The following is a 223,915-nucleotide window of genomic DNA, read 5'->3' on the forward strand; positions in this document are numbered from 1 at the left end:
GCCAAGGCGCTGATCGATGCCGGCTTGCCGCTGGATGACGAGCTTACGGCGGAAAAAATGGCCCGCGAGGTTGAACTCGCCGGCCTCGATCGCGATATCCTGTCGAAGCACGAGATCGGCGAAGCCGCCTCGAAGATCGCGGTGATGCCGTCGGTGCGCAGAGCGCTGGTCGAGGCGCAGCGCAGGTTTTCGCAGCGTACGCCGGGCACGGTGCTTGATGGGCGCGACATCGGAACGGTGGTCTGCCCGCAAGCACCGGTGAAGCTTTATGTGACGGCATCGGCCGAAGTGCGCGCAAGGCGCCGTTTCGACGAGATCAAGGCCAAGGGGATCGCCGCCGATTTCGCGGCGATTTTCGAAGACGTCAAGCGACGCGACGAACGCGACATGGGACGGGCCGACAGCCCTTTGAAACCAGCCGAAGACGCGCACTTGCTTGATACGTCGGAAATGAGTATAGAAGCCGCGTTTCAAGCCGCGAAATCGGTCATCGATGCCGCCTTGAACCAAAACTAGGATTTGAGGCGTTCCGCCAGGCTTTGCCCTGACCGCCTTGAACGACAGCCTGAAATTCCGTCCAAGCGCCGGATTGCCTTCGATGAGAGGGCGGACGGGGATCAGGCTCATTCAACACGAACCAACCGGCGCATACGTGTCCAGAAATCCGGACACGCAGGAGATTTCATGTCAGTAGCTACTCCCTCTCGCGAAGATTTCGCGGCCCTTCTGGAAGAATCCTTTGCCAAGAACGATCTGGCTGAAGGCTATGTAACCAAGGGTATCGTAACGGCAATCGAGAAGGACTCCGCCGTTGTCGACGTTGGCCTCAAGGTCGAAGGTCGCATTCTGCTCAAGGAATTCGGCGCCAAGGCCAAGGACGGCACGCTCAAGGTCGGCGACGAAGTCGAAGTTTACGTTGAGCGCATCGAAAACGCTCTCGGCGAAGCTGTTCTGTCGCGCGAAAAGGCTCGCCGCGAAGAGAGCTGGGTCAAGCTCGAAGCCAAGTTCGAAGCTGGTGAGCGCGTTGAAGGCGTTATCTTCAACCAGGTCAAGGGCGGCTTCACGGTTGACCTCGACGGCGCGATTGCCTTCCTGCCGCGTTCGCAGGTCGACATCCGTCCGATCCGCGACGTTACCCCGCTGATGCACAACCCGCAGCCCTTCGAAATCCTCAAGATGGACAAGCGTCGCGGCAACATCGTCGTATCGCGTCGTACGGTTCTGGAAGAATCCCGTGCCGAGCAGCGTTCTGAAATCGTTCAGAACCTCGAAGAAGGCCAGGTTGTTGACGGCGTCGTCAAGAACATCACCGATTACGGTGCGTTCGTTGACCTCGGCGGCATCGACGGCCTGCTGCACGTCACCGACATGGCATGGCGCCGTGTGAACCATCCGTCGGAAATCCTGTCCATTGGCCAGCAGGTCAAGGTTCAGATCATCCGCATCAACCAGGAAACCCACCGCATCTCGCTCGGCATGAAGCAGCTCGAGTCGGATCCGTGGGATGGCATCCAGGCCAAGTATCCGGAAGGCAAGAAGATTTCCGGTACCGTCACGAACATCACCGACTACGGTGCGTTCGTCGAGCTGGAGCCGGGCATCGAAGGCCTGATCCACATCTCGGAAATGTCCTGGACCAAGAAGAACGTACACCCCGGCAAGATCCTGTCCACGAGCCAGGAAGTCGAAGTCGTCGTTCTCGAAGTCGATCCGTCCAAGCGTCGTATTTCGCTCGGCCTCAAGCAGACCCTGGAAAATCCGTGGGCGGCATTCGCTCGCAACCATCCGGCCGGCACTGAAGTCGAAGGCGAAGTCAAGAACAAGACCGAATTCGGCCTGTTCATCGGCCTCGACGGCGATGTTGACGGCATGGTGCACCTCTCTGACCTCGACTGGAACCGTCCGGGCGAACAGGTCATCGAAGAATACAACAAGGGCGATGTCGTTAAGGCTGTCGTTCTCGATGTAGACGTCGAAAAGGAGCGCATCTCGCTCGGCATCAAGCAGCTCGGCAAGGACTCGGTCGGCGAAGCTGCCGCTTCCGGCGACCTGCGCAAGAACGCTGTTGTTTCCGCTGAAGTCATCGCCGTCAACGACGGTGGCATCGAAGTGAAGCTCGTAGACCACGAAGACATCACCTCGTTCATCCGCCGCGCTGACCTCGCTCGCGATCGCGACGACCAGCGTCCGGAGCGCTTCTCGGTTGGCCAGACGGTTGACGCTCGCGTCACCAACTTCTCGAAGAAGGACCGCAAGGTCATGCTTTCGATCAAGGCTCTGGAAATCGCTGAAGAGAAGGAAGCCGTTGCACAGTTCGGTTCGTCCGACTCTGGCGCTTCGCTCGGCGACATCCTCGGCGCGGCTCTGAAGAACCGCGGCGAATAATCGCCAGCCGTCAGGCTTGAAGAATAAGAGAACCCGCCGGAGCGATCCGGCGGGTTCTTTGTTTTCGGTCTCTTGGGAGCAGGTCGAAAGCTGGTCTATTCCCAGCCGACCATCCGCCGGTAGCGCGCATAGGCCTCATCGCTCGCCGGCGCCATCGGCAGGCCGGGACCCGGCAGCATCAGGATAGGCTCACCCATCTCGTCGAGCATGGGTGCGGCGATTGCGGATTGCTGCGCGGCCATGAATGCGTCATCGCTGTCATCAGCGTCAAGGGCGTGTTCCTCAGGCGTCTCCGCCTCGTCAGCACGATCCTGGTCTTCGCCGTCTTCGTTCTCGTCGCCTTGGTCGATATTGCCGTTGTGGTCCTCGCGGTTCATCTCGCGCGAACCGGCATCGTCGGTCTCGTCCTTGGCGAAGTCATAGGGCTGCGGCGCATAGGGCACGCCTTCGATGACCTTCATCAGAACCGGCGCGTAGGTGGCGTCGATCATCTGCCGCGTGGCCGATGGCGTGTCGGTATCCGCCTGTGTCGGCTGCCGCGCGGCCGCTTGTGCTGCCACGGCCTCCAGCGGCGAGGGGGCTGCCTGCGCCGTCATCGGCTTCGCCAGCCCGTTCGCCATCAGCATCTGCTCGGCGGGGCGCTTCAGATTATCGGGTATGTCGGCGATCAGCGTGTCGTCGAGCAGGACGTCGATATCGACCGCCGGCTCGACGTCCGTTGCCTCGAGCAGCGTCTCGGTCGCCTGATCGCGGATGATGACCACGATCATGTCGGTCTCGTCCTTCGACAGCGAAGCCGGAATGCCGACCCAGCTCTTGGGGATGATCGGATCGGCCTTGGTGTCGCGGGTGCTTGTCGGCTCAGCCGCGACCTCGGTTGCTTCCGCTTCGGCCGGCAGAGCGGATGCTTCCGCTGCCACAGGCGCTTCCGCCGCTTCGTCGGTCGAAAGCGTGGCGCTTGCGGCGGTCATCGCAGCCTTCGGCTCCGCGCGTTCGCCGACGGGTGCCGTGGGTGCCTCGTCGGTCACGGCGGCCTGCGCGGTCACGTCGCTTTCGTGGCCCGTGGTCCCAGCTGCCGCCGCCGACGTCGGCACATTCCTGGCTCCAGCGCTCTCGGTCGCCGCAGTCGTGGCGCGCGGCGTGGATGTGACCGTATCGCGATGCAGGCTGATCTCCGGACGCTGTTCCGGGCGGACAGGCGAACCGTCGTTCTGGCTGTAGGATTTGAGAACGGCGCGTGTCGCGAGATCGCGATCCCTCGTGCCGATGGTTTCGAGATAGGCGGCGATGCGCGTCGCGGCGGGGCCGGCCGGGTTCTGCAGCGCTTGGGCAAGCAGCCGCAGCGGGATGGCGTGGCCCTGGGCCGCCAGCTGGCGCTCGATCACTTCGATCTTGGCGGGCGGCAGTTTCTGGATCGCGTCCGCCAGCCGCGCCGCGAAGACGAGGTCCGGCTCGTTATCGTCGCGCGGCTGCGAAAGCGCCTCTCCGGTGGCGGTCAGCACATTGAGCAGCGCCTCGACCATGCGGGCGCGAACGGCAAGCAGCAGGATGTTGAGCTTGGCGGTGGCGCCGGATGTCAGGTCCGGGCTCTCGACCTGGTTGACCGGCGCAACCGCGGTGACGCTGCGCACGATGTCGCTGGCGCTCAGCGCCGAGGTGGAGCCCTGCGAGGGAAAGCTTGAGCTTGACGCTGCACGAACCGGAGACAACATGGCATGCTTCCTCTTTCGTAAAATGCGCTGAAGCAGGTTACAGGAGAGCCGCGTTCATCGGGCTGTTTGCATTCTCCGGCGGTTTCGCGTGCCTGGAGGACGCTGCATCGCGCCACGGAATGCTCAGAAGTTAATGAGCATCCTAGTGATTCACTGTTAACGAAGCACTAATCTTTCGGTGCGTGGCGGGACACTTAGGCCTTGCGTGGTGAGAAGCCGGCAAGCAATCTCAGCTATGCGCGAAAATATCCGTCTCGTCCCAGCCGAGCAGATCGAGCTTGGCGCGGGTGGGGAGGAAAGCGAAGCAGGCAGTCGCATGCTCGAACCGCCCGTCGCGAATGAGGCGGTGGGTGAGCTTGTCGCGCAGCGCATGCAGATAGAGCACATCAGACGCCGCATATTCGAGCTGCGCCTGCGACAGCGTCTCCGCGCCCCAGTCGGAGGATTGCTGGGTCTTGGAGATATCGACCTCCAGCATCTCCTTCAGGTTGTCCTTCAGCCCGTGCCGGTCCGTATAGGTGCGGCAGAGGCGCGAGGCGATCTTGGTGCAGAACACCGGCGTCGTCGTCACGCCGAAAGCATTGAAGAGCACGGCGATATCGAAGCGACCGTAATGGAAGATCTTCTCGTGCGTCGGGTCCGATAGAAGCGCCACGAGGTTCGGCGCCTTCGTCTGGCCGGCCGCGATGCGGATCACGTCGGCCGAACCGTCGCCCGGCGATAGCTGGACGACGCAGAGCCGGTCGCGGCGCGGTACGAGGCCGAGCGTCTCGGTATCGATCGCGATCGCGCCGGTATAGCGAGCTGCATCGGCGGCGGAAATGTCGCCTTCGTGGTAACGGATCGTCGCGGCCATGCTGTCGTCTTTCGCTGAGTAATAATGTTCTGGCGCTATATAGACCCGAAATCCGCGATCGCAAACCACGCCATTTGGCGTGACGTGGAGCCCGTCAGCCGCGCACGGCGTCGGGCGCCTTCGCCTGCCAGTCCGGCAGCGGGAAGATGCGGTCGTAGGCGAGGTTGAACACGAAGGCGTAGACCAGATAGAAAAGCGCGAAGGACACGTCCATCATGAAGGCCTGCAGCAGGCTGACGCCAAGATACCAGGCAATCAGCGGCAAGAGCGCCACAAGCAGACCACCCTCGAACAGCACGGCGTGCAGGATACGAACGCCAAGGCTCTTCTTCGTGCCGCCGGTCAGCCGCTGCATCACATGGTCGAAGCCGAGATTATAGAGATAATTCCACGCCGTCGCCACCGTGGCGCTGGCAACGCCGACGACGCCGATATCGGCGATCGGCATGCCGAAGGCAAACGCGCCGAGCGGCGTGATGATGGCAAGGCCAATGAGTTCAAAGCTGATGGCGTGGCGGATACGGTCGGAGACGGATCTCATGAAATGTCCCTATGGGAATATGCCGGGTCGTCCCGAGTTTAAGCCCATACGGCGGAGGTCGTCCTCACAAGCGCTTATATAAGGATTGGGACATCGAAGCGCAAGGCTGTGAGGAAAGGCTGTGAGGATCAGTAGTGTGGCGGCCTTGTGATCGCCGGCGCTTCCAGCGCTTGTTCCTCGAGCGAAAGGAAGCGCTCGGTCAGCCGGTCCAGCTTGGCGCGCGTCTGCTCGACCACCTTCCACTGCTCCGTCAGCTGGTCGGACAGTTCCTCGATCGTCTTGGCCTGATGGGCGATGGTTTCCTCGAGTTGGGTGATACGATCGGTCTGATCAGACATCGGGCTCTCCTTGCCACGACCGGCCAGATGAACCGGTTATGTGATTGCGCTCTCCAAAGCGGAAATAGGCCGCAAGGTCAATCGTTTCGAGAGGTGCCGTCGCCGATTCACAAAGTGAACCGTTTGGTTACTAAAAGCCCTTGCCGCATCTTTTTTTGTGCGCTAGGCCGATAGGCACCAGGGAGGAATAAAGATGGATATCGGCAATGGATTTTTGCATCCGGACCGGCTCTTTCCGGCCGATCCGGCAACGCGCAGCATAGCGCGCGAGCTTTACGAGAGCGTCAGCGGGCTCCCGATCGTCAGCCCGCACGGGCACACGGAACCCTCCTGGTTCGCCGACGACAAGCCCTTCGAGGACGCCGCCTCGCTGCTCGTCATTCCCGATCACTATCTCTTCCGCATGCTGCACAGCGTCGGCGTCAAGCTCGACGACCTCGGCGTTCCCCGCCTCGACGGCAAGCCCGTTTCGTCCGGCCGCGACATCTGGCGCACCTTCGCCGCGCACTATCATCTCTTCCGTGGCACGCCGTCCAGCCTCTGGGTCGATCACGCCATGTCGGCCGTGCTCGGCTGCGAGGAGCCGCTGACATCAGGCAATGCCGACGCGCTCTACGATCACATCAACGCGCAACTGGCGCTGCCGGAATTCCGTCCCCGCGCGCTCCACAAGCGCTTCGGCATCGAGACGATCGCCACCACCGAGGGCGCGCTCGACCAGCTGCCGCACCACCAGAAGATGGCCGAGGACGGCTGGATCGGCCGTGTCCGCACCACCTATCGCCCCGATAGCGTCACCGACCCCGATGCCGTCGGCTTCCGCGAAAATCTCGCGAAGCTCGGCGAGCTCACCGGTTGCGACGTCGCAAGCTGGGATGGCCTGATCGAAGCGCACCGCAAGCGCCGCGCCTATTTCCGCCAGTTCGGCGCCACCGCGACCGACCACGGCGTCCCCACCGCCTTCACCGCCGATCTGCCGCATTCCGACAAGCAGCGGCTGCTCGACCGGGCGCACAAGGGCACGCTCGAAGAAGGCGAGGCCGAACTCTTCCGTGGCCAGATGCTGACCGAAATGGCCGGGCTTTCGGCGGAAGACGGCATGGTCATGCAGATCCACGCCGGCTCGCGCCGCAATACCGACCGCGAACTCTTCCAGACGCGCGGGCCGAACATGGGCGCCGATATCCCGACGCCCACCGATTGGGTCGGCGGGCTCTCGGCACTTCTCGCGAAATACGGCCATGCGCCGGGCCTGCGCGTCCTGCTCTTCACGCTGGATGAAACCACCTACGCCCGCGAACTGGCGCCGATGGCCGGCCACTGGCCCTGCCTGATGATCGGCCCGCCCTGGTGGTTCCATGACAGCCCGGCCGGCATCCGCCGCTATCTCGACCAGGTGGTCGAGACGGCCGGCTTCGCCAACATGGCCGGCTTCAACGACGACACCCGCGCGCTGCTCTCCATCCCCGCCCGCCACGACGTCTGGCGCCGTGAGGTCTGCGGCTTCCTGGCGACGCTGGCGGCCGAGCACCGGATCTCGCGCCAGGATGCGGCAATCGCCGCCGCCGATCTCTCCTACGGCAACGCCAAGAAGGCCTACAAGCTGTGACCGAACGACTGACGCGCCTCACCGGCCTCGCACATACGGCCAAGCTTCCCGCCTTCAACCGGGATGTGCTGAAGCCGGGCATCCTGCATCTCGGCCCCGGCGCTTTCTTCCGCGCCCATTTCGCGCCCTATACGGATGCAGCGCTGGCGCTTGGTGGCGGCGATTGGGGGATCGAGGTGGCAAGCCTGCGCACCGCCGATGTCGCCGATCATCTGAACGAGCAGAACGGCCTCTACACCATGCTGGTGCGCGACACGGAAGGCACGGTCGCGCATGTCATGGGCCCGATCCTGAAAGCCCATGTCGCGACCCGCGATCCGGACGAACTGCTGGCACGGCTCGAAGACCCCGCCATCCGCATCGTCAGCCTGACGGTGACGGAAAAGGCCTATGGCTTCGATGCCGCCACCGGCGGTCTCGATCTCAAGCATGCGGATATCGCCGCCGACCTTGCAAACCGCCATACGCCCCGCGGCGTCATCGGCTATCTCGTCGAGGGCCTCGCCCGCCGCCGCGCCAAGGGCGCAGCACCGTTCACCCCTCTCAGCTGCGACAACCTTCCGAGCAACGGCGCTGTGCTGAAGCGCCTCGTGCTTGATTTCGCCGGCCGTGTCGATCCCGAGCTCAAGGCCTGGATCGAAAGCAACGTTCCGTTCCCCTCGACCATGGTCGACCGGATCACGCCCGCCAGCACCGACGCCACCTATCGCGATGCCGAAACGCTCATCGGCCGCGTCGATCTTGTCGCGATCGAAACCGAACCCTTCACGCAATGGGTCATCGAGGACAGCTTCGCCAATGGCCGCCCGCAATGGGAAAAGGCTGGCGCGTTGATGGTCGAGGATGTCTCGGCCTATGAGAAGATGAAGCTGCGCATGCTGAACGGCGCGCATTCGCTGCTCGCCTATCTCGGTTATATCGGCGGCTATGAATTCATCCGCGACGTGATGGATGACACCGGCCTCGCAGCCCTTGCCCACCGCCACATGAACGCCGCTGCCGCCACGCTCGATCCGGTTCCCGGCATCGATCTGGAAGCCTATGCCGACGAATTGATGGCCCGCTTTGCAAACAAGGCGATCGCCCACCGCACCTACCAGATCGCCATGGACGGCACCCAGAAGCTGCCGCAGCGCCTGCTGGAGCCGGCGGCGGAAGCATTGGCCGATGGCAGCAAGGCCGAAACCTACGCCATCGCCGTCGCCGCCTGGATGCGTTACGCGCTGGGCATCGATCGCAACGGCAAGGCCTACGAACTGCGCGATCCCCGAGCCTCCGAGATCGCCGCATTGCTGGCGGACATCCCCCGCAACGGCGGCGCCGTCGCCGCCGCGCTATTCACGCTGCCCGGCCTCTTCCCGGCCGCGCTGACGGAAAACCTCGCCTGGACCGAGGATGTGGCCAACAAGCTCGACATCCTGATCCAGGACAACAAGCTGCCGCTGTTTTGATCGGAGCGGGTGGGGGCCTAAGCCTTCACCCGTGCCATCTCAGGATCATAAAGCGGGGTCAGCGACACCTTGCACGGCACCCGCACACGCGCGACATCGAGCTCATAGCTGCCCGACAGCACGAATTCCTCGCTCACACCCTCGGGATTGCGCACATAACCGTATCCGATCGGCTTGCCCACCGTGTAGCCGAAGCCGCCTGAGGAGAGCCAGCCGACGCGCTTCCCGTCGCGGTAGATCGTCTCGCGGCCGAGCAGCACCACGTCGGGGTCATCGGGAACGAAGCAGGCGAGCATCTTCTTGACGCCCGAGGCCAGCTGACGCTCGATCGCCTCGCGGCCGCGAAACGGGGTGGTCTTCTTCGTCTTCACCGCCCAGCCGAGCCCGGCTTCGATCGGCGTATGATCGGGCCCGATATCCGAGCCCCAGGCGCGATAGCCCTTTTCCAGCCGGCAGCTTTCGATCGCGCGATAGCCGGCATTGACGAGATGCAGCGGAGCGCCGGCCGCCATCAGCGCGTCGTAGACGGTCGTGGCGTATTCGATCGGCACATGCAGCTCGTAGCCAAGCTCGCCGACATAGGTGATGCGCAGCGCGCGCACCGGGCAGCCGGCGACGCCGATCGTCTTGACGCGGCCGAAGGGGAAGGCGGCGTTGGAGACGTCGCTGCCTGTGACTTTCTCCAGCACCGCACGCGCATTCGGCCCCATCAGCGCCAGCACGGAGTAAGCCGAGGTCACATCGACCAGTTCGGCATGCATATCGTCAGGAATATTGCGTGCTATCCAGTCGAAGTCATGGGTCGCGAAACCGGTGCCGGTGACGATGTAATACTCGTCCTCGGCGATGCGGGCACAGGTGAGATCGCACTCGATGCCGCCCTTGTCGTTCAGCATCTGCGTGTAGACGAGCGAGCCCACCGGCTTGGCCACATCGTTGGCTGATATCCAGGAGAGTGCTTTTTCCGCGTCGCGGCCCTTCAGCGTGAACTTGGCGAACGAGGTCTGGTCGAAGATCACCGCTGCCTCGCGCACCGCCTTGTGCTCGCGGCCCACCGCCTCGAACCAGTTCTGCCTCTCGTAGCTGTAAACGTCCTTCGGCTCCTCGTTGGCGAAGAGATCGGCGAACCAGTTTGGCCTCTCCCAGCCGAGCTTCTCGCCGAAGCATGCGCCCTGCGCCTTCAGCCGGTCGTAGAGCGGCGATTTGCGGCAGGGGCGGCCGCTGGAATATTCCTCGAAGGGGAAGGCCAGCGTGTAGTGCTTGCCATAGGCCTCCAGCGTGCGGGTGCGCACCCAGTCGGTGTCGAAATGCGGGCGGCCGAAGCGGCGTATATCGACAGGCCAGAGATCGTAGGGCGGCTCGCCCTTGGAGACCCATTCCGCCAGCGCCATCCCCGCGCCGCCGGCCGATGCTATGCCGAAGGCATTGAAGCCGGCGCCGACGAAGAAGTTCTTGAGTTCCGGCGCTTCGCCGAGAATGAAGTTGCCGTCAGGCGTAAAGCTCTCCGGCCCGTTCAGCAGCTGCTTGACGCCGACATTTTCGAGTGCGGGCACACGGCCGAGCGCCTGCTCCATGATTTGCTCGAAATGGTCGAAATTGCTGTCGAGCAGCGTGTAGTGGAAACCGTCAGGAATGCCCGACGTCGCCCAGGGGATCGGGTTCGGCTCATAGCCGCCCATCACGATGCCGCCCACCTCTTCCTTGTAATAGGTCAGCCGGTCGGGATCGCGCAGCGTCGGCAGGTTGGAGGGGACGCCGAAGGATTCGGTGATGATATACTGGTGCTCGACCGAGACCAGCGGCACGTTGACGCCGAAGCGCGCCGCGAAATTCCGCGTCCATTGCCCGGCGCAGACGACGACGCGCTCGCATTCGATACGGCCCTGCGCGGTGATGACGGCGCGGATGCGTCCCTTGTCGATCTCGAGATCGATCACCTCGGTATCCTCGAAGATCGAGACGCCGGCCATGCGCGCGCCCTTGGCGAGCGCCTGCGTGATGTCGGATGGATTGGCCTGGCCGTCGGTCGGGAGATAAGCGGCGCCGATCAGGTCGTCTGTTGTCATCAGCGGCCAGAGGTCGAAGGCTTCCTGCGGCGTCAGAAGCTGCATGTCGAGCCCGAAAGATTGCGCGGTGGTCGCCTGTCGCTTCACCTCCGTCCAGCGTTCCTCGTTGCAGGCAAGCCGCAGGCCGCCATTCATTTTCCAGCCGGTGCCGAGCCCGGTCTCGGCCTCCAGCCGCTTGTAGAGATCGACGGAATAGCCGAGCAGCTGGGTGATGTTGGCGCTGGTCCTGAGCTGGCCGACGAGGCCGGCGGCATGGAAAGTCGTGCCCGAGGTCAGCTTCTTGCGCTCCAGGAGCACGGTATCGGTCAAGCCGAGCTTGCCGAGATGATAGGCCGTCGAGCAGCCGATTATGCCGCCGCCGATGACGACAACCTTGGCGGTCCTGGGCAATTCCTTCGTCATGTCATTGATCCTGTTCGGCATAGGCGCGCTCGAAGCGCGCACGGTTTTCGGCGGTATAGGCGGCATAGTCGAAGTCGATGGTCGAGTGGATTTCCGACACCATGCTCCACAGCATCTCGCGCAAGAGAGAGGCGCATTTCATCGCCTGGTAGCGTCGCCAGAGGTCCGGCGTCAGCGGCGCCTGGTAATAGGCCTCCAGCATCGCCCGCTCCGCATCCTCGGAAAATTCGTTGTTGGAGGCGAGGCCGCCGAGATCGAAGAGCGGGGTGTTGAAGCCGGCATAGTCCCAGTCGATCAGCCAGAGCCTTTTGCCGTCGTCGAGAAAATTGGCGGCTAGCATGTCGTTATGGCCGAAGGCGATCTCGAACGGCCCAGCCGCCTGCTCCAGCCGCTCCGCCTTGATCAGAAGATCGGAAAATAGCGGGCTATAGGAACTGCCGGCGGCATTGAGCGTCGCGATATAGTCGCGCACCACGTGAAACACCCAGAAGATCGTAGCCGTGCCGCGAAATTCGCGTGCGATATCGTGATGGCAGGCGCGCACCAGCGGGATCACGCGCTCCAGCGTCCCGGCGTCGCGCAAATCCTCCGGCGTCAGGGCTTTTGACTCGATATAATCGAGCACCAGCACGCCCGGCGCGTGGTGGATCACCGCAGGCGAGAGCCCCGCCGCATGCGCCGCCTTGCTCGCCGCCAGTTCGTTCGATCGGCTGATGTGGTGGACGGGGATATCGTCGCCCAGCCGCACGACCCGCTTCAGCGTGCCGTCGCGGACCAGATAGTTGCGGTTGGTGATGCCTCCCGTGATCGCCGAGATATCGATCGGACCATTCCATATGCCAAGCGCATGTATCCGGTCTTCAGGCGTCACGCTGTCCCCCTCGCGGCCTATCCTATTGAAATCTTGGCCAGAGCGGGCTGTGCTGTCAAGCGTGGTAAATGGCCAGGCTAAATGGTGCTGCCCGCGCCGTCGAAGACATGACAGCGCGCCGGGTCGAAATAGGCGGTAACGTTGGCTCCGCGTTCTACCTTCTGCTGCCCGTCGAGCGCGATCGTGAGCTGCTGCTTGTCCGGCGTCGTCGTGTAGAGCATCGTCGCGCCGCCGAGGTTTTCCAGAAGGTCGATATTGACGGATGACAGCGCGATGCCGCCCTTGTCGATCAGCGACAGATGCTCCGGGCGGATGCCGAAGGTCACGCTCTCTCCCGCCTGCGCCGCCACCCGGCGCGGCAGCCGCACGCTGTTGCCGCAGACGCTGATCGTTGTCTCGTTGCCGCCGACTGCTTCGATCTTGCCCTGCAGAAAGTTCATCTTCGGGCTGCCGATGAAGCCGGCGACGAAGCGGTTGGCGGGGTTGTTGTAGAGATCGAGCGGCGCGCCCACCTGCTCGATGCGGCCGGAGTTCAACACCACGATCTTGTCGGCCATGGTCATGGCTTCCACCTGATCGTGGGTGACGTAGATCATCGTATTCCCCAGGCTGCGGTGCAGTCGGGAAATCTCCACGCGCATCTGCACGCGGAGTTCCGCGTCGAGATTGGAAAGCGGCTCGTCGAACAGGAAGATGCGCGGCTCGCGCACGATGGCGCGGCCGATCGCGACGCGCTGCCTCTGCCCGCCCGAAAGCGCCTTCGGCTTGCGCTGCAACAGCTTCTCGATCTGCAGGATCTGTGCTGCCCGCTGCACCTTCGGCTCTATGTCGGCCTTCTTGTAGCCCGCCGTCTCCAGCCCGAAGGCGAGGTTCTTGTAGACCGACATGTGCGGGTAGAGCGCGTAGGACTGGAACACCATGGCGATCCCGCGCTTGGCCGGCGCCACCTCGTTCATCCGCTCATTGTCGAGCATCAGCGCGCCGCCGGAGATCTCTTCCAGCCCGGCGATCATACGAAGCAGCGTGGACTTGCCGCAGCCGGACGGTCCGACGAAGACGACGAATTCGCCTGGATCGATCGCCAGATCGATGCCGTGGATGACGTCAAGCGCGCCATAGCGTTTCTCGACCTTCTGAAGAACGACGCTTGTTGCCATATCCAGGGTTTCCTTATCTGGTCCGTTACCGGGTTCTTGCGCGCCAGTCGGCGTATTTCGGGCTGTCGGGTCCAACCGGCAGGGCGATGTCCTGGCCGCTGTCCGACGATTGATAGATGGCGGTCACCAGCTCCAGCGCCCGCCGCGCATCCTGGGTGCTGACGGGCAGCGGGCCGTTACCTTCGAGATGGGCGTGAAAATGCGCCATCTGCGTGGTGAAGCGCGGCGCCACCGGCTGCCAGTCGCCGATCACGGCGTCGATCCGGCGCTGCACCTCGTCATTGGCGGCAAGGATCGTCCATGGGTCCTTGCCGGGCGAATAGGCCTCGTGGTTGCTCTCGAAGGTGACGTTCTCGAAATGCAGCCTCAGCCGGCTGATTTCCTGCTGCGAGCCGAGCGTGCAGGAGAGCGAGACGAAGGCGCCGTTTTCCATTTGCAGGCTCGCCGAGGCGCAGTCCTCGACCTCGATGTCGTTGACGCGGGTCGCGACGCGGCCGAAGACGCGCTTAGCCGGGCCCATCAGATGCAGCAGCATGTCGTGCAGGTGCAGCGCATGCGTCACCAGCACGCCGCCGAGCTCGGTTGCCCACTTGCCGCGCCAGGGCACGGCGTAATAGGCGGGCGTGCGCAGCCAGAAGGTCTCGACCGAGCCCATATAGGGCTTGCCCGCGATCCCAGCTTCGATGATCCGCTTCGCCTTCTCCACGCCGTCGCCGTAGCGATACTGGAAGATCGGCATCAGCACGCCCCTGGCGGTCTTTTCGACGCGCATGATCTCGTCGACGCCTGATAGCGATCCGGTGAGCGGCTTCTCGCAGATCACGTGCTTGCCCGCCTGAAGGGCCGCCACCACCTGCTCGAGATGGATGCCCGGCGGCGTGCAGATGTCGACGATGTCGATGCTCTCGTCGGCAAGAACCTCGGCAAACGACGTGGTGCGTCCGGCAATGCCGAACTCGTCTGCCACCTCGGCAAGCCTAGCTTCGTTGAGGTCGCAGAGAAGGGCTACCTCGAACTTGTCGGGATGCGGCAGGTAGCCCTCGACGATATGCGAGCGGCCGATGCCGCAGCCGATGATCGCAACTCTCTTTATGCTCATGGGGTACGTCTCTTTGGCATGTTCATCGCGGCCGGTCTCAACGCTTCATGCCCGTCGTGGCGATGCCGTCGATCAGCAGCCGCTGGAAGAACAGGAAGAAGAAGAACACCGGCACCAGCGTTAGCGTCGACATGGCGAACAGCCCGCCCCAGTCCGATGTGCTGCTCGAATCGACGAATGTGCGCAGGCCGAGCTGGATTGTGTAGGTGTCCATGTCGTTGAGGTAGATCAGCGGCCCGAAGAAGTCGTCCCAGGTCCAGATGAAGGAGAAGATCGCCGCCGTCGCCAGCACCGGCAGCGAGAGCGGTAGCATGATCTTCCAGTAGATCCGCCAGGCGCTGCAGCCGTCCATCATCGCCGCCTCGTCGAGCTCGCGCGGAATGCCGCGGAAGAACTGCACCATCAGGAAGATGAAGAAGGCGTCGCTGGCGAGAAACTTCGGCACGACCAGCGGCAGGATGGTGTTCACCCAGCCGAGGTTGAGAAACAGCACATATTGCGGGATCAGCGTCACGTGATAGGGGATCATCAGCGTGCCGAGCATGATCGCGAACCAGAAGTTCCTCCCGGCAAAGCGCAGCCGCGCGAAGGCATAGGCGGCAAGCGAACAGGCCACCACATTGCCGGTCACCGTCAGAAGCGAAATCACCAGCGAATTCCAGAAGAACCGCCCGAAGGTGATGTCGAGCCCGCTCCAGCCGCGCACATAGGATGTGAAATCGATCGACGACGGGATGAGCGAGGTCGACGAGAAGATCTCGTTTTCCGGCCGCACCGAGGCCGACACCATCCACAAGAGCGGATAGAGCATCAGCAGCGAGGCCATGATCAGCAGCGTGTGAACGACGATCGAGGCCGGCAGGCTGCGCTTGGTAATGTCGGATGGCGGCGCGGCGACCGCGGATGTGATCCCGTTAGTCATCGTAATGCACCCAGTAGCGTGAGGACAGGAACGAGAAGGCGGTGAACACGGCGATGATCAGCACCAGGATCCATGCAAGAGCGGAAGCGTAGCCCATGCGGAAGTTCCCGAACGCCTCCTGATAGAGATAGAGCGTGTAGAACAGCGTCGAATTGATCGGCCCGCCCGACCCGCCGGAGATGATGAAGGCCGGCGTGAACGCCTTGAAGGCGTCGATCGTCTGCACCACGGCGTTGAAGAAGATGACGGGTGTCAGCAGCGGCAGGGTGATCTTGTAGAACTGCCGGAACTTCGAGGCCCCGTCGAGGCTGGCCGCCTCGTACATGTCGGTCGGGATCTGGCGGAGTCCAGCGAGGAAGATGATCATCGGCGAGCCGAACTGCCAGACGCTGAGCGCCACAAGCGTGTAGATCGAGTAGCTCGGATGCGAGATCCAGCTCGGGCCCTGGATGCCGATATGCGAGAGCGCGGCGTTGACCAGGCCGTCACCGGCAAAGAGCTGCCGCCAGAGCACGGCGATCGCCACGCTGCCGCCGAGCAGCGATGGCAGGTAGAAGACGGCGCGGTAGAAAGTCAGCCCCCGCACCCCCTTGTTCAGCGCCATCGCCACCAGAAGCGCGAAGATCAGCTTGAACGGAACCGACAGCACGACATAGGTCAGCGTCACCTTCATCGCCGCCGCGAACTTCGGGTCCGCGGTGGTGATGCGCACATAGTTCGCCGCACCCACCCACTCAGGCGAGCGGATCATGTCGAAATCCGTGAACGACAGGTAGAGCGACACCAGCGCCGGCCCGAGCGTCAGCCCTAGGAAGCCGAGCAGCCATGGAAGAAGAAAGAGATATCCAGGTCCGTTGGCGGCAAGGAGGCGTCGCCAACGGCTGTCGGCGACCACTCCCTGATATTGCTCCGCCGTCGCGGCCCGGTCGGCCGTCGCGCGCATCGCATTGCTCATGTCGGTCAACCCCGCGCGAGAAGGCGCGTGATCTCGTCGACAAGCTGTTTGCCGGCATCGGCTGGCGTGACCTGGCCGAAGGCGACCTGCTCGGCAAGCTGGCGCAGAACGGTCTGGCCTTCGCCGGCGCCTGAAGGCGGCGGTGGCGGCAGCGGCCCGGCGAGATCGCCGAGATTGGCCACATAGTTCAGCGGGATCTTGCCGACATCGTCGAGCATGCCGGCCACGACATCACGCATCGCCTTGGATTCCGGGATACCGCGCTCGACATCGAGCACCTTGGCGGCTTCTGGATCCTTGACGAAGAAGTTGACGTAGTCGACGGCCTGTTCGAGCGCCTTGGACTGCGCCGAGACCGAGAAGAACATCGACGGCTTGCGATAATGGCCGCCCTTCGAATCCGCCTTGATCAGCGGGTAGTTGTTGAGCGTCAGCTTGTCCTTGACCACGGCCTGGAAGCCGACGAACTGGTTGCTGTGCGCATAGTCGATCGCGGCCTTGCCGAGCGTCAGCGGCGCGGTGTCGATCGTGTCCTTGTAGAGCGCCTGCACATCGGGCGGCACGCAGGCTTGCGCCTCGCGGAACTTGGCCCACATGTCGAACCACTCGGATGCGTCGTCGGCGCCGAAGGCGATCTTCGAATCCGCCGTGTAGAGCGCCTTGCCGCGCTGCCGCACGTAGTTTTCGAACAGCGGTTCCGCGCCGCTGCCGTCGGCAAAGCCGAAGAAGCCCTTGCGCTTGCCGGCCTTGGTGATTTCGGCGCCCATCTTGCCGAGCTCTTCCCAGGTGGTCTTATTGGTCGGCATCTCGACGCCGGCTTCCTGCAGCGCCACCGTGTTGACGACGGTTGCCGCCGAGTTGGCGCCGAGGCTGACGCCGTAAAGATGGCCGTCGACCTTGCCGCCCTCGATCTGCGCCGGATCGAAATCGTCGAGATTAAGCTTCGACGGCATGTAGGATTCGAGCGGGGCGAGCGCGCCGCGCCGCGCATATTCGACGATATAGCGGTAATCCATCTGGATCACGTCGGGCGCGTTGCGGCCGGCGACCTGCGTTGCCAGACGCGGCCAGTAATCGCTCCAGCCCAGGAACTCGCCTGTTATCGACGTGCCTGAATTCTTGGCCTTGTAGAGATCCGAAACCTTGTTGGTGCGGTCGGCGCGCGGCTGCGAACCCCACCACAAGAGCCGCAACCGGGCATCGGCGGCAAAAGCCCCTGGCCCCAGTGCGGACAGCGAAAGAAGCGTGGCCCCTCCCGCAACGAAATTGCGTCTGCTCACACGAAACGTCATCTGTTTTTCCTCCTCCCTTGGGGAGCGCCTCCACACGCTCCCGGCTGGTTTCTCTTGCAACAAATAACTATTTGGTTACAAGCTATGAAGAAGCACCGGGACTGTCAAGCGACATGTGGCGGCGGGATCGTCAGGCTTGGTTTTTTACAATCTGTTCATAAACAACTATGAGCGCGAGGTTCAAAGGAAAGGGTAGTAGGGATGGATGGCAGCGGAGAGAAGAAACCGGCCAAGCGGCGTTCGCAAGAGCGCGTTTTGCAGCGCGATCCCGAGCGAACGCGTGCCGCCATTCTCGAAGCCGCGACCCGGGAATTTGCTGAAAACGGCATGGGCGGCGCCCGTGTCGATGCCATCGCCGAGCGCGCCGGCACCAACAAGCGCATGCTCTATCACTACTTCGGCGACAAGGAGCAGCTCTATCTGCATGTGCTCGAGGAAGCCTATGTCGGCATCCGCACCGCCGAGCGTGAGCTGCATATCGGCGACCGCAGCCCGGAGGAGGGGATCGCAGAGCTCGCGCTCTTCACCTGGCGCTATTTCCTCAGGCATCCTGAATTCCTGAGCCTGCTCGGCACAGAAAACCTGCACCGCGCCCGCTGGCTGCGGCAGTCGGTGCGACTGAAGGAGCTTCATTCGCACCTGATCGTCGAACTGACCGAGGTGCTCGATCGCGGCAAGAAGACGGGCGTCTTCATCGATGCCGCCGATCCGCTGAACGTCTATCTGACCATCGCCTCGCTCGGCTATTTCTACATTTCCAACCAGTACACGCTCTCGACGATCTTCGGCCGCGACCTTGCCGATTCCGGGAATCTCGACGCCTGGGAACGCCATATCGTTCACGTCACGCTTGCCTCGATCAAAGCCTGATCGCTGAAATTTAGCCCCGGCTATTGACAGCGCCGCTTCTCCTCTGCCATCAAGTAACTGTTTGGTTACTGGCCGGGAGGAGCCGCGCGGCATCGCGCGTCCGGCATTGCAACGCAGTTTTGCAGGGAGGCAGACATGGCACGTCTAGGAATAATTCTGCACGGCGTAACGGGCCGCATGGGCTACAATCAGCACCTCGTCCGCTCGATACTGGCGATCCGCGATCAGGGTGGCCTGACGCTGAAATCCGGCGAAAAGCTCGAGATCGACCCCATCATCGTCGGCCGCAACGCCGCCAAGATGGAGGAGCTGGCAAAGCGCCACGGCATCAAGCGCTGGTCGACCGATCTCGACGCGGCGCTCAAAAATCCCGACGACCAGATATTCTTCGATGCCGGCACCACGCTGATGCGCGCCGAGCTTTTGTCGCGGGCGCTCGACGCCGGCAAGCACGTCTATTGCGAAAAGCCGATCTCGGATGATCTCGAAGTCGCCATCGCGCTCGCCCGCAAGGCGCGCGGCTCGGGGCTCAAGCATGGCGTCGTGCAGGACAAGCTCTTTCTGCCCGGCCTGCGCAAGCTGGCGCTTTTGCGCGATAGCGGCTTCTTCGGCAAGATCCTCTCCGTGCGCGGCGAGTTCGGTTACTGGGTCTTCGAGGGTGATTGGGGCGTGCCGGCGCAGCGCCCGTCCTGGAATTACCGCAAGGCCGATGGCGGCGGCATCATCCTCGATATGCTCTGCCACTGGCGCTACGTGCTCGACAATCTCTTCGGCGAGGTCAAATCGGTCTCCTGCCTCGGCGCCACCCATATCGGCACCCGCGTCGACGAACAGGGCAAGCCCTATCATTGCGACACCGATGACGCCGCCTATGCCACTTTCGAGCTCGAAGGCGGGGCGATCGCCCATATCAATTCGTCCTGGGCGGTGCGCGTGCGCCGCGACGATCTCGTCACTTTCCAGGTCGACGGCACCCACGGTTCGGCCGTCGCAGGGCTGACGAAATGCTGGACCCAGCACCGCGTCAACACGCCCAAACCCGTCTGGAACCCCGACCAGCCGCAGACCATCGATTTCTACAAGACCTGGGACGAGGTGCCGGACACGCAGGCCTTCGACAATGGCTTCAAGGCGCAGTGGGAGATGTTCCTGCGCCATGTCGCCGAGGACGCGCCCTGGCCTTACGGTCTGGAAGCAGGCGCCAAGGGCGTGCAGCTCGCCGAACTCGGGCTGAAATCTTGGGCCGAGCGCCGCTGGCTCGATGTGCCTGCGCTGGAGTTCTGAGTCATGCCTGATATAGCGCGCTATGTACCCATGGTGATCGCGCCTGTTGCCCCGCACGAAAGCGGGGCCTGGCAAACATGGTAGACGATCTCTCCATCAACCTCGCGACCATACGCGAGCAATGTGGCTTCGCCGAAGCGGTCGATCTCTGCCTGAAGCACGGCATCACCTCGATCGCGCCCTGGCGCGATCAGGTCGCCAAGGTGGGGCTAGACGAGGCGGTGCGCATCGTCCGCCAAAACGGCATCAAGCTCACCGGCCTTTGCCGCGGTGGTTTCTTTCCGGCAGCCACAGCGGCGGACCGCCAATCCGCGATCGACGACAACAAGCGCGCCGTCGATGAGGCGGCCGCTCTGGGCGCCGATTGCCTCGTGCTCGTGGTTGGCGGGCTCGCCGGCGGCTCGAAGAATATCGATGAAGCGCGCAACATGGTGGCGGACGGCATCGCCGCCACGCTGCCGCATGCCCGCGCGAGCGGCGTGCCGCTGGCGATCGAGCCGCTGCATCCCATGTACGCCGCCGACCGCTCCTGCGTGAACACGCTCGGCCAGGCGCTCGACATGTGCGAGGCGCTGGGCGAGGGGGTGGGCGTTGCGATCGACGTCTACCATGTCTGGTGGGACCCCGATCTGGCGCGCCAGATCGCCCGCGCGGGTCAGCTGAAGCGCATTCTCGCGCATCACATCTGCGATTGGCTGGTCCCGACACGGGACATGCTGACCGACCGCGGCATGATGGGCGATGGCGTCATCGACCTGAAGGGCATAAGACGGATGGTGGAGGTATCAGGTTTTCATGGCGCGCAGGAAGTCGAGATATTCTCGGCGGAGAACTGGTGGAAACGCCCGGCCGACGAGGTGATCCGCACCTGCGTCGAGCGCTTCCACGACTGCTGCCGGATCTGATTTGGCAAAACAACACATTCGTTTCCGCACGCATGAGGAGGATCATTCGATGGAGAAACGCCGCTTCGCACTGATAGGCACCGGAAATCGCGGAACGACCATGTGGGGCAAGGAATTGCTGGCCGGCTGGCGCGAGCATGTGGATCTGGTGGCGATCGTCGATACCAATTCGCTGCGCGCCGAACGCGCCCGCACCATGATCGGCAGCAACGCTCCCATCTATGAGAACATCGACGCCATGCTCGCCGAGCATGACGTCGACATGGTCATCGTCTGCACGCCCGATTACACGCATGACGACATCGTCGTGCGCGCGCTCGAAGCCGGCATCGACGTCATCACCGAAAAGCCGATGACCACAGCCGTCGACAAGATCCGCCGCATCCTCGATGCCGAAAAGCGCAGCGGCAAGCGCGTCGACGTCTCCTTCAACTACCGCTACGCGCCGACGGCAGCCAGGATCAAGGAGCTGCTCTCCTCAGGCGAGATCGGCCGCGTCACCTCCGTCGATTTTCACTGGTACCTCGACACCAAGCACGGCGCCGATTATTTCCGCCGCTGGCACGCCTATACGGAAAATTCCGGCAGCCTTTTCGTCCACAAGGCGACCCACCACTTCGATCTGTTGAACTGGTATCTCGACAGCGACCCCGAGGCCGTCACCTCGTTTGCCGACCTGCAGAACTACGGCCGCAAGGGCCCGTTTCGCGGCCCGCGCTGCAAGCTCTGTCCGCACACCGGGGAATGCGATTATTACCTCGATCTCGAGGCCGATCCCTTCCTCGATGCGCTCTATGAAGACCCCTCCGAGATCGACGGCTATTTCCGCGATGGCTGCGTCTATCGCGAGGATATCGATATCCCCGACACCATGGTCGTCAGCCTGCGCTACAGGAACAACGTCCACGTCTCCTATTCGCTGAACACCTTCCAGCCGATCGAAGGCCACCACATCGCCTTCAACGGCACCGAGGGGCGGATCGAGCTGCGCCAGTTCGAAAAGCAGCCATGGGAAACGCCGGATGAGGATACGATCCTCCTGATCCGCAACTTTCCGAAGGGCAGGGAGCCGGTCGAGCGCATCGTCGTGCCGCATTTTTCCGGCGGCCACTATGGCGGCGACGACCGCATGCGCAACATGATCTTCAAGCCCGGCATGGAGGACCGCCTCGGCCAGCGCGCCGGCACCCGCGCCGGCGCCATGTCGGTGCTGACGGGGATTGCTGCGCTGTCGAGTGCGCGCAGCGGCAAGGTGGTCAAGATCGCCGATCTGATGCCGGAGCTCACGGGCGGTGATGCGAGCCCGGGCCTGAAGGCGGGTTGATGCGAGCCAGTTGACGAAGGCCGGCGGATCGTTGCCGGCGCTCGCGTCTCCTCAGGCGCTGACGGCGACCGGTTCTTTCGCGGTCGCAACCTCGATCATCGCAACCCAGTTGCGCGCGATCGCAAGGCCACTGGCGTCGGCCGCAGCGCCATCCACGGGAGCGAGATCGGGGTGACGCTTCAGCCAGCCGGGCTCCATGCGCTCGATCGTTGCCTCGAAGCCCGTTTTCCACCCCTCGACCACCGCGCGGCTGGCCTCGAAATGAAACTGGGTGCCATAGGTCGCGCGGCCAAGCCGGAAGGCCTGGTTGCGCACAAGCGGGCTCGTCGCCAGCAGGCAGGCGCCCTGAGGCAACGTGAACGTATCGCTGTGCCACTCGAAGGTGGTGAAATCGACATCGAGACCGGAAAGCAGTGGATCGGTCTTGCCCTCCTCCGTCATCTCGACGGGTTTCCAGCCGAACTCCAGCTGCCGTCCAAGATGGTTTTCCGCGCCATAGGCGCGCGCCAGGATCTGCGATCCCAGGCAGATGCCCATCACCGCCTTGCCCGCCTCGCAAAAGCGCTGCATCAGCCGCGCCAGCGCCGGCAGATAGGGGTAGTTCGTATCATCGAGCGCGTCCTGCTCCCCGCCAAGCACGACAAGCGCGTCATGCTCGAAAATGCTCTGCGGCAGGCGGCCGTCGAGATAGGGCTGGTAGATGTCGAGCGTGGCATTGGCTTCGGCAAGCGCGATGCCGAGCGAACCCAGCGGCGTGTTCTTCATGTTCTCGATGATGGCAACCCGCATCGGCATCTCCTGTCTTGCTGCAGATTGAGGAAGAACACCAAGCCATCACGCATTGCAATATCCGTTGCGCGCCACCCGGCCACTTCGTAAGCTCGGCGGAACTGGAACAACATGCCCGAAGCCCGACGGAAAGCCCTCATGACCGAGAAAAAAGCCCGCGTGACCATCCTCTACTGCACCCAGTGCAACTGGCTGCTGCGCGCCGGCTGGATGGCGCAGGAACTGCTGCAGACCTTCACCGACAGTCTCAGCGAAGTGGCGCTGATCCCAGGCACCGGCGGCAATTTCGAGATCCGCGTCGATGATGAGCTTATCTGGGAGCGCAAGCGCGACGGTGGCTTTCCCGGCCCCAAGGAACTGAAGCAGCGCATCCGCGATATCATCGACCCCGATCGCGACCTCGGCCACACCGACCGGGCGTCGAAGGAAAACTAAGCAGCTCCGGCACACTCAGCTCGCTCGTGCCTAGTCGTAAGGCGAGTTGCAGGTCTTGTAGATCCCCTCATAGGTCACGAAGCGATCCGTCCTAGGATTGTAGCTGCGATACTGGTTGCGGCACCAATCGACATGGAAGTTGCGATCGGGCGTATTCGGCCGTGCCGTTCGCGTCTGTGGCTGCGACGGCCTATAGCGCGTCGGCGGCTGCGGGTTGTAGTATTGCGGCGCCGGGCCCATTTCGCGCGGGCGGTAATAGGTCGGTCCCGTCGCGGTCGGCGGCCGGTAATTCGGCTGCACGTAAGATGGCGTGAAGGACTGCGTCTTGCCGAAGGTGAAGCAGCCGCGAAAATCGCACATGGTCTGCACGCGGATGATATCGCGATTGCCGATAGTTTCGGGAGCAGCCGCCATCGGCATGGCCGAAACCTGGCTGAACGGCATCACGGATAGAATCACAACAACCGGAAATTTCTGAAAAACGCGCATCGCACCATCCTTTTCCTTGAATGACATATAGTGCGTCCAAGCTTTCTTGGCACCGCCCGAAATCCCCGAACGCCCAAAAACCCACCTTTCCCGGCCTTGACCCTAGACTTTTTTGCGTGGTGTCAGAAAAACTTCAAAAACCCTGTTGACACCAACGGGCCACCCCCGTACATGGCTCTCCGTCGCCCAGATGGCGGAATTGGTAGACGCGCCAGCTTCAGGTGCTGGTACCCGAAAGGGTGTGGAGGTTCGAGTCCTCTTCTGGGCACCATTCCCATTTTTGAGAAACCTAGATTTCTCAATTATTTCAAGACTTAGCAAGTATCTTCGATACGCTTTCCGGTTCACCGGAAGCCCTCACGGGGCTTGTCTTGTTTTGCGCAAAGCGCCTTCCAAATGACGCCTGGGAATATCCCTGATACACCCTAAGTCAGCAAAAAATGCTCCTCACACATTAGCGCCGACGTTTGCGTGCCTCGCGCTGATCTCGCAGACGACGCCGAGAATGATTGCTGCGAAGATATATAGGAAAACGTTGCCGGAAAGAGCCTCGCCAGTCGTCGCCGTTCCCAGATAGCGGCGCGAAAATGCCGCATTCGTTTCCATGTCAGGGGTGTTGAAGGCAATCAATAATGCCGCCGAAACGCGGATGAGGCCAAACCAGAAAATGAGGTGGGCGACAATTTTTCCAATGCGAGTGAAGAACATGGCTCTGAGTATCCCGATGTTTACATAGCCATACCGCTTTAACTTGCTCATATGCTCCATTCAAGCGCATAGCGTGTACGTGGGGCCATTCGTTACTGCCTCATCGCAAGTGCCGACGCGCCTATTTCCATGCCTGCCCGCGTAGCCATGTTTTCATGCAACTCTGCCAAGTATTATCGCGCGATTGGTCCCTTAGATAAGCCCCAATCTCTTTCCATCCTCTTCGAATGATGCTTAGGTCACTCCGCTGGGAGGCGACGATATTCATCGATAGTATTCGAGGGACCGGGTGCTGCATGACGAACGTGACGTCTTCTTCCGACAATGGCCGCCGCATCACGCTGAGGGTTGATCTGACGGGCGTGCTCGCCTGTCTGCTCATGGCCGTCATCATTGCCTGCGCCGTCATGAGCTACGGCACCAGGCATCGGATCGACGACGTGGTGCAGCCGGTCGGTCCAAAGGCGACGCAGCAGCAGGCGGTCGATGGCGATGTCGCCAATGGCGGCTAGCGATCCCGCGTGCAGGGTGGCCGTTCAGGCCGCCGTTTGATCATCACCATCTGAGATAACGACGGCCGAGGGCGGCGCCGATGGCGGTCACGAGCGCAATCGCGATCGTGTACCAGGTGGCGACGAAGAGCGGGCTGTCGTCGATGCAATGCCAGGCATAGAGCGCGGAAGCGATCGCGCTGGCGGCAAGCCCGGCCGCGGCACCCGCAAGCGCCGGCCGTCGCGGCGCACCGGCGCGCAGCGCCAGGATGAAACCTAGAAGCGGCGCGATCGACAGAAGCGGGATGAGCATCAGGCAGTAAGCCGCATTGTGTCCCATCATCTGCGGTTCCCAAAGCTCTCGCGGCAGCACCTGGAGCTCGATCAGGACGGCGGCCGCAAGCAGGCCTGTCGGCGCCAGAAGCGCCCATGACGCGGCGCTGACGGGAACGTCAGGGCGACCGATGCGAAACACGATCGTCGATGCGAGAATGGCGAGCACCAGCATCAGACTCACCTTGAAGAGCACGCGGGTGGTCCCCATCATGCTTGCAATGTCGTGGCGGATGCCGATCGCGAATACCAGGATCAGCGCCGAAACGACGATGCCCGCAACAAGCGCTGTCTTCAGCGCGCGCCCCAGCCGCATCCGCACGGGCGTATCCTCGGCCAGCAGGCTGATCAGCTCATTCGTCTTCAACACGTCCACTCCGATCGTCCGTCTCGCCGCGATAAAAGCCGGCAAGTTTCTTAAGCGCCCGATGCAGCGAAACGCGCACCGCACCCTCGCTCATCTTCAACCGCTCCGCCGTTTCCCTAATCCCCGCGCCACCGATCGAGATCGAGCGAACGATGTCGCGCTGCGGATCCTTCAGTCGTTCCAGCAGGTGGATGGCATCGAGCCGATCCATTGCATCGGCTGCCTCATCGTCGCTTGCGACCGTTTCCATCACATCCTCGATCGGCACGCTCACGTGCCGTCCGCGCCGGCGCAGGCTGTCGATCAGCTTGTTGCGCACGATGGCCGACAGCCACGGGCCGATCGGGCGTACCGGATCCCAGGTGCCGCGCTTCAGGTGCACCGCAAGCAACACTTCCTGCACCACGTCTTCCGCCTCGCTTGCGGGCGCGCCGAACTGCTCGCAACGCCGTCGCGCCATGGCGCGCAGATGCGGCGTTACCGCCAGAAGAAAGCGCTGATAGGCCTGCGCGTCGCCATCAAGCGCGCGGCGCATCCAGGCTGCCCATTCCTCTTCACGCGCCGAATACTTCACCCGACATCATCCTCTACGAACGGGCACATGCAATTGTTACCGGACCTTGGAAATATTTCGCCGACCTCGCAAGGCCGCATCGCTTAAAAAAGCGTCGGCGACGAGTATCGAATTCCGTGAGGAAGGGAAAGAGCCGATCAGCGGACGGGCTGGTAATGGCCGCGCAAAGGAACCTGGCTGCCGGTGGAAATCACGCCGTCTCGATCACACACATAAACAGTCATCGGCATGCCGCCGGAGCGGAAGATCTCGTCGTAGCGCCGGCGCACAAATTGCGTCTCGGTGCGGCAGGTCAGTTTAGGCTCCAGCGAAGGGTCAGTAGGCGCCTTGACGCCGGGCAGGTTGGCATAGGGATAGGCCGATTGCACCCGCCCCTGGCCGGCGCGGCCCCAGTCGGTCGAAAACGCCGGCGCGGGTAGAACGCCGCTCGAAAGCGTCAGCGCCACGAGAACGATTTTTTCGAAATTGCCAAGCCGCATCAATTCCCTCCGGCCGTTTGCCGGTCTCTCTATCAATGCGCTCGATGTAAGCACGCCACTCCAGCGCATCAAGCGGAAGCACGCGCCGCTCCCGCAAACGTGACCTCATGCGAGCCTAGGCCGGCTTGCGGAAATAGCCGCGAAACGTCGGATGAGCGAACAGGCTCGCGAGGATGGCAAAGCCCGCGCCGAGGAGGAAGCCGGCGAAGAACCCGCCGATGACGCCGGCAATCAGCAGCGCCGTCTTGCCCGGCCCGTTGGCCTTCAGCGGCGGCTCGGCCTGCGAGATCACCCGCACATTGCTGCGCGACAGGCTCTGCTCCTCGCTGGTCTGGCCGGAGCGCTTGAGCACGGTCTCGTAGATATCACGCGCGGCGGTCGCCTTGCGCTGCAATTCGTTGAGCTCGACCTGCTTGTCGGAGGTGTTGACCTGCAGCGCCTTTTGAACCGACAGCTCCTTGGAGACGGCGTCCTCGGCCTTCTTCGCCTGCTGGTATTCGCCCTGCGCCGTGCTCGCCAGCCGCTGCAGCTCGCCACGGATCTGGTCGGAAATGCTTTTGAGCGACGAGCGCGCCGCCTGCAGGCGCGGATGGCGTGTGCCCATCTGGCTCTCAAGGCTGCTCACCATGGCGGCCTGCGTCGAATACTGCTGGCGCAGCGTTGCAAGCGCCGTCGAAACGCCGCCACCCTGCGATGTGCCGCCGACCACGTCCTCGAAGCGCAAGTTGGCCGCCGCGTCCGCGCGCGCCTTGGCCTGGATCGTCTTGTCCTGCGCGGTCACCAGCAGCGTGTTGAGTGAGGCCAGGCGCTGGTCGGAGATCAATCCGTTCTGCGTCGAGGCCATGTCGTTGTCGGCGCGGTAGGTCTCCACCGCCTGCTCGGCCTCCTGCACCTTCTGGCGAAGGTCGGTCAGGCGGTTGTCGAGCGTGGTCGAGGTATCCTGGTAGAGGCCTGAGCTTGCGCCGTCTTCTTCCTGCAGGAAGGAGGCCACGACCTGGTTGGCGAGCCGCGCGGATTTCTCGGCGTTCTTCGTGGTGACGTCCATGGAGACCACATAGGTGGAGCTCTGGCGGGTGATGACGAGCGCCTTCTGCAGCGCGCTGATGACGGCGGCACTGTCGGCCCGGCCGGCGTTGAATTCCGGATCCTGGTCGAGCTTCATCGCATCGGCGACACGGCGCATCACGTTGCCTGAGCTCAGGATCTGCACCTGGCTGTCGATCATCGCCGAGATCATCTCGGGCGAGGGGCCTGAGGCCTGCGTGCTGGGATCGTTGAGGCCGATCTGGCGCGGGTCGAAATAGAGCGTCGTGTTGGCCGTGAATTTCTGCGTCGACATCGGCAGCACGACGGCGCCGGCAACCGCGCCGAGCACGGAGAGGCCGAGAATGAGGAGCCGCTTGTTCCAGATCGCCTGGATCGCCGAGCGGGTGTCGAGCAGCGGTCCGCCCGGCTCTGCGCGGGCGACAGCGGGCGCGATCACGGGTGCGGCGACAGGCTCAGTCACTGGCGTCGTAAGGGGCGCTGGTGCCGCCTCGCGTGCGACGGTGTTGGCGGATCGAGGCGCAGCGTCGGCGCTCGGCTGGATCGGGTCGTCGCGCTCGGTCGTCCGCGCGGGCTCGGCGGCGGCTGGTGGCGGTACCGGTCTCGATCGGCTCTGCGGTTGCGTGTCTTGAGGGGCGGCGTCGGTGATCAGCGAGGCAGGGGTGGGCTTGGCGGGCACGAAGTCGGACGGGCGCAGCACCGGTCCGGGCGTGCCGGTCCGGTTGGCCTCGGTGTTCGGCGGCTCATAGCTGCGCCATTGTGGCAGCCGGCCAACCTTGTTCCTGTCAAACTGGTTCATGCGCGCGCTCGTTGCTCGCCTCTAAAATACTGGCGACGTGGGCTCGACTTTAGAAATCCTTAGCTAACGGACCGTTAAGATGCCGGGACAAGCAATGACACCAACGACCAGCCGAACCCGGAAGCGGTATCAAATGAGCGACAAATCTTCCCCCCGGCGGCGCCTCGCGGCGGCCGTCCTGGCAACGATCTTGCTCCAGGCCGGTGGCGCCAGCGCGCAGGGCACGTGCCTGCAGGGCATCAATCTTTCCGGTGCCGAATTCGGCGAGCGCGGCGGCGAGGTCTTCAAGGCCTATGCCTATCCATCCGAGGAAACCATCGCCTATTTCGCCAAGAAGGGCTTCAACACCGTGCGCCTTCCCTTCCTCTGGGAGCGCCTGCAGCCCGAACTCGGCAAGCCACTCGACGAAGCCGAGCTGCAGCGGCTGAAGGACACGGTCGAGCTTTTGCGCAAGCAGCATCTGACCATCATTCTCGATCCGCATAACTATGCTCACTACGACAAGGTGATGATCGGCACGCCGCCGGTCACCGATACCGCCTTCGCGGAATTCTGGGCGCGGCTGGCGATCGAATTCTCCAATCAAGAAGATGTGATCTTCGGCCTGATGAACGAGCCTTACGACATCGGCGCCGATGCATGGCTGAAGGCGGCCAATGCGGCGATCCGCACGGTCCGCGCGACGGGGGCGAACAATCTGATCCTCGTTCCCGGCACCCGCTTCACCGGCGCCCATTCCTGGCAGGCGGATGCGCCGGGTGGCGCCAACGGCACGGTCATGCTTGGCGTTCGCGATCCGCGCAAGAATTACGCTTACGAGGTGCATCAGTATTTCGATCAGGATTCGTCCGGCATGCACGCCGAATGCAGCGGCAACGACAGCGCGCTCAACGCAGTCACCGCAATGACCGACTGGGCGAAGAAGAACAACACGCGCGTCTTCCTCGGCGAGTTCGGCGTATCGCAGGACAAGGCCTGCGTGGCAGGCCTCGGCCGCGTGCTCAATCACATGCAGGCAAACCCCGATGTCTGGCTCGGCTGGACCTATTGGGTGGCTGGCGACTGGTGGCCGGAGACCGAGACGCTGAACGTGCAGCCGCGCAACGGCAAGGATCGCCAGCAGATGACGGCGCTGGAAAACGCCATCAAGGCGCCGCCCGCCGACAAGGCCAAGTGCAAGACGCTGGTGGATTGAGGCTATGGCAGGCAAGGGCACGACCGTTAAGGAGCCGATCGACTACAGCATCCTTGCTGTCAGCGTGCTCGGCGTGACCTACAACGCCATCCTTGCCTTCATCAATCACAACATCATGCCGCTGACACCAACCGCCGTGGTGATGAGCGAGATCCTGATCCTCGCCTATAGCTTCGGCTATATCCTGAAGAAGGGAATATTCGAGGAGGATATCATTCCTCTCGGCTATCTCCTCGCGACGATCGTGCTGACTGTTTATGTGATGGTCATCAACAAGGCCGGCTATATCGATCATCTCCGCAACGTCCTGATCATCTTCGCTTTCACGGTGCTCGGCCGCTGGAGCAACGAGCGAACGCTGCGGCTCGCCTTCAAGATCTGCTGCATCACGGTTCTCGCCGTGCTGGTCTGCGAAATCATCTCGACGCCAGCCTATGTGGCACTGGTCCATCCGGCCGAATATTTCCAGAACACCCGCGGCGTGCCTCCCGCCACCTATAGCGACGCCGGCCTGTTTCGCGGCGCGCTCGGCTTCGAGGGCCGTTTCTCCTTCGGCCTGATCGACCACCGCTCCTCCTCGATCTTTCTCGAACAGGTGTCGCTCGCCAATTTCTGCGGCGTCATGGTCATCTATCTCGTCAGCTTCGCCAATCGCATCACGCTGTTCGATCGCCTGATCTTCGTCACCACGATCGTGCTCATCCTGGTGACCAACGATACCCGCACCATGCTGATCTTCGCCATCGTCAGCGCCGCCGGCTATGTCATCTATCCCTTCATCCCGAAGATCTTCAATTTCCTGATGATGCCGGGCATTGTCATGGTCGGCTTCATCATTCACGCCTTCAAGCCGAACGCCCATGACGACGACTTCGTCGGCCGCATCAGCGGCACGATCAGAAACATCATCGCCATGGATCTGCCGGCAACGATGGGGCTTGAGCTCGACAAGGCCACCACCTTCGTCGACAGCGGCTACGTCTACATCACCTACGGCGCTACCATTTTCGGCCTCATCCTCTTCTGGCTCTTCGTCTCCTTCTATCCGGCCGGCCAGACACCGAACCAGAAGCGGCTCTGCCATTCCCTGTCGCTCTTCATGTTCCTGAACCTGATGATCGGCTCGACCGCGATCTTTTCCATGAAGACCGCGGGCCTCGGCTGGCTTCTCGTCGGCTTCCTCAAATTCAACGAGGGCACCAAGGCCACGGCGGGGATTCGCGGTTCCACGACGCAAAGTGAACGGACTCCGATAGGAAACGCCGTAAGCTGACGGTCGATGGGATGTGCCGGCCATTGAGGCCGCTCTTCTCGATAAACTTGGTGCAGCGGCGTGAGCGTCGTGCTTGATCGGCCATGGCGCTTTGATCTAAGCAGGCTCCACAGCCGATGCCAGAGGGCCGACGCTTGAACAAGGAATATGACGCATGACGCAATATGTACTGACGGTAGCCTGCAAATCGACACGCGGCATCGTGGCGGCGATTTCGACCTATCTGGCCGACAAGGGCTGCAACATCATCGATAGCTCGCAGTTCGACGATCTCTCCACCGGCATGTTCTTCACCCGCGTCAGCTTCATCTCCGAAGAGGGCGCGACGCTGGCGGCCATCCGCGAAGGCTTCCAGCCGATCGCCGAGAAGTTCGAGATGACCGCGGAAATCCACGACGGCGATCAGCGCATGAAGGTGCTCTTGATGGTCTCGCGCTTCGGCCATTGCCTGAACGACCTGCTTTACCGCTGGAAGATCGGCGCGCTGCCGATCGATATCGTCGGCGTCGTCTCCAACCACTTCGATTATCAGAAGGTCGTCGTCAATCACGACATCCCTTTTCACCACATCAAGGTGACGAAGGAAAACAAGCCCGAGGCCGAAGCGCAGATCATGCAGATCGTCGAATCGACTGGCACCGAGCTCGTCGTGCTCGCCCGCTACATGCAGGTGCTCTCCGATGCCATGTGCAAGAAGATGTCCGGCCGCATCATCAACATCCACCACTCCTTCCTGCCGTCGTTCAAGGGCGCCAACCCCTACAAGCAGGCCTACGAGCGTGGCGTGAAGCTGATCGGCGCCACCGCGCATTACGTCACCGCCGACCTCGACGAAGGCCCGATTATCGAGCAGGACACGGCGCGCATCACCCATGCGCAGTCGGCCGACGATTACGTCTCGATCGGCCGCGATGTCGAGAGCCAGGTTCTCGCCCGCGCCATCCACGCCCACATCCACCACCGCGTGTTCCTGAACGGCAACCGCACCGTGGTCTTCCCGGCAAGCCCGGGCAGCTATGCCTCTGAGCGCATGGGCTAAACCCTTGGTATCGGGCGTCCGTTAATTCCCAGGCCTGCAATTGCTAGGCCGGTAATTCCTAGTGATGACGCCCGATCCCTTGCTTGCCGATAGCAAGCTGTCGATTATCTGCTTATTGTGCAGGATCGAATCGTGCGGTGGGGGAATGCCATGACCGATGAAACGCTCGCTCAGCGTCTCGAGCTTCCGCGTCCGGATGTGACGGCAGAGGAAGCCGGAGACATCCTGCAGTCGCGTTACGGTCTGTCGGGCCAGCTCAGCGAACTCGGAAGCCAGCAGGACCGCAACTACCGCGTCGATACAGGCGAGCAGCGATACGTCCTGAAGATCTGCCACATGATCTACGAGACGATCGAGCTCGAGGCGCAGAATGCCGCGATCCGTCATCTCGCGGGCATCGAGGGCGCGCCGCGCGTGCCCCGTGTGGTCGCCTCCACCGATGGCCAGGACATCGTCGCCGTCGTCGTCCGCGACCAGACCTATCAGGTCCGCCTGCTCGAATATCTCGAAGGCGAGGGGCTGACCAAGCCCTCCCATCTCCCCAAACAATCCGTGGCGGCGCTCGGCGCGCTCTGCGCCAATCTCGCCCGGTCCCTGGCCGATTTCGATCATCCGGGCCTAGACCGCAACCTGCAATGGGACCTGCGCCGCGCCGGTCCGGTCGCCGTCCAGCTCTTGTCGGCGATCACCGATGGCGCCGCGCGCGACCGTATCGCCAAGAACATGGTCGCCGCCGTCCGTCGCGTGCAGCCCTTCGCGCCGGCGCTGCGCCTGCAGGCCGTCCATCACGACGTCACCGGCGACAATGTCGTCAGCCGCCGCGACGAAAAAGGCCGTCTCATTCCCGATGGCGTCATCGATTTCGGCGATATCATCCGTGGCTGGCTGGTCGGCGATCTCGCCGTCACCTGCGCCTCCCTGCTGCACCAGGCCGATGGCGACCCCCTCTTCGTGCTGCCCGCCGTCAAGGCCTATCACGAGGTCTATCCGCTCAAGGAAGAGGAGCTCAGGGCGCTCTGGCCACTGGTCGTCGCCCGCGCCGTCATCCTGGTGGCGAGCAGCGAGCAGCAAATCTCCATCGATCCCGAAAACGAATATGTCCGCGCCAACCTCGTGCTTGAGCAGCGCATCTTCGATACCGCCATCGCCGTTCCCTTCGATCTCATGGAAACGGCGATCCTGAAGACGGCGGGCATCGAACTTCCGGCCGTTGCGACCGAGCATTGGCATCCGCTGCTGCCCGATCTCGACCTCCAGAACATGCTCTATGTCGACCTCGGCGTCGAAAGCCAGCACTTCGCCGCCGGCAATTGGGGCCAGGGCGATATGGACTGGCGCCTGCTTGCCCGCGCCGCTTCCGAGGCCGATGCCGCCGCCACCCGTTACGGCGAATACAGATTGTCGCGTGCGCGCCTGCTGAGCGCCAGGCCGTCCGCCACCTACGCCCTGCATGCCGATATCTGCCTGGCCGCCGGCAACCCAATCGCGGCCCCGTTCTCGGGCCGCATCAGCTGGCAGAACCACCATCTCGTGCTCGAGGGTGCCGATATCAGCCTTCATCTCGACGGCCTCGACCCCTCGGTCGAGGATGGCGCCGAGCTCCAAGCTGGTCAGGCGATCGGCGTGGTCTCCGGCGAGCAGGGTTCGCTCGGTGGCCTGCGCGTGCAGCTCTCGACGCTGAAAGGCGCCGAGCCGCCGCTCTTCTGCACGCCCGCCGAAGTCTTCGCCTGGTCGGCGCTCTGCCCATCGCCGGCAGCCTTGTTGGGCAAGGGCGTCGAGGCGCCGAAGCCTGTCGACGCGGAAATCCTCGCGGTGCGCACGGCTCATTTCGCCGCCGCCCAGAAGCACTATTACGAGACCCCGCCGCGCATCGAGCGCGGCTGGAAGGAGCACATGTTCGATGTCGAGGGACGCGCCTATCTCGACATGGTCAACAACGTCACCATCCTCGGCCATGGCCATCCGCGCCTGGCGGACGCCGTCGGCGAACAATGGCTGCGGTTGAACACCAATTCGCGTTTTCACTATGCAGCAGTCGCCGATCTCTCCGAGCGGCTGGCGGCTCTGGCCCCTGAAGGCCTCGACACCGTCTTCCTGGTCAATTCGGGTTCTGAGGCCAACGATCTGGCGCTGCGGCTTGCCTGGGCCCACACTGGCGCGCGCAACATGCTGAGCCTCTTGGAGGCCTATCACGGCTGGTCGGTGGCGAGCGATGCCGTCTCCACCTCGATCGCCGACAACCCGCAGGCGTTGACGACGCGGCCCGACTGGGTCCATCCGGTCGCCGCGCCCAACACCTATCGCGGCGAGTTTCGCGGCCCCGATTCCACCGGCGACTACCTGCAGAGCGTCCTTGCCGCGCTGGAACTGATCGATGCCAGCGGCGAACGGCTGGCGGGCTTTATCGCCGAACCGGTCTACGGCAACGCCGGCGGCATCGCGCTGCCGCATGGCTATCTCGCCGCCGTCTATGGCCAGGTGCGCGCCCGTGGCGGCGTCTGCATCGCCGATGAGGTGCAGGTCGGCTACGGCCGGCTTGGCCACCATTTCTGGGGCTTCGAAGAGCAGCAGGTGGTGCCCGATATCATCACGGTCGCCAAGGGCATGGGCAACGGCCACCCGCTCGGCGCCGTCATCACTACGAGGGCGATCGCCGATTCGCTGGAGAAGGAGGGCTATTTCTTCTCCTCGGCCGGCGGCAGCCCGGTCAGCTCCGTCGTCGGTATCACCGTGCTCGACATCATGGCCGACGAGGCGCTGCAGCTGAACGCCCGCGAGATCGGCGATCGGCTGAAGGGCCGGCTGGTGGCGCTGATGGATCACCACCCGCTGGTCGGCGCCGTGCATGGCATGGGGCTTTATCTCGGCGTCGAGTTCGTCCGCGACCGCGAAACGCTGGAGCCGGCCACCGAGGAGACGGCGGCGATCTGCACGCGCCTGCTCGAGCTCGGCGTCATCATGCAGCCGACCGGCGATCATCTCAACGTCTTGAAGATCAAGCCGCCGCTCTGCCTTGCCGCTGAAAGCGCCGATTTCTTCGCCGACATGCTGGAAAAGGTGCTGTCCGAGGGCTGGTGAGCGGCCTTACTCGGCCGCGCCGCCTGCCTGGCCATCCAGCCAGGCTACCAGACCGTCCAGCGTCTGCAGCCCGTATTCGACGGCGCCAAAGCCGATGACGAACTGACGCCGCGCGCGGGTCGGATGCAGCTGGCGCATGGTCAGCACCGTCTTGCCGTCGGTCTGCTCGTCGAAGGTCACCGTCACCCGAAAGCGATCGGGGTCCTCGGGGTCGGGCGTGCCGTAGTCCATGACGATCCGCTCGTTGGGCACGATCTCAAGAAAGCGCATGAGATTGGGGAAACGCTGCTCCCGGCCTTCGAACATGCCCACCATATCGAACCGCCACACGCCGCCTTCGCGGATATCGGCTTCGATGCTCTCGATCGCAAGCCCTGTGGGGCCATACCATTGCGCCAAGGCATTGGGGTCCATCCAGGCCGCGAAGACCCGGTGGCGGGGATGATTGATGACCTTCACCAGCACGATTTCGCGGTCCAGCGACCAGCTGTCAAACGGATCTGCCATATGCTTCAATCTCCTCCCACTTCGTCTTGCGTATTGTCGAGATAAGTCTCCAGACGATCCAGCCGCTGGCTCCAGCGCAGCCGCTCGGATGCCATCCAGTCCGCTGCCTCGTCGAAGCGCGCCTGCACCAGGCGGCACCAGCGGCTGCGACCGCGCTTCTCGCTGGCGATGAGCCCGCAATCTTCAAGCACCTTCAGATGCTGGACGAAGGAGGGCAGGGCCATGTCGAAGGGCTCCGCCAGGATGCTGACCGATACCTCGCCCTCGGCGAGCCGCGAGACGACGGCGCGGCGTGTGGGGTCGCTGAGAGCGTGAAAGGCGAGGTCGAGCGGGGTCGAATGATAGGGCATGTCGTTTTTTACGACAGGCCGGGTTGCGGGTCAATATTAGAAAGGTACTTGCCTTAGTAATTTGATCTGATACAAAGGCAGTGACCTTAGTATTTAACCTGTGAGGAGGATAGCACGATGGCAGTCCGTATCGATCTCATGATCTCGCTGGATGGTTTTGCCACGACGACCGACCAGACGCCAGAAGTCCCGTTCGGCGAGGACTGGCCACGGCTCGTGGGCGCTTACATGGCCACGCGGACCTTCCGCGAGCGCGTGTTCAAGGACACAAGCGGCAGCGGCACCACCGGCCTCGACGATGACTATGCGCGGGCCTATTTCGAGAATATAGGCGCCGAGATCATGGGTGCCGGCATGTTCGGCCTGCACAATTTTCCCGATGATCCGGACTGGCGCGGATGGTGGGGCGACGAGCCGCCCTTCGGTTGCCCGGTCTTTGTCCTCACGCATAAGCAGCGCCCGTCGATCGAGATGTCCGGCGGCACGACCTTCCACTTTCTCAGCGCTGATCCCGTCGATGCGCTGGCGCAGGCGACGAAGGCCGCCAACGGCAAGGATGTACGCGTCGGCGGCGGACCTACGGTCGCGCGCGATTTCCTGAAAGCCGGTCTCGTCGATCAGCTTCATGTCGCGATCACGCCGATCCTTTTGGGTCGCGGCATCCGCCTGTGGGATGACTTGCGTGGCCTCGAAGCGGGCTACACGGTCAAATCCGAAACCGCGCCCAGCGGCACGATCCACCTGACTTTCAAGCGTTAATCGCCGCCTGCGGGCATTAACCATTTCGGTCATTTCGAGGCTTACAGACTTTTAATCAAAAGCCCCATTGCCGGAATCAGACGCACTCCCTATCTCTGGCTGCGAGCGACGGAGAGTTCCGTATCGTCATACCAAGTGCACAAAGACCTGCTAATGGTCTTCTCGTGAATTCGGGTTTGGCGGAATGATATTTTCCTAATCGCCGACATTTTGACACGTTTCGGAATATGTTTCCGACAGTTCGTTATGTATTCTCTACAAATAAAGTAGATTATACGGAACGCCAACCGCCGGTCCCGGCATGCCCCGGGGCCCGAAGCAAGCACGACGCAGAAGAAAGGAATGAGACATGAACGACTTTGAAATTCTTGCCACGCTCCTGATGCGCCCGGTGCTTGGCAATGACCGTCCGGGCGCTCTCTCCCGCCCGAACTGTCGAATGTGACCTTCGTCCCCCCTTAAACGGTAAAAGACAAGTCAATTCGCCATCGCCGACGCACTCCGCGCGGCAGGAGTTCTATGCATGAAAAAAGAAGTTATCGAATACGCAGGCGTGCCCGTTGGCATCGTCATTCCGGATGAAAACCGGCTGAAATTCATCGCCGTGAAGTATCACGTCCACGATCTCGACGAGCAGCACTTCAGCTCGCCGGCCGAGGTCAAGCACGCGATCCACGATCTGATGACCCGCCGTCATCCCAAACCCATCCATGCCTGAGGGCATGGTTCGATGCCGGCTTGAAACGGCCGGGCGAAAACAATTCGAGGATATCTGACCGGTCCCGCCTGAAGCGGGGCCGGTCTTGTTTTTTGGCCTCCCATATCGTCCTATCGCCCCCTGCTGATCGCCCACCGGCGAAAAGCCCATCGACGAAGAGGACGCAGCACTTGCTCAATCTGCTCACCGATATCGAAGGCCTCTCCGTCGGCCACGCCACCGATCTTGGCCTCGGCTCCGGCGTCACCGCCATCGTCTTCGATCGGCCGGCGGTGGCCTCCGGCGTCGTGCTCGGCGGCGCGCCCGGCGGCCGTGACACCGCGCTGCTCGATCCCTCCATGACGGTGGCCGAGGTCGATGCCTTCGTGCTCTCGGGCGGTTCCGCTTTCGGGCTTGATGCCGCCGGCGGCGTCCAGGCCGGCCTGCGCGCCATGGGTCGCGGCTTTCCGGTTGGAAACCAACGCGTCCCCATCGTCCCGCAGGCGATCCTGATGGACCTCCTGAACGGTGGCGACAAGGATTGGGGCCTGCAATCGCCCTATCGCGATCTCGGCTACGACGCCTTCCGCGCCGCCGGCAAGGGTTCGTTCGCGCTCGGCACGGTGGGCGCCGGCACCGGCGCCACCACCGCGACCTTCAAGGGCGGCCTCGGCTCGGCCAGCGCCCGCTCCTCGGCCGGCCACACCATCGCGGCCGTCGTCGCCGTCAATGCGCTGGGTTCCGCAACGGTGGGCGAGGGGCCACATTTCTGGTCGGCGCTCTTCGAACAAGACGATGAATTTGGCGGCCTCGGCCTGCCGCAGGCAATCGGAGCGCGCGATACCGCCATGCGCCTCAAGGGCATGAACACCACCGCGACCACCATCGGCGCCATCGTCACCGACGCGGTGCTGACGAAGGCGCAAGCCCATCGCCTTGCTGTCATGGGCCATGACGGCTTCGCCCGGGCGCTGCTGCCCGCGCATCTGCCGCTCGATGGCGACACCATCTTCTCCGCCGCCACCGGCACCAAACCGCTCGGCGGCCTGCCCGATTTTCTGGAACTCTGCCACCTCGCCACGCTTGTGATGGCCCGCGCCATCGCCCGCGGCGTCTATGAGGCGACGGCCCTTCCGGTGGAAGGCGCCCAGCCGGCATGGCGGGACCGCTATGCCGATCGCCCGTGATGGATTAGAGGATGGCATTGGTCCGAATGCGGAGACGGTGAGATGCAGATACGCGCCCTGATGTATTTCGACGAACTGGTCCGCACCAATTCGATGCGCCAGGCCGCCGAAAACCTGAACGTCGCACCGACAGCGATCAGCCGGCAGATCGAGAACCTCGAATATCATTTCGGCGCGCCGCTGGTGGAGCGCAGCGCCCGTGGCGTCAAACTGACGGCCGCCGGCGAGCTGCTCGCCGCCCGCGCCGGCCGCACTTTGCGCGAGCTCGATCATGTCGGCCAGCTGATCGAGGATCTAAAGGGCCTGCAGGCCGGCCGCGTCGCCATCCACGCCAATGGCGCCACCGTCGCCAATCTTCTGGCGCCGGCGCTGGCCGAGTTCAGCCTCAAATATCCCAAGCTGCACTTCGAGGTCACCATCTCCAGCGCCCGCCAGGCCGTCGAGGCGGTCAATGGCGGCGAGGCTGATATCGCGGTCACCCTGTTCGCGCCTGCCGTATCCGGCACCAAGGTCCGCCTGCGCTCCGAGATCGCCTACGACCTGATCGTCGCGACAGGCCATCCGGTAGCCGAGCGGCAGGAGGTGAGCCTCAGGGATATAGCCGACTATCCACTGGCGCTCCCCGACCAGTCCTTCGGCTTCCGCCAGGCTTTCGATGCACTGTTCGAAAAGGCCGGGCTGAGCTTCGATGCCGTCTTCGTCACCAGTTCGCTGGAGATGCTGAAGGAACTGGTGCTAAGCGGCGCCGCCGCCACGCTGCTTCCGGCGCTGACGGTGCGCCGCGAGATCGAGGCGGGGCAGCTGCGCGCCGTGCCGCTGGCGCCAAGAAGCGCCATCCGCACCCATGTCGATCTCTGCGTCGCACCCGATCGCCAGCTATCCTTCGCCGCCTCCAAGCTTCTCGATTTCATCGAGCGCTTCATGCGCGAGCGCGCCGGCGGCCCTGTCGGCAAGGGCTGAGTGGATGCCCGGCCGCCAACAGACGGCCTTGCACTTGCATCGCCTTGGGCTTGCATCGAGCGGGAAATTCCTGTGTAGCTCTTTCGGCTACACTGAGCACACAAAATCGTCATTGTGTGTGCACAGGCGCAATGACACTCTATCGGCAATCGGCCAGTTGCAGCAAGCGGCGGCCATGAAGGGGACATGATGATCAAGCTTTCGCTCGCGCCCTCGGCGCGCCTCGTTCGTCGTCTTTCGCTTGGGGCCGCCGTCTCGGCCGGCCTGGTGATGCTGAGCCTGACGCCGGCTGAAGCCGCCAAGACCACGCTCAGCCTCGGCATGACCATCGAACCCACAGGCCTCGACCCGACGATCGCTGCCCCCGTCGCCATCGGCCAGGTCACCTGGCAGAACGTCTTCGAGGGTCTGGTGACGATCGACGAGGCCGGCAAGGTTCAGCCGCAGCTGGCGAAAAGCTGGGAGATCTCGGCCGACGGACTGACCTATACGTTCAAGCTGCGCGAAGGCGTCACCTTCCATGACGGGCAGGCCTTCGATTCTGCCTCCGCCAAGTTCGCGCTCGACCGCGCCCGAGGCAAGGATTCCGTCAATCCGCAGAAGCGCTTCTTCACCTCCATCTCTTCGATCGATACGCCCGATGCCGCGACGCTGGTGCTGCATCTGTCTGAACCCACCGGCAGCCTGCTCTACTGGCTCGGCTGGCCGGCCTCCGTCATGGTGGCGCCGAACTCGGCGGCCGACGACAAGACCAAGCCTGTCGGCACGGGCCCGTTCAAGTTCGTCAGCTGGGCCAAGGGCGACAAGGTCGAGCTGGAAAAGAACGCCGGTTATTGGAACAAGGACGTGTCGGTTGCGCTCGACAAGGTCACCTTCCGCTTCATCGCCGATCCGCAGGCGCAGGCAGCGGCACTGAAATCCGGCGACGTCGACGCCATCCCCGAATTCGCAGCACCCGAGCTGATGTCCTCCTTCGACGGCGACGCCAGGCTGATGACCAAGATCGGCAACACCGAGCTCAAGGTCGTGGCCGGCATGAACAATGCCGAAAAGCCCTTCAACGACAAGCGCGTACGCCAGGCCCTGATGATGGCGATCGACCGCAAGACTGTGGTCGAAGGCGCCTGGTCCGGCTTGGGCACGCCGATCGGCAGCCACTACACGCCTAATGACCCCGGCTATGTCGACCTGACGGCCAAGCTCCCCTACGATCCGGAAAAGGCCAAAGCTCTGCTGACAGAAGCGGGCTATCCCGATGGCTTCACCTTCACCATCAAGTCGCCGCAGATGGCCTATGCGCCACGCAGCGCCGAGGTCATGCAGGCCATGCTCGCCGAAATCGGCGTGACCATGACCATCGAGCCCACCGAATTCCCGGCCAAGTGGGTCCAGGACGTGATGAAGGACCGCGCCTACCAGATGACTATCGTCGCCCATGCCGAGCCGATGGACATCGACATCTATTCCCGCGATCCCTACTACTTCAACTACAAGAACACTGCCTTCAACGCGCTGATGAAGAAGGTCCAGGAAACCACCGATCCTGCCGCGCAGGCCAAGATCTACGCCGAGGCGCAAACCATCCTCGCCGACGACGTCCCGGCGCTCTTCCTCTTCGTCATGCCCAAGCTCGGCGTCTGGGACAAGAAGCTGAAAGGCCTCTGGGAAAACGAGCCGATCCCGTCAAACGTGCTCACCAACGTCTCCTGGGACGAGTAGGTGGCGGGAGGGTTCGTGTTGGTGGGAGAGGATGGAGAGGTTAGGGTAAGCGATACACTGACGGCAAGCACCGAGCTTGCGGCCCCCCCTCATCCGACCCTTCGGGCCACTGACCGGGGTCGAGCCGCTGGTCTCGACCCGTCCGTCGGACCCCCGTGGGGGAGAAGGGGAGGTTCGCGCGAGCGGCTCACCACGAGTCTCTTCTCCCCAACGGGGAGAAGGTGCCGGCAGGCGGATGAGGGGGCCACGCGCTCGAAGTTCATTTACAGCCAAGCCGCAAAGAGCGATCGCCCCACCAAGGTTACCCCCCTCTGCCCTGCCGGGCATCTCCCCCACAAGGAGGGAGATTGGCTGGGCTTACCCGCTCGCTCCGCTCTCGCTGTTTGGCCGAAACCTTGCCACTTGCCGATCTCCCCCCTTGTGGGGGAGATGTCCGGCAGGACAGAGGGGGGTATCCCAACCACCGAGCGTGCGGCCCCCTCATCCGGCTGCCGCCACCTTCTCCCCGTTGGGGAGAAGAGACTCGTAGCGGGCCGCTCGCTACCTCTTCCCTTCTCCCCAAGAGCCGCCGCATGATCGCCCTCGTGCTCCGTCGCGTCGCCGGCCTCGTCCTCACGCTGCTTGTGGTGTCGCTGCTGATCTTCGCCGTCATGGACATGCTGCCCGGTGACCCGGCCTCGATCATGCTCGGCACCTCGGCCTCGCCGGAAACGCTGGCGGCGCTCCGCCATGAGCTCGGCCTCGACCGGTCGCTTCTGGTGCGTTACGCCGAATGGCTGGCAGGCGTATTCACCGGCGATCTCGGGCGCTCCTACACCTACGGCGTCCCCGTCGCCGGCCTCATCCTCGAGCGCCTCGCCGTCACCCTGCCGCTCGCCCTCATCGCCATCCTGCTCTCGGTCGCCATCGCCATCCCGCTTGGCGTCACCGCCGCCTCCAGGCGTGGCGGCATTGTCGATGCGGTCGCGGCCGTCTTCTCGCAGGTCAGCATCGCCGTGCCCGCCTTCTGGGTGGCGCTGCTGTTGATCATCCTGTTTTCGACCACGCTCGGGCTGATGCCGGCGGGTGGGTTTCCGGGCTGGAGCGCGGGTTTCTGGCCGGCGCTGAAGGCGTTGCTGATGCCGGCGGTGGCGCTGGCGCTGCCGCAGGCGGGCGTGCTCACCCGTGTCACCCGCTCGGCGGTGCTGGACACGCTGCACGAGGATTTCACCCGCACCGCCCGCGCCAAGGGCCTGTCGGCAGCCACCGTACTCTGGCGCCATTCGGTGCCCAATGCGCTGGTGCCGATCCTCACCATCCTCGGCTTGCAAGCCACCTTTCTGGTGGCCGGCGCAGTCTTGGTCGAGAATGTCTTCAATCTCCCCGGCCTCGGGCGTCTCGCCTATCAGGCGCTGTCGCAGCGCGATATCGTCGTCATGCAGGATGTGGTGCTGTTCTTCGCCGGCCTCGTCATTCTCATGAATTTCCTGGTCGATCTCTCCTATCTCGCGATCGACCCGCGTCTGAGAAAGGGGATCTGAGATGGCGCCCCTGGTCTCGACCGCAACAAATATCGGCCGCCGCCGCATGCGCGGCGTCAAGCGCGTCAACCTCATCATCGGCGCCGTGATCGTCGCCTGCCTGGTGGCCATCGCGCTCGTGTCGCTCGTCTGGACACCGCTGCCGCCGGCCAAGATGCAGATCATCCACAAGCTGCAGCCACCGCTCGGCTTCGGCCTTCTCGGCACCGATCAGTTGGGCCGCGACGTGCTTTCCATGCTGATGGTCGGCTGCTGGAATTCGCTCTCGATCGCGATCGTCGCTGTCGCCATCGGCGGCACGCTCGGCACCATCGCCGGTCTTGCGGCAGCCGCCTTTCGCGGCATCTTCGAAACGCTTCTGATGCGCGTCTGCGACGTCATCTTCGCGCTCCCGCCCATCCTTTCGGCGATGATGCTCGGCGCCTTCCTCGGCGGTGGCCGGCTGACGGCGATTGCTGCCATCGCCACCTTCCTCATTCCGGTCTTTGCGCGTGTTGCGCTGGCAAGCGCGCTGCAGGCTTGGAGCCGCGATTACGTGCTCGCGGCCCGCGCGCTTGGCAATACGCGGCTGGCGATCTCGCTGCGCCACGTGCTGCCGAATATCATGAGCCAGCTCATCGTCCAGGTGACCATCCAGCTTGGCCTCGCGGTGCTCACCGAAGCGGGCCTCAGCTTCCTCGGTCTCGGCCTTGCCCCGCCGGCGCCGAGCTGGGGGCGGATGCTGGCCGATGCGCAGACCTATCTTGCCCTTGCCCCCTGGCTCGCCATCCTCCCCGGCCTTGCCATCGCGCTCTCCGTCCTCGGCTTCAACATGCTCGGCGACGGCCTGCGTGATCTGCTCGATCCCCGCGAGGCCAGCCGCTGATTGAAAAAGTCGCTGATTTGATGATGTCATTTTGAAAGACCGCGCCATGACCGAGATCGACCTGAGCATCCGCGACCTGAAGCGACATTTTGCAAGCAAGAACCTGTCTCCGCTGGAATACTGGCTGGCGCTAGAGCCGCATATCGCCGCTTGGGAGCCGCACATCGCCGCCCTCTATCTCTACGATCCCGACGCCGCCCGCGCGCAGGCCAAGGCCTCCACCGAACGCTGGGCGAGGGGCGAAACGCTAGGCCCGCTCGATGGCATCCCGGTAACGCTGAAGGAGCTGATATCAACCAAAGGCCAGCCCGTCCCTCTCGGCACGAGGGCCGTGGAGCTGACGCCGGCGCTTGACGACGCGCCCGTCGCCGCCCGCATGCGCGAGGATGGCGCCATCATCTTCGCCAAGACCACATGCCCGGATTACGGCATGCTCTCGTCCGGCCTGTCGAGTTTCCACCCGCTCAGCCGCAATCCTTGGGATATCAGCCAGAACCCTGGCGGTTCCAGCGCCGGCGCCTCGGCGGCGGCAGCTGCCGGCTACGGCCCGCTCCACATCGGCACCGATATCGGCGGCTCCGTGCGGCTCCCGGCCGGCTGGACCGGCATCTTTGGCTTCAAGCCCAGCCACGGCCGCATCCCGGTCGATCCCTATTACGTCGGCCGCTGCGCCGGGCCGATGACGCGCACGGTCGATGATGCGGCGCTCGCCATGGCGACGCTCTCGCGGCCGGACTGGCGCGACGGCACCAGCCTCCCGCCAAACGATATCGATTGGACCGATCTCGACATCGACCTCTCAGGCATGCGCATCGGCCTGATGCTCGACGCCGGCTGCGGTCTCGATGCCGAGGACGAAGTGAAGGCGGCCGTCGTTGCGGCGGCGAAACAGTTCGAGAAAGCCGGCGCCATCATCGTGCCGGTCGGCCCGGTGCTGTCGCGGGCGATGCTGGATGGGCTCGACAATTTCTGGCGCGCCCGCTTCTGGGGCGATATCGAGGGGTTGAGCGAGGAGCGGCGGGAGAGCATCCTTCCCTATATCTACGGCTGGGCGAAGGGCGGAGCCGATGTCAGCGGCGTCGCCGCCGTCAAGGGCTTCAACCAGACGATCGAGATGCTCAAGGCCTGCGGCGCGCTGTTCGAAACGGTCGACGCAGTATTGTCGCCCACCAATCCCATCGTCTCCTATCCGGCCGAATGGGCCTCGCCGACCAACGATCCGGCCCGCCCCTTCGAGCACATCGCCTTCACCGTCCCTTGGAACATGTCGGAGCAGCCGGCCTCGTCGATCAATTGCGGTTTCTCGAAATCAGGCATGCCGATCGGCCTGCAGATCGTCGGGCCCCGCTTCGACGACATGCGTGTTCTGAGACTGTCGAAAGCCTTCGAAACCTGGTCCGGCGGCGTCACCGCATGGCCGAAACCGCAGGTCAGCTGATTGGCCGGCGATAACCGTTGGGCTGCTCATAGAGCCAGCCGATGCGCCGGACGGCTTCTTCGAAATTCTCGCGTACCACCGTCATAGTGTGGCCGGTCGCATGCAGGATCGTCTCCGCATCCTCCATGATCGCCACATGCCCCTTCCAGAACACCAGGTCGCCGCGTCGCAGTTCCTCGCGCGCAATCGGTGCGCCCAGTCCAGCCGCCTGCATGTCGGTATCGCGCGGCGCGGCGTGGCCGGTCATCAGCATGGAAAGCTGCACCAGGCCGGAGCAATCGATCCCAAGCCCGGAGCGTCCGCCCCAGAGATAGGGCGTTTCGACAAAGCGGGCGGCGATATCGACATAGTCGACACCATCAAGCGCGCCGATCGGCTGCACATGCTTGGCGAAGATCGCCGTGCCGTCTTGAAGCGTCACATAGTGGTTGCCGCGCGCCTCCGCGGTGCCGGCCACGGCAACGCGGCTGCCCATCGAAAGAATGCTGTTATAGGGTTTGCGCAGTTCCGGCTCGCGATAGAGAAAAGTGCGCTGAACGGTGACGATATGGGTCGGCACGGGCGACGTTTCGCTCACCGCGCTCTCGGGCAGGTAGCCGACGTAATTGTCCGACCGCGCCTTGATCCAGCACCATCCATCGGCGCGGTCGAGCACGGTCACGTCTTCGCCGAACAAGAGTTCGGTGTCGATACCAACGGTCGCGTCGGGTCGCGGCCGCAGGCCCACGACCGGCACTACGATGCGCGCCGGCGTCCCGTCGGTAAAGCGCTGCGCCGTGACCTGTCCTTCCAGCCCGCGCTCGGCGAGGTCGTCCCTGAAGGCGTGCAGGCGGCGGTCGAGCGTGGTCATGGTCTTGTCCTCAAAGTCACAGCCGGCGCCCGTGCTCGCGCACGCGGTCGCCCAGTTTTTCCAGGTAAAGCGCGCCGCCCACGGTGCGCTTGATCAGCACGTTGCGCCGGTCGCTGTCATCGCGCACCCGGTCCACCAGCCCCATCTCGCCCATCGTATCGAGCGCCCGGGTGATGACCGGCTTGGTGACATTGAGCTCGGCGGCCAGTCCGCGCACGGTATGCGGCGGCGGCACGAGATAGATATGCAGCAGGATCGCGATCTGGCGCAATGTCAAATCGCGGTCGTCGTGGCGAACCTGGTCGAGCGAGACGCCATGCCAGAGCCCGAGCGCCTGCGATGCGGTCAATTCGATCGGCACGGCCCCTCCCGCATTCGTTACGCCTGCGTTCCATTTTCCGGCACGCGTCCCCGCAACGCAATGGGGCGGCTGATCTGCCGCCCCACAGGGTGAATAAAATTTTAACGATCGCAACGCTGATCCGATGTGCGCAACGCCGGACGGAAAACCGAGCCACACTTTTCCTGGCGTTGCTTTAACGAACGCTCTCGCGGATGTGGTGGTAGAGCGCCCGGATCGCCTGCGCCTCGCCGCCGCCGGGCGAATGCGGCCGTTCCGAAGGCGCCCAGCCATAAATGTCGAAATGCGCCCAGCTCTTGGCATGGCTGACGAAGCGCTTGAGGAACAGCGCCGCCGTGATCGCGCCCGCCATGCCGCCTGCCGGTGCGTTGGTGATATCGGCGAACTTGGCGCGGATATCCTTTTCGTAGCCGGCATAGAGCGGCAGCCGCCACAGCGGATCGTCGGTCTCGATGCTCGATTCCATCAGGTCGCGCGCGAGATCGGTATCGTCGGTGAAGAAGGGTGGCAGGTCGGGTCCGAGCGCGACGCGCGCCGCCCCCGTCAGCGTCGCCATGTCGATCATCAAATCGGGCTCTTCCTCGTCGGCATAAGCAAGCGCGTCGGCGAGGATCAGGCGACCCTCGGCGTCGGTGTTGTCGATCTGGACGGTGAGCCCCTTGCGGCTCTTGTAGATGTCGCCGGGGCGGAAGGCGTTCGACGAGATCGAGTTCTCGACCACGGGAATGACCACGCGCAGGTCGACCTTCAGCTTGGCGTCCATGATCATCAGCGCCAGGCCCATGACGTTGGCAGCACCCCCCATGTCCTTCTTCATCAGCAGCATGGAGGAGGCGGGCTTGATGTCGAGACCGCCGGTGTCGAAGCACACGCCCTTGCCGACCAGCGTGATCTTGCGATGACCCTTCTTGCCCCAGCGCAGCTCCATCAGGCGCGGCGCGTCGGCGCTGGCGCGGCCGACTGTGTGCACGAGAGGGAAATTATGCCGGAGATCGTCGCCTGAGATCACCGAGATCTCCGCCTTGTAATGCGCCGCAAGGCCCCGGAAGGCTGCTTCCAGCTCGTTCGGGCCCATGTCGTTGGTGGGGGTGTTGATCAGGTCGCGGGCCAGGAACACGCCCGCCAGCTGCCGCTTGATATCGGCGGCATCGGCATCGCGCGGGATCATCAGCGTGCCGGCCGGCTGCTTTTCGGATTTGTAGCGGTCGAAACGGTAGCTCCCGAGGCCGAAGCCGAGCGCCAGCCGGTTGGCCGTCAGCGGCGCCGTCTCGATGTGCCAGTCGCCCGCCGGCAGCGCGCGCGCCAGCTTGCCGGTGATATAGGGCTGCTCGGAAGGATTGGTGCCGAGGCCGAAGAGCGCGCCGCCGAGATGGCCTTCCGAAGTGGGGATCAGCAGCAGCGAGCCGCTTTCCGCCTTGTAGCCCGCCTTCTTCGCCCAATCGAGCGCGATCGGATCGATCGTCCCGGTTTCGATATGCGCCGGCGTGACGGCGAAGATCGGCAGGGTCTGGCCGCCCTTGGAGTTGAAGGGGGTCGGTCTCTCGATGAACTGGAACGGCGGCATTGTTTATCCTTCGGGGGCGTCCGGGAATCATATTTTAACGTTCCGTTAGGGTTAACAGACTATTGCTTGAGCGTAGATTGCGTCAAAGCCTTTCCCTGTTCCGCTTTTAGGTCAGGCGCCGATTTCTGATTTCAGGAAACCGCGATGGCTGCTTTGGTCGACACTTATTCGAAAACCCGTCTTCTCCAGTGCGCGGCAACCGCGATGCTGGCCCTGATGCTGGCCGGTTGCAACACCACCAAGGACAAGATGACGACGGGCTCCATCCCGGTCGCGCTGAACAAGCCGGTCGAGACGATGAACGATCAGGAAGTGCGCTCCGCCACCGATCGCGTCGGCCAGGCCTACGAGAAGAACCCGCGCGATCCCGTCAACGGCGTCAACTACGCCAATCTCCTGCGCATGCAGGGCAGGGACGCCCAGGCGCTCGCCGTCATGCAGCAGGTGGCGATCGCCAATCCGCAGGATCGCAACGTGCTTGCCGCTTACGGCAAGGCGCAGGCCGCCGCCGGCCAGCTGCAGCAGGCGCTCGACACCATCGGCCGCGCCCAGACGGCCGACCGTCCGGACTGGAAGCTGGTCTCCGCTGAGGGCGCCATTCTCGATCAGCTCGGCCGTTCCAGCGAGGCCCGCCAGCGCTATCGCGACGCACTCGATCTGCAGCCGGGCGAGCCGTCGATCCTCTCCAATCTCGGCATGTCCTACGTGCTGACGCGTGATCTCAGGACCGCGGAAACTTACCTGCGCCAGGCAGCAAGCCAGCCGACGGCCGATAGCCGCGTGCGCCAGAACCTGGCGCTCGTCGTTGGCCTGCAAGGCCGCTTCCCGGAAGCGGAAAAGATCGCCCGCGGCGAACTCTCGCCGCAGCAGGCCGATGCCAATGTCGCCTATCTCCGCTCGATGATGTCGCAGCAGAATTCCTGGCAGAAGCTCGCAGCCAAGGATGTGGGCGCTGAAACAAGCAGCGCCAACTGACCAGTCTAACGGCCGCTCAGGCCTGACACGACAAGCTGCAGGCCGAGCCCGGCCATGACGGCACCTGCCGCGCGGTCGATCCACTTCTTCGCGGCGAGATAGATCCGGCGTGGGTGCCGGGCTGAGAAAGCCAGCGCCACGATCGTGTACCACCCGGCTTCGACGGCAAAGACTCCAAGCGGGATCGCCACGAACAATTCCAGCGGAATGGTCTTCGGCAAGAGAGCCGCGAAAATGCTGGCATAGACGACGATCGTCTTCGGATTGCTGACCTGCGTCAGGAACGCGGTCATGAAGCTGCGGCCGACAGCGCGGTTGGCAGCGGTCGCCTCGCCGATCTCAAGCGGCTCGCTGGCGCCGCGCCAGATCCTGTAGGCGATATAGGCGAGATAGAGCCCGCCCGCGACCTTCAGCGCCAGATAGAGCCAGCCGAACTGCGAGAGTAGGGCCGTCAGCCCCGCCAGCGCCAGGATGCTGAACAGAACGCCGCCCAGCCCCATACCGACAGCGGCCGCAAGCCCGTCTACACGCGAGCGCGACACGGCGATCCTGGAGACGAGAACGAAGCTCGGCCCGGGGCTCATCGCGCCGATCGAGAGCGTTGCGAGAATGCTGAGAAAGACGCTGAGCGACGACATGGCGATGGTCCGCGTTTTGGGGTTAGCGTGATCCAATGTCACACGACCCCGCGTAACGGTCCATCCTAAAAATCGGTGGTGTGGAAACGCCGGCTGACGGTCGACGCGCTTAGAAGCGGTCGGCGACCTGGATACCGGCCGGTCCGAGAATGACGGCGACCAGAACCGGCAGGAAGAATAGGATCATCGGCACGGTGAGCTTCGGCGGCAGCGCGGCGGCCTTCTTTTCCGCCTCGTTCATGCGCTCGTCGCGGCCTTCCTGAGCAAGCACGCGCAGCGCCTGCGAGATCGGCGTACCGTAGCGATCGGCCTGCATCAGCGCCTGCACGACGGACTGCACGATCGGGATCTGCGTGCGCGTACCGAGGTTTTCGAGCGCCACGCGGCGATCCGGCAGGAAGGAGAGCTCGGCCGTCGTCAGCACCATTTCCTCGGCGAGCGGCGGAGAGGCCTCGCCGAGCTCCTCAGACACGCGGCGCATCGCGGCCTCGATCGAGATACCGGATTCCACGCAGATCAGCATCAGGTCCAGCGCATCCGGCCAAGCGCGCTTGATCGAATGCTGCCGCTTTTTCATCTTGTTGGAGATGAAGATATTCGGTGCGTAGAAGCCGACATAGGCGAAGCAGAGCGTTGCCAGAAAGCGGATCGGCGTCGGCTTGTCGACGAGGTGGTCGAGGCCGAACACCCAGAAGATCGCCAGCGCGAAAAAGCAGAAGGGCAGGAGGAAGCGCGCGACCAGGAACATGTTGAGCGCGTTTTCCGAGCGATAGCCGGCCGCGCGCAGCTTGTTCATGGTGTTCTCGTCGACCAGCGCCTCGCGCAGGTTGAAGCGCTCGACGATCTGGCGAACCGAGCGGTTGTTCTGCGTGCGCAGCGACGCCTTGCTGCCGGTCGATTCCGCGTTCATCCGCGCGCGTTCGCGGGCGCGCATCTGTTCGCGCTCCGTCGAGACCGCCTTCATGCGCTGGTTGAGATCACCGCGCTCGAAGAAGGGGATGGCGAGCGTATAGAGCGTCGCGAACACCGCCAGCGCCACCAGCACCGCGATCAGCATCGAAGGATCGGTCAGGGAACTCGCAAGATCGGACGACATCGCATTGCCTCGGTTAGATATCGAAATTGACCATGTTGCGCATGACGAAGATGCCGATCGACATCCACACCGCCGAAGCGCCCATGATCAAGTGACCGCGCGGGTCGGTGAACAGCACCATCATGTATTGAGGCGACGTCATGTAGACGAGCGTCGCGACGATGAACGGCAGGGCGCCGATGATGACGGCCGATGCCTTGGCTTCCATCGAAAGCGCCTTGACCTTGGCCTTCATCTTCTTGCGTTCGCGCAGCACCTTGGAGAGGTTGCCGATCGCTTCCGAGAGGTTGCCGCCGGCCTGCGACTGAATGGCGATGACGATCGCGAAGAAGTTCACTTCCTGCAGCGGCATGTGGTTGCCCATACGCGTGCAGGCGTCGGGCACGCTGAGGCCGATCTGCTGGCTTTCGACCACGCGACGGAACTCGCCCTTGACCGGCTCCTTGCCCTCGTTGGCGATCAGCCGGATCGCGTCGTTCAGCGGAAGGCCGGATTTGATCGATCGTACGATCACATCGAGCGCGTTCGGGAACTCGTCGAGGAACTTGTTCTGGCGACGCTTGATCAGGAAGCCTAGGATCCAGCGCGGCAGCCCGAGCCCGGCCACAACAGGCAGCCCAAGCACCACCATGGTGGGGGCGCCGGCGAGGAACGCGACGAACATCAGCACAAGACCGAAAATACCGCTGAACATGTAGAAGCGGCCCGGCGTGATCGACAGGCCGGCCTGCGTCAGCCGCGATTTCAGCGTCAGTTTCTTCTTGGCGTTTTCCTGCTGCCGCTTCTCGAGATCCTTCAGGTTGTCCTGCATCGATTTGCGACGCTTCGACATTTCCTGGACGCGGTCGCGCGCTGCCTTGACGCTCTGCTTGTCGAGTTCGGCCGATGCCACCCGGCTGACGCGGCTTGCCGCCTTCTTTTCGGTTTCCATCCGCGAAAAGAGCAGGCCGTAACACACCGCGCCGGCCGAAATGGCCACGAGCAGCACGATACCCAGCACGATCGGATCGAAACCGAACATAATCTTAATCCTTCGACTTCTCTTCCATTTCGTCGAGCGCAGCGGCGAGCCGCTTCTCTTCGTTGTAGTAGCGGGCGCGGTCCCAGAAATTCGGCTTGCCGATGCCGGTCGACTTGTGTCGCCCGATGATCTTTCCGCCCGCGTCTTCGCCTTCGATCTCGTAGCGCATCAGATCCTGGGTGATGATCACGTCGCCTTCCATGCCCATCACTTCGGTAATCTGGGTGATGCGGCGCGAGCCGTCGCGAAGACGCGCGGCCTGGACGATGACGTCGACCGAGTTCGAGATGATTTCGCGAACGGTCTTGGCCGGCAGCGAATAGCCGCCCATGGCGATCATCGATTCGATACGGCTGAGGCATTCGCGCGGCGAGTTGGAGTGGATCGTACCCATCGAGCCGTCGTGGCCGGTGTTCATTGCCTGCAGGAGGTCGAAAACCTCGGGTCCACGCACTTCGCCGACGATGATCCGCTCCGGACGCATACGCAGGCAGTTCTTGACGAGGTCGCGCATGGTGATCTCGCCTTCGCCTTCGATATTCGGCGGGCGGGTTTCGAGCCGCACCACATGCGGCTGCTGCAGCTGCAGTTCGGCCGTGTCCTCGCAGGTGATGACGCGTTCGTCGCGGTCGATGTAGTTGGTGAGGCAGTTGAGCAACGTCGTCTTGCCCGAGCCGGTACCGCCGGAGATGACGATGTTGCAGCGGACGCGGCCGATGATCTGCAGCAGCGTCGCGCCCTCGGGCGTGATCGCGCCGAAGCGCACCAGCTGGTCGAGCGTCAGCTTGTCCTTCTTGAACTTACGAATGGTGAGCGCCGGCCCGTCGATGGCGAGCGGCGGCGCGATAACGTTGACACGCGAACCGTCGGGAAGGCGGGCGTCGCAGATCGGGCTCGATTCGTCGACGCGGCGGCCGACCTGGCTGACGATACGCTGGCAGATCGAGAGCAGCTGGGCATTGTCGCGGAAGCGCACTTCCGATTCCAGCGTCTTGCCGCCGACTTCGATGAAGGTCTTGCCGGAGCCGTTGACCATGATGTCGGCGATGTCGTCGCGCGCCAGGAGCGGTTCCAGCGGACCATAGCCGAGAACGTCGTTGCAGATATCGTCGAGCAGTTCTTCCTGCTCGGAAATCGACATCGCGAAGTTCTTGATCGTGATGATATCGTTGACGATATCGCGAATTTCCTCGCGCGCGCTTTCGCCGTCGAGCTTGGCGAGCTGCGACAGGTCGATCGTGTCGATCAGCGCCGAGAAGACCTGCGCCTTGGTGTCGTAATATTCGTCGGTGCGGGCAGGGCGCTTGCGCTGCGGCGTCTGCATCGGTGGCGGCGTCACCTGCTGGCGGGTCTGCTCACGCTGCGGCTCGACGAAGACGGCCGGCGCCGTCGACGAGGAAGGCGCAGCAACAGGTGGCGGTGGCGCGATCGTGCCGCCCGCCTTGCCAGATCCTTCGTTTCCGCGTTTTCCGAACATGCCTTATTCCACTCCTGGTGGGCTACTTGCGCTTCAGGAGGCTGAGAAGACTGCTCTTCTTCGCCTTCTTGACGGCGATGCGCCCGGTAACGATGTGCGACAGCTGCGAGAAGGTCTCGGCCGTCGGCGATTTCGGGTCCATCTCCGAGATCATCCGGCCGCTATTGGCAGCCGTTCCGAACAGGTTGCTGTCGAACGGGATGATGGCGACGGGCTCGCATTCCAGCGGCTCGCAGAAATCCGAAGGGCTGATCTCGGGGCGTTTCGGCATGCCCACCTGGTTGAGAACGAGGTGCGGCGGCTTGTCGTTCGGCCGCATCTTGCGTAGGGCGTCGATCAGGTTTTTGGTGTTGCGCAGATTGGCGAGATCGGGAGACGCGCAAATGACCACCTCGTCGGCGGCGCCGAGTACCGAGCGGGTCCATTCGGACCAGGCGTGCGGCACGTCGAGAACGGTCACCGGCGCGCTGCGCTGCAGCACCTCCATGACCGGCTGGAAGGCATGTCCGTCGAAATCATAGGCGCGATCGAGGATGGACGGCGCCGCAAGCAGCGAAAGATGCTCGGAGCACTTGGTAAGCAGGCGGTCGAGGAACATCTCGTCCAGGCGCTCCGGCGCATAGACCGCTTCGGCGATCCCCTGCGTCGGGTCCTGATCGAAATCGATGTTCGCGGTTCCGTAGGGCAGGTCGAGATCGGCGAGGATCGTCTCGGTCGAAAACAGCCGCGAAATGCCGAAGGCGCAGTTATGCGCGATGGTCGAGGCGCCGACGCCGCCCTTTGCGCCGATGAATGCGATGCTGCGCCCCAGTGGCTCGGCATCGGGATCGACGAAGATCGTCGCCATCGCCGTCATGATGTCGGCCATGCCGACCGGCTGCACGATATATTCGGAAATGCCGTTGCGGATCAGCTCGCGATAGAGCGAGATGTCGTTGTGGTAGCCGACGATGATGACCTTGGTCGAGGGGTCGCAGACGGCGGCGAGCGGCGCCAACTCGTTGAGCAGGCCGGCGCTATTGGCGCGTGTCTCGAGAATGATCAGGTTCGGTGTCGGCGCGCTGGCAAACATGTTGGCCGCCGCCGCAATGCCGCCGCTGGTGATGCGCAGGCTCACCTTCGACAGGCGGCGATCGTTGCCGCAACGCTCCATCACCCGCTGCAGTTCTTCGCTCTCGCAGAAGGCGTGGACCGAGATGCGCGGAAGCGGGCGCATGTTTTCCAGATCGCCCATGCGCATTGCCTCTTCGGCCTGCTGAAGGTCGGCGGTGTTCGTGATGTCGTATTCAACCGTGCTCATCGTTGATCCTGGTCTGATCAGAAGCTTCCGGCGGCGTTGCCACCGACTTCTTCGATCGTGGATGTGCGTTCGCGATATTCCTTGATGGCGGCGTTGCGGCGCGTCGCGTCGATCGGCGTCATGCCACGCGGCGCGACGAGATCTTCGGGGTTGGCGATCTGTGCCGCGAGGTTGTTCTGCGTCGCGCAGCCGAAATTATAGTAATTCTGGTTGCTGAAGTCGTTGATCATGTCCTTCGGCCACTGGCCGCACTGCGACGTCATCGCCGTCGTGCCGACGAAGGTGAGGCGGATCGGCGCCGCGTCCTTGGCGTCGAGCGTCACGTAGGAGCTGTTGACGATCTTCGAGCTCGCGATGCCGCGTGCGGCGAGTTCGGCGCGCACCTGGCCGCGCAGCTGGCGGGCGGCGTTGGAGTTCGGCGATCCCTCCGGCGTCAAGAGGTAGACCGGGCCGGTTGCGCGCGAGCCGTAGTTCTGCGCGAAGCCGCGGATCATGTCGCGCTGCGCGGTGTTGAGCCTGCGGTCAGTCGAGGCAACCGGAATATCCACCGATTGCTCGGCCTCGGTCACCACGATCGGATGGCGCTGGCGATAATCGTCAGGAATACCGCCTGTCGTCAGGTCGTCGCGCGAGGCGCAGCCCGAAAGCAGGCTGGCCGCGATTGCGGCCGCCGCGATCAGCGGTGTCGAAAAGCCGCGGTGACGGGCGCTGGTCTTGATCTTGGCCATCGGCGTGTCTCTGTGTTGTGCCATTGCTGATCCCGCTTCGCTCATTTGTAGATGAACCCGATTGAACCGTGGAACTGGGCGTCGGCGACCGGCGTCTTGCCGCCGTAGACCTTGTTGACGCGGTTCATGAAGAATGCCGCGCCGTCGTTCTCCGGGCTGAAATTGTCGTCAGGCCGGTTCAGCTGGTTGCGGGCGACCGGACGCACGAGATAGGGCGTCGCGATGATCACGAGTTCCGTCTCGTCGCGCTCGACCGTGCGCTGGCGAAACAGCGTGCCCAGCAGCGGGATCTTGTTGGCACCAGGCGTTCCGTTCGATGTCTGCGAAACGTTGTCGCGGATGAGACCGGCCAGTGCGATCGAGCCACCGGAAGGAAGCTCAACAGATGTCTCGGCCGAACGGCGCTGGTAGGTCGGTGCCGAGCCGGTAACCGAAGGTGCCGGCTCCGACACGTTGGTCTTGATCTCCAGGCTGATGCGACCCGAGGACAGGACAACAGGCTTGAAGGCCAGGTTGATACCGTAGTTGTAGGGTACGACGGTGACGTTGCCGTCGTTGTCGGTCGTCGAATAGAGAACCTGGCCGCCGGAGTTGAAGGTTGCCGCCTGGCCGGAAATCGCCGTCAGCGTCGGCTCGGCGAGCGTCTTCACGACCTTTGCCTGCTCCAGCGCGCTCAGATAGGTCGAAATGTCGTACTTGCCGATCGAGCTCTTGAACAGCGCCGCCAGACCGCCGCCGACGGTTGCGGTCGCAGCGCTCGCGTTCGGCGCGCCAAGCTGCGCGACGCTGAGGCCGCCGGAATTGGAGACAAGATTGTCGAAACCGATCTGCTTCAGGATTTCGCGGCGAACTTCGGCGATCGTCACCTTCAGCGTGACCTGATCCTCGCCTTCGATCTGCAGCAGGTTGATCACCTGCGACTGCTGGCGGCTTTCCGCAAACAGCGCCACCGATCCGTCGCCGCCACCCTGGCTGCTGGCGGTTTCCGTGCGCGTCGTCGCCTCGCCGCCTTTCAGGAAGACACCGGCCAGGTCAGCGGCCTGCGCGGCATCCTGCGGCGTGCGAACGGTACCAGTCAGCACGATGTTGTCGGAGACGATCTCGACGTTGATGTTGGAATCGGGAATGAAGCGGCGCAGGTTGTTCTGCAATCCGCTGACGTCGCGCTCGATCGCGATGTCGAGGCTGACGATCTGCTGGCCGTCGGCGCCGAAGATGAAGATGTTGGTCTGCCCGACCGTCTTGCCGAACAGGTAGATGCGCCGCGAGGAGCGCGTCACCGCGTCGGCCATGCTCGGATCGGAAACGAGGATATCGTGCGCGTCGACGGGAAGGTCGATGACGATAGCCTTCTTCAGGCCGAGCTTGAGGGCGCGATGTGCGCCGGGGCCCGTCTGGGTGATGTTGACCATGCCGTCGGCGGCGGCCTCAGCCGCGCTGACGCCGATGATGGGATCGAGGAAGCTGGGCGCGACGCCGGTGTAGCCGATCGTCAGCGACAGGCAGCCTGCCATCAGATGTTTCATGTGCCGTGTTGAGTTGCCCATGTCCGTTTCCTCTACTCGGCTTTCGAAGGCGCGCTGTCGGTGACGATGGCGCCTGACTTGATGACCTGAACGATGGAGCTGCCATTGTCGCCGCTAAGCAGGTAATCGGCGGCCTTGGTGTCCGGCTCGCGGGCGTCGGCGACCGAGCGCAGCGCCAGCGACAGGCGGTCGGCCATCTGCTGGGCAACCGCCAGAACCTTGGTCTGGTCAGGCGTCAGCTCCAGCGTCGCGGTCGTGCCGACCACGGCCTTGGAGCCATCGTCCTTTTCCTGAACCTGCTGGTCGATCGCGAGCACGCGCACGTTGTTGAGCACGGTTTCGGTCAGATACTTGTCGCCCGTCTTTTCCTTGCGCACCATGATCAGGTCGACGCGGTCGTTCGGCAGGATGAAGCCGCCGGCGCCGGTTGCGACCGAGATTTCGGTGGCGACCGCGCGCTTGCCCGATGGCAGCAGTGACGACATGATGCGGCTATTGGAATCGGCGATCTTTTCGGCCCGGATCGGCTCGCCCTCGAAGATCGGCATGCGCACCACGGCGCCCTGCAGGTCCTTGATGGCTTCTGGCTTGTCGGTTTCGGTGATGAAGCCCTGGACGACCCCGCCTGTCGGCCATGCCATCCAGTGCGCGGACTTGTCGTCGAGCCGCGCGCCGACAGGCAGATTGGCGCTGGAGACCAGAACGTTGACGGTCGGCTCTTTCTCGACCACCTGCTGGACCTGGGTCACGACCGATCCGCGGCCGGCAAGGCTCATCGCCAGAACGCCGGCCAGACCGGCGGCCACAACGGCCACTCCAAGGATCAAAATGCGGGCGGGTTTCATCAGGCGTTCCCCAAGGAATCGAAATATTCGTTCCGGAGAATTGGCTCCAATTGGTGTAATTATAGTTAACGAAAGACTTCGATCTTAGGTTAACGAGCGCTTAAGCGCCTTTATTTCAGGCCTTCCAGCGCGGTCATGAATACCGGCGAAGACGGAAATGCCAGAAAACCGCCGATCGCGATGGCGATACCATAGGGGATCTTCTTGGCCATGAGGATCGAGTTCGGAACCGGAAGGCCGATCGCCAGAATGGTGTCTGCCTGCGTGCGGATCATCATGATGATCAGGGTGACCAGGCCACCGAAAATGCCGACATAGCCGAGAAACTCGACGATAGCGGGGTTGAGGCCGAACCAGAGGGCCGATGCCGTCAGAAGCTTGGCATCGCCGCCGCCCATGGTGTTGGTTGCGAACAAAACGAAGCAGACGACAAACACGGCAAGCGCGCCGGCGGCATGATTGCCGATCGCGGCAAGCGGCATGCCGGTGAAAACTGCGATGGCGAAGAAAGACGCGATGAGGATGACGGAGATCCTGTTCGGGATCGTCATCGTGAACAGATCGGAAAATGCCGCGATTGCGAGGCACAGCGGGAATATCACAAAGACGGAAGCTGCGATCATTCTGCTATCGATCCTTAAGACAAAAGGCCCACCGCGGGTTCGCGTGAGCCTATGTTTAGCGCCAGACCCGTTAAGGTCTGGCGTATATCGTGTCGCCGAAGGCGATATCAGGCCGGCGTCTTGGAAGCGATCGTGTTCGACAGGCCGTTGAACATGAGGTTCAGTTTGTTGCCGAGTGCGGTCGCGCCAGTGATGAGCGCTACGGAAATGAGCGCTGCGATCAGGCCGTATTCAATTGCGGTCGCGCCGGATTCGTCTTTCAGAAAACGGCTTACAAGCTTGGTCATGATAACTCCTAACTCCAGTTGATGTTCAGCACGTCCGCCAACTGTTTGCCGTTGATCGGATGAGCACAACCTAACGAACCGCTCTTTCAATCGGCTTAAAAAAATGGGTTACTAATATGTAAATGAAGGAGCGGTCGGCGTTATGGTAAGTAACCGTTTCAGTAGTTCTTTAGAAATTTAAATATCGTGCGGAAGATACTGCTGAATAAAGGATTCCTGATGAGCGGGCGTCCGGAGCCGTTACCTGATCCGCTCTCGTAAGCGCGGTTTGCGTCATTACTGTACTGGTGAGCGTGCGTTAACGTCTCGTTATGGACGGGGTCGCCCGTGTATTAAGGTTTCATGCACCATTTTTTTCTATGCTCCCGGTAAGTTAGCGTCGTGATCGTGAGAGAATCCAGATGTCATCGAGCGGCATAAGGCTAGTCCTTGCCAGTGTACTTGCCGCCGCCGCGGCCTGCGCAACTGCCTACGCCCCGGCCTTCGCCCAGCAGCAGCAGATGCTCAGGGTCTATATGGATCAGGCGCGCGTATTGAAGCTCGATCGTCCCGTCAGCAAGGTCATCGTCGGCAACGCCAAGGTGGCGGATGCGACGGTTGCCGACGCCAAGACCATCGTGCTGACAGGCCGCAGCTTCGGCAGCACCAATCTCGTCCTGCTCGATGCCGACGGCAATGCCATCCTCGATCAGAGCATCCTGGTCTCCATCGACGAAGCCAATACGGTGCGCGTGTTCCGCCAGACGGAGCGCACGGTTTTGTCCTGCACGCCGAACTGCGAACAGCACAGCGACACGACCGCCGCTGCCGGCGCCAGCGCTGGTGCAACTGGTCCCTAATCGAAGCCCTTTTACTTGTTGTTAAATTTCTGAACCGGCTTGAAACGGAAAATCAACGTTCGGCACCTAAAAATGCATGATCGAAGCTGTGTCGGATGCAGGCCATGACGGAATTGGATCAAACAGCGGAACGGACGGATCGGCGCCAATGCAGGCGGCGGTGGTCCATTGCCGCTTTCAGGCGCTCGCGTGATGGAGCCGCCGCGATCGAATTCGCGCTTCTTGCCATTCCTTATTTCATGGTCGTCTTCGCGATCATCGAGACCTTCATCGCCTTTGCCGGCGAAGAGCTCGTGTCCAACGCCGTCGATACGCTGGGCCGCAAGATCCGCACCGGTCAGATCACCGCGACCAATACCGACCGCACCGCCTTTCGCACTGCCTTCTGCAAGGAAATCTCGATCCTGATCACCTGTTCGGCGACGGAAGCGGCAACGCCAAGCAAGCTCTTCGTCGATGTCCAGAAGTTCGCGACCTTCGCCGCCATCCCGACGACCATTCCAACGAAATCGACCGCCGCCTATTCGGACCTCGACACATCGAAACTCCAATACGCGCCAGGCGGCGCCGGCACCATCAACATGGTCCGCGCCTATTACAAGTGGCAGGTCATCGGCGACCTCATCCGTCCCTACATCTCCAATATCAGGCCATCCGACGGCTCCTCGGCCTATTTCCTGATTGTCGCGACCGCCGCGTTCCAGAACGAGCAATACCCGTGATGATGAGGATCCGCAGCGCAATTGCCAGGCTACAGGCCCTCTCTCGCCGCTTCGCGGGTGACCGCGACGGCATGGGCGCCATCGAGTTCGCCATTCTCTTCCCGATCCTCGTCATGCTCTATGTCGGCGCGTTTGAGATCACCATCGGTCTCAGCGTCAGCAAGCGCGCCTCGCGCGCGGCAGCGACGGTGGCCGACATCGTCACGCAGCAGCAGACGGTCACGAAATCCTGGCTCGCGGACATGCCCAATGCCGCGGCCGCGATCTTTGTGCCTTACAATGCCGGAACCACGCTCAGCCTGAAGGTTACAGGCATCCAGATCGACGCCGCCGCCAACCCGACCGTCAAGTGGTCCTGGGCGCAGGACAACAGCCGTCCCTACACGGTCAATTCCGCCGTGACCGTGCCGACCGATCTCAGGAAGGCCAACAGCTTCCTCGTCCGCTCGGAGCTGTCCATACCCTACAAGCTGTTCCTCTTCGCGCCCAATCTCATGCCGAACAACAGCACGCTAACCATCAGCCGCACCTATTATTACCGGCAGCGCCAGGGCGACAACGTTCTTTGCAGCGACTGCTGAGCGGCACGCGCCGGCGCCCCCATTTGCCATCCTCCCGTCTCCGTTATAAGGCTTGTGACCCGGCGGCCGGCAATCCGGCGCGCCAGCTTTTCAGTGTCGGGTGAAACATGCCGCGTGCCTTTCTATTCGTGATGGATTCCTTCGGCGTCGGTGGCGCGCCCGATGCGGCCGCCTATGGCGACGAGGGGGCGGATACGCTCGGCCATATCGCCGAATTCTGTGCCGCCGGCCTGGGCGACCGCGAGGGCCTGCGATCAGGACCCTTGCAGCTGCCGAACCTGTCAGCGCTCGGCCTCCTGCACCTCGCAAAAGCGGCATCCGGCAAGATACCCGTGGGTATGCCGTTGGCCGAGAAGGTCTATGCCAGCTTCGGCTCGGCCAACGAGGTCTCGCGCGGCAAGGATACGCCGTCGGGCCATTGGGAGATCGCTGGCACGCCCGTCAATTTCGACTGGGGCTATTTCCCGACCGAGGGCGACGCCTTCGCACCCGAATTGGTTGAAGCCTTGTGCCGTGCCGCAGAGGTGCCCGGCATCCTCGGCAATTGCCACGCGTCCGGCACCGACATCATCGCCCGCTACGGCGAGGAACACATCCGCACCGGCAAGCCGATCTGCTACACCTCGTCGGACTCCGTCTTCCAGGTCGCCGCCCACGAGAAACATTTCGGCCTTGAGCGGCTGATGACCTTCTGTTCCATCGCCCGCGCCCTTCTCGACCGTGAAAACATCGGCCGCGTCATCGCCCGCCCCTTCGTCGGCGAAACCAAAGCGAGCTTCGAGCGCACCGGCAATCGCCGCGATTTCTCCGTGCCGCCGCCCGAGCCGACGCTGCTCGACAGATTGGTGAAGGAAGGCCGCACCGTTCATGCCGTCGGCAAGGTCGGCGATATATTCGCCCACCAGGGCGTCTCGCGGGTCGTTAAGGCCAATGGCAACGCCGCGCTGATGGATGCGACGCTGGACGCCATGGATGTGGCCGAGGATGGCGATCTCGTCTTCACCAATTTCGTCGATTTCGACATGCTCTACGGCCACCGCCGCGACGTGCCGGGCTATGCCGCGGCCCTTGAGGCCTTCGACGCGCGTCTGTCGGAAGTCGGCGGCAAGCTGAAGCCCGGTGATCTCGTCATCATCACCGCCGACCACGGTTGCGACCCGACCTGGCGCGGTACCGATCACACCCGCGAGCGGGTTCCCATCATCGCCTACGGCCCCGGCCATCGCCCGCGCAATCTCGGCATCCGGTCGAGCTACGCCGATATCGGCGAGACCATCGCCCAGCATCTGCGCATCCCCGCCGGCCCGCACGGGAGGAGTTTTCTGTGACGTCACATCTGAAGAAGGTCGAGCTGCACTGTCATCTGGAGGGTGCCGCGCCGCCGGCACTCACTTTGGCGCAGGCCCGCAAGTACAACATCGACATCAGTGCCTATCTGAAGGACGGCGCCTACGTCTGGCATGATTTCGCAAGCTTCCTCGAGTGCTACGACAAGATCTCCGAGGTCTACAAGACCGACGAGGACTATGCGTTGCTGACCGAAACCTATCTGGCCGAACTCGCCGCCATCGGCACGATCTATAGCGAACTCATCGTCTCGCCCGATCACGGCAAGCGCATCGGTCTCGGCGCCGACGCCTATATCGCAGGCGTGTGCGAGGGCATCCGCCGCGCCAAGGCGGCATCGGGCATCGAAGCGAGGCTGATCGTCACCGGCGAACGCCATTTCGGCCCTGAAAGCGTCATCGGCGCCGCCGAATACGCAGCAAGCGCCCGCAATCCTTTGATCACGGGTTTCAACCTCGCGGGCGAAGAGCGCATGGGCCGCGTGGCGGATTATGCCCGCGCCTTCGATATCGCCCGCGACGCCGGCCTCGGTCTCACCATCCACGCCGGCGAAGTCTGCGGCGCCTTCAGCGTCACGGATGCGCTGGATGCGGTTCGCCCAGCCCGCATCGGCCATGGCGTGCGCGCCATCGAGGATGCGGACCTCGTCAAGCGGCTGGCCGATCTGGGCACGGTGCTGGAGGTCTGCCCGGGGTCGAACATCGCGCTCAAGGTCTTCCCGGATTTCCAGTCGCACCCCTTGCGGGCGCTGAAGGATGAAGGCGTGCGCGTCACTATCAGCTCCGACGATCCGCCCTTCTTCCACACCTCGCTCGAGCGCGAATACGAGCTCGCTTCCTCCGTCTTCGGCTTCAGCGACGCCGAGATCGACGCGATAACCCGCACCGGCATCGAGGCCGCCTTCGTCGACGAGGCCACGCGTAGCGAGCTTCTGGCCAGGCTCTGATCCGTCCCGATCCGGGCCAGATTGGGGATCCCAGATTGGGGATCATAGGGGCAATTTGCCCTCCGCTCTTGCGGCGGAGACAAATTCGGTGGAAGAAACATGCTATAAGAACAGCTAAAGAAAGGGCTCGGCCATGAACGGCGTAACGGTCATCGATCATCCGCTCGTGCAGCACAAACTCACCATCATGCGGCGCAAGGAAACGTCGACGGGCAGCTTCCGCCGCCTGTTGCGCGAAATCTCCACGCTGCTGTGTTACGAGGTGACGCGCGATCTCGAGCTGACGATGGCAACCATCGAAACGCCGATGCAGACGATGGAATCGCCGATCCTCGAAGGCAAGAAGCTGGTCTTCGTGTCGATCCTGCGCGCCGGCAATGGCCTGCTCGAAGGCATGCTGGAGCTGGTGCCCTCCGCCCGCGTCTCGCATATCGGCATGTACCGCGATCACGATACGCTGCAGCCGGTGGAATATTACTTCAAGGCGCCCGAAGCGCTGGACGAACGCCTGATGATCGTGGTCGATCCGATGCTGGCGACCGGCAATTCCTCGATCGCCGCCATCCACAAGCTGAAGGAGCGCGGCGCGACCAACATCCGCTTCCTCTGCCTGCTTGCCGCCCCCGAGGGCATCAAGAACTTCCAGGAAGCCCATCCCGACGTGAAGATCTACACGGCCTCGATCGACAGCCATCTCAACGAGAAGGGCTACATCATGCCCGGTCTCGGCGATGCCGGCGACCGCATGTACGGCACGAAGTAATTAACGAGCCGTTTACCATTTGAAATGTTACATGGGGCCTGGACTATGTTTCCAGGCCTTATCTCCTTCCGCCGTTAGCAACTTTTCAGCAATTGTGGCTTAGCTGCTAAAGATACGGCCGCGCATGATGCACGGTTTATACAGGAAGGATTTCTGTTTCCATGCTCTTGCGTACAGTCATATTCGCAAGCATCGCAGCGGTGCTTGCCACACAGGTTCCTTCCTTCATCGGAAGCACGCCCGCACGGCCGGAAGGCCCGATCTCCGCCAATTTCGTCTCCGGCGCGGTCGATCCCGCCCCCACGACCGCAATCTCGGGCAATGGCACCAGCATGCGCCTGCAGGCCGATCAACAGGGCCACTATACCGGCGATTTCCGCATCAATGGCAAGTCGGTCTCCGGCCTGATCGACACCGGCGCCACCTATGTCGCGCTCAACGAGACCATGGCCCGCCGCCTTGGCTACACCGCCAACCAGCTCGATTTCCGCTATTCGGTCAACACCGCCAACGGCCAGACCAAGGCCGCGCACATCATGCTCGACCGCGTCGAGATCGGCGGTATCCGGGTGCGCGACGTCGAGGCTTTCGTCCTCAAGGACGAGGCCCTGTCCTCGACGCTTGTTGGTATGAGCTTCCTGAAGAAGCTCGCCTCCTACGCGGTGGCCGACGGCTCGCTCAGCATGAAGCAGTAGTCAGAAGCGCGATGAAATGACCGGTGGCAGCGCGGGCGCGCTGTCGCCGATCGTGTAGTTCGCCTGAAGCGCCGCAGCCGCTATTTCCGCCGCATCATCGTTCGCCGCATGCACGAAGGCGATCGGCTCGCCGCGCTCGACGCGCGTGCCGAGCGGCAGGATATCGCTGAACCCCACCCGGTGGTCGATCCGGTCATCGGGGTGTCGCCGCCCGCCGCCGAGATCGATCAGGCTCATGCCGATATCCCTGCTGTTGCAGGCAGAAAGCCAACCGCTTTGCGTGGCCAAGACAGGCCGGATGGCTGGGGCAGTAGGCAGATAGCTGTCAGGCTTCTCCAGGAGGTCCGACGGGCCGCCCAGCATGTGCGCCATGCGCCCGAATATCTCCGCCGCCTTGCCTGATGACAGCGCCTCGGCCGCCCGCGCCTCGCCATCCTCCCTCGAGGATGCGACGCCTGACTGGACGAGCATCTCGGCCGCGAAGGCGAGAACCACCTGTTCCAGCCTCGTGCCGCTCTTCTCGCCCGCCAGGAACGCGATCGCGTTGCGAATCTCCAGCGCATTGCCCACGGCATCCGCCAACGGTTGATTCATGTCGGTGATGACCGCCGATGTCTTCAGCCCGGCGCCATTCGCGACCTCGACCAACGACCGCGCCAGCTGCTCGGCCTCCCCGGACGAGGCCATGAAGGCGCCGTTTCCGACCTTCACGTCGAGCACCAGCGTCTGCAGCCCGGCGGCCAGTTTCTTCGACAGGATCGAGGCGGTGATCAGCGGAATGGAATCCACCGTCGCCGTCACATCGCGCACCGCGTAGAGCTTGCCGTCTGCCGGCGCCAGCGCGGCCGTCTGGCCGATGATGGCGCAGCCCGCTTCGCGCACCACCTTGCGAAACAGCGCGGCGTCGGGTGTAACCGTATAGCCTGGTATGGATTCCAGCTTGTCGAGCGTCCCGCCGGTGTGGCCGAGCCCGCGCCCCGAGATCATCGGCACAGCCAACCCACAGGCCGCGGCGATCGGCGCCAGCATCAGCGAGACATTGTCGCCGACGCCGCCGGTAGAATGCTTGTCGGCGATCGGCCGGTCCAGATCGCTCCAGTCGAGCATGTCGCCGGAGCGCGCCATCGCCATGGTCAGCGAAACGGTCTCCTCGCGACGCATCCCCTTAAACCAAACGGCCATGGCAAAGGCGCCGATCTGCCCTTCGGAGAGCTTGCCCGCCGCAAGGGCCGCGATGAACGCCTGGATATCCTCATCGGACAGCACCGCGCCGTCGCGCTTGCGACGAATGATCTCCTGCGGGATCATCTTAGTAGCTCGCGGCGGTCGCCGGTGCCGATTGCGCGCCCGAAAGCACCGCAAGGATATCGTCGAGCACGCCCGAAGCGCCGAAGCGGAAGGTCGAGGGCATCGGCCAGTCGGGCGCCATGATCGTTTCGGCAAGGCTCAGATAGAGCGCTGCATCCGCCACCGAGGCAATGCCGCCCGCCGGCTTGAAGCCGACCTTGCGACCGCTCTGGCGAATGGCGCGCAGCATGATGTCGGCGGCCTCTAGCGTCGCGTTGACGGACACCTTGCCGGTCGAGGTCTTGATGAAGTCGGCGCCCGCCTCGATCGCCAGTTCCGAGGCGCGGCGGATCATCGCCGCATCCTTGATCTCGCCGGTTTCGAGGATTACCTTCAACAGCACCGCGTCACCGCATTCGGCGCGCACGGCGGCCACCATGTCGGTCACGGCGCGGCCGCTGCCGGCGATGAATTTGCGATAGGGAATGACGACATCGATCTCGTCGGCGCCGTCGGCGATTGCCTCGCGCGTCTCAGCCGCCACGTCGGCGACCTCCATGTCGCCCGAGGGGAAGTTGACGACGGTAGCGATCTTCACGGGATGGCCGCTGCCGAGGATCGAGCGCGCATGCGCCACGAAGCGCGGCCAGATGCAGATCGCGGCGCTATTGCCGTAGGGCGTCTGCGCGCGTGCGCACAGGGCCTCGATCTGCGCTTCCGTGCAGTCGTCCTTAAGATTGGTGAGATCAAGCAACGACAGCGCCACGGCCGCCGTTTCCTTCAGCGAGTGATTGCTCATGCGTCATTTCCTCCAGCCGCGATCATCTCTTTCAGGATGGCGGCAAGACGGGCACCGCCGATGGGCGCCATCTCCTTGGTTTCGTCGTGGCTCAGTTCCGAACCGGTCATTCCGGCCCCATAGTTGGTGATAACGGAAGCAGCCGCAACCCTCATGTCGAGCATTCGGGCGATGATGACTTCGGGCACGGTCGACATGCCCACCGCATCGGCGCCGAGAATACGGGCCATGCGGATCTCCGCCGGCGTCTCGAAGCTCGGGCCCGAGAACCACATGTAGACGCCCTCAGAAAGTGCTGTCCCCGTCGTCTCCGCCGCCCGCCGCATCGCGTCAGCAAGCCCGGTATCATAGGCATTCGTCATGCCCACGAAGCGACGGTCGCTCTCCTCGCCGATCAGCGGGTTGATGCCGGAATAGTTGATGTGGTCGGTGATCTGCATCACCGATCCCGGCGCCAGATCCTCGCGCAGCGATCCCGCCGAATTCGTCAGGATCAGCGCTTCTACGCCGAGCGCCTTCAACACCTCGATCGGCCGCCGCATGGCGTTGGCGTCACCCTTCTCGTAGAAGTGCACGCGTCCCGACAGCATGATCACAGGCACGCCGCCAAGCGTGCCGGCCACAACCTCGCCGGCATGGCCGGAAACCGCGCTGACGGGAAAGCCCGGCACATCCTGATAGGGGATACGAACCGCATCCTTCAGCTCCGCCACCAGCGAGCCGAGCCCGGAGCCGAGGATCACGCCGTAACGCGGCGAAAGCCCGCCAAGGCGCGCCTTCAGCAGGTCGAGCGCCGCCTGCATCAGAGTTCGGTCTCGAAGCTGAAGGGAAGCAGTTCGTCCATGGTCATGGTCTTCTGCACGCCGGCTTCGTCGCAAAGATAAATCTTCGTATCCTTCGAGGCGAATTCCGAGATCTTCTGCCGGCAGCCGCCGCAGGGCGGGCAGAGCGGCAGCTTCTCGGCGATCACGGCCATCTCGACGATCTTCTTCGCCCCGCCCATGATCATGGCGCTGATCGCCGTCGGCTCCGCGCACCAGCCCTGGGGAAACGAGAGGTTCTCGATATTGGCGCCGGTATAGACCTTGCCGTCCTCGGCGCGGATCGCAGCCCCTACGGGGAACTTGGAGTAGGGCGCGTGGGCGAATGCCATGGCGCCGCGGGCGGCTTCGAAGAGGTCGTGGGACATGGTCTTAGCGCTCCTTGACATAGGGGGTGCCGCCGGCCTTCGGCGGGATGGCTTTGCCGATGAAGCCTGCGAGCAGCACGCAGGTGAGGATATAGGGCAGGGCCTGGAAGATCTGCACTGGCACCTCGCCGATACCGGGGATCGGTTTGCCCTGCATGAAATTGCCAAGCGCATCGAGGAAGCCGAACAGCAGGCAGGCGAACATGACGGGCACCGGCTTCCACTTGGCGAAAACGAGCGCGGCGAGCGCGATATATCCCTTGCCGGCCGACATGTCCTTGATGAAGGCGGCCGACTGCGCGATCGCCAGATAGGTGCCGGAGAAACCGCAGAGAATGCCGGCGCAGATGACCGCGCGGTAGCGCAGCCAGCTGACCGAGATGCCGGCGGTGTCGACCGCACCAGGATTTTCACCGACAGCGCGCAGACGAAGACCGAAGCGCGTGCGGTATAGGATCCACCAGGAGAGCGGCACCGCCAGGAAGGCGAGGTAGGTGAGCACGTTGTTGCCGGAGATGACGTTGGCATAGAGCGGCCCGATAACAGGCACCTCGCGCACCGCATCAGCCCCCGGAAGCGTGATCGGCGTAAAGCGCGCGTCGCCGGCCAGCTGCGGCGTGCGCCCGCCCTGGCCGAACCAGGCCTGGCCTAGCACGATGGTGATACCAGCCACGAAGAAGTTGATCGCGACGCCGGAGATGATCTGGTTGCCGCGGTTGGTGATCGAGGCGAAGCCGTGCACGAAGCTCAGCGCCACCGAGCAGACGATGCCGGCGCAAAGCCCCGCCCAGGCGGAATCGGTGAGATAGGCGACGCAGGCGGCGGCGAACGCCGAGCCCAGCATCTTGCCCTCGAGCCCGATGTCGAAGACGCCGGCACGTTCGGAGAAAAGGCCAGCCAGCGCGGTGAAGATCAGCGGGATCGACAGGCGGATGGTGGAGCTCAGAACGCTGATGAAGATGTCGTAATATTCCATCGTCGCGCTCCTTACGCCCGCTTGAACTGTTGATAGAGACGCACCATCGCCGGCCGGTACATGTATTCAAGCGCGCCGGCAAACAGGATCACCAGACCCTGGATCACGAGGATCATCTCGCGGGTGATGTTGGGCATCTCGAACGAGATCCAGTCGCCGCCCTGGTAGAGGATGCCGAACAGGATGGCTGAGAGCACGATGCCGACGGGATGATTGCGGCCCATCAGCGACACCGCGATGCCGACGAAGCCGGCGCCGCCGACGAACTCGACCTGCAGGCGGGCCGACGAGCCCATGACGGGGTTGAGCGCCATCATCCCCGCCAGCGCGCCCGAAAGCAGCATGGCGATGATGACGATACGCGCATAGGGAATGCCGGCGTAAGCGGCCGCACTCGGGCTGACGCCGAGCGTGCGCATCTCGAAGCCGAGCTTGGTGCGCCAGATCAAAAGCCAGACGAAATAAGCCGCCACCAGCGCGATGATGAAGGAGACGTTGAACGGAGCAGCACCAAGCTTGGCGCCGAACATGTCCATGATCCAGCCGAGCTTCGGCAGCTGGCCGCCTTCGAGGAAGGTGCGGGTCTCAGGCGCCATCTTGCCCGGCACGATCAGCACGTGCACCAGGAGGTACACCATCAGCGCCGCGCCGATATAGTTGAACATGATCGTGGTGATAACGATATGGCTGCCGCGCTTGGCCTGCAGCCAGGCCGGAATGAAGGCCCAGGCCGCGCCGAACAGGCCGGCGCCGATAATGGCCACGGGCATGGTCACATACCACGGCACGAACTTGTCGAGCGCCAGCGCCACCAGCGCGCAGCCGAGACCGCCGAGATAGGCCTGTCCCTCGGAGCCGATGTTGAACAGCCCGGCATGGATGGCGACCGCCACCGAAAGGCCGGTGAAGATGAAGCTGGTGGCGTAGTACAGCGTAAAGCCGATGCCTTCACCGCTCCCGAGCGCGCCTTCGATCAGAAGCTGCAGCGCGCCGATCGGGCTTTCGCCGATCAGCCAGACGACGAAGCCTGATATCAGGAAGGCGGTGAGAAGGTTCAGGATCGGGATGAGGCCGTAGTTGATCCAGCGGGGTAGGGGAGTGGAAGCAGTGCTCATCAAGGCCTCACGCGGCAATGCCGGCCATCATCAGGCCGAGGGTCTGTTCACCGGCATCGGGCGTCTTCTCGCCGACGACATGGCCGGCGAACATGACAAGGATACGGTCTGAAAGGGCGCGGATTTCGTCGAGCTCGACGGAGACGAGCAGGATCGCCTTGCCCGCGTCGCGCATCTCGATGATCCGGCGGTGAATGAATTCGATGGCGCCGATATCGACGCCGCGCGTCGGCTGGCCGATGATCAGCGCCGTCGGGTCGCGTTCGATTTCGCGGGCAACGACGATCTTCTGCTGGTTGCCGCCGGAGAAATTGGCGGTCTTCAGCCGTGGGTTCGGCGGCCGGATGTCGTATTTCTCGATCTTCTCCATCGCGTCCTTGCGGATCGCTTCGAGATCGAGCAGCGGGCCCTTGCTGTATTCAGGTTTGCGGTGATAGCCGAGCACCGAATTTTCGTATTCCTCGAACTTCAGCACGAGGCCCATATGATGGCGGTCCTCGGGGATGTGCGCGAGGCCGAGCTCGCGCAGCCGCGCCGGATCTGCTTTGTCGATCGGCTGCCCGTCGAGCAGGATCTCGCCCGAATGCGGCTTGCGGATACCCGCGATCGCTTCGAGAAGCTCCGACTGCCCGTTGCCGGCCACCCCCGCCACGCCAACGATCTCGCCGGCCCGCACGTCGAACGACACGTTGTCGACCATGACGACGCCACGGTCGTCCGTCACCGTCAGATTGCGCACCGACAGGATGACCTTGCCGGGATTGGCCTCGCCCTTCTGCACGCGAAGCAGCACGCGGCGGCCGACCATCAGCTCGGCCAGTTCCTCGACCGTCGTCTCCGCCGTCTTGCGGGTCGCCACCATCTCGCCGCGGCGCATGACCGACACCGTATCGGTGATCGCCATGATCTCGCGCAGCTTGTGGGTGATGAGAATGACCGTCTTGCCCTGGTCGCGCAGCACTTTGAGGATGCGGAACAGGTGGTCGGCTTCAGCCGGCGTCAGAACGCCCGTGGGCTCGTCGAGGATCAGGATCTCGGCGCCGCGATACATGGCTTTGAGGATTTCGACGCGCTGCTGCAGGCCGACGGGGAGCTGCTCGATCAGCGCATCCGGGTTGACCTCGAGGCCGTATTCCTTTTCCAGCCGCTTCAGCTCGGCGCGGGCAGACGCCACGCCTCTCGCGAGCAGCGCTCCGCCTTCGGCGCCGAGCATGATGTTCTCGAGCACCGTGAAATTGTCGACCAGCATGAAGTGCTGGTGCACCATGCCGATACCGGTTGCGATCGCCGTCTGGCTGTCCTTGATCGTCACGGCCTGGCCGTTGACCCGGATCTCGCCCTGGTCGGCGTGGTAGAAGCCGTAGATGATCGACATCAGCGTCGATTTTCCGGCTCCGTTTTCCCCGATGATGCCGTGGATGGATCCCTTGGCGACAGTGAGGTTGATGTCTTTGTTGGCGTGGACGGCACCGAATTTCTTGTCGATGCCCACAAGTTCGATAGCGGGCGTGTCAGTCACAGCAGGCTCCAGATACGAAAAGGGCGTATGGCGAAAATCAATTCCGCCATACGCCCAATTTCAGGCGCGGATCACTTCGGGCAGGCGTTGTCCGAGGTGTAATCGTGAACCTTGACGGTGCCCGCGATGATGTCTGCCTTGGCCTTTTCGACGGCCGCCAGCATTTCAGGCGTGATCAGCGCCTTGTTGTTGTCGTCGATGGCAGCAGCAACGCCGTCTTCCTTGACGCCGAGCGACTGCACGCCGGCGGTGAACTTGTCGCCCTTGGTGTCGGTGTAGGCGTTGTAGACGGCGAGGTCGACGCGCTTGACCATCGAGGTTAGCACCGAGCCCGGATGCAGGTGGTTCTGGTTCGAATCGACGCCGATCGAGAACTTCTTGTTGTCGGCGGCGGTCTGCAGAACGCCGAGACCGGTTGCACCGGCTGCCGCGTAAATTACGTCGGCGCCCTGGTCGATCTGGTTTTTGGTGAGCTCACCGCCGCGAACCGGGTCATTCCATGCAGCACCCGTCGTGCCGGTCATGTTCTGGAACACTTCCATCTTGGCGTTGGCAGCGCGTGCGCCCTGCTCGTAGCCGCACTCGAACTTGCGGATCAGCGGAATGTCCATGCCGCCGACGAAGCCGACCTTGCCGGTCTTGGATGCCATGCCGGCGAGAACGCCGACGAGGTACGAACCTTCTTCTTCCTTGTAGACGACCGAGCGGACGTTCGGCTTGTCGACAACGGCGTCAACGATGATGAACTTGGTGTCCGGGAATTCGGCGGCAACCTTCTCGATCGCCGAGGTCCAGGCGAAGGAGACGGCAACAACCGGGTTGAAGCCGCGGCTGGCGAAGTTGCGGATGGCCTGTTCGCCCTGGGTGTCGCCGGTCGGCTCGAAGTCGCGGTAGGCGATACCGGTTTCCTTCTTGAACTTCTCGGCGCCATTGTAGGCGGCTTCGTTGAAGGACTTGTCGAACTTTCCGCCGGTGCCGTAGACCAGTGCCGGCTTGACGTCGGCAGCGAGCGCCGTCGTGGACATGGCAGCCACGGCAAGGACGGTCAGAAGGGATTTTTTCATTGTGCAGCCCTGTTGTTGCTATTTGTTAGGGGTCCTCCCGCAAGCCCGTTTTCAGGCATGTCTGCGGAACACCGACCTCCCCCCGGAGGCCTGGCTTGCCGCATCCTTGCATGGCTCCAATGAAAATTCACGAGAAATTTTTCGGCTGGTAAAAAATCGCCGACTTTGCGTAAAAACCGGCCAGCGCAATCGCTTTTTACGCAAAAGCACCGCTAAAGTGCGATTTTTCTAGCCATTTGAGACACCTCGCTGCGCCCGAGCCTGCGTGGGCGTCAAGCTCCGTTCTGCATGCGACTGACCACCCAAGGGCGATCGCCGCCACGTCAGGTAGCAGAAATACGGGCAAATGATGCTTGAGACAGGCGTCTCGCCTAAGCCGTGAAGCGGCCTGCCACCGGTGGCTTCTTGTACCCCGCCATCCACAGGATGAGCGAAAGCACAAGGAACACCGCAAAAGCCGGCTGCATCATCAGCCACTGAAAGCCGATCGTGTAGAAGCGGGGGTGGATATAGTAGGCGATGGTCGATTGCAGCGCCTCGAAGGAGGACGCGCTCATGTCCTGCCAGGCGTCGCCCATCGGCGTGATGACGACGGAAGATGCCGCCACGGACTGGATGCTGTCGATCGTTCCGGCAATCACCGCAACCGCCAGCGCGATCAGGCTCGCCAAACGCAAAAGGAAACGCATTACACTCTCCGCCACCGATCCGCCGGATTTGACCCGGCCAGTTGCGCCCATTCTCCAAGACATCAAGACACTAGTGCCCTGCCGCTGGAACCGCAATGGACCGCATTCCGGCACTTTTGCTGGAAGAAGTCAAAAAACTGTTAGATTTAGGTTGATCCCTGAAAATTCCTCGGTATATATCGCGCCGTTCCAACGATTTGCGCTGAAGGGTGCCAAATCAAGCAGCAGGACAGGTGGCCGAGTGGTTTAAGGCGCACGCCTGGAACGCGTGTGTACGTGAAAGCGTACCGTGGGTTCGAATCCCACCTTGTCCGCCATTTCCTCGGAAATCGATGCTGCTATCTCTGTCTCCCCATCGACGTGTGATCCGCTAGTCAAAGCTGGCTGCTTGCGCCCTACGCCCAGCACTTCGCCATCCTGTTGCATTCCGCCAACAGCCCCGCGCGGAAGCTCCGGGGGCCCTCTGTATTTCCCTCCGCGAACACAATTTGGTCACCGATGCCCGGCCAGGGAGAGGGATCACAGCTTACCTCTCGCATTGGATACCCTGAAATTGCATAGCCTCTCCATTCTTCGGTCGCTTGTCGCGGCGGCCGGCGTTTCGCTGCTTGCGGCCTGCACGCAGCTTCCCTCCCAGCCGGTCGACGTCGCCATGCCCAAGCCGCCGGCCGTCGGGGCACCGGCACCCGCCGCCGAGGCCGCCGTGTCGCAGCCGGAGCGCCCGGTCGACAAGCCGGATTATCCGCTGATCTACGCCGATCTCGACGACAGCAGCTATCGTCTGCCGGCCATCAGCTACGCCGAGGTCGATCCGCGCTATCTGCGCCAGGAGGTCGATTATCATAGCGACGAGCCGCCGGGCTCGATCGTCGTCGATACCGAGACCAAGTTCCTCTATTTCATCCTGAAGAACGACCGGGCGGTCCGCTATGGCGTCAGCCTGGGCGCGCAGGGCCGCGCCTGGAAGGGGCGGGCGGTGATCCAGTGGAAGCGCAAATGGCCGACCTGGACGCCGACGCCGTCGATGATCGGCCGCAATCCGAAGCTCAGCGAGTGGAAAGAGGGTATGCCGCCGGGGCTCAGCAATCCGCTCGGCGCCCGCGCGCTCTATATCTTCCAAGATGGCCAAGACACGCTCTATCGCATCCATGGCTCGCCGGAATGGCGCTCGATCGGCAAGAACGCCTCGTCCGGCTGCGTGCGCATGTTCAATCAGGACATCATCGACCTCTACGACAGGGTCCGCGGCAAGGCGATCCTCGTCGTCAAGTAAGCTGACTACGGGCGCCCGAGAGCGAGCGCCCGGTCGGCTCGAATGATCGGGATCACCAGGCAAGCACGGCCTGCCGCCTTGCGTATCCGCCAATATGCTGTAAACGCAGCGTCGGAACGCGACTGCCGTTAACTTAAGAACGGGGTCGGGCGGCAGATTGACGTCACGTCGCTGTCACGAGATCACGTGGCCGTTCCCTCATCCCCAAAGCACCGATCACCGTCGTGTACCGCGTCTCAGACCAGAACGGCCTGATCGACCAGATCCTCGGTACCGAAGAACTTCAGATAGCGCTGCACTTCCTCAGGCTCGCCCGTTGCCTTCTGCGGGTTGTCGGAGAGCTTGACGGCCGGGCGGCCGTTGGCGTCGCTCACCTTGCAGACGATCGAGATCGGGTTGAGGCCGGAGATCTCGGTCGGCGCGCAGCCGGCGAAGTCGTTGGTGAGGTTGGTGCCCCAGCCGAAGCTCATGCGCACGCGGCCTTCGAAATGCTTGTAGGTGTCGATGATCGCGTCGACATCCATGCCGTCGGAGAAGATCAGCATCTTCTGCCGGGGATCGCGGCCCATCTTCTTCCACCATTCGATGATCTTCTCGCCGCCTTCGATCGGGGGTGCGCTGTCGGGGCGGAAACCCGTCCAGTCCGCCACCCATTCCGGCGCGTCGCGCAGGAAGGCGGCGGTGCCGAAGGCATCGGGCAGCACGATCAGAAGGTTGCCGCCGTAAAGCTTGTTCCAGTCGCGCAGCACCTTGTAAGGCGCGTTATGCAGTTGCTCGTCGGTCTCGGCAAGCGCGGCCGCCACCATCGGCAGCTCATGCGCGTTGGTTCCCACCGCTTCGAGATCGTTATCCATGGCGAGCAGCACGTTGCTGGTGCCGGTAAAGCCGGCGCCGATGCCTTCCTTCAAGGCTTCGACGCACCAGCGCTGCCACAGGAAGCTGTGGCGCCGCCGCGTCCCGAAATCGGAGATGCGCAGGCCCGGCAGTTCGCGCAGCCGCTCGACCTTCTCCCACATGCGCGCCTTGGCGCGGGCATAGAGCACGTCGAGCGTAAACGGCCCGAGCGCGCGTAGCGCTGAGCGCGAGCGCAGCTCGTTGATGATCGCGAGTGCCGGAATTTCCCACATCGTCGTCTCTTTCCACGACCCGTGGAAATCGAGCCTGTACTGCCCGTCGCGCTTCGACAGCTCGTATTCCGGCAGCTGGAAATGCGACAGCCAGGCCAGGAACTCGGGCTCGAAGATCTGCGCGCGGCCATAGAAACTGTTACCCGCCAGCCAGATCATCTCTTTCTTGGAGAGCCTAAGCGTGCGCGCATGGTCGAGCTGCGCGCGCAGCTCCCCCTCGTCGATCTCCTCGGCAAGCAGCACCCGCTTGGTGCGGTTGATGACGGTGAAGGTGGCGTTGACGTCGGGATAGAGCTTCCAGATCATCTGCAGCATCAACAGCTTGTAGAAGTCCGTGTCGATCAGGCTGCGGACGATGGGGTCGAGTTTCCAAGCGTGGTTGTAAACGCGCCGTGCAATATCTGTCTTCGCCATCGATTCCACCCTATCCAATCCGGGTGCAGGCGCCGAAAGAGGCGCACGACAACCGGCCTGTGCGCTTTCTTATCGAAAACTCGGCCGGCAATGTCCAGAACAAATAAGACCCCGCCATTTCCTCGAAAGCAGGGCCAAGCGCCGGTCCGCCTACTGTGCGTTTGTCTGCGGCGCGTTTGCCCGCCCGGCGGGCGTCGGTGCCTCAGTGCCGGACTGTCCGCCACCGCCCTGCGCCGGAGCGGGCTCCGCATGCGTGGGTTCGTCCGGCTGCGGCAGGTTATAGCGGCTCCAGATTTCGACCGGAATCCAGACGGCGAACGCCAGAAGCAGCGCCGCGATCAACATGCGTAAGATGCGCAGGCTGGTCGGTGACTTTCGCTTGGTCCGCCCGGCCATCGCGTCTCTACCCGTCTCTTCGTGGTTGCCGCCTTCACTCCACGGTCTTTCGATCCGTTCGACCATGCCTGCCCCTTCCAAACCGGGCGGCATCGGCCGCCCCTAAAACATCAGGGAAAGAAACGGCCACCGCCAGCGATGGTTCCCGCCTCAGTAACCGCGGTTGCGGTCCACCACATATTGCAGCGGCTGGCCTTGCTCGAAGCGGGCGATCTGCCGCTCCACATGGCGAAACAGCGCATTCTCCTCCGAACTTGCCGCATCATGCGGCGTGATGAAGACGTTTGGCAGGTCCCAGAGCGGGCTTTCCGAAGGAAGCGGCTCGACCTCGAAGACATCGAGCGAAGCGCCGCCAAGCACGCCGGTTTCGATCGCCGAGACGATATCGGCCTCGACCTGGCTCTTGCCGCGCCCGGCATTGATGAACACCGGCTTTCCAAGCGCGCCACCCTGGCGGAGCTTGGAAAACAGTGCGGCATTGTAGAATTTGGTCGTCTCGGGCGTCAGTGGAAGCAGCCCTACGAGGATGTCGGTCTTCGAAAGAAAGGCGTCGAGCCCGCTTGCGTCGAAAGTCTCGATGCCATCGATTTGTTTGGCCGTGCGCGACCAGCCGATGACGTTGAAGCCCATCATCTTCAGCTTGGTCGCCGCATCCTGGCCGAGCACGCCGAGACCCATGACGCCGACGGTAAGTTCCGATGCCTCGGGCGCCACGTCGTGGCCCCATTCGCGCCGGCGCTGCAATCGGTCATGCTCCGCCTGCCCACGCTGGTGCATCAGGCACTGCATCACCACCCACTCGCTCATCCGCGTCGTCAGGCTGTGGTCGACGAAGCGCACGATCGGCACGTCGGGAAGGCCGGGCAGGTTCATGAAGCTGTCGACGCCCGCACCGCCCGAGAAGATGACCTTCAGGTTCGGCGCCCGCGCGAACAGATCGGTATCCGGCTTCCACAGCAGCGCGTAGTCGAGGTCGGAAAGATCCCGGCCCTTCGTCTCGGGGTCGGCGACATTGATGCTGCCGCGATCGAGAAAGGCGGTCTTCAGGATGCGCGCGACGGTATCGGGATTGAATTTGAGATCGACGAGAATGGGGGCTGGCATGGTGTCTGGGCTCTGATGTCGTTAGTGTTGCACCGCGGGCGTCGGTCGCGCCTCGATATTGAAGGCCGCCGCCATCAGCGCCTTTGTGTAATCGTCCTTCGGCGCGCGGAAAATATCGGCCGATGCCCCCTGTTCCACCACCTTGCCGAAGCGCATCACGATCACCTCGTTGGCGAGCGCCTTAACCACCTTCAGATCATGGCTGATGAAGAGATAGGCGAGGTCGTGTTTCTGCTGCAGGTCGCGCAAGAGATCGACCACCTGCGCCTGAACGCTCATGTCGAGCGCCGATGTCGGCTCGTCGAGCATCACGAAGCGCGGCTTCAGCACCATGGCGCGGGCAATGGCGATACGCTGCCGCTGGCCGCCGGAAAATTCGTGCGGATAGCGCCAGCGGGTGGTGGGATCGAGCCCCACTTCCTCCAGCGCCCAGCAGACGCGCCGGTCGCGTTCCTCGTAGGAAAGACTACCCTCATGCACTTTCAGCCCCTCGGCGATGATGTCGCCCACAGACATGCGCGGGCTGAGCGAGCCGTAAGGGTCCTGGAACACCACCTGCAACTGGTTGCGCAGCGGCCGCATTTCGGTGAATGAATAGCTGGCTATGTCCTTGCCGACAAAGCTGATCCGCCCCTCAGACGAGATCAGCCGGGTGAGCGCTAGCCCAAGCGTCGTCTTGCCCGATCCAGATTCGCCGACCACACCCAGCGTCTGCCCGGCGCGCAGCGAAAGATCGATGCCGTCGACCGCCTTCACATGGTCCACCACCTTGCGCATCAGACCCGCCTTGATCGGGAACCAGACCTTGATGTCCGATCCCTGCATGACGATCGGCTTGGAGCTGTCTGCAAGCGGCGGCTCGCCACGCGGCTCTGAGGCGAGCAGATGGCGCGTATATTGATGCTGCGGATTGGTAAAGACCTCCTCGACCGTTCCGGTCTCGACGATCTTGCCTTTAGTCATCACGCAGACCCGGTCGGCGAACTTGCGCACGATGCCGAGGTCATGGGTGATGAACAGCATCGACATGCCGTGCTGGCCCTTCAGCTGCCGCAAGAGTTCGAGGATCTGCGCCTGCACGGTAACATCGAGCGCCGTCGTCGGCTCGTCGGCTATCAGCAGTTCCGGCCGGTTGGCGAGCGCCATGGCGATCATCACGCGCTGCCGCTGCCCGCCCGAGAGCTCGTGCGGATAGGCCTTCAGCCGCTTCTCCGGCTCGCGGATGCCCACTTGGTTCAACAGTTCGAGAACCCGCGTGCGCGCCGCCTGTCCCTTGATCCCCTGGTGCAACTCCAAAATCTCGGCGATCTGCTTCTCTATATTGTGCAGCGGGTTGAGCGAGGTCATCGGCTCCTGGAAGATCATCGTGATGTCGTTGCCGCGCACCTCGCGCAGCACCTTGTCCGATGCTTTCAATAGATCCTTGCCCTTGAACAGGATTTCGCCGGAGGGATGGCTGGCCGAGGGGTAGGGAAGCAGCCGCAGGATCGAATTGGCCGACACCGATTTCCCCGAGCCGGACTCTCCCACCAGCGCCACCACCTCGCCCTTGTTGACGTCGAAGGAAATGCCATCGACAGCCACTGAAGTCGCGCCCCCCTGATGGAAGGCGACGGAAAGATTGCGGACGGACAGCAAGGGTTCGGACATCAGGACAGGCTCTCGATCAGGGAGGTCAGGGTGGCGTCGTCGGGGCGGAGAGTGGTGAGGGGTGAACGCTTTGGTGCCGCGTCTGCACCCTTGATTTCGTAGCCATGCTTCAAGCCGGTGTCGCTTGTCAGTATATGCGTGCATTCCGTTGCCAAGGCCGTCGAAACATGAATGGCATCGGGCAACTTCAAGCTTGGGTAGTTCGCCCTCAATAGTGCGGCATGCCGAAGAACGGGTTTTCCGACTGGAACGACGTCAAGCCAGGGACTTGAGACGATCGTTTTATCATATGCATCGACCAGTCTGCTGTTGGCGTCCCGAAAGGGCCTGACCAGCAGCTCCGAGAGGGTCAGTTCGCTTGTAGCAAAGAGCGGCCTTTTGCTTTTGGTCGCGAAAAGCTTTCTCAGCAATTGCGTGGCCATGCCGGCATTTTCGAACGCCAGGATAAAGATATTGGTGTCGATGTAGACCTTCTTTATCGCGGGCATCAGTAGTCCCACTCGTCACGCAATTCGCGTATGCGAGCGACGGCTTCTTCCTCGCTGACGGGGGGGTGGCCAAGCGCCTGATAATCCTCGATCAGCTTGATAAGTTCGGCACCGGTGAGTGGCTTCTTGGGCTCAGTCTGGAAATCGCGCAGACCGGGGTAGACGTCGTGCTCGGAGGAGGCTTTATCCTCGACCTCAAGCACGACGCGCACCGTTGCATCGTCGGCGAATCCCTCCCTCAAATCCTCGGGAAGGTTGGCGACAGGATAATGATCACGCACAATCTTGTTCATGACGGCCACGCTCCAAAGGTTGCGTAAAAAACAACTCTACCCGCAAACCCCTGCCATGACGAGGCCGCCCTCATCCGAAGGTCTTTCTCGGATCGAACGCATCGCGCACCGCCTCGCCGATGAAGATCAAGAGCGACAGCATGATCGACATCGCGAAGAAGGCCGTCAGCCCCAGCCACGGCGCCTGCAGGTTGGCCTTGCCCTGGGCGATCATCTCGCCGAGCGAGGGCGAGCCGGGCGGCATGCCGAAGCCGAGGAAATCGAGCGAGGTCAGCGTCGTGATCGAGCCGGAGAGGATGAAGGGCAGGAAGGTCAGCGTCGCCACCATCGCGTTCGGCAGAAGGTGCCGCCACATGATCGTGCGGTTGCCGACGCCAAGCGCGCGTGCCGCCCGGACATATTCGAAATTGCGCGCCCGCAAAAATTCCGCGCGCACCACGCCCACGAAGCCGACCCACGAAAACAGCAGCATGATCCCGAGCAGCACGAAGAAGCCCGGCGGCAGGATCGCGGCGATGATCAGCAGGATGTAAAGCACCGGCATCGACGACCAGATCTCGATGAAGCGCTGCAGCAGAAGGTCGGTCCAGCCGCCGAAATAGCCCTGGATCGCGCCCGCGCTGACCCCGACGACGGCCGAGCAGATGGTCAGCACCAGCCCGAACAGCACCGAGATGCGGAAGCCGTAGATCACGCGTGCGAGCACGTCGCGCGCCTGGTCGTCGGTGCCCAGCCAGTTGAGGTTGCTCCAGGTGCAGTTGGGGTCGTTCACCCCTTGCGGATAGCCTGAGCATCGCTCCTGCTCGCTCATCATCCAGAAGGGCGCGGTCGGTGCCGAGTGCGGGATGTTGGAGTTCACCGAGCGGTAGGAATAGCGGATCGGCGGCCAGATCATCCAGCCATTGGCCTTAATCTCGTCGGCGATCACGTCGGAGCGGTAGTCGGTCTCGGCCAGGAAGCCGCCGAACTTCTCCTCGGGATAATTGACGAGAACGGGAAACAGGATCTCGCCCTTGTAGGAGGCGATGATCGGCCGGTCGTTGGCGATGAATTCGGCAAACAGGCTAAGCCCGAAGATGAGAAGAAACAGCCAGAGCGACCAGTAGCCGCGCCGGTTGGCCTTGAAGTTCTTCCAGCGCCGGATGTTGGTGGGCGACAGCAGCCCCTTGCGCGGCGGCTTGACAGGCGTGGCGGTCGCGGGCTTTGCGGCGGTGTCCATCACACGTCCCTCCGCTCGAAGTCGATGCGCGGATCGATCCAGGTGTAGATCAGGTCGGAGATCAGGCTGACGAACAGGCCGAGCAGCGAGAAGATATAAAGCGTCGCGAAGACGATCGGGTAGTCGCGGTTGACCACCGAGAGATAGCCGAGCCGCCCCAGCCCATCGAGCGAGAAGATGTTCTCGATCAGCAGCGAGCCGGTGAAGAAGGCGGAGATGAAGGCGCCGGGAAAGCCGGCGATGATGATCAGCATGGCGTTGCGGAACACGTGGCCGTAGAGCACCTTGCGCTCGTTCAGCCCCTTGGCGCGCGCCGTCACCACATACTGCTTCTTGATCTCCTCGATGAAGGAGTTCTTGGTGAGCAGCGTCGTCGTGGCAAACGCTGCCAGCGACAGCGAGATCAGCGGCAGCGCCAGGTGCCAGAAATAGTCGAGCGGCTTCTGCCACCAAGAAAGCTGGTCGAAATTGTCGGAGACGAGGCCGCGCAGCGGGAACCAGTCGTAGAACGACCCGCCGGCGAAAAGCACGATCAAAAGGATACCGAACAGGAAGCTCGGAACCGCATAGCCGATGATGATCACGCCCGAGGTCCACACGTCGAAGGTCGAGCCGTCCTTCACCGCCTTGCGGATGCCGAGCGGAATGGAGATGCCGTAGGAGAAGATCATGATCCAGATGCCGAGCGAGGCTGAGACCGGCAGCTTGTCCTTGATCAGGTCGAGAACGGACGTGTTGCGAAAGAAGCTCTCTCCGAAATCGAAGCGGATATAGTTCCACATCATCTCGCCGAAGCGCGTCAGCGGCGGCTTGTCGAAGCCGAACTGTTTTTCCAGCTTCTTGATCAGCTCCGGATCGAGCCCCTGCGCGCCGCGATATTTCGAGCCGCCTTCATCCATGCCCGATCCCATCAGGTCGCCGCCGCCGCCCGAAAGGCGGGCGTCCGCCCCTTGAGCGTCACCCGTCAGCTGCGCGATCACCTGCTCGACAGGCCCGCCCGGCGCGAACTGGATGACGGTGAACGAAATCGCCATGATGCCGATAATGGTCGGGATCATCAAAAGCAGGCGGCGAAGGATATAGGCTCCCATCAGCGAGCGGCCTCCGGGGAGTTCTGTCGTAGGCTGTCCAGTCTATCGCCGCTCAATCGTCAAGCCTTCCTCTGCCGGTCAATACCGGCGGTGATCATGGTCCGAAGTGATTCGGTGGGCCCATTTGGAGCCCAGCCGTCAGGCCAATGCAAGTCCGCTCATTTCTTGGCGGAAGACGACCACCAGACGTCGGGGAAACCGGTCGCGTAGGTCGGGTATTCGGCTGGCCGGGTGATCGTGTTCCAATAGGTGATCGACTGCGTGTCGCGATAGAACAGCGGCACGACATAGTGGCCCGCCATCAGCACGCGGTCGAGCGCCTTGATCGACGCCACCTGCTCGTCGCGATTGGGCGCAAAGATCACCATGCGGATCAGCGCGTCGACCGCAGGGTCGGAAATGCCGGAATAATTGCGCGAGCCCTGCTGGTTGACGGAGCCCGAGCCCCAGTAGTCGGCCTGCTCGTTGCCGGGGTTCATCGTTTCGGCCCACACGTTCCAGATCACGTCGTAGTCGAAGCTGCGGACGCGGTTGGTATATTGCGAGGCGTCAACCGTGCGCACCCGCGCATCGATGCCGATCTTCTTGAGATTGTTGGCGTAGGGCACGGCCCAGCGCTCGAAGACGGGGCTGGAGAGCAGGATCTCGAAGCTCATCGGCTTGCCGGTCTGGCTATTGACCATGCGGTTGCCCTTGATCTCCCAGCCCGCTTCCTTGAGCAGCTTGATCGCCGTGCGCAGATTGTCGCGGCTCTTCTGCGGGTCGCCGCCGACGGGGTTGGAATAGGCCGTGGTGAAGACCGAAGGCGAGAGCTTGTCCTTGAGGCCGTTCAAGATCTCCAGTTCGCGCCCCTGAGGCAGGCCTGAGGAAGCGAGCTCGGTGTTCCAGAAATAACTGTCGATGCGCTTGTAGCTGTTGAAGGCGACGGTGCGGTTCAGCTCCTCGAAGTCGAAGGCGTAGTTCAGCGCCTCGCGCACCTTCTCGTCCTTGAACGCGTCGCGGCGGGTGTTCAGCACCATGGCCTGCATGATGCCGGTGGCGCGCAGCGCATTCGGCACGTCCTCCTTCTTCACGCGGCCTTCCTTGACTGCGGGGAAATCGTAGCCCGTCGCCCAGCGCGCCGCGAGCGTCTCCTGCCAGTAATCGCTGTTGCCGGCACGGAACGCCTCGAACTCCACGTCGCGGTCGCCGTAATAGGTGTAGTTGATCGAGCCGAAATTGTTCTGCCCGACATTCACGTTGAGGTCCTTGCCCCAATAGTCGTCGCGCAGCTCGTAGCGGATCGTGGCGCCGGCCGTGAAGGCGGCGATCTTGTAGGGGCCGGAGCCCATGACAGGTTCCAGCGTGGTCTTGGCGATATCGCGTGGCTTGCCGTCAGCCCCGGTGCTCTCCCACCAGTGTTTCGGCACCACTATGAGCTGGCCTAGGATATTGGGCAGTTCCTTGTTGTTCTTTTCGTCGAAGGTGAAGGTCACGTCGCGCTCGCCCGATTTCTCGGCCTTCACCACGTGCTTGTAGTAGTTGGAGGCGAGCGGGTTCAGCTCCTTCACCTTGTCGAAGCTGAAGATAACGTCCTCTGCTGTCACAGGCTTGCCATCCGCCCACTTGGCCTCGGCGCGCAGCCTGAAGGTCGCGCTCGACACGTCGTCGGGATAGGAAAGACCCTCCGCCAGCAACCCGTAGGAGGCGAGCAGCTCGTCGTCGGCCGATTTCATCAGCGTCTCGAACGGCAACGTCAGACCGACGGCGGCCTGCCCTTTGGAAAGCAGCGGGTTGAACGTGTCGTAGGTGCCGGATGCCGAAAGCCTCAGATTGCCGCCCTTCGGCGCATCCGGGTTGACGTAGTCGAAATGCTTGAAGCCCGGCTTGTATTTCAGCTCGCCGATGGTGGAGGTTCCGATCCGGAAAACCGGCTCCTGGGCGACGGCCTGCAAGGGCAGGGCGGCAGCGCCCAACAGAGAAAACACCAAACCAAGTCTCGACCACGCACGCGCCATTCGCCAGCCCCAATTGTTTCGCTTTTTTCGAGGATAGGCGAAATGCTGGCGAAAAACAGGTGACGCAACCTTTTTTGTCCGGCTTCGCGCAAATGTGAGCGCAAGAGTTGCCGCTCAGGCCGTCGCTTCCTCCAGCCTTTTGCGCAGCATCCCCCGCAACTCCGCCACCATGCGCGGATCGCCGCCGATATCGGGATCGTGCGCCGCCGTCACGATGATCCTCAGCAGTTCGAGCACCAGTGCCGACAGAAGGTCGAGATCGTCGCTGACAGAAGGGCTCGCTTTCTGCAGCAGCGCCTTGATGTTGCCGCGCAGCTCCGCCCGCGATTTCACCTTGCGCTCCTTGGGGATATCGCGCCGCGCCGCCAGCACCGGAAATTCGCGGTAATCTTCCAGAAAGCTGCCAAGCCGCGCGAAGATGGCGTCGCCAATCTCGGACGCCCGCTTGCCGTCGACCTCGTTCTGCAGCTCGACCAGCGCGGCGTTCAGCTGCCGCATCCGCTCGATATGCAGCGCTTCGGCCAGCACCGGCTTGGTCGGAAAGAACTGGTAGAGCGAGCCGATCGAGGATTTCGCCTCTGCGGCGATCTCCGTCATCGTCGCGGCCTCATAGCCCTTCTCAAGAAAGATCTTGGCGGCCGCCTCGGTCAGAATGGCAACGCGCTCGTGCCCGCGCTTCTGCTTCGGCGAGCGATCGATCGAATCGGCACTTGATTTTTGTGAGGGCATCCTCATATTTCCAATTGCGAGGATATCCTCATGTTTATTCCGGAGCCTTCCATGTCCCTCTACGATCCCAAGACCACCGCCCTGATCTCCATCGATCTGCAGGGCTTTATCATTTCCAGGCCCGTCGCGCCTCATTCCGCTCAGCAGGTGATCGAAAATACCGCCGCGATTGCCAAGTCGCTGAAAGCGGCCGGCGGCACGACTGTCTTCGTCACCATCGGATTTTCCGCGGACTATGCCGATGCTGTCAACCAGCCGACCGACGAACCGATCGCCTTCCCACAGGGTGGCTTGCCGGCCGAAGCGCTGCGCGAACCGCCGGAGATCGCTGACCTGACGCCAGATGTGCGCATAACCAAGCATCAATGGAGCGCCTTTTATGGCAGCGAGCTCGACCTGCAGCTGCGCCGTCGCGGCATCCGGACCGTCATTCTCACCGGCATCGCCACCAATTTCGGCGTCGAGGCCACGATCCGCGATGCGTTCGCCCATAATTACGCGGTCATCGCCGCCGAGGATGCGATGACGACGTTTACCGCCGAGATGCACGCCTTCGCCTGCGAGCGCATCTTCCCGCGCCTGTCGCGTATCCGCAAAACCGCAGACATCCTCGCCAACACCTGAGTGCGGTGCTGCCGGCCGACGCGATGTCTCGTGATCGCCCGTGAAAAACATCGATTCACCAGAATCGCATTTCACGGTAAAACGGGTGCAAATCACTCGACTATGGTCGGCAGCAGTTCAGGATACGGCATGGCTTTCCGCATCGCGCAGGCGCTCTCTTCAATCGGTAAACTGGCATTGGCAACTGCGATCGGCGCCAGCCTCATCGCCGGCGATGTTGCCGCGCAGCAGAAACAGCCGAGCCCCGGCAGCGCCAAGGCGATCTTCGGCGGCGTCCAGCTTCCGACGCAAGGGGCTCCGCAACCCTTCGGCTTCTACGCGAAGGGCTGCATGGCCGGCGCCGAGGCGCTTCCGACCGATGGTCCGAACTGGCAGGCCATGCGCCTGTCGCGCAATCGCCGCTGGGGCAATCCGGCGATGCTCTCCACCATCGAGCAGCTGTCGCGCGATGCCGCCAAATATGATGGCTGGCCGGGCCTGCTGGTCGGCGATATCGCCCAGCCGCGCGGCGGCCCGATGATCACGGGCCACGCCTCGCACCAGATCGGCCTCGACGCCGATATCTGGCTGACGCCGATGCCCAACTTCCGCATGACGGCCGAACAGCGCGAGGCGCTGCCCTTCACGACCATGCTGCAGAAGAACGCCTTCCTGACGATCAACCCGAATGTCTGGACGCCGGCCCATGCGCGTCTCCTGATGCGTGCCGCGAGCTATTCGCAGGTCGAGCGCATCTTCGTCAATCCGGCGATCAAGAAGAAGATGTGCGACACCTGGACCGGCGATCGCACCAATCTCGGCAAGCTGCGCCCGGAATACGGTCACGATTCCCACTTCCACATCCGCATCAAGTGCCCGCCGGGCGCCGCCAATTGCAAGCCGCAGGCGCCTGTGGTGGCCGGCGATGGTTGCGACAAGTCGCTCGCCTGGTGGTTCAGCCCGGCGCCATGGGCCAAGCCCAAGCCGCCGAAGCCGGATGCCAAGCCGGTCAAGCCGCGTGAGGTCATGGTGTCGGACCTGCCCAAGGCCTGCCAGGCGGTTCTCGATGCGCCCGCGGTCTCCTCCGTGCGCGCCGCGACCTATGGCGGCCCTTCGGCTGCTGAAGTGCTTCGCGCTCAGCCCATTGACGCGCCGCCCGCCGCAAATGACGACGAGCTGCCCGATCTCGGCCCGATCCCGGATGACAAGCCAGCAGCACAGTGAGGCCGGTTGAATACCGCTCTTTAAAACCCTGATCGCTTCGTATAGAAGCGGTCAAATCGATTGAATTATGCCAGTGAATTTAGAGGGGGAGCTTCTGATGGCCGGCCGCAAGTGCCTTGCGCTCATCGCGCATGACCAGAAGAAGGACGACATGGCGGAATTCGCCCGCCGCAACGAGGAGACGCTCAAGGCGAACTGGACGATCTTCGCGACCGGCACGACCGGCGGCCGTGTTCTCGACGCCGCTCCCTCGCTCGATGTCACCCGATTGAAAAGCGGCCCGCTCGGCGGTGACCAGCAGATCGGCGCGCTGATTGCCACTGGCGAGGTCGATGCCCTGATCTTCTTCGTCGACCCACTGACCCCCATGCCCCACGACGTCGACGTCAAGGCCTTGATGCGCCTTGCGATCGTCTATGATATCCCAATGGCACTCAACGAGGCCACGGCCGACAGGCTGATCGCCAATCTTCACGCATAAGCGGCGCGCGAACGCGCAACAACGGAACCTGCCATGCACCAGCTCGATACCAGCGACGCCTCCATGCCCTTCCCGATCCTGATCGGCGATATCGGCGGAACCAATGCCCGTTTCGCCATCATCGAGACGGCCGACGCCGAACAGGTCAATTTCCCGAACGTGCGCACCGCCGATTTCGAGACCATCGACGACGCCATCCGCGCCACCATCCTGGAAAAGAGCGCGATCAAGCCGCGTTCCGCCATCCTCGCGGTCGCCGGCCCGATCAGCGACGACGAGATCCCGCTGACCAATTGCGATTGGGTCGTGCGTCCGAAGTCGATGATCGAAAATCTTGGCATCGAGGATGTCCTGGTCGTCAACGATTTCGAAGCCCAGGCGCTCGCCATCTCCGATCTGGCGCCGGAACACCGCGAACGCCTCGGCAATGCCGACGCCCATGAGGACATGGTCGCCTCCCGCGTCGTGCTCGGACCGGGCACCGGCCTCGGTGTCGGCGGCCTCGTGCATGCGCGCGGCGTCTGGATCCCGGTTCCGGGCGAGGGCGGCCACGTCGATCTCGGGCCGCGCAGCAAGCGCGATCTCGAAATCTTCCCTTATGTCGAAACCATCGAGGGCCGCGTCTCGGCCGAGCAGATCCTCTCCGGCCGCGGCATCGTCAATCTCTACCGCGCCATCTGCACCGCCGATGGCATCGCGCCGAAGTACAGCGACCCTGCTGATATCACCTCGCATGCGCTGGCCGAGAGCGACCCGGTCGCCGTCGAGACCATCTCGCTGTTTTCGACCTATCTCGGCCGCGTTGCCGGCGACATGGCGATGATCTTCATGGCGCGCGGCGGCGTGTTTCTCTCCGGCGGCATCAGCCAGAAGATCTTAGGTGCCCTGCGCAAGCCCGAGTTTCGCGCCGGTTTCGAGGACAAGGCGCCGCACACGGCACTGCTCTCGACCATCCCGACCTATGTCGTCACCCATCCGCTGGCGGCACTCTCCGGCCTCTCGTCCTACGCCCGCCGGCCCGACACCTTCGGCGTGTCGACCGATGGCCGCCGCTGGGGTCGATAGCCCCCCCAGCGTCCGGCGCCCGGACAGACCTAGCCAAACGGGCGCCAACTCTTTATAGAGCCGCTCGAGCGCGGGCCGCAGCAGCGGCTCGCATGGTCACGAGACAGGAAGTCTTTATTGCGTTCATCCGATCCCCAGCAGCGCCCCGTCGACAGCGGCACGGTCACCGCCGTCTTGAAGCGCATCATCGCTGAAAATGGCCGCGAGCACATCTGGGGCTACGTCGTCGCCATCAGCTGTCTTGTCCTCGTCGCGCTATCGACGGCCTTCACCGCCTGGATCATGCGCTCGATCATCGACGAGGCCTTCGCCAACCGGCGCGCAGATGTCGTCTGGGTCATCTGCCTCTCCATCTTCATCGCCTTCGTCATTCGCGGTTTCGCGAGCTACGGCCAGGCGGTGGCGCTGTCGAAGATCGGCAACAACATCGTCGCCCGCTACCAGAGCCGCCTTTACGTACATCTGATGACGCTGTCGGTCGGCTACTTCAACGAGGCGCGTTCGGCGCGCATCGCCGCCCAGGTCAGCCAGAATGTCGGCGGCATCCGCGACGTCCTCAACCTGACGATCACCTCCACCGCCCGCGACCTGCTGACTTTTGTCGCCCTGCTCGGCGTCATGGTCTATCAGGACCCGCTGCTCAGCGTCGCTGTCCTCATTCTCGCACCGCCGCTGCTTCTGGCGCTGCGCTATCTCTCCAAGCGCCTGCGCCAGGCCACCAAGGAAGCGATCGATCTCAACAGTCACGTGCTCGGCGCCATGCAGGAGACCATTCAGGGCATCTCCATCGTCAAGGCGTTCACGATGGAGCGGCAGCTCGAGCAGAAGATCAACAAGATCATCGTCGCCGCCGAAGAGCGCGGCAACAAGATCGCCAAGCTGTCCGAGCGCAACGCGCCGATGACCGAAAGCTTCGCCGGTTTCGCCGTCGCCAGCGTTCTTGCCTACGCCGCCTACCGCTCGATCTATCAGAACGTGCCGCCCGGCGCCTTTTTCTCCTTCGTCACCGCGCTGCTCTTGGCCTATGATCCGGCCCGCCGCCTTGCCAAGCTGCAGGTGCAGATGGAGCGCGCCGCCGTCAACGCGCGGATGATCTACGAGCTGCTCGACATGGAGCCGCGCCAGCGCGACCTGCCGGATGCCAAGCCCCTGGTCGTCACCGAAGCCCGCATCGAGCTCAAGGACGTCGCCTTCGCCTATGGCAACGACAATGTCCTCGATGGCGTCAACATGGTCGCCGAGGGTGGCAAGACCACAGCACTCGTCGGCCCCTCCGGCGCCGGCAAGTCGACCATCATCAATCTCATCCCGCGCTTCTACGATCCGAAGGCCGGTCAGATCCTGATCGACGGCCAGGACATCGCCCATGTGACGAAGAAGTCGCTGCGCGAGCAGCTGGCCTATGTCTCGCAGCAGCCCTACCTGTTCGAAGGCTCGATCCGCGACAACATCCGCTACGGCCGTCCCGACGCCAGCGATGCCGAGGTGGAGGAAGCAGCGCGGCTCGCTTACGCCCACGACTTCATTCTCGCCCAGCCGGAAGGCTACGACACGCCGGTCGGCGAAAACGGCGTGACGCTTTCGGGCGGCCAGCGCCAGCGCCTGTCGATCGCCCGCGCGCTGGTGCGCAACGCCCCGATCCTGCTCCTCGACGAAGCGACCTCCGCGCTCGACACCGAATCGGAAGCTGCCGTGCAGAAGGCGCTCGACGAAGCCATGACCGGCCGCACCGTGGTCGTCATCGCCCACCGTCTCTCGACGGTCGTGCGCGCCGACAAGATCGTCGTCATGCAGCAGGGCCGCGTCGTCGAAGAAGGCAATCACGAGACGCTTGCGAAGCGCAGCGACGGTCTTTACGCTCGCCTCAACAACCTTCAGAGGCCCGCGGCCTCCGAGACTTTCTGATACGTGGAATGATGGACGCCTGACATGAGCGATGCTGCGATGAAACTGGTGGTGGTTGGTGCAGCGGGCCGCATGGGACAGGCGCTCATCCGCATAGTGCATGAGATCGAAGGCGTCGTGCTGCACGCAGCCGTCGGCCGCCCGGGCTCGCCCTTCATCGGCAAGGATGCCGGCGAGATCGCGGGTCTCGGCCCCAATGGTATCGCGATCACCGACGATCCGCTGGCCGCCTTCCTCCATGCCGATGGCGTGCTCGATTTCACCACGCCGGCGACCACCAATGAATTCGCGGCGCTTGCCGCCCAGGCCCGCATCGTCCACATCATCGGCACGACAGGCTGCTCGGTCGAGGACGAACAGAAGATCTCCGCCGCCAGCCGCCATGCCCGCATCGTCAAGTCTGGCAATATGGGGCTCGGCGTCAATCTCCTGAGCGTGCTGGTCGAACAGGCGGCGCGCGCGCTCGATCCCGCCGATTGGGACATCGAGGTCCTAGAAATGCACCACAAGCGCAAGGTCGACGCCCCCTCGGGAACCGCGCTGCTTCTGGGTGAAGCTGCCGCCAAGGGCCGCGGCATCGATCTGGCCACCCATTCCGTCCGCGTCCGCGATGGCCACACCGGCGCGCGCGAACAGGGCACGATCGGCTTTGCCACGCTGCGCGGCGGCTCCGTCATCGGCGAACATTCCGTCATCTTCGCCGGCGAGGGCGAGCGCGTCTCCATGGCCCACAGCGCCGGCGACCGCTCCATCTTCGCGCGCGGCGCCGTCAAGGCCGCCCTTTGGGCGCGCGACAAGAAGCCGGGTCTTTATTCCATGCTCGATGTTCTCGGGCTCTCCCAACACTGATCTCATCAGGAGGAATTTATAATGAGCGGTACCCTCGTCCTCGTTCGCCACGGCCAGAGCGACTGGAACCTGAAAAACCTTTTCACCGGCTGGAAGAACCCGGAGCTCACAGAGCTCGGCGTTCAGGAAGCCAACACCGGCGGCAAGGCGCTCGCGGAATACGGCATCAAGTTCGACATCGCCTTCACCTCTGACCTGAAGCGCGCCCAGGACACGCTGAAGATCATCCTTGAAAACGTCGGCCAGACCGGCCTCGAGACCATCAAGGACCAGGCGCTGAACGAGCGCGACTATGGCGATCTCTCCGGCCTCAACAAGGACGACGCCCGCGCCAAGTGGGGCGAAGAGCAGGTCCACATCTGGCGCCGCTCCTATGACGTTCCCCCTCCCGGTGGCGAAAGCCTGCGCGACACCGGCGCCCGCGTCTGGCCCTATTACCTGACGGAGATCCTGCCCCGCGTGCTGCGCGGCGAAACCGTTCTGGTCGCCGCCCACGGCAACTCGCTGCGCTCGCTGGTCATGGTGCTCGACAAGCTCACCAAGGAACAGATCCTCGGCGTCAACCTCGCGACCGGCGTTCCCATGGTCTACAAGCTCAACGCCGACTCGACCGTCGCCTCCAAGGAAGTCCTCGGCGACATGTCCGGCGCGCACTGAATATCGATTGCGCCGCGCGTCTCCCCGATGCGCGGCGCCTCTCCGGATAGGCCGGAAAGTTCCTTAGTTTTCGGGTCCGTTTTCCGTCTGACCCTTCGGCTTCCGCGCCGCCTCGAAATCCGGCAGCCGGTTGGCGATCCATTGCCAGAGCCCCACCACTTCCACAAGCAACTCCCCGCCGAGCGGCGTCAGCTCGTATTCCACGCGCGGCGGTACCTGCGGGTAGAGCGTGCGCGTCACCAGCCCGTCGGCCTCCAGCGTGCGCAAAGTCTGCGTCAGCACCTTCTGGCTGATGCCCTCCACCCGTTCCAGAACCCGTGAAAAGCGCAGCGGCCCCTTGGCTTCGGCAAGGATATGCATGACACGCAGCGGCCACTTGGCGCTGGCGCGCTCCAGCATCTCGCGAGCGAGTGCGTCTTCGGCATCCGTCAGCGTCTCGCAGAAGTCGAATGTACCATCGTTTAGTTCGGTTACCATAAGGTATGTATAGATCCATCTGGTACCTTCTTTCAAGAAGATACCGTCAGGCCTATATGGTCTTTCGACGGATCAAGGAGATTTCGATGTCACAGGTTTGGTTGATTACAGGCAGTTCGCGCGGTCTCGGCAGGGCGCTTGCGGAAGCGGTTCTGGCTGAGGGGCACAATCTGGTCGCCACCGCGCGCAACCCCGCCCAGCTCGACGATATCAAGCAGCGTTACCCCTCGAGTGTCTTGACGATTTCGCTTGATGTGACCGACGAGCAATCGGCCGAGCAGGCGGTGAAGGCCGCGGTCGAGCGCTTCGGCCGGCTCGATGTTCTCGTCAACAATGCCGGCTATGGCGACGTCGGATCGATCGAGGATACCAGCCTCACAGATTTCCGCGCCCAGATCGAAACCAACCTCTTCGGCACCATCATCGTCACCAAGGCGGCATTGCCTCTGATGCGCGAGCAGGGCGCCGGCCACATCATCCAGGTCTCCTCCGTCGGCGGTCGCATCGGCCCGGCCGGTCGTGCGCCCTATGCGGCGGCGAAATGGGGCGTCGAGGGCTTCTCCGAGGCCTTGAGCCGCGAAGTCGGCCCGCTCGGCGTCAAGGTCAGCATCGTCGAGCCCGGTGGATTCCGCACCGATTTCGCCGGCGCCTCCACCACGTTGCGCGAAGGCCGCCCCGAATATGACGAAACCGTCGGCAAGATGGCCCGCTACCAGCGCGACTATGACGGCAGGCAGCCCGGCGACCCGGCAAAAGCCGCCGCCGCCATCCTCCACCTCGCCAGCCTCGCCAACCCGCCGCTGCGCCTGCCACTCGGCAGCGACGCCATCCGCGCCATCGAGCAGAACGACGCGCAAAGAGCCACCGAACACGCCACCTGGCGCGACCTCAGCCTCTCCACCGACTTCGATGCGGGCAATGGGGCAGGGCACTTTCCGTGGGAGGCGAGGTGAGGGGCGCGAAATATCGTCAAGCTCGCCGGGTTGAGGGCGATAGGAGTGGATGCTAGGTTGCGGGTCCAGCAGGAAGATACACAATGACGACCCGGCCTAAATTCAAGTCGGATGCCTTCGAGGCCATCCATTCTTCCGCGCAGGCGCTGTTCAAGGTCGGCGTCATCGATAAGTCAAAGCTGCGAGACTTCGATCAGGCATGTCTGACGGTCACCACGGCGATCAAGACCCCTAAGTCCTAGGATAACCCTCAATTCTCGATCGTAAACTGCACCCGGTCGGCCGCAAACCGCGTCACCGAATATTGCACCGGCACGCCGTCGAGATCGGTATTCATGGCCTTGGTGATCAGCACGATCGCCCCCGGCGTCAGCTCCAACGACGAGAGGTCTGCCGCCTCGGCGTGGGCGGCGGTGATTTCGGTGGTGGCGCGGACATAGTCGGATAGGCCGAGTTCGGCGAAGGCGCGGGTGATCGATTCCGTTTTCTCATAGGCGTCGGGCATGCCCGCGAAGCGCTCCGCCGGAAACCACGAGGTCGCGCTCGAGACCGGCCGCCCATCCGCCTTGCGCACCGTCTCCAGCCGGATCACTTTCGTACCCGGCGCAAGCTTCAGCCAGCGCGCCACCTCGTCGCTTGCCGCTTCCTCGCCATGGCCGAGCAGCAGCCCGCGTGTCTCGCGCGCCTGCTCGCCGATGCCGCTGTTGAAGCGCGTCCGCTTGCTGATCGGAAAGTTCAGCCGCTCCTTGCGCTCGATCAGCGTGCCGCGGCCCTGCACCGCGCGCACGATCCCCTCCTGCGCCAGCGCCGCGAGCGCGCTGCGCACCGTGTGCCGGTTGACACCGAACTGCGTGGCCAGCGTCATCTCCGGCGGCACCATGCCTGTTTCGTCATAGGCACCGGCGCTGATCGCCTGGCGAATCCGGTCGGCGATCTGCCGCCACAGCGCCACGCCCGTCTGTCTCTGAACCTGCCCAGCCATTTTAGCCCTTTATCTTATGCGCCCCCGAAATGTCACACGCTTGTCACCTCGGCGATTTAGGTCTAGGTATAGCTTGTATGGTTGTCTATATCAATAGACATTTAAAGGATGTGGCGATGACCTTAGCGGAAAAGAAGGTAGGCAAGACCGAGCTGAGTGAGGGTGACCGGGCGCGCAAGCGCACTGTCGATCTGCTCGCCCGCGCCGAGCGGCAGGAGCTGGAAGCGGCCTGGCAGGCATTGACGGAAAAGCCGGTGGCGCAAGCCGTGCGCGGCCCCGAAACTGGCCTCGTCATGGTGCGCGGCCGCATGGGCGGCGGCGGTGCCGCCTTCAATCTCGGCGAGGTCACCGTCACCCGCGCCACCATCCGCCTTGCTTCGGGAACCATCGGTCATGCCCAGGCGCTCGGTACCGATCGCGAAAAGGCCCGCCTCTCGGCGATCTTCGATGCGCTCTGGCAGGAACCGGCCACGCGCGACACCATCGAAACCACCCTGCTTGCGCCGATCGCGGCCCGCGTCGCCGATGCCGACGCTAGGAAGGCCGACGAGACCGCGGCCACCCGCGTCGATTTCTTCACCATGGTTCGCGGAGACGACTGATGCCCCTCAAGACCGAAACGCACAATGCCGATGCCCTGTCGGGCGGCTTCGCCGAGCCGGTGTTCCACGCCCAGAGCGTCTTCAAGCTGATGATGGATGCCATGGCCCGCCCCGGCACCATCCAGACCGTGTCGCCCGATGCCGAGCCGCCGGCGCCGCTTGGTATCGCTGCCGGCGCCATCGCGCTGACGCTGTGCGATCACGACACCCCCGTCTGGCTCTCGCCTGCCTTGGCCAAGTCCGCCACGCCGCAATGGCTCGGCTTCCACACCGGTGCGCCGGTCACGCCGGAAAAGGCCGAAGCCCGCTTCGCCTTCGTCGATGAAGGCGCCACGCTCTCCTCATTCGGCCTGTTTGCCTCCGGCACCCAGGAATATCCGGATCGTTCGACGACGCTCGTCATCGAACTGCCCGATCTCGAAGGCGGTCGCCGCCTCGCGCTGATGGGCCCCGGCATCAAGACCGTCACCGACGTCGCGCCGCTTGGACTGCCGGAACGCTTCCTGCATCTGTGGACGGAAAATCGCGCGCTCTTTCCGCGCGGCGTCGACATCGTGCTGACCTCCGGCAGCCGTTTCCTCTGCCTGCCGCGCACCACCAAGATCACCGCAACGGAGATGTGACCCATGTATGTTGCCGTCAAAGGTGGCGAGGCCGCCATTTCGAATGCCCACCGCCTGCTCGCCGATCGCCGCCGTGGTGATCGCGCGCTCCCCGCCATCGGCATCGAGCAGATCGTCGCGCAGCTGACGCTCGCCGTCGACCGCGTCATGGCCGAAGCCTCGCTCTACGACCGCACGCTGGCGGCACTCGCCGTGCGCCAGTCGCGCGGTGATATGATCGAGGCGATCTTCCTGCTGCGCGCCTACCGCACGACATTGCCGCGCTTCGGCTATTCGCAGCCGATCGATACGGCTCAAATGAAGATCGAGCGCCGCGTCTCCGCCACCTACAAGGACCTGCCCGGCGGCCAGCTGCTCGGCCCGACCTTCGATTACACCCACCGCCTGCTCGACCCCTCGCTGCTCGAGGATGGCGCGGTCGAAGAGCCGGTGCTGCGCGAGGCCGAAACCGGCCGCGTCATGCGCGTCTCCGAAATCCTTGCCCATGAAGGCCTGATCGAGGGCGATGGCGAAATGCCGGAGGATCATGAGATCGGCGATCTCACCCGCGAGCCAATGGAATTTCCGATGAGCCGCGACCTGCGCCTGCAGGCGCTCGCCCGTGGCGACGAGGGTTTCCTCTTGGCGCTCGGCTACTCCACCCAGCGCGGCTATGGCCGCAACCACCCCTTCACCGGTGAAATCCGCATCGGCGAAGTCGAGGTGGAGTTCGATGTGCCCGAGCTCGGTTTCGCTGTCTCGCTGGGGTCCATCCAGGTAACCGAATGCCAGATGGTCAACCAGTTCAAGGGCTCCTCCAAGGCGCCGCCGCAGTTCACCCGCGGTTATGGCCTGGTCTTCGGCCAGAGCGAGCGCAAGGCCATGTCCATGTCGCTGGTCGATCGTGCCCTGCGCGCCAGCGAGCTCGGCGAGGATATCACCGCGCCCGCGCAGGACGAGGAATTCGTCATCTCGCATGCCGATAACGTCCAGTCGACCGGCTTCGTCGAGCATCTGAAGCTGCCGCACTACGTCGATTTCCAGGCCGAGCTCGATCTCGTCCGCCGCATGCGCAACGACTTCGACGCCGCCCGCAATGGCAGCGATGACGATCTCAAGGAGGCAGCCGAATGAGCGATCTCGCCACGTACAACTTCGCCTATCTCGACGAACAGACCAAGCGGATGATCCGCCGCGCCATCCTGAAGGCGATCGCCATTCCCGGCTATCAGGTTCCCTTCGCCTCGCGCGAAATGCCGATGCCCTATGGCTGGGGCACCGGCGGCGTGCAGGTCACGGCCTCGATCATCGGCCCCGATGATGTGCTGAAGGTCATCGACCAGGGCGCCGACGACACGACGAATGCCGTCTCCATCCGCGCCTTCTTCCAGAAGGTCGCCAATGTCGCGGTCACCACGCACACCAAGGATGCCACCATCATCCAGACCCGCCACCGCATCCCGGAAGAAAAGCTCGGGGCGGGCCAGGTGTTGGTCTACCAGGTGCCGATCCCCGAGCCGCTGCGCTTCCTCGAGCCGCGCGAGACCGAGACCCGCAAGATGCACGCGCTCGAGGAATACGGCCTCATGCACGTGAAGCTCTACGAGGACATCGCCCATAACGGCCGCATCTCCAAGACCTACGCCTACCCGGTCAAGGTCGCCGGCCGCTACGTCATGGACCCGTCGCCGACGCCGAAATTCGACAATCCGAAAATGCATATGTCGGACGCCCTGCAGCTCTTCGGCGCCGGCCGCGAAAAACGCATCTACGCCGTCCCGCCCTACACCGAAGTCGTCAGCCTCGATTTCGAGGACCACCCCTTCGAGATCCAGCGCTTCGGCAAGCCCTGCGCGCTCTGCGGCGCCGAGGACGTCTATCTCGACGAGGTGATCCTGGACGACAAGGGCGGCCGCATGTTCGTCTGCTCGGATACGGATCATTGCGAGGACCGTAGAGAGCACGGCCATGTCGGCGAGATGCTGGCGCAGGGTCGGGAGGCTGCGGAATGAGGGCGCTTCAAGTTCGGCGTTCTGCCGGGGATACCCCCCTCTGCCCTGCCGGGCATCTCCCCCACAAGGGGGGAGATCGACTCGTGGCCAACGTGCAGCCAGGCAATGAAAGTGGAGCGAGTGGTTTCGCCCAGCCAATCTCCCCACCTGTGGGGGAGATGTCCGGCAGGACAGAGGGGGGTATCCCACCCGCCACGCTCCATGCCCTCACACACAAATTCGCGGAGGCATAGCCATGACCGACACCCCCCTTCTCAAAGTCAACGACGTCTCGAAATTCTACGGCAACCGCATCGGCTGCAAGAACGTCTCCTTCGAGCTCTGGCCCGGCGAAGTGCTGGCGATCGTCGGTGAATCCGGCTCCGGCAAGACCACGTTGCTCAACTGCATCTCCACCCGCCTGATGCCGACCACAGGCAGCGTCGAGTATCACATGCGCGATGGCCAGTACCGCGATCTCTACCACATGAGCGAGGCCGAGCGCCGTTTCCTGATGCGCACCGACTGGGGCTTCGTGCACCAGAATCCGGCTGACGGTCTGCGCATGACGGTGTCGGCCGGCGCCAATGTCGGCGAGCGGCTGATGGCGATCGGCGATCGGCACTATGGCAATATCCGCGCCACCGCGGTCGATTGGCTGAGCCGGGTCGAGATCGACGAGAGCCGCATCGACGACCAGCCGCGCGCGTTTTCCGGCGGCATGCGCCAGCGCCTGCAGATCGCCCGAAACCTCGTCACCGGCCCGCGCCTCGTCTTCATGGATGAGCCGACCGGCGGTCTCGACGTCTCCGTACAGGCCCGCCTGCTCGATCTCGTTCGCGGCCTCGTCAACGATCTCGGCCTTGCCGCCATCATCGTCACCCACGATCTCGCCGTCGCCCGCCTGCTGTCGCACCGGATGATGGTGATGAAGGACGGCCACGTCATCGAGCATGGCCTGACCGACCGGGTGCTCGACGATCCCCGCGAGCCCTACACCCAGCTCCTCGTCTCCTCGATCCTGCAGGTATAGTTGAGAGCGTGATCCGTAAGCCGGCTAAGCTCACGGATTGTCGCCAGAAACCAGGGAAGTCAATCATGGCAACGCCACTCGTTGTTTCGGAAGTCTCCAAGAGCTTCACCATGCATCTGCGCGACGGCATCAAGCTGCCTGTCGTCTCGGATGTCTCCTTCTCCGTCGCCTCGGGCGAATGCGTCGTGCTCGGCGGCCCCTCGGGCATCGGCAAGAGTTCGCTGTTGAAGATGATCTACGGCAATTACGCGGTCGATAGCGGCCAGATCCTGGTCAAGCACCAGGATCGCATCGTCGATCTCGCCACCACCGATCCGCGCACCATCATCGAGGTGCGCCGCCAGACGCTGGGTTACGTCAGCCAGTTCCTGCGCACCGTGCCGCGCGTCGCGGCCATCGATGTCGTGGCCGAGCCGCTGGTCGCCCGTGGCACGAAGGCGGATGTCGCGCGTGAAAAGGCGGCCGAACTGCTCGCCAAGCTCAACCTGCCGGAAGCGCTCTGGCAGCTTCCCCCCGCCACCTTCTCCGGCGGCGAGCAGCAGCGCGTCAACATCGCCCGCGGCTTCATCACCGATCACACCATCCTCCTGCTCGACGAGCCGACCGCTTCGCTCGACGCAAAGAACCGCGCCGTCGTCGTCGAGATGATCGCCGAGAAGAAACAGAAGGGCGTCGGCCTGCTCGGCATCTTCCACGACGAGGAAGTGCGCGAGGCCGTCGCCGACCGCATTCTCGACGTGCAGAAATTCTCGCCACGGAGGCCGATCGCAGCATGAGCCGCAAGATTGGCCTTGAGCCCTATATCCACGAGACCGCCTCGGTGAACAATTCGACGCTCGGCCGCTACACCGAGCTGTCGGAGCGCTGCCGCATCGACGAGGTCGAGCTCGGCGATTACTCTTACGTCATGCAGGACGGCGCCATTTGGTGCGCCACGATCGGCAAGTTCGTCAACATCGCCGCTTCGGTGCGCATCAACGCCACCAACCATCCGACTTGGCGCGCCACGCTGCACCACTTCACTTACCGCGCCGCCGATTACTGGCCGGATGCGGATATGGAGACCGAGTTCTTCGAATGGCGCCGCTCCAACCGCGTCACGATCGGCCATGACGTCTGGATCGGCCACGGCGCCACGCTTCTGCCCGGCGTCAGCGTCGGCAACGGCGCCGTCATCGGCGCCGGCGCGGTGGTCTCCAAGGATGTGGCACCCTACACCATCGTCGGCGGCGTGCCCGCCAAGCTGATCCGCGAACGTTTTCCGAAAGAGATCGGCGAGCGCATGGACAGGCTCGCCTGGTGGGACTGGGAGCACGACCGGCTGCGCGTGGCACTCGCCGATTTCCGCGCGCTCAACGCCGAGGATTTCCTGGCGCGGTACGAGGCATAAGCCGCCTATCCCTATGCATCAAACCTCTCCGGCGCGGATGGATCGCCATTCGCGCCGGGGCCTTAGCTGAGGCTGATCAGCGCCGTGCCAGCGATGGCGAGTGCCGCCCCGCCCCAGGCATGCGCACGCGGCATCTGTCCGCTGCGCAGCCACACCATCGGCAGGATGACGACAGGCGTCATCGAAGACAGCGTCGAAACGATCCCGACATTGCCGGTCTTCAACGCCGCCATCAGAAGCGACATCCCGAGCGCCGTGCCGAAGAAGGCGGCGGTGGCCGCAAGGCCAAAGTCCCGTGCCCGAAAGCCGTTCGCCTGCGCCCGCACCCGGGGCAGCGCCAGAAGCGCCCAGAAGCAGATCACTGCCAGCCCCGAGCGCACCGCCATCGCCGTGAACGGCTCGACACCGGCAGCCATCGCCGGCCGCGCCGTCAGGCTCCCCAGCGCCTGCCCAAGCGCGGTGACGACCCCAAGCGTTATCCCGAGCATGGACACCGGTGGTGTTGACGGCGCTTGCTCTGCAATCGGCTCACCATCGGCAAGCGGGATCATCGGCGCCGGCCGACGCCTGCGAAAGCCGATGGCAATCACGATGCCGCATAAAATGAGCACGACCCCGAACCCCTGACGCAGATCGATCGTCTCACCCAGCGCGACATAGCCGAGCACCAGCGCGAACGGCGAAGCCAGCGAAAACAGAAGCGCCGTCACGCGCGGTCCGGCCGTATAGATCGCCGCGAAATAGGTGGTGCTGGCAATCACGATCCCGAACACGCTGGAGGCGAGAAGCGACCCGAGCTGCCAAGCCCCAAGCGTCGCCCACCCGCCGGCAACCGTCGCCGCCAGCGCCGTCATCACGAAAGCTGCGGTCAGCTGCCAGCGCGCCAGCTGCATCAAAGGCACCCGCCCGTTGAGCTCGTTGATGAACATCGAGCTGAGCGCGATGCAGGTGGCCGAACCAATGGCGAAGGCTTCCGAGACGAACATGGAGATTTCCTTGAGGGGCAACGCAGCTTTCAGGAAAGTCTCGCGGGAAATCAAGATGCTATGAAGCGCGAATAGCACCAATCTCTGCCGGTGACTTGGCGCTCCGATAGCATCCGGGATCGGCTGTCGTTTTCCGCTCGGATGTCTCTCATGGTGCAAACCCCATATCTTCCCGCCGAAGCTTCCGCTAATGTCCGCGTCACCACACGTCCCTTCACGGAGCCAGCCTTGACCCATACGCCGCAGTCCCCGGTGAACCTTTGACGACCGATCACGAAGCGACATTCCTGGCCTCGCTCGGCTGGTCCGAATTCTTTTCCGATCAGTTGACGGATGACGATCATGGTCTCATCCCGCGTCGCATCGCCGAAGTTCACCGCAGCCGCCTGAGCGTCACCTCGCTGGATGGCCTGATCCGGCTCAAGATCTCGCATCAGCTGAATACGTCCGAATTCGCCGTCGGCGACTGGGTCATGGTCGATCCCGAGGACGACAGCCTGGTGCGCCGGCTGGAGCGCCGCACGCTGCTGCAGCGTCGCGTCGAAGGACGTCAGGGCCAGCAGCTCGGCGCCGCCAATGTCGACACGCTTCTGATCGTCACCTCCTGCAACGCCGATTTCAACGTCGCCCGCCTCGAGCGCTACATGGCGCTCGCCAATCAGGCGGAGACGACGCCCGTCATCGTGCTGACCAAGGCCGACCTCGCCACTGATGTCGCGGAATACGAAGCGCAGGCGAAAGCCCTGCAGCGCGATCTCGCGGTGGTCGTGCTCAACGCAAAGAGCGACGGCGCGGCTTCGGCGCTTGGTCCATGGAGCGGCTTCGGCCAGACGCTGGCGCTGATCGGCTCGTCCGGCGTCGGCAAGTCGACGCTGGTCAATGCGCTGGCGGGGCTGAGCGGCGAGGGCTCGCAGGCAACCGGCGGCATCCGCGAACGCGACGCCAAGGGCCGCCACACCACGACCGCCCGCTCGCTGCATGCCATGGAAGGCGGCGGCTGGGTCATCGACACGCCAGGCATGCGCACGCTCCATGTCAGCGATGTGCAGGAAGGCATCGAGCAGGTCTTCTCCGAGATCACCGAGCTTGCCGAACACTGCCGCTTCCGCGATTGCACCCACGACCATGAACCCGGCTGCGCCGTCCAGGCCGCCGTCAAATCAGGCACGCTGGCGCCCGAGCGCCTCGCCCGCTGGCGGGTGCTGCGCGACGAGAACGACAAGAACACCCCGAAGATGACCGGGCCGAAGGGCAACAAGGTGCTGCAGAAGCGGCGGTGAGCGGGGCGGCTTACGGAGGGCGAGTTAGACAATGATCAACGGGCTGATGATCGACGTGGACGGTGTCTTGGTTTGTGGTCGCCCTTCAGACGGGAAACCGTGGGCGTCGTCCATCGAAAGTGACCTCGGCTTCTCAGTCGAGGATTTACAGCGGGAGTTCTTTGCACCGCATTGGAATGACATTGTCATTGGTCGGTGCAACCTGATCGATCACTTGAAGCCCGCATTGGCCAGGATAGCGCCTCATGTCTCCTATGATGAATTCACAGCGTATTGGTTCGAGAATGATGCAAGACTGAATGTCGGCCTTCTGGCAGAGCTTGAAGAGCAACGCGGCGCTGGGAAGAAAGTCTATCTGGCGACGAACCAAGAGCATGCTCGCGCGGCCTACTTGATGGGCGAGCTTGGTTTGGGAAACCATTGCGATGGCATTTTCTACTCGGCGGCTATGGGATGCCGAAAACCGGCAAGAGAGTTCTTTGCGAAAGCTGGCGCCCTCGCAAAGCTGGCGCCAAGCCAGCTGTTCCTGGTCGATGATACGCTTGCAAATGTCACCGCTGCCAGTGCATCCGGCTGGAATGCCGCTCACTGGTCTGAGGGAAGCTTACTGTCGGACGCCTTGTCGAAATTTGAGGCTGCTTAACCACAACGGGTCGAAAGCGGCTCACTACACCGCGCCAGCCAGCTCTGTCACAGAATTGTGACCCCACTGTCACGTTTCAATCCACAGTAGCCCCGTTTGTGACAGCACTTACACAAAACTGACATTGGAGCTTCATGGACCGGGCCTAATGCACTCCCTCATATCGCGTTTGGGCTATGAGGAAGAGCATGATGTTCGAGCTGAAGAATGTCACCCGTCAATTCGGCAAGAAGATCGCCGTCGATAGTGTGACGCTTGACATCCCTCAGGGCCAGATGGTCGGCATTATCGGTCGTTCCGGCGCTGGCAAGTCCACGCTTCTGCGCATGATCAACCGCCTGCAGGAGCCGAGCTCCGGCTCGATCCATTTCAACGGCACGGAAGTGTCTGGCCTGCGCGGCAAGTCGCTGCGCAACTGGCAGCGCGATTGCGCCATGATCTTCCAGCAGTTCAATCTCGTGCCGCGCCTCGACGTGATGACCAATGTCATCCTCGGCCGTCTGAACCATCGCTCCACCGTGCTCAGCCTGCTCGGTGTCTTCACCCGCGAAGAGCGCGTGCAGGCGATCGCGGCGCTTGAGCGCCTCGGCATCGAGCAGACGGCGCTGCAGATGGCGGGCACGCTTTCGGGCGGCCAGCAGCAGCGCGTGGCGATCGCCCGCGCCCTCATGCAGGCGCCGAAGATGCTGCTTGCCGACGAGCCGATCGCCTCGCTCGACCCGCTGAACGCCAAGATCGTCATGGACGCGCTGCGCGATATCAACGAGCGCGAGGGCATCACCGTCATCACCAACCTGCACACGCTCGACACCGCGCGCAGCTATTGCGAGCGCATCGTCGGCATGGCCGGCGGCCGCGTCGTCTTCGACGGCAAGCCGTCCGAACTGACGGCCGACGCCGTCAACGAGATCTACGGCACCGACAAGAACGGCGCCGGCATCGACGAATCCATGACGTCCACCAGCCTGGATAACATCAAGGGCAAGCAGCAGGACGCCGTATCCCGCGTGATGGCCGCCTCCGCCGTCATGCGCTGACAAGTTTCCGGCCGGGGGACAAAGCCGGAAAAGCACAGCTCCCCAGTACTTCAAAGTCACTGAAAAACGTCACCAAAGGAGACTACCATGTCTGCGTTCCGCAAGATCCTGATGGCAACGATCGCCATCGCCACCGTTGCAGGCCAGGCCTACGCTCAGGACGTCAAGGTCCTGCGTATCGGCCTCGACGGCGGTGAAAACGAAGCCGACCAGGTTCGCCGCACCGAGTGCGTCAAGCCGGGCCTCGTTGCCGCTACCGGCGTTTCGGAAGTCCAGATCTTCCCGTCGCCGAACTATAACGGCGTCATCCAGGGCCTGCTGGGCGGCACCATCGACCTCGCTGTCATGGGCGCTTCCTCCTACGCCTCGATCTACCTCAAGGATCCGAACGCCGTTACGCCGGTTCTGACCACCAAGCAGGAAGACGGCTCGACCGGCTACTACTCGATCATGGTCGCCCGCAAGGATTCGGGCATCAAGACGCTCGCCGACGCCAAGGGCAAGAAGCTCGGCTTCGCCGATCCGGACTCGACCTCGGGCTACCTCGTCCCGAACGTCTCGCTGCCGAAGGATGTCGGCATGCCGGTCAAGCAGTACTTCTCCGAAACCGGCTTCGGCGGCGGCCATGAGAACCTCGTTCTCGGCGTTCTCGACAAGAAGTTCGACGTCGGCACCACCTTCGGCTCCGCCACCGGCGATTGGGCCCAGGGCTACACCTCCGGCAACCTGCACATCATGGTCACCAAGGGCCTGCTCGACATGGACGATATCGTCCAGGTCTGGAAGTCCCCGCTGATCCCGAACGGCCCGCTGATGGTTTCCAACAAGCTGCCGTCTGACATCCAGAAGAAGGTTACCGCCTACTTCGCCGAACTGCCGAAGACCGACAAGGGCTGCTTCGACAGCTTCACTGGCGGTGGTTACGTCGATTGGTCGCCAGTCGACCAGTCCTTCTACCAGACGATCATCGACGCTCGTAAGTCGGTTATCGGCGGTTGATCCGAACCTCTGAATAAACTCGCGGCGGCATCATCATGGTGCCGCCGTTCGTTCAACAAGGATGCTCAACATGGCGCACGTGGCCGAACCCGACCACATGGGCGGACTGCAGCAAGGCTCCCGCACAATTCTCGATCACTATCAGCAGCAGGTCCGGACACGGCGTATCTACACTGTGATCTCGATCGTTGTGTTCCTGATCGTCCTCGGCGCCTCGCTCGATTTCGCCAACAGCGCCAATTCGGGCAAGTTCTTCGAACGCCTTCCCTACCTCTTCGACTTCATGAAGCACTTCGTGCCGGACAGCCCGCTCGAAATCTTCCGCGCGATGTTCGACCTGCCGTCGCCCTATGCCGATGGCTCGATCAAATATGATTACGTCAGCGACCGCGTCTACATCACCGACAGCTTCTACATCCCGAATTTCTTCTACCAGCTGGCGATCACCATCAACGTCGCCATCGTCTCGACCATCCTCGGCGCATCCGGCGCCTTCGTGCTCTGCTTCTTCGCCTCGACCAATCTGGTCGGCGCCGGTGCCACCCGCTGGGTCGTGCGCCGCATCATGGAAATCCTGCGCGCCTTCCCGGAGATCGTCATCGCCGGCCTGCTCGCCGCCATCCTGTCGATCGGCCCGATCTCGGCCATCATCGCGGTGTCGATCCACACCATCGGCGCGCTTGGCAAGCTGTTCTTCGAAGTTGTCGAGAATGCCGACATGAAGCCGGACGAGGGCCTGCGCGCATCCGGCGCCAGCTGGCTCGAGCGCGTCCGCTTCGCCATTCTGCCGCAGGTCATGCCCAATTTCGTCTCGTATACGCTGCTGCGCCTCGAGATCAACGTGCGCGCCTCCACCATCATCGGCGCCGTCGGCGGCGGCGGTATCGGCGAGGTCTTCAGCCTGGCGATCGGTCGCGATCACGCCGCCAAGACCTATGCCATCATCATCCTGCTTCTGATCACCGTCGTCTGCGTCGACCAGTTCTCCGCCTGGCTCCGCCGCCGCATGATCGGCAAGCAGTCCTTCGAATTCGGCCGAGGAGCAGCCTGATGTCGTCGCTCACAGTCAACGCCGCCGATCGCCAGCGCCTGCTGGACAATTATCCAGAGGTCTTCCACCGCAGCTTCATGCAGCGCTGGGGCCTCGCGCTCATCGCCGGTCTCGTCATCATCTACCTCGCGCTCGCATTCAATTTCTTCAAGGTCATCCCGACCTTCGTCAACGGCAATTGGGACCGCGCCTCGATCTACGTCCAGGACTGGTATTCCTGGCGCGCCCAGCCGCGCCTGCGCTTCGTCGATGGCAAGGTCGTGCCGCAGTGGACGAGCCGCGGCCAGTATCCAAAGGACGCCGTCATCGCATGGATGCTGCCGACGGCGGCCGGCGGCTACACCGTCACCTACGGCAGCGATGCCGACCGCATGGAAGTGACGCCTGAACGTGTCGACGTCTATCTCGGCGGCAAGCTCTATCCTGTCGAGATCACCAAGGATCGCGCCATCCTGCCGCCGGGCGCGCCCGCCGTCATGAAGCAGGACGACAGCAAGGTCACCGTTTCCTTCGGTTTCGAGGGCCAGGCGGAAATCCGCTCGACGCAGGTCTATGTGCAGCGCCGCTTCCTCGGCTGGGCCAATTTCTTCTTCGACACGCAGTCGCCCTTCTGGGGCAAGAGCCTCGTCGATGTCGCCGGCCTCATGCTGTCGGGTGATCGCATCGATCCCGCGCAGTCCAACGCCTCGCTGGTGCTCGACAATTTCCTCAACAATGCCAGCTGGCAGCACGGCGATATCCTGTCGAAGCTGATGCAGACGCTGGTCATGGCCTTCGTCGGTACGCTGCTCGGCTCGCTCTTCGCCTTTCCGCTGGCCTTCATCGCCGCACGCAACATCACGCTCAACCGTTCGGCCAACTGGGCGACGAAGCGCCTATTCGATTTCCTGCGTTCGATCGACATGCTGATCTGGGCGCTGTTCTTCACCCGCGCCTTCGGCCCCGGGCCGATCCCCGGTATCGCCGCCATCTTCTTCACCGACACCGGCGCGCTGGGCAAGGTCTATGCCGAGGCGCTGGAGAATGTGGACGACAAGCAGCGCGAGGGCGTCAAGTCGGTGGGTGCATCGCCCGTCGTCGTCCAGCGCTTCGGCGTGGTGCCGCAGGTGCTGCCGATCTTCATCTCGCAGTCGCTCTATTTCTGGGAATCCAACACCCGCTCGGCCACCGTCATCGGCGCCGTCGGCGCCGGTGGTATCGGTCTGAAGCTCCTGGAATCCATGAAGACCAATTCCGATTGGGACAAGGTCGCCTACATGGTGCTCCTCATCCTCATCGTCGTCTTCGTCTTCGACAATATCTCCAATGCGCTGCGTTCGCGGGTGATGGGCAAAAAGACCCATTGATGGGTCTTGATCATCATCATTCTGTCACGGAAATCTTTTAGCCGGAAGCAAGCTTGCGGCGGGCGGTCAAATCACGGCAGACTGCCTCCCGCATCCACATAGATTTCCGGGATACTGGCCTTGCGATACGCACTCTATTTCACGCCGCCGAAGGGTGATCCCTTGAACGTGGCGGCAGCCCATTGGCTCGGTCGCGATGCCTTCACCGGCGAAACTTATCCGGCTCCCGATTATCCTGATCTGCCGGCCGCCGAGCAGTTCGAGCTCACCGCCGATCCGCGCCGCTATGCCTTCCACGCCACCATCAAGGCGCCGTTTCACTTGGCCTCCTCGGTCACCGAAAAGGACCTCATCCAGGCCGTCGAGGATTTCGCCGACCGCACGCCCGCCTTCGAGATCCCCGAGCTCGTGCTCGGCCAGCTCGGCCGCTTCTTCGCGCTGGTGCCCGGCTCCCTGCATCCGCCGCTTCAGCAATTCGCGGCCTCCGTGGTAAAGTCCTTCGAACCGTTCCGTGCAGCGCTCTCTGAAGCCGATATCGCCCGGCGCAATCCGGACAGGCTCAGCGAAAGCCAGAGGGCCAATCTGTTGCGCTGGGGCTATCCTTACGTGATGGATGACTTCGGGTTCCACATGACGCTCTCAGGCCAGGTGCCGGAAGAGCGCGCCGAGGTGATGAAGACCATTCTCGCCGAGCGTTTCGCCGCCTTCACCGGCCGGCCGCTTTTGATTTCGGGCCTTGCCGTTTTCGTCGAAGAGACGCGCGGCGCGCCGTTTACCGCCCATTCCTGGTGGCCGCTTGCCGCCGCCAAACCTTGAAAGATCTGATGTCCATGACCAAAGAAACCGTCTTCTCCAACGCCCGCATCGTCCTTGAGGATGAAATCGTCGAAGGATCGGTCCTCGTTCGCGACGGCAAGATCGAGGATATCGCAAGTGGCAGCTCCCGCCTCGGCGAGGATTTCGAAGGTGACTACCTGATCCCCGGCCTGGTCGAGCTGCACACAGATCATCTCGAGGGCCACTATTCGCCGCGCCCCGGCCTGCGCTGGAACAAGACGGCGGCGATCCAGGCGCATGACGCCCAGATCGTCACCTCAGGCATCACCACGGTCTTCGATTGCCTGCGCATGGGCGCCGACGAAGATGGCGGCTTCGAGCATGGCGAAATGCGCGACATGGCCGATGCTATCCAGAAGGCGGAGAAAGAGGGCCGTCTGCGCGCCGAGCACCTCATCCACCTGCGCTGCGAAGTCTCCGCCGACAACGTGCTGCAGCACTTCGCCGATTTCGAAAACGATCCCTATGTCCGCCTCGTCTCGCTGATGGACCATGCGCCAGGCCAGCGCCAGTTCCAGACCATGGACCAGTACATCTTCTACTACCAGAAGAAGCGCGGCCTCACCGACGCCGAGTTCGCCAAGTTCGTCGATCGCCGTGTTTCTGAATCCGAGCGCAACTCGACGCCGCACCGCGTGGCGATCTCGAAGGTCTGCGCCGAGCGCGGCATCACGGTCGCCAGCCACGACGACGCCACGCTCGCCCATGTCGACGAGGCGATCGAAAACGGCGTCCGTCTCGCCGAATTCCCGACCAGCTTCGACGCCGCCAAGGCCTCGCATGAAAACGGCATGAGCGTTCTGATGGGCGCGCCGAATATCGTGCGCGGCAAGTCGCATTCCGGCAACATTGCCGCCCGCGATCTCGCCGAGCGCGGCGTGCTCGACGTTCTCTCCTCCGATTACGTGCCGCTCAGCCTGCTCTACGCACCCTTCCTGATCGCCGACGAAGTCGAGAGCATCTCGCTGCCGAAGGCGATCGCCATGGTCACGTCGACGCCGGCGCGCACCGTAAGCTTGAACGATCGCGGCCGCATCGCGACAGGCCTGCGCGCCGATCTCGTCCGCGTCTTCCGCGACGAGGGTGTACCTGTCAGCCGCTCCGTCTGGCGCGAAGGGCGCCGGGTCGCATGACCGCGCACGAAACCCATCCCTCGCACGAGCCCCACGTCGTTCCCGGCACCGAGCACGGCATCATGGTGGTCGTGGTCGGCCCCTCCGGCGCCGGCAAGGACACGCTGATGGCGGCCGCCGCCCGGCATTTCCGGCAGCGGCAGGACGTCCATTTCGTCCGCCGCGTCATCACCCGCGATCATGATGCCGGCGGCGAGGATCATCTCGCCGTCTCGCCCCAGGGCTTCGCCTCGATGGAGCAGGCCGGCAGCTTCTCCGTCTGGTGGGAAGCACACGGCCTGAAATACGGCATCCCCTCGGAAGTCTCGGTGTCGTTGTCAGCTGGAAGCCTCGTCATCGCCAATGGCTCACGCTCGGCCCTGCACCATTTCCACGCCGTCTTCCCCCGCCTGAAGGTGATCAACGTCACCGCCCGCGCAGACGTGCTGGCGAGCCGGCTGGAGGCCCGCGGCCGCGAGACCCACGAGGACATCATGGCCCGCCTGGCGCGCGGCCCGCTCACCGTGCGCGGCGATTACGACGTCGTCGATCTCGACAATAGCGGGTCCTTGGAACAGGGCGAACGCCGCATGGTCGACGTCCTCGAGGGCTTCCTCCAGGAGATCGGCTGAAGACGATGCGGCCGATCCGGGTTGTCGAGTATGATCCGCGTTGGCCCTCGTTCTTCCAGGCTGCGCGCGACGAACTCCTGTCGCTCGCTCCCGGCCTCATCCTTGCTGTCGAGCACATCGGCAGCACCGCCGTCCCCGGCCTCGCCGCCAAGCCGAAGATCGACCTCGACGCCGTCCTCATCGACGCGGAGGCGCTCGCCACCCTCGCCGATAAACTCACGCTCTCCGGCTTCCGCGCCCACGGCGACCCGCATGGCGACGGCCGCCTGCCATTCACCCGCGAGCACGAAGGCTACGGCCTGCGCCTCTACCTCTGCCTCGAGGCCAACCCCGCCCACCACGACCGCCTCCTCTTCCGCGACCACCTCCGCCTCCACCCGGACCGCGCCGCCGAATACCAGGCGCTGAAGCAGCGCCTCGCCGAGGAATCAGCCGGCGACTGGGACCACTACACCGGCGGCAAGAGCGCCTTCGTTGCCGAAACGCTCCGCCGCGCCGAGGCCGAGAGATCAGCCTCACGGGGATAATTTTATTGCGCGGCGAAAGAAATCACCGCGATATCAGCCACTTGCTTATTCGATTTTCCCCATCCATCCCCGCCGCAATCGTCGCTCCCATACTGATGGCGTCATTGGACAGGGAGCCGGGTCGCGAACCGGATCTGACACATCAGGGCGCAAGCCCGGCGTCCGGTGATGGTTGTTGAAAGGTGGATGTTGCGGTCGTCAGGATCTCCCGTCCATCCGGAAGCGAAAGGCCGAGAGACGCTCCTGTCGGCCCGGATATCCGGAAGCCTTGATATGATCGGGCAGGCGATGTTGCCTGACACTTATATCTTATACCGACCGTCGCCTGCCCATTCCCATCCTGCCATGCCGTCGCGGAGAGGTCTCCGGCGCGGGGTTTTGTGGTGTGTGGTTGGCGCGCTGTCTGTGGCCGTCGCCTTTCATTCAGGTTTTACCGTGAGATACCCCCTCTGTCCTGCCGGACATCTCCCCCACAGGTGGGGAGATTGGCTGGGCGCGGCCGCTCGTTCCACGCTCATTGTTTGGCTCTGAACAAGCCACGAGTCGATCTCCCCCCTTGTGGGGGAGATGTCCGGCAGGACAGAGGGGGGTAACCCACGGCACGCCGTCAACGATCGACCGGCAGAAGCCACAAGTTGAGCCCGGGACGAGCAGCCCAATCCCAACACGCCGCTTCGCACCAAGCCCCAATCTCACTGTCGAAAATATGATAGAATTCTGCGCTAGAAGCGCGCCACTGGCATCGTTCACGCGTGCCTCGCCAACAATACCTACGATCTATCCAATGAGAGCAAAATGGGCGTCAGAAACGTTCTGATCGAAGGCGTGTCCGGCACGGGCAAGACCTCGGTTGCATCAGGCTTGCAACAGCGCGGCTACCATGTCGTCCATGGTGACCGCGAGCTCGCCTATAAGGGCGATCCGGTGACAGGCGAGCCCCTGAGCGATGCTGCGCGCAGGCAGAATGCGGCTGATGTCGCCTTTGGTCACAGGCACCATCTCTGGCACATCGACAAGGTCAGGGCCCTGGTCGCTGACCAAGGCAATGCGATCTCCTTCTTCTGTGGCGGCTCCAGGAATTTCGATCGTTTTATCGATTTGTTCGACCACGTTTTCGTCCTCGACATCGATCCGGACACGCTGACGAAAAGACTGGCAACGAGACCAGACGACGAATTCGGCGCAAGCCCCGCCGAACAGCAACTTGTCCTACGGCTGCACGCGACCAAGGAGGATATCCCGTCCTCGGCCACGGTCATCGACGCCACCGCGCCGCTCGCGTCCGTCATCGACGACATCCTGGCGAGATGCGCCGCATCCGGCTAACGATAGACGATCCGATACCGCGCGTTACCCGCCTCGAACACCTCCACGACATCACAAGGTAACCCCCATGGCCGACGCAAGACCCCAGCATAACGCCGCCTGCCACTGCGGCACGGTAAAGTTCAAGGTGCGGCTGACGGATGAGTTCAACACCATCCGCCGCTGCACCTGCTCCTATTGCCGCATGCGCGGGGCGATTGCCGCCTCCGCCAATCTCGACGACATCGAGTTCATCGAGGGCGAGGACAATCTGACGCTCTACCAGTTCCATACCGGCACGGCGAAGCACTACTTCTGCAAGACCTGCGGCATCTACACCCACCACCAGCGCCGCTCCAACACCAGCCAGTTCGGCATCAACGTCGCCGTCCTCGAAGGCGTCAGCCCCTTCGATTTCGCCGAAGTAAAAGTCATGAACGGCATCACCCACCCCAACGATTCCGGCGGCACTTCCGAGGTCGCTGGCGTGCTGTGGTTCGAGCCGTTCGAGTGAACGACGGGCGACAGTTGATCTGAAACAATGGGCGTATTACCTTAAGAAAGGCAGGTATTACGAGGACGCAGCATGTCGACCACAGTGACATCGAAAGGGCAGGTAACGATTCCGAAGGCGGTGCGCGATCTGCTTGGCATCACGGCGGGAAGTCAGGTCGATTTTCACCGAGCAGAGGACGGCAGCATTGTGCTCACAAGGGCGGACAGCGAGAAGCCTGTCAGCCGTTTCGAGAAGCTTCGGGGACACGCCGGCGCCGGCCTTGATACCGATGCGATCATGGCGCTCACCCGTGGTGAGGCCCGTGGTGAGGAATGACACTTGTCGACACCAACGTCCTGCTTGATCTGGTGACCAACGACCCGGTCTGGGCCAGCTGGTCGATAGGCCAGCTCGAGGCTGCAAGCCTGGAGGGCCCCTTGCTGATCAACGGCGTCATCTACGCCGAACTCGCGGTCCGCTATGAACGCATCGAGGAGCTCGATGCGTTCATAGATTCGGCTGAACTTGTCTGGGCGCCGATGCCGCGCGCCGCACTTTTCCTGGCCGGCAAGGTCTTCACCGACTATCGTCGCGCCGGTGGTTCACGCACCGGCGTTCTTCCGGATTTCATGATCGGCGCGCAGGCGGCGGTTCGGAACCTGCCGATACTGACGCGCGACATCGGCCGCTATCGAACCTATTTCCCTGGTGTCAGGTTGATATCGCCCACGACGTAGACCGTGTCTTTACGAGAGCGGCAATTCTCGATCGTCTCCTAAACCAACCCAAGCCGAACCAAGCTCTCGGCGCAGGCAACGATCGCCTCTTCCCTTGAGCGTGGTGCCCAGCCGAGCAGGCGCTCGGCCCTCTTTCCCGTCGCGTTCATGTCGTAGTTGAGGAGCGGCACCACGGCCTTCAGCTGCGCATTCGTCGCGCCGGCGATACGCACCTGCTCGTCGGGCCAGACATCGGTCGAGACCTTCGCCGCCGCATCACCCAGCCTTTGTCGCAGCAGCTCCGCGACCTCGACCATCCACAGGCTGTCACCGACGGTGGCGAGGAAGCGCTCGCCCTTGGCGGCGGGGTCGGTCATGCAGCGCAGGTGCAGGTCCGCCACATCGCGCACGTCGACGCAACAGGAGTTGACGTTCACGCAGCCCGGCTGCCCCTTCAGCATGTTGGCGATCAGCCGGATCGAGTGCGAATAGTCGGCGCCGAGAACCGGGCCGTAAACCGCGACCGGATTGACCGCCGAAAGCTCCATGCCTTTGCCCTCGCGCGCGATGAACTCCCAGGCGGCGCGCTCCGACAGCGTCTTCGATTTCTGATAGGGCGCGACATTGCCTTCAAGATTGCTCCAGTCCGTCTCGTCGAATGGCCGCCGGTGGTCCGGCCCGTGGCCGACGCCGATGGCCCCGAAGGCCGAGGTCAGCACCACGCGGCTGACGCCGGCATCGCGTGCCGCCCTGAGTACCCTCAGATTGCCGTTGACGGCGGGCTCGATCCAGTCCTCCTCGCGCGTCTGGTCGCCCGATGGGGTCGGCGAGGCGCCGTGCATCACGTAAGCGCAGCCAGCGGCCGCTTCCGCCCAACCCTCGTCGTGATCGAGATCGGCGATCGCGAAGGACAGCCGATCGCCGGCATCGACGCCGCCGGCCTTCAGATGCGCCCGCACCTCGTCCTCCCGCCCGGATGAGCGGATAGTCGTGCGCACGCGATAACCGTCTTTCAGCAGCGCCAGCATGCAATATTGCGCGATGAACCCGGTGCCGCCGGTGACGAGAACGAGCGTGTCTTTATTATCAGTCGTCATAATCTGCCTCATGCTTCTGTCGCCGCATTGGACCGCGGCGAACTTCGATGACGGAAAGGTAGGCAGCCAAGTCCGTACTGTGAATGCTTGAAAATCCGCATCACTTGCGCGATAGTTCGATAATGCTGGCTGATCCCTTCTCCGATGTCCTAAGCCTGACGAAAGCCGAGGCGATCGTCACCGGCGGCTTCACAGCCGGCGGCCCGTGGTCGATCGCCTTTCCGGGGCGCGACAAGATCAAGTTCTTCGCGGTGGTGAAGGGTGGCTGTTGGGTGACGCTGGAGGGAGAGGCCGAGCCGATCCGTTTCGAGGAAGGCGATGTCGGCCTGCTCGCCAAGAAGCGCAGCTTCGTTCTCTCCAGCGATCCCGCGCTTCAGCCCGTCGACGCCATGAGCATCTTCACGGGCACGGGGCGGCGGCTGGTGACGCTGGGCGACGGCAATGATTTCGCCCATATCGGCGGCCATGTCGCGCTCGATCCGCTGAGGGGCGGCCTGCTGTCGGATATCCTGCCCACCTGGATCCACACCCGCGCCGCCTCGCCGCAGGCCGCCATCTTCCGCTGGCTTCTCGACCGGCTGATCGAGGAGCGCGATATCGGCCAGCCGGGCGCGGCCCTTGCCTCCGCGCAGCTGACCCAGCTGCTCTTCATCGAGATCCTGCGCTCGCACCTGAGCGCCGCCGACCGCATGCCCGCCGGCTGGCTGAAGGCGCTCGCCGAGCCCAGGATCGCGCCTGCGCTGCGCCTGATGCACGGCGAACCCGCGCGCACCTGGCATCTGGAGGAGCTCGCCAGCGCCTGCGCCATGTCGCGCACCTCGTTTGCCGTCCATTTCAAGTCCGTCTCCGGCGTCGCCCCGCTCGCCTATCTCACGGAATGGCGCATGCGCCTTGCCGAACGGGCGCTGCGCGAAGCCCGCACCCCCATCGCCTCCGTCGCCCGCTCGCTCGGCTACACCTCCGAAAGCGCCTTCAGCAACGCCTTCAAGCGCGTGAACGGCAGATCGCCGTCGGCTTATCGGGTGGCGGCGAGCGGGCTGGATGCCGGCGATGAGGTTGAACAGGTATCGCGCGATCCGGCATTTGCGGGCTAACTACTTGAGTGTTTCGCAGGAGCCGCCGTCAGGCGCCTCCTGCGCTTTCATGACCGGCCGGCGGGCAGGCTCCATCACCCCTGTCTCATCCGCTCTCCGCCGCGTATCGCGACCGCGCCGAGAACCACCGCAGCGATCGCCACTGTCAGCCCGTCAGCGATCGGAAACGCGAACCAGATGGCCGTTCGGTCGAGCAAAGCGGCAATGACAATGATGGCGACCGGGAGGAGCACGAAGGACTTCATCAGCGTCAGAAGCCCGGCCTGCAGAGGCCGGCCGATCGCCTGGAAGTAAAGCGCAAGCACCAGCACCGGTCCCGAAAACAGATAGAGCGCCGCCATCGGCTTGAGAATCCTGGCGACCTCCTCGATGACGCCGGCGTCGGCGATGAAGGCGGAGGCGATCAGTCGGCCTTGTGTCAGAAGCAGCAGTTCGACGGCGGCTCCGTAGATGAAGGCGGTTACGGCTGAAATCCGCAGGACCTGGTCGGCACGATCCCAGCGCCCGGCTCCGACATTGTTGCCGACGATGCTCTGCATGGCGAGCGCTGCGGCCATGGGCGGCAGGAAGGCGAAACCGAGGATGCGCGTGATGATGCCATAGGCCGCGACCGCCTGCGAATGGCCTTCGCCTGAGGCCGGCAGCGCAAGAACCACGCAGGTTGCCGTCAGCGCCATCCCCAGGAATGTGAGACTGACGGGAGCGCCGAGTGCCGCGATCTTCCCCCATTGCCCATGCCACGCGTTCCGCCGCAGACCGCCAAGCGGCATCATCTTCCGAGACCGCCGCCGGCCCTCGATGAGAAGAGCAAGGCCCGCCCCTTGCGCCAGCACGGTGCTCAAGGCCGACCCCGCAACGCCCATCGCAAGCGGCACGATCAGGATGTAGTTGAAGAGGATGTTGATCGATGTCACGCCAAGCGACATCAGCGCCATACTACCCGCCCGGCCTTCGTTGCGCCAGGCATCCGCATGGATACCAAGCAGGAACTGCAGCGGCGTGCCCAGAAGAGTGATCAGCAGGAACACCCAAGCCATCCTGGCAACCGGCTCCGCCGTTCCGGCCATCCGCGTCGCAAACATCCAGCCGCCGACGAGGAAGAGCAGGATCAGCGCCAGGCCGATCATGATGGCCAGGCCATGCGCCCGGGCAAAGGTCGCGCCCGCCTCTTCGCGCGCACCGGCGCCGAGTTGTCTGGCAAGCAGGCTGGACATGCCGCTGCCGACAAGCGTCGAAAGCGCGATGGTAACAAGCAGGATGGGAAACGCGATGCTGATCGCCGCTATGGCCTCTTCCCCGACAAAGCGTCCAAGAAAGGCGGCATCGACGATGCCGAGCAGGCCGTTCATCGTCATGATGGCCACCATCGGCAAGGCGGTCGTGGCAAAGATCCGGCCCACGGGCGCGGTCAGGAATCGATTGTCGGGTGATAGTCTCGCAGACATCACGCACTCCTCAGATGAGGCATTTCGATTGAGGAGGGAGCCTGCATTGCCACCAACGAAATGCTTCGAGGGTGAGATGATGTCCACGTCGAGCTTTTACCGTGACTTGCGTCCGCAGGCGGCAGGCACTCGAAACCTGCATCGGATCAATCATTTTGACGCGGGGCTGTCAATTCGAAAACCGGCGGCCGACGGTTTCGCTTGCCGCTCAGGGCGTCGCTCCCGCTCCACCCCCTCATCGCCTCGCTGTCGCTCCGGCACTTCTCCCCGTTGGGGAGAAGGGCAGGTGGCAGCCGCTCTGCCTCATCGTAGGCGTTGATTTCAAGCCGCCTCGTGAGTGACAATATCGCTCAAGGCGCCGCCACGAGTCTCTTCTCCCCGACGGGGAGAAGGTGGCGGCAGCCGGATGAGGGGTGCGCAGACGCCGGCGTTTCCACGCTAAGTCATCGACGCTACGGGGGGAAGAAAACCATGAAAGACACCGTCGCACTGGTCACCGGCGCAAGTCGCGGCGTCGGCCGCGGCATCGCGCTTGCCTTGCTTGCCGAGGGTGCCACCGTGCACGTCACGGGCCGAACGCGCCATGAGACCGACATCCAAGGCAAACGCCCAGGCTCCCTCGAAAGCCTCGCCAACGAAGCCGCCACGCTCGCCGGCCGCGTCGTCATTCATCATTGCGACCACGCCAACGACGCCGACACCCACCGTGTCGCCGAAGCGGTCACAGCCGGCGGAAAGCTCGATATCCTCGTGAACAACGCCTGGCCGGGCTACGAAAACATGGTCGAGAATGGCGATTTCACCTGGCCGCGCGCCTTCTGGGAACAGCCTCTGTGGCGCTGGGACGCCATGATCGGCACGGCGCTCAAGGCAGCCTTCCTGATGTCGCGCGCGGTGGCGCCGATGATGGTCGCAAACCGGCGCGGCCTGATCGTCAACATCTCGTTCTGGGCGTCGCGCTTTTATGATGGCAACGCCATCTACGGCATCTCCAAGGCCGCCGCCGACAAGATGGCGGCCGATTTCGCCCATGATCTGCGCCCGCACGATGTCGCGGCCGTCTCACTCTATCCCGGTCTGGTCCGCACCGAAGCGGTGATGGAGAACGCCGCCTATTTCGACCTCTCCAACTCCGAATCCCCTCAGTTCATCGGCCGCATCATTTCAGGCCTCTGGCGCGATCCGGCGCTGATGTCGAAATCCGGCCAGGCTCTGGTGGCGGCCGCACTCGGCTGCGAATACGATATCGCCGACATTGATGGCTACCGGCCCGTTCCGCTGACGGAGGCGGATTTCACAAGGGGCTGAGCCCAAGAGCTAATCCCTGAATCACCGTCATTGTTTGGCGGAGGCCTTTCTACGAGTCGATCTCCCCACTTGTGGGGGAGATGCCGGCAGGCAGAGGGGGGTAAGCCTCGTGACGGGTCCAATCATTCTGCATGTCAGCGGCCACGAGCACCCCCGGCGAGAGATCTCAATCCCCCTCGCCACGCCCATTGACGATCTCGCGCTTGCCCACATGGTTGGCGGGGCCGACGAGCCCTTCCTTCTCCATGCGCTCGACCAGCGAGGCGGCGCGGTTGTAGCCGATGCCGAGGCGGCGCTGGATGTAGGAGGTCGAGCACTTCTTGTCGCGCAGCACGACCTTCACGGCCTTGTCGTAGAGGTCGTTGCCGTCCTCGGCCGCCATGTCGCCCTTGTCGAACACGGCGCTGTCTTCCTCTTCGCCGTCTTCCTCTTCGTCGGCGGTCACCGTGTCCAGATATTCCGGCCGTCCCTGCGTCTTCAGATGTGCCACGACCTTCTCGACCTCGGCGTCGGAGACGAACGGGCCGTGGACGCGCGAGATGCGGCCGCCGCCCTGCATGTGCAGCATGTCGCCCTGGCCGAGCAGCTGTTCGGCGCCCTGTTCGCCGAGGATCGTGCGGCTGTCGATCTTCGACGTCACCTGGAAGGAGATGCGGGTCGGGAAGTTGGCCTTGATCGTGCCGGTGATGACGTCGACGGAGGGACGCTGCGTCGCCATGATCAGGTGGATGCCGGCCGCGCGCGCCATCTGCGCCAGCCGCTGGATCGCGCCTTCGATTTCCTTACCCGCCACCATCATCAGGTCGGCCATTTCGTCGACGATGACGACGATGTAAGGCATGGGCGTCAGGTCGAGTTCCTGCTGTTCCTCGATGGGCGCACCGGTGCTGCGGTCGAAGCCGGTCTGCACCATGATATGGATCGTCTCGCCCTTCTCCTTGGCCTGCGCCACGCGGCTGTTGTAGCCGTCGATATTGCGCACGCCGAGGCGCGACATCTTGCGGTAGCGCTCTTCCATCTCGCGCACCGCCCACTTCAGCGCCATCACGGCCTTCTTCGGGTCGGTCACGACGGGGGTGAGGAGATGCGGAATGCCGTCATAGATCGACAGTTCCAGCATCTTCGGATCGATCATGATGAGGCGGCACTGTTCCGGCGTCATCCGGTAGAGCAGCGACAGGATCATCGTGTTGACGGCGACCGACTTGCCCGAGCCGGTGGTGCCGGCAACGAGCAGATGCGGCATCTTCGCAAGCTCGGCGATCACGGGCTCGCCGCCGATCGTCTTGCCGAGCCCGAGCGCCAGCTTGTAGCTGCTCTTCTCGAAATCGGCGCTCTCGATCATCTCGCGGAAATAGACGGTTTCGCGCAGCGCGTTCGGCAGTTCGATGCCGATGACATTGCGGCCGGGCACCACGGCGACGCGCGCCGAAAGGGCCGACATCGAGCGGGCGATATCGTCTGCAAGGCCGATGACGCGCGAGGATTTTACGCCCGGCGCCGGCTCGAATTCATAGAGCGTGACGACAGGGCCGGGGCGCACATGGATGATCTCGCCCTTGATCCCGAAATCTTCCAGAACGCTTTCCAGAAGCCCGGCATTCTGCTCCAGCGCTTCCTGCGACATGATCTCGCCGACACGTTCCGGCGGCTCCTGCAGCAGCGAGTTGGAGGGGAATTCGTAGCCCGATGCATCGACCTTCGAGGGCACGAACTTGTGCGCCACCATGCGGGCGGCGGGCGCCAGCGGCGCGATAACAGGCTGCGAGCGAACGGGCATCGGCGCGATCGGCTGTGCGACTGATGGCTGCGGCTCGATGGCAACAGGCTGCACGACCTGCGGAGCAGGAGCGGACGCCAGTGCCTCGGCGGCAGCCGCCTGCTGCTTCAGCCTGACGGCAAGCGGCTGGCGGATCGGCGCGCGGCCGGTGGCTGGCGCCGGCGCCACGACAACAGGCGCTGCAACGGAAACGGCAGGCGCAGCCGTTACGACGGGAGCAACGATCGGGGCTGCGACGGGAGCAGGGACAACCGAAACGGGGGCAACGGGCAGCGGCGCGGCATAGGGAGCGGCGACGACGGGCTGCTTGCCCGGGCGCCATTCCATGATGCGGAACTGGCTGATGATCGAGTGCGGTTCGGAGACGGTCTGCGGCGCGACGATCTGCACCTGCGGTGCAGCGTCAACCTGCTCGGCCGGCGCCTCGCCATCCTCGAAGGACATCACTTCCCAGAAGGCGAAGTCGGAGATCGAGGAGAGGTTGGAGGAGGCATGGAACTGCGCCTCGTCGGCGGTTTCGGAAACGACGATCGCGTTTTCCTCGACGGCGGCGACATTGGCTTCCTGCTGGTAGACGTCGAAGTGCACATTAGCCACTGCGGGCGCGCTAGGCGTGACCAAGGGCGCGCGCGGGCCGGCCGGCTGCGACGCATAGGCATTGCGTAGCGCCTGCTGTTGAACGTGCGGCTGCGGCTGCGTGACGGCCGGCTGCATGGCGGCCTGGCGGGCGACATAGCCCTGGCGCGGCTGCGCGGCAGGTTGCGGCGTCACGACGATCGGCTGGGCCACCGGCGCCATCACCTTTACCGTCACCGGTGCCACCACTTGGGCGGGCTGCGGGGCAGATGTCGGCGCGGGCGTTGCCACCTGTGCAGGCTCCATCACTCGCTGCTGCACCGGCTCGGCCGGCTGCTTGCGCGGGTTGATCTGGCTCTCCGGCGTGCGGGTAAAGCGGACATTCGGCGCCAGCGAAAAGTGATTCTGCCACATCGGCGGTACCGGCTTCTCGCCGGCCTGTTCCTGCAGCTGTTCGCCCTGGGTGTCGGCGGAAACCTCGCCGGCATCCGTCAGATTGGTTCTAGGAAAGCGCATACGACAGCCACTCACTCATGATTGGTAACTATTATCCTCTTCCGGCTTAGGAAATGAAGGTTAATAAGTTCCTTCTCGACGCCCCTGCGCGACGGCTGTAGCAAGGCGTAATTAGAGTGTTTTCAGTGACTTGCTTGATAAAGAAAATTTTAGCGATTTTTCGACGAGGCGCCCACGCATCGGCCCGAAAATCAAAATCGATTTTCGGAAAGTCCGATGCGTGGATGCATGAGTGACAGCGTCCTTTGTGCCTTCGCGCGAACGCCCGGCGCTCTAGTGCGCCTCGTCCCAGTTGGTTGCCGCACGCGCATCCACCTTCAGCGGCACACGCATTTCGAGCGCCGGCATGGTGGCGTTTTCCATCACGGAAACGATGACAGGCATGGCCTTGTCGACGTCCTCATCCTCGACCTCGAAGATCAGTTCGTCATGCACCTGCAGCAGCATGCGCACCCGCTCGGAAAGCCCGACCTCGGCCAGCGCCGGCTCCATCTTGATCATCGCCCGGCGGATCACGTCGGCGGCCGAACCCTGGATCGGCGCATTGATCGCCGCGCGCTCGTTGAAGGCGCGCACCGAGGGGTTGGAGGAGCGAATCTCCGGATAGTTGATTCGCCGCCCGAAGATCGTCTCGACATAGCCCTTGTCGCGCGCCTGCTGCTTGGTGCTGTCCATGTAGTCGCGAATGCCGGGGAAGCGCTCGAAATAGCGCTTGATGTAGTCGCTGGCTTCCGAACGCTCGATGGAGAGCTGGTTGGCAAGACCGAAGGCCGAGATGCCGTAGATGATGCCGAAGTTGATCGCCTTGGCGCGGCGGCGGACCTCCGACGGCATGCCTTCGACGGGAACGCCGAACATTTCGGACGCCGTCATCGCGTGAATGTCGATCCCGTCTGCGAAGGCCTGCGTCAGCTGCGGGATTTCGGCGACATGGGCAAGCACGCGCAGCTCGATCTGGCTGTAGTCGGCCGAGATCAGCTTGTGGCCCGGCGTCGAGATGAAGGCGGTGCGGATCTTGCGGCCTTCGGCGGTGCGAACCGGAATGTTCTGCAGGTTGGGTTCCGACGAGGATAGCCGCCCCGTTGTCGTCGAAGCCAGCGAGTAGGAGGTATGCACCCGCTTCGTCTGCGGGTGCACATAGCCCGGCAGCGCATCGGTATAGGTGGACTTGAGCTTGGTCAGCTGCCGCCAGTCGACAATCTTGCGCGGCAGTTCCAGCCCGGCCGCCGCCAGATCCTCCAGCACGCTGGCCGAGGTCGACCACTGCCCTGTCTTGGTCTTCGAGCCGCCGGCAAGGCCCATTTTGCCGAACAGGATGTCGCCCAGCTGTTTTGGAGAGCCGATGTTGAAGCGCTCGCCGGCCAGCTGGTAGATCTCGTCCTCCAGCCGCGCCGCACCCTGCGCCAGCTCGCCCGAGAGCCGCGACAGGATCTGCCGGTCGACGGTAATCCCACGCTCTTCCATATGCGCGAGAACGGGCAGCAGCGGCCGCTCCAGCCGCTCGTAGACGGAGGTCAGCTTCTCGGCCGCCAGCCGCGGCTTCAGCACCATCCAGAGCCTGAGCGTCACATCGGCATCCTCGGCCGCGTAATGCGTGGCGCGGTCGATATCGACGAGATCGAACGAGATGTTCGACTTGCCGCTGCCGGCCACGTCCTTGTAGGCGATCGGCTTGTGGTTGAGGAATTTCTCCGACAGCGGATCCATGCCATGCGCGCCGGTGCCGGCGTCGAGCACGTAGGAGATCAGCATCGTGTCGTCGAAGTTCTTGGTCTCGACGCCGTAGCGCTTCATCAGCAGGTAGTCGTATTTCAGGTTCTGCGCGACCTTGAGCACCGATTGGTCCTCAAGCAGCGCCTTCAGCCTCGGCAGCGCGTCGCGCATCGCGATCTGGTTCTCGGCCATGCCGCCGCCGAGCAGGTCGCCCACGCCGGTCTTGTGGCCGAGCGGCACATAGGCTGCGCGGATATTGACGCCCGTGGGGCTCTTCGCATTATCGGCAATCGCCATCGAGAAGCCGACGAGTTCGGCCTGCATCGCATCGAGCGAGGTCGTCTCGGTGTCGAAGCCGATCACGCCGGTCTCGCGCGCATCCGCTATCCACTTGTCGAGCGTCGCGACATCGCGGATCGTCACATAGCGCGAATGGTCGAAGGGCAGGTTGGCGAAGGCATCGGCCCGCGACTTGGCGAAATCGGATGGCGTGAAGCTGCCCTCTGGCGCCGTAGAGCCGTTGACCTTAGTCGGAACGGCAACGGCATCGCCGACGACCTCAGGCGTTCCGCCGGCAACAGGCGCCGCCTCGGCTACGTCGAGATCCGGCCCATGCGCATTGGCGCCCCACTCGACCGGCACGTCAACGGCATCGATGGCGCTCGCGTCGCATTCGCAGGCCTCGGCCACGCGCCGCGTCAGGCTGGTGAACTGCATGGCCTTCAGGAAGCCGATCAGTTTCGGTCCGTCCTGCGCCTCGAGAATGAGCTCGGCGACGGCGATGTCGAGTGGCACGTCGGTCCTGAGCTTGACGAGTTCACGCGACAGCCGCGCCTTGTCGGCATTCTCGATGATCGTCTGCCGGCGCTTCTCCTGCTTGATCTCGGTGGCGCGCTCAAGCAGCGTGTCGAGGTCGCCATATTCGGCAAGCAGCGTCGCCGCCGTCTTCGGTCCAATACCGGGAATGCCAGGCACGTTGTCGACGGAATCGCCGGTCATCGCCTGCAGGTCGATCATCTTTTCCGGCGGCACGCCCCATTTCTCGATCACGTCAGGGATGCCGATCTGCTTGTCCTTCATGCTGTCGTACATGTGGACGTTATCGGTGACGAGCTGCATCAGGTCCTTGTCGGAGGAGACGATCGTCACGTCGGCGCCGAGCGCTTCCGCCTGCCGCGCATAGGTGGCGATGATATCGTCGGCCTCGAAACCCTCGGTCTCGATGCAGGGCAGGTTGAAGGCGCGCGTCGCCTGGCGGATCAGCCCGAACTGCGGGATCAGCTCTTCGGGCGGCGCCGAGCGGTTGGCCTTGTAGGCGTCATAGAGATCCTTGCGGAAGGTCTTCGACGAATAGTCGAAGATGACGGCCAGATGCGTCGGCGTCACGCCCACCGACGTGTCGCGCGCCTCGGTCAGGAGCTTCCACAGCATATTGCAGAAACCCGAGACGGCGCCGACAGGCAGCCCATCGGATTTGCGCGTCAGCGGCGGCAGGGCATGGAAGGCTCGAAAGATGAATCCGGAGCCGTCGACAAGAAAGAGATGATCGCCTTTTTTCATGGCAGCATGGATAGCGCGCCGGCCTTGCGAGGTCCATATAAAGTTAGGGTGCCGGCGCGTTGCGCACATGCTTGGGAAGTGCCGGAAAACGCTCGGAAACGGCCATAACCCCTCAATAGCTGCGGCTTGTTTCAGGCGTTTTTCGCCCATACATTAGGTTTGCGTTCAACGAGAGCCCGCGATGTCTGGAGCCCCTGAATCTCAGAGATACTTTCTCAGCCAACTCTCCGTGCTTATCGACGGCATGAAGGGGCTGAGTACGCAGGTCGCCCGGCAGGTCGACGCGATGGGTCGATACGACGTCGAGTTTTTCAAGCTAGGGCGTTTCATGACCAAGTTCGAGAACGACTTGATCGATCTCAGGGCTGATATGGGAGGCATGAAGCTGGAAGTTGACCGGCTGCGGACCGAGATGGGTCAGTTTCGCTCTGAGATGGAACTGAGGCTCGGCGCGATCTTGAAGCGCCTAGACGACTTGGAAGGTCGGACGCATGATATCGCCGATCTTGTCCAGGAACTGCGTTCCGACAGCCTGCGCCAGTACAACGAAGTGATCAATGCCGTGCAGGACAGTTATCAAAACCGGATGTCTGTCAACGATATCGAAGAGCGTCTCGCCGAACTCGAACGCCTTATCGGCCCGCGACTGCCGCCGGCCGCGTGAGTCTCGCACAAGCCGCTCACCGGACTGTTACCAAAATGTAATAGTCAATTCTTTTCTTTCCCTTGAAAAGCCACATTCGGAACTACAAATAAATATCACCGACGCGACATTGATCACGTCGAGGGTCTGATTGCCGGCTCGTCCCCCGCCGCATTGGACTTGGACAAAGGCCTCATCCCCTCTCCGGGCCTTTGTCCCCTATTTGAAGCCGCCATAGCCTTACCTCCAGGCTATGGCGGCTTTGTTTTTCTGCACTATCTCCAGCTGTATGAATATGAATGTCTGTCTTTCAAAGCATCGCATACGATTTGTTGCATTGCTCGTGGCTGGGTTTTGCGCCTAACTGAAAAAATGGGAACGGAACGAATGGACTCGGGAGCCTATCTCGCCAGTCAGCTGGCCAAGGGCTTTGCCCGCTCGCTGCAGCAGCGCGCGGCAAGGTTGGGTTTTTCGCCGGGTCAGTTTCCGATTCTACTGGAGCTCTGGGCCGAAGACGGGCTGACGCAGAAGCAGTTGCTCGCCCGTGTCGATATCGAGCAGGCGACCATGGCCAACACGCTGTCGCGTATGGAGCGCGATGGCCTGATCGAGCGTCGGCCGCATCCATCAGACAAGCGCGCCCAGCTGGTGTTCCTTACCGACCGCGCGAAAACGATGGAAAATGATGCGGTGCTCGCTGCCCGCGAGGCAGACCTCGCTCTGTTCGATGGCTTCAAGACATTCGAGCGCGAACTGACGCTCGAATACATCCGTCGCCTGCTGGAGAACGCCAAAAAGCTGTGAGATTTGGGTGTGGTCCCGGCGCGAGCCGCGCGCGGGATAGGGCCGGCGCCTTATTCGGCGGCGGCGAGGTAGATCTGGTTCTGCGAGGATGCGGCCAGAGCCTGCACGCGCGCTTCGGTCTTGGCGATCAGCTGATAGAACTCGTCCTGCGCCTCGACATCGAGCTGAATGACGGCGTTCACTTCATCCGGCGTATCGCAGACGCAGGCGATGGCCGATATCGGGCAGATGCCGCCAGGATAGCGCTTGCCGTTGCCGGTGTAGGCCCGGCGACCCCAGCGCTCGGAATAGACGGTCTCTTCGCGATCGATATGGAGGATCGTGCCCTTGCACGCGGTCACGATGCCGGCCTTGCCATAGGCAAACCAGTGGTAGTTCAATTTCCGCAAGATATACTTGCCGGTGATGTCTTCCCCGGCCAATTCGGCGGGATCTTCAATCATACGGATCATGACGTCTTCCTTAACGTGCACGTAATATCCGATATCTATGTTTCAGCTTCAAGACGAAAAGGTCAGCTTTTGGAGCCACTTAGTCACAAGTTGTTTCGAATTCTTACGAATTTCGCCGCTTTTTCGCCCTTTGAGCGCCATCGGCTCAGCCCCGGAACGCAACTTCCAGGTTTTGCCGGTCCTGCGCGACCACCCGGCAATGCGTCTCGAAGCCTTCGCCCTTGATCATCAGCACGAACTCCGCCGGGATTCCCGTCGAGCTCGAAACCGAGAGTGCGGCGCTGTCGGCGCCGAGCGAGCGGATGGTGCAATCGATCGTCGAGCGGCGGTCGTTGAAGAGGATCGAGCCGGCCTTCAGCACCCGTCGACGCGCGCCGCTCGGCTGATCCGAGCTGATCGATTGCCAGCAGAGGCAGCGGTTGCGGCCGCTGCGCTTGGCCTCGTACATGGCGGCATCCGCCTGGGCTAGCAGCGTGTCGATCTCCTTGCAGACGATCGACAGCGCCGAAATCCCGAAGCTCGCCGTAATCTCAAGCGAGCCGAACTCGCCGACGATCGGCTCGGCCGAGATCGCCGCCCGCAGTCTCTCGGCCACGACGAGTGCGCCGTCGCGGTCGACATTGGGCAGGATGATCGCGAATTCCTCGCCGCCCAGCCGGCCGAACAGGTCGCCGCTTCGAAGCACCGAACGGCAGATCGAAGAAACCGCCTTCAGCACCTCGTCGCCGGCAGCGTGGCCATGGGTGTCGTTCACGGTCTTGAAGTGGTCGATGTCGAGCACGATGCAGGCAAGGCTCTTCTGGCTGCGCAGCGCAGCCCCGATCAGCTGGTCGGTCTCTTCCTTGAATGCGCGGCGTGTCAGGCCCTCGGTCAGGCTGTCGGTCGCCGCCGATTGCATCAGCTCGATGCGGTCCATCGCAACGCCGGCAATCTCTTCGAGGACGGTGAGATCCTTGCGCCCGAAGGAGCGCGCCGTGCGGTCGATGGCGCAGACGGTGCCGACGGTGTGGCCGCTCTTGGTGCGCAGCGGAACGCCGGCATAAAAGCGGATATGATTTTCACCTGTTACTGCGGGGTGGGTGGCAAAGCGCGGGTCGCGGGTGGCGTCGGGCACGATCACGGCTGTGTCGAGATCCACCACGAAGCGGCAGAAGGAATCCTCGCGCGGCACTTCGCTGTTCGAGAGACCGGAGCAGGCCTTGTACCATTGGCGGTGCGCGTCGATTAGCGACACCAGGCCGATATCGACGGTGAACACTTCCTTGATCAGCCGAACGATCCGCTCGAAGCCTTCATCGCGCGGCGAATCGAGCAGGTCGAGCTGCTCCAGCGCCGCCAGGCGCTCAAGTTCCCGCTGTTTCACATCCGCGGAAGACGTACCGAATGCGCGCGCAACAACCATTGCAAACGTGCTCCCCACCTAAATCCGTGTAGGAGATGCGTCGCATATAATCATGAACAAATGAATATTATGCGTCCCCGGTTCTCATCGGTGAAGGCCCGGGGCAGGGGTGTCAAGGTTTCGGATAGGGGCTCCCATCCTTGTGAACGAACCGGCCATCGGCATTCGCGCTCATCATGTCGATGTCGGAACAGGTGGTGAGATCGGCCATGTCCCGCGAGCCGATTTCCAGATAGATCGCCACCGCATCGGACCGGTTGATCAGGTGATGGCCGTTGCCGGTGTTCTTCGCAAAGGCGGCGCAATCCCCGGCGCGAAGCGGCGTCTCCCCGTCATCCTCGACCAGCACCACCTCGCCCGAGAGCACATAGACGAACTCGTCCTCATGCGAATGCCAGTGCCGCTGGCTCGACCAGTTTCCCGGCGGCAGGTGCATGAGGTTGATGCCGAAATCGGAAAGCCCGCCGGCGTCACCCAGCCGCTGGCGGACCCGCTCGGCGCAGGCCGCCGCATGCGGCGCCGGATAAGGCGAGCCCTTGACGCGGGGCACGGTGGCGACGTCGATCTTCGGCATCAGGCTATCCTCCGCAACATGTGTTCGGCGGGTGGCTTGGCGGGCCGCCCGCTCAACCGCCCTTCGGTTTCTTCGTGGCCTTCGTCATGTTCAGCGCAATCGCCGCCCGCACGAGTGCCGTAAGGGCCGGCGCGTCGATCGTGTCTCCCTCGTGGAAGTCGATGGCGCGCCGGGCATTGCCCTCGAGGCTGGCGTTGAACAGGCGGGAGGGATCATCGAGCGATGCGCCCTTGGCGAAGGTCAGTTTCACGGCGGTCTTGTAGGTCTCGCCGGTGCAGATGATGCCGGAACGCTCCCACACAGGAACGCCGCGCCACTTCCACGTCTCGATCACCTCCGGATCGGCATCCCGGATGATGCGCCGGGCATTGGCCAGCATCGCGCCGCGCCAGTCGGTCAGCTCCGCGATCCGCTGGTCGATCAGCTGCGACGCATCGGCTTCCTCGCCCACTGCACCCTTCGTCTTCTCCGCCATTCCATCCTCCCCGTCGATAAGCTCATGCGAATACTGCGCAATCTAGGAGATTCGCGGCTAAGGGAAAGAGGGTTTCCTTTGTCTCCGCCTCCATCGTCGTGCTACCACTCCTGCGGGATTCGAGGAGGTTCACTCATGACGCAGGTGCCTGCCGCCAATTGGGCGGAAAGCTTTCACTATGGTTTCAAGGACTGCCATTATCCGTCTTCGGTCGAAGAGGTCCGCGCCATCGTCGCGCGGTCGGCGGCGGTAAAGACGCTTGGCTCGCGCCACTCGTTCAACGCCATCGTCGATGGCAGCTCTGCCATGTCGCTCGAGCGGATGCCGATCGATCCTGTCGTCGAAAGCGGCGGCCGCCAGGTCTCGGTCGCCGGCCACTGCACCTATGGCGAGCTCGCGCTCTTCCTGCAGCGCCACCAGCTCGCCATCCACAATCTCGCATCCCTCCCGCACATCTCGATCGCCGGCGCGATCGCCACCGCAACGCATGGCTCGGGTGACGGGAACGGCAATCTGGCGACGGCGGTCTCCGGCCTCGAATTCGTCGCCGGCGATGGCAGCCTGGTGAAGGTAAAGCGCGGCGACGCCGATTTCGAAGGCATGGTCGTGCATCTGGGCGCGCTCGGCGTCGTCACCCGCGTGACGCTCGATGTTCAGCCGGAATTCCAGGTCGCGCAGCACGTCTATGAGGGGCTGAGCTGGGACGCGCTCTTGTCCAATCTCGATGCCATCATGGCCGCGGCCTATAGCGTCAGCGTCTTTACCCAATGGGGAGAGAAGGCCGGCGCGGTCTGGCTGAAGGAGACGGAAAAGAGCGGCAATCATCCCGATGCCCTGCATGGCGCGGTCAATGCCGACATCAAGCGCCATCCGATCATCGGCCTCGACGCCGAAAACGCCACCGAACAGCTGGGCGCCTTCGGCCGCTGGTCGGATAGGCTGCCGCATTTCAAGATGGGCTTTACCCCGAGCAGCGGCGCCGAGATCCAGTCCGAATACCATGTGCCTCGCAAACATGGCGCCGCCGCCGTCGAGGCGCTCTTGTCGATCCGCTCGAAATTCGCGCATCTCGTCCAATCGGGCGAACTCCGCACCGTCGCCGCCGACCAGTTGTGGCTCAGCCCGCAGTTTAATCGCGATACGCTGTCAATCCACTTCACCTGGGTTCGCGACCAGGCGGCGGTCGATGCCGCCGCCGCCGAGATCGAGCAGGTGCTGGCGCCTTTCTCGCCTTTGCCGCACTGGGGCAAGGTCTTCACCCGCCAGCATATCGGCAGGAACTACGCGAAGCTCCCCGACTTCGCCCGCTTGCGCGAACGCATGGACCCGGAACGCAAGTTCTCCAATCCATGGCTGGAAGAGGTCGTCTTCGGCACGACGAACTGAGCGGGATCGTGCGGCATCTTGTCGGCGTTGGCGCTCGTCGCCGCGCCGGTATATGCTGTTGCGATCAAACGAGGGACGAAGACGTCCCTGATATCGGTATGGAGTAGAGATTGGCGGTCGCCTTCACCAAAGAAGAGAGCTTCGAGACGGCATCGGAAACCTTGATTCCCGATCGGCCGATCTCGCCGCATCCGAACCTCGTCACCGAGGCCGGGTTGAAGGCGCTGGAGCTCAATCTTAGCCAAGCGCGCGAAGCCTATGAGGCGACCTTGGGGATCGACGATATCAACGAGCGCCGCCGCCAGGGTGCCGCGCCATTGCGTGATGCCCGCTACTTCGCGGCCCGCCTCGGCACTGCCCAGCTCATGCCCGCGCCTACGTCCAGCGATGCCGTCGCCTTCGGCAGCCTCGTCACCTTCGAGCGCGAGGACGGGCGCGTGCAGACTTATCGCATCGTTGGCGAGGACGAGGCGGACCCAAAGGCCGGATCGATCTCCTACGTCTCGCCGGTGGCGCGTGTGCTGATCGGCAAGGCCGTCGGCGATGTGGTCGATGCCGGTGGCCAGGAGCTTGAGATCATCGCGATCGCTTGAGCGGGGCTTTCACCGCGATTGACAGCCGCCCGCTATCCGCCAGCCTGTCGGCCCGCTCGTTGCCCTCGGTGCCGGCATGGCCCTTGCACCATGAAACCGTGATCGTCGCTGATCGTAGGAGTGCCGCGTCGATCGCCCTCCAGAGATCGGCATCGGCGATACCACGGCTTCTGAGCCGGCTATTGGCGGTGATTTTCTTGAAGCCGTTGTTGCGCCAGATCGGTCGCCACTCGTTGCAGCCCTTCACCGCGTAGACCGAATCCGACCAGATCGTCACCACGGCCTCCGCCGCATGGACGTTGGCCCATCTCGCAGCCTCCAGAACGGCGGTCGCCTCCATCGCATTGTTGGCGGTCTTATCGGCGCCGCCGCAACCGGATGCGATCTCGACGCCATCGCGATAGACGGCGAAGCCCCAGCCGCCATAGCCGGAGCCGGGCTCGCAGCAGCCATCGGTGAAGATCTCAAGCTTGTCGTGAGCACCGATGGCGGCGCGGGCGGTGTCGGGATTATCGGTCATGTCGGCGGAACGTCCGGCAAATCGGCGGGAAGGCGCAACCTATCCGAAACGCCCGGGTCTGTCTTCCGGCCTTGTCTTCCGCCCTAGATGATGCCCGCCTACTTCGACGTCGACACCACTTGCGGATAGAGCAGCACCGTCTTCTGCTGCTTCTCATGCGCCGAGAGATAGCTTTCGCGCGCCGCCATCTTCACGCTGGGCTCGATATCTGGCTTGCCGAGCAGCAGCCCCTGCATCTGCTCGCAGCCCTCGTTGGTGACGATCTGGCGCTGCAGTTCCGTTTCCACGCCCTCCGTTACCACCTGTATCCCGAGGCTATGGCCGAGGCCGATGATGGCGCGAACGATCGAGCGGGCGGCGGCGTCGTGTTCGAGAATGCCGGTAAAGCTGCGGTCGACCTTGATCTTGTCGAAGGGCAGCGCGCGCAGGTTGGAGAGCGAGGAGAAGCCGGTGCCGAAATCGTCCATGACGATGCGAACGCCGAGACCGTGCAGCCGCATCAGCGTCGAGATCGTCGCCACCCGGTCGCGGATGAAGGCGGCCTCGGTGATTTCAAGCTCCAGCCGCTGCGGCGCAAGGCCGGTCTCGTGCAGAATGGCCGCCACCCGGTCGTAGAGATTGGGCAGCATGAATTGCACCGGCGAGACGTTGACGGCGATCGTCAGCGGCTGCGGCCAGCGCGCCGCCTCGGTGCAGGCCTGGCGCAGCACCCATTCGCCGAGCTGCACGATGATGCCGCTCTCCTCGGCGATTTTGATGAAGACGTCTGGCTCGGAGCTTCCATGCCCCGGCCGATTCCAGCGCATCAGCGCCTCGTAGCCGCTGATGCTCCCGGTGCGGCTGTCGAGGATCGGCTGGTAGTTCACGAAAAGCTGGTTGCGGGTGATCGCGTGGCGCAGCTCGTTTTCGATCTCACGCCGTGCCTTGACGGCGGCATCCATTTCCGCGTCGAAGAAGCAGGCCTTGCCGCGGCCGGCATGCTTGGCGCGGTAGAGCGCCGTATCGGCGTTGATGCAGAGAAGCTCGCCGGTATCGCCATCGGCGGGGTAGACCGCGATGCCGATACTGACGCCAACGGCGGTCGGGTCGCGGGCGACGTCCATTTCGGCGGCCACGCCGGCAAGGATCGCGTCGGCAAGGCCGCGCGCGCCATCCGGCTGCGGCTTGCCGCTCTGGATGATGGCGAATTCGTCGCCGCCAAGCCGCGCGATCGTAGCGCTGTCGTCGGCCACGCGCTGCAGGATCGAGGAGACCTTGCACAGAAGCCGGTCGCCCTCGGCATGGCCGAACAGGTCGTTGACGGCCTTGAAGCGATCGAGATCGAGATAGAAGACCGCCACCTGCGCGCGCTTTCGCTGCGCCACCTGGATTGCTTGCCTGAGACGCGTGTCGAAGAGAGAGCGGTTCGGAAGGCCGGTCAGCACGTCATGCTGGGCCAGATGCTCGATCATCTGCTCGGCGCGCTTGCGCTCGGTGAGATCGCGCACGGCCAGGATATCGCAGCTGCGGCCGCGATAGATCATCCGACGGAGCATGAGTTCGACCGGCAGTTCCGTCTCGCCGTGGGTGGTCAGAAGCGTCTCGTGGTGGATGCCGGATTGCAGCCCGCCCGGGGGCAGCAGCAGGAAATCAGGTTTCTGGCCGCGCAATTCGTTGAGCTGCCAGCCGGACATCTCCAGAAAGCGCTCGTTGGCGTCGAGGATCATTCCCTCGTAAAGCACCAGCAGCCCCTCCATCGTGGCGTTCGCCAGCCCCTTGAGGTCGGTGAGGTGGCTCGCGAGAAACACCATGCCGAGCGATGCCAGAATGAGCGCCGTCGAGACCGCCATCACGACACCCGCCAGCGCCTTCGGCTCGACGATGGCCGCCGTCATCTGCCGTCCCGGCTCGGGGATCAGCGTGATGAAGCTCATCGACACGAAATGCGCGGCGGCGATCGCCAGCACCATTGCGGTTGCGGAAAGCAGCACGCGCTTGGAGCCGGATAGCGAACGGAAGATCAGGAAGGCGACGCCGGCAAGTGCTGCGCTGATGACAAGCGCCGAGAGTGTCGCCGTCGCGTTGAAGAGAATGTTGAACTGGCCCTCCACCGCCTGCATGCCCGTCAGGTGCATGGCGGTGATCCCGAGCGCCATCAGCGCGCCGCCCTGCGCGAAGGCGAAGCGGCTGGTGCCCTCGGTGGCGACAAGCAGCGCCAGATAGGAGACGCCGATGGCAATCACAACCGAGAGTGTGGTGAGCCCCAGCCCGTAGGCGATCGAATAGCCGCCGTCATAAGCGAGCATGGATATGAAGTGGGTGGCCCAGATGCCGACGCCGATGGCGAAGGCAGACGCCATGATCCAGTTGCGCTGCTGGGCGCGATCGCATTGCTGCGCGCGGAAGAGCAGCAGCATGGCGGTGAGATTTCCGATGAAACAGACGACGACGGCGGCAATGATCAGGCGCCAGTCATGATTGTCACGAATACAGGCGATCACGGTAAACATCAGCCACCTCCAGCACCAATCTCCGGAAGTTATCAAGCGTCTTCTTAAATAACTATGAATTGCAAATTACAACTTTTCCCAGCATTCGATGTGGGTTTTCGCCCCGTCGCGCGGATGCCCATATTTCGTTTTTCACCTCGAAAGCGCGCATGCTTTGGTCTATCGTCCGGCAAAAATTCAAGAAGGAGTCGGAAATGCCTGACCTGATGCCGGTTCTCGCGCGCGCGGACCAGAATTTGCCCTCGAGCCTCGACAAGCTGTTCGAGTTGTTGCGGATCAAGTCGATCTCGACCGATCCCGCCTACAAGGATGATTGCCGCAAGGCGGCCGAGTGGCTGGTGGCCTATCTCCGCGACATCGGTTTCGACGCCTCGGTGCGCGCCACGCCCGGCCATCCCATGGTCGTCGCCCATCACGATGGCGCCAATTCTTCGGCTCCGCATGTGCTGTTCTACGGTCACTATGACGTGCAGCCGGTCGATCCGGTCGATCTCTGGGACAACGACCCCTTCGAGCCTTCCGTGCAGGAAGCAGGCGGCCGCAAGATCCTGACCGGCCGCGGCACCGCCGACGACAAGGGCCAGCTGATGACCTTCGTCGAAGCCTGCCGCGCCTATAAGGAAATCAACGGCGCGCTCCCCGTGCGCATCACGATCCTGTTTGAGGGTGAGGAAGAATCCGGCTCACCATCGCTGAAGCCATTCCTCGAGGCCAATGCCGCCGAGCTGAAGGCCGACTATGCGCTGGTCTGCGATACCAGCATGTGGGACCGCGACACGCCGGCAATCGCTGCTGCCCTGCGCGGCCTCGTCGGCGAAGAAGTGGTCGTCACCGCAGCCGACCGCGACCTGCATTCGGGCCTTTTCGGCGGTGCCGCCGCCAACCCGATCCATATCCTGACGAAGATCCTCGCCGGCCTGCACGACGACACCGGCCGCATCACGCTGGATGGCTTCTATAACGGCGTCGAGGAAACCCCTGAAAACATCAAGGCTTCGTGGGAAACGCTCGGCCTCACCACCGAGGGCTTCCTCGGCGAAGTCGGCCTGTCGGTTCCCTCGGGCGAGAAGGGCCGCTCGGTGCTCGAGCTCACCTGGGCCCGCCCGACAGCTGAAGTCAACGGCATCTGGGGTGGCTATACCGGCGAAGGCTTCAAGACCGTGATCGCCGCCAAGGCGTCGGCCAAGGTCTCCTTCCGCCTCGTCGGCACGCAGGACCCGGCCGCCATCCGCGACAGCTTCCGCGCCTATGTGCGCTCGCAACTCCCCGCCGATTGCTCGGTCGAGTTCCACCCGCATGGCGGCTCGCCGGCCATCCACCTGTCCTATGATTCGCCTGTTCTGACCAAGGCAAAGACGGCGCTCTCCGACGAATGGCCGAAGCCCGCCGTCGTCATCGGCATGGGTGGCTCGATCCCGATCGTCGGCGATTTCCAGAAGATGCTCGGCATGGAATCGCTGCTCGTCGGCTTCGGCCTCAGCGACGACCGCATCCATTCGCCGAACGAGAAGTACGAGCTGACGTCCTATCACAAGGGCATCCGCTCCTGGATCCGCATCATGGAAGCGCTGGCGGCGTAATCGGCGTCGATGAAATAAAAAAGGCGCACCGATTTTTAAAGATCGGGGCGCCAGAGGAACAAAAAGGCCGGGTTGAAACCGGCCTTTCGTCATTCGCTTCGCATCAGTGCCAGTACATCCGTGGTCAAAGTGAAAGCGAATATTGCAGTCAGACTGCCCGCGAAAGGTTAACGGAGCGTTAACGATAATCTCGCGACTGTCATGTCGATCAACCGGCGCTCCATGGTGCGGCTTGGCGATCGACGACTGCATCCGATGACCGAGATATCGTGATTGCGCAGCCGTTTTTCAAGGCCTTCGCGCTCGAACCGTTCAAGCTGCGTTCATCAGCGGATGCTATAAGTCATTGAAAGAAAAGTTGAATCACTCTCGCCAAACTTTGGCCGGGAAGCTGTTCACTGTTGTCTTGATAAGGCGATAAGCCCGAAAGTTTTCTGAAGGGGCGGCGTTTCGGCCGCTCTATCTAGGGAGTGCAAGCGTGAAGACCACATTGATGAAGATCACCGCCGTCGCAGCCTTGTTGCTGGCCCCGGTGGCAGCTCAGGCCGCCGAAGGGTTCGCGACCGCCAACGTCAACATGCGCGCCGGCCCGAGCACGCAGTATCCTGCTGTCACCGTCATTCCCGCCGGCGAATCCGTCGAAATCCACGGCTGCCTTGCCGATGTGCCCTGGTGCGATGTCGAGTTCTACAATGGCCGCGGCTGGGTCGCCGGCCGCTATGTGCAGGCGCTCTATCAGCAGCGCCGCGTCTATGTCGATCCGCAATATTATCGCCCGCTCGGCATCCCGACGGTCGTCTTCAGCGTCGGCAATTACTGGGATCGCTACTACCGCGATCGGTCCTTCTACGGTCAGCGCGACCGCTGGCGCCGCAACCCGGTCTATGACCGCCCGGCAGCCGTCCGCCCGCCGCCCGGTCCTGGCTTCGACAATCCGGGCCGTCCGCGTCCCGGCTATGATGACAATCGCCCAGGCTACGACAACAATCGCCCACGTCCCGGCTTCGACAATGGCCAGCCCAATTTCGACCGTGGCCCCGGTCGCGGTCCCGATTATGGCCGTGGCCCCGATCCGCGTCAGGACAATGGTGGCCGTCCCGGCCGCCCGCCGCAGTTTGACGATCAATCCGGTCGCGCCGGCATGCCCGGCCAACCCGGTCAACCGGGTCAGCCTGGAAGGCGTGGTGAGGGTGGCCGAGGCGGTCAGGGAGGACAGGCCGGCCAGCCAGGTCAGCCAGGCCAACCCGGACAGCCGGGCTTCGATCGCGGCCCGGATCGTCGCGATCACGACCGCCGCCGCCCACCGGTCTGCCAGCCGGGCGACCCCAACTGCGGCCAGAACCAGCAGTAATCAAGCACCTGAAATAAAGAAGAAGGGCGGCCGCAGGGTCGCCCTTTTCCGTTCTCCTGTCCGATATCGCGAAGCGCCTGCCTATGGTTGGCCTATGCCCGTGACCGGTATGGGGGAGGGCGCTTCGGTCTCTGCCTCACGCCACTCGCGTCAGCCGCTGCCGATCAAGATACCCGCGCCCAGCACCAACCCACCGCCGACGACGACCTGGAAGGCGGCGCGGAGGAATGGGGTTTCCATGAAGCGGTTCTGGATGAAGGCGATGGCCCACAGTTCGAAGATGGCGATGATCACCGCCAGCGTGGTGGCCGTCCAGAAATCGGAAATCAGGTAGGGCAGCGTGTGGCCGAGGCCGCCGAGCGCCGTCATGACGCCGCAGGAAAGGCCGCGCTTGATGGGAGAGCCACGGCCGGAGATCTTGCCGTCGTCATGGGCTGCTTCGGTGAAGCCCATCGAGATACCGGCGCCGACGGAAGCCGAGAGGCCGACGAGGAAGGTCTGCCAGGTGTCCTGCGTCGCAAAGGCCGCGGCGAAGATTGGCGCGAGCGTCGAGACGGAGCCATCCATAAGGCCGGCGAGACCGGGCTGCACGTAGGTCAGCACGAACTGCCGGCGGTTCTTCTGGTCCTCTTCCGCACGCACGTCCTCGGGCGTGTGCTTGTCGCCGAGCATGCGGGTGATGTCCTCATGCCCCTGCTCTGCCAGCGCCAGATCGCCGAGCAATTGCCGCGTCGAGGCATCGCTGACGCGGCCGGCGGCCTCGATGTAGAAGCGGTAAGCCTGGTTCTCCATGGCCTCGGCTTCCTGGCGGATCTTCTCCAACGACAGGTTGGCGCGCAGCCAGTCCGGCTTGCGCTCGTAGAAGCCCTCGACATGCTCGCGGCGGATCAGCGTGATGCGCTCGCCGAAGCGCTCACGGTAGAGCGTGATCAGCGAATTGCGGTGGGTGTTCTCGACTTCCGCCATCTCCTCGAAAACCTTGGCCGAAGCCGGATAATCATTGCGCAGGCGGTCGGCATAGGCGAAATAGATGCGCGCGTCGTCCTCCTCGGAGCCGATGGCGAGCGCCAGGATCTCCTGCTCGGACAGGCTGTCGAAAGAACGCTTGGGTGATCTGAAAATACGTTTGAGCATGCTGGCCTCTTTTAGAATAATTCTAAAATAGGCCTCGCATACGCGGCGGTCAAGCCCGCGGCGCGGCCGCTTGCGGGTGATGTGCATGTTCCGGCGAGCGGCCATGTCTAGCGAAAGCGAAAAACAGCTTCCCGCAGTAACCGCAAGCACACCCGTAAACTAGTTTTGTGTATTTTATGCACGTCCAGGTATATTTCATCTTCTTTATTTACGAAAATAGCCTAAAAATCAGCCAAAAAGCTGGTTGAAATTTGCAACTCTCGGGTTGAGATATTTAAAAACCTCGGCATAGTGTTCAGATAAATTTAATGAAATGAACGGGAACTATCAAAGTGCCAGATCCGGTGGATATTATTGTCGGCCAGAACGTCAGGACGTTGCGCGCCAAGCGACGCATCTCCCAGCTGGAACTTGGAGAGGCGCTCGGGCTGACGTTTCAGCAGATCCAGAAGTACGAGAAGGGCACCAACCGCGTTTCGGCGAGCAAGCTGCACCAGATCGCGGTTTTTCTCGGCGTCGATATCTCGGCGCTGTTCGAGGGTGCGGATACGACGTCGCGGCCGGGCCTCAGTGCCGAGGCCTACGAGCTTGCCGTGACCTACGACAAGCTGCGCTCGACCGCCGGCAAGGAAGCCGTCATGACCATCGTGACGCTGATGTCGGGTGAAGACGTCTACGCCTGAGATTTCGGCGTGACGTGACCAGCCGCGTGTAGCGGTCAGTGAAAATCGCAGTCGTGCAGAGCGACCAGCAGCTGATCCTGCGTCTGATGACCGGCATGATAGAGATCGATCGCGATATTGGCGATCGACAGGCCCTGCTGGCTCAGGAGCTTGATATTGCGCTCCGCGCACCAGGTGTACAGCGCGCCCGCGAGTACATCGACATCATCAGCATGCAAGGACAAAGCGGCTACCGTCATGGAAGTTGCTCTCGGTGTGTGAGTGTGTGTGTATTCCCCTTCGAGCATATTGAATATATTCGCGATCGCTGCAAAGCGGCTTTCATTGCTTGCGTTAACGCGAATATTGCGGCTGCCACACCCTGTCCCGGAATGAAGCGCCCGCGCGGCTGTACTCTACCTGCACGTTATTCCGACGCGACCCGGAACCCGTCCTGATGGAAGGTGCAGGCGGCGATGGCGTCGAGCATCGCCTGGAAACGCGGGTGGCCGCGCACCGCGTCGAGGTCGGAATCATTGCTGAACCAGAGGATCTGGTAGCAGGATGATTGCGGCAGCAGCGCCTCGAGTATGTCGAGCGCCTGGTCGCATTCGCCGATCAGCGCGTGGACGCAGGCGACGTTGTACTGCGCGACGATATCATCGGGGTCGAGCAGCTGGGCGCGCTTGACCCATTCGCGCGCTTCGTCGAAGCGGCCCATATGGGCGAGCGCCAGCGCGCCGCGATGGGCGGGGCCGGCGTTTTCGGGATGCAGCTCCAGCGCCCGCTCGGCGCGCTCCAGCCCGACCCTCGCCCAATGCTCGCTCTCGCGCGACAGCCCCAGCGAGCGGCAGGCGCTCGTCAGGTGGATCGGCGAGAGATAATCGTCCGGCCGGATTTCGCTGGCACGGGTGAAGAAGGTGATGGCGCCCTCGAACTTGCCCTGCATGAACAGGAAGCGGCCGTAGTGGAAGTTTGCCTCGTAGAGATCGGGCTCCAGCGCCAGCGCCTTTTCGAACTCCACCAGCGCCTCGCCGTCGCGGCCATCCTGGTGCAGCGCCAGCCCGCGCGAGGCGTGCGCCTCGGCGAGATTGGGGTCGAGCGCCAGCGCCTTGGCGGTGAGCTCGAGAATGCCCTTCAGCGTGTATTCGCCGGCATGCCAGTCGCGTAGTGTCGATTCACAATCGGCGATGCCGGCATAGGCCTGGGCGTAATTGGGGTCGAGTGCGACCGCGGTCGCAAACATGCGGCGCGCCATCAGCAGATAGTGGCGGGTCCAGGAGTGCGAGAACTGCCGGCCGCGCAGATAATAAGTGTAGGCCTCGACATTGGTGGTCGGCGCGGCGGCGATCGCTTCCTGCTCTTCCGGCAGCAGCTTGATCTTCAGCTGGTCGACGATCGCGTGGGTGATTTCATCCTGCACGGCGAAGATATCGGTGAGGTCGCGGTCGAAACGGTCGGCCCAGAGATGGGCGCCGTTGCGTGCATCGATCAGCTGGCCGGTGATGCGCACCCGCTGGCCGGCCTTGCGCACGCTGCCCTGCAGCACGAAGTGGACGCCGAGCTCGGCTGCCGCCTGCTTCACCTGCACCGACTTTCCCTTGTAGGTGAAGGCGGTGTTGCGGGCGACGACGTAGAGATTGGAGATCTTCGAGAGATCGGTGATGATGTCCTCGGTGATGCCGTCGGAGAAATATTCCTGCTCGGGATCGCCGCTCATGTTGGAGAAGGGCAGCACCGCGACCAGCGGCTTCTGCTTCTCCTTGGCCGCCGCAAGTGCCGCCGCATTGACCTTCAGCGGCAGAGCGCGCTTCGCAGAGATCGCGTAGACCTGCACCGGCTGTTCGATGTTCTTCAGCGTGAAGAGGCCGAGATCCTGGAAGGATAGGTCGAGCCGGCTGCCGACGTGATCGCGGGCCGACGCCGAGATCGCCACGCCGCCGGGCGCGCAGATCGCCTCCAGCCTCGCCGCGACATTGACGCCATCGCCGAAGATATCGTTGTCCTCGACGATGACGTCGCCGAGGTGGATGCCCATGCGGAATTCGATGCGCCGCTCTTCGGGCAGCGCCGTGTTGCGCGCCGCCATCGCCTGCTGGACGTCGTTGGCGCAGGACACCGCGTTGACGATGCTGGAGAACTCCACGAGCATGCCGTCGCCGGTGTGCTTGACCACACGGCCACGAGCATTGGCGATCCTGGGATCGATGACCTCGCCGCGGCAGAGCTTGACCGCATCCAAGGTCCCCCGCTCATCGGCACCCATCATTCGGCTGTAGCCGACAATATCCACTGCGAGAATAGCTGCGAGACGGCGTTCCAAATCAACCTCGGGACAGGCTACCAAAGGGAATGCAAGTCTAGAACCTTTTCGAGGCCCAATACAGAATGAATGTAGCATATCTAATAAAGGGACTGGCAATAGAATTGTCGAGTCTCTTCGTCCGCAAAAGATATGTTTATCCCTATGCAAAAATAGAAAAGCCCGGTTGCGAACAACCGGGCCCCTGAATTTTTACTAGGAATCTTAGATCAGCCCTCGAAGAATTCCTTCATGCGGGCGAAGAAGCCGGTCGATTCCGGATTGTTCTCCTTCGACGACAGCTCCTCGAACTCCTGCAGCAGCTCGCGCTGGCGCTTGGAGAGCTTCTGCGGGGTCTCGATCTGGATCTGGATGTAGAGATCGCCGGTCTGGCTGGAGCGCAGCACCGGCATGCCCTTGCCCTTCAGGCGGAACTGCTTGCCGGCCTGGGTTCCCTCGGGAACGGTGACGCGCGACTTGGTGCCGTCGAGTGTGGCCACATCGAAGGTGCCGCCAAGGGCAGCCGTCGTCATCGAGATCGGGATGGCGCAGTAGAGATCGGCTCCATCGCGCTGGTAGAACTCGTGCGGCTTGACCGACAGAAAGATATAGAGATCGCCCGCCGGGCCGCCACGCATGCCGGCCTCGCCCTCGCCCTGCAGGCGGATGCGGGTGCCGTCCTCGATACCGGCCGGGATGTTGACCGACAGCGAACGCTCTTCCGTGACGCGGCCCTGGCCGTGGCACTTGGTGCAGGGATCGGGAATGATCTGGCCGCGACCATGGCAGGTCGGGCAGGTGCGCTCGACGGAGAAGAAGCCCTGCGCGGCGCGCACGCGGCCGGAGCCCTGGCAGGTGCCGCAGGTCTTCGGCTGGGTGCCGGGCTTGGCGCCGGAGCCGGAACAGACGTCGCAGGTGATCGAGGTCGGAACCCTGATCTGCGCCGTCTTGCCGGAGAAGGATTCCTCCAGCGAAATTTCCATGTTGTAGCGAAGATCGGCGCCGCGTTCGCGACCGCCGGACGAGCGCTGCCTTGCGCGGCCGCCGCCCATCATCTCGCCGAAAATGTCCTCGAAGATATCGGAGAAGCCGCCGCCGGCGAAACCGCCGCCACCGCCGCCCATGCCGCCATGCTCGAAGGCCGCGTGACCATAGCGGTCATAGGCCGCGCGCTTCTGCGGGTCCTTCAGCGTCTCGTAGGCTTCGTTGATTTCCTTGAACTTCTGCTCGGCGGTATGATCATCGGGATTCTTGTCCGGATGGTATTTCATCGCCAGCTTGCGGAAAGCGCTCTTCAGCTCTTTTTCGTCAGCCGTCTTGGCGACACCCAGCGTTTCGTAAAAATCGGCTTTTGCCATTAAGGATCAGACCCCGGAAATGGATTTCCGGCTGCCATGGTGAGCAGCCGGAATGTCAGTTTCAAACGTGACCGTTGCGAGCCGCTTACGCGGACTTCTTGCGGTCGTCGTCCTTGACTTCTTCGTAGTCGGCATCGACGACATTGTCATCGCCGGCTTCGGCGGAAGCGTCTTCCGCGCCACCTTCAGCCTGCTGCGCTTCGTAGATCGCCTGACCGAGCTTCATGGAAACTTCCATGAGGGTCTGGGTCTTCGCCTTGATGTCCTCGGCGTCCGGCTCGGTTGCTTCGACAGAAGACTTCAGAGCGGCAATCGCGTCGGAGATCGCGGTGCGATCGGCCTCGGTGACCTTGTCGCCGTAATCCTTCAGCGACTTCTCGCTGGAGTGGATCAGGCTTTCGGCCTGGTTCTTGGCTTCAACGCCTTCGCGACGCTTCTTGTCGGCTTCAGCATTGGCTTCGGCGTCCTTGACCATCTTTTCGATGTCGGCGTCGGAGAGACCACCAGAGGCCTGGATGCGGATCTGCTGTTCCTTGCCGGTGCCCTTGTCCTTGGCCGAAACCTGCACGATGCCGTTGGCGTCGATATCGAAGGTGACTTCGATCTGCGGAACGCCACGTGGTGCCGGCGGCAGGCCAACGAGGTCGAACTGGCCGAGCAGCTTGTTGTCGGCAGCCATTTCGCGCTCGCCCTGCGAAACGCGGATGGTGACGGCGGACTGGTTGTCGTCGGCGGTCGAGAAGGTCTGGCTCTTCTTCGTCGGGATCGTGGTGTTACGCTCGATCAGACGGGTGAAGACGCCACCCAGCGTTTCGATGCCGAGAGACAGCGGGGTTACGTCGAGAAGCAGAACGTCCTTGACGTCGCCCTGGAGAACGCCGGCCTGGATGGCGGCGCCGAGAGCGACGACTTCATCCGGGTTTACGCCCTTGTGCGGCTCCTTGCCGAACAGCTGCTTGACGACTTCCTGCACCTTCGGCATGCGGCTCATGCCACCGACCAGAACGACTTCATCGATCTCGGCTGGCGTTACGCCGGCATCCTTGAGGGCTGCCTTGCACGGCGCGATGGTGCGCTGGACGAGATCGTCGACCAGGCTTTCGAGCTTGGCGCGGGTCAGCTTCAGCGTCAGGTGCTTCGGACCGGTTGCATCGGCCGTGATGAACGGCAGGTTGATTTCGGTCTGCTGCGACGAAGACAGTTCGATCTTGGCCTTTTCAGCAGCTTCCTTGAGGCGCTGCAGAGCAAGCTTGTCGCCCTTGAGGTCGATGCCGTTGTCCTTCTTGAACTCGGCAACGAGGTATTCGACGAGACGCATGTCGAAGTCTTCACCGCCGAGGAACGTATCGCCGTTGGTGGACTTCACTTCGAAGACGCCGTCGCCGATTTCGAGGATCGAGATATCGAAGGTACCGCCACCCAAGTCGTAAACGGCGATCGTCTTGCCGTCCTTCTTGTCGAGACCGTAGGCAAGCGCTGCCGCCGTCGGCTCGTTGATGATGCGCAGAACTTCGAGGCCAGCGATACGGCCGGCATCCTTGGTTGCCTGGCGCTGTGCGTCGTTGAAGTATGCGGGAACGGTGATGACGGCCTTTTCGACCTTTTCACCGAGGTAGGATTCAGCGGTTTCCTTCATCTTCTGAAGGATCATCGCGGAGATCTGGGCAGGCGAATAGCCGGTGCCGCGGGCCTTGACCCATGCGTCGCCGTTGTCGCCCTTGGTGATCTCGAAGGGAACGAGGCCCTTGTCCTTTTCAACCGTCGGATCGTCGTAGCGGCGGCCGATGAGGCGCTTCACTGCGAACAGCGTGTCCGTGGGGTTGGTGACTGCCTGGCGCTTGGCCGGCTGACCGACGAGGCGCTCGCCATCTTCGGAAAATGCAACGATCGAAGGCGTGGTGCGCGCACCTTCGGCGTTCTCGATGACCTTTGCGTCCTTGCCGTCCATGACAGCGACGCAGGAATTTGTCGTTCCAAGGTCGATACCAATTACTTTTGCCATGTCATTTACTCCTTGAAGCAAGCTGTCTGAACCCCGGGAAGGCATTTCGATGACAGCCCCTTACGGGATGGGTCTCTACGTTTGACGCAATCGTGATTGCGGTGATGCGGCGTATATAAGGACGGGTTTTCGCGACTGCAAGGCGGGAAATGTCCTGAAAACCAGCAAAAGAAGCCAACAGCAATTAATTTTCGCCGCGCGCCCGAAGGCACGTTTTTTGTTGCGCGGCAAAGCGTTTACTCACCCATGATCAGGTCGAGAAGCGTGGTGCGGCGCGGCTGGTACGGCTGGTGCTGCGGACCGCCCCCGACATCGCCCGGCGGTAGCGCATTTCCATAGCCATAACCCTCGTCCTGAGCGACGTCGGCAGGCGGTACCGGACCGCCATAAACCGGAGGCTGCTGCTGGCCGCCACGGCGCACCGGCGCCTGCGGATACTGGCTCCGCTGGTCGTTACCGCCGCCACCGAAGACGCCCGAAATGATGCTGCCGATGGTGCCCTGCTCCTCGACGGGCGGCTGCATGCCACCGGTCGATCCGGTCATGTTGCCATTCATGTCGTTGGGCATGCCGCCCTGCATGTTCGGCTGCATGTTCGGATCGTTGGATGCCATCGGCTGGCCGTTATCGATGGGTGCTGCCGGATTGACGAACTGGCCGTTGCCGAAGAGCGGCGCCGGCGACAGCCCCTTGTGTGCGGCGACCATGAATTCCTGCCAGGCCTTGGCGGGAAGACCACCACCGGTGACCTTCTTCATCGGCTTGCCGTCGTCATTGCCGAACCAGACGCCCGTCGTGAGATTGCTGGTGAAGCCGACGAAGAGGGCGTCGCGGGAGTTCTGCGTCGTTCCGCTCTTGCCGGCGACCTGCCAGCCGGGGATCTTCGCGGCCTTGCCCGTTCCCTGCTCGACGACGCCGATCATCATCGCGTTCATGTTGGCGGCGACCGCCTCGGAGAGAACGCGCGGCGGGTTGTCATAGGTGTTTTCGTAGAGAACCTTGCTGCCATCGGCCGTCGTCACGCGGCGGATGACATGCGGCGTCGCCTTGTAGCCGCCATTCATGAAGGCGGCATAGGCGCCCGTCAGTTCCGTCAGCGACACTTCCGAGGTGCCGAGCGCGATCGAGGCGTTCGACTGCAGCTCGCTCTCGATGCCGAGGCGGTGGGCGAGCTTGATGACCTGATCGGGGCCGTCATACATGACCAGCTGGGCGGCGACCGTGTTCAGCGATTTCGCGAGCGCTGTCGCCAGCGTCACCTCGCCATTATACTTCTTCTCGTAATTCTCCGGTGTCCAGTCGCCGATGCGGATGGGCGCGTCGTTGAAGACCGAGAACGGCGTCAGACCCTTTTCGAGTGCCGCGGCATAGACGAAAGGCTTGAAGGAGGATCCCGGCTGACGCTTGGCCTTGACCGCGCGGTTGAACTGGCTGTCGGCATAATCGCGACCGCCGACCAAAGCGCGGATCGCGCCGGTGCCGTCGATCGAGACGAGCGCTGCCTGCGAGGCATCGAGCTTGGCGCCGTCCTTGCCGAGCACGTCGTTGAGCGACTGTTCGGCGCGCTTTTCCAGCGTCTTGTCGATGGTGGTGTCGACGACGATGTCTTCCTTGACGTCGCCGATCAGCGCCGGAAGCTCGTCCATGACCATGTCGGCAACATAATGACCGGCTCCATCCCAGTAGCGCTTCGCCTTGGCGGGTGTCTGCGACATCGCGGTCTTGACCTCGTCGTCGGAGATCATGCCCTGGTCGCGCATGGCCTGCAGCACCACCTGGGCGCGGTCGTTGGCGGCCTGCGGATCACGCGCCGGCGACAGGCGCGACGGCGCCTTGACGAGACCGGCGAGCAGTGCCGCCTCGCCGAGGTTCACATCGCGCGCGGACTTGTTGAAATAGCGCCGCGAGGCAGCTTCCACACCATAGGCATTGGAGCCGAAGAAGACGCGGTTCAAGTACATCGCAAGGATCTGGTCCTTGGTGTATTTCTGCTCGAGCCAGAAGGACAGCAGCACTTCCTGGACTTTACGCTCTAAAGTGCGGTCGGGCGAGAGGAAGAGGTTCTTGGCGAGCTGCTGGGTCAGCGTCGAGCCGCCCTGGACCATGTGGCCCGAGGTCAGGTTGGTGACGAAGGCGCGGGCGAGGCCCATGGGATCGACGCCGAAATGCGAATAGAAGCGCCGGTCCTCGATGGCGACGATCGCTTCGGGGATATAAGGCGACATGTCTTCCAGCGCCAAGGCTTCGCCGCCGGTGGCGCCGCGATTGGCGATCACGCTGCCGTCGACAGAGGTGATCTTGACGTTGGGCGGACGGGCGGGGATTTCCCAGCTGCTGGCGCTCGGCATGCGCGAGCCGTAGTAGACGACCAGACCGGTTACCCCGATGCCCGCCCAGATGCCGAGCACGATGCACCAGTAGACCATGCGGCGGATGAGGCCGAAGAAGCCGAGCCCCTCGCGCGCCGGCCGCCGGCGCTTACCGCCATTACCACCACCACCGCCATTGCGGCGGCGCGGCGGCTCACGGTAGCGCGGTTCGTCGTCGTAATCATCTTCATAGCGGGCGGAATCGGGTTCGCGCCTTGCAGGCGGTTCGCGGCGTGGGGCGGACTTCTGCGCCGTGCGCTTGACGGGGCGTCCGCCGCCGGCGACGCGGTCATCGGCGCCGAGCGCGAAATCATCGCCATCGTCGCGGCGCTCGCGCCCGCTGAAGGATGGTTCGATTCTATCGCCTGATCTGCCCCTGCCTGCCATTTACGCCCGCTGAACCTCGCTTCAATCGCAAACCGAGGTTTGCCCCAACCCGCAATCCACCGGCTTCAAGCCCGATGGTTGCGGCGACCGCATCACGCTGGCCGCATCTTTACCCGGTTGAACTTTAAATGCGGCGATTTAAGGGGGAGTTAAGACCTCGTTAGCCAAAGGCAAACGCTTTTGAACACAGTGTTTTTACCCTGCGTCGCTTGCCGCAATAATGCCTTTGTTGGTTCAGCTCCCGTTCACCAGAACGGCCCTCTAATCCACGTGCAAGGGACTTGCATAAGGAATGAGGTGCAGAGATGCGCAAGACAATTATCGCGATCGCGATCGCACTGACCGGGCTTACTGCCACGGTTGCCGAAGCCATGCCGATGGGTGCCGTTCAGAGCGGCGTAAACAACAATGTCGTCAAGGTCGACTACGCCTGCGGCCGTGGCTTCCACGTCACCCCCTGGGGCGATTGCCGCCCGAACTGGCGCCGCCCGCCGCCACCGCGCTACGAACGCCGCTACCAACGCGACTACGGCTGGGGCCACCGCCCGCCGCCGCGCTATGGCTGGCGCTATGAACGCGGCCATCGCCCGCCGCCATGGGCACGCGACGGCTACGGCTATCGCTACTGAGCGACCAAACGATCGCACTGACCACTCGAAAGGCCCGCCATCGCGGGCCTTTTTCGTATACGCGGGCCTTTGGCAAAGGCAGGCGAGCTGCGCTGTTTTGTCATGGCTGCCATTTGTTGCCTTTGTCATAAATCTGACATATGTCGCGGCGATTGCGCCTCTTATTCGCGCATCCAGCGCATCAAACAGGCAGACAATGAGCATCCATTCGGCAACAGCAGACGATTTCAGCCCCAGGGAGATCTGGAGTGTGCATGATTTCGCGCGCCGTCATCGGCTGTCGAAGATGGAGGAGAGCCGCCTGAAGATGCTGCACGGCCCCTATGCCTCGATGCGCGACCTGATGGCATCCGGCAAAAATACAGCTTCCGGCTGGTGACGCGGAACCATTTCCGCTTTCGCTCATTTCTACCCAAGCGAGGCAACACGCCTCGCGGCAGATCGGCCGTCTCCCCTCAACACGAGCCGATCGAATTCAGGCCCGGCGTCTCTCAGGAGCGTCGGGCTTTTCGTTGGGGAAGATCTGAAATCTATTTCAGCGCGCCGACCAGAACGTCGCGGCCATTCTCGATGGTGACCCAGCGGCCGGCATTGGCGCTCGACTGGCGCTTGATGAAGGAATAGGGCGTGTCGAACCAGGGCTTCACGGTGGAGGCCAGGTTGTCGAGGACGAAATCGCCCTTGGTGGTGCGCAGCGTCAGGATCGCGTGACCCTCGCCGTCAGGCTTGCGCACGACGGTCATCAGCAGATTGGCGGCGGAGAAGCCGCGCTGGATCAGGATGCGGCGCTTCAAAAGCGCATAGTCCTCGCAGTCGCCGGCGGTCGTCGGATAAGCCCAGACTTCTTCCTTGCCGTAGACTTCCATATCGGTCATCGGGATGATCGTGGTGTTGACGCTTGAATTGACCGAGCGGACGAGAGCCCACTTGGCGTCGGTCATCTCCATGGCGGCGACGTTGCGGTTTGCGCCACATTCTTCGCGATGCGACTGGCAAAACTCGTAATGGCCGATCGGCTGCGAGGTGGTGGCGCCGACGACCATCGAAAGAGTGTTGGTCGATGCCGGCGTAGCCGAGGTCGACATTGCAAACATGGCCATCATGGCCACCAGGAAACCCTTGATCCGCACGCCCACTGTCCCTTGCATCGCCCTTGATTTATTAACAAAAAGTTAACGGAGACGGCTGCTTGGAGTCAATCACTACTTCTGAGGAGGGGGTGAGAAGCGGTCAATATGGTTAAAATGCGTTAGGATTTGGCACAAGGCAGGGCGCTACGCGCGCTCACCGCGCGCAGCAGTTTATTGCCAACTCATTGAAACGAATTTATATTTTCAGGCCGTGCGGCTGCGGTGTGGCGTCAGCGTCCTAGCGGATCAGCGATTTTACCGCCGCAAGCATGCGCTCGATGTCCTGTGGACGCGACAGGCGGTGGTCGCCATCACGAATAAATGTCAGCACCACATCGTCGGCGGGAAGGTGCTCGATCAGCGTCATCGCATGCGTATAGGGCACGTCGGGATCCTTCATGCCCTGCAGGATGTGAACCGGGCATCCGGTCTCGATCATTCCGGTCAGAACCCGATTGTCGCGGCCGTCCTCGATCAGCGCGCGGGTGTAGATATTGGGCTCGGGGCTGTACTCCGAATGCTCCTCGAAGAAGCCGCGCTCGGCAAGCGATGTCTTCTCTTTCTCGGTGAGGTTCGGCTCGATCAGGACCTCGGTGAAATCCGGCGCCGGCGCGATCAGCACCATTCCTTCCAGCTTTGGTGCGCCGGCTTTGGCTGCCAGCTCCTGCGCCAGCCGGAGCGCGATCCAGCCGCCCATCGACGAGCCCACGACCACGATGCGTTCGGGATTGAGATGAAGGACGACGGCCATCGCCTCCTCGAGCCAGCGCGAAATCGTGCCGTCGCGGAATTCGCCGCCCGAGATCCCGTGACCGGAATAATCTAGGCGGATGCAGGCAAGCCCGGTCTCTTCAGCCATCCGGTCGAGCTCCACGGCCTTGCTGCCGCTCATGTCCGAGCGGTATCCGGATAGCCAGACCAGCGTCGGCCCCGTTTTGTCGCCGGCAGCCGGGCGGGCGATATAGGCGATCTCTCGCGCCGCCAGCCCCTCGCCGACGGTCAGAAATTGGTGCTGAGGGGCGATATTGGCGTCGGACATGGCGAAACTCCTTTGTTTCGGCCTATAAAACAGATTCTTGACAGGCTGACAGCAGGTGATTTTTCCGCTAAAGCGTGCTAATGACTTCGTTGCAGCGATGGCGAAACACGGTCGTCTTCCTTATATAGAGGCGATCCGCTGCAGCAATCCGAAACAACGCGAGGAGAATACGACCATTCGCAGACCGTTTAAGAACGACGCGCCCGTAAAGGATGGGCCGCGCTCGAACAGGGAAATTCGCATTCCCAAAGTTCAGCTGATCGACGCTGAAGGACAGAATTTGGGCGTCGTGGCGACCGACCAGGCCCTGAGAATGGCTGAAGAAGCCGGACTCGACCTCGTTGAGATTTCCCCCAACGCCGAACCGCCTGTGTGCAAGATCCTCGATCTGGGCAAGCTGAAATACGCCAACCAGAAGAAGGCCGCCGAGGCGCGCAAGAAGCAGAAAATCGTCGAAGTCAAAGAAATCAAGATGCGTCCGAACATCGACACGCATGACTATGACGTGAAGATGAAGGCGATGGGCCGCTTCTTCGAAGAAGGCGACAAGGTCAAGGTGACCCTGAAGTTCCGCGGCCGCGAAATGGCCCACCAGGAACTCGGCATGAAGCTCCTGCAGCAGGTCAAGGCCGACACGCTGGAGTTCGCCAAGGTCGAAGCCGAGCCCAAGCTCGAAGGTCGCCAGATGATGATGGTGCTCGCGCCCAAATAAGGCGCGTCGCCACCGTTCGTATCAAAGCCGTCCGCGAGGGCGGCTTTTGTATTTCTGCCCTGGTACAAAGGGCGATCGGCGCCCGAGGAGCGGGGGGCGAAGCGGCTCTGGAAGATTCCTTCCTCGCCCCGTTGCACTTTCATGACACTGCGGTTATAAGCGCGCGTCCGAACTGACCGGCAGGGCATGCCGTGGCAGTTTCGAATGCTTGCGGCACGGTTCGTCACCGTGACCGCAGATCAACAACAAACGCTCCCGCACTTGTTGCGACGACCGGGCAACCGGGCATCGCGAGAAGGCTTCTTTTGAAGCCGTCTCTTTAGGCCAAGTGGGGGGATCAGAAACGGAGTAGCAAAATGCCCAAGATGAAGACGAAGTCCTCCGCCAAGAAGCGGTTCAAGATCACCGCGACCGGCAAGGTCAAGGCTGCAGCCGCTGGCAAGCGCCATGGCATGATCAAGCGTTCCAACAAGTTCATTCGCGATGCACGTGGCACCATGGTTCTGGCAGAACCGGATGGCCGCAAGGTCGTGAAGAATTACCTGCCGAACGGTCTCTAAGACTATTCCGCGAACGTATAGATTAAGGAGATCATGAAATGGCACGTGTAAAGAGAGGCGTTACCGCCCACGCCAAGCACAAGAAGGTTCTGAAGCAGGCCAAGGGCTTCTACGGCCGCCGCAAGAACACCATCCGCGCCGCCAAGGCTGCTGTCGATCGTTCGAAGCAGTACGCTTACCGCGACCGCAAGATCAACAAGCGTAACTTCCGCGCACTCTGGATCCAGCGTATCAACGCTGCTGTCCGCGAATTCGGCCTGACCTACGGCCGCTTCATCGACGGCCTGAACAAGGCTGGCATCGAAGTTGACCGTAAGGTTCTCTCCGACATGGCGATCCATGAGCCGGAAGCATTCGGTGCGCTCGTTGCTGCCTCCAAGAAGGCACTCGAGTACCTGAAGGACGCTGGCACGAAGAACGAGTTTGAAGCAGCCGTCAACTAAGCCGGCGCTATTCGAACCTTCGCTTCGATGATTTGAAACCCGCGCTGGCAAGGCTTGCGCGGGTTTCTTCGTTTTACCGGGATAGGGACGCCTGAAGTGGCGAACGATCAAGATTTGGCCAACGATCTGAGACACCCGACGACGGATCGCGACCTGCTTGCCGAAGGCGGGCTGGGCGAGGAGGACGTTCCGGTTCTGCTCGCGGCATTGCTGCGCGGCTCCAAGCGCGTCGAGCGTGTCGCGCTCTCCAGCGGTGCGGTCTGGATCAAGCGCTATGGCACCGAACGCGCCTCGCGCTGGATGGTGCTGCAGCGCATGCTCGCCAATCTCATCCGCGCCCCCTTCCTGCGTCCGTCGCCGCTTCTGGCCGACGAGGGCATGGCGGCGCGCGAGATCCGCCGCATCGCCCAGTTTTCAGCCCAAGACGTGCCGACAGCCCGCGTCATCTATTCCTCGGGTGCTGCCGTCGTCTTCAGCGATGCCGGCGAGACCGTCGATCGCCAGCTCTATCACGTGCTGAACAACGATCCGGTCGCCCACGACAACATGCTCGTCCATTGCGCCGGCGAACTCGGACGGCTGCATGCAAAGGGGCTGTGCCATGGCCGCCCTTATCCGCGCGACATGTTCCTGAAGGACGGCCGCGTCGGCTTCATGGATTTCGAGGAAGAGCCCGACCGGGTGATGCCGCTTGAGGTCGCCCAAGCGCGCGATATCTGGCTGCTCTTTTTGCAGGTCGCCACACGCGCCAAGCTTGGCGGCGAAACCCACGACCGGGCCTACAAGGCCTGGGCCGAGGTGGCGCCACCGGCAGCCGTTGCCGAACTGCGCAAGCTTACCGGCTTCCTCGGCGGCTTTTTGTCGGCTGCCCGGTTGATTGGCCGCGTACACATGGGTAGTGATCTGCGACGTTTCATCGTGGCGACCAGCTATCTGAAGCATGTTTCGTGAAGTGTCCCTCAAAGACTGGACGCCCTGAAGGCAGGAAAAGATGACCGAACTCGCAACCCTGGAAAAGCAACTCCTGTCCGATGTCGCGGCCGCCGCCGATGAACCGGCGATCGAAGCCGTGCGCGTCGCAGCCCTCGGCAAAAAGGGGTCGGTCTCCGAACTCCTGAAGACGCTGGGCTCGATGACCCCTGAAGAGCGCCAGACGCGTGGTGCTGCGATCAACGCGCTGAAGACTGTGGTGACCGATGCGATCAACGCCCGCAAGGCCGATCTCAAGAAGGCGGCGATCGATGCGCGCCTGAAGGCCGAGACGGTCGACGTCTCGCTCCCCGTCCGCTCCTCGCCCGCCGAGCGTGGCCGCATCCACCCGATCAGCCAGATCGTCGACGAGATCACCGCGATCTTCGCCGACATGGGCTTCTCGATCGCCGAAGGTCCCGATGTCGAGACCGACTATTATAACTTCACGGCGCTGAATTTCCCCGAGGGCCATCCGGCCCGCGAGATGCACGACACCTTCTTCTTCAATCCGGATGAGAACGGCGAGCGCAAGGTGCTGCGCACGCACACCTCGCCGGTGCAGGTGCGCACCATGGAAGCGCAGAAGCCGCCGATCCGCATCATCATCCCCGGCAAGACCTATCGCCAGGACTCGGACGCGACGCACTCGCCGATGTTCCACCAGGTCGAGGGCCTCGTCGTCGACAAGAAGGCCAATGTCGCCAACATCCGCTGGGTGCTGGAAGAGTTCTGCAAGACCTTCTTCGAGGTCGACAGCGTCACCATGCGCTTCCGCCCGTCCTTCTTCCCTTTCACGGAGCCGTCCTTCGAGGTCGACATCCAGTGCGACCGCTCCGGCCCGATCGTCAAGTTCGGCGAAGGCACCGACTGGATGGAGATTTTGGGCTGCGGCATGGTGCACCCGAACGTGCTGCGCGCGGGCGGCCTCGATCCCAACGAGTACCAGGGCTTTGCCTGGGGCATGGGCCTCGACCGCATCGCCATGCTGAAATACGGCATGCCCGACCTGCGCGACTTCTTCAACGCCGACGTCCGCTGGATGACCCACTACGGCTTCCGCCCACTCGACATGCCGACGCTGTTCGGCGGGTTGAGCAGCTGAGTTTATTGTGGCCACAAATAACTGAGTGTGCTAGGAATGGAGCTGGAGTGGGACGAAGATAAACGTCAGATAACCCTCCAGCACCGAGGACTGGATTTCGCCGACGTCGAACGCTTCGATCCCGACAGTATCGTCACGGTACCGGACCTCAGAGCAGACTATGGAGAGGATCGTTTCAACTCCTATGGACGGCTTGATGGCACACTCTGCTGTTTCTGCTGGACGCCGAGAGAGGGCCGGGTTCGAGTTATATCGCTGAGGAAGATGAATGACCGCGAACAGAAGATTTACGAAGAGCGACGGGGCGGCGAACGGTAGTTCGCTTCCGACGCTCGACGATGTCCGAAAGGGTCTGATCTCACTCGACGACTATGAGATCGCCCACGGCGAGGATGCGCCCGCTTTCGGTGACGCCGGAGATGCAGCGATCCTGTCGCTGCAGGAAACGCCGGCACTCGACGCTGTCTTGGAGAAGGCGCGTGGCAAGCGCGGTCCGCAAAAGGCGCCTGTGAAGGAACGCATCGGTTTGCGCCTCGACAAGGACGTGGTCGATTACTTCCGCAGGATGGGACCCGGCTGGCAAGGCCGCATCAATGACGCGCTGCATGCGCTGGGTCCGGCTGACGACGAAAAACGCCCGGTGGCCGCCCGCTGCGACGACGAGTTCCTCTATGTCGTGCTGGCGGATGGCAGGCAGATCAGGACGCCGCTCTGGTGGTATCCCTTCCTGGTCGCGGCACCCGCCGAAGTGCGCGCCAAGGTCGAACTGCAATTTTCCGGCGTCTGGTGGCCGGGTCTGGACGAAGGCGTCTCCGTCAAGGGGCTGCTTCTCGGCTGGAAAGCCCCCGGCGCCAGGGCGCCTGGTCGCGCAGCCTGAACAATCTGAACTTTTTCGATGATATTTGAGACGAGAACAACACAATGAAATTCACGCTTTCCTGGCTCAAGGATCATCTTGAGACCGACGCCACACTGGATGAAATCTGCAAGCGGCTGACCGAGATCGGCCTTGAGGTCGAGGATGTCGACGACAAGGCGGCCTACAAGCCCTTCGTCATCGCCCGCGTGCTTTCGGCTGAAAAGCATCCGGAAGCGGACCGTTTGAAGGTTCTGTCGGTCGATGCCGGTCCCGATATCAACGGCGGCAAGCCGCTGCAGATCGTCTGCGGTGCGCCGAACGCGCGCGCCGGCCTCGTCGGCGCGCTGGCGCGGCCGGGCGATTATGTGCCGGGTATCGATGTCACGCTCGGCGTCGGTAAGATCCGCGGTGTCGAAAGCCACGGCATGATGTGCTCCGAAAAGGAGCTCAACATGTCCGACAGCCATGACGGCATCATCGACCTGCCCGAGGATGCGCCGGTCGGCACCTCTTTCGCCGCCTACGCCCATCTCGACGATCCCATGATCGAGATCAACCTGACGCCGAACCGTCCGGATTGCACCTCGATCTACGGCATCGCCCGCGATCTGGCCGCTTCCGGCCTTGGCACGCTGAAGACGCGCCCCGCGCCGTCGTTTGCCGTCGAAGGCGAAACGCCGGTCAAGCTGACGCTCGATCTTGATGACGACAAGCTCTGCCCGGGCTTCGGCCTGCGCCTGGTGCGCGGCGTCAAGAACGGCCCGAGCCCGAAGTGGGTGCAGCAGCGCCTGACGGCGATCGGTCTGCGTCCGATCAACGCGCTCGTCGACATCACCAACTACATGACCTTCGACCAGGGTCGCCCGATGCACGTCTTCGACGCCGCCAAGGTGAAGGGCAACCTCACCGTTCGCCGCGCCAAGGATGGCGAGACGGTGCTGGCGCTCGACCAGCGTGAATACAAGCTGGGCCCGAACAACGTCGTCATCGCCGACGAAAGCGGCATCGAGTCGATCGGCGGCATCATGGGCGGCGAGCATTCCGGTTGCGATGAAAACACCACCGACGTGCTGATCGAATCGGCGCTCTGGGACCCGATGAACATCGCCAAGTCGGGCCGTGGTCTCGGCATCATCACCGATGCCCGCTACCGTTTCGAGCGCGGCGTCGACCCGGAATACATGGTCCCCGGCCTCGAGCGCACCACCGAGCTGGTGCTCGAATTCTGCGGCGGCACGGCGGCCAAGGCCGAGATCGTCGGCTACAAGGGCTACGAGCCCAAGATCGTCGACTTCCCCTTCTCGGAAGTGAAGCGTCTCACGGGCCTCGAAGTTTCGACCGAAGAGAGCGTCGAGATCCTGACGCGCCTCGGCTTCAAGGTCACCGGTTCCGGAGAACGCGTCTCGGTCGCCGTTCCCTCCTGGCGTCCCGATGTTGATGGCAAGGCCGATCTCGTCGAAGAGGTCATGCGCATCCATGGCGTCGACAACATCAAGCCGGCGCCGCTGGAAAGCCACACCGAGGTCAACGGCCGCATCCTGACGACGCTGCAGATCCGCACCCGCACCGCCAAGCGCGCGCTTGCCTCGCGCGGCATGCTGGAAGCCGTCACCTGGTCCTTCATTTCGGAAGATCAGGCGAAGCTCTTCGGCGGTGGTTCGCCGGCTCTGAAGCTCGCGAACCCGATCGCAGCCGAAATGTCCGACATGCGCCCCTCGCTGCTGCCGGGTCTGCTCACGGCTGCCCAGCGCAATGCCGACAAGGGCTATGGTGACGTCGCGATCTTCGAAGTCTCCGGCACCTATGAGAACGACAGGCCGGAAGGCCAGCGCCGCGTTGCCGGCGGCATCCGTCGCGGCACCGCCTCGATGGCGGGCTCCGGCCGCATGTGGTCGAATGCATCCAAGGGCGGCGGCAAGCCGGTCGACGTCTTCGACGCCAAGGCCGATGCGCTTGCCGTGATAGAGGCCTGCGGCCTGCCGATGACCAACATCCAGGTCGAGCAGGGCGGTCCCGAATGGTACCACCCCGGCCGCTCCGGCACCATCAAGATGGGCCCGAAGGTCGTGCTCGGCTATTTCGGCGAGTTCCACCCCTCGACGCTTGAGGCGCTCGATGTCTCCGGCGCGCTCGCGGGCTTCGAGGTCTATCTCGACGTCATGCCCGAGCCGAAGAAGAAGGCGACCCGCACCAAGCCGGCGCTGGAGCTCTCGCAGTTCCAGGCCGTCAAGCGCGACTTCGCCTTCGTCGTCGACAAGGCGGTCGAGGCCGGCGCCATCATCAAGGCCGCGACCGGCGCCGACCGCAAGCTGGTCGCCGGCGTGAATGTCTTCGATATCTTCGAGGGCGCCTCTGTCGGCGAGGGCAAGAAGTCGGTTGCTATCGAGGTGCAGATCCAGCCGGTCGAGCGCACGCTGACCGACGAGGATTTCGAGGCCCTGACGCAGAAGATCGTCGCCAGCGTCACCAAGGTCACCGGCGGCGTCTTGCGCGGCTGATGAAATCGGCGGGTCGATCTGCCTCAGCGGTCGCCCCCAACGCTCCCTCATCCTCGCCCTCGTGGCGGGGATCCAGCCGACGCGCGTCGGTGCGGCGGAGAGACTCTTTTTCTGACATGAAGAACGGTCATTCACGGCGCGGACGCGCCGTGGCTGGATTCCTGTCACATCGCAAGGGCGAAGCCTGGGCACAGGAATGAGGAGAGGGAATGACCCCCATCAATCGTGTAGATAATAAACCTTATTCACGATCGTCCACCGCCCGTCGATCTTCAGCATCGAGAGATAGTCGGTGAAGCGCATGCCGGCGAAGTCGTCGCTGACCTTGACGCTCGCGGCATCGCCGATGACATCAAGGGTCTGGATGTCCATGTGCGGCTGCGTGCCTGGCGGGGCCGAGCCCTCGGCCACGATGGCGGCGATGAACTCGTCGCGGGTCGACCACTCGACCGCGCTCTCGTAATGCCCGATGACTGCGCATTTTGGATGAAACGCCTTGCGCAGCGCCGCCTCGTTGGCGAAGGTCATGCCTTCGACATAGAGATGCACGACTGCCTCTATCGCCTGCCGGTCCGTCATGGTCCGTACCTCGATCGTGTCGATGGTGAAGTATAGCGCGGAGCACGCAACGCGCAAAGTCGTTGCGGGACTGTGCCTGCTTTAATGGGTGGATGGGTAGAGCGTGGCCAGGGCGGTGCCGATCAGTTCCTCGGCATAGGCCTGCGCGGTCGATGAGGCGTTGTCGGACAGACCCATCTCGTCGCATTTGTTGCCGACAGCCTCGCGGATGAGGTGCAGGATACCCCGCCCCATCTTCCCGCCATCCTCGCCGGATGTGTCCAGAACCAGCGCCAGCGAGGTCATCGCCACCACTTCAAGCACGAGCATGCGTCCTCTTATGTCGGACAGGCCTGGATCGGCCGGCCCTTTGTCCTTGGCATCAGGCATGGGGTTCCCTTCCTTGCAATGGAAAGTTTACCTAGTGCTAATATGCAGGGGGAGAAGACCCAAAGTTGAACAAAACGAAATCTCTTTCTTGATCTCAGGTTGGGCCGCCCCGGGGCACTGCACCGGGGCGGCTATCGCTCATCAGAGATTGGTCATAGCCAGCGACGCCTCGGAGTAGCGCTTGCCGGCGATCGCATCGAGCGGCATGATCTCGCCGAGCTCGGCGAGTTCCTTGGCCGACAGCGCGATATCGGCGGCGGCCGCGTTCTGCTCGAGATGGTTGACCTTGCGGGCGCCGGGGATCGGCACGATGTCCTCGCCCTGATGCAGAACCCAGGCGAGCGCCAGCTGCGCCGTGGTCACGCCCTTGTCTTTCGCCAGCGCCTCGAGCTTGGCCACAAGGGCGGCATTGGCATCAAAATTGTCCGCCTGGAAGCGTGGCAGCTGGCTGCGGAAATCGTCGGCGCCAAGATCCTCAGGCTTGCGGATCGCCCCTGTTAGGAAGCCGCGGCCGAGCGGGCTGTATGGCACGAAGCCGATCTTGAGCTCCCGGCAGGTGGCAAGCACGTCATGCTCCGGATCGCGCGACCAGAGCGAATATTCGCTCTGCACGGCCGCAATCGGATGCACCGCATGCGCCCGACGGATCGTGGCGCTTCCGGCCTCGGACAAGCCCAGCGCCCGCACCTTGCCCTCGCGCACCAGCTCGGCCATGGCGCCGACCGTCTCCTCGATCGGCACGTTGGGATCGACGCGGTGCTGGTAATAGAGGTCGATGACATCGGTGCCGAGCCGCTTCAGCGACGCTTCCGCCACGCGCTTCACATTCTCCGGCCGGCTGTCGACGCCCGTCAGCGCCGCCGCGCCGGATTTCGAAGGGTCGAACTTGAAGCCGAACTTGGTGGCGATGACGACGCGGTCGCGCACCGCCTTCAAGGCGCGGCCGAGCAGCTGCTCGTTGGTGTAGGGGCCGTACATTTCGGCCGTGTCGAAGAAGGTGATGCCGAGATCGACGGCGCGGTGAAGTGTGCGGATCGATTCATTCTCGTCGCTGGCGCCATAGGCGAAACTCATGCCCATGCAGCCGAGGCCGACGGCGGAGACTTCAAGGTCCTGTCCGAGTGTGCGGGTTTTCATGTCTGGCTCCCTTCGAGCAAATAGTGAGGCCGCTATTGAGCGGCACGAGGCAAACCTAGCGCGCCGGGAGCTTTCAAAAAATACGTGCAATACGGCACAGGCTGTTCTAACAAATAGATCAATGAACAGGACCCAGCTCGCCCAACTCGCCGTTCTCGCCACTGTCGCCGAACACCGCAGCTTCCGCGCCGCCGCCAAGGAGCTGGAGATTGCTCCCTCGGCCGTCAGCCACGCCGTCTCCAGCCTCGAGGAGAGCCTGGGCATCCGCCTTCTGGCGCGCACGACGCGCAGCGTGGCGCCGACGGAGGAGGGGAGATTGCTTCTGCAGCGGTTGAAGCCGGCGCTGGACGAGATCGGCATCGCGCTCGAAGCCGTCAGCGAGGCGGGTGGGCGCCCGGCCGGCACGCTGCGGGTGACCGCACCGCGCTTCGCCTCAGACATCCTGCTCGCGCCCCGCCTCGGCGAATTCCTCAACCGCTATCCCGATATCACGCTCGAAATCGCCAACGAGGACGGCTTCATCGACATCGTCCGCGAGGGCTTCGACGCCGGCATCCGGCTGGAAGAGAGCCTCGAGGCCGACATGATCGCGGTGCGCGCCTCGCCGAACCTCACGACCGTGATCGCCGCTTCGCCAGACTATTTCAAACGCCACCCCAAGCCGCTGCATCCCTCCGACCTCGTCGACCACCGCTGCATCAAGCGACGCTTCACCAATGGCACGATCTACCGCTGGGAGTTCGAGAAGGACGGCCGCGAACTGGTGGTTCCCGTGGATGGCCCGCTGATCGTCAGCGAAGACAGGCTGGCGCTGATCGCGGCGCTGAACGGCGTCGGCCTCGCCTATCTCTTCGACCTGCGCGTCGAACACGAGCTTGCAAGCGGCAAACTGGTGCGGGTGCTGGAGGATTGGTGCGCACCCTATCCGGGTCCCTTCATTTACTATCCAAGCCGCCGCCAGATGCGCCCGGCCTTGCGCGCCTTCATCGATTTCTTCCGTTATACGGGCTGAGGCGGGAGCGGCCGATCATGGCGCTCCCGCCTGCGCCGCCGGTCAGGCCGCGGCCTTCTGGTTGGCCGCCGAGGTTGCGAGCTTCGACAAGGTCTTGTCGGTTGCGGCTTCTTCCTGCAGCGTCTGGTCGAGCAGCGTCACCACGTCCTTCTTGCCGAGCGTCTGCGCCCAGGTCTTCAGCGTCCCGTAGCGGGCCATCTCGTAATGCTCGACGGCCTGCGCCGAGGAGATCAGCCCGGCATCGATAGCCGGCGAACCCTTGAATTCCTCGATGATCTCCTCGCCTTCCGCGATGATCCCCTGGATCGCCTCGCAGGTCTTGCCCTGCGCCCGCTTGCCGATCAACTCGAACACCTGCTGCAGCCGGTCGACATGGCCTTCCGTCTGTTCCTTGTGCGTCATGAATCCGGCTTTCAGCTCTTCCGATTGCGCGGCGCGCGCCATCTTCGGCAGCGCCTTGAGGATCTGCTTTTCCGCGTAGTAGATGTCCTTCAGCGTATCGTAGAACAGATCGTCGAGGTTCTTTTCCTTTGCCATGTCCCTTGTCCTTTGTCCCTGGCTCGTGGAAGCCGCGTCATGCGGCTTCGCAAGGAGAAGCTGGACGAAGGCTAATGGTTCCGATCATTTCGGGTGGCGATTTGCGGCGGATGCTGCAAACTTGCCGCCAGCAGGGCAGGGAGGTCGCTTATGAAAAAGCCGGGATCGATGAAAGCATTGGAGGATCTGGGCCGGGCGCGGCTGTCGAAGAATTTCTTCCTGCGCGATTTCCTGCACTCGGAGATCGCCGATTTCTATCGCATCCCGAATATCCCCGACGATCCCGATCTGGCTATCGAGACAGGAAAGAGGCTCTGCGAGGAGCTGCTGGAACCCTTGCAGGAAACCTTCGGCCGCCTGCACATCCGCTCCGGCTACCGCTCGCCCGAGGTCAATCGCTTCGGCAACCAGAACAAGCTCAACTGCTCCACCAACGCCGCAACAGCCGCTCACCACATCTGGGACATGCGCGATGCCGATGGTTACATGGGTGCCGCGGCCTGCGTCGTCGTTCCCTGGGTGGTCGATCGCTATCACGCGCTCGAAGACTGGCAGCGGCTCGCCTGGTGGATCCACGACCATCTGCCCTACGCCTCGCTCTGCTTCTTCCCGAAATTATGGGCCTTCAACATCCAGTGGCACGAGCGCCCGCGCCGGGTGATCCAGAGCTACGTCAGCCCGCGCGGCATCTTGACCAAGCCGGGGATGGAGAATTGGGAGGGCGGGCATTCTGAATGGTACGTGGGGTTTCCGCCGCTCGGCAGTTGATCCGCTAGCGGATGTGGCCGTGAAGGGCGAAGCTTGAAGGCAAAGGCGAGACGGATTACCTTACATTCGTCGTACCTCAGGAATTCAAGCCATGGCGCAGAGCGAAACCCTGATCACCACTGTCTCGACCAAGGGGCAGGTCATTCTTCCCAAGGCAATCCGCCAACGGCGCGATTGGGAAGCCGGCACGCGTCTGATCGTTGAGGAAACGCCAGAGGGCGTCCTGCTCAAGCAGGCTCCGGCATTTGCGCCGACCCCGCAGGGCTCGGCGTTCGGCATCTTGGCATACAAGGGCGAGCCCAAGACGCTGGAAGAGATGGACGCTGGCGTGGCGGCCGAGGCAAAGGCTCGATATGCGCGCAGTCGCGATCCGGAAACATGATCGCTGTCGATACGAACCTTATCGTACGGTACATAGCGGGTGACCATCCTGAGCAATCGCTCCGGGCTCGAGAGATTATCGATACTGAGAGCGTTTTCGTTGCCGCCACTGTCGTGATGGAGGTCGCCTGGGTTCTCAGGACAACGTTCGGCTTTTCTCGAATGGACATCGTGAACTCGCTGCGCATCTTCGCAGGCATGCCGAGTGTGACGATCGAAGACGCAGACTTGGTGGCCGCCGCATTCGATCTCGTTGAAAAAGGCATGGATTTTGCGGATGCGCTGCATCTGCTTCGCGTCCAGCATTGCGACGCCTTGGTCACGTTCGATCGCAAGTTCATCAAGGCGGCACACGCCGCGGGCCACGCGTTCGTTCGCGAACCCTGACCTCAAAACAACGACTGCTGCACCGGCTTCGGCGGCGCGACCTTCACGCCCTCCAACTCCAGCATCCTTGCCTTCGACACCGAGCCGCCCGGCGCCGAGAAGCCGCCGATCTTGTTGCCGGCGGCGAGAACGCGGTGGCAGGGGATGATGAGCGCGATGGGGTTCTTGGCCATGGCCTGGCCGACATCGCGGGCGGCTTCGGGGCCGTGGCCGAGCTCCTTGGCGAGCGCGCCGTAGGTGGTGGTTTGGCCCCAGCGCAGGCGGCGGGCGGCGGCGTAGATGTCGCGGAAGAAATCGTCCTGGCCGGCGAGATCGAGCGCGAGATCGGAGAAGTCGATCGGCTCACCGGCGAAGTAGCGTTGTACGGCGGCGATGGCTTCCGCAATGTCAGGCGTCGGCGTTGCCGGCTCGGCATCGGGGACGCGGCGGAGCAGCAGGCGTTCGGTTCCATCAGCGCTTGATGTCGGCAGCTGGAAGCGGGTGATGCCGATGGCGTTCCATGCGATGCCGCAGAAACCGCCCGCGGTTTCGAAGATGGCGTAATGCTGAGCTTGTTGGGCCATGGGTCTCGCCTCCCGATACTGAAGCTGCGGCCGTATGATCGGCCTCACCCGAAAATCGTACCTGACGGCTACGAATTCAACCCGTTTCTTGCGCGTCGGGAATTTGCGATCAGCCGCGTGCCTGGCGGGGGGCGGCCTCGTCTTGCGCAGGCTTGGCCAGATCCGGGCGCAGCTTGGCGAAGACGGCGTCGAAGCCGGCGGCGATCTTTGGCGGCTCGTAGCGACGTGCTGCCTCAAGGGCTGCGCGCGACAGCGCGGGGATGGCCTCGGGCTTGGCCGCCATGGAGGCGATCTCGGCGGCGAGCGCCTTGTCGTCGCCGGGATCGAAGAGATAGCCGTCTTTGCCGGGATCGATCGATTCAGGAATGCCGCCGGAGCGGGCGCCGATGACGGGGACGCCTTGCGCGAAAGCCTCGATCACCACGCGGCCGAAGGGCTCGCGAAAGAGCGAGGGGACGACGAGAACGTCGATCTGAGGGAAGAAATCCTCGGGCTTGGTCCAGCCGAGGAACTTCGTATTCTCGCCCGGAAACTTCTGCGGCAGCGACTTCGAATAATCGCTCTTGGCGCTGCCGGCGATGACGAAGCGGACATTGTGGTCGTTGACGAGCCTATGGGCGGCGCGGGCGAGCGTATCGAGGCCCTTCACCGGATCATGCACGCCGATGAAGCCGAAGCGCATCGGCCCTTCCGGCGGCTTGCGCGGCTCGCTGCGGGCAATCGGCGGAACGGCGCCGGGGACGCGGTGGGTGCTGGCATTGGGGAAATAATCATGCTCGGTGTGGCGGCCGATGATGAAATCGGTCTCGCCGATCACGGCATCGACATAGCGCGAGAAGAATTTCTTGCCGTAGGAGGAGACTTGGCAGGAGGAGCAGGCGCGCACGCAATTGTCGTCGCCGCGCCGCATGCTGGCCTTCCAGCAGAGCAGAAAGGCGCTGCGAAGGATATGGCAAACCGGCACGCCTGAGCGCTTGGCGGCCGCCCAGGTGGCGACGTTGATGTTTTCGATGCTGTCGGTCACCACGATATCCGGCTTGAACCGGCGGATTTCGCGGCGCATGACGAGATAAGCGCGCGGATTGAAATTCTCCAGCGCGTGCCAGATCAGCTTCTTCCAGCCTGGCCGGGGAAGCCGGTAATTCCAGTCGATATTGAGCGTCTTCAGGCGGTGCACGGGCACGCCGTCATAGACCTCGTGCTTGTCCTCGCCCGAGACGTTGACGACTTCCAGCTCGTGGCCTGCCGCGATCAAGAGCTTGGCGACCATCATCGCCGAAATCGGGCCGCCGCCATCGATAAAGGGCGGAAAGGCCGCGCAGGCCATCAGGATACGCATCTACAGTCTCCCGGCATCGATCTTAAATGTTCTTCTTTTGTTCTTGATTTCCTCAATTCACCTGATACCATCCCTGCGTTCCCTGGATAGACAGAGGCGGGGCGGATGCTCCGGTGGTTGGTCATGCACGAACAGAACACGCAATCGTCCTTCGATTTCGCAAGCCGCACGATGCACCCGAAATCGTCAAGATTTGGCAAAGAAACCCTGTTTTTCGCGATCCTGCCGGATCCCGACGCGCGCCAGGCCTGCCTGGAGATACAGGCGCGCCTGCAGAGGGAGCATGACGGGCTTCTCTCACCGATGGCGCCCGAGCGGCTGCACGTCTCGCTCTATGGCGTTGCGAGCGCCGAGAAGATCAAGGACGAGATGATCTTCGCGGCTTGCCAGGCAGCATCTGAAGTCGATGCCTGCCGTTTCGATCTCAGCTTCGATCATGTCGCAACATTCAGGACGGCGTCGCGCAACGCCATCGTGCTCTCGGGCAATGGCGGTCGGGAACTTCTGCGACAGTTGCATATCCAGATCGGTATCGAGATGCATGCGATCGGCTGCGACCCGCATGTGAAAGCCGATTTCCAGCCGCATGCGACGCTGTTTTACGCCGACGAGACGGTGGCAAAGACCGCGCTTGCGACGCCTGTTGTCATGCCCGCGCGGGAGTTCGTGCTTCTGCACAAACGGCCGGGTGAGCCGAACTACGAGCATGTGGAAAGCTGGCCGCTCAGCGAACGCGGCTGACACCTTGCCTCATGTATCGGAACGCGCTTAAAGCTGCTGCAGCAATGACAGCAGCAGCGGAGACGAAAATGGATAGGTCCGAGATCATCATTTCAGGCGATACGGCGGGAATGGAGTGGCGGCTGCCGGTGCTGCGCTTCAAGGGTAGCGACCCGAAGGCGCCGAAGATCTATATCCAGGCGGCGCTGCATGCCAACGAGCTGCCGGGCACGGCGCTGGTGCATTTCCTCTGCGAGAAACTGCGCATGGCCGAAAGCGCCGGCGAAATCCTGAGCGACATCACAATTGTTCCGCATGCCAACCCAATTGGCGCGGCGCAATCGCATTTTGGCGAGCTGCAGGGCCGGTTCGATCTTGGGACGCGCACCAATTTCAACCGCGAGTTCCCGCTGATCTCGGTCAACGATCGCGACGGCCTGGTGGCCGAGCTCGACCGCTACAATGCCGTCGACCGGTTGAAGCGGCAGCTGATGCATATGGCGCTGGAAGCGGACCTGGTGATCGACCTGCATTGCGACGATGAATCGCTGCAATATGCCTATATCGACGAGGCCTTCTGGCCGGAGGCGGCCGATCTTGCCGCAGCGCTCGACATGGAGGCGGTGCTCTTGTCGGATGGCGAAAGCTCGGCCTTTGAAGAGGCGATCGGCTATGCCTGGAAGCACGAAACGCAAGAGAAGAAGACGCGGCTGCCCGGCAAGCTATCGGTCACCGTCGAGCTTCGCGGCATGCGCGACGTCTATCCTGAGATGGCAAAGAAGGATGCCGAGGGGCTGTTCAACTTCCTCGCTGCACGCGGCGCCATCGCTCATCAGGTTACGCTTGCGCCCTTCACCGGCCCTGCCGTGCCGCTCGACAATATCGAGATGATCCGCGCGCCTGAGGCCGGCACCGTGCTCTTCCATCGCAATATCGGCGAGGAGATCAAGGAAGGCGAGCTGCTGGCGACCATCCTCACCCGGCCCGGCATGGCCGATGGCGCGATCGAAGTGCGTGCGCCGCAGGCGGGTCTGATCGTCACCCGCACCTCGTCGCGTCTGGTGCGCCGCCGCGCCGACCTGATGAAGATCGCCTGCGGGGCGGCCAGCAAGGTTGTGCGCAAGCCGGGCGCTCTTGAGAATTGATTGGGAAGAACCGAATGACCGTCACCATCTATGGCATCAAGAACTGCGACACGATGAAGAAGGCCCGCACCTGGCTGGAAGAGCACGACGTCGCCTATGATTTTCACGACTACAAGGCTTCAGGCATCGACCGGGCGCATCTGGAAAAGTGGACGCAGGAAGCCGGCTGGGAAACGGTGCTCAACCGCGCCGGCACGACCTTCCGCAAACTGCCGGATGATGCCCGCGAAAACCTCGACCGCGAGAAGGCGATCGCGCTGATGCTGGAGCAGCCGTCGATGATCAAGCGGCCTGTTGTCGAGGCTGACGGCAAGCTTCTGGTCGGCTTCAAGCCGGAGATCTATGGCGGGTTCTTCAAGGGCTGATCAAATGTCGAAGACGACGCGGGCAACGCAGGTTCTGGAGAAGGCGAAGGTTGCTTTCACCGTCCACACCTATGAGTACGATCCAAACGCCGAGCGCATCGGGCTGCAGGCGGCCGAAGCGATCGGCGAGGAGCCGCACCGCGTGTTGAAGACGCTGATGGCCGAGGTGGACGGCAAAGCGGTCTGCGTCGTCGTCCCCTCCGATCGCGAGGTCAGCATGAAAAAGCTCGCCGCTGCCTTCAAGGGCAAGTCGGCCAACATGATGAAGCCGGCGGATGCCGAGCGCCTGACCGGCTATCACGTGGGCGGCATCAGCCCCTTCGGCCAGAAGAAACTCGTGCCGACGGCGATCGAGGAAGCAGCGATGGGCGAAGCGCTCGTCTACATGAATGGCGGGCAGCGCGGATTGCAGGTGCGGCTTGATCCGAAGGATGCGCTCGCAGTGTTGAAGGCAACGGCCGCGGCGCTGGTGGCGTGAGCGAGTTCCGGCCTCAACCCTTCCATTTGGCGGCCCAGTCCTTCAGCGCCGCCCGCGCCTTGTCCGGCCACTGCTTGACCGGCGGGCGAACGATGATCTTCTTGTTGAACGGCTTCCAGGCCAGATAGACGGCGCGGCTGTCGATATCAGCGACGAGGATCGCCTCCTCTTCCGTACACATATGCGGCGTGCAGGCCATGCCGGTAAAGACACTGCCATCGAAACTGCCGCTGCCGACGCCGGTGATGCTGCGCTCATACTGTTCCTTGTCGGCACCCAGAAGAGCGTAGATTTCCTTTGCCACCGCCGCGTTGGAGAAGAGCTCCGCCGGATGCGCCGCCTTGTGATCGCGCAGCGCGTCCCAGCCCTTTGCGGCATTGGGCGTGAAGGCGACGTCGGCCAATGGCTTGAAGCCGTCGGGCGCAGTCCAGGACCATTGCACGCCGGCGCGGCCGGGGATCGGCTGCGAGGAAAACAGCAGGTGATCCCCCTTGTTTTCGACTTCCAGCCCGACGTAATCGTCCGGCTGCCCGTCGAGACGCGGAACGGCGCCCGGTGAGAAGGACAGCACGAAGCGATCGCCCGGGCAGGCATTGCCGCCATTGGACGAGGAGCCGATGGCAACCGGGACGTTGCCGACAACCGCCATTTCCTCGATCATCAGATAGGCATTGGCCAGCAGCTTGCGGCCGTCAACCGCCAGCGCAAGCTCGTCATCCTGCTTCACGATCTCGACCTTGTGGCCGAACATGGTCATGCCGAGTTCGCCAGCGACTGCCGCTGCCGGCAGGGAGAGCCCTGCCGCGGCCAGTATCCCCATCAGCTGTCTCATCCGCTCCCCACTTGCCCGATGTCCCCTTAGGACATCTGAATATGCACGGTTGAAATTGGCAAGGGCCGCAAGCTTCAATTTCGCCGCAAAGGGGTCTAAGTCTGATGGCCTGTCCGTTCGTTTCAGAAGGTGATCGATCATGAACTACATGCCGCAGGGCGATAACGCCGTGGACCCCATCAAGCTCGACAAGCTCGCCGAAGTCGCCGTCAAGGTCGGGCTGCAGCTTCAGAGCGGCCAGGATCTCGTGATCACCGCGCCCGTCGTGGCGCTGCCGCTGGTGCGGCAGATCACCAAGCACGCCTATATGGCGGGTGCCGGCCTGGTCAGTGCCTTTTATTCCGACGAGGAATCGACGTTGGCGCGCTATCAATATGCCAATGATGCGAGCTTCGACCGGGCGTCCAGCTGGCTCTACGAGGGCATGGCGAAGGCCTATGCGAACGGGGCGGCGCGGCTTGCGGTTGCCGGCGACAATCCGATGATGCTCTCCGAGCAGGACCCCGCCAAGGTCGGCCGCGCCAACCGGGCGATGTCGACGGCCTACAAGCCGGCGCTCGAGAAGATCTCCAATTTCGACATCAACTGGAACATCGTCTCCTATCCGAACCCGGCCTGGGCAAAGCTGGTGTTCCCCAACGATCCCGAGCCGATCGCGGTCGCCAAGCTCGCCAAGGCGATCTTCGCCGCCTCGCGCGTCGATGTCGAAGACCCGATCGCGGCCTGGGCGGAGCACAACGCCAATCTCAGGAAGCGTTCCAGCTGGCTGAATGGCGAGCGGTTCTCTGCATTGCATTTCACCGGCCCGGGCACGGACCTGACCGTCGGGCTGGCCGATGGCCACGAGTGGCACGGCGGCGCCTCGACCGCCAAGAACGGCATTACCTGCAACCCGAATATCCCCACCGAAGAAGTGTTCACGACGCCGCATGCCCTGCGTGTCGAGGGGTATGTGTCGAGCACCAAGCCGCTGTCGCACCAGGGCACGCTGATCGACAATATTCGCGTGAAATTCGAGGGCGGCCGGATCGTCGAGGCGAAGGCGTCGCGCGGTGAAGAGGTGCTAAACAAGGTGCTCGATACGGACGAGGGCGCGCGCCGGCTCGGCGAAGTGGCGCTGGTGCCGCATTCATCGCCGATCTCGGCCAGCGGCATCCTGTTCTACAACACGCTGTTCGACGAAAACGCCTCGTGCCACATCGCGCTCGGCCAGTGCTATTCCAAGTGCTTCCTCGATGGCGCCAGCCTCAGCCAGGATCAGATCAAGGCGCAGGGCGGCAATTCCAGCCTGATCCACATCGACTGGATGATCGGCTCCGACAAGGTCGATATCGACGGCATCAGGGCCGATGGCTCGAAGGTGCCCGTCATGCGGCAGGGCGAGTGGGCGTAACGGTCCAAGCCACTTCACGCATAGCGGCCGGGTTTGCCCGGCCGGAATTCCGGGTCAGCGGTAATAGATCACGTGTCCGCCGTTCAGCGCCCGCTGCACCTGGATGACATTCTTCAGCGCGATGCCGCGATCGGCGATCGCCTGCATCAGATGCCTGTCGGCGCTGACGGTCGCCTGCGCTTCGCGGATGCCTGATGGCATGGGGTGGCGCAGCGATAGCGGCAGCGATTGCTCGCGCTGTGAGAGCGAGGTGATGCGGATGGCGGTGACGCTGTCGTTATAGGCCTTGCCGAAAATGAACTCGGACACTTTCGACTGGCCCGCCAGCGCCGGCGCGGCAGGCAATGCGCCGGAGAGCGCGCCGGCAAGGGCGCCGACCATCAGAAGAGCGGGCAACATTCTTTTCAAGGTATTTCTCCAGGTCGCATCATGAAGCGGCTGAAATCGCCGCGCCTTTGCTTCCACATAGGCGCTTTGCCGCATTTTTTAAACGCCCGGCCGAGGGCGTCGCGACCAATATTTGGTGATCGACGCGTAAGAACGTGCCCTATGTCGGCAAGATCAAAACAGGCTGCCCTGCTTCGGCGGCGCTGCGGGATCGGCTGCCTTCGGCTCCGAGGCTTTGCTACCGCGCTTTCTGGCGCCGGCTGGCGGCTCGCCGCCCTCGGTGGTGATCGCGCCGATGCGGCCATCGGAGAATTCGATCGAGATGCCTGAGCCCGCCGACAACATCGCTGCCTCGGAAACCGGCCGGTTGTCCTCGTCGCGAATGACGGCATAGCCGCGCTTCAAGACGTTCTTGTAGGAGAGCGATTGCAGCATGCGCTCCTGCGCAGATAGCTCGCCGCGCGCCCGCACCAGCTGGTGGCGCACCGCCGTGTCGGCGCTGCGCGAGAGATTGGCGAGGCGGTCGCGCATGCGCGATGTCTGGCTCTTCAGCCGCGATGGCAGCGAGGCGAGTGCCGCGTCGGCGCGGCCGATGCGCGATTTCGAGCGGTCGATCAGCCGCTCGACGGTGCGTTCCGCCCGCGTCATGCGCTCGTTAAGCATCTGGCGGCGCTCGGCGATCCGGTTGGACAACATGTCGGGGCGCAGATGCGCCGCCGTGCGCTCGAAGCTGCGGCGCTTGTTCAAGGTGTTGAGCTCGAGGCCACGGCCAAGGCCTGATGCGGCCTCGTCGAAGCGGCGGCGCGGCAAAGCCAGAAGCTGGTCGAGCGAGGGCAGTGCCCGCATCAGTGCCCGCACCTGCTGCCGGCGCTGGTCCATCTGCCTCAGCGTGCTGCCCTGCAGCCGGGCCGCAAGCCCCGAGAGCTGCGCCTCCAGCTCCGCCTTGACCGGCACCGCCATTTCGGCGGCCCCCGTCGGCGTCGGGGCGCGAACGTCGGCGGCGTAGTCGATCAGCGTCCAGTCGGTCTCGTGGCCGACGGCCGAGATCAGCGGGATGCGGCTTTCGGCGGCGGCGCGCACCACGATCTCGTCGTTGAAGCTCCAGAGATCCTCGAGGCTGCCGCCGCCGCGCGCGACGATCAGCACGTCTGGACGCGGCGTTGGCCCATCGGGCGCGAAACTGTTGAAGCCGCGAATGGCGTTCGCCACCTCCTCGCCCGAGCCCTCGCCCTGCACCTTCACTGGCCAGACGACGACATGCACGGGGAAGCGATCGGAGATGCGATGCAGGATATCGCGGATGACGGCGCCTGTCGGCGAGGTCACGACGCCGATGACGCGGGGCATGAAGGGCAGTGGCCGCTTGCGGGCGGGATCGAACAGTCCCTCGGCGCCAAGCTTGCGCTTGCGCTCCTCGATCAACGCCATCAGCGCGCCGGCGCCCGCCGGCTCCAGCGTCTCGATGACGATCTGATACTTGGAAGAGCCCGGGAAGGTGGTGATCTTGCCTGTTGCGATCACTTCCATCCCCTCTTCGGGGCGGACTTTAAGTCGCGAAAAGCTCGTCTTCCAGACCACGGCATCGATGCGGGCGCGGTCGTCCTTCAGCGAAAAATAGGCGTGTCCAGACGAGTGTGGGCCGCGATAGCCGGAGATCTCGCCGCGCACGCGCACCTGATCGAAGGCCGTCTCGACGGTCCGCTTGATCGAACCCGACAGTTCCGACACCGAATATTCGGTGAGATTGCTCGGCGAATCATTGTCGAAGAAGCTGCTCATAAGGCTGTTCTAGCCGAAGAAGAGCGCAAAGGCAGCCCCGTGCGCGGGGAGGTTTTTCGTTCGCTGGCGCTGTTCGATGCTGCATCTCAACGAAAACAATCGCGCTGTTTCAATAGCTTGATGGATCGGCAAGACAACACGACGTCTCAAGCCAGCGCGCGATTTTCCCCGTTTTGCATGGTGGCACCATGATTGCGGAAGAAAACCAAGGAGCTTCCCATGTCCGATCGCTTTGCATCTCACACACCCTCGCTCACTGGCCCCGCCAGCACCGGCTTTCCGATCACGCCCGACGACACGCTGGCGCTGCCCGAGACCACGCGCGCGCTCTATGTCGGCGGTGGCGGCACTCTCGCGGTGGAGATGGCATCAGGCGCATTGTTGACCTTCGAGGGCGTGGCTGACGGCGTGCTTTTGCCGCTGCGCGTGTCGCGCGTGCGCGCATCGGGCACCACGGCGAGCGGTCTCATCGGCCTCGTTTGAATATCCGGCGCGCCGCTTGTTTCTGGCTCATGAAATATATGGAACCGCGAATATTGCCGGTGCGTTAATTGTTCGTCAAAGCCAGCGGACGTATAGTGAGGTGATTCGGGAGACCCTGATGATTGCTCTGACCGCAACAGCAATTGGCATCGCAACAGCGCCGATGCGCAACATCTTTTCCATGATTCTCGTGGGCTTGCTCATCTGCGGAAGCTATATCTGTGCGGCGCTTTTCGGGCCGACCTCGATCATCGATCTCGCCGTCGCCATCCTCTTCTACAATATCAGCCTGCTCGCCTGCCTCGTCGGTCTGCACCTGATCGGGCGCGCCCGCAAGAGAGCGCGCCTCGTCTGATATCCCTCACGATCCGACGATAATCACGATCCGCTGGGCACGTAGCGGAAGAACTGCACCGGCGAACCCTCCTGCTTCGGCAGCGGCTGCAGGTAGGACGGGATATTGCCCTTTTCCAGCTGTGCGTAGAGACCATCCGGCTTCATCTTGGCGATCTCGCGGGTCTGCGCGAAATCGGGGCAGAAGGCGAGCGTCGTCACGCCGGTGCCGCGAATGAAGGCTTCCGCATCCGCGGGTGTCGCGAGGCCGATATGCAGTTCAGTGAGCATGCCGCCCTGGTTGCGGTGGTACGGCGCGGAGAGGATGCGGTTTTGCGTGAAGCGCAGAATATGAACGCCCATGTCCGAGGGTGCGGAGACGAGGCCGGGCGGTATCGACGCCAGCGGCGCGACCACCTCGGGCGAGGCGCAGGTGAGCTTCTCCTTGGCCTCGGCCAATTCGGCCTGGGTGTTGTCGAGACGCGAGCCGATGAAGCCGCCGACCAGCCCCCAGACCGAGGCAACGCTCAGGAGTACGGTCAGGATATAGCTCAGCGCGGCGGCGCCATTTTCGCGATCGGCGTTGGAGACGCGGCGTATGTCGATGATCAGCAGCGCCAGAGGAAAGACGGCGAGCTGGTTGGCGAAGGTCGAGCCGCGAACCTGGACGAGCGAGATCCCGAAGCTGATGCCGAGCAGGCAGAGCAGAATGAGATGGATGCGGACGCGATCGGCATGGAAAAGCCGGAAGACGCAGACGGCGATGCCGAACAGGCCCGTCGCGTAGAAGAAGCCGAGCGTATAGGGATCCTGCCGCATTGCGCCGAAGATCGACTGCGCTTCCTGGACATTGTTGAGCCAGAGATCGATCAGCATCGGGTCGAGATCGGCAAGCGGATTGCGCAGGCATTGCGGCGCGATGATCAGCGCCGAGGCGAGCACGCCGGCTCCCACGCCCGCAAGGACCACGAAGCGCAAGCCGCGCCCGAGGCCGCTGGCAAAAGCGGCGGCAAACAGGAGCAGGCCGCCACCGATGGCAGCCAGGCTATAATAGCCGAGCGAGAGGTTGTCGCAGGTGACGGCAGGATAAAGCCTCGGCGGCACCGTGCCGAAGAAGAACAGGCTGATCGACAGCGCAAGCGTCAAGCCGAAGGCCTTGGCGGCGGGCGCGAAGGGCTTTCCTTCCCAGGCCCAGGCCAGCGAGACGACAAGGCAGACGCCCGCGACGAAGGGCGTGGTCTCGGCGCCGATTGCAATCGCCAGCGCCGCTGAAAAGCCAGCGATCGCGTAGCTCAGCGGCCGATCATCCTCATCGAGCAGCATGGCCGTCATGATCGCCACCAGGGCGAACTGGACATTGTGATGATCGATGGAGCCGGGCAGGAAGCGGTTGCTGGCAAGCAGCAGGAAGACGGTGAACCCCAGCGCGATATGCATGCCGAACACGCCGCCGACACGCCGGCCGGCAAGCCCCATGCCCCAGAGGCTCGGAATGACGAGCGAGAGCGGCCAGACGAGCAATGCGGCAGCCTCTGCCCGCTGCTCGGGCAGGAAGAGCGAGAAGAACTTGATCAGCGTGGCTATCGGAAGGTCGATCAACCGCGACCAGTGCATCAGCGTGCCGTTGCCCAGCCCCATGCGATATTGCATGAGATCGAACCAGCCTTGCCCGTTGAGGAAATCGCGAACCTCGACGAGGCGCATGACATCGTCATTGTCGGCGCCGACATAGTCCTTGGCGTTCGGCAGACGTAGCGCGACGATCGCGATTATCAGCAGCACGCTGTAGAAGAAAACGGAAGGCCAGAGCCGCGCCGCCTGCAATTGCAGCCTTTCGCGGAGGGACATGGATGTTGGTTCGCCAGTCATCGGGGCAACAGTCGCCATGAAGCAGATCTCGTCATTGATTGCGGCGCGACTTTACGATGCGCGTATCAAGAAAGCGTAAAGTAGCGGCGCGGACACATCTTCGCCGCCCCATCAGTGACCTTCGCCCTCGTCATAGGCACTTGTTAACGGCCCTGCTTTAGACTTGCCGCAAATTCTTTCTAACGGGTGTGATCATGACTGGATCGCGTATCGACAATCTGAGCGTTGCCGTTTTGCTTCCCTGCTACAACGAGGCGGCGACGATCGGCGCGGTCGTACGCGGCTTCAAGGCGACGCTGCCGGATGCGGCGGTTCATGTCTACGACAATAATTCCACCGATGGCACGGCGCTTCACGCCATGCTGGCGGGCGCCCATGTCGTACGCGAGCGACGCCAGGGCAAGGGCCATGTGGTGCGCCGCATGTTCGCCGATATCGATGCCGACATCTACATCATGGCCGATGGCGACGGCACCTATGCGCCCGAGGACGCGGAAGAGCTCATCCGCACGCTGCTGTCGGAACGCGCCGACATGGTCGTCGGCACACGCCGCGGCGTGCATGACGACGCCGGCCGCCAGGGCCACGCCTTCGGCAACCGCATCTTCAACATTCTGTACCGCACGATCTTCGGCCCCGATTTCACCGATATCTTCTCCGGCTACCGGGTGTTTTCCCGCCGCTTCGTGAAAAGCTTCCCGGCCGTTTCCGCCGGCTTCGAGATCGAGACGGAGATGTCCGTGCACGCCTCACGGCTGAAGCTGCCTGTCAGCGAACTGGAGCTCGACTATGGCCGCCGGCCCGAGGGCTCGCACTCGAAGCTTTCGACCTTCAAGGATGGCGCCAAGATCCTCTGGATGTTCGCCATGCTGATGAAGGAAACGCGTCCCTTCGCCTTCTTCGGCATCATCACCGGCCTGTTCATGGCGCTGAGCCTCGGCTTCATGACGCCGGTCCTGGCGGAATATTTCGAGACGGGGCTCGTCAGCCGCATGCCGACCTGGGTCATGTCGATGGCGCTGATGATGATCTCGTTCATGATGTTCACCGCCGGCGTGATCCTGGATTCGGTCGCCCGCTCGCGCGCCGAGCATCTGCGCATCGAATATATGCGGCTCGAGGCATCGCATCTTCTCGGCAACGGTTTCGCATCCGAGCTTGAGGAGATCGACATTCGCCGGCAGCCCTCTCAAGCAGGTGCGGCGTGAAGAAACTGCTGCGCTTCGGCATTGCCGGCGGGCTGGGCTTTATCGTCGATGCCGGCGTGCTCATGCTTCTGCTGCACACGACGCCGATCGGGCCTTTCATCGCCCGGGTGATCGCGATCGCGCTCGCCATGGTGACGACATTCGTCTTCAACCGAACCTTCACCTTCGAACGCTCGGGAGATTCTCTCGCCGCCGAAGGGTTTCGCTACGGCTCGGTCGGGATCACCGCCGCATTGGTCAATTACGGGCTCTACTCGGCGCTGCTTCTTTCGATGCCCGACCTGCAGCCGCTGGCGGCGATGGTGTTTGCCACCGCCGCGGCAACTGTCTTCAGCTTTTTCGGCTACTCGCGCTTCGTCTTCCGCGAGAAATAATCACACCGTCTCCCAGCCATCCTTCTCGCTGGCGCGATAGATCGCGTCGATGAATGCCTGGCTGAGCTTGGAGCTCTCCAGCGACACGATCTCCTGCGCCTCACCCGTGGCAGCGCGCGCGAAAGCTTCGGCCTCGCGCTTGTACTGGCGGCTGTCGGGGAAGCGGAAGGTGGTGGATTCGTTGTGGCTACGGTTGCTGAGCTCGATCTCTTCCGCACCCCAGCGATCGGCATTGAAGGGCGACTTCACCTCGATGAAGCCTTCGGAGCCGTGAAACACCATGACCTGGCGGTTCGCCATCTGCGTGGAGATGTAGAAGCTGAGCTCGAACCCGCCGAAATCCGCCTTGACGCTGGAATAGATGTCGGTGCCGAAATCAGGATCGCGGCGGGTGACGGCCTGGACGCGGCGCGGCTCCTCGCCGGTGACGAAGCGCGTGGTGATGGTCGGATAGACGCCGATATCGGGCAGCGCGCCGCCACCGAGTGCGGGGATGTTGCGCATGTTGCCGGGGTCGCGGTTGAAGTAGGTGAAAGCGCCCTGCACATGCAGCAGCGTGCCGATGGCGCCGTCCTTGATCAGCTGGCGCACCTTCAGCCAGACCGGCGCGTAGGTGACCATGTAGGCCTCGGTCACCAGCACCTTGTTGCGGTCGCGCGCCGCGATCAGGCTGTCGATCTCGTCGGCCTTCAGCGCGATCGGCTTTTCGCAGAGCACATGCTTGCCGGCATCGGCCGCCTTGATCGTCCACTCGACATGCTGGGCGGTCGGCAGCGGGATATAGACGGCGTCGATCTTGTCGGAGGCCAGCATCTCCTCATAGGAGCCGAAGGCGTGCGGCACCGAGAAACGGTCGGCCATCTCCCTTGCCTTCGACAAATCGCGGCTGGCGATGGCCGTGACGACGCAATTTTCCGCGTCCTGGATGGCCGGAACCACGAGCTCGCGGCCGATCTTGGCGGTCGACATGATACCGAAACGCAGCATGGTCTTTTCCTCTCCTTCATTGATTTTGACGCGAGATTAGAGACGGCCGGCCCGGGACGCAATGGCGCGATCACAATTCGCGGCGCTTGCCGCGGCACAGGTTTTCATCCGCCCGGATGCGCACTAGGTTACATCACAGCGGCGTCCTGTCGCGGTCCGAATTTCACCAGATTGAAGATTTCAGGAGTATTTCATGGAATTGCGTCGCCTTGGAAAAACCGGCCTTTCGGTCGCGCCGATCGTGTTCGGCGGCAATGTGTTTGGCTGGACGGCCGACGAGAAGACCTCTTTCGACATCCTCGACGCCTTCTTCGACGCCGGCTTCAACACCATCGACACCGCCGACGTCTATTCGGCCTGGGTGCCCGGCAACAAGGGCGGCGATAGCGAGGAGATCATCGGCAAGTGGCTGAAACAGAACAAGGTCGCCCGCGACAAGGCCGTGATCATCACCAAGGTCGGCTCCGAGATGGGTCCCGGCAAGAAGGGGCTGAAGGAGCAGTATATCCTTGAAGCCGTCGAAGCGTCGCTGAAGCGGCTGCAGACCGATTACATCGACCTCTACCTCTCGCACTGGCCGGATGCCGAGACCCCCTATGAAGAGACGCTCGGCGCCTTCGCCAAGCTGAAGCAGCAGGGCAAGATCCGCACCATCGGCTGCTCCAACCTCGACGCCACGCAGCTGCAGGCCTCCTTCGACGCCGCCGAGAAGGCCGGCTTGCCGCGCTACGACGTGATCCAGCCGGAATACAATCTCTACGACCGCGCCCCCTTCGAGGGACCGCTGGCCGAGCTCTGCGTGAAGGAAGATATCGGCGTCATCACCTATTTCAGCCTCGCGGCCGGCTTCCTGTCGGGCAAGTACCGCAGCAAGGCCGATACCGAAGGCAAGGCGCGCGGCGGCAAGGCGGCCGGCTATCTCGACGACAAGGGCCTGAAGATCCTCGCCGCGCTCGACACGGTTGCCACCGAGACCGGCGCCAAGCCCGCTGAGATCGCGCTTGCCTGGCTGCGGCGCAAGAAGGGCGTCACCGCCCCGATCGCCAGCGCCACCAGCCTGTCGCAGCTCGACAGCCTGACGAAATCGGCCACGCTTGCGCTCAGCGACGAGGCGATGGCGCTGCTGGATAAGGCGGGCGGCTGAGGGCGGACACTCCGACTGCCATGCGACCGCCCCGTTATTGGTGGGCGAGCGCCCCATTCTCCACGTCATGCTCGGGCTCGTCCCGAGCATCTAAGCACACCTCGGCTGGCTCGACGGGGATTGCTCTACCATCGTCGGAAGGGCCAGATGCAGGGGCCATGACCGTTGCATTTGGGATGACGTGATTAGATCCTCGGGACGAGCCCGAGGATGACGCTGCGCATGAGAATTCCGTTACAATTTCAATGGCTTATCGGATGGTTCGCCTTGCGATGCCATGCGCGCTGCAAGCTCACCGCTGCACCAGCCTCCCGATCGCAACCGTTCGGCCACCCCACATACCGCGTCATGCTCGGACCTGTGCCGAGCATCTGCCTAACACCAACCCACCAAACAAAAATGCCGCCAGGCGCATCACGCCGGCGGCATCATTGTCAGCATGAGGCAATCAGCCCCCTGTCTTCAAGCGTGAAGCATCACTCCCACTCGATTATTTCCTAGTACCATAACCAATTGATATTGCGCGCAAAAAAATTTTCCGACGTTCTCTATACCGTCAGGCACACCGTCAAAAACACCGGCTATTGAAAACACTGGTCTTTTTGGTTGGTTTCCGGAATTTGATCCTTCGCGGTCTATCGCGGCGCACGGAAAGCCAACTCCCCTCCTGACCGCGTTCGCACCCCCCGCCGCCTGTACGCCCCGGTACGACTGTTCCCTTACATCCTCCGCCCCACTATACCGTCAGCCGCCGCTAAACTGTTCAATGTATGTCGTTTTCCTCCGCTCCGCGGCATACCGGATTGCTGGCCTTCGCTGAGTCCGGCATTTCAACAGCGGTTATCGGCCTCACCTGTCAGTTATCATTGGCGGATTGGAGAATCTCCTGCTGCATTACTCGAGCTTTGCGCCGCCCACTGCAGGGCGTCACCGAACACGAGCCGCGATGGCGGCTCAAACTGCGCAGCAAGCGCGACGATCCGATGGGCGAGCCGCTTCGGATCGTCCGGCTAGTTGCCGTTTGCGCTGTCGATGAAGGCACGATCCTGCGCGATCGCTTCGGCATAACCCGCGACATCGATGCTGCCGAAACTCGGGGACCTAAAGGCGGAACGAGGCGATGGTCGTTATTCAAGCCTTCGCCTTAGTGATGAGTTCCAGCGCCCGCCGGAGATCATCAGCGACCAACTCCGACAGCTCATCGAGACGAGCGAGGCCGGGCGTGCGTTGCGCCGCCCCAGTCGCGCTCCACGTAAGATCGAGCCGGCAGTCAGCGTTCGCGAGGACGTGAGACGTCGCAAATTGCCGGTGCCGATCGCCGCTTTCCCGATGATCCGATTTGAACAGCGTTACGAATTCGCGAAGGTCTTCAGCCTGCAGCGGCTTGGTACGGAGCGAAAAGCGCTTGTCAGACCGAAGGTCATAGACCCAGATCGATTCCGCAGGACCGCCGGAGGCGCGAACCGGCTTGTCGAAAAAGACGACGTTTGACTTAACGCCCGCGGCATAAAACAGGCCCGGCGGAAGCCGCAGGATGGTGTGGAGCCGGCATGTCTCAACCAAGCGGCGGCGAACCGATGCTGCGGCACCGGTCTCAAAGAGAACATTGTCTGGCACGACGACCGCCGCACGGCCGCCCGGTTTCAGCAGCGCCACGATGTGCTGCATGAAGTTCAACTGCTTGTTGGCGGTCTGAACCCAAAAGTCGGGGCGAACGATAGTAAGGCTGTCGTCGACCCGGGACGACTTCCCTTGTGAATAGGTCACGCTGCCTTTGATGCCGAAGGGGGGATTCGTAAGCACCACATCGACCTGCATCTTTGGTGGTGCCTTCAGGCTGTCCTCGCACGCGATCGGCAGCTCATCTTCGGCATTGCCGCCGACGCCATGCAGCAGCAGGTTCATCGTGGCTAACCGTGCAACCTCTTCGACGAGTTCGACCCCGCGGATCGCTTTGGTGGCAAGCTGTTTGCGTTGCCGCGGCGTCATTTCGGGATTATTCTCTCGGAGGTAGTCGTGAGCCGCGAGCAAAAATCCGGCTGTGCCGCACGCTGGATCACAGATGACTTCGCCCAGACGCGGATCCACACAAGCGACAACGGCCTCGATCAAGGGGCGCGGAGTGAAATACTGGCCTGCCCCGCTCTTGGTGTCGCGTGCATTCTTCTCAAGCAGCCCCTCGTACGCGTCCCCTTTCAGATCATCGGATAGGCCTGTCCACTCCGTCTGGCCAATCAGATCAACGATGAGGAGCCGCAGTTTTGCGGGATCGCGTATCTTGTTTTTGGCGTTGCCAAAAATCAGGCCCAGCATTCCTCCCAGCTCACCGAGGGCGGGCAGAATACGGGTGTAATGCGCGTGCATCTCGACCGCATCAAGGCTGGCAAGAACGCCCCACGAGAGCTCCTTTGGGACCATCTCACCCGCTTGCTCGTCCGCCATCTTGAGAAACAGCAGATAAGTAAGCTGCTCGACATAATCTGGGTAAGACAAGCCATCATCCCGCAGGATATTGCAATACTGCCAGAGGCGACGAACAATGTTCTGTGCGCCATCGGCGCGTTGCTGGGTTCCCACCATAATCAGAGCTTCAACACCACGTCGTTAATCCACCAAATATCACGAAACGATTCGACGTAGACCTTGGCCGCAGCCGCGTACTGCGCCCTCGGGTTCAGCCGCCTTTTGAGGTCACCGATCACATCCTTGAAGGCTTGCGAGGCTTGCGGCATCCCAAGGTAGTCGTTCGGCGCTTCTCGCTTGCCGCGCTCCACGTCGCGCTCAATAATGTTGTAGAGCGTCATGCGGCCCTCCACGAACTTTGGCCAGTTTAGGTGCAGGCCCAATCGACTGGCGGCGATCTTGGCTTCAGCGACAGCATTTCCGCGATACTGCGGAGACAGATCGATCTCGCCGTTCGGTAAAAACGTCAGCAAAATCGGATCCCCGGGGTCGGTGGGATCCAGCAAAGCCGGATGCTCAAGACGGATGTCGTCGCCTGGCTCGGTTGCGCGTACACCGGTCGCGAGAAGCGGGAAATGGGTCGATTTCCCGCCGGCAACGCGGGCGCCCGGAGCAATCCGTGGCCGGTTCGCTCGCTGACAGCTCAACCGCATGTTGCGCCAGTCAAAGGCCAGCCAATAGTAGCCGGGATGACGCCGGTCCTCTTTTACCTTCCCCTTCGGCCGGAAATGGTCGATGTCGTTGTCCGCGCCAGGACTCTCACACTCGGTGTACCAGCATTTGCCGCCCGACGCGCCCTCGAAGGCGTCGCGCAACGCAGTCCACCGGTTCTGGTTTGCCTCAATGAGCGCAGCCCGACGGCGGGGGTCGGCTTCGGCCATGATGAGGTCTTGCGCCGTTTGCAGATCGGCGAGCAGATGCCGGATGTTGGGCAGGATATCTTCCAAATTAATGTACTGCATCGCGTTACGACATGCCCTGCTCGCGACGCAGCTCCTCGACGATGCGAGCGGCTAAACGGCTCCGCGCCTGCTGCTGTTCAGGGGTGAGTTCCACAGTCTCGCGCCAGCGAGGGTCCTCCTGGGCAGTCCAGGCCTTCAGGAATTCCTGATAAAGTGGATCGCGCTGCGTCAGGTCGAAACCGCGCCCGCGCAGCACCTCCCGCAGCCGCGCCAGTTCGGCCTGATCGTCATCAGTGAGGTTCTCCTTCATGGCCAACAGGCGTTGCTTATCAAGATCCGCCTGGGTTTCGGGGTCCAATGTGGTGCGCAGCCGGAAGAGATCGCTTGTTAGAATAGCTGCGACGCCCATGCCCCGCGGGTCTTGGTCAGGAGGGTCAGCAACGGCGCACCCCTGTTCGTCACGCCGAAAAATCCGCACCTGTTCGCGCTTCAACCCAGCGAAGACCAACGGATCATGCGTCGACATCACAATATGGCAACTGTCCCGATCGCGGATGAAACGGTCGAGGAAACTGAGATACTGAGTGCTCCAGGCGGGGTTCAAATGGGTGTCCGGCTCATCGAGCAGGAAGAGAGCTTCATCCCTCGCGGTAAATTTCAGAAGCCCGAGCACGAGCAACAACTGCTGTTCGCCCTCGCTCAAGTCGCGGTAGGTCACGTTCCCGCCGCCAGCTTCCGGCGTCATCTTGACGCGAGTGCGCACCTCGCCGAGCACTTTCGATAGGTGCATGCTCTCCAATGCCGTGAAGAAGGCATATTGGTTGCCGTAGGTTCGGTAAACTTCGGCCAGCGCGTCGGTGTTGGAGAGGAACAGGTATAAGCTCTGAACGATCGGGTTCTTGGTCAAGTCGATCGGAATTCGCCGCGTCATACGGAGCGGCAACAGTGCCTTGTCGTAAAGGTAAGCAAGAAACTGCTGAACCTCGCCCACGGCGTTCCAGAAACGCGGATCGCCGCCTTTGCGCTTCCACGGCGGCTCCTTGAGAGCGAACAGAACACTGTCGAGACCCTCGATTTGCAGGTGGTCGCGAAGGAAGTCGCGGTCGGCCTTCGACGCCTCACTCGCCTCCATGAAGAAGGCGATCAGGGCGAACTGGCCGTGCAGCGTTTCGGCGTAGAACAGCCGTCGCAGCGAATTCGGGTCAGCGATCGCCTTCCCACGTTGCTCCGGCGCTTTGATGATCCAGCTGTAAAAGCGCTCCCGATGCTTCTCGAAGATCGACGTTAGGCGATCACTCGGCCCAGAGTAATAGCCGAACACAAACGCCGGCCGGTGGCGAGGCCGCCCATCCGCGTCCTCCGCCATGAAGGCCTTGCGGGATAAGTCCGCGAACGACTCTTCGCCCGGCCGCCTTATCCGAAAGCTGGGATGCTGGTCGGCCTTCGCCTTGACCGATATGATGTTGTCACGGCACTCATATTGCAGCTCGTAGTCGAAGGGGGCCTCCACATCGAGATCGAGGTTGCGGAAGACCAGCGCTAGGCCCTCGATCAGATTCGACTTCCCGGCACCGTTTTCGCCAACGAGGACGGTGTAAGGTGAGAGCTCGTCGAAGACGACGTTAAGGTCACGAAGGTTTTTGAAGGAGCCGATCCTGACCTTCTCAAGCCGCATCGACGATCTCCACTTCGGCGTTCTCGGTTGCCTCGCCTCTCAGCCGCAAGCTTCCTTTCATGCCCTCGCGAAGCGCGAGGTAGAAAAGTTCGACATGCTCGGGCATGTCGCGATTGTATCCCGCTAATGCGAACAGATCCGGCAAGGGAAGAACCCCGCCATTCTCGCGGAGGACGGACGTCAGATCAGGACTTGGCTCCGCCTGTCGCGATGGGCGTGGTTTACGTTGCGGCATATTCTTTCCTCCCGAGCTCTTCGTCGTCACCGCGGTCACAGCCTGCGGCGGACCGCCCAGCCTGATTGCGAGCGCCGACGCCGGCTCATCGTTGGGATCCTGAGGAGCGAGTTCTCCGGCCACGGCCGCAGCGAACAGCTCCTGCTCGAGATCAGGCAGGCGAGCCAACGAGGTCCGTACGGCTGATATCTGTTGTTGTGTGATGCGCAGCCGATCTCGCGCCGCCTGCACAATCCTCGCCTGCTCCGCCAAAGGTGGCGTCGGGAACGGCAACGCCCGGTATCGCTCTAGGCCACGGACTCATTAGCTGAGGCGATCCATATCCTCGTCGCGGCAAGCTTGAGGGCGGCCATGTAATTATCAGCGCGCCGGTCGTATCGCGTCGCAAGGCCGCGCATCTGCTTGATACGATTGAAGAACCGTTCCACAAGATTGCGATGGCGGTAGACCCAGCGGCTGAAGCTGAATGTCTGTTTTCGATTGGCCTTTGCAGGGATATTCGCCCAGCATTTGCGTTGCTTGGCAAAGTTACGAATTGCGTCGGTGTCATATGCCTTGTCGGCGAGGATCGTCGCGCCGGGCTGCAGGTCGCTCAACAGCTTTTCAGCCATCGGTGCATCGGCGGCTTGGCCGGCGGTGAGTTCCAGCCGAACCGGTCTGCCATCTGCATCGACAAGAGCGTGGATCTTTGTCGTCAGGCCGCCGCGCGAACGTCCCATGCAAGGATCGGCAGATCCCCCTTTTTAGCGTTGGCACCATGCTGGTGAACGCGAACACAGGAACTGTCGATCATCACAATGTCTCCATCGTAACGCTTTGAAACGGCGTCCAGAAGACGATCCCAGACGCCCGCTTTACGCCAGCGGGAGAACCGATTGTAAAGCGTCGTGCGCGGACCATAACGCTCCGGCACATCTCGCCAAGACGAACCAGTCCTGAAACGCCACAGGATGCCGTTGATCACCCGGCGGTCATCGACACGTTCAACTCCACGGCTATTGTTCGGCAAAAGAGGTTCAATAATAGCCCATTCTTCATCGCTCAATTCATGACGGCGCATGGCAATCTCCTTTCAAGGAGATTGAATCACACACCGTCAGTTAGATGAACCCCGTTTATGGGGACACTGCCTAGGCCTAGGCTCAGGACTCATTGATCCAGAAGATCATGATGGCGGCGATGGTGATGGCGGCCATGAAGGTGTGGGCGCACCGGTCGTAGCGGGTGGCGATGCGGCGCCAGTCCTTGAGGCGGGCGAAGAGGTTCTCGATCCTGTGTCGGCGGCGATAGACGGCCGGGTCGTGGGGGATTGGGATCTTGCGGCTGCGGCTTGAGGGGATGCAGGCGTCGGTTCCGCGGGCGGCGAGAGCGTCGCGGAAGCCGCGGCTGTCGTAGCCCCTGTCGCCGATGAGGACGCGGGCGCGCGGCAGGGCGCCCAGCATGAGGGCGGCGCCCCTGTGGTCGCTCATCTGGCCTTCGGTGAGCAGCATGACCAGGGGCCGCCCCCGGTCGTCGCAGACGGTGTGCAGCTTGGAGTTCAGGCCGCCCTTGGTTCGCCCGATGCGGCGGGGAACATCCCCTTTTTGAGCAGGCTCGCCGCCGTGCGATGCGCCTTCAGGTGGGTGCTGTCGATCATGATGGCGTCCGGCTCTCCCGCCTGTCCGGCCAGGGCCGCGAAGATGCGGTCGAACACCCCCAGGCGGCTCCAGCGCACAAACCGATTATACAGCGTCTTGTGCGGCCCATAGGCCGACGGCGCATCGCGCCAGCGCAGGCCGTTCCGGATCACGAACACGATCCCCGACACCACCCGCCGGTCATCCACCCGAGGTACGCCGTGCGCCAACGGAAAGAACGGCGCAATCACCGCCATCTGCCTGTCCGACAACCACAAAAGATCGCTCATCAACGCCTCCCCGATCCCTATCGGGAATCAGAGCAACGCCCGTCATGCAAGCAATTTAATAGGTCCTGAGCCTAGATGGGCAATGTTGGTCGACCACCGGGCAATGGATTTGAAAACACCCGAATGCATGTAGTGTCGAAAGACCAACAGCGCGTAATTGGGGTCCACGTGCTCATACGCTCTGAAGCGTATAAGCGTATTCTGGAAGCACGCGCCCGGCACCTCACCTCGGTAGATCGCTGGGCGACCCACCAGCTCAGGGCTCTGTCCCTCGTTCAGCAGAATGTCCCCGTCGCGCAATTCATAGATGGCCACTTCCTCAGGCTCGAAGTTCATGCGGAGCACGTCCGAGGTATCGATCCGATCCTCATAGACGTTGGCGACCCGAAGATAGGGCCGCATGTGCTTGCCGCGTTCATGCTTGGGTGAACGCTGGCGGCCGAGGGTCACCTCGCCCGCCCCATCGACGCGCGACCAAGCCCAGCCCGCGGGAAGCACCGGGTCAAAGCCTTCTAGGTTAGGCGCCCGTTCGCTTTGACCGAATAGATCTGGTTCAGCGCGCGCCGCGCTCGCCGGCGTGCGGCTGCGCTCGGATAGCTCTTCATCCCGCTGCGCGACCAGCTCACCGGCAACGGCCGCAGCGAGCACCTCTCGGAGCTGCTCATCCAGAAGCCGCAATGCGGACTGGAGTCGCGTCTCGGCCTCGCGGATTTCGGTCAAGCGTTGGTCAGCTATGGCAACGATCCGCGCCTGTTCCTTCAACGGTGGCAATGGAAAGTCTAGTTCTGCGAATCGCGAAGCGCCGAGATGCTGAATGCCGACACCTCGAGCGGCTTGAGCGAAGGCGCCGGATACGGCCATTTGTCGGAATACGATCAACGCATACTCGGGCGTGGTTAGATGGGGGCGAAAACGGATGACCGTGTTCTGATAGCAGCAGGGCTGCACCTCACCGCGCCAGATCGCTGATCGGCCGACTTGGCTAGCGCTCCCCGAGGCTTCGGTCAGCAGGACATCCCCCACCTCAAGACCGAACACCTGCTGCTCGGCCGGGGTGAAATTCATCTCCAGCAGGTCATCAAGATTGATACCCGCAGGGGTGATATTCGCGGCTCGAATATATTTGGTCAGGTGTTCGCCCATGGCTTGATCCGGGGACCGTTGACGGCCGAGTCGAACGGCGCCGGCCTGGTCGACGCGGACCACCGCCCAGCCGGCCGGAAGGTCGGGTCGAGAAGGTGTCTGATCGTCGTTCGTGCTCATGGTCTTGTGCGCCTATTACCGCGCACCAAGAAGCTGAACCGCCCAAAGGCTCGCCTTCACCCCCTTGATGCGTCCGGCTGTAAGCCGTACAATAGCCTTCAGGCGATCATTAAGGCAATGGCCCATGAAACATACGGCGGCGAAAAGGCGGGTCGCGGCCCGCAGCGAGCGATTGGAGGCGCGTGTGTCCTCTGATCAGAAGGAACTTTTCCTCCGTGCTGCCGAGTTGCAGGGCCGAACGCTCACGGATTTTGTCATCTCGAGCGTGCATGAGGCCGCCGTGCGCACCCTTGAGGACCTGCAGTCGGTCAAGCTAGCGGTTGATGAAAGCCGCGCTTTCGCCGAGGCTCTCCTGAACCCCCGAGAGCCCGGCTCGCGACTTTCCGCGGCCGCTCGGCGCTATATGGCGTCGGTCGCGGCGCATGAGCCGAATGCTCGCTAGCCCTTGTTGATCCAGACACTCGACGACACTCACGATCGCGCCGGGTTCGAGTCCGGCGTGGACGCGCTAGACCGATATTTCCGCACCCAAGCCAGTCAGGACGTTCGCCGACGCGTCGCCTCCTGTTTCGTCCTCGTAGAGGGTGATCTCACGCCTCTCGCGTTCTCGACACTTGCCAGAACATCGATCGCTCTGTCCAACCTTCCGGCAACGCTGACGAAGCGCTTGCCGCGCTACCCCGTCGTACCGGCGACGTTGCTCGGGCGACTCGCCGTCGATCGGCGCCATCGCGGACGCCGACTGGGCGAGCACATGCTTTTGGACGCCTTCGCACGAGCGCTGCGCAGCGAAATCACCACATTCGCCATCCTGGTCGACGCGAAGGACGAAGCCGCAGGAGCTTTCTACCGCGCCTACGACTTCCTTCCCTTGGATAACGCCGGCCGCCGTCTTTTCCTCCCGATGGCCGAGGTCGCTCGCCTGTTCGCGTAACGCCGTAGGCCTTCAAGAGTGAAGTGCCCCTTGAACACCGGTACGAGAGCGTCCATGCCCGCCCAACCCGCCCACTGCGGCTTTGTCCCGCCCTCTTAATCGGTACGCTAACCGAGTAGCACTTCTATCTCTTTGTTCTCAACAAGCGTGCTGATCTCACTGTAGAGATCGACATCTTGGCCGGGCGCAGAGATGGAAATGACCAGAGCGTACCGCGCCTTATCAGCCACCCGCTTCTGGCCGACGTGCGACTTCCACCATCCCCCGACCGGATAGACCGCGATGGCGTCGTGACCTGCCAGTTCGATCGCCCTGCCGCGCCACAGATCGCAATGCAGCGACCCCGCCTGGATAGCTTTTGGCCCTAGAAGCCAGCAACTGGCCTCGCCATCGGCTTCGGTGCCGTCCTTGGCCTGGCTCGCTGAAATCCGGCTACGGAAGCGCGCTGCCGTCTCGGTGCGCTTCTTCATGTCAAACCGCAGCCCGAAAGAACGATAGGTGTCCGGTCGGGTCGCCGCCTTGCCCGCCAAGTTCGGCTCGATGAAATACGACAAGGTCACCTTCATCGTGACAATCTCGTTTTCGAGCTTCTCCAGCGCTGCTTTCGGCCAAGGCAGATCGTAGAAGTGCATCTCATTGAACACGCCGGTCCGGCCGTCCGCACCGATCGCGAAGGGCTGAATCTCGGCCTGGGCGACGAGCGTGGCGTCATTGCGCGCCGACAGGATCGCTCGCTCGATGTCCGGTACGCCGTAACCGAACTCGCGAAGCATCTCCTGCTTCTTGCCCTTGGTGGCCGCCTTCCCGGTCTTCCAGTGGGCACCGGTGCCGATGAACTTTCTCCGGATCGGTTCGGGCCATCGGGCCGAATCCACGGTCAGTGCGCGGTGCGTCTCCGCCCACAGGTCCGGCCGAGCCGCCTGCAGGCGGCCGATGAAGTTTCCGGCCATGCCGGCGGCAGCGCTCGTCGCCCAGAACGGGACAAGCGGTTCAGCCGTCACATCGGAGCCGGCCGACAGGAGAGAGACGGCCGGGTCCCAGCCGCAGAAGCCGGTCGCGTCCGACATCATATTGCCGGCCTCGAACAAGACTTCCGGCTTAATCGGCGTCAGGTCGTCGGGCAGCGACTGTGAGCCACGACTGAACGGGCTGCGGTGATTGGCCGGAACGGCGGCCTGCAACACCGGCGGCGGCGCCGGCGGCTGCTCCTTGCGCGTGAAGCCGCCGATGGTCAGGGCGCTCCAGCTCTGTGACGGGTCTTCCAGAGGCTGCGAAGGAAGGACGTCCACCGCCATGCCACCAGAGACGTTCCCGGTGGCGACGACGATCAGCCTCTTCGGTCGTTCCGCGGCCGGGACGGTGTCATCAGCCTCGCCTGGCATGGCCCCCGCCGCGATCTGGTCGATCGCACCGCTCCAAGTCGATGGCCGGCTTGGAGGGAAATCGGTGGCGGACGTGGCGATGCAAAAGCTCCGCACCACATCCGGGCGCTCGATCTCGACCGAACTGACGGCGCCCTGGGTCACCACACCGTAGCTGGGCGGCTTTGTTGGCGGAAACCCGCCGGGCGGCAGCAGCTTCATGGATTCGGCGCCATGGGTGAGTTCGACAGGACGCTCATCGTTCATCAACGGTTCCAGGTCGCCGTAGAGTACGAGCCCCGCAAGCGGCGTGCCGTGACCGCCATGCGGCTGGTGATCGTCCGCACCCCAGGCGGGATCGTAAGCCCAAGCGCCGCGCAGGCCGGGCGCAATCAACGGATGAGCCGCCATCACGCCAGTGTCGAGCGTACAGACCACGGGAGCGTCAGGAGACGGCGGGCTCACGCGCTGCGCCAGCTCTTCCACCCAGTCATGCTGTCCAAGACCGGTCTCCCCACGGTCGAGGAAAGGCTCGATCGTTCCCGTCGCGCGGCGAATTTCGGTGATGGCGCCTGGCACGCGCGCCGCGAACGCTGCCACCGCCGCAGCAACCGCGTGAATGAAGACAACCGTCGTGTCGGGAAAGATCAGGCGATCGCCGTGCACATCGATGTTCGCATTGCGGGCCGCCGCCACCAGGCGATCCGCTAGTGCGACCGGCTGGCGAACCCAGAGCTCCCACCATAGGATGTCGGGCGCAGCCAGATCCACCTCGCCGGTGAACAGCGATACGGCTTCTGCAGCCCTGACTTCCTCGATCACCTCGAACCGCTCGGCATCGGGGCGTCTCTGATTGCCGGGATCGCGTCCATAGTCAGCGATGCGATTGCGCAGGAAGGCGCGGGCATCATCCGGCACGAACACCAAGGCGCTTTCGGTGCGGTCCTCGTTGCGCTCCGATCGCAAGATCACAACGTCCTGTGTAGGAAACTCCAGCGCCGCGGGCACCTTCACGGCCTTGATCCGGGAGTCTTCCGCTGGCGGCAGCGTCGTGACCTCCACGACAGTACCGGATTTCAGCCCCTGTATGGGCAGGCGCGGGTCGGCAGCGGCAGCCGGAACCGTCCCCAGCGCCGCTGCGAGCTGGTCGAGGAGCTGCGTCGCATGCGCCGTATAGTCTCCCCGGAGGGGTTTGCGTTCCTGATTGCGTGAGGGAAAGGTATAGGCCGCGGTCTCACGAAAGACGTCGATCGAGATATGCGCGCGGTCTCTCGTGTCGAAATTATCGGGCTCTGCCATAGGCTCCTACTTCTTCATTCGCGTTCCGTTCGATCCGTTCGGCGGAGCCTGCCTAACGGCCGGGTTGGCGACGGAACTTGCCCTTCAAAGTCTGTCGATTTTGGAGCGCGTCACGCAAGGCATCGGGCGATACCTTCGAGGCGCCTTCCAGGATGGCGTCCTTGACGACGGCATCGGCCGCGCGGACCAACTCGCCCTGGCTCAGGCCTTCGAGCACGCTTTCAATGCCGGGCCATACCGTCGACGCGAACTTGAACTTGCCAAGCCGACGTTCAACGATGGCCCGCGCTGACGTCGCGTCTGGCAATGTATATTCGACCACTTCGTCGAAACGACGCGCCAGAGCTTCGTCCAGGATCTCGACATGATTGGTCGCGGCCAGCACGAGACTGTCGGTTGAATTTGGCTCCTCCATGAAGGCCAGCACCGAATTCAGAACCCGTCGTATTTCGCCGACATCGTTCGGGTGGCCTCGGCGAGAGCCGATCGCGTCGAACTCATCAAGTAGATAGACGCCGCGGGTCTGCGCAATCTGGTCGAAGAGCAAGCGCAGCTTGCCGGCGGTCTCGCCGAAAAACCGGCTGAACAGCGATTCGAGCCGGACCGTGAACAGCGGCAGCCGCAGTTCGCCGGCCAAGGCCGAGGCCGTCATCGTCTTGCCCGTTCCGGGCGGGCCAACAAGGAGCATGTGCGTGGCGGGGGTCTGTCCGTGCTCACGCAGGGTCGCACGCTCCTGCTGCTGGCGGACGACACGGCCCAGCCGCTTGGCAATTTCATCGGAGAGCACCATGCTCGAGAGCGCAACCTTCGGATAGGCGCTCTCGACGAGGCCCTGCAATTCGCCGCGCGGCCGGGCGAGCGGGATCGGGGTCTGTCCGCCGGCAGGTTTGCCGGTCCCTCGCTGATCACGTGCCTTCTGGACAAGCCGTTTCAGCTTCTCAGCGTCATCCGCACGGCCCTGGCGAGCTTCCTGAGCGGCGATCTGCAAGGCGATCGACAGGAGCTGGTCCTCATCCCCGTCGATATGCGAGTTCAGGAGTGCGAGAATTTGCTTAGTCGACATGCTCGCCTCCTTTCTTTGGTTGGGCCTCGCTATACTGTTGCCTGCTCAGATGCTTTTGGCTCTCGCTTGCTTCGCCAACGCTATCGGAATCAGGCCAAAAGCGCCACCGTTTCCTCTCTACCACAGAGTTTCCTAACCATTCTTTCGACCCGTGGGATGCGAAGCTCAGCCGCCCAGCCGGCCAGACCAGTGTGGGCGACATCTCGACCGGCTGTGCTTCCCTCAATCAACGCAGGAACAAAACAGGAACTTTATATCGAACCCATCCTGGGGATTCAACGGGGTGCTTGCGGCCCCTGCGGGAGCTGATCGCGCGGCCGATGTCCTAGTTGTGGGCCGTCGAGGCTTCCAGAGATGACCTTGAGGGGAAAGCATTCCCCGGCGGCCGAGCCTTTGTCTCGGTCGACCCCTTCTGCGGGGAGACCCCGCAACGCCCCCTGAGAGTGAGAGTGCGGACCGGTTTTCCGTGACGGGTTGAGAGCTGGGAGAGAGCTTCCGGTGCCCGTCGTGGAGATTGGTCCCATGAACATACAGGTCCTCGATGCGCGCAGTGATGCGCGTGGCGGTTACAAGGTCGATGTCAGCCGTGGCGAGCAGATCGGCCGCGTCTCGTCCGAATGGTTCTCCCGGCCAGCGGATGAGCGCTATCTATCTCTGTCCGAGCTGGCGCATTCCGTTCGCGACCGGGCCGACCGCAGCCGGACGCGTGTCGTGGAAAGCGCACTCATCCATGTGGAGGCGAACCGCCGCGACCCGGAACGCCTGGCGTTGATCCTTCCCGGCACGGATACGCCTATCGCCCCGACCCATTGGAGCTTCGGCCAACTGGCCGGCCTGGTCGGCGCGCCGGCCGCCTATCTGCGCCAACTCCCGGCGCCGCTCGCCGCCATCAACCTGCAATATGGCCTGACCGTCCAATCGGGCCGAGCAGATCAAGACGCTCGAAACCGATAACGGCCGTGTCGAACTGCGCGCCGTCACCGGCCCGGACTATGGCCGCATCTTCGACCACGAGCTGGTCGAGGCGGTGCAGCGCATCGCCGGCAACGGCACGGGCGACACACGCTGGAAGGTGCCAGGCGTGCTGGACTGGTCGACCGGCATCTACAATCCGCGCGTCGACATCACCAAAGACACCACGACGCTCTATGCCTCCGATCGGGATGTCTTCCTGTTCCTCGTCGACGACCTGAACCCGATCGAGGCCGGACGGCTGGCGGACGGCTCGCCGGATCTCTATTTCCGCGGCTTCTACTGCTGGAACTCCGAGGTGGGCGCCAAGACGCTCGGCATGGCGAGCTTCTATCTGCGGGCGGTCTGCCAGAATCGCAATTTATGGGGCGTGGAGGATTTCGAGGAAATCACCATCCGCCACTCCAAATATGCCGCCAACCGCTTCGCCCATGAGGCGGCGCCGGCGCTGGCGAACTTCGCCAACTCCTCAGCCCTGCCTTTCGTAAACGGCATAAAGGCAGCCCGCGAGAGAATCGTGGCACGCACCGATGAGGACCGTACCGACTTCCTGCGCCGCCGCGGCTTTTCGAAGGCCGAGACCAGCAAGATCATCGACACCGTGCTGGCCGAGGAAGGCCGGCCGCCCGAGTCGATCTTCGATTTCGTGCAGGGCATCACCGCCGTTGCCCGCGACAAGGCGCATCAGGACGCCCGTCTCGACATGGAGGCCAAGGCTAAGAAGCTGCTCGATCGGGCGGCCTGATCTCCGCAAGGCCGGGGATGCGGTTTGCGTGTCTCCGGCTCTGCGCTTCCGTGCCTTTCTGGTTTCCCGGTCCGTGGCGCTGCCCCCTTTAGAGGAAGAGGGCGGCGCTTCGCTTCGTGACGGGTTTAGGGCTGAGAGAGAGTCTCTCGGCGCCCGTCGCGGAGTAATCCCCGATGGCTACTGCAGTTCAGAAGATCATCCTGTCGTCCTCACGCGACATCCCCTTCAACAAGCTGGTGCTCAGCCAGTCCAACGTCCGGCGTGTGAAGGCCGGCATCTCGATCGAGGACCTGGCGGCCTCGATCGCGCGTCGCGGCCTGATCCAGAGCCTCAGCGTCGTGCCCGTGGTCGACGCCGAAGGTCAGGAGACCGGCATGTTCGAGGTCCCGGCCGGCGGCCGCCGCTTCCGTGCGCTGGAGCTGCTGGTCAAGCAGAAGCGCCTCGCCAAGATCGCCCCCGTGCCGTGCGTCGTGCGCAAGCGCGACGACGAGGTCCTGTCCGAGGAAGTGTCGCTGGTCGAGAATATCGATCGCGCGCCGCTTCATCCGCTGGACCAGTTCCGCGCCTTCCAGGATATGCGGGTGAAGGGCAAGACCGAGGAGGAGATCGCCGCAGCGCTCTTCGTCCCGGTCCAGGTGGTCAAGCAGCGCCTGCGCCTCGCGGCCGCATCGCCCGTCCTGCTCGACGTCTATGCCGAGGACGGCATGACGCTCGACCAGCTCATGGCCTTCACCGTCACCGACGACCATGCCCGCCAGGAGCAGGTCTGGGAGGCGATCAAGGACGCCTGGTCGAAGGAGCCCTATCAGATCCGTCGCATGCTCACCGAGACCACGGTGCGCGCCTCCGACAAGCGCGCCGTCTTCGTCGGTGTCGACGCCTACGAGGCGGCCGGCGGCATCGTCATGCGAGACCTGTTCCAGTCCGATGACGGCGGCTGGCTGCAGGATGCGGCGCTGCTCGATCGGCTGGTCGCCGAGAAGCTGAAGGCGACGGCTGAGACGATCGCCGCCGAGGGCTGGAAGTGGATCGAGGTCGCAGTCAGCTTCCCCTACGACGCCACGCGCGGCCTGCGCGAGCTGCAGGGCGAGCCGCTCGACTTGACGGCGGAAGAACAGGCGACGATCGAGGCGCTCAACGCCGAATATCAGAAGCTCGAGGCGGAATATGAAGACGCCGACGAGCTGCCCGACGAGGTCGACCTGCGGCTTGGGGAGATCGAGACGGCGCTGTCGGCCTTCGAAACCCGTCCGGTCCGCTTCGAGGCCGTCGACATCGCCCGCGCGGGCGCTTTCATCAGCATCGCCCATGACGGCAGCATCGCCATCGATCGCGGCTATGTCCGGGCCGAGGACGAGGCTCCCGAGCCCGGCATCGAGGCCGATGGGGACGACACCGAGCATCAGCCGGGCGAACCCGGTGTGCCGGCCTTGCAGCGCGCCGTCATCACGATCGGCGGCCAGCCCGTCGAGGCGGAGGACGACGAAGACGACGCGATCAAGCCGCTCCCCGAGCGCCTGGTCATCGAGCTGACGGCCTATCGCACCCTCGCGCTGCGCAACGCCGTCGCGGAGAACCCGCACGTCGCCATGACCGCGCTGCTCCACAAGCTGGTGTCGGACACCTTCATGACCCGCATGTATACGGGCGCCATGGAGGCCGGGGTGAAGCACGTCTTCTTCCCGGCGCAGGACGATGGGCTGAAGGACAGCCCGTCCGCCCGCGCGGTGCAGGACCGTCACGCCGCCTGGGCCGGCGACATCCCGAAGGACGACGATGCACTGTGGGATTGGCTCGCGGGCCTGGACGACGCCAGCCGGATGGCGCTGCTGGCGCATTGCGTCAGCTACGGCGTCAACGCGCTCTATGAGCGGCCGAACCCGCACAGCGCCGGCGGCGTGTCGCAGCACACGCTCGACATGCGGCTCGCCCAGGCCGACCGCCTGACCAAAGCGACGGGGCTCGATCTGGTGGAGGCCGGCTGGCGCCCGACCTTCGGCAACTACCTCAACCGTGTCACCAAGCCCCGCATCCTGCAGGCGGTTCGCGAGGGCATCGGCGAGCAGGCCGCGCAGCTCATCGACCACCTAAAGAAGGGCGACATGGCCAAGGAGGCCGAGAGGCTGCTCGCCGAGACCGGCTGGCTGCCCGAGCCGCTGCGCCTGATCGACGATGCCGAGGCGCCCACGCCGGAAGTCGAGGCTGGCGGCGAGGACGACGATGCGGCGCTGCCCGCGTTCCTCGCCGGCGACGACGAGGTTGTCACGGCGGAGGCCACCGACGACGAAGCGCACCTTGTCGCAGCCGAATGACGAGCACCCGGAGCGGCTTCGGCCGCTCCGGTCCTTTCCCCGATTGAAGGAGCATCGCCATGTCGCGATCCAACCCGTCGCCACGCCGCGTCGTCTTCCAGTACCTCGTTCCCGTACATGTCGAGGTCGAGGACGGCATCGTCGGCCGCGTGACGATCATCGACGAAACCCCGGTGCGCGCCCCCGTCGTCGTCGAAGGCGATCCCGCCTATCTCGCCGACGCCATCCGCGCCGCCGACGACGGCCAGGCCTGGCCATCCTGGCAGTTCGGCTACTAGCCGCGCCACCCCGAACCCACTCCGAGCCCGGCCCGAGCGCCGGGCTCTTTTCGTTTCCGGAGCCCGCCATGACCGATTTCTCCACCCGCTATTCCTGCCTGCTCGATGTCGGCACCTCCGCCAACGTCGCCCGGGCCTTCGACATCTACGCCGCCTTGATGGCCGAGAACGACCGCGAAGACCCGCCGGCCGAGCCGTTTCATCTATCTGTGACACCCGATCACGGTGCGTCGCGGCTCTGGCTGCGCGATCCCGGCACCGCAGATCCGCAGCTTGCGATCACCTTCGTGACGCGCTGCGCCGAGGCCCTCGCGCTGACCGGCCGTTGGGGATTTCAATGGGCCGGCATCGCCTCCGATCCCGTGGTCGATGGTTTCTCGGGCGGCACCCATGTGCTCGATCTTGCCACCGGCGAGACGATCGCATGGACGAGCACCGGCCGCTGGCTCGCCGACCGGCTTGCCAGGGGAGGCGCGCGATGAGCATCCCCGACCATGCCCGCGCCAACTTCCAGACGCTCCTGCGCGCCGCGAACAGTGGCGACCTGGCGCTGATGGAATGCACCGACGTAGCAACCGGCGAACCGCGCTACGTGATCTGCGCCGTCGGCCGCGATGACGGCGAGTTCGTCTTCACACCGTTCGGCCATCTCGCCGATGGCAATCCCTTCGAAATCTACAGCCCGCCGGACGCGTCGACATAGGCGAGCGCGCGCCCAATGTCCTCGCTCGCCGCTACCAGACCGCAACTTCCCACTGCCCGTTGACGCGGGCAAATCCGATTGGCCGGTTTTGCGGGCTCGCGTTCGGCCTGGTCGGATCGAGCACGATCTGCGTCATGCAGGTCACGCCCGGACCGACCCCACCCGGCGAGCAATCGCCGAGCTTCAGCGTCGCGTTCGCCAGCGACGTGCCCGTGAACAGGCGATGGCGCCGCACGGCCGCGGTCGCTTCGCCCTCGCTCGGCTCTGCGACGCCGGCGGCGACGGCCGGAGATGCAGTGACCGGCGAGATCACCGGCCTGAGCACGAAACCCGCACCGAAGCCGACAGCCAGACAGGCCGCGCCGAGAATGCCAATCGCACTGCCCTTCATCTCGCCTCCGATGCTCACTCAGCCGGCGCGGCACGCGCGAATGGTGCGAGGCACAGCGGCTTGTTTTCCTACGAGAACTTAGCGTCCCATCCGCACCGCCGGAAGCCGGTGCGACAGGCCGGGTTCCGGCCGCGCCAGAGTGAGAGGGTGGCCGGGACGGGTTTGAGCCCGTCCGGTCGAGAGAGAGCGCCGGGCCGGCTCGCTCCTGTTCCGCTCTCCGAGGTTCCTCTCATGCTTCATGATCCGCTTCCAGCCGCTCACGCGGCTTCGCTCCCGCTTGTCCCCCACACGCCGCCGGCCGCCTCTATCCTCGCCGCCGCCGAACGCATCCTCTCCCACCTCGAACAGGGCCGCACCGTTGATGCCGCCATGCTGCGCAGCGCCATGGAGGATGCCTTCGGCGCGTCCGACGCAGCCGGCGCGTGGGACTGGAAAGCCGCCTATGACGCCTGCGAGGTCGCGACCGTCCTGTTCCTACGCAAATACGGAAAGCCGCTTTTCCGTAAAGCCGCATCGCCGGCTTCACGACTCTCCGCGCTTGTGAAGATCGTCGGACTGTTACCGACGCACACGCGCCGATCCGAGGAGGCGCAGGCCTTCCAGCAATTCTCGACGCCGATCCCGCTCGGCCTTGCCGCGCTGACGGCGGCAACATTGGCCCCGGCAGATCGCGTGCTGGACCCGTCCGCCGGGACCGGACTGCTCGCCGTCCTCGCCGAGACCGCAGGCGCATCGCTCATCCTCAACGAGCTGGCCGAGACCCGCGCCGATCTTCTCACCTCTCTCTTTCCGGCCATGCCCGTCACGCGCTTCGACGCCGCCCAGATCGACGACCATCTCGATCCGGCCGCTGTGCCGAGCGTCGTCATCATGAACCCGCCATTCTCGGTGATGGCGAACGTCACCGGGCGGGTCGCGGACGCCGCCTATCGGCACATCGCCTCGGCGCTGGCCCGGCTGGCCGACGGCGGACGCCTCGTCGCCATCACGGGCGCGAACTTCTCGCCCGAGCTTCCGGCCTGGCGGGACGCCTTCGTGCGCCTGCAGGGACGCGGCCGCGTCGTGTTCACCGCCGCGATCGCCGGCTCGGTCTATGCCAAGCACGGCACGACCATCGAGACCCGCCTGACCGTCATCGACAAAGCGCCGGCCGAGGACCCCGAGCATTTCCCGGATTCGGCCGGGATCGCACCCGATGTCGCGACCTTGCTCGGCTGGATCGACGCGCAGCTTCCGGCACGCCTGCCGGTCTCGATCATGCGTCCCGCCGCGACACCGGCCGCAACGCCGCGCACGGTGCGAGGCTATCTCGCCCGCGCGGCGACGGCCCAGCCCGCCCGCCGTATCGCCCAGCTCGAAGGCGTGCCGCTCGACTATGAGACCATCGACTGGACGCCGCCGGAGACCGGCCGCCTGTCGGAGTCGATCTATGAGGCCTATGCGCTCCAGTCGATCCGCATCGCCGGCGCACAGCCGCATCCGACCAAGCTGGTGCAGTCCGCCGCCATGGCCTCGGTCGCGCCGCCAAAGCCGAGCTACCGACCGACGCTGCCGGCGCCGATCGTCGCCGACGGCATCCTATCCGACGCCCAGCTCGAGACGATCATCTATGCCGGCGAGACGCATGGCGAATATCTCGCCGGGGCCTGGACCGTGGACGAGACCGGCGATCTCGTCACCGCCGCGCCGGACGATGCCCCGAACGCGGTCCGCTTCCGCCGTGGCTTCATGCTCGGCGATGGGACCGGCGCCGGCAAGGGCCGCCAGTCTGCCGGCATCATCCTCGATAACTGGCTCCAGGACCGCCGCAAGGCAGTCTGGATCTCCAAGTCCGACAAGCTGCTCGAAGACGCCCAGCGCGACTGGTCGGCGCTCGGCATGGAACGCTTGCTGGTCACGCCGCTGTCGCGCTTCCCTCAGGGTACGTCGATCCGGCTGCCCGAAGGCGTCCTATTCACCACCTATGCCACGCTACGGTCCGACGACCGCGGCGAGAAGCTTTCACGGGTCAAGCAGATCGTCGAATGGTTGGGCTCCGATTTCGACGGAGTGATCATTTTCGACGAGTCCCACGCGATGCAGAACGCCGGGGGCGGCAAGGGAGAACGGGGCGATGTCGCCCCGTCGCAGCAAGGCCGTGCGGGGCTCCGGCTCCAGCACGCGCTGCCGAACGCCCGCGTGGTCTATGTCTCGGCGACCGGCGCGACCACCGTCCACAATCTCGCCTATGCCCAACGGCTCGGCCTGTGGGGCGGCGACGATTTCCCCTTCGCCAACCGCGCGGAATTCGTGGAAGCCGTCGAGAATGGCGGCGTCGCGGCGATGGAGGTGCTGGCCCGCGACCTTCGGGCGCTCGGCCTCTATACGTCCCGTTCGCTCTCTTATGACGGCGTCGAATATGAGCTGGTCGAGCACCAGCTCACACCCGAACAGACCCGCATCTACGATGCCTATGCCGGCGCCTTCGCCATCATCCATAATCATCTCGACGCGGCGATGCGCGCCGCCAATATCACCGGCGATACCGGCACGCTGAACCGGCAAGCGAAATCCGCCGCGCGCTCAGCCTTCGAGAGCGCCAAGCAGCGTTTCTTCGGTCATCTGCTGACCAGTATGAAGACGCCGACGCTGGTCCGCTCGATCGAGCAGGACCTGGCGGCCGGCCATTCCGCCGTCATTCAGATCGTCTCGACCGGCGAAGCCCTGATGGAGCGGCGGCTGGCCGAGATCCCCACCGAGGAGTGGAATGACGTCCGCGTCGACATCACGCCGCGCGAATACGTCCTCGACTACCTCGCCCATTCCTTCCCGGTACAGCTCTACGAGCCGTTTTCCGACAGCGAGGGCAACCTGTCGTCGCGGCCGGTCTACCGGGACGGCCAGCCGGTCGAGAGCCGGGATGCCGTCGCTCGCCGCGATGAGCTGATCGAGCGCCTCGCATCCTTGGAGCCCGTGCCCGGAGCCCTCGACCAGATCGTCCAGCGGTTCGGCACGGACGTGGTCGCCGAGGTGACCGGCCGCTCGCGGCGCGTGGTTCGCAAAGGCGACCGCCTTACGGTCGAGAACCGGGCGGGATCGGCCAACCTCTCCGAGGCGGCCGCGTTCATGGACGACGACAAGCGCGTCCTCGTCTTCTCCGATGCCGGCGGGACGGGTCGCAGCTACCACGCTGACCTTGCCGCCCGGAACCAGCGCCTGCGCATCCACTATCTCCTGGAGCCCGGCTGGAAGGCTGACGCGGCGATCCAGGGGCTCGGCCGCACCAACCGTACAAACCAGGCGCAGCCGCCGCTCTTCCGGCCGATCGCGACTGACGTGAAGGCCGAGAAGCGTTTCCTTTCGACCATCGCGCGCCGGCTCGACACGCTCGGCGCCATCACGCGCGGCCAGCGCCAGACCGGCGGTCAGGGTCTGTTCCGGTCCGAGGACAATCTCGAATCCCACTATGCGCGCGACGCGCTGCGCCAGCTCTACCTGCTGCTCGTGCGCGGCAAGGTCGAGGGCTGCTCGCTCGATCGCTTCGAGTCCGCCACCGGCCTGAAGCTGATGGACGACAACGGCATCAAGGATGAGTTGCCGCCGATCACGACCTTCCTCAACCGGCTGCTGGCGCTGACCATCGAGTTGCAGGGTATCCTCTTCACCGCGTTCGAGCAGCTTCTGACGGCGAAGATCGAGGGCGCGATCCGCAGCGGTCACTATGACGTCGGGCTGGAGACGTTGCAGGCCGAGAGCTTCGTGGTCACCGACAGCCAGGTCATCCACGTCCATCCCGGCACCGGCGCCGAGACGCGGCTGCTCACCATCACACGCCGGGAGCGCAATCGCCCGATCTCACTCGCCGATGCACTGGGCCATCTCGCCGATCCTCGCGCGCGCCCGCTGGTGAACGGTCGCTCGGGGCGCTCCGCCGTGCAGATGCCGGCGCCGTCGATGATGCTCGACGATGGCGAGATCGAACGCCGCGTCTGCCTGATCCGGCCGATGGAGCAGCATTATGCGCCACTGCGCATGATGGACGAAAGCCATTGGGAGGAAGCTGATCGCGCTCGCTTCGCCGCGGCATGGCAAGCGGAGCTTGCCGACATCCCGGAGTTCTCCGACAGCACGATCCACATCGTCGCTGGCCTGCTGCTGCCGATCTGGAAGCGCCTGCCGGACGAGTCGACGCGGGTGTATCGGCTCCAGACCGACGCGGGCGAGCGCATCATCGGCCGCCGGGTCTCGCCGGCCTGGGCCGCCAACGCCGCCTCGCAGGGGGCGAGCACGCTGACGCCGGAACATGCCTTCGCCGCGCTGATGGAGGGCAGTACGGTCCTCGATCTCGCCGAGGGCCTCCAGCTTCGCCGCGCCCGCGTCATGAGCGCCTATCGCCTGGAGCTGACCGGCTTCACCGAGGCGATGCGCGAGCGGCTGCGGGCCTATGGCCTGTTCAGCGAGATCATCTCGTGGAAGCTCCGCTTCTTCGTACCGGCCGACGCCAGCGGCGTGAGCATCCTCACCAAGCTACTCGACACCTATCCGGTGGCGCGCATCTCCGAACGGGAGGCCGCGTGATGTCGCGTCGCGATGCTTCCGATCTCGCGCAGCGTCTCGGCCGGCAGGCCGAGGCGGTGTGTCGCCATTACCTCTCCAGCGGGCGGCGCGAGGGCCGCTACTGGCTGGTCGGCGACGTGCGCAACACGCCCGGTCGCTCGATGTATGTGCGGCTCAAGGACTCTCCGAAAGGTCCGGCCGGCAAATGGACCGACGCCGCGACCGGCGAGCATGGCGATCTTCTCGACGTGATCCGGGAGAGCTGCGGCCTCATCGACTTCAAGGACGTCGCCGACGAGGCACGGACCTTCCTCAGCATGCCCGCATCCACGCCGATGCCGGCGAACCCACGTCAGGCGCCAGCGCCGCACGGATCGCCCGAGGCAGCCCGCCGCCTGATCGGCATGTCGCAGCCGATCACCGGCACGCTCGTACAATCGTACTTACGCGAACGCGGCATTACGGATTTACGCGGAACCGGAAACCTGCGCTTCCACCCGCGCTGCTATTATCGGCCCGACGAGCATTCTCCGACCGAGACCTGGCCGGCGATGATCGCAGCCGTCACCGACCTCCGCGACAGGATCACCGGAGCGCATCGGACCTGGCTCGACCCGCGACGCCGCGACAAGGCGCCACTCGACACGCCGAGGCGGGCGATGGGCGATCTTCTCGGCAACGCGGTGCGCTTCGGCACGGGCGGCGAAGTCATGGCGGCCGGCGAAGGCATCGAGACCGTACTGTCGGTCAGGCAGGTCTTGCCCGACATGCCGATGCTGGCGGCGCTCTCCGCAGCCCATCTCGCCGCCATCCTGTTCCCGGACACGCTGCGGCGGCTCTACGTCCTGCGCGACGACGATCCGGCCGGTGACGGTGCGCGCGACAGCCTGGTCGAACGGGCGAACGCGGCCGGCATCGAGGCGATCGTCATCTCGCCCCAGCTCGGCGACTTCAACGAGGATCTCCGCACCCTCGGCATCGACGCGCTCAGAAGCCAGACCCGGATGCAGATCGGGCCGCAGGACGTGGTGCGTTTCATGGCGCTAGTGGCATAGCCGGCAGGCAGGAAGGCGGCGGCGGTGCCGTCAGGCCCGTCCGGATGCCCCATACCGTCTGAGAGGACCGCGCCTCGGCCTTCGAGAGGGCGATCGGCCCACAGTCGGGCCGGCCCGGCAATGGCGGCGGCCGACTATTTTCCGGCGGCGCGTGCCGCGCCTTTCCATCGCGAGGCAAAATAGCCGGCCTTCGCCATCCTCCGCTGACGCTCCTGCCCTTCGCTGCGCTCCGGGTGCAGAGCCGTCCCGCCGATGGGCTTCGTCGCCATGAAGGCCGCGACGGTCGCGGTCCTACCGACGGAGCATCCCATGGACGACCACGACGACTTCGAACCCCACCACGAATCCTCACCCACCGACCACGTCCTCAACGAATTGCAGCTCCACGGCTACCGGCCCTTCGCCGACGAACCGGACCAGCGGCTTCTTCCGGACGGAAACGCAGTCGCGGGCGCCGTCGCCGACATCTTCGACGCGCTGATCGTCACGCTGGAGGACACACGCCTCGAACCCGACCTCGACGATCTCCTCTGGTCGACCGTCAACGTCTTCCATCGCGCCACCGAACGGATCGCACGCGAGCTCGACGATAACGAGCAGGCCCAGAAGCGCTCGCAGCGGGAACAGGACGGCAGCGAGGTGAAATCGGTCGAACTCGAGCGCCAGATCGCCGAGGGCATGACTCTCATCGAGCGCCAAGCCGCCTTCGAGCTCATGCGCGACCAGGCCGCCGAGCACTACGAGCGCCACGTCGGCAAGCCCTGGCTCCCGCGCAGCGGATCGAAGGTCAACCATCGCAATCTCACCTCGGCAATGATCGACAGCCGCGATTTCCTTATGGCGAAGAAGCGTGCCGAACAGGAAGTCCTTCTTCCTCCCGGCCCGAAGATCGTCGTCACCGGCGGGCTCGACTTCAACGATCACCCGCTGATCTGGGCCAAGCTCGACCAGGTGCACGAGAAGCACCCCGACATGGTCCTCGTTCACGGCAAGTCGCCGAAGGGCGCGGAGAAGATCGCCTCGCTCTGGGCGAAGAACCGCAACGTGCCGCAGATCGGCTTCGCGCCCGACTGGACGAAGCACGGCCGCGCAGCGCCCTTCAAGCGCAACGACGAGATGCTGGAGATCGTGCCGAAGGGCGTGATGCACTTCCCGGGCACGGGCATCAACGACAACCTCGCCGACAAGGCCAAGAAGCTCGGCATCCCGGTCTGGAAGTTCGGCGGCGCGTGAGCGCCGTCAGACTTCGCAATACTTGCCGATCGCGAGTATTATTGCGCGCCGGAATATCAGAAAGGAGACGCCGCTGAATCTCGACCTGGACCTTCCGCCGCGCTCAGAACCACTCATCATTCCCTGGCCATCGCCGGGAATGCCCGGTGGATTCCTTCAATTCAACGATCCCGAGACTTGGCGGAAATTCATCGTCAGCCTCGGCATCGACGAGCGCATCCCGGACGTCGTGCGCGCGAAGTTCGCACGAGCGCAGACGCTCTACCTCCTGGGCTGGGTCGACCTCGACGTGCTGAAAGCCGGCGAGCTTGCGGCGCTGATCGCCCTCGAACTCGCCACGATGGACCGATATGGCGACAAGATTCCGAAGAAGAGCCGCCCCTTCGCGGCGTTGCTGAAGCATATGGTCGACGTCGACGGCCTGACCGACGCGCACATCCCGATGACCGTCCGCACCGGCGGCACCGCGATCGGCTTCGTCACCGGCGACGCGAAGCCCAGCCTCAGCCAGCGGCGCAACGGCATGGCGCATGGCGATCCCTTCGACGGACTGCCGGTCGGCGGGCTGCTCGAGCTGGTTCGCGACCTTATCAACTATGCCTACCGGGACTTCATCGCCAACGCACCGGCATGGCGAATGCAGGTGCTTCCCGACTGACGGGACAGGACCGGCTCGCGGCGCCGAGCACCACACCCGCTTCTCTGCGCTGATCCTTGGTCAGACTGGCCGCTTGGTGCCATCAACCCGTAAAGGGTCGGCTATGCGAGCATGCCGCCGCTGCGGCTGCGCCTGCGCGGTGATTGCAGCGACCAGTCCGACACTTCGGGCGCCTGTCAGCGGGGGATGGTCCTCCGCTCGAAACAGGAGCCGGGTCGATGTCCCTCAAGCAAGCACATGCCTTCGCCTTCAGCCTCGCCACCTCGCTGATGGCCGCCATCGTCATCTTCCAGGCCGGCGACGGCACGCATTCCGTGATGCCCGCCAGCGAGTACGACGGCGACACCGCCGCGATTGTCCATGAGATCGATCCTTTCGCCTGACCGGGGCAACCCGGTCCGCCGAAGCGGAAATCCGCCGCGATTTCCGCTCCCGGCGCAGTCGACCTTCAGCTATAGTGCGGTCGCGCCGTGGTGGTGGTGGCAGGCGCAACCGTCAGACCTTTTGGCACGGAGGCCACCACTATGATCATCCTCGCTATACTCGCATCCCTCGCAGCAATAGGCCTGCTTTGCTGGCTGTTGTTCACGCTGGCCGTCTTCGCGCTGCCGGCCTTCGTCGGCTTCGCCGCAGGAGCCTGGGCCCACGGCACCGGCGCCGGCATTCCCGGCGCGATCCTGGTCGGCCTCGTCGCCGCGGCCGTCACCTTCGCGGTCGGCCAGCTCCTCATCACCTTCGCGCGGCCGATGTGGCTGAAGCTCTGCGTCGCCGTCATCTTCGTCGCGCCCGCCGCCGTCGCGGGCTTCCACGCCACCCATGGCATCGTGAAGCACCTGATGCCGTCGGACGCTTGGCAGATCACATTCTCCGTCGTCGGGGCCATCGCTGTCGGCATCACGGCCTTCGTCCGGGTCGCGGGAATGGCCACGGCCAGCGGCCCCACCGGCCGGGACCTCGCGCGGGCCTGACGTCACGCATGTCGTCATGGTGCGGGCCAGCGCGATGATCGAAGCGGCGATCCCCGTCAGGAGAATGGGCGGTTGCGGGGCTTGGAAAGCGGATCGTCGTTCGGCCCTGAGAGCGACCCACGGCGGGCGCAGGCGAAGCGTCAGCCGTCGTAGCGAGAACCGAGATCCGTTGATGCGGGGACGTCCGCCGGAGGCAGGCCGGGTCAGGATGCCGTGATCGGCCCAGACAAAGGACGACAGCTCGCCGGTGAGGTTCGTGGCGATGTCATCTTGGCGGCAGCGGCGGGCCGCCATCTCTTCCTTTCTGTCCGTCACGCGACCGCTCCAAACGGCCTCTCCAATGGCCTGATCTGGCCGAAGGCCGGCTTCGCCTCGATCGCCTATGACGCAACAGCCGCGTCAAACTTTCTTCCCCTGCCGGCTGCGCCGTCATTCCTCGCGAGACAAGAAAGCCCTCCTTAGCTGTCAGGCCCCTTCGGGGTGCGCCGTCGATCGCCTCCGGCCAACCGATCGCCATCGAGGCCGCAATGGTGCGGCTCGGGAACGGAAAACGGAGACTTACAATGGCGACCATCGGCACCTTCAAGAAGAGCGGCTCGAACGAGTTCACCGGCGACATCGTCACCCTCAGCGTCCAGGCCAAGAACGTACGCATCGTCCCCGACCAGCGCGCCACCGGCGAGAACGCTCCCAGCCACCGGGTCCTGGTCGGCCGCGCCGAGATCGGCGCCGCCTGGTCCAAGCGCTCCAACGAGGGCCGCGACTATCTGGGCCTCAAGCTCGACGATCCGAGCTTCAACGCACCGATCTACGCCAACCTGTTCGACGACGAAGGCGAAGACACCTTCTCGCTGATCTGGTCCCGCCCCAACGGGCGGCGCGGCGACTGAGGCTCCGCGCAAGGCCCCGGCCGGAAGGTCGGGGCCTTCGGTTGTGACAGCCAAGCGACCGAATCAGTCGCCGCGTTTTTGGATCGCACCGAGCCCTCGCAGGCACTTCTTGCTAGAAAATCACGCCGAGAACGACTATTATAGTCGTAGTTTTGGCGTGCGCGTAGGTCCGTATGGGAGGTGATCATGCATGATCACCGCCCGACAGTTTCGGGCCGCACGCGCGTTGCTGGGTTGGACACAGGAGACGCTCGCTGACAAGGCCCGGGTCTCATTGACTGCGCTCAAGCGCCTCGAATCCACCAGTGGTCTCGAGGTCTTTGAGAGTACGCGCGATGAGGTACGAAGGGCCTTCGAACGCGCCGGCATCGTCTTCCTGAACTCCGATCAGGGCAAGGGAGTGCTACTCGTCGATGCAAAGAAGGAAACCTGACGTTCGACACCTCGCCGCGTTGGCTCAACCTCCCGCAGCCGGGCCTTGCGTCATCCTTCCGATAAAATCATCGTTAACAATTCCCTCCGGATTGGATACATCTCGCGATCGGGGGATGTTGTGACCAAAGACGACTTTCTTGATCAGCCGCCGTCCGGGGCAGCGCTCACGGCCTATGACCACGCACATCTGAAGCTCTACGTCCGGCTGCTCGACGCCGAGAGTGAGGGCGCGGATTGGCGTGAGGTCGTCGCGGTGCTGTTCAATCTCGATGCGGGCGCCGATCCGGAGCGCGCCTTGCACGTCTACACCAGCCATCTCGACCGCGCGAAATGGATGACGAAAAGCGGCTTCTGCGAGCTTCTTCAGTGTCGCCTTCATTAAGGTGATGCGCAAACCGCATCACGTCGCGCCCACTTCGTCCTTCCCCCGCCTCGTTCAACCGGGAATCGTATCTGCCGCATAACTCGCGTTGCACGAATTTGCGCAGAGGCAGAGAAGGATGTCCGAAGATGAAGATTGGCGGTCCGAGGCCGCCTATGACTACATCGATAAGTTGACCCCCGGCGATCTTGCTTGGGAGTTCTTGCGTCGTAACCCCGATTATCGGAACGCATACCGTGACTTGGTAGCCACCGGGCGCCTTACCGAAGCTATCGCTCAGGAATTCGCTGAACGATGGGGGTTGCGATTTCGTCGCCGACCCTCGCAACTCGGCGCTAATCCAGCCGATCTTCTGGACCCCGCAAACCGATCCCGCGACACTTCCGTTCACCGTCGGACCTAACCCGGCGAGACATCTCCGCCTCCGCGTTGAGGATCTTCACGCCCACGCCATCATCGAGCATGATCCTGGTCTGATCCGGCTCGTACTGCGCGGCGAACCCCACGACGTCGCCCTGATCGGCGTTGATGATGCCCGCCCTCTTGGCGCGTTCATCATGTTCGATGAACTGACACCCGACCGGCTGACCGCGGTTGAACGCCTCTGGCACGCTATGTTCGGCAAGCGCGTGCCGCCCGATCCACGCCTGACGCCACAAAGACGTCAGCGCGCCCGCCAGATGTTGCGCGCCATCGACGCGCGCGCGAGCGGCGCCATCTACCGCACCGTCGCGGAGCATCTCTTCCCCCAGCACAAGATCGATGCAGCATCCTGGGTCGGCGACCCGATCCGGGAGATCACCATCCGTCTTGCCCGCGACGGCATGAAGCTCGTTCGCGGCGGCTATCGGACATTGCTGCGTCGCCCACGCCGGGATCGCTGATACCCGCTCGCGTGTCGATTTTAGCATCTTACTTCGACATCGTCCGGGGCGCCGTCTTCGCGCCACCGTGCTCGCAACCCGCCGCTTATTCGCAGCGGCCACCCGCGAGACCACGGAGGTTCGATCATGGCCGAAAAAGCCGCCAATCTACCGCCACGATACCTGAGAACGCAGGAGGCAGCCCGCTTCCTCGGGCTTTCCGAGCGCACCCTCGAAAAGCATCGCACCTACGGGACCGGCCCGACCTACCGCAAACTCGGCGGCCGCGTCGTCTATTCCGTTGACGACCTTCAAGCCTGGGCTGATCGCGGTCTCGTCACCTCGACCTCCGATCCGCGCGGCGGCACCGTTCTTCCGGCCAAGCGCCAGGCCGTCTCCCCTGCGGTCGCCGAACGTTTCCCGCGCTGAGTCCGGGCATGTCGGCGCGCCATCACAGCAGCGAACGCGAGCAGCTCGATCTCTTCCGGGCGCTGCCCGGCGATCTCGCGCTGCGCGATGCGCAGGACCTGATGGCGTACCCGTTCTTCGCGCTCGGCAAGTCCAAGCGGGTGGCGCCTATCGACTTCAAAACCGGCTCCATCGTCATCCGTGTCGAAGCCGTCCCCGAGCACGGCATGGCCACCATCTGGGATGCCGACGTGCTGATCTGGGCGGCCTCCCAGATCGTCGAGGCACGAGACCACGGATTGCGCCCATCGCGTCTGATGGCGACCACGCCCTACGAGATTCTTCAGTTCATCGGCCGCGGCGTCAGCCTGCGGGACTATGAGCGGCTGAAGGCCGCGCTCGACCGACTTCAGTCGACCACCATCGCGACGTCGATCCGCCAGCCGACGGAGCGGCGGCTGCACCGCTTCTCCTGGATCAACGAGTGGAAAGAGCGCGCCGACGGCAAAGGCCGCCCGCTCGGCCTCGAGCTGATCGTGCCGGACTGGTTCTACGCCGCCGTGCTCGACGACGCGCTCGTACTGACGATCGACCGCAATTATTTCGGCCTGACGGGCGGCCTGGAGCGCTGGCTCTATCGCCTCGTGCGCAAGCACGGCGGCAAGCAGGAATTCGGCTGGAGCTTCGATTTTCCGCATCTCCACGCCAAGTCCGGCTCGCTCTCGCCGCTCAAGCATTTCGCCTACGACCTGCGGGACATCGTCCGCCGGCAGCCTCTGCCGGGCTACCGCCTGACCATCGAGCAGGGCCTCGGCGGACCGGAAATCCTCTCCTTCGTGCCGACCGACCCGGATGCCCTCGGCATCCCGCGCCGTCGTCGCCGGAGCAACTCTCGCCCTGGGGATAAGCTGTGAATCGTCTCGTGCTATCAGGGACCGGCACTATCGTGCCATCGGGGACCGGACTCTCGTGCTATCGGGGACCGGAATCATCGATTCCTCGCGGTGAATCAGTAGCTTGCGAGCCCTCTAACTTATCTAACTTAGATTCCTACGGAATCTTTCTAACGCGACCGCGTTTTTCGGCCGCTGTGGACGAGTCCCCGATCGCCGGGAGATCGTCATGATCGTCGCGCTGCTCAACCAGAAGGGCGGCGTCGGCAAGACCACGCTCGCCCTGCACCTTGCTGGCGAATGGGCTCGCCGTGGACAGCGCGTCACGCTGATCGACGCCGATCCGCAAGGGTCTGCGCTCGACTGGTCCCAGCAACGCAGCCGGGAGGGGCTGGAGCGGTTGTTCGGTGTCGTCGGCCTGGCCCGCGACACGCTCCACCGAGAAGCGCCGGAACTGGCCCGCAACGCCGACCATGTCGTGATCGACGGCCCGCCCCGTGTCGCCGGGCTGATGCGCTCGGCGCTGCTCGCCGCCGATCTCGTGCTGATCCCGGTGCAGCCATCGCCGCTCGATGGCTGGGCCTCCGCCGAAATGCTCGCGCTGCTCGGCGAGGCGCGCATCTATCGCCCGCAGCTCGCCGCACGCTTCGTGCTGAACCGCTGCGCGGCCCGCACGGTTCTGGCCCGCGAGACCGCCGAGACGCTGGCGGATCACGACCCGCCCTTGCTCTCGACGACGATCGGCCAGCGCATCGTCTTCGCCGATGTCGTTCAGACCGGCCGGCTCGCCGCCGAGCAGGACGAGAATTGCCCTGGCGCGCGCGAGATCGCCGCGCTCGCAGCGGAAGTCGCGAGGATCGGCGCATGAGCGAACGGTCCCCGAAGCGCAGTTTTGCGGCGCGTCCGGCCGATCCCGAAGACTGGATCAAGGCGCCCGAACGCCATGCCTCCCGCAGTCAGCCCGCCGAGGACTTCTCGGCCCGGCTGACGATCGACGTCACCGCCGACATGCGCGGCCGCATCAAGATCGCCGCCTTTCAGCGCGGCCAGACCGTCGCCGACATGCTGCGTGCGCTGTTCGAGCGCGAGTTTCCACCCCCGTCAGGAGAAGGACAATGACCGGCCTTGTCGCCGTGCCAAAACGCGTCGGCCGTGCTGCCGACGAGCTGCCGCCCGAAGCGTTCACCCAGGTCGAACTCGTCTGGATCGAGAAGCACACGGAGTACTGGGTCCGCTTCGGCCGCGAGCGGCGCGAGCAGATCCTCGACCGCCGCCGTCGCATCCTCTTCTTCCCTCCCGGCAGCGTCTTCGCGCTCGTGCGCTGGGCGGCCAACGAGCACGGCACTGTCCTCTCGCGGCTCGACATCCTGCGCACGGTCGAGCGCAACGCAGCGTGCCAGACCGTTCCGACGGTCGCGCCCGGCGCAGAGGTTCTGCTGCATGTCGATGGCTGGCCGAAGGTCGAGCGCGTGCTCCAGCTCATCGACGCCATCGAGGCGCGCGGCATCGACCCGATCGACGTTTCGCCGGACCATTGGCGCCACGTCCACAACCGGATGACCGTCGGCGAAACGCCACGCGCTTATGGCCTTCGGCAGCATCGCGCATTTCTCCTGCGCCGGGAGATCGGCGCATGACCCGGCTCTCCTATGCCATCGTCACGACAGTGGCCGTGTCGCTTCTCGGCATCGCCTCCGTGGCATCGTTCGCGCCGAAGCTGATCTGGAACGCGTCCGCCAGCACGCCCGTCGGCTTCTACACGATAGAAGAACCCGGCCCGGTCGCCGTGACCGATCTGGTCGCGGTGGATGCCCCCGAGCCACTCGCCACTTTCCTGTCCGACGGCGGCTACCTGCCGCGCGGCGTGCCGCTGTTGAAGCGCGTCGCCGCGCTACCGGGACAGCGGGTCTGCCGGTCCGGGCTCGCCATCACGGTCGACGGTGTACCGATGGGTGAAGCCCTTGATCGCGATCGTCGCGGTCGCCCGCTCCCGATCTGGCAGGGCTGCCGGTTGGTCGCGAACGGCGAACTGTTCCTGATGAACTGGCAGGTCCGCGACAGCCTCGACGGCCGCTATTTCGGCCCGCTTCCGGCCACCGCCGTGATCGGCCGGGCCACCCCCCTCTACACCGACGAGGACGGCGATGGCCGCTTCGTCTGGCGCGCGCCGACGCGGTGACGGCCCGCCCATGACCCTGCCCACCGCAATCTGAAGGAGACGACCCATGCCCGTGATCGGTCAATTCATGCGCGAAAATGATGGCTTCATCGGCCACCTGACGACGCTGTCCTTGCATCAGGACATCATCATCGTCGCGGCCGAACCGTCCGATGCCGAGAACGCGCCGGACTACCGCGTCCATGTGCTTGACACCATAAGCAACGAGACCGGCGCGGAGATCGGCGCGGGCTGGAAGCGCACCGGCGAGAAGGCCGGCGAATACGTCTCGCTGCAGCTCGACGATCCGACCTTCGAACATCCGATCCGCGCCAATCTGTTCCAGTCGGCCGACGACAAGTCCGCCTGGGGCCTGCACTGGAATCGCCCGCCGAAGCGCGGCGAGCGGGACTAACGATGCCCGCCGCGCGCCGTCAGCCTGCCGTCGGAGGGAGGATCACCCTCCGACGTGCAGCCCTCCTTCTCCTTTCCGGCCTGATCCTCGCCGCGCCGGGGGCGAGCCCGGCCGGAGCACAGCAGGCGTCCGCCGAGCGGCCGTCGCGCAGTGATCCCTATGGTGCTTTTATCACCGAGGCGGCGCAGCGGTTCGGCGTCCCGGAAGCGTGGATTCGCGCCGTCATGCGCGTCGAAAGCGCCGGCGACGTGCGCGCCATCTCGTCGGCCGGGGCGATGGGCCTGATGCAGATCATGCCCGCCACATGGGCCGAACTGCGCGTTCGCCATCGACTCGGCAGCAACCCCTACGATCCTCGCGACAACATCCTGGCGGGCGCCGCGTATCTGCGCGACATGCACGATCGCTACGGATCGCCCGGTTTCCTGGCGGCCTACAACGCCGGACCGGGCCGTTACGAAGAGTATCTCGCCGGTCGCCCATTGCCGGCCGAGACGCGCGCCTATGTCACGACGCTCGCCCCAATTGTCGGCGGCGGAGAACTCGCCGGCCCAGTCGTGGTGGCGGCTGCCGATCCGCTCGCCTGGACGCGGGCGCCGCTCTTCGTCGTGCAGTCGGCCGGCAGCGGACCTGCCGCGCCAACGCAGTCCGAAGGCGCGCCCGGTAACAGCACGGCGTCTGCACCGGAGCGCGATCAAGGCCCGGCGGCTTCGCGCACCGATGGCCTTTTCGTCGCGCGCAATGTCGCCGGTGGCCCGCAATGACCGCGTTCGCACCCGTTCGCATTGTGGCGTGGTCTGGCGGGCAAATGGCGGTCCGGAGAGGAGGAGCAGTCAGCACAACCGCACGATGGCGAGATAAAAGCGCGCGAGGTGCGGCTTGGTGCGGTCGTGTTTTTTCAGAGACTTATGGCGCATTTGCGCGAGGTGCGCCTGATCGGCGCAGCCTGCGCTCTCGCGTTTTATTGAGGAATTTCCTTGGCTTTGCGCGATGTGCGGGGCCTTGGCCATGAGCGGAGAGGACGATTTCCGCATTCGCCCTGGCCGCATCCGCTCGACCCGGGCTCAAGCTGCGCGGCCCTTTATCGCGCAGGCGCTGGCAGCCGCGCAGCGAGCCGGTGGACGCGTCTCGCGCTCCGGCCAGATCAGCAAGGGCAATCGCTCGCGGTTTGGACGCGGACAGCGCGCGACCGTGCAGGCCAATCGGCTGCTCACGAGCCGATCGCGAAACACGGTCATCAAGACACGCGTCGTCCGTCATAGCGCGCGGGCTGCGCCGCTCTCCACCCACCTCAGCTATCTCCGCCGCGAGGGCGTCACCCGGGATGGGGAGAAGGCCCACCTGTTTGGTGCCGAGACCGAGGACTCCGATCCGAAGGCCTTCGCCGAGCGCACCCAGGACGATCGGCATCACTTCCGGTTCATCGTCTCACCAGAGGACGCGACCGAGATGAGCGACCTCAAGACCTATGCCCGCGAACTGATGGGGCAGATGGAGAAGGACCTGGGCACGAAGCTCGACTGGGTCGGCGTCGATCACTGGAACACCGACAACCCGCATGTCCATATCATCCTGCGGGGACGGACTGACGACGGCCAGGACCTCGTCATCTCCCGCGACTACATCAAGGAAGGCATGCGCGCCCGCGCGCAGGACCTCGTCACCCAGGAGCTGGGACCGCGCACCGATCACGAGATCCGCCGCAACCTGGGGCGTCAGGTCGAGGCGGAACGCTGGACCGATCTCGATCGCCAGATTGCCCGCGATAGCTATCGCACCGGCGTCGCCGACCTCGCCCCACATCCCGATCGGCAGCCAGACGAATTCCACGCGCTGAAGGTCGGTCGGCTGCGCAAGCTGGAGACACTCGGCCTCGCCGATCAGGTCGGCCCCGGCCAATGGGTCGTATCGGAGAATGCCGAGAAGACGCTGCGCGCGCTCGGCGAGCGTGGCGACATCATCAAGCGCATCCACCGCGGCCTGACTGAACGCGGCATCGAACGCGGCGCCGCGAGCTATGTGCTCGCCGGCGAGAGCATCGACGATCCGGTCATCGGCCGGCTGGTCGACCGCGGCCTCGATGACGAGCTGAAGGGCACGGCCTATGCCGTAGTCGACGGCACCGACGGGCGCACCCACCACATCAAGCTCGCCGATCTCGACGCCGCCGGCGACAGCGCACCGGGTTCGATCGTCGAGCTGCGCAAGTTCGACGACGCGCAGGGCCGCCGGCGTGTCGCGCTCGCCGTTCGCTCGGATCTCGATATTGAGCGGCAGGTCCATGCGACCGGCGCCACCTGGCTCGACCGGCAGGCGATCGCCCGCGAGCCGGTAGCCCTTGGCGGTGGCGGCTTCGGCGCGGAGGTGCGCCAAGCGATGGACCGACGTGCCGAGCATCTCGTTGGCCAGGGCCTCGCCGAGCGGCAGACGCGCGGCGTCAGCTTCTCGCCGGGCCTCATCGAAACCTTGCGCCAGCGCGAGGTCGAAGCGCTCGGCGAAAAGCTCGCGGCCGAAACCGGGCGTCCGTTCACCAAGGCCGGATCGGGCGAGTATGTGGCGGGCACCTACCGCCAGCGCTTCGCGCTCGCCTCGGGCCGCTTCGCCATGATCGACGACGGCCTCGGGTTCCAGCTCGTGCCCTGGTCGCCCTCCCTCGAACGGCAGCACGGTCAGCACGTCTCGGGCGTCTCGCGCGGCCCCGGCGGCGTCGACTGGAGCTTCGGCCGCAATCGCGGCCTCGGCATGTAACCCAACTAAGAAAGGAGTGCCCGCCATGTCGGCGACGAAGATCCTCTGGGGCCAGATCCTCACCGTCTTCCTGATCGTGCTGATGACGACCTGGGGCGCGACGCAATGGACGGCCTATCGTCTTGGCTTCCAGCCTCAGCTCGGCCAGCCCTGGTTCGAGCTCGTCGGATGGCCGATCTACTATCCGCCGGCCTTCTTCTGGTGGTGGTATTTCTATGACGCCTATGCCCCGCCGATCTTCGTCGAGGGCGCCTATATCGCAGCGTCCGGCGGGTTCATCTCCATCGCCGTCGCCATCGGCATGTCCGTGTGGCGGGCACGCGAAGCGAAGAATGTGGAGACCTACGGCTCAGCCCGCTGGGCGCGGCCTGAAGAGGTGAAGGCCGCCGGCCTCCTCGGTCCAGACGGCGTCGTGCTCGGCAGGCATGAGCGCGAGTATCTTCGCCACGACGGCCCGGAGCATGTGCTGTGCTTCGCGCCGACACGTTCCGGCAAGGGCGTGGGCCTGGTCGTGCCGTCGCTCCTGACCTGGCCGGGCTCGGCGATCGTTCACGACATCAAGGGCGAGAACTGGACCCTGACCGCCGGCTACCGCGCCCGGCACGGCCGCGTGCTGCTGTTCGATCCCACAAACGCGAAGTCGGCGGCCTACAATCCGCTGCTCGAGGTGCGCCGCGGCGAATGGGAAGTCCGTGACGTGCAGAACATCGCCGACATTTTGGTTGACCCGGAAGGCTCGCTCGAGAAGCGGAACCACTGGGAGAAGACGTCGCACGCGCTTCTGGTCGGCGCGATCCTGCACGTCCTCTATGCCGAGGCCGACAAGACATTGGCGGGTGTCGCGGCCTTCCTGTCCGATCCGAAGCGGCCGATCGAATCGACGCTCGCGGCGATGATGAAGACCGCCCATCTCGGCGAGGCCGGGCCTCATCCGGTGATCGCCAGCGCGGCTCGTGAACTGCTCAACAAGTCGGACAACGAGCGGTCGGGCGTGCTGTCGACCGCGATGTCCTTTCTCGGTCTGTATCGCGATCCGGTGGTCGCGGAAGTAACCCGCCGCTGCGACTGGCGCATCGCTGACGTGGTCGGCGGCAAGCGTCCGACGACGCTCTACCTCGTGGTCCCGCCATCCGACATCAATCGGACCAAGCCACTGATCCGCCTAATCTTGAATCAGGTTGGACGCCGGTTGACGGAGGACTTGCAGGCTAAGGGCAACCGGCACCGCCTGCTGCTCATGCTCGATGAGTTTCCCGCGCTCGGCCGCCTCGACTTCTTCGAGAGCGCGCTCGCTTTCATGGCCGGTTACGGCCTCAAGGCCTTCCTCATCGCGCAATCGCTGAATCAGATCGAGAAGGCCTACGGCCCTAACAACTCAATTTTGGACAATTGCCATGTCCGCGTGAGCTTCGCGACCAATGACGAGCGCACGGCCAAACGCGTTTCGGATGCCCTCGGCACCGCGACCGAGATGAAGGCGATGAAAAACTATGCTGGCCACCGGCTATCGCCCTGGCTCGGCCACTTGATGGTATCGCGCTCGGAGACCGCCCGACAGTTGCTGACGCCCGGCGAGATCATGCAGCTCCCGCCCTCCGACGAGATCGTCATGGTCGCCGGCATTCCGCCGATCCGGGCGAAGAAGGCCCGCTACTACGAGGATCGCAGATTTCAGGAACGCATCCTCACGCCGCCCACACTCACCAAGCCGGCGAGCGCAATGACCGACGACTGGAGCACGCTCGCCATACCGGCGGCTCCCAAGCTGAGCACGGTCATCGCAGTGCAGGACGGGTCCGATGACGATCCGACGGATTCCGAACGCCGGCATCAACCCGAACTGAGCCGGACCCAGGCCGTCGAGCGAAAGCCGGTGCTCGAAAATGAATTCGAGATCGATCCCCGTGACGATGTCGACGAGGATGCCGCACGCCTGAGCCGCATGACGCAGACGATGCGCCAAGTCGCCCGCCAAGCCTCGCTCGATCCGGGCGACGGTATCGAACTTTAGGATGTGTCGGTGAGCAAGCCTCCGAAAAAGCAACGCCTCTCCGTGTATCTCGACCCGGATGTCATGAAGGCGCTCGCGGCCCATGCGGCGCGGCGAGACCTGTCCCTATCGCTGGTTGCCGAGGCTGGCATTGCTTCGTTTCTCTCGCCGGACGCCGCTGAGCGGCAGGAGGCAGCCACGACGAAGCGGCTCGATCAACTCGACCGTCGCCTGGCGCGAATGGAGCGCGACCTCGGCATATCGGTCGAGACGCTAGCTGTATTCATCCGTTTCTGGCTGACGTCCAATCCGCCGTTGCCGGAGCCGGCCCAGGTCGCGGCACGCGCCAAGGCGGCCGAGCGCTACGAAGCCTTCGTGACCGCGCTCGGCCGACGACTCGCGCAGGGACCGAAGCTCAGACAGGAGATTGCGGAAGACATCCCGCCCGCGCGTGACGCGGAATAATCACTGATCCGCGCATCACAAGTATTCGGGCGTTCCGCCGTTTTCCTGTCTTTGTACGCCACAGTACGACTGCCACATCATGGTTGTTGTCAGGCCATGATTTCTGCCTCTTCTACTCATCCCCGATCCAGGGCCGCGCATCGCGGACCCGCAAGAGAACGGGGACGACGTGGCGGCACCTCACCAGAAATCGGAGGCGATCCTTCGCGGCGCGCGCATGCTGCGCACAGCCCTCGGGTCAGCGATCGCCACGTTTCTGGAAGATCCCGCGATCGTCGAGGTGATGCTCAATCCCGATGGGCGGCTCTGGGTCGACCGGCTTTCAGAGGGTCTTTCCGACACCGGTGAACGACTGTCGCCCGCCGATGGCGAGCGGATCATTCGCCTTGTCGCCCATCACGTCGGCGCCGAAGTTCATCCAGGCGCCCCGCGGGTCTCGGCCGAACTGCCCGAGACGGGGGAGCGGTTCGAGGGGCTGTTGCCTCCCGTGGTGTCCGCGCCGGCTTTCGCGATCCGCAAGCCCGCCGTCGCTGTGTTCACGCTCGGCGACTATGTGGCGTCCGGAATCATGGCGGCGGATCAGGCCGAAACGCTGCGCCAGGCCGTTGCCGATCGGCGCAACATCCTCGTCGCCGGCGGAACCTCGACCGGCAAGACGACCCTCACCAACGCGCTGCTGGCAGAGGTCTCGAAGACCTCGGATCGCGTCGTCCTGATCGAGGACACGCGCGAGCTGCAATGCGCCGCGCCCAACCTCGTCGCCATGCGGACGAAGGACGGCGTCGCCTCGCTCTCCGATCTTGTTCGCTCCTCGCTCCGCCTGCGACCCGACCGCATTCCCATCGGCGAGGTCCGCGGCTCCGAGGCGCTCGATCTTCTCAAGGCTTGGGGCACCGGCCACCCGGGAGGCGTGGGGACGATCCACGCCGGCACCGCCATCGGCGCGCTGCGCCGAATGGAACAGCTTATCCAGGAAGCCGTCGTCACGGTCCCCCGCGCGCTGATCGCCGAGACGATCGATCTGGTCGCCGTGCTCTCCGGCCGCGGCGCCTCGCGCCGGCTTGCCGAACTCGCCCGCATCGAGGGCCTCGGCCCCAACGGCGACTACCGCGTCACGCCCGCAAGCCAACCCCTCACAGGAGACCCGTCATGATCAAGCATGCTTTGCGCTTTCGCCGCCACATCGCCACGGCGGCGTCCGTCACCTTCCTCACGCTCGCACTGGCACCGGCCGCGCATGCGTCGGGCTCATCGATGCCGTGGGAAGCCCCGCTCCAGTCGATCCTGGAATCGATCGAGGGACCGGTCGCCAAGATCATCGCGGTCATGATCATCATCATCACCGGGCTGACGCTGGCCTTCGGTGACACGTCGGGTGGCGCCCGCAAGCTGATCCAGATCGTGTTCGGCCTGTCGATCGCCTTCGCCGCATCCAGCTTCTTCCTGTCGTTCTTCTCGTTCGGCGGCGGGGCGCTCGTCTGATGGCCGACGGCGCGGATCATGGCGGCGAGGTTCCGGGCTTTTCCGTGCCCGTCCACCGGGCGCTGACCGAGCACATCCTGCTCGGCGGCGCCCCACGTTCGCTCGCCATCCTCAACGGCACACTGGCGGCCGCGCTCGGTCTCGGCCTCCGCCTCTGGCTAGTGGGTCTCGCCCTTTGGGCGGTGGGGCACTTCGCGGCCGTCTGGGCAGCCAAGCGCGATCCGCAGTTCGTCGACGTCGTGCGCAAGCATCTGCGCATCCCCGGCCACCTGTCGGTCTGAGGAGCGACACCGATGATGAACCTTGCCGAATATCGTAATCGTAACACCCGGCTCGCCGACTTCCTTCCCTGGGTCGCGCTGGTCGGCGAAGGCGTCGTACTGAACAAGGACGGCAGCCTGCAACGCACTGCACGCTTTCGCGGACCTGACCTCGACAGCGCCGTACCGGCCGAGCTGGTCGCGGTCGCCGGCCGCCTCAACAATGCCTTTCGCCGCCTCGGCTCCGGCTGGGCCATCTTCGTCGAGGCACAGCGGCACGGCGCTGCGACCTATCCCGCCAGCATGTTCGCCAACAGCGCCTCGGCGCTGGTCGATGCCGAACGCAAGGCCGATTTCGAGGAAGCCGGCGCGCATTACGAGTCCAGCTACTTCCTCACCTTTCTCTATCTGCCCCCGGCCGAGGATGCGGCGCGCGCCGAAACCTGGCTCTACGAGGGCCGCGAACATACCGGCGTTGACGCACATGAGATCGTGCGCGGCTTCGCCGACCGCACCGACCGCATCCTCAACCTCATCGACGCTTTCATGCCGGAATGCGCGTGGCTCGATGATGCCGAGACGCTGACCTACCTGCATTCGACCATCTCGACGAAACGGCATCGAGTCCGTGTTCCCGAGACGCCGATGTATCTCGACGCGCTGCTGGCCGATCAGCCGCTCACAGGCGGCCTCGAGCCCCGGCTTGGCAACGCGCATCTGCGCATCCTCACCGTCGTCGGCTTCCCGACCGCGACCACGCCCGGCATTCTCGACGAGCTGAACCGGCTGGCCTTTCCCTACCGCTGGTCGACGCGCGCGGTACTGCTCGACAAGACCGACGCCACCAAGCTGCTGACCAAGATCCGGCGGCAATGGTTCGCCAAGCGCAAGTCGATCGCGGCCATCCTCAAGGAAATCATGACGAACGAGGCCTCGGCGCTCGTCGACACCGATGCGGCGAACAAGGCGGCCGACGCCGACATGGCGCTGCAGGAGCTGGGCGCCGATTATGCCGGCCAGGCCTATGTGACGGCCACGATCACGGTCTGGGACGACGATCCGCGCATCGCCGCCGAGAAGCTCCGGCTGGTCGAGAAAATCATTCAGAGCCGCGACTTCACCGCGATGGCCGAGACCATCAATGCCGTGGACGCCTGGCTAGGTTCGCTGCCCGGCCACGTCTACGCCAACGTCCGGCAGCCACCCATCAGCACATTGAATCTCGCCCACATGATCCCGCTGTCGGCGGTGTGGGCGGGACCGGAACGGGACGAGCACTTCGATGCACCCCCACTGCTTTACGGCAGAACGGAGGGCTCGACCCCGTTCCGGCTTTCCATCCACGTCGGCGATGTCGGTCATACGCTGATCGTCGGGCCGACCGGCGCCGGCAAGTCGGTGTTGCTCGCACTCATGGCGCTCCAGTTCCGGCGCTATCCGCAATCCCAAGTCTTCGCTTTCGACTTCGGCGGATCGATCCGCGCCGCGGCGCTCGCCATGCGTGGTGACTGGCATGACCTGGGCGGTGGCCTAACGGACGGCGCCGACGACAGGGTGTCGCTGCAACCGCTGGCCCGCATCGACGACGTCGCGGAGCGGGCCTGGGCCTCCGACTGGCTGATCGCGATCCTCTCCCGCGAGAGCGTAACGGTCACGCCCGAGGTCAAGGAGCATCTCTGGTCGGCCCTGACCTCGCTGGCATCGGCGCCCGTCGCGGAGCGCACGTTGACGGGCCTCTCCGTCCTGCTCCAGTCCAACGACCTGAAGCAGGCGCTCCGACCCTATTGTGTCGGCGGGCCCTATGGTCGGCTGCTCGACGCTGAGGCCGAGCATCTCGGCGAAGCCGATGTTCAGGTCTTCGAGACCGAGGGATTGATCGGCACCGGTGCTGCCGCCGCCGTGCTGGCCTATCTCTTCCACCGTATCGAGGACCGCCTCGACGGGCGGCCGACGCTGCTCATCGTCGATGAGGGCTGGCTCGCGTTGGACGACGACGGTTTCGCCGGTCAGCTCCGCGAGTGGCTGAAGACGCTCCGGAAGAAGAACGCCAGCGTTATCTTCGCCACCCAATCCCTCTCCGATATCGACGGATCGGCGATTGCGCCCGCCATCATCGAGAGCTGCCAGACCCGCATCCTGCTCCCGAACGAACGCGCGATCGAGCCGCAGATCACCGCCATCTATCGCCGCTTCGGCCTAAACGATCGCCAGATCGAGATCCTCGCGCGGGCGATGCCCAAGCGCGACTACTACTGCCAGAGCCGCAGGGGAAACAGGCTCTTCGAGCTGGGCCTGTCGGATGTGGCGCTCGCGCTTTGCGCGGCCTCGTCGAAACAGCATCAGGCACTGATCGCCGCGGTTCACGCCCGTAGCGGCACGGACGGGTTTCTCACCGAGTGGCTGGCCGAAAACCGGCTCGCCTGGGCCGCCGACCTCGTAGCCGACCTCACCAACGTCACCCCCCAACATAATCCGGAGGCACGCCCATGACCCGTTCCGTTCATTCCCGCTCGCGCGCGCTGCGCATGAGCGCCGCGCTACTCGCCGCGCCGCTCGCGCTGTCGCCGATCTTCGCCCCGCCGGCAGCCGCGCAGTGGGTCGTCTACGATCCGACCAACTACGCCCAAAACGTCCTGACGGCCGCTCGCACGCTTCAGCAGGTCAATCAGCAGATCACCCAGCTTCAGAATGAAGCCACCATGCTGATCAACCAGGCGCGCAATCTGGCGAGCCTGCCTTACTCCTCGCTGCAGCAGCTTCAGCAGTCCGTCCAGCGAACCCAGCAGCTCCTGCAACAAGCGCAGGGCATCGCCTACGATGTCCAGCGCATCGACCAGGCGTTCACGTCGACCTACGGCAACGCCTCGATGTCGGCCTCCGATCAGGCGCTCGTCGCCGGAGCGCGCGAGCGCTGGCAGAACACCGTCGGCGGTTTGCAGGACGCCATGCGCGTGCAGGCGGGCGTCGTCGGCAACATCGACACCAATCGCGGCGAGATGTCGGCACTGGTCGGCCAGAGCCAGGGCGCGACGGGCGCCTTGCAGGCGACACAGGCCGGCAATCAGCTTCTCGCCCTTCAAGCCCAGCAGCTCGCCGACCTCACCGCCGTCGTCGCCGCCAACGGGCGTGCCCAGAGCCTTTCCGAGGCCGAGCGCGCCGCCGCGGCTGAACAGGGTCGCGAACAGCGTCGCCGATTTCTGACGCCAGGCAGCGGCTATCAGCCCGGCAACGCCCGCATGTTCCCGAGCGGCAACTGAGGACGTGGTCATGGACGGCAAGATGCTCGCGCGGGTCGGGGCGGTTGTATTCGTCGCGGTCGCGGTCACCGCCACGGCGATCGAGATGACCCGGAAGGAGGAGCCGCCCGAGCTATGGCCGTCCGGCCGCGCCACTCAATCGCAGAGCGATCCGCTGCGTGACGAGTTGATCCGTTGCCAGGCGCTCGGCGAAGCCGGCCCGCGCGATTCAGCTTGCCTACGCGCCTGGGCGGAAAACCGTCACCGCTTCCTCGCGCCTGGCGCGCGGCCCGCCGAGCGGTTGCCGGACATGCCGCCCGCGCAGCGCGATGGCCTCACGCCTCAGTCGGAACGAAGCAACGCACCAGCCGCGACGCCCGCCACGCCTGAGCTCGACGAGGCGCGATAGCATCATGGGCAGCACCGGCGTCATCGACCACTTCCTCGAGGTTTTCACCCGCTATATCGACAGCGGGTTCGGCCTCCTCAGCGGCGAAGTCGCCTTCATCGCAACCACCCTCATCGTCATCGACGTGACGCTTGCGGCGCTGTTCTGGTCGTGGGGCGCCGACGACGACATCGTAGCGCGGCTGGTGAAGAAGACGCTGTTCGTCGGTGTCTTCGCCTACATCATTGGCAACTGGAACAACCTCGCCCGGATCATCTTCGAGAGCTTCGCCGGTCTAGGTCTGAAGGCAAGCGGCACGAGCTTCTCGACCGCCGACCTGATGCGCCCGGGCAAGGTCGCCCAAACCGGCTTGGATGCTGGCCGGCCGCTGCTCGACTCGATCTCCAGCCTGATGGGCTACTGGTCCTTCTTTGAGAACTTCATCCAGATCGCCTGCATGTTCCTCGCATGGGTGCTGGTGCTGCTCGCCTTCTTCATTCTCGCGATCCAGCTGTTCGTCACGCTCATCGAATTCAAACTGACCACGTTGGCCGGCTTTGTGCTCATCCCGTTCGGTCTTTTCGGGAAGTCTGCCTTCATGGCCGAGCGCGTCCTCGGCAACGTCATTTCCTCCGGCATCAAGGTCCTGGTGCTCGCCGTCATCATCGGCATCGGCTCGACGTTATTTTCCGAGTTCACGTCCGGGTTCGGGGGGCAGAACCCGTCGATCGACGAGGCTATGGCGATCGTCCTTGCAGCTTTGTCGCTGCTCGGTTTGGGAATTTTCGGCCCCGGCATCGCCAGCGGCATCGTTTCCGGCGGCCCGCAACTCAGCGCTGGCGCTGCGGTTGGTACCGGCCTAGCCGCAGGCGGAATGGTCGCACTCGGTGCTGGCGCTGTCGGTGCCGCCGCATCCGGAGGTGCAGCCCTGGCTGGCGGCGCCGCCGCTGCGGCTCGTGGCGGCGCTGCGGTCGCCGGCGGCGCTTCGACCGCTTACAGCCTTGGCTCTGCCGGTCAGTCGGGCGCGGCTGGTGTCGCTTCCGGTCTCGGTGGCGTTGCCCGCGCTGGCGGAAGTGCCGCTGTCTCTCCATTGCGTCGGGCCGCATCGCGCGCCGCCGAAAGCATGAAGTCCAGCTTCAACGCGGGCGGCAAGGCCGCCTTCGAGGCGACGGGCGGCTCCTCCACCATGGGCTCGATCGGCGGTGACGCTGCCGGTGACGGTGCCGCGTCCTCGGGTTCCGCCGGTGCCGGCGGGCCACCCGCCTGGGCGCAGCGGATGCGCCGCTCCCAACACATGACCCATGCCGTGCAAGCCACGGCCCACGCTGTCCGCTCCGGCGACGCCCACGGCGGCGGCTCCTCCGTCAACCTGTCCGAAGGCGATCGCTGATGTTCAAACGACCCTCTACCCACTACGGCAAAGCCCCCGAACCCGAGACGCCCTACCAGCGTGCCGGCCAGGTCTGGGATGAACGCATCGGCGCCCCGCGCGTGCAGGCCAAGAACTGGCGCTTGATGGCATTCGGCTCGCTGATCCTGTCGGCCGGCTTCGCCACCGCGCTCGTCGTGCAGTCGGCACGGGGAACGATAGTTCCTTGGGTGGTCCAGGTCGATCGACTCGGTCAGGCACAAGCGGTCGCTCCCGCCGAGGCGGACTACCGTCCGACCGATCCGCAGATCGCCTTCCACTTGGCGCGCTTCATCGAGCAGGTTCGCTCGATCCCGGCCGACGCGATCATCGTGCGGCAAAACTGGCTGCGCGCGTATGACTTCACGACCGATCGCGGTGCCATGGCGTTGAACGACTACGCCAGGTCCAACGACCCGTTCACACGGGTCGGCCGCCAGCAGGTCGCCGTCGACGTCTCCAGCGTCATCCGCGCTTCGCCGGACAGCTTCCGCGTCGCGTGGGTGGAGCGCCGCTACGAGAACGGCCAGCTCGCCGAGACAACCCGCTGGACTGCGATCCTGACGATCGTCGTGCAGGTCCCCCGAAACGCCGATCGGCTGAGGGCGAACCCGCTCGGCATCTACGTCAACGCCATCAACTGGTCACGGGAGCTTGGGCAATGAAGCCGTCTTTCCGTAAAGCCGGAAGCCCGGCTTTACACACATTCGTATTCCCGGCTCTCCGCAGGGCCGCAATCCCGATGGTCCTGCTGGCGACAACCGCACTCGCCGGCTGCGCTACGACCAACCCCCCGCCTGAAATATCCTACGACAACGCGGCTCCCGCGGTGCAGACCGTCGATCCACCAGCGCCCGTCACTGTGGTCGAGCTGCCGCGGCCGCTCCCGCTACCCGGCCAGTTGCAGCGCGTGCCGGAGACGCGACGCGCGCCCGAGCCGGCCAACCCGACGGCGCGCGTCAACCAGGCCAACGAGGCGGCCCGCGTCCAGCCGGTGCGTGATGGATTTATCAATTCGATGCAGGTCTATCCCTGGACGCAGGGTGCGCTCTACCAAGTCTATACGGCGGTCGGACAGATCACTGACATCGCGCTCCAGCCCGGCGAGCAGCTCGTCGGCGCAGGACCCGTCGCCGCAGGCGACACGGTACGGTGGATCATCGGCGACACCGAGAGCGGATCGGGTGCGACGCGCCAAGTCCACATCCTGGTGAAGCCGACACGGGCCGACCTGATGACCAACCTCGTCATCAACACCAACATGCGCACTTATCACATGGAGCTTCGCTCGACCGAGCGGACCTATATGGCATCGGTCTCGTGGCAGTATCCACAGGATCAGCTTATCGCATTGCGTCGGCAGAATGCCGAGGCGCAAGCCGCCCAACCCGTGGCGAGCGGCGTCGATCTCGCCAACGTCAACTTCCGCTACGCAATCGAGGGGGACCGCGCGCCGTGGAGGCCGCTCCGCGCCTTTGACGACGGCCGACAGGTCTTCATTGAGTTCCCGCGCGGCATCGGCCAGGGCGAGATGCCCCCGCTCTTCGTCGTGGGCGCCGAAGGCAACACCTCCGAATTGGTCAACTATCGCGTCCGCGGCCATCACATGATCGTCGATCGGCTCTTCGCCGCGGCCGAACTGAGGTTCGGCTCCGGCGACCGGCAACGGCGCGTTCGCATCACCCGCACCGATGGGAGGCCGACCTCGTGAGCGAGAGCCCGCCCCGGAGTGGGGATGCCCCGGACGACGATCCGCAGCCCTTGACCGGCGAACCCGCCGGTCCCGCGCCAATGCGGCTGCGGGCCGAGCCGCCGCGTGTGACGCGGCTGTCGCGTAAGGTGTTGGCAGGGCTCGGCCTGATCGCCAGCGTCGGGCTTGGCGGCGCATTGATTTACGCGCTTCAAACGCGGGACGGCGCCCGGCCGAATGAGGAGCTGT

Annotated in this window: 226 protein-coding genes, 2 tRNA genes and 1 pseudogene (2 of these 229 running past the window's edge); 135 read left to right on the forward strand and 94 right to left on the reverse strand. The window is 63.5% G+C overall.

Annotated features, from left to right (window positions below):
* On the forward strand, positions 1-516 hold the 3' portion of the coding sequence (cmk, locus tag ACODTZ_RS07310; RefSeq protein ID WP_489024911.1) for a (d)CMP kinase. 135 nt of this gene lie to the left of the window's left edge; 516 of the gene's 651 nt are visible here — the last part of the coding sequence; its start codon lies off the left edge, out of view; it ends in the stop codon at positions 514-516.
* Between the two features lie 168 nt (positions 517-684).
* Positions 685-2,385 (forward strand): 30S ribosomal protein S1, encoded by a 1,701-nt coding sequence (rpsA, locus tag ACODTZ_RS07315; RefSeq protein ID WP_018899132.1) that lies wholly within the window; start codon positions 685-687, stop codon positions 2,383-2,385.
* Positions 2,386-2,480: 95 nt separating this feature from the next.
* Here the strand turns inward: rpsA and ACODTZ_RS07320 are convergent, their stop codons facing one another.
* The 4 genes from ACODTZ_RS07320 to ACODTZ_RS07335 all read right to left on the reverse strand — a co-directional run bounded on the left by ACODTZ_RS07320 (position 2,481) and on the right by ACODTZ_RS07335 (position 5,832).
* Positions 2,481-4,097, reverse strand: a complete 1,617-nt coding sequence (locus ACODTZ_RS07320) for a hypothetical protein (RefSeq protein WP_489024913.1) — start codon at positions 4,095-4,097, stop codon at positions 2,481-2,483.
* Between the two features lie 229 nt (positions 4,098-4,326).
* Entirely contained in the window at positions 4,327-4,953 is a 627-nt protein-coding gene (locus tag ACODTZ_RS07325; protein ID WP_489024915.1) for a ribonuclease D, read from the reverse strand.
* A gap of 94 nt (positions 4,954-5,047) precedes the next feature.
* Positions 5,048-5,494 (reverse strand): PACE efflux transporter, encoded by a 447-nt coding sequence (locus ACODTZ_RS07330; RefSeq protein WP_489024917.1) that lies wholly within the window; start codon positions 5,492-5,494, stop codon positions 5,048-5,050.
* Positions 5,495-5,622: 128 nt separating this feature from the next.
* A complete protein-coding gene (locus ACODTZ_RS07335) occupies positions 5,623-5,832 on the reverse strand; it encodes a SlyX family protein (protein WP_018899136.1) in 210 nt (69 codons plus the stop codon).
* 193 nt (positions 5,833-6,025) lie between these two features.
* On the opposite strand from ACODTZ_RS07335, the gene uxaC reads away from it, so the two are divergent.
* Positions 6,026-7,441, forward strand: coding sequence for a glucuronate isomerase (gene uxaC, locus ACODTZ_RS07340; protein WP_489024920.1), 1,416 nt, complete (start codon positions 6,026-6,028; stop codon positions 7,439-7,441).
* Positions 7,438-8,892 carry a mannitol dehydrogenase family protein gene (locus ACODTZ_RS07345; protein WP_489024921.1) on the forward strand — a complete coding sequence of 485 codons (1,455 nt, stop codon included), beginning with the start codon at positions 7,438-7,440 and terminating at the stop codon, positions 8,890-8,892. The genes uxaC and ACODTZ_RS07345 overlap by 4 nt, the downstream gene beginning before the upstream one ends.
* A gap of 17 nt (positions 8,893-8,909) precedes the next feature.
* Here the strand turns inward: ACODTZ_RS07345 and ACODTZ_RS07350 are convergent, their stop codons facing one another.
* From ACODTZ_RS07350 to ACODTZ_RS07380, 7 genes are all read right to left on the reverse strand, one after another.
* Positions 8,910-11,360, reverse strand: coding sequence for a GcvT family protein (locus ACODTZ_RS07350; protein ID WP_489024923.1), 2,451 nt, complete (start codon positions 11,358-11,360; stop codon positions 8,910-8,912).
* Between the two features lies 1 nt (position 11,361).
* Positions 11,362-12,231, reverse strand: coding sequence for a phosphotransferase (locus tag ACODTZ_RS07355; protein ID WP_489024924.1), 870 nt, complete (start codon positions 12,229-12,231; stop codon positions 11,362-11,364).
* A gap of 77 nt (positions 12,232-12,308) precedes the next feature.
* Positions 12,309-13,388 (reverse strand): ABC transporter ATP-binding protein, encoded by a 1,080-nt coding sequence (locus tag ACODTZ_RS07360; RefSeq protein WP_489024925.1) that lies wholly within the window; start codon positions 13,386-13,388, stop codon positions 12,309-12,311.
* 25 nt (positions 13,389-13,413) lie between these two features.
* Positions 13,414-14,487, reverse strand: coding sequence for a Gfo/Idh/MocA family protein (locus tag ACODTZ_RS07365; protein WP_489024927.1), 1,074 nt, complete (start codon positions 14,485-14,487; stop codon positions 13,414-13,416).
* A gap of 37 nt (positions 14,488-14,524) precedes the next feature.
* Positions 14,525-15,409 (reverse strand): carbohydrate ABC transporter permease, encoded by an 885-nt coding sequence (locus tag ACODTZ_RS07370; protein WP_018899143.1) that lies wholly within the window; start codon positions 15,407-15,409, stop codon positions 14,525-14,527.
* Positions 15,402-16,364: a carbohydrate ABC transporter permease gene (locus ACODTZ_RS07375; RefSeq protein WP_026283119.1), complete on the reverse strand. Its 963-nt coding sequence runs from the start codon at positions 16,362-16,364 to the stop codon at positions 15,402-15,404. The genes ACODTZ_RS07370 and ACODTZ_RS07375 overlap by 8 nt, the downstream gene beginning before the upstream one ends.
* Before the next feature lie 5 nt (positions 16,365-16,369).
* On the reverse strand, positions 16,370-17,656 hold the full coding sequence (locus ACODTZ_RS07380) for an ABC transporter substrate-binding protein (RefSeq protein ID WP_018899145.1): 1,287 nt from the start codon (positions 17,654-17,656) through the stop codon (positions 16,370-16,372).
* A 201-nt stretch (positions 17,657-17,857) separates the two neighbouring features.
* Between ACODTZ_RS07380 and ACODTZ_RS07385 the strand changes: the two genes are divergently transcribed.
* From ACODTZ_RS07385 to ACODTZ_RS07400, 4 genes are all read left to right on the forward strand, one after another.
* A complete protein-coding gene (locus ACODTZ_RS07385) occupies positions 17,858-18,526 on the forward strand; it encodes a TetR family transcriptional regulator (RefSeq protein WP_477928647.1) in 669 nt (222 codons plus the stop codon).
* A 135-nt stretch (positions 18,527-18,661) separates the two neighbouring features.
* Positions 18,662-19,810 (forward strand): Gfo/Idh/MocA family protein, encoded by a 1,149-nt coding sequence (locus ACODTZ_RS07390; protein ID WP_113197245.1) that lies wholly within the window; start codon positions 18,662-18,664, stop codon positions 19,808-19,810.
* 77 nt (positions 19,811-19,887) lie between these two features.
* Positions 19,888-20,715 (forward strand): sugar phosphate isomerase/epimerase family protein, encoded by an 828-nt coding sequence (locus ACODTZ_RS07395; RefSeq protein ID WP_489024930.1) that lies wholly within the window; start codon positions 19,888-19,890, stop codon positions 20,713-20,715.
* 49 nt (positions 20,716-20,764) lie between these two features.
* Positions 20,765-22,039 (forward strand): Gfo/Idh/MocA family protein, encoded by a 1,275-nt coding sequence (locus ACODTZ_RS07400; protein WP_489024931.1) that lies wholly within the window; start codon positions 20,765-20,767, stop codon positions 22,037-22,039.
* Between the two features lie 51 nt (positions 22,040-22,090).
* On the opposite strand, the gene ACODTZ_RS07405 is transcribed toward ACODTZ_RS07400, so the two are convergent.
* A complete protein-coding gene (locus ACODTZ_RS07405; protein WP_489024933.1) occupies positions 22,091-22,828 on the reverse strand; it encodes a type 1 glutamine amidotransferase in 738 nt (245 codons plus the stop codon).
* 138 nt (positions 22,829-22,966) lie between these two features.
* Between ACODTZ_RS07405 and ACODTZ_RS07410 the strand changes: the two genes are divergently transcribed.
* Positions 22,967-23,263 carry an Rdx family protein gene (locus tag ACODTZ_RS07410; RefSeq protein WP_489024934.1) on the forward strand — a complete coding sequence of 99 codons (297 nt, stop codon included), beginning with the start codon at positions 22,967-22,969 and terminating at the stop codon, positions 23,261-23,263.
* Between the two features lie 30 nt (positions 23,264-23,293).
* On the opposite strand, the gene ACODTZ_RS07415 is transcribed toward ACODTZ_RS07410, so the two are convergent.
* Entirely contained in the window at positions 23,294-23,752 is a 459-nt protein-coding gene (locus ACODTZ_RS07415; protein ID WP_489025447.1) for a BA14K family protein, read from the reverse strand.
* 184 nt (positions 23,753-23,936) lie between these two features.
* Between ACODTZ_RS07415 and ACODTZ_RS07420 the strand changes: the two genes are divergently transcribed.
* Positions 23,937-24,023, forward strand: a tRNA-Leu gene (locus tag ACODTZ_RS07420).
* A 176-nt stretch (positions 24,024-24,199) separates the two neighbouring features.
* Here the strand turns inward: ACODTZ_RS07420 and ACODTZ_RS07425 are convergent.
* Positions 24,200-24,511, reverse strand: a complete 312-nt coding sequence (locus ACODTZ_RS07425) for a hypothetical protein (RefSeq protein WP_162724729.1) — start codon at positions 24,509-24,511, stop codon at positions 24,200-24,202.
* Between the two features lie 245 nt (positions 24,512-24,756).
* On the opposite strand from ACODTZ_RS07425, the gene ACODTZ_RS07430 reads away from it, so the two are divergent.
* Entirely contained in the window at positions 24,757-24,972 is a 216-nt protein-coding gene (locus tag ACODTZ_RS07430) for a hypothetical protein (protein ID WP_047506619.1), read from the forward strand.
* A 43-nt stretch (positions 24,973-25,015) separates the two neighbouring features.
* Here ACODTZ_RS07430 and ACODTZ_RS07435 read toward each other — a convergent pair whose 3' ends face one another.
* The 4 genes from ACODTZ_RS07435 to ACODTZ_RS07450 form a co-directional block, all read right to left on the reverse strand.
* Positions 25,016-25,654 carry an NrsF family protein gene (locus ACODTZ_RS07435; protein ID WP_489024936.1) on the reverse strand — a complete coding sequence of 213 codons (639 nt, stop codon included), beginning with the start codon at positions 25,652-25,654 and terminating at the stop codon, positions 25,016-25,018.
* A complete protein-coding gene (locus ACODTZ_RS07440) occupies positions 25,638-26,225 on the reverse strand; it encodes a sigma-70 family RNA polymerase sigma factor (RefSeq protein ID WP_489024938.1) in 588 nt (195 codons plus the stop codon). The genes ACODTZ_RS07435 and ACODTZ_RS07440 overlap by 17 nt, the downstream gene beginning before the upstream one ends.
* A gap of 137 nt (positions 26,226-26,362) precedes the next feature.
* Positions 26,363-26,704, reverse strand: coding sequence for a hypothetical protein (locus ACODTZ_RS07445; RefSeq protein WP_047506624.1), 342 nt, complete (start codon positions 26,702-26,704; stop codon positions 26,363-26,365).
* A 115-nt stretch (positions 26,705-26,819) separates the two neighbouring features.
* A complete protein-coding gene (locus ACODTZ_RS07450; RefSeq protein ID WP_489024940.1) occupies positions 26,820-28,547 on the reverse strand; it encodes a GumC family protein in 1,728 nt (575 codons plus the stop codon).
* Positions 28,548-28,680: 133 nt separating this feature from the next.
* Between ACODTZ_RS07450 and ACODTZ_RS07455 the strand changes: the two genes are divergently transcribed.
* The 4 genes from ACODTZ_RS07455 (at position 28,681) to ACODTZ_RS07470 (ending at position 35,132) form a co-directional block, all read left to right on the forward strand.
* Positions 28,681-29,742, forward strand: coding sequence for a glycoside hydrolase family 5 protein (locus ACODTZ_RS07455; protein ID WP_489024942.1), 1,062 nt, complete (start codon positions 28,681-28,683; stop codon positions 29,740-29,742).
* A 4-nt stretch (positions 29,743-29,746) separates the two neighbouring features.
* Positions 29,747-31,015: a hypothetical protein gene (locus ACODTZ_RS07460; protein WP_489024944.1), complete on the forward strand. Its 1,269-nt coding sequence runs from the start codon at positions 29,747-29,749 to the stop codon at positions 31,013-31,015.
* A gap of 154 nt (positions 31,016-31,169) precedes the next feature.
* Positions 31,170-32,054 (forward strand): formyltetrahydrofolate deformylase, encoded by an 885-nt coding sequence (gene purU / locus ACODTZ_RS07465; protein WP_113197233.1) that lies wholly within the window; start codon positions 31,170-31,172, stop codon positions 32,052-32,054.
* Positions 32,055-32,204: 150 nt separating this feature from the next.
* Positions 32,205-35,132, forward strand: coding sequence for an aminotransferase (locus ACODTZ_RS07470; RefSeq protein ID WP_489024946.1), 2,928 nt, complete (start codon positions 32,205-32,207; stop codon positions 35,130-35,132).
* A 6-nt stretch (positions 35,133-35,138) separates the two neighbouring features.
* On the opposite strand, the gene ACODTZ_RS07475 is transcribed toward ACODTZ_RS07470, so the two are convergent.
* Both ACODTZ_RS07475 and ACODTZ_RS07480 read right to left on the reverse strand, forming a co-directional pair.
* On the reverse strand, positions 35,139-35,639 hold the full coding sequence (locus ACODTZ_RS07475) for an SRPBCC family protein (RefSeq protein ID WP_018899164.1): 501 nt from the start codon (positions 35,637-35,639) through the stop codon (positions 35,139-35,141).
* A gap of 5 nt (positions 35,640-35,644) precedes the next feature.
* Positions 35,645-35,989: an ArsR/SmtB family transcription factor gene (locus tag ACODTZ_RS07480; protein WP_018899165.1), complete on the reverse strand. Its 345-nt coding sequence runs from the start codon at positions 35,987-35,989 to the stop codon at positions 35,645-35,647.
* Between the two features lie 117 nt (positions 35,990-36,106).
* Here ACODTZ_RS07480 and ACODTZ_RS07485 point away from each other — a divergent pair, with 117 nt between their 5' ends.
* The 8 genes from ACODTZ_RS07485 to ACODTZ_RS07520 all read left to right on the forward strand — a co-directional run bounded on the left by ACODTZ_RS07485 (position 36,107) and on the right by ACODTZ_RS07520 (position 45,134).
* A complete protein-coding gene (locus ACODTZ_RS07485) occupies positions 36,107-36,748 on the forward strand; it encodes a dihydrofolate reductase family protein (protein WP_489024949.1) in 642 nt (213 codons plus the stop codon).
* Positions 36,749-37,271: 523 nt separating this feature from the next.
* A complete protein-coding gene (locus ACODTZ_RS07490; RefSeq protein ID WP_018899167.1) occupies positions 37,272-37,466 on the forward strand; it encodes a hypothetical protein in 195 nt (64 codons plus the stop codon).
* A gap of 170 nt (positions 37,467-37,636) precedes the next feature.
* Positions 37,637-38,632, forward strand: coding sequence for a P1 family peptidase (locus ACODTZ_RS07495; protein ID WP_489024951.1), 996 nt, complete (start codon positions 37,637-37,639; stop codon positions 38,630-38,632).
* 42 nt (positions 38,633-38,674) lie between these two features.
* Positions 38,675-39,592: a LysR family transcriptional regulator gene (locus ACODTZ_RS07500; RefSeq protein WP_489024952.1), complete on the forward strand. Its 918-nt coding sequence runs from the start codon at positions 38,675-38,677 to the stop codon at positions 39,590-39,592.
* A 189-nt stretch (positions 39,593-39,781) separates the two neighbouring features.
* A complete protein-coding gene (locus ACODTZ_RS07505) occupies positions 39,782-41,311 on the forward strand; it encodes an ABC transporter substrate-binding protein (protein ID WP_489025448.1) in 1,530 nt (509 codons plus the stop codon).
* Positions 41,312-41,883: 572 nt separating this feature from the next.
* On the forward strand, positions 41,884-42,831 hold the full coding sequence (locus ACODTZ_RS07510) for an ABC transporter permease (protein ID WP_489024954.1): 948 nt from the start codon (positions 41,884-41,886) through the stop codon (positions 42,829-42,831).
* A gap of 1 nt (position 42,832) precedes the next feature.
* Positions 42,833-43,696, forward strand: coding sequence for an ABC transporter permease (locus tag ACODTZ_RS07515; protein WP_209188714.1), 864 nt, complete (start codon positions 42,833-42,835; stop codon positions 43,694-43,696).
* 46 nt (positions 43,697-43,742) lie between these two features.
* The gene (locus ACODTZ_RS07520; RefSeq protein ID WP_489024955.1) at positions 43,743-45,134 is read left to right on the forward strand and encodes an amidase; all 1,392 of its coding nucleotides are present in this window, start codon (positions 43,743-43,745) and stop codon (positions 45,132-45,134) included.
* Here the strand turns inward: ACODTZ_RS07520 and ACODTZ_RS07525 are convergent.
* The 3 genes from ACODTZ_RS07525 to ACODTZ_RS07535 form a co-directional block, all read right to left on the reverse strand.
* Positions 45,127-45,984 (reverse strand): C40 family peptidase, encoded by an 858-nt coding sequence (locus tag ACODTZ_RS07525; protein ID WP_489024956.1) that lies wholly within the window; start codon positions 45,982-45,984, stop codon positions 45,127-45,129. The genes ACODTZ_RS07520 and ACODTZ_RS07525 overlap by 8 nt on opposite strands.
* 16 nt (positions 45,985-46,000) lie before the next feature.
* On the reverse strand, positions 46,001-46,345 hold the full coding sequence (locus ACODTZ_RS07530) for a MarR family transcriptional regulator (protein ID WP_489024957.1): 345 nt from the start codon (positions 46,343-46,345) through the stop codon (positions 46,001-46,003).
* A 175-nt stretch (positions 46,346-46,520) separates the two neighbouring features.
* On the reverse strand, positions 46,521-47,909 hold the full coding sequence (locus tag ACODTZ_RS07535; RefSeq protein ID WP_489024959.1) for a leucyl aminopeptidase family protein: 1,389 nt from the start codon (positions 47,907-47,909) through the stop codon (positions 46,521-46,523).
* 144 nt (positions 47,910-48,053) lie between these two features.
* Between ACODTZ_RS07535 and ACODTZ_RS07540 the strand changes: the two genes are divergently transcribed.
* The gene (locus ACODTZ_RS07540) at positions 48,054-48,884 is read left to right on the forward strand and encodes a tetratricopeptide repeat protein (protein WP_489024960.1); all 831 of its coding nucleotides are present in this window, start codon (positions 48,054-48,056) and stop codon (positions 48,882-48,884) included.
* Between the two features lie 5 nt (positions 48,885-48,889).
* Here the strand turns inward: ACODTZ_RS07540 and ACODTZ_RS07545 are convergent, their stop codons facing one another.
* The 10 genes from ACODTZ_RS07545 to ACODTZ_RS07590 all read right to left on the reverse strand — a co-directional run bounded on the left by ACODTZ_RS07545 (position 48,890) and on the right by ACODTZ_RS07590 (position 58,425).
* A complete protein-coding gene (locus ACODTZ_RS07545) occupies positions 48,890-49,522 on the reverse strand; it encodes a LysE family translocator (protein WP_489024961.1) in 633 nt (210 codons plus the stop codon).
* Positions 49,523-49,631: 109 nt separating this feature from the next.
* Positions 49,632-50,618 (reverse strand): type II secretion system F family protein, encoded by a 987-nt coding sequence (locus tag ACODTZ_RS07550; RefSeq protein WP_047506661.1) that lies wholly within the window; start codon positions 50,616-50,618, stop codon positions 49,632-49,634.
* Between the two features lie 13 nt (positions 50,619-50,631).
* Entirely contained in the window at positions 50,632-51,639 is a 1,008-nt protein-coding gene (locus ACODTZ_RS07555) for a type II secretion system F family protein (RefSeq protein ID WP_047506663.1), read from the reverse strand.
* A gap of 4 nt (positions 51,640-51,643) precedes the next feature.
* The gene (locus ACODTZ_RS07560; RefSeq protein ID WP_489024963.1) at positions 51,644-53,116 is read right to left on the reverse strand and encodes a TadA family conjugal transfer-associated ATPase; all 1,473 of its coding nucleotides are present in this window, start codon (positions 53,114-53,116) and stop codon (positions 51,644-51,646) included.
* A 22-nt stretch (positions 53,117-53,138) separates the two neighbouring features.
* Positions 53,139-54,416, reverse strand: a complete 1,278-nt coding sequence (locus tag ACODTZ_RS07565) for a CpaE/TadZ family protein (RefSeq protein WP_489024964.1) — start codon at positions 54,414-54,416, stop codon at positions 53,139-53,141.
* A gap of 17 nt (positions 54,417-54,433) precedes the next feature.
* Positions 54,434-55,168 carry a CpaD family pilus assembly protein gene (locus tag ACODTZ_RS07570; protein WP_489024965.1) on the reverse strand — a complete coding sequence of 245 codons (735 nt, stop codon included), beginning with the start codon at positions 55,166-55,168 and terminating at the stop codon, positions 54,434-54,436.
* A gap of 17 nt (positions 55,169-55,185) precedes the next feature.
* Positions 55,186-56,691, reverse strand: coding sequence for a type II and III secretion system protein family protein (locus tag ACODTZ_RS07575; protein ID WP_112981721.1), 1,506 nt, complete (start codon positions 56,689-56,691; stop codon positions 55,186-55,188).
* Between the two features lie 11 nt (positions 56,692-56,702).
* Entirely contained in the window at positions 56,703-57,515 is an 813-nt protein-coding gene (cpaB, locus tag ACODTZ_RS07580; RefSeq protein WP_489024967.1) for a Flp pilus assembly protein CpaB, read from the reverse strand.
* Between the two features lie 110 nt (positions 57,516-57,625).
* Positions 57,626-58,138 carry an A24 family peptidase gene (locus tag ACODTZ_RS07585; protein WP_489024969.1) on the reverse strand — a complete coding sequence of 171 codons (513 nt, stop codon included), beginning with the start codon at positions 58,136-58,138 and terminating at the stop codon, positions 57,626-57,628.
* 107 nt (positions 58,139-58,245) lie between these two features.
* Positions 58,246-58,425, reverse strand: a complete 180-nt coding sequence (locus ACODTZ_RS07590; RefSeq protein WP_047506676.1) for a Flp family type IVb pilin — start codon at positions 58,423-58,425, stop codon at positions 58,246-58,248.
* Between the two features lie 401 nt (positions 58,426-58,826).
* Here ACODTZ_RS07590 and ACODTZ_RS07595 point away from each other — a divergent pair, with 401 nt between their 5' ends.
* The 7 genes from ACODTZ_RS07595 (at position 58,827) to ACODTZ_RS07625 (ending at position 64,318) form a co-directional block, all read left to right on the forward strand.
* Entirely contained in the window at positions 58,827-59,264 is a 438-nt protein-coding gene (locus ACODTZ_RS07595) for a pilus assembly protein N-terminal domain-containing protein (protein ID WP_047506680.1), read from the forward strand.
* A gap of 104 nt (positions 59,265-59,368) precedes the next feature.
* On the forward strand, positions 59,369-59,986 hold the full coding sequence (locus ACODTZ_RS07600) for a TadE/TadG family type IV pilus assembly protein (protein ID WP_047507478.1): 618 nt from the start codon (positions 59,369-59,371) through the stop codon (positions 59,984-59,986).
* A 2-nt stretch (positions 59,987-59,988) separates the two neighbouring features.
* Complete coding sequence (locus ACODTZ_RS07605) at positions 59,989-60,567, forward strand: TadE/TadG family type IV pilus assembly protein (RefSeq protein ID WP_111563257.1); 579 nt, start codon at positions 59,989-59,991, stop codon at positions 60,565-60,567.
* Positions 60,568-60,674: 107 nt separating this feature from the next.
* The gene (locus tag ACODTZ_RS07610) at positions 60,675-61,895 is read left to right on the forward strand and encodes a phosphopentomutase (protein WP_489024971.1); all 1,221 of its coding nucleotides are present in this window, start codon (positions 60,675-60,677) and stop codon (positions 61,893-61,895) included.
* Positions 61,892-62,860, forward strand: coding sequence for an adenosine deaminase (locus ACODTZ_RS07615; protein ID WP_489024973.1), 969 nt, complete (start codon positions 61,892-61,894; stop codon positions 62,858-62,860). The genes ACODTZ_RS07610 and ACODTZ_RS07615 overlap by 4 nt, the downstream gene beginning before the upstream one ends.
* Positions 62,861-62,993: 133 nt before the next feature.
* The gene (gene upp / locus ACODTZ_RS07620; RefSeq protein WP_047506686.1) at positions 62,994-63,623 is read left to right on the forward strand and encodes a uracil phosphoribosyltransferase; all 630 of its coding nucleotides are present in this window, start codon (positions 62,994-62,996) and stop codon (positions 63,621-63,623) included.
* Positions 63,624-63,784: 161 nt separating this feature from the next.
* Positions 63,785-64,318 carry a TIGR02281 family clan AA aspartic protease gene (locus tag ACODTZ_RS07625; protein ID WP_112981716.1) on the forward strand — a complete coding sequence of 178 codons (534 nt, stop codon included), beginning with the start codon at positions 63,785-63,787 and terminating at the stop codon, positions 64,316-64,318.
* Here the strand turns inward: ACODTZ_RS07625 and deoA are convergent, their stop codons facing one another.
* From deoA to ACODTZ_RS07670, 9 genes are all read right to left on the reverse strand, one after another.
* Positions 64,319-65,626, reverse strand: coding sequence for a thymidine phosphorylase (deoA, locus tag ACODTZ_RS07630; protein ID WP_489024974.1), 1,308 nt, complete (start codon positions 65,624-65,626; stop codon positions 64,319-64,321).
* Position 65,627: 1 nt separating this feature from the next.
* Positions 65,628-66,404, reverse strand: coding sequence for a deoxyribose-phosphate aldolase (gene deoC, locus ACODTZ_RS07635; protein ID WP_489024975.1), 777 nt, complete (start codon positions 66,402-66,404; stop codon positions 65,628-65,630).
* A complete protein-coding gene (locus tag ACODTZ_RS07640) occupies positions 66,401-67,207 on the reverse strand; it encodes a purine-nucleoside phosphorylase (RefSeq protein ID WP_489024976.1) in 807 nt (268 codons plus the stop codon). Before ACODTZ_RS07640 ends, deoC begins: the two co-directional genes overlap by 4 nt.
* Positions 67,207-67,593: a cytidine deaminase gene (locus ACODTZ_RS07645; protein ID WP_018899198.1), complete on the reverse strand. Its 387-nt coding sequence runs from the start codon at positions 67,591-67,593 to the stop codon at positions 67,207-67,209. Before ACODTZ_RS07645 ends, ACODTZ_RS07640 begins: the two co-directional genes overlap by 1 nt.
* 4 nt (positions 67,594-67,597) lie before the next feature.
* On the reverse strand, positions 67,598-68,569 hold the full coding sequence (locus tag ACODTZ_RS07650; protein WP_489024978.1) for an ABC transporter permease: 972 nt from the start codon (positions 68,567-68,569) through the stop codon (positions 67,598-67,600).
* Positions 68,570-68,580: 11 nt separating this feature from the next.
* On the reverse strand, positions 68,581-69,684 hold the full coding sequence (locus ACODTZ_RS07655; RefSeq protein WP_489024979.1) for an ABC transporter permease: 1,104 nt from the start codon (positions 69,682-69,684) through the stop codon (positions 68,581-68,583).
* 7 nt (positions 69,685-69,691) lie between these two features.
* Positions 69,692-71,203 (reverse strand): ABC transporter ATP-binding protein, encoded by a 1,512-nt coding sequence (locus tag ACODTZ_RS07660; RefSeq protein WP_489024980.1) that lies wholly within the window; start codon positions 71,201-71,203, stop codon positions 69,692-69,694.
* A 71-nt stretch (positions 71,204-71,274) separates the two neighbouring features.
* Positions 71,275-72,267, reverse strand: a complete 993-nt coding sequence (locus tag ACODTZ_RS07665) for a BMP family lipoprotein (protein WP_413393395.1) — start codon at positions 72,265-72,267, stop codon at positions 71,275-71,277.
* A gap of 371 nt (positions 72,268-72,638) precedes the next feature.
* Entirely contained in the window at positions 72,639-72,956 is a 318-nt protein-coding gene (locus ACODTZ_RS07670) for a hypothetical protein (protein WP_489024981.1), read from the reverse strand.
* 227 nt (positions 72,957-73,183) lie between these two features.
* Here ACODTZ_RS07670 and ACODTZ_RS07675 point away from each other — a divergent pair.
* Positions 73,184-73,273: transfer RNA gene (locus ACODTZ_RS07675), tRNA-Ser, on the forward strand.
* Positions 73,274-73,509: 236 nt separating this feature from the next.
* Positions 73,510-74,229, forward strand: coding sequence for a L,D-transpeptidase (locus ACODTZ_RS07680; protein WP_413393398.1), 720 nt, complete (start codon positions 73,510-73,512; stop codon positions 74,227-74,229).
* 236 nt (positions 74,230-74,465) lie between these two features.
* Here ACODTZ_RS07680 and pncB read toward each other — a convergent pair whose 3' ends face one another.
* The 10 genes from pncB to ACODTZ_RS07730 form a co-directional block, all read right to left on the reverse strand.
* Positions 74,466-75,770 carry a nicotinate phosphoribosyltransferase gene (gene pncB, locus ACODTZ_RS07685; protein WP_047506704.1) on the reverse strand — a complete coding sequence of 435 codons (1,305 nt, stop codon included), beginning with the start codon at positions 75,768-75,770 and terminating at the stop codon, positions 74,466-74,468.
* A 150-nt stretch (positions 75,771-75,920) separates the two neighbouring features.
* Complete coding sequence (locus ACODTZ_RS07690) at positions 75,921-76,259, reverse strand: hypothetical protein (protein ID WP_489024983.1); 339 nt, start codon at positions 76,257-76,259, stop codon at positions 75,921-75,923.
* Between the two features lie 57 nt (positions 76,260-76,316).
* Positions 76,317-77,270, reverse strand: coding sequence for a 2-hydroxyacid dehydrogenase (locus ACODTZ_RS07695; protein ID WP_489024984.1), 954 nt, complete (start codon positions 77,268-77,270; stop codon positions 76,317-76,319).
* A gap of 21 nt (positions 77,271-77,291) precedes the next feature.
* Positions 77,292-78,920 carry an ABC transporter ATP-binding protein gene (locus tag ACODTZ_RS07700; RefSeq protein WP_489024985.1) on the reverse strand — a complete coding sequence of 543 codons (1,629 nt, stop codon included), beginning with the start codon at positions 78,918-78,920 and terminating at the stop codon, positions 77,292-77,294.
* Complete coding sequence (locus ACODTZ_RS07705) at positions 78,920-79,408, reverse strand: type II toxin-antitoxin system VapC family toxin (RefSeq protein WP_489024986.1); 489 nt, start codon at positions 79,406-79,408, stop codon at positions 78,920-78,922. Before ACODTZ_RS07705 ends, ACODTZ_RS07700 begins: the two co-directional genes overlap by 1 nt.
* Entirely contained in the window at positions 79,408-79,701 is a 294-nt protein-coding gene (locus tag ACODTZ_RS07710; protein WP_477928750.1) for a hypothetical protein, read from the reverse strand. The genes ACODTZ_RS07705 and ACODTZ_RS07710 overlap by 1 nt, the downstream gene beginning before the upstream one ends.
* 70 nt (positions 79,702-79,771) lie before the next feature.
* Positions 79,772-80,920 carry an ABC transporter permease gene (locus ACODTZ_RS07715; protein WP_112945172.1) on the reverse strand — a complete coding sequence of 383 codons (1,149 nt, stop codon included), beginning with the start codon at positions 80,918-80,920 and terminating at the stop codon, positions 79,772-79,774.
* Positions 80,920-82,011 (reverse strand): microcin C ABC transporter permease YejB, encoded by a 1,092-nt coding sequence (locus tag ACODTZ_RS07720; RefSeq protein WP_018899212.1) that lies wholly within the window; start codon positions 82,009-82,011, stop codon positions 80,920-80,922. Before ACODTZ_RS07720 ends, ACODTZ_RS07715 begins: the two co-directional genes overlap by 1 nt.
* A 158-nt stretch (positions 82,012-82,169) precedes the next feature.
* Positions 82,170-84,008, reverse strand: coding sequence for an extracellular solute-binding protein (locus tag ACODTZ_RS07725; protein ID WP_489024989.1), 1,839 nt, complete (start codon positions 84,006-84,008; stop codon positions 82,170-82,172).
* 114 nt (positions 84,009-84,122) lie between these two features.
* Positions 84,123-84,737 carry a TetR/AcrR family transcriptional regulator gene (locus tag ACODTZ_RS07730; RefSeq protein WP_489024990.1) on the reverse strand — a complete coding sequence of 205 codons (615 nt, stop codon included), beginning with the start codon at positions 84,735-84,737 and terminating at the stop codon, positions 84,123-84,125.
* 51 nt (positions 84,738-84,788) lie between these two features.
* Between ACODTZ_RS07730 and ACODTZ_RS07735 the strand changes: the two genes are divergently transcribed.
* From ACODTZ_RS07735 to ACODTZ_RS07765, 7 genes are all read left to right on the forward strand, one after another.
* Positions 84,789-85,361 (forward strand): hydrolase, encoded by a 573-nt coding sequence (locus tag ACODTZ_RS07735; RefSeq protein WP_112981738.1) that lies wholly within the window; start codon positions 84,789-84,791, stop codon positions 85,359-85,361.
* A gap of 129 nt (positions 85,362-85,490) precedes the next feature.
* A complete protein-coding gene (gene mepA / locus ACODTZ_RS07740) occupies positions 85,491-86,564 on the forward strand; it encodes a penicillin-insensitive murein endopeptidase (RefSeq protein ID WP_489024992.1) in 1,074 nt (357 codons plus the stop codon).
* A gap of 97 nt (positions 86,565-86,661) precedes the next feature.
* Positions 86,662-87,045 (forward strand): methylglyoxal synthase, encoded by a 384-nt coding sequence (locus ACODTZ_RS07745; protein WP_047506724.1) that lies wholly within the window; start codon positions 86,662-86,664, stop codon positions 87,043-87,045.
* A 33-nt stretch (positions 87,046-87,078) separates the two neighbouring features.
* The gene (locus ACODTZ_RS07750) at positions 87,079-88,110 is read left to right on the forward strand and encodes a glucokinase (protein WP_489024994.1); all 1,032 of its coding nucleotides are present in this window, start codon (positions 87,079-87,081) and stop codon (positions 88,108-88,110) included.
* Between the two features lie 117 nt (positions 88,111-88,227).
* Positions 88,228-90,015 (forward strand): ABC transporter ATP-binding protein, encoded by a 1,788-nt coding sequence (locus ACODTZ_RS07755; protein WP_111563123.1) that lies wholly within the window; start codon positions 88,228-88,230, stop codon positions 90,013-90,015.
* Between the two features lie 24 nt (positions 90,016-90,039).
* Positions 90,040-90,864, forward strand: a complete 825-nt coding sequence (dapB, locus tag ACODTZ_RS07760) for a 4-hydroxy-tetrahydrodipicolinate reductase (RefSeq protein ID WP_489024996.1) — start codon at positions 90,040-90,042, stop codon at positions 90,862-90,864.
* A gap of 21 nt (positions 90,865-90,885) precedes the next feature.
* On the forward strand, positions 90,886-91,521 hold the full coding sequence (locus tag ACODTZ_RS07765) for a 2,3-bisphosphoglycerate-dependent phosphoglycerate mutase (RefSeq protein ID WP_489024997.1): 636 nt from the start codon (positions 90,886-90,888) through the stop codon (positions 91,519-91,521).
* Between the two features lie 63 nt (positions 91,522-91,584).
* Here ACODTZ_RS07765 and ACODTZ_RS07770 read toward each other — a convergent pair whose 3' ends face one another.
* Positions 91,585-91,998 (reverse strand): winged helix-turn-helix transcriptional regulator, encoded by a 414-nt coding sequence (locus ACODTZ_RS07770; protein ID WP_112945178.1) that lies wholly within the window; start codon positions 91,996-91,998, stop codon positions 91,585-91,587.
* 86 nt (positions 91,999-92,084) lie between these two features.
* Here ACODTZ_RS07770 and ACODTZ_RS07775 point away from each other — a divergent pair, with 86 nt between their 5' ends.
* Both ACODTZ_RS07775 and ACODTZ_RS07780 read left to right on the forward strand, forming a co-directional pair.
* Positions 92,085-92,951, forward strand: coding sequence for an oxidoreductase (locus ACODTZ_RS07775; protein WP_489024999.1), 867 nt, complete (start codon positions 92,085-92,087; stop codon positions 92,949-92,951).
* Between the two features lie 83 nt (positions 92,952-93,034).
* A complete protein-coding gene (locus tag ACODTZ_RS07780) occupies positions 93,035-93,193 on the forward strand; it encodes a hypothetical protein (RefSeq protein WP_489025001.1) in 159 nt (52 codons plus the stop codon).
* Positions 93,194-93,201: 8 nt separating this feature from the next.
* On the opposite strand, the gene phnF is transcribed toward ACODTZ_RS07780, so the two are convergent.
* On the reverse strand, positions 93,202-93,933 hold the full coding sequence (gene phnF, locus ACODTZ_RS07785; RefSeq protein WP_489025003.1) for a phosphonate metabolism transcriptional regulator PhnF: 732 nt from the start codon (positions 93,931-93,933) through the stop codon (positions 93,202-93,204).
* Positions 93,934-94,049: 116 nt separating this feature from the next.
* Between phnF and phnG the strand changes: the two genes are divergently transcribed.
* From phnG to ACODTZ_RS07820, 7 genes are all read left to right on the forward strand, one after another.
* Entirely contained in the window at positions 94,050-94,535 is a 486-nt protein-coding gene (gene phnG, locus ACODTZ_RS07790) for a phosphonate C-P lyase system protein PhnG (RefSeq protein ID WP_489025005.1), read from the forward strand.
* A complete protein-coding gene (phnH, locus tag ACODTZ_RS07795; RefSeq protein WP_018899229.1) occupies positions 94,535-95,158 on the forward strand; it encodes a phosphonate C-P lyase system protein PhnH in 624 nt (207 codons plus the stop codon). Before phnG ends, phnH begins: the two co-directional genes overlap by 1 nt.
* Positions 95,159-95,161: 3 nt before the next feature.
* Positions 95,162-96,271, forward strand: coding sequence for a carbon-phosphorus lyase complex subunit (locus ACODTZ_RS07800; protein ID WP_489025007.1), 1,110 nt, complete (start codon positions 95,162-95,164; stop codon positions 96,269-96,271).
* Entirely contained in the window at positions 96,268-97,149 is an 882-nt protein-coding gene (locus ACODTZ_RS07805) for an alpha-D-ribose 1-methylphosphonate 5-phosphate C-P-lyase PhnJ (RefSeq protein WP_018899231.1), read from the forward strand. The genes ACODTZ_RS07800 and ACODTZ_RS07805 overlap by 4 nt, the downstream gene beginning before the upstream one ends.
* Positions 97,150-97,384: 235 nt before the next feature.
* Positions 97,385-98,161, forward strand: coding sequence for a phosphonate C-P lyase system protein PhnK (gene phnK, locus ACODTZ_RS07810; RefSeq protein WP_018899232.1), 777 nt, complete (start codon positions 97,385-97,387; stop codon positions 98,159-98,161).
* 65 nt (positions 98,162-98,226) lie between these two features.
* Positions 98,227-98,937, forward strand: a complete 711-nt coding sequence (gene phnL / locus ACODTZ_RS07815; RefSeq protein ID WP_018899233.1) for a phosphonate C-P lyase system protein PhnL — start codon at positions 98,227-98,229, stop codon at positions 98,935-98,937.
* On the forward strand, positions 98,934-99,551 hold the full coding sequence (locus ACODTZ_RS07820) for a DapH/DapD/GlmU-related protein (protein ID WP_112981687.1): 618 nt from the start codon (positions 98,934-98,936) through the stop codon (positions 99,549-99,551). Before phnL ends, ACODTZ_RS07820 begins: the two co-directional genes overlap by 4 nt.
* A gap of 62 nt (positions 99,552-99,613) precedes the next feature.
* On the opposite strand, the gene ACODTZ_RS07825 is transcribed toward ACODTZ_RS07820, so the two are convergent.
* A complete protein-coding gene (locus tag ACODTZ_RS07825; RefSeq protein ID WP_489025009.1) occupies positions 99,614-100,537 on the reverse strand; it encodes a DMT family transporter in 924 nt (307 codons plus the stop codon).
* A 260-nt stretch (positions 100,538-100,797) separates the two neighbouring features.
* Here ACODTZ_RS07825 and rsgA point away from each other — a divergent pair, with 260 nt between their 5' ends.
* From rsgA to ACODTZ_RS07895, 14 genes are all read left to right on the forward strand, one after another.
* On the forward strand, positions 100,798-101,817 hold the full coding sequence (gene rsgA, locus ACODTZ_RS07830; protein ID WP_489025011.1) for a ribosome small subunit-dependent GTPase A: 1,020 nt from the start codon (positions 100,798-100,800) through the stop codon (positions 101,815-101,817).
* A 31-nt stretch (positions 101,818-101,848) separates the two neighbouring features.
* The gene (locus tag ACODTZ_RS07835) at positions 101,849-102,460 is read left to right on the forward strand and encodes an HAD-IA family hydrolase (RefSeq protein ID WP_489025013.1); all 612 of its coding nucleotides are present in this window, start codon (positions 101,849-101,851) and stop codon (positions 102,458-102,460) included.
* A 191-nt stretch (positions 102,461-102,651) separates the two neighbouring features.
* A complete protein-coding gene (gene phnC, locus ACODTZ_RS07840) occupies positions 102,652-103,497 on the forward strand; it encodes a phosphonate ABC transporter ATP-binding protein (protein WP_112534996.1) in 846 nt (281 codons plus the stop codon).
* Positions 103,498-103,584: 87 nt separating this feature from the next.
* The gene (gene phnD, locus ACODTZ_RS07845; RefSeq protein ID WP_047506750.1) at positions 103,585-104,496 is read left to right on the forward strand and encodes a phosphonate ABC transporter substrate-binding protein; all 912 of its coding nucleotides are present in this window, start codon (positions 103,585-103,587) and stop codon (positions 104,494-104,496) included.
* A 70-nt stretch (positions 104,497-104,566) separates the two neighbouring features.
* Positions 104,567-105,547, forward strand: coding sequence for a phosphonate ABC transporter, permease protein PhnE (gene phnE / locus ACODTZ_RS07850; protein ID WP_018899240.1), 981 nt, complete (start codon positions 104,567-104,569; stop codon positions 105,545-105,547).
* Positions 105,547-106,893, forward strand: a complete 1,347-nt coding sequence (gene phnE, locus ACODTZ_RS07855; RefSeq protein WP_018899241.1) for a phosphonate ABC transporter, permease protein PhnE — start codon at positions 105,547-105,549, stop codon at positions 106,891-106,893. Before phnE (ACODTZ_RS07850) ends, phnE (ACODTZ_RS07855) begins: the two co-directional genes overlap by 1 nt.
* A 120-nt stretch (positions 106,894-107,013) precedes the next feature.
* Positions 107,014-107,709 (forward strand): DUF1045 domain-containing protein, encoded by a 696-nt coding sequence (locus tag ACODTZ_RS07860; protein ID WP_489025015.1) that lies wholly within the window; start codon positions 107,014-107,016, stop codon positions 107,707-107,709.
* Between the two features lie 14 nt (positions 107,710-107,723).
* On the forward strand, positions 107,724-108,863 hold the full coding sequence (locus tag ACODTZ_RS07865; RefSeq protein WP_018899243.1) for an alpha-D-ribose 1-methylphosphonate 5-triphosphate diphosphatase: 1,140 nt from the start codon (positions 107,724-107,726) through the stop codon (positions 108,861-108,863).
* Positions 108,860-109,474 (forward strand): phosphonate metabolism protein/1,5-bisphosphokinase (PRPP-forming) PhnN, encoded by a 615-nt coding sequence (gene phnN / locus ACODTZ_RS07870; protein ID WP_489025017.1) that lies wholly within the window; start codon positions 108,860-108,862, stop codon positions 109,472-109,474. The genes ACODTZ_RS07865 and phnN overlap by 4 nt, the downstream gene beginning before the upstream one ends.
* A 5-nt stretch (positions 109,475-109,479) precedes the next feature.
* Complete coding sequence (locus tag ACODTZ_RS07875) at positions 109,480-110,001, forward strand: GrpB family protein (protein WP_489025019.1); 522 nt, start codon at positions 109,480-109,482, stop codon at positions 109,999-110,001.
* A gap of 795 nt (positions 110,002-110,796) precedes the next feature.
* On the forward strand, positions 110,797-111,327 hold the full coding sequence (locus ACODTZ_RS07880) for an AAA family ATPase (protein ID WP_489025020.1): 531 nt from the start codon (positions 110,797-110,799) through the stop codon (positions 111,325-111,327).
* Between the two features lie 67 nt (positions 111,328-111,394).
* Positions 111,395-111,820, forward strand: a complete 426-nt coding sequence (locus ACODTZ_RS07885) for a GFA family protein (protein ID WP_489025022.1) — start codon at positions 111,395-111,397, stop codon at positions 111,818-111,820.
* A 72-nt stretch (positions 111,821-111,892) separates the two neighbouring features.
* On the forward strand, positions 111,893-112,138 hold the full coding sequence (locus ACODTZ_RS07890; RefSeq protein ID WP_047506768.1) for an AbrB/MazE/SpoVT family DNA-binding domain-containing protein: 246 nt from the start codon (positions 111,893-111,895) through the stop codon (positions 112,136-112,138).
* Positions 112,135-112,539, forward strand: a complete 405-nt coding sequence (locus ACODTZ_RS07895) for a type II toxin-antitoxin system VapC family toxin (RefSeq protein WP_489025024.1) — start codon at positions 112,135-112,137, stop codon at positions 112,537-112,539. The genes ACODTZ_RS07890 and ACODTZ_RS07895 overlap by 4 nt, the downstream gene beginning before the upstream one ends.
* Positions 112,540-112,577: 38 nt before the next feature.
* Here the strand turns inward: ACODTZ_RS07895 and ACODTZ_RS07900 are convergent, their stop codons facing one another.
* Positions 112,578-113,615, reverse strand: a complete 1,038-nt coding sequence (locus ACODTZ_RS07900; RefSeq protein ID WP_489025026.1) for an SDR family oxidoreductase — start codon at positions 113,613-113,615, stop codon at positions 112,578-112,580.
* A gap of 122 nt (positions 113,616-113,737) precedes the next feature.
* On the opposite strand from ACODTZ_RS07900, the gene ACODTZ_RS07905 reads away from it, so the two are divergent.
* A complete protein-coding gene (locus ACODTZ_RS07905) occupies positions 113,738-114,709 on the forward strand; it encodes an AraC family transcriptional regulator (RefSeq protein ID WP_489025028.1) in 972 nt (323 codons plus the stop codon).
* A gap of 74 nt (positions 114,710-114,783) precedes the next feature.
* On the opposite strand, the gene ACODTZ_RS07910 is transcribed toward ACODTZ_RS07905, so the two are convergent.
* Entirely contained in the window at positions 114,784-116,154 is a 1,371-nt protein-coding gene (locus ACODTZ_RS07910; RefSeq protein WP_489025030.1) for an MATE family efflux transporter, read from the reverse strand.
* A gap of 471 nt (positions 116,155-116,625) precedes the next feature.
* Here ACODTZ_RS07910 and ACODTZ_RS07915 point away from each other — a divergent pair, with 471 nt between their 5' ends.
* Positions 116,626-117,462, forward strand: coding sequence for an SDR family NAD(P)-dependent oxidoreductase (locus ACODTZ_RS07915; protein WP_489025032.1), 837 nt, complete (start codon positions 116,626-116,628; stop codon positions 117,460-117,462).
* A 166-nt stretch (positions 117,463-117,628) separates the two neighbouring features.
* Here ACODTZ_RS07915 and ACODTZ_RS07920 read toward each other — a convergent pair whose 3' ends face one another.
* Both ACODTZ_RS07920 and polA read right to left on the reverse strand, forming a co-directional pair.
* Complete coding sequence (locus tag ACODTZ_RS07920) at positions 117,629-120,334, reverse strand: DNA translocase FtsK (RefSeq protein ID WP_489025034.1); 2,706 nt, start codon at positions 120,332-120,334, stop codon at positions 117,629-117,631.
* A 273-nt stretch (positions 120,335-120,607) separates the two neighbouring features.
* Complete coding sequence (gene polA / locus ACODTZ_RS07925; RefSeq protein WP_489025036.1) at positions 120,608-123,607, reverse strand: DNA polymerase I; 3,000 nt, start codon at positions 123,605-123,607, stop codon at positions 120,608-120,610.
* Between the two features lie 181 nt (positions 123,608-123,788).
* On the opposite strand from polA, the gene ACODTZ_RS07930 reads away from it, so the two are divergent.
* Together ACODTZ_RS07930 and ACODTZ_RS07935 are read left to right on the forward strand one after the other, a co-directional pair.
* The gene (locus tag ACODTZ_RS07930; RefSeq protein WP_489025038.1) at positions 123,789-124,271 is read left to right on the forward strand and encodes a hypothetical protein; all 483 of its coding nucleotides are present in this window, start codon (positions 123,789-123,791) and stop codon (positions 124,269-124,271) included.
* A 366-nt stretch (positions 124,272-124,637) separates the two neighbouring features.
* Complete coding sequence (locus ACODTZ_RS07935) at positions 124,638-125,054, forward strand: MarR family winged helix-turn-helix transcriptional regulator (RefSeq protein WP_018899251.1); 417 nt, start codon at positions 124,638-124,640, stop codon at positions 125,052-125,054.
* Between the two features lie 50 nt (positions 125,055-125,104).
* Here the strand turns inward: ACODTZ_RS07935 and ACODTZ_RS07940 are convergent, their stop codons facing one another.
* The 4 genes from ACODTZ_RS07940 to ACODTZ_RS07955 form a co-directional block, all read right to left on the reverse strand.
* Positions 125,105-125,506: a hypothetical protein gene (locus ACODTZ_RS07940; RefSeq protein ID WP_018899252.1), complete on the reverse strand. Its 402-nt coding sequence runs from the start codon at positions 125,504-125,506 to the stop codon at positions 125,105-125,107.
* Positions 125,507-125,651: 145 nt separating this feature from the next.
* On the reverse strand, positions 125,652-126,908 hold the full coding sequence (locus ACODTZ_RS07945) for a GGDEF domain-containing protein (protein WP_489025040.1): 1,257 nt from the start codon (positions 126,906-126,908) through the stop codon (positions 125,652-125,654).
* A gap of 112 nt (positions 126,909-127,020) precedes the next feature.
* The gene (locus ACODTZ_RS07950) at positions 127,021-127,482 is read right to left on the reverse strand and encodes a cupin domain-containing protein (RefSeq protein ID WP_489025042.1); all 462 of its coding nucleotides are present in this window, start codon (positions 127,480-127,482) and stop codon (positions 127,021-127,023) included.
* A gap of 52 nt (positions 127,483-127,534) precedes the next feature.
* Complete coding sequence (locus tag ACODTZ_RS07955; protein ID WP_489025044.1) at positions 127,535-127,957, reverse strand: DUF1801 domain-containing protein; 423 nt, start codon at positions 127,955-127,957, stop codon at positions 127,535-127,537.
* A 135-nt stretch (positions 127,958-128,092) separates the two neighbouring features.
* Here ACODTZ_RS07955 and ACODTZ_RS07960 point away from each other — a divergent pair, with 135 nt between their 5' ends.
* On the forward strand, positions 128,093-129,343 hold the full coding sequence (locus ACODTZ_RS07960) for a D-arabinono-1,4-lactone oxidase (protein WP_489025046.1): 1,251 nt from the start codon (positions 128,093-128,095) through the stop codon (positions 129,341-129,343).
* Positions 129,344-129,453: 110 nt separating this feature from the next.
* Positions 129,454-129,936 (forward strand): transcription elongation factor GreA, encoded by a 483-nt coding sequence (gene greA, locus ACODTZ_RS07965; RefSeq protein WP_111563154.1) that lies wholly within the window; start codon positions 129,454-129,456, stop codon positions 129,934-129,936.
* Here greA and ACODTZ_RS07970 read toward each other — a convergent pair.
* A complete protein-coding gene (locus ACODTZ_RS07970) occupies positions 129,920-130,456 on the reverse strand; it encodes a ribonuclease H family protein (RefSeq protein ID WP_489025048.1) in 537 nt (178 codons plus the stop codon). The two genes, greA and ACODTZ_RS07970, sit on opposite strands and share 17 nt — an antisense overlap.
* Positions 130,457-130,554: 98 nt before the next feature.
* A complete protein-coding gene (locus ACODTZ_RS07975) occupies positions 130,555-132,945 on the reverse strand; it encodes a bifunctional diguanylate cyclase/phosphodiesterase (protein ID WP_489025050.1) in 2,391 nt (796 codons plus the stop codon).
* Between the two features lie 194 nt (positions 132,946-133,139).
* On the opposite strand from ACODTZ_RS07975, the gene ACODTZ_RS07980 reads away from it, so the two are divergent.
* Both ACODTZ_RS07980 and ACODTZ_RS07985 read left to right on the forward strand, forming a co-directional pair.
* On the forward strand, positions 133,140-134,525 hold the full coding sequence (locus ACODTZ_RS07980) for a dipeptidase (RefSeq protein ID WP_489025052.1): 1,386 nt from the start codon (positions 133,140-133,142) through the stop codon (positions 134,523-134,525).
* Between the two features lie 478 nt (positions 134,526-135,003).
* Entirely contained in the window at positions 135,004-135,876 is an 873-nt protein-coding gene (locus tag ACODTZ_RS07985; RefSeq protein WP_489025053.1) for an SH3 domain-containing protein, read from the forward strand.
* Between the two features lie 150 nt (positions 135,877-136,026).
* On the opposite strand, the gene mbfA is transcribed toward ACODTZ_RS07985, so the two are convergent.
* The gene (mbfA, locus tag ACODTZ_RS07990) at positions 136,027-137,010 is read right to left on the reverse strand and encodes an iron exporter MbfA (RefSeq protein ID WP_489025055.1); all 984 of its coding nucleotides are present in this window, start codon (positions 137,008-137,010) and stop codon (positions 136,027-136,029) included.
* A 332-nt stretch (positions 137,011-137,342) separates the two neighbouring features.
* On the opposite strand from mbfA, the gene ACODTZ_RS07995 reads away from it, so the two are divergent.
* The gene (locus tag ACODTZ_RS07995; protein ID WP_026283144.1) at positions 137,343-137,693 is read left to right on the forward strand and encodes a helix-turn-helix domain-containing protein; all 351 of its coding nucleotides are present in this window, start codon (positions 137,343-137,345) and stop codon (positions 137,691-137,693) included.
* A 35-nt stretch (positions 137,694-137,728) separates the two neighbouring features.
* On the opposite strand, the gene ACODTZ_RS08000 is transcribed toward ACODTZ_RS07995, so the two are convergent.
* The 5 genes from ACODTZ_RS08000 to ACODTZ_RS08020 form a co-directional block, all read right to left on the reverse strand.
* Complete coding sequence (locus ACODTZ_RS08000) at positions 137,729-137,932, reverse strand: hypothetical protein (protein WP_018899268.1); 204 nt, start codon at positions 137,930-137,932, stop codon at positions 137,729-137,731.
* Between the two features lie 167 nt (positions 137,933-138,099).
* Entirely contained in the window at positions 138,100-139,995 is a 1,896-nt protein-coding gene (locus tag ACODTZ_RS08005; RefSeq protein WP_209188785.1) for a TPR end-of-group domain-containing protein, read from the reverse strand.
* Between the two features lie 209 nt (positions 139,996-140,204).
* Positions 140,205-141,332, reverse strand: coding sequence for a molecular chaperone DnaJ (gene dnaJ / locus ACODTZ_RS08010; protein WP_018899266.1), 1,128 nt, complete (start codon positions 141,330-141,332; stop codon positions 140,205-140,207).
* 85 nt (positions 141,333-141,417) lie between these two features.
* Positions 141,418-143,334, reverse strand: a complete 1,917-nt coding sequence (dnaK, locus tag ACODTZ_RS08015; RefSeq protein WP_489025058.1) for a molecular chaperone DnaK — start codon at positions 143,332-143,334, stop codon at positions 141,418-141,420.
* 236 nt (positions 143,335-143,570) lie between these two features.
* Positions 143,571-146,090, reverse strand: coding sequence for a transglycosylase domain-containing protein (locus ACODTZ_RS08020; RefSeq protein ID WP_489025059.1), 2,520 nt, complete (start codon positions 146,088-146,090; stop codon positions 143,571-143,573).
* Between the two features lie 305 nt (positions 146,091-146,395).
* Here ACODTZ_RS08020 and ACODTZ_RS08025 point away from each other — a divergent pair, with 305 nt between their 5' ends.
* Together ACODTZ_RS08025 and ACODTZ_RS08030 are read left to right on the forward strand one after the other, a co-directional pair.
* Positions 146,396-146,719, forward strand: a complete 324-nt coding sequence (locus tag ACODTZ_RS08025; RefSeq protein WP_413395307.1) for a GCG_CRPN prefix-to-repeats domain-containing protein — start codon at positions 146,396-146,398, stop codon at positions 146,717-146,719.
* Positions 146,720-146,915: 196 nt separating this feature from the next.
* Entirely contained in the window at positions 146,916-147,098 is a 183-nt protein-coding gene (locus ACODTZ_RS08030; protein ID WP_477928823.1) for a hypothetical protein, read from the forward strand.
* Between the two features lie 151 nt (positions 147,099-147,249).
* Here ACODTZ_RS08030 and ACODTZ_RS08035 read toward each other — a convergent pair whose 3' ends face one another.
* Positions 147,250-147,849, reverse strand: coding sequence for a transglutaminase-like cysteine peptidase (locus ACODTZ_RS08035; protein WP_209232408.1), 600 nt, complete (start codon positions 147,847-147,849; stop codon positions 147,250-147,252).
* Between the two features lie 238 nt (positions 147,850-148,087).
* The gene (locus tag ACODTZ_RS08040) at positions 148,088-148,888 is read right to left on the reverse strand and encodes an alpha/beta hydrolase (protein ID WP_489025062.1); all 801 of its coding nucleotides are present in this window, start codon (positions 148,886-148,888) and stop codon (positions 148,088-148,090) included.
* Between the two features lie 175 nt (positions 148,889-149,063).
* On the opposite strand from ACODTZ_RS08040, the gene infC reads away from it, so the two are divergent.
* The 8 genes from infC to pheT all read left to right on the forward strand — a co-directional run bounded on the left by infC (position 149,064) and on the right by pheT (position 156,034).
* Complete coding sequence (gene infC / locus ACODTZ_RS08045; RefSeq protein ID WP_037111403.1) at positions 149,064-149,600, forward strand: translation initiation factor IF-3; 537 nt, start codon at positions 149,064-149,066, stop codon at positions 149,598-149,600.
* Positions 149,601-149,956: 356 nt separating this feature from the next.
* On the forward strand, positions 149,957-150,160 hold the full coding sequence (gene rpmI / locus ACODTZ_RS08050) for a 50S ribosomal protein L35 (RefSeq protein ID WP_007813308.1): 204 nt from the start codon (positions 149,957-149,959) through the stop codon (positions 150,158-150,160).
* Between the two features lie 38 nt (positions 150,161-150,198).
* A complete protein-coding gene (gene rplT, locus ACODTZ_RS08055; RefSeq protein ID WP_018899276.1) occupies positions 150,199-150,603 on the forward strand; it encodes a 50S ribosomal protein L20 in 405 nt (134 codons plus the stop codon).
* A 96-nt stretch (positions 150,604-150,699) separates the two neighbouring features.
* Positions 150,700-151,554, forward strand: a complete 855-nt coding sequence (locus tag ACODTZ_RS08060; RefSeq protein ID WP_489025065.1) for a BUD32 family EKC/KEOPS complex subunit — start codon at positions 150,700-150,702, stop codon at positions 151,552-151,554.
* A gap of 40 nt (positions 151,555-151,594) precedes the next feature.
* Positions 151,595-152,677, forward strand: a complete 1,083-nt coding sequence (gene pheS / locus ACODTZ_RS08065; protein WP_489025067.1) for a phenylalanine--tRNA ligase subunit alpha — start codon at positions 151,595-151,597, stop codon at positions 152,675-152,677.
* A 36-nt stretch (positions 152,678-152,713) separates the two neighbouring features.
* Positions 152,714-152,995, forward strand: a complete 282-nt coding sequence (locus ACODTZ_RS08070) for a BrnT family toxin (protein ID WP_112981655.1) — start codon at positions 152,714-152,716, stop codon at positions 152,993-152,995.
* Complete coding sequence (locus tag ACODTZ_RS08075) at positions 152,946-153,554, forward strand: BrnA antitoxin family protein (RefSeq protein ID WP_489025069.1); 609 nt, start codon at positions 152,946-152,948, stop codon at positions 153,552-153,554. The genes ACODTZ_RS08070 and ACODTZ_RS08075 overlap by 50 nt, the downstream gene beginning before the upstream one ends.
* 44 nt (positions 153,555-153,598) lie before the next feature.
* Complete coding sequence (pheT, locus tag ACODTZ_RS08080) at positions 153,599-156,034, forward strand: phenylalanine--tRNA ligase subunit beta (RefSeq protein ID WP_489025071.1); 2,436 nt, start codon at positions 153,599-153,601, stop codon at positions 156,032-156,034.
* A gap of 219 nt (positions 156,035-156,253) precedes the next feature.
* Here the strand turns inward: pheT and ACODTZ_RS08085 are convergent, their stop codons facing one another.
* The 3 genes from ACODTZ_RS08085 to ACODTZ_RS08095 all read right to left on the reverse strand — a co-directional run bounded on the left by ACODTZ_RS08085 (position 156,254) and on the right by ACODTZ_RS08095 (position 158,119).
* Positions 156,254-156,613, reverse strand: coding sequence for a nuclear transport factor 2 family protein (locus ACODTZ_RS08085; RefSeq protein WP_111563263.1), 360 nt, complete (start codon positions 156,611-156,613; stop codon positions 156,254-156,256).
* A gap of 81 nt (positions 156,614-156,694) precedes the next feature.
* On the reverse strand, positions 156,695-156,982 hold the full coding sequence (locus ACODTZ_RS08090) for a hypothetical protein (RefSeq protein ID WP_018899281.1): 288 nt from the start codon (positions 156,980-156,982) through the stop codon (positions 156,695-156,697).
* A gap of 141 nt (positions 156,983-157,123) precedes the next feature.
* Positions 157,124-158,119 carry an aldo/keto reductase gene (locus tag ACODTZ_RS08095; protein WP_489025073.1) on the reverse strand — a complete coding sequence of 332 codons (996 nt, stop codon included), beginning with the start codon at positions 158,117-158,119 and terminating at the stop codon, positions 157,124-157,126.
* 121 nt (positions 158,120-158,240) lie between these two features.
* Between ACODTZ_RS08095 and ACODTZ_RS08100 the strand changes: the two genes are divergently transcribed.
* Entirely contained in the window at positions 158,241-159,131 is an 891-nt protein-coding gene (locus tag ACODTZ_RS08100; RefSeq protein WP_489025075.1) for a LysR family transcriptional regulator, read from the forward strand.
* A gap of 42 nt (positions 159,132-159,173) precedes the next feature.
* On the opposite strand, the gene ACODTZ_RS08105 is transcribed toward ACODTZ_RS08100, so the two are convergent.
* Positions 159,174-159,668: a YciE/YciF ferroxidase family protein gene (locus ACODTZ_RS08105; protein WP_047506830.1), complete on the reverse strand. Its 495-nt coding sequence runs from the start codon at positions 159,666-159,668 to the stop codon at positions 159,174-159,176.
* A 150-nt stretch (positions 159,669-159,818) separates the two neighbouring features.
* On the opposite strand from ACODTZ_RS08105, the gene ACODTZ_RS08110 reads away from it, so the two are divergent.
* From ACODTZ_RS08110 to ACODTZ_RS08120, 3 genes are all read left to right on the forward strand, one after another.
* Entirely contained in the window at positions 159,819-160,436 is a 618-nt protein-coding gene (locus ACODTZ_RS08110; RefSeq protein ID WP_489025077.1) for a hypothetical protein, read from the forward strand.
* A 91-nt stretch (positions 160,437-160,527) separates the two neighbouring features.
* Positions 160,528-160,818, forward strand: coding sequence for an AbrB/MazE/SpoVT family DNA-binding domain-containing protein (locus tag ACODTZ_RS08115; protein WP_489025078.1), 291 nt, complete (start codon positions 160,528-160,530; stop codon positions 160,816-160,818).
* Positions 160,815-161,204 carry a type II toxin-antitoxin system VapC family toxin gene (locus ACODTZ_RS08120; RefSeq protein WP_489025080.1) on the forward strand — a complete coding sequence of 130 codons (390 nt, stop codon included), beginning with the start codon at positions 160,815-160,817 and terminating at the stop codon, positions 161,202-161,204. The genes ACODTZ_RS08115 and ACODTZ_RS08120 overlap by 4 nt, the downstream gene beginning before the upstream one ends.
* Positions 161,205-161,206: 2 nt before the next feature.
* Here ACODTZ_RS08120 and ACODTZ_RS08125 read toward each other — a convergent pair whose 3' ends face one another.
* Both ACODTZ_RS08125 and ACODTZ_RS08130 read right to left on the reverse strand, forming a co-directional pair.
* Complete coding sequence (locus ACODTZ_RS08125) at positions 161,207-161,767, reverse strand: methylated-DNA--[protein]-cysteine S-methyltransferase (RefSeq protein WP_489025082.1); 561 nt, start codon at positions 161,765-161,767, stop codon at positions 161,207-161,209.
* A gap of 109 nt (positions 161,768-161,876) precedes the next feature.
* A complete protein-coding gene (locus tag ACODTZ_RS08130; protein ID WP_489025084.1) occupies positions 161,877-163,106 on the reverse strand; it encodes a glycosyltransferase in 1,230 nt (409 codons plus the stop codon).
* A gap of 123 nt (positions 163,107-163,229) precedes the next feature.
* Between ACODTZ_RS08130 and ACODTZ_RS08135 the strand changes: the two genes are divergently transcribed.
* Genes ACODTZ_RS08135 through ybaK form a run of 4 tightly spaced genes read left to right on the forward strand, consistent with a single transcriptional unit; the run spans position 163,230 to position 165,814 of the window.
* Positions 163,230-163,847 carry a 2'-5' RNA ligase family protein gene (locus tag ACODTZ_RS08135; RefSeq protein WP_489025086.1) on the forward strand — a complete coding sequence of 206 codons (618 nt, stop codon included), beginning with the start codon at positions 163,230-163,232 and terminating at the stop codon, positions 163,845-163,847.
* Positions 163,848-163,891: 44 nt separating this feature from the next.
* Entirely contained in the window at positions 163,892-164,971 is a 1,080-nt protein-coding gene (locus tag ACODTZ_RS08140) for a M14 family zinc carboxypeptidase (RefSeq protein WP_489025088.1), read from the forward strand.
* Positions 164,972-164,985: 14 nt separating this feature from the next.
* Positions 164,986-165,336 (forward strand): ArsC family reductase, encoded by a 351-nt coding sequence (locus tag ACODTZ_RS08145; protein ID WP_113010919.1) that lies wholly within the window; start codon positions 164,986-164,988, stop codon positions 165,334-165,336.
* A gap of 4 nt (positions 165,337-165,340) precedes the next feature.
* A complete protein-coding gene (ybaK, locus tag ACODTZ_RS08150) occupies positions 165,341-165,814 on the forward strand; it encodes a Cys-tRNA(Pro) deacylase (protein WP_489025090.1) in 474 nt (157 codons plus the stop codon).
* A 13-nt stretch (positions 165,815-165,827) separates the two neighbouring features.
* Here the strand turns inward: ybaK and ACODTZ_RS08155 are convergent, their stop codons facing one another.
* Complete coding sequence (locus ACODTZ_RS08155) at positions 165,828-166,634, reverse strand: Ivy family c-type lysozyme inhibitor (protein ID WP_489025091.1); 807 nt, start codon at positions 166,632-166,634, stop codon at positions 165,828-165,830.
* Positions 166,635-166,785: 151 nt separating this feature from the next.
* On the opposite strand from ACODTZ_RS08155, the gene ACODTZ_RS08160 reads away from it, so the two are divergent.
* Positions 166,786-168,039: an aminopeptidase gene (locus ACODTZ_RS08160; RefSeq protein WP_489025092.1), complete on the forward strand. Its 1,254-nt coding sequence runs from the start codon at positions 166,786-166,788 to the stop codon at positions 168,037-168,039.
* Between the two features lie 54 nt (positions 168,040-168,093).
* Here ACODTZ_RS08160 and ACODTZ_RS08165 read toward each other — a convergent pair whose 3' ends face one another.
* A complete protein-coding gene (locus ACODTZ_RS08165; RefSeq protein WP_155947753.1) occupies positions 168,094-168,447 on the reverse strand; it encodes a hypothetical protein in 354 nt (117 codons plus the stop codon).
* Positions 168,448-168,600: 153 nt separating this feature from the next.
* Entirely contained in the window at positions 168,601-170,205 is a 1,605-nt protein-coding gene (xseA, locus tag ACODTZ_RS08170; RefSeq protein ID WP_489025093.1) for an exodeoxyribonuclease VII large subunit, read from the reverse strand.
* A gap of 219 nt (positions 170,206-170,424) precedes the next feature.
* Here xseA and ACODTZ_RS08175 point away from each other — a divergent pair, with 219 nt between their 5' ends.
* Both ACODTZ_RS08175 and ACODTZ_RS08180 read left to right on the forward strand, forming a co-directional pair.
* Positions 170,425-170,688: a spike base protein, RCAP_Rcc01079 family gene (locus ACODTZ_RS08175; protein WP_489025095.1), complete on the forward strand. Its 264-nt coding sequence runs from the start codon at positions 170,425-170,427 to the stop codon at positions 170,686-170,688.
* 118 nt (positions 170,689-170,806) lie between these two features.
* A complete protein-coding gene (locus ACODTZ_RS08180) occupies positions 170,807-171,043 on the forward strand; it encodes a hypothetical protein (RefSeq protein ID WP_489025097.1) in 237 nt (78 codons plus the stop codon).
* A gap of 23 nt (positions 171,044-171,066) precedes the next feature.
* Here ACODTZ_RS08180 and ACODTZ_RS08185 read toward each other — a convergent pair whose 3' ends face one another.
* The gene (locus ACODTZ_RS08185; protein WP_489025451.1) at positions 171,067-172,869 is read right to left on the reverse strand and encodes a hypothetical protein; all 1,803 of its coding nucleotides are present in this window, start codon (positions 172,867-172,869) and stop codon (positions 171,067-171,069) included.
* 215 nt (positions 172,870-173,084) lie between these two features.
* Here ACODTZ_RS08185 and ACODTZ_RS08190 point away from each other — a divergent pair, with 215 nt between their 5' ends.
* Together ACODTZ_RS08190 and ACODTZ_RS08195 are read left to right on the forward strand one after the other, a co-directional pair.
* Positions 173,085-174,098, forward strand: a complete 1,014-nt coding sequence (locus ACODTZ_RS08190; RefSeq protein WP_489025099.1) for a glycosyltransferase — start codon at positions 173,085-173,087, stop codon at positions 174,096-174,098.
* Positions 174,095-174,472 carry a GtrA family protein gene (locus ACODTZ_RS08195; RefSeq protein ID WP_018899289.1) on the forward strand — a complete coding sequence of 126 codons (378 nt, stop codon included), beginning with the start codon at positions 174,095-174,097 and terminating at the stop codon, positions 174,470-174,472. The genes ACODTZ_RS08190 and ACODTZ_RS08195 overlap by 4 nt, the downstream gene beginning before the upstream one ends.
* Here the strand turns inward: ACODTZ_RS08195 and ACODTZ_RS08200 are convergent, their stop codons facing one another.
* Positions 174,473-175,459 carry a Gfo/Idh/MocA family protein gene (locus ACODTZ_RS08200; protein ID WP_489025101.1) on the reverse strand — a complete coding sequence of 329 codons (987 nt, stop codon included), beginning with the start codon at positions 175,457-175,459 and terminating at the stop codon, positions 174,473-174,475.
* A gap of 193 nt (positions 175,460-175,652) precedes the next feature.
* On the opposite strand from ACODTZ_RS08200, the gene ACODTZ_RS08205 reads away from it, so the two are divergent.
* Positions 175,653-176,603, forward strand: a complete 951-nt coding sequence (locus tag ACODTZ_RS08205; RefSeq protein ID WP_489025103.1) for an aldo/keto reductase — start codon at positions 175,653-175,655, stop codon at positions 176,601-176,603.
* A gap of 1,131 nt (positions 176,604-177,734) precedes the next feature.
* On the opposite strand, the gene ACODTZ_RS08210 is transcribed toward ACODTZ_RS08205, so the two are convergent.
* The 7 genes from ACODTZ_RS08210 to ACODTZ_RS08240 all read right to left on the reverse strand — a co-directional run bounded on the left by ACODTZ_RS08210 (position 177,735) and on the right by ACODTZ_RS08240 (position 185,047).
* On the reverse strand, positions 177,735-179,183 hold the full coding sequence (locus ACODTZ_RS08210; RefSeq protein WP_099503630.1) for a class I SAM-dependent DNA methyltransferase: 1,449 nt from the start codon (positions 179,181-179,183) through the stop codon (positions 177,735-177,737).
* Between the two features lie 2 nt (positions 179,184-179,185).
* Entirely contained in the window at positions 179,186-180,028 is an 843-nt protein-coding gene (locus ACODTZ_RS08215) for an HNH endonuclease family protein (protein ID WP_099503632.1), read from the reverse strand.
* Positions 180,029-180,032: 4 nt separating this feature from the next.
* Positions 180,033-181,643, reverse strand: a complete 1,611-nt coding sequence (locus ACODTZ_RS08220; RefSeq protein ID WP_099503634.1) for an AAA family ATPase — start codon at positions 181,641-181,643, stop codon at positions 180,033-180,035.
* On the reverse strand, positions 181,633-182,130 hold the full coding sequence (locus tag ACODTZ_RS08225; protein WP_099503636.1) for a hypothetical protein: 498 nt from the start codon (positions 182,128-182,130) through the stop codon (positions 181,633-181,635). The genes ACODTZ_RS08220 and ACODTZ_RS08225 overlap by 11 nt, the downstream gene beginning before the upstream one ends.
* A gap of 35 nt (positions 182,131-182,165) precedes the next feature.
* A protein-coding gene (locus ACODTZ_RS08230) for an IS5 family transposase (RefSeq protein WP_489025453.1) occupies positions 182,166-182,944 on the reverse strand; the annotation gives its coding sequence in 2 pieces (ribosomal slippage) (positions 182,166-182,609 and positions 182,612-182,944; 777 coding nt in all).
* Positions 182,945-183,020: 76 nt separating this feature from the next.
* A protein-coding gene (locus ACODTZ_RS08235; RefSeq protein ID WP_099503638.1) for an IS5 family transposase occupies positions 183,021-183,784 on the reverse strand; the annotation gives its coding sequence in 2 pieces (ribosomal slippage) (positions 183,021-183,451 and positions 183,451-183,784; 765 coding nt in all).
* A gap of 42 nt (positions 183,785-183,826) precedes the next feature.
* Entirely contained in the window at positions 183,827-185,047 is a 1,221-nt protein-coding gene (locus ACODTZ_RS08240; protein ID WP_099503640.1) for a restriction endonuclease subunit S, read from the reverse strand.
* A gap of 184 nt (positions 185,048-185,231) precedes the next feature.
* Here ACODTZ_RS08240 and ACODTZ_RS08245 point away from each other — a divergent pair, with 184 nt between their 5' ends.
* On the forward strand, positions 185,232-185,489 hold the full coding sequence (locus tag ACODTZ_RS08245) for a type II toxin-antitoxin system TacA family antitoxin (RefSeq protein ID WP_489025106.1): 258 nt from the start codon (positions 185,232-185,234) through the stop codon (positions 185,487-185,489).
* Positions 185,490-185,546: 57 nt separating this feature from the next.
* Positions 185,547-185,981, forward strand: a complete 435-nt coding sequence (locus tag ACODTZ_RS08250; protein WP_489025108.1) for a GNAT family N-acetyltransferase — start codon at positions 185,547-185,549, stop codon at positions 185,979-185,981.
* A gap of 107 nt (positions 185,982-186,088) precedes the next feature.
* On the opposite strand, the gene ACODTZ_RS08255 is transcribed toward ACODTZ_RS08250, so the two are convergent.
* Positions 186,089-188,641, reverse strand: coding sequence for a S8 family peptidase (locus ACODTZ_RS08255; RefSeq protein WP_489025109.1), 2,553 nt, complete (start codon positions 188,639-188,641; stop codon positions 186,089-186,091).
* Positions 188,642-188,693: 52 nt separating this feature from the next.
* Positions 188,694-189,704, reverse strand: a complete 1,011-nt coding sequence (locus ACODTZ_RS08260) for an AAA family ATPase (RefSeq protein WP_099503649.1) — start codon at positions 189,702-189,704, stop codon at positions 188,694-188,696.
* 522 nt (positions 189,705-190,226) lie between these two features.
* Here ACODTZ_RS08260 and ACODTZ_RS08265 point away from each other — a divergent pair.
* From ACODTZ_RS08265 to ACODTZ_RS08285, 5 genes and pseudogenes are all read left to right on the forward strand, one after another.
* A pseudogene (locus ACODTZ_RS08265) lies at positions 190,227-191,421 on the forward strand (DUF932 domain-containing protein).
* 173 nt (positions 191,422-191,594) lie between these two features.
* Positions 191,595-193,733, forward strand: coding sequence for a ParB/RepB/Spo0J family partition protein (locus tag ACODTZ_RS08270; protein ID WP_100964849.1), 2,139 nt, complete (start codon positions 191,595-191,597; stop codon positions 193,731-193,733).
* A 59-nt stretch (positions 193,734-193,792) separates the two neighbouring features.
* Positions 193,793-194,011: a hypothetical protein gene (locus ACODTZ_RS08275; protein ID WP_099503655.1), complete on the forward strand. Its 219-nt coding sequence runs from the start codon at positions 193,793-193,795 to the stop codon at positions 194,009-194,011.
* 68 nt (positions 194,012-194,079) lie between these two features.
* Positions 194,080-194,493, forward strand: coding sequence for a hypothetical protein (locus ACODTZ_RS08280; protein WP_099503657.1), 414 nt, complete (start codon positions 194,080-194,082; stop codon positions 194,491-194,493).
* The gene (locus tag ACODTZ_RS08285; protein ID WP_099503659.1) at positions 194,490-194,714 is read left to right on the forward strand and encodes a DUF6117 family protein; all 225 of its coding nucleotides are present in this window, start codon (positions 194,490-194,492) and stop codon (positions 194,712-194,714) included. Before ACODTZ_RS08280 ends, ACODTZ_RS08285 begins: the two co-directional genes overlap by 4 nt.
* 31 nt (positions 194,715-194,745) lie before the next feature.
* Here the strand turns inward: ACODTZ_RS08285 and ACODTZ_RS08290 are convergent, their stop codons facing one another.
* Positions 194,746-195,105: a hypothetical protein gene (locus ACODTZ_RS08290; protein WP_099503661.1), complete on the reverse strand. Its 360-nt coding sequence runs from the start codon at positions 195,103-195,105 to the stop codon at positions 194,746-194,748.
* Positions 195,106-195,336: 231 nt separating this feature from the next.
* On the opposite strand from ACODTZ_RS08290, the gene ACODTZ_RS08295 reads away from it, so the two are divergent.
* The 32 genes from ACODTZ_RS08295 to ACODTZ_RS08450 all read left to right on the forward strand — a co-directional run.
* Positions 195,337-199,662, forward strand: coding sequence for a strawberry notch family protein (locus tag ACODTZ_RS08295; RefSeq protein WP_099503663.1), 4,326 nt, complete (start codon positions 195,337-195,339; stop codon positions 199,660-199,662).
* Entirely contained in the window at positions 199,662-200,696 is a 1,035-nt protein-coding gene (locus ACODTZ_RS08300; protein WP_099503665.1) for a DUF7146 domain-containing protein, read from the forward strand. Before ACODTZ_RS08295 ends, ACODTZ_RS08300 begins: the two co-directional genes overlap by 1 nt.
* 309 nt (positions 200,697-201,005) lie before the next feature.
* Positions 201,006-201,929, forward strand: a complete 924-nt coding sequence (locus ACODTZ_RS08305; protein ID WP_099504010.1) for a DUF2493 domain-containing protein — start codon at positions 201,006-201,008, stop codon at positions 201,927-201,929.
* 139 nt (positions 201,930-202,068) lie between these two features.
* Complete coding sequence (locus ACODTZ_RS08310) at positions 202,069-202,587, forward strand: hypothetical protein (RefSeq protein ID WP_247650863.1); 519 nt, start codon at positions 202,069-202,071, stop codon at positions 202,585-202,587.
* A 218-nt stretch (positions 202,588-202,805) separates the two neighbouring features.
* Positions 202,806-202,970 carry a hypothetical protein gene (locus ACODTZ_RS08315; protein WP_162894760.1) on the forward strand — a complete coding sequence of 55 codons (165 nt, stop codon included), beginning with the start codon at positions 202,806-202,808 and terminating at the stop codon, positions 202,968-202,970.
* A gap of 141 nt (positions 202,971-203,111) precedes the next feature.
* Positions 203,112-203,555 (forward strand): hypothetical protein, encoded by a 444-nt coding sequence (locus ACODTZ_RS08320; RefSeq protein WP_099503667.1) that lies wholly within the window; start codon positions 203,112-203,114, stop codon positions 203,553-203,555.
* A 563-nt stretch (positions 203,556-204,118) separates the two neighbouring features.
* The gene (locus tag ACODTZ_RS08325) at positions 204,119-204,445 is read left to right on the forward strand and encodes a DUF736 domain-containing protein (protein ID WP_099503669.1); all 327 of its coding nucleotides are present in this window, start codon (positions 204,119-204,121) and stop codon (positions 204,443-204,445) included.
* 190 nt (positions 204,446-204,635) lie between these two features.
* Positions 204,636-204,878 (forward strand): helix-turn-helix domain-containing protein, encoded by a 243-nt coding sequence (locus tag ACODTZ_RS08330; protein WP_024021493.1) that lies wholly within the window; start codon positions 204,636-204,638, stop codon positions 204,876-204,878.
* 120 nt (positions 204,879-204,998) lie between these two features.
* Positions 204,999-205,262 (forward strand): DNA -binding domain-containing protein, encoded by a 264-nt coding sequence (locus tag ACODTZ_RS08335; RefSeq protein ID WP_099503671.1) that lies wholly within the window; start codon positions 204,999-205,001, stop codon positions 205,260-205,262.
* A gap of 118 nt (positions 205,263-205,380) precedes the next feature.
* Positions 205,381-205,665 (forward strand): transcriptional regulator domain-containing protein, encoded by a 285-nt coding sequence (locus ACODTZ_RS08340; RefSeq protein ID WP_246842050.1) that lies wholly within the window; start codon positions 205,381-205,383, stop codon positions 205,663-205,665.
* Between the two features lie 154 nt (positions 205,666-205,819).
* Positions 205,820-206,146 carry a DUF2285 domain-containing protein gene (locus tag ACODTZ_RS08345; protein ID WP_210408505.1) on the forward strand — a complete coding sequence of 109 codons (327 nt, stop codon included), beginning with the start codon at positions 205,820-205,822 and terminating at the stop codon, positions 206,144-206,146.
* 126 nt (positions 206,147-206,272) lie between these two features.
* Positions 206,273-206,554, forward strand: coding sequence for a helix-turn-helix transcriptional regulator (locus tag ACODTZ_RS08350; protein ID WP_099503675.1), 282 nt, complete (start codon positions 206,273-206,275; stop codon positions 206,552-206,554).
* Positions 206,555-206,562: 8 nt separating this feature from the next.
* On the forward strand, positions 206,563-207,447 hold the full coding sequence (locus ACODTZ_RS08355) for a replication initiator protein A (RefSeq protein ID WP_099503677.1): 885 nt from the start codon (positions 206,563-206,565) through the stop codon (positions 207,445-207,447).
* Positions 207,448-207,655: 208 nt separating this feature from the next.
* Positions 207,656-208,294, forward strand: a complete 639-nt coding sequence (gene parA, locus ACODTZ_RS08360; RefSeq protein ID WP_099503679.1) for a ParA family partition ATPase — start codon at positions 207,656-207,658, stop codon at positions 208,292-208,294.
* Positions 208,291-208,545: a ribbon-helix-helix protein gene (locus tag ACODTZ_RS08365; protein ID WP_099503680.1), complete on the forward strand. Its 255-nt coding sequence runs from the start codon at positions 208,291-208,293 to the stop codon at positions 208,543-208,545. The genes parA and ACODTZ_RS08365 overlap by 4 nt, the downstream gene beginning before the upstream one ends.
* Complete coding sequence (locus tag ACODTZ_RS08370) at positions 208,542-209,063, forward strand: DUF2840 domain-containing protein (protein WP_099503682.1); 522 nt, start codon at positions 208,542-208,544, stop codon at positions 209,061-209,063. The genes ACODTZ_RS08365 and ACODTZ_RS08370 overlap by 4 nt, the downstream gene beginning before the upstream one ends.
* Positions 209,060-209,605 (forward strand): S26 family signal peptidase, encoded by a 546-nt coding sequence (locus ACODTZ_RS08375; protein WP_099503684.1) that lies wholly within the window; start codon positions 209,060-209,062, stop codon positions 209,603-209,605. Before ACODTZ_RS08370 ends, ACODTZ_RS08375 begins: the two co-directional genes overlap by 4 nt.
* 46 nt (positions 209,606-209,651) lie before the next feature.
* Positions 209,652-209,999 carry a DUF736 domain-containing protein gene (locus ACODTZ_RS08380; RefSeq protein WP_099503686.1) on the forward strand — a complete coding sequence of 116 codons (348 nt, stop codon included), beginning with the start codon at positions 209,652-209,654 and terminating at the stop codon, positions 209,997-209,999.
* Between the two features lie 2 nt (positions 210,000-210,001).
* Positions 210,002-210,763, forward strand: coding sequence for a lytic transglycosylase domain-containing protein (locus ACODTZ_RS08385; RefSeq protein ID WP_099503688.1), 762 nt, complete (start codon positions 210,002-210,004; stop codon positions 210,761-210,763).
* Between the two features lie 244 nt (positions 210,764-211,007).
* Positions 211,008-212,747: a relaxase/mobilization nuclease domain-containing protein gene (locus ACODTZ_RS08390; protein WP_099504014.1), complete on the forward strand. Its 1,740-nt coding sequence runs from the start codon at positions 211,008-211,010 to the stop codon at positions 212,745-212,747.
* A gap of 25 nt (positions 212,748-212,772) precedes the next feature.
* Positions 212,773-214,758, forward strand: a complete 1,986-nt coding sequence (locus ACODTZ_RS08395; RefSeq protein ID WP_099503690.1) for a conjugal transfer protein TraG — start codon at positions 212,773-212,775, stop codon at positions 214,756-214,758.
* A 9-nt stretch (positions 214,759-214,767) separates the two neighbouring features.
* The gene (locus ACODTZ_RS08400) at positions 214,768-215,202 is read left to right on the forward strand and encodes a CopG family transcriptional regulator (protein WP_099504016.1); all 435 of its coding nucleotides are present in this window, start codon (positions 214,768-214,770) and stop codon (positions 215,200-215,202) included.
* A 169-nt stretch (positions 215,203-215,371) separates the two neighbouring features.
* Positions 215,372-216,355 carry a P-type conjugative transfer ATPase TrbB gene (gene trbB, locus ACODTZ_RS08405; protein ID WP_099503692.1) on the forward strand — a complete coding sequence of 328 codons (984 nt, stop codon included), beginning with the start codon at positions 215,372-215,374 and terminating at the stop codon, positions 216,353-216,355.
* Positions 216,352-216,684: a TrbC/VirB2 family type IV secretion system protein gene (locus tag ACODTZ_RS08410; protein WP_099503697.1), complete on the forward strand. Its 333-nt coding sequence runs from the start codon at positions 216,352-216,354 to the stop codon at positions 216,682-216,684. The genes trbB and ACODTZ_RS08410 overlap by 4 nt, the downstream gene beginning before the upstream one ends.
* Positions 216,684-216,965 carry a VirB3 family type IV secretion system protein gene (locus ACODTZ_RS08415; RefSeq protein ID WP_099503699.1) on the forward strand — a complete coding sequence of 94 codons (282 nt, stop codon included), beginning with the start codon at positions 216,684-216,686 and terminating at the stop codon, positions 216,963-216,965. Before ACODTZ_RS08410 ends, ACODTZ_RS08415 begins: the two co-directional genes overlap by 1 nt.
* A 12-nt stretch (positions 216,966-216,977) precedes the next feature.
* A complete protein-coding gene (trbE, locus tag ACODTZ_RS08420; RefSeq protein WP_099503701.1) occupies positions 216,978-219,434 on the forward strand; it encodes a conjugal transfer protein TrbE in 2,457 nt (818 codons plus the stop codon).
* Positions 219,431-220,201 (forward strand): P-type conjugative transfer protein TrbJ, encoded by a 771-nt coding sequence (trbJ, locus tag ACODTZ_RS08425; protein ID WP_099503702.1) that lies wholly within the window; start codon positions 219,431-219,433, stop codon positions 220,199-220,201. The genes trbE and trbJ overlap by 4 nt, the downstream gene beginning before the upstream one ends.
* A gap of 10 nt (positions 220,202-220,211) precedes the next feature.
* Positions 220,212-220,589, forward strand: coding sequence for a putative entry exclusion protein TrbK-alt (trbK-alt, locus tag ACODTZ_RS08430; RefSeq protein ID WP_099503704.1), 378 nt, complete (start codon positions 220,212-220,214; stop codon positions 220,587-220,589).
* 4 nt (positions 220,590-220,593) lie between these two features.
* On the forward strand, positions 220,594-221,958 hold the full coding sequence (trbL, locus tag ACODTZ_RS08435; RefSeq protein ID WP_099503706.1) for a P-type conjugative transfer protein TrbL: 1,365 nt from the start codon (positions 220,594-220,596) through the stop codon (positions 221,956-221,958).
* Positions 221,958-222,641 (forward strand): conjugal transfer protein TrbF, encoded by a 684-nt coding sequence (gene trbF, locus ACODTZ_RS08440; RefSeq protein WP_099503708.1) that lies wholly within the window; start codon positions 221,958-221,960, stop codon positions 222,639-222,641. The genes trbL and trbF overlap by 1 nt, the downstream gene beginning before the upstream one ends.
* The gene (gene trbG, locus ACODTZ_RS08445) at positions 222,638-223,687 is read left to right on the forward strand and encodes a P-type conjugative transfer protein TrbG (RefSeq protein ID WP_099503710.1); all 1,050 of its coding nucleotides are present in this window, start codon (positions 222,638-222,640) and stop codon (positions 223,685-223,687) included. Before trbF ends, trbG begins: the two co-directional genes overlap by 4 nt.
* On the forward strand, positions 223,684-223,915 hold the 5' portion of the coding sequence (locus ACODTZ_RS08450; RefSeq protein WP_099503712.1) for a TraB/TrbI/VirB10 family type IV secretion system protein. The gene runs 989 nt beyond the window's last position; only the first 232 of its 1,221 coding nucleotides appear in the window; the start codon lies at positions 223,684-223,686; its stop codon lies beyond the right edge, outside the window. Before trbG ends, ACODTZ_RS08450 begins: the two co-directional genes overlap by 4 nt.

It is taken from the genome of Rhizobium sp. FG113 (assembly GCF_057809895.1).

Excerpts from the sequence above, each read along its gene's own strand:
- ACODTZ_RS07710 (WP_477928750.1), bottom strand. The coding sequence starts at position 79,701 with ATGAACAAGATTGTGCGTGATCATTATCCTGTCGCCAACCTTCCCGAG.
- ACODTZ_RS07970 (WP_489025048.1), bottom strand. The coding sequence starts at position 130,456 with ATGACCGATAATCCCGACACCGCCCGCGCCGCCATCGGTGCTCACGAC.
- ACODTZ_RS07765 (WP_489024997.1), top strand. The coding sequence starts at position 90,886 with ATGAGCGGTACCCTCGTCCTCGTTCGCCACGGCCAGAGCGACTGGAAC.
- ACODTZ_RS07735 (WP_112981738.1), top strand. The coding sequence starts at position 84,789 with ATGTCCCTCTACGATCCCAAGACCACCGCCCTGATCTCCATCGATCTG.
- ACODTZ_RS07665 (WP_413393395.1), bottom strand. The coding sequence starts at position 72,267 with ATGAAAAAATCCCTTCTGACCGTCCTTGCCGTGGCTGCCATGTCCACG.
- ACODTZ_RS07695 (WP_489024984.1), bottom strand. The coding sequence starts at position 77,270 with ATGCCAGCCCCCATTCTCGTCGATCTCAAATTCAATCCCGATACCGTC.
- ACODTZ_RS08040 (WP_489025062.1), bottom strand. The coding sequence starts at position 148,888 with ATGTCCGACGCCAATATCGCCCCTCAGCACCAATTTCTGACCGTCGGC.
- mbfA (WP_489025055.1), bottom strand. The coding sequence starts at position 137,010 with ATGCTCAAACGTATTTTCAGATCACCCAAGCGTTCTTTCGACAGCCTG.
- trbK-alt (WP_099503704.1), top strand. The coding sequence starts at position 220,212 with ATGGACGGCAAGATGCTCGCGCGGGTCGGGGCGGTTGTATTCGTCGCG.
- ACODTZ_RS07325 (WP_489024915.1), bottom strand. The coding sequence starts at position 4,953 with ATGGCCGCGACGATCCGTTACCACGAAGGCGACATTTCCGCCGCCGAT.
- ACODTZ_RS08375 (WP_099503684.1), top strand. The coding sequence starts at position 209,060 with ATGACCCGGCTCTCCTATGCCATCGTCACGACAGTGGCCGTGTCGCTT.
- ACODTZ_RS07450 (WP_489024940.1), bottom strand. The coding sequence starts at position 28,547 with ATGAACCAGTTTGACAGGAACAAGGTTGGCCGGCTGCCACAATGGCGC.
- ACODTZ_RS07935 (WP_018899251.1), top strand. The coding sequence starts at position 124,638 with ATGGACTCGGGAGCCTATCTCGCCAGTCAGCTGGCCAAGGGCTTTGCC.
- ACODTZ_RS07585 (WP_489024969.1), bottom strand. The coding sequence starts at position 58,138 with ATGATCGCAGCTTCCGTCTTTGTGATATTCCCGCTGTGCCTCGCAATC.
- ACODTZ_RS08215 (WP_099503632.1), bottom strand. The coding sequence starts at position 180,028 with ATGCAGTACATTAATTTGGAAGATATCCTGCCCAACATCCGGCATCTG.
- ACODTZ_RS08085 (WP_111563263.1), bottom strand. The coding sequence starts at position 156,613 with ATGACGGACCGGCAGGCGATAGAGGCAGTCGTGCATCTCTATGTCGAA.
- ACODTZ_RS08155 (WP_489025091.1), bottom strand. The coding sequence starts at position 166,634 with ATGGGGATACTGGCCGCGGCAGGGCTCTCCCTGCCGGCAGCGGCAGTC.
- ACODTZ_RS07425 (WP_162724729.1), bottom strand. The coding sequence starts at position 24,511 with ATGAGCAAGTTAAAGCGGTATGGCTATGTAAACATCGGGATACTCAGA.
- phnC (WP_112534996.1), top strand. The coding sequence starts at position 102,652 with ATGTTCGAGCTGAAGAATGTCACCCGTCAATTCGGCAAGAAGATCGCC.
- ACODTZ_RS07360 (WP_489024925.1), bottom strand. The coding sequence starts at position 13,388 with ATGGCAACAAGCGTCGTTCTTCAGAAGGTCGAGAAACGCTATGGCGCG.
- ACODTZ_RS08370 (WP_099503682.1), top strand. The coding sequence starts at position 208,542 with ATGACCGGCCTTGTCGCCGTGCCAAAACGCGTCGGCCGTGCTGCCGAC.
- ACODTZ_RS08000 (WP_018899268.1), bottom strand. The coding sequence starts at position 137,932 with ATGACGGTAGCCGCTTTGTCCTTGCATGCTGATGATGTCGATGTACTC.
- phnF (WP_489025003.1), bottom strand. The coding sequence starts at position 93,933 with ATGGCTGGGCAGGTTCAGAGACAGACGGGCGTGGCGCTGTGGCGGCAG.
- ACODTZ_RS07395 (WP_489024930.1), top strand. The coding sequence starts at position 19,888 with ATGGTAGACGATCTCTCCATCAACCTCGCGACCATACGCGAGCAATGT.
- ACODTZ_RS08390 (WP_099504014.1), top strand. The coding sequence starts at position 211,008 with ATGAGCGGAGAGGACGATTTCCGCATTCGCCCTGGCCGCATCCGCTCG.
- ACODTZ_RS08385 (WP_099503688.1), top strand. The coding sequence starts at position 210,002 with ATGCCCGCCGCGCGCCGTCAGCCTGCCGTCGGAGGGAGGATCACCCTC.
- dnaJ (WP_018899266.1), bottom strand. The coding sequence starts at position 141,332 with ATGGCAAAAGCCGATTTTTACGAAACGCTGGGTGTCGCCAAGACGGCT.
- ACODTZ_RS08175 (WP_489025095.1), top strand. The coding sequence starts at position 170,425 with ATGTCCGATCGCTTTGCATCTCACACACCCTCGCTCACTGGCCCCGCC.
- ACODTZ_RS08325 (WP_099503669.1), top strand. The coding sequence starts at position 204,119 with ATGGCGACCATCGGCACCTTCAAGAAGAGCGGCTCGAACGAGTTCACC.
- ACODTZ_RS07515 (WP_209188714.1), top strand. The coding sequence starts at position 42,833 with ATGGCGCCCCTGGTCTCGACCGCAACAAATATCGGCCGCCGCCGCATG.
- ACODTZ_RS07555 (WP_047506663.1), bottom strand. The coding sequence starts at position 51,639 with ATGTTCGGTTTCGATCCGATCGTGCTGGGTATCGTGCTGCTCGTGGCC.
- ACODTZ_RS07885 (WP_489025022.1), top strand. The coding sequence starts at position 111,395 with ATGGCCGACGCAAGACCCCAGCATAACGCCGCCTGCCACTGCGGCACG.
- ACODTZ_RS08205 (WP_489025103.1), top strand. The coding sequence starts at position 175,653 with ATGGAATTGCGTCGCCTTGGAAAAACCGGCCTTTCGGTCGCGCCGATC.
- ACODTZ_RS07370 (WP_018899143.1), bottom strand. The coding sequence starts at position 15,409 with ATGACTAACGGGATCACATCCGCGGTCGCCGCGCCGCCATCCGACATT.
- ACODTZ_RS08260 (WP_099503649.1), bottom strand. The coding sequence starts at position 189,704 with ATGTCGACTAAGCAAATTCTCGCACTCCTGAACTCGCATATCGACGGG.
- ACODTZ_RS08295 (WP_099503663.1), top strand. The coding sequence starts at position 195,337 with ATGCTTCATGATCCGCTTCCAGCCGCTCACGCGGCTTCGCTCCCGCTT.
- ACODTZ_RS08200 (WP_489025101.1), bottom strand. The coding sequence starts at position 175,459 with ATGCTGCGTTTCGGTATCATGTCGACCGCCAAGATCGGCCGCGAGCTC.
- ACODTZ_RS07375 (WP_026283119.1), bottom strand. The coding sequence starts at position 16,364 with ATGAGCAATGCGATGCGCGCGACGGCCGACCGGGCCGCGACGGCGGAG.
- trbG (WP_099503710.1), top strand. The coding sequence starts at position 222,638 with ATGAAGCCGTCTTTCCGTAAAGCCGGAAGCCCGGCTTTACACACATTC.
- ACODTZ_RS08365 (WP_099503680.1), top strand. The coding sequence starts at position 208,291 with ATGAGCGAACGGTCCCCGAAGCGCAGTTTTGCGGCGCGTCCGGCCGAT.
- deoA (WP_489024974.1), bottom strand. The coding sequence starts at position 65,626 with ATGATCCCGCAGGAGATCATTCGTCGCAAGCGCGACGGCGCGGTGCTG.
- phnL (WP_018899233.1), top strand. The coding sequence starts at position 98,227 with ATGGCAACGCCACTCGTTGTTTCGGAAGTCTCCAAGAGCTTCACCATG.
- trbJ (WP_099503702.1), top strand. The coding sequence starts at position 219,431 with ATGACCCGTTCCGTTCATTCCCGCTCGCGCGCGCTGCGCATGAGCGCC.
- ACODTZ_RS07875 (WP_489025019.1), top strand. The coding sequence starts at position 109,480 with ATGCGGCCGATCCGGGTTGTCGAGTATGATCCGCGTTGGCCCTCGTTC.
- ACODTZ_RS08160 (WP_489025092.1), top strand. The coding sequence starts at position 166,786 with ATGAACTACATGCCGCAGGGCGATAACGCCGTGGACCCCATCAAGCTC.
- ACODTZ_RS07400 (WP_489024931.1), top strand. The coding sequence starts at position 20,765 with ATGGAGAAACGCCGCTTCGCACTGATAGGCACCGGAAATCGCGGAACG.
- ACODTZ_RS07545 (WP_489024961.1), bottom strand. The coding sequence starts at position 49,522 with ATGTCGTCGCTCAGCGTCTTTCTCAGCATTCTCGCAACGCTCTCGATC.
- ACODTZ_RS07720 (WP_018899212.1), bottom strand. The coding sequence starts at position 82,011 with ATGGGAGCCTATATCCTTCGCCGCCTGCTTTTGATGATCCCGACCATT.
- ACODTZ_RS07880 (WP_489025020.1), top strand. The coding sequence starts at position 110,797 with ATGGGCGTCAGAAACGTTCTGATCGAAGGCGTGTCCGGCACGGGCAAG.
- cpaB (WP_489024967.1), bottom strand. The coding sequence starts at position 57,515 with ATGAAACCCGCCCGCATTTTGATCCTTGGAGTGGCCGTTGTGGCCGCC.
- phnK (WP_018899232.1), top strand. The coding sequence starts at position 97,385 with ATGACCGACACCCCCCTTCTCAAAGTCAACGACGTCTCGAAATTCTAC.
- ACODTZ_RS08395 (WP_099503690.1), top strand. The coding sequence starts at position 212,773 with ATGTCGGCGACGAAGATCCTCTGGGGCCAGATCCTCACCGTCTTCCTG.
- ACODTZ_RS07455 (WP_489024942.1), top strand. The coding sequence starts at position 28,681 with ATGAGCGACAAATCTTCCCCCCGGCGGCGCCTCGCGGCGGCCGTCCTG.
- ACODTZ_RS08310 (WP_247650863.1), top strand. The coding sequence starts at position 202,069 with ATGCCCGGTGGATTCCTTCAATTCAACGATCCCGAGACTTGGCGGAAA.
- ACODTZ_RS07780 (WP_489025001.1), top strand. The coding sequence starts at position 93,035 with ATGACGACCCGGCCTAAATTCAAGTCGGATGCCTTCGAGGCCATCCAT.
- ACODTZ_RS07670 (WP_489024981.1), bottom strand. The coding sequence starts at position 72,956 with ATGCGTTTCCTTTTGCGTTTGGCGAGCCTGATCGCGCTGGCGGTTGCG.
- ACODTZ_RS07415 (WP_489025447.1), bottom strand. The coding sequence starts at position 23,752 with ATGCGCGTTTTTCAGAAATTTCCGGTTGTTGTGATTCTATCCGTGATG.
- ACODTZ_RS08130 (WP_489025084.1), bottom strand. The coding sequence starts at position 163,106 with ATGCGTATCCTGATGGCCTGCGCGGCCTTTCCGCCCTTTATCGATGGC.
- ACODTZ_RS07490 (WP_018899167.1), top strand. The coding sequence starts at position 37,272 with ATGAAAAAAGAAGTTATCGAATACGCAGGCGTGCCCGTTGGCATCGTC.
- ACODTZ_RS07910 (WP_489025030.1), bottom strand. The coding sequence starts at position 116,154 with ATGTCTGCGAGACTATCACCCGACAATCGATTCCTGACCGCGCCCGTG.
- ACODTZ_RS07950 (WP_489025042.1), bottom strand. The coding sequence starts at position 127,482 with ATGCCGAAGATCGACGTCGCCACCGTGCCCCGCGTCAAGGGCTCGCCT.
- mepA (WP_489024992.1), top strand. The coding sequence starts at position 85,491 with ATGGCTTTCCGCATCGCGCAGGCGCTCTCTTCAATCGGTAAACTGGCA.
- ACODTZ_RS07605 (WP_111563257.1), top strand. The coding sequence starts at position 59,989 with ATGAGGATCCGCAGCGCAATTGCCAGGCTACAGGCCCTCTCTCGCCGC.
- ACODTZ_RS07975 (WP_489025050.1), bottom strand. The coding sequence starts at position 132,945 with ATGTTTACCGTGATCGCCTGTATTCGTGACAATCATGACTGGCGCCTG.
- ACODTZ_RS08415 (WP_099503699.1), top strand. The coding sequence starts at position 216,684 with ATGGCCGACGGCGCGGATCATGGCGGCGAGGTTCCGGGCTTTTCCGTG.
- pheS (WP_489025067.1), top strand. The coding sequence starts at position 151,595 with ATGACCGAACTCGCAACCCTGGAAAAGCAACTCCTGTCCGATGTCGCG.
- phnE (WP_018899241.1), top strand. The coding sequence starts at position 105,547 with ATGTCGTCGCTCACAGTCAACGCCGCCGATCGCCAGCGCCTGCTGGAC.
- ACODTZ_RS08350 (WP_099503675.1), top strand. The coding sequence starts at position 206,273 with ATGGCCGAAAAAGCCGCCAATCTACCGCCACGATACCTGAGAACGCAG.
- ACODTZ_RS07955 (WP_489025044.1), bottom strand. The coding sequence starts at position 127,957 with ATGGCGGAGAAGACGAAGGGTGCAGTGGGCGAGGAAGCCGATGCGTCG.
- ACODTZ_RS07505 (WP_489025448.1), top strand. The coding sequence starts at position 39,782 with ATGATCAAGCTTTCGCTCGCGCCCTCGGCGCGCCTCGTTCGTCGTCTT.
- ACODTZ_RS07980 (WP_489025052.1), top strand. The coding sequence starts at position 133,140 with ATGCCTGACCTGATGCCGGTTCTCGCGCGCGCGGACCAGAATTTGCCC.
- ACODTZ_RS07640 (WP_489024976.1), bottom strand. The coding sequence starts at position 67,207 with ATGCAGGCGGCGCTCGACCTGCTGAAGGCGCGCCTTGGCGGGCTTTCG.
- ACODTZ_RS07700 (WP_489024985.1), bottom strand. The coding sequence starts at position 78,920 with ATGTCCGAACCCTTGCTGTCCGTCCGCAATCTTTCCGTCGCCTTCCAT.
- ACODTZ_RS07335 (WP_018899136.1), bottom strand. The coding sequence starts at position 5,832 with ATGTCTGATCAGACCGATCGTATCACCCAACTCGAGGAAACCATCGCC.
- parA (WP_099503679.1), top strand. The coding sequence starts at position 207,656 with ATGATCGTCGCGCTGCTCAACCAGAAGGGCGGCGTCGGCAAGACCACG.
- pheT (WP_489025071.1), top strand. The coding sequence starts at position 153,599 with ATGAAATTCACGCTTTCCTGGCTCAAGGATCATCTTGAGACCGACGCC.
- ACODTZ_RS07565 (WP_489024964.1), bottom strand. The coding sequence starts at position 54,416 with ATGAGCACGGTTGAATACGACATCACGAACACCGCCGACCTTCAGCAG.
- ACODTZ_RS08145 (WP_113010919.1), top strand. The coding sequence starts at position 164,986 with ATGACCGTCACCATCTATGGCATCAAGAACTGCGACACGATGAAGAAG.
- ACODTZ_RS08330 (WP_024021493.1), top strand. The coding sequence starts at position 204,636 with ATGATCACCGCCCGACAGTTTCGGGCCGCACGCGCGTTGCTGGGTTGG.
- ACODTZ_RS07390 (WP_113197245.1), top strand. The coding sequence starts at position 18,662 with ATGGCACGTCTAGGAATAATTCTGCACGGCGTAACGGGCCGCATGGGC.
- ACODTZ_RS08285 (WP_099503659.1), top strand. The coding sequence starts at position 194,490 with ATGAGCATCCCCGACCATGCCCGCGCCAACTTCCAGACGCTCCTGCGC.
- ACODTZ_RS07535 (WP_489024959.1), bottom strand. The coding sequence starts at position 47,909 with ATGCCGCCGTTCCAGTTCATCGAGAGACCGACCCCCTTCAACTCCAAG.
- ACODTZ_RS07570 (WP_489024965.1), bottom strand. The coding sequence starts at position 55,168 with ATGGCACAACACAGAGACACGCCGATGGCCAAGATCAAGACCAGCGCC.
- phnN (WP_489025017.1), top strand. The coding sequence starts at position 108,860 with ATGACCGCGCACGAAACCCATCCCTCGCACGAGCCCCACGTCGTTCCC.
- ACODTZ_RS07960 (WP_489025046.1), top strand. The coding sequence starts at position 128,093 with ATGACGCAGGTGCCTGCCGCCAATTGGGCGGAAAGCTTTCACTATGGT.
- pncB (WP_047506704.1), bottom strand. The coding sequence starts at position 75,770 with ATGGCGAAGACAGATATTGCACGGCGCGTTTACAACCACGCTTGGAAA.
- ACODTZ_RS08095 (WP_489025073.1), bottom strand. The coding sequence starts at position 158,119 with ATGAAAACCCGCACACTCGGACAGGACCTTGAAGTCTCCGCCGTCGGC.
- upp (WP_047506686.1), top strand. The coding sequence starts at position 62,994 with ATGAACGGCGTAACGGTCATCGATCATCCGCTCGTGCAGCACAAACTC.
- ACODTZ_RS07510 (WP_489024954.1), top strand. The coding sequence starts at position 41,884 with ATGATCGCCCTCGTGCTCCGTCGCGTCGCCGGCCTCGTCCTCACGCTG.
- ACODTZ_RS08275 (WP_099503655.1), top strand. The coding sequence starts at position 193,793 with ATGTCGCGATCCAACCCGTCGCCACGCCGCGTCGTCTTCCAGTACCTC.
- ACODTZ_RS07770 (WP_112945178.1), bottom strand. The coding sequence starts at position 91,998 with ATGGTAACCGAACTAAACGATGGTACATTCGACTTCTGCGAGACGCTG.
- ACODTZ_RS07895 (WP_489025024.1), top strand. The coding sequence starts at position 112,135 with ATGACACTTGTCGACACCAACGTCCTGCTTGATCTGGTGACCAACGAC.
- ybaK (WP_489025090.1), top strand. The coding sequence starts at position 165,341 with ATGTCGAAGACGACGCGGGCAACGCAGGTTCTGGAGAAGGCGAAGGTT.
- trbF (WP_099503708.1), top strand. The coding sequence starts at position 221,958 with ATGTTCAAACGACCCTCTACCCACTACGGCAAAGCCCCCGAACCCGAG.
- xseA (WP_489025093.1), bottom strand. The coding sequence starts at position 170,205 with ATGAGCAGCTTCTTCGACAATGATTCGCCGAGCAATCTCACCGAATAT.
- ACODTZ_RS08380 (WP_099503686.1), top strand. The coding sequence starts at position 209,652 with ATGCCCGTGATCGGTCAATTCATGCGCGAAAATGATGGCTTCATCGGC.
- ACODTZ_RS07380 (WP_018899145.1), bottom strand. The coding sequence starts at position 17,656 with ATGACGTTTCGTGTGAGCAGACGCAATTTCGTTGCGGGAGGGGCCACG.
- ACODTZ_RS07905 (WP_489025028.1), top strand. The coding sequence starts at position 113,738 with ATGCTGGCTGATCCCTTCTCCGATGTCCTAAGCCTGACGAAAGCCGAG.
- ACODTZ_RS07475 (WP_018899164.1), bottom strand. The coding sequence starts at position 35,639 with ATGGCAGATCCGTTTGACAGCTGGTCGCTGGACCGCGAAATCGTGCTG.
- ACODTZ_RS08140 (WP_489025088.1), top strand. The coding sequence starts at position 163,892 with ATGACAGCAGCAGCGGAGACGAAAATGGATAGGTCCGAGATCATCATT.
- ACODTZ_RS07445 (WP_047506624.1), bottom strand. The coding sequence starts at position 26,704 with ATGCGGCTTGGCAATTTCGAAAAAATCGTTCTCGTGGCGCTGACGCTT.
- ACODTZ_RS07940 (WP_018899252.1), bottom strand. The coding sequence starts at position 125,506 with ATGATCCGTATGATTGAAGATCCCGCCGAATTGGCCGGGGAAGACATC.
- ACODTZ_RS08020 (WP_489025059.1), bottom strand. The coding sequence starts at position 146,090 with ATGGCAGGCAGGGGCAGATCAGGCGATAGAATCGAACCATCCTTCAGC.
- ACODTZ_RS07590 (WP_047506676.1), bottom strand. The coding sequence starts at position 58,425 with ATGACCAAGCTTGTAAGCCGTTTTCTGAAAGACGAATCCGGCGCGACC.
- ACODTZ_RS07405 (WP_489024933.1), bottom strand. The coding sequence starts at position 22,828 with ATGCGGGTTGCCATCATCGAGAACATGAAGAACACGCCGCTGGGTTCG.
- ACODTZ_RS08280 (WP_099503657.1), top strand. The coding sequence starts at position 194,080 with ATGACCGATTTCTCCACCCGCTATTCCTGCCTGCTCGATGTCGGCACC.
- ACODTZ_RS07600 (WP_047507478.1), top strand. The coding sequence starts at position 59,369 with ATGACGGAATTGGATCAAACAGCGGAACGGACGGATCGGCGCCAATGC.
- ACODTZ_RS08115 (WP_489025078.1), top strand. The coding sequence starts at position 160,528 with ATGGCGCAGAGCGAAACCCTGATCACCACTGTCTCGACCAAGGGGCAG.
- ACODTZ_RS07825 (WP_489025009.1), bottom strand. The coding sequence starts at position 100,537 with ATGTTCGTCTCGGAAGCCTTCGCCATTGGTTCGGCCACCTGCATCGCG.
- ACODTZ_RS08290 (WP_099503661.1), bottom strand. The coding sequence starts at position 195,105 with ATGAAGGGCAGTGCGATTGGCATTCTCGGCGCGGCCTGTCTGGCTGTC.
- ACODTZ_RS07750 (WP_489024994.1), top strand. The coding sequence starts at position 87,079 with ATGCACCAGCTCGATACCAGCGACGCCTCCATGCCCTTCCCGATCCTG.
- ACODTZ_RS07595 (WP_047506680.1), top strand. The coding sequence starts at position 58,827 with ATGTCATCGAGCGGCATAAGGCTAGTCCTTGCCAGTGTACTTGCCGCC.
- ACODTZ_RS08240 (WP_099503640.1), bottom strand. The coding sequence starts at position 185,047 with ATGAGCACGAACGACGATCAGACACCTTCTCGACCCGACCTTCCGGCC.
- phnD (WP_047506750.1), top strand. The coding sequence starts at position 103,585 with ATGTCTGCGTTCCGCAAGATCCTGATGGCAACGATCGCCATCGCCACC.
- ACODTZ_RS07410 (WP_489024934.1), top strand. The coding sequence starts at position 22,967 with ATGACCGAGAAAAAAGCCCGCGTGACCATCCTCTACTGCACCCAGTGC.
- dapB (WP_489024996.1), top strand. The coding sequence starts at position 90,040 with ATGAGCGATGCTGCGATGAAACTGGTGGTGGTTGGTGCAGCGGGCCGC.
- ACODTZ_RS08185 (WP_489025451.1), bottom strand. The coding sequence starts at position 172,869 with ATGTCCCTCCGCGAAAGGCTGCAATTGCAGGCGGCGCGGCTCTGGCCT.
- ACODTZ_RS07730 (WP_489024990.1), bottom strand. The coding sequence starts at position 84,737 with ATGCCCTCACAAAAATCAAGTGCCGATTCGATCGATCGCTCGCCGAAG.
- ACODTZ_RS07500 (WP_489024952.1), top strand. The coding sequence starts at position 38,675 with ATGCAGATACGCGCCCTGATGTATTTCGACGAACTGGTCCGCACCAAT.
- ACODTZ_RS08180 (WP_489025097.1), top strand. The coding sequence starts at position 170,807 with ATGATTGCTCTGACCGCAACAGCAATTGGCATCGCAACAGCGCCGATG.
- ACODTZ_RS08125 (WP_489025082.1), bottom strand. The coding sequence starts at position 161,767 with ATGGCCCAACAAGCTCAGCATTACGCCATCTTCGAAACCGCGGGCGGT.
- ACODTZ_RS07820 (WP_112981687.1), top strand. The coding sequence starts at position 98,934 with ATGAGCCGCAAGATTGGCCTTGAGCCCTATATCCACGAGACCGCCTCG.
- ACODTZ_RS07480 (WP_018899165.1), bottom strand. The coding sequence starts at position 35,989 with ATGCCCTATCATTCGACCCCGCTCGACCTCGCCTTTCACGCTCTCAGC.
- ACODTZ_RS07485 (WP_489024949.1), top strand. The coding sequence starts at position 36,107 with ATGGCAGTCCGTATCGATCTCATGATCTCGCTGGATGGTTTTGCCACG.
- ACODTZ_RS07520 (WP_489024955.1), top strand. The coding sequence starts at position 43,743 with ATGACCGAGATCGACCTGAGCATCCGCGACCTGAAGCGACATTTTGCA.
- ACODTZ_RS07645 (WP_018899198.1), bottom strand. The coding sequence starts at position 67,593 with ATGTCCCACGACCTCTTCGAAGCCGCCCGCGGCGCCATGGCATTCGCC.
- polA (WP_489025036.1), bottom strand. The coding sequence starts at position 123,607 with ATGAAAAAAGGCGATCATCTCTTTCTTGTCGACGGCTCCGGATTCATC.
- ACODTZ_RS08340 (WP_246842050.1), top strand. The coding sequence starts at position 205,381 with ATGTCCGAAGATGAAGATTGGCGGTCCGAGGCCGCCTATGACTACATC.
- ACODTZ_RS07460 (WP_489024944.1), top strand. The coding sequence starts at position 29,747 with ATGGCAGGCAAGGGCACGACCGTTAAGGAGCCGATCGACTACAGCATC.
- ACODTZ_RS08070 (WP_112981655.1), top strand. The coding sequence starts at position 152,714 with ATGGAGCTGGAGTGGGACGAAGATAAACGTCAGATAACCCTCCAGCAC.
- ACODTZ_RS07655 (WP_489024979.1), bottom strand. The coding sequence starts at position 69,684 with ATGAGCACTGCTTCCACTCCCCTACCCCGCTGGATCAACTACGGCCTC.
- ACODTZ_RS07775 (WP_489024999.1), top strand. The coding sequence starts at position 92,085 with ATGTCACAGGTTTGGTTGATTACAGGCAGTTCGCGCGGTCTCGGCAGG.
- ACODTZ_RS07320 (WP_489024913.1), bottom strand. The coding sequence starts at position 4,097 with ATGTTGTCTCCGGTTCGTGCAGCGTCAAGCTCAAGCTTTCCCTCGCAG.
- ACODTZ_RS07575 (WP_112981721.1), bottom strand. The coding sequence starts at position 56,691 with ATGGGCAACTCAACACGGCACATGAAACATCTGATGGCAGGCTGCCTG.
- ACODTZ_RS07430 (WP_047506619.1), top strand. The coding sequence starts at position 24,757 with ATGACGAACGTGACGTCTTCTTCCGACAATGGCCGCCGCATCACGCTG.
- ACODTZ_RS07805 (WP_018899231.1), top strand. The coding sequence starts at position 96,268 with ATGAGCGATCTCGCCACGTACAACTTCGCCTATCTCGACGAACAGACC.
- ACODTZ_RS08105 (WP_047506830.1), bottom strand. The coding sequence starts at position 159,668 with ATGGCAAAGGAAAAGAACCTCGACGATCTGTTCTACGATACGCTGAAG.
- trbE (WP_099503701.1), top strand. The coding sequence starts at position 216,978 with ATGATGAACCTTGCCGAATATCGTAATCGTAACACCCGGCTCGCCGAC.
- ACODTZ_RS07350 (WP_489024923.1), bottom strand. The coding sequence starts at position 11,360 with ATGACGAAGGAATTGCCCAGGACCGCCAAGGTTGTCGTCATCGGCGGC.
- ACODTZ_RS08100 (WP_489025075.1), top strand. The coding sequence starts at position 158,241 with ATGAACAGGACCCAGCTCGCCCAACTCGCCGTTCTCGCCACTGTCGCC.
- ACODTZ_RS07930 (WP_489025038.1), top strand. The coding sequence starts at position 123,789 with ATGTCTGGAGCCCCTGAATCTCAGAGATACTTTCTCAGCCAACTCTCC.
- rplT (WP_018899276.1), top strand. The coding sequence starts at position 150,199 with ATGGCACGTGTAAAGAGAGGCGTTACCGCCCACGCCAAGCACAAGAAG.
- ACODTZ_RS07745 (WP_047506724.1), top strand. The coding sequence starts at position 86,662 with ATGGCCGGCCGCAAGTGCCTTGCGCTCATCGCGCATGACCAGAAGAAG.
- ACODTZ_RS08355 (WP_099503677.1), top strand. The coding sequence starts at position 206,563 with ATGTCGGCGCGCCATCACAGCAGCGAACGCGAGCAGCTCGATCTCTTC.
- ACODTZ_RS07705 (WP_489024986.1), bottom strand. The coding sequence starts at position 79,408 with ATGCCCGCGATAAAGAAGGTCTACATCGACACCAATATCTTTATCCTG.
- ACODTZ_RS08410 (WP_099503697.1), top strand. The coding sequence starts at position 216,352 with ATGATCAAGCATGCTTTGCGCTTTCGCCGCCACATCGCCACGGCGGCG.
- ACODTZ_RS07525 (WP_489024956.1), bottom strand. The coding sequence starts at position 45,984 with ATGACCACGCTCGACCGCCGCCTGCACGCCTTCAGGGACGACCTCGCC.
- ACODTZ_RS07915 (WP_489025032.1), top strand. The coding sequence starts at position 116,626 with ATGAAAGACACCGTCGCACTGGTCACCGGCGCAAGTCGCGGCGTCGGC.
- ACODTZ_RS07865 (WP_018899243.1), top strand. The coding sequence starts at position 107,724 with ATGACCAAAGAAACCGTCTTCTCCAACGCCCGCATCGTCCTTGAGGAT.
- trbL (WP_099503706.1), top strand. The coding sequence starts at position 220,594 with ATGGGCAGCACCGGCGTCATCGACCACTTCCTCGAGGTTTTCACCCGC.
- ACODTZ_RS07920 (WP_489025034.1), bottom strand. The coding sequence starts at position 120,334 with ATGCGCTTTCCTAGAACCAATCTGACGGATGCCGGCGAGGTTTCCGCC.
- ACODTZ_RS07690 (WP_489024983.1), bottom strand. The coding sequence starts at position 76,259 with ATGCCGCCCGGTTTGGAAGGGGCAGGCATGGTCGAACGGATCGAAAGA.
- ACODTZ_RS07560 (WP_489024963.1), bottom strand. The coding sequence starts at position 53,116 with ATGTTCGGAAAACGCGGAAACGAAGGATCTGGCAAGGCGGGCGGCACG.
- ACODTZ_RS08025 (WP_413395307.1), top strand. The coding sequence starts at position 146,396 with ATGCGCAAGACAATTATCGCGATCGCGATCGCACTGACCGGGCTTACT.
- ACODTZ_RS07900 (WP_489025026.1), bottom strand. The coding sequence starts at position 113,615 with ATGACGACTGATAATAAAGACACGCTCGTTCTCGTCACCGGCGGCACC.
- ACODTZ_RS07365 (WP_489024927.1), bottom strand. The coding sequence starts at position 14,487 with ATGAGCATAAAGAGAGTTGCGATCATCGGCTGCGGCATCGGCCGCTCG.
- ACODTZ_RS08075 (WP_489025069.1), top strand. The coding sequence starts at position 152,946 with ATGACCGCGAACAGAAGATTTACGAAGAGCGACGGGGCGGCGAACGGT.
- ACODTZ_RS08090 (WP_018899281.1), bottom strand. The coding sequence starts at position 156,982 with ATGCCTGATGCCAAGGACAAAGGGCCGGCCGATCCAGGCCTGTCCGAC.
- phnE (WP_018899240.1), top strand. The coding sequence starts at position 104,567 with ATGGCGCACGTGGCCGAACCCGACCACATGGGCGGACTGCAGCAAGGC.
- deoC (WP_489024975.1), bottom strand. The coding sequence starts at position 66,404 with ATGAGCAATCACTCGCTGAAGGAAACGGCGGCCGTGGCGCTGTCGTTG.
- ACODTZ_RS07330 (WP_489024917.1), bottom strand. The coding sequence starts at position 5,494 with ATGAGATCCGTCTCCGACCGTATCCGCCACGCCATCAGCTTTGAACTC.
- ACODTZ_RS08135 (WP_489025086.1), top strand. The coding sequence starts at position 163,230 with ATGCACGAACAGAACACGCAATCGTCCTTCGATTTCGCAAGCCGCACG.
- ACODTZ_RS07725 (WP_489024989.1), bottom strand. The coding sequence starts at position 84,008 with ATGGCGCGTGCGTGGTCGAGACTTGGTTTGGTGTTTTCTCTGTTGGGC.
- ACODTZ_RS07835 (WP_489025013.1), top strand. The coding sequence starts at position 101,849 with ATGATCAACGGGCTGATGATCGACGTGGACGGTGTCTTGGTTTGTGGT.
- phnH (WP_018899229.1), top strand. The coding sequence starts at position 94,535 with ATGCCCCTCAAGACCGAAACGCACAATGCCGATGCCCTGTCGGGCGGC.
- ACODTZ_RS07550 (WP_047506661.1), bottom strand. The coding sequence starts at position 50,618 with ATGTCGTCCGATCTTGCGAGTTCCCTGACCGATCCTTCGATGCTGATC.
- ACODTZ_RS07650 (WP_489024978.1), bottom strand. The coding sequence starts at position 68,569 with ATGGAATATTACGACATCTTCATCAGCGTTCTGAGCTCCACCATCCGC.
- ACODTZ_RS08220 (WP_099503634.1), bottom strand. The coding sequence starts at position 181,643 with ATGCGGCTTGAGAAGGTCAGGATCGGCTCCTTCAAAAACCTTCGTGAC.
- phnG (WP_489025005.1), top strand. The coding sequence starts at position 94,050 with ATGACCTTAGCGGAAAAGAAGGTAGGCAAGACCGAGCTGAGTGAGGGT.
- ACODTZ_RS08320 (WP_099503667.1), top strand. The coding sequence starts at position 203,112 with ATGATCATCCTCGCTATACTCGCATCCCTCGCAGCAATAGGCCTGCTT.
- uxaC (WP_489024920.1), top strand. The coding sequence starts at position 6,026 with ATGGATATCGGCAATGGATTTTTGCATCCGGACCGGCTCTTTCCGGCC.
- ACODTZ_RS07610 (WP_489024971.1), top strand. The coding sequence starts at position 60,675 with ATGCCGCGTGCCTTTCTATTCGTGATGGATTCCTTCGGCGTCGGTGGC.
- ACODTZ_RS08345 (WP_210408505.1), top strand. The coding sequence starts at position 205,820 with ATGTTCGATGAACTGACACCCGACCGGCTGACCGCGGTTGAACGCCTC.
- ACODTZ_RS08030 (WP_477928823.1), top strand. The coding sequence starts at position 146,916 with ATGAGCATCCATTCGGCAACAGCAGACGATTTCAGCCCCAGGGAGATC.
- ACODTZ_RS07945 (WP_489025040.1), bottom strand. The coding sequence starts at position 126,908 with ATGGTTGTTGCGCGCGCATTCGGTACGTCTTCCGCGGATGTGAAACAG.
- ACODTZ_RS08110 (WP_489025077.1), top strand. The coding sequence starts at position 159,819 with ATGAAAAAGCCGGGATCGATGAAAGCATTGGAGGATCTGGGCCGGGCG.
- purU (WP_113197233.1), top strand. The coding sequence starts at position 31,170 with ATGACGCAATATGTACTGACGGTAGCCTGCAAATCGACACGCGGCATC.
- ACODTZ_RS07800 (WP_489025007.1), top strand. The coding sequence starts at position 95,162 with ATGTATGTTGCCGTCAAAGGTGGCGAGGCCGCCATTTCGAATGCCCAC.
- ACODTZ_RS07715 (WP_112945172.1), bottom strand. The coding sequence starts at position 80,920 with ATGGACACCGCCGCAAAGCCCGCGACCGCCACGCCTGTCAAGCCGCCG.
- ACODTZ_RS07540 (WP_489024960.1), top strand. The coding sequence starts at position 48,054 with ATGGCTGCTTTGGTCGACACTTATTCGAAAACCCGTCTTCTCCAGTGC.
- ACODTZ_RS08190 (WP_489025099.1), top strand. The coding sequence starts at position 173,085 with ATGACTGGATCGCGTATCGACAATCTGAGCGTTGCCGTTTTGCTTCCC.
- ACODTZ_RS07625 (WP_112981716.1), top strand. The coding sequence starts at position 63,785 with ATGCTCTTGCGTACAGTCATATTCGCAAGCATCGCAGCGGTGCTTGCC.
- ACODTZ_RS08315 (WP_162894760.1), top strand. The coding sequence starts at position 202,806 with ATGTCCCTCAAGCAAGCACATGCCTTCGCCTTCAGCCTCGCCACCTCG.
- ACODTZ_RS07470 (WP_489024946.1), top strand. The coding sequence starts at position 32,205 with ATGACCGATGAAACGCTCGCTCAGCGTCTCGAGCTTCCGCGTCCGGAT.
- ACODTZ_RS07890 (WP_047506768.1), top strand. The coding sequence starts at position 111,893 with ATGTCGACCACAGTGACATCGAAAGGGCAGGTAACGATTCCGAAGGCG.
- ACODTZ_RS08210 (WP_099503630.1), bottom strand. The coding sequence starts at position 179,183 with ATGGTGGGAACCCAGCAACGCGCCGATGGCGCACAGAACATTGTTCGT.
- ACODTZ_RS08270 (WP_100964849.1), top strand. The coding sequence starts at position 191,595 with ATGGCTACTGCAGTTCAGAAGATCATCCTGTCGTCCTCACGCGACATC.
- ACODTZ_RS08305 (WP_099504010.1), top strand. The coding sequence starts at position 201,006 with ATGGACGACCACGACGACTTCGAACCCCACCACGAATCCTCACCCACC.
- ACODTZ_RS08300 (WP_099503665.1), top strand. The coding sequence starts at position 199,662 with ATGTCGCGTCGCGATGCTTCCGATCTCGCGCAGCGTCTCGGCCGGCAG.
- rpsA (WP_018899132.1), top strand. The coding sequence starts at position 685 with ATGTCAGTAGCTACTCCCTCTCGCGAAGATTTCGCGGCCCTTCTGGAA.
- ACODTZ_RS08120 (WP_489025080.1), top strand. The coding sequence starts at position 160,815 with ATGATCGCTGTCGATACGAACCTTATCGTACGGTACATAGCGGGTGAC.
- ACODTZ_RS07385 (WP_477928647.1), top strand. The coding sequence starts at position 17,858 with ATGGATGGCAGCGGAGAGAAGAAACCGGCCAAGCGGCGTTCGCAAGAG.
- ACODTZ_RS08255 (WP_489025109.1), bottom strand. The coding sequence starts at position 188,641 with ATGGCAGAGCCCGATAATTTCGACACGAGAGACCGCGCGCATATCTCG.
- dnaK (WP_489025058.1), bottom strand. The coding sequence starts at position 143,334 with ATGGCAAAAGTAATTGGTATCGACCTTGGAACGACAAATTCCTGCGTC.
- rpmI (WP_007813308.1), top strand. The coding sequence starts at position 149,957 with ATGCCCAAGATGAAGACGAAGTCCTCCGCCAAGAAGCGGTTCAAGATC.